The following is a 230,686-nucleotide window of genomic DNA, read 5'->3' on the forward strand; positions in this document are numbered from 1 at the left end:
CAGTCCGCCGGCGTTGTTCAAACTACCGGCCCGAAGCCCCAGCCCTCGCAGGCTTTCAAGGGTGCCCTGGCTGTTATCAAGCGCCCCTGAGATCAGCAGATTCACCGCCCCCTGAGGCGTGCTGATTCGCCCCGCCTGGTTGTTCAGATCTGAAGCATTGAGGGTGATTCCCTGCTGCCCGACCACCCGCCCGTTACGGTTATCCATGCCACGCGCCAGCGAGATATTAACGCCACCGTTGGCCGCCATTAGCGTACCTGTCCGGTTATCCAGGGCCGCCCCTGCCAGGGTGACGCCGCTGCCGCTTTGAATAGTGCCGCTTTGGTTGTTTACCGCGTCGCTGGCGTTCAGTTTTAGCTGCCCGTCACGGCTGCTGAGCAGGCCATGACTGTTATCCAGCCCTTCCGTACTCAGCGTCAGTTCGCTCGCCCCGCTGGTTTCACCGCGGCTGTTATCCCAGGATTTCCCCACGGCGTTGACCTTGTCTGCCGCGATCAGCCCGGACTGGTTATTCACCTCCCCGACTTGCAGCGTCGCAGTTCCACCCGCGCGAATACCGGTTTTATCGCCCAGGGTCTGCGAGTTATTCAGCTGCTGGCCCTGGGTATTAAGTGATAAATCGCCTCTGGCCTGGATCAGGCCCGCCGTGTTGTCCAGTCCGCGCCCGGCAAGGGTCACGGCTGACGCACTGATGCTGCCCTGCTGGTTATTCAGCCCGGCACCGTAGCTAAGGGTAAAATCACCGTCGCCGCTCAGCGTGCCCTGCTGGTTATTGAGCGAGCCAGCATTGATGCGCACTCCGCTCAGGCTGGCAATTTGCCCGCCGCTATTATCGATCTCACCGCTGAATGTGAATGTGGCTTCCCCCGGCCCCCGCTGCAGCAGCGTGCCGCCCCGGTGGGACAGGCTGTTCCCCTCGAGCTGCAGCTGCTGGCCTTCAGTCCTGGCCCCGTTCAGGGACAGGCGAGCGCTGTTCAGGCTCAGGAAATCCTCACTGAGTATGTCGCCCTTGTCGCCGACAAAATCCTGGCTGGTGACGGCCAGCCCGCCGTTTTTCTGCGCTATCAAGCGCCCTTGCTGGTTGTCGATGCGCGCGGCCTTGAGGGTGACGCCGCCATCAAAACTGCCCACCTGCCCCTGGCTGTTGTTCAGCGTTTCAGCCTCAACCGCCAGACCATGCGCCGCGGTGATCGATCCCTGGGTGTTATCGACGACGCCGGTTTTGAGAGTTAAAGCCTGCGCCCCGGTCTGCACCAGTTGCCCCTCGCGGTTGCTGATTGCCCCTGCCTGAAGCTGCAGAGTTTCCGCGCTGAGGTGGCCTTTATCATTGCGAAGCTGGCCCTGGGTGCTGGCTCTCAGGCTACGATCCGCCGCCAGCGTGGCGCTACGGGTGTCAATGTCCCCCTGAGTGGCGGTGAGAGACATGTCTTTCGCCTTCAGCTTTGCACCCTGTAAATCCAGCGTCTGCCCGCTGGCGGAGAGGCGCTCGCCGGCCAGGAGTTGCCCCTGAGCCTGAAGCTGGCCACTCGCCGTTAGCGTCATCGCGCCGGGTTTCGTCAGGTTGCCTTTCTCATCCACACCCGCGGCGGTGACGCTGTTCTGCTGCGCGTCGATGGTCGCTGCCGTCACCTGCACATTGCCTGCCGCCAGCACCGTGCCTCGCTGAGTGGCCTGATTGCGGGCATCAAGCTGGATCTGCCCGTCGGAGCGGATCTTGCCGCTGTTATCGATATCACCGGCGGCGACGTGTATCGCCTGCGTCGAGGTCATTAGCCCGTTATTCGTGAGCTTGCCGTCGGCACTGAGCGACAGCTCCCCCGCTGACGCGCCAATCTCCCCGGCGTTACGCACCCCAACGCCACGCTCGGTGCCCACCAGCTTAATTTTATTGGCATACATGCCGCCCAGCGCCGCCACATCCAGCGCAAATTCGGGCTTGTCTCCCGCGCTTTCCGGCTGGCTGGACAACACATTGCCTTGGGCGTCGGTCTGGTTACGCCCGGTTGTGAGCTGCAAATTTTTTGCCTGTAGCTGGGCGTTGACGTCAACCGAGCGGGCAATCAGCCGGGTGTAATCACTCTGCCCATCGTTCAGCCCCTTACCTTCGATGCGGATCCGGCCGTTATCCACGTCAAACCCCTGCAGACGGCCATTTTCAATGCGCGCTTTACCCGCCGCCAGCGTGGAGGTATTGGCGTTGATAAAACCGCAGCCGCTACAGGTAATGCCCGCCGGGTTGGCGATAATCACATCCGCGCGCTTCCCGGCCACTTCAATAAAGCCGTTGAGCTGGCTGGGGTTGCGGCTGTTCACTTCGTTGAGAATGACTTTGGCTTCGCCTTTGGCAAGCCACGGGTTGCCAGCCACCGTCCCGGCCAGTTGCGTCTGGCTGTTAACCCGGCTGTTGTTAAGCACGGCGCCGCGTTCGCCAACATCAAACTGGCTGTAGCGGTTGTGTGACAGGCCGTTTTCATTTGGGGCCTGGATATTGACCTGAGGCAGACCGTTGGACGTGTTGACCACCGTCGGCTGCTGGTGACCGGCAGCGGAGCCGTCCGCCACAATGCCGTCGGCCCAGGCCAGAGGTGCAACGATGCCACCGGCAAGCCATAACGAGAAGGTTAGCGCTGAGAGACGGAGACAGGCGCCAGGTACAGCCCCGGGACCCCGCGTTGACTCTCCGCCGTGTGCACGAGCTAATTCTGACACCACTACCAGCATCTGGCGGGCACGATTAAAAACGATGCGGTAGCACAGCTTGTTCATAACAATAACTTCCCGTCATTCTGCCTCAGGCAGTCCATGTTGAATTAATATTGCCAGTTAACGCTAAAGCCTAAGGTCACCGGATCGGTGCGAAAGCCGGAAGGCTTAGAGAGCGGTATGCCGGCAAACAGGTCGTAGCCAATTCCCGTGCGGCTGATATTGCCGCGAACCCCGCTTACCGCCCCGGCCAGATGACGCCCCAGTAGCGCAAACCCGTCCGCGCGGCCGCCTACTTCGCCATAATCTGCCCCGAGGTAGAGTTCCTGCTGAGGCAGCGGCGTTTGCCACGCCAGGGTGTTCTGCACATACCAGCCGTGGTTGGCGCTGAGAGAACGCTCCCCGTCAAAGCCGCGAACCGTCCAGCGGTTACCGATAGAAAATTGGTCCTGAGGCGTCAGAGGTGTCGAGCTGGTCTGGCGCAGCCAGCTAACCTGGTAGCGGAATTGCTGATTCGCCAGGGCAAACGGCAGGTTTAACGAAGCGTTCCAGGTGAGGATTTTGCTCAGCGCTGTCGCGTAGTCGCCTTCAGGGTTTTGCTCTTCCCAGGCAGGCATTGCGCCAAACCAGCGCGTACCGCGCTGATAGCTCACGCCAGCGTCCAGCGTCGCCGCCCCCAGATAGTGACGATGACTCAACCCCAGTTGCCAGGCACTGGTCCGCCGACGCTGTATATCCAGTTCGGTATCGTTAATGTAGTTACGCGTTTCGCGGTACAGCACGCCGTAGCGCAGCGTGGTTTTGCTGTTGCTGCCGCGCTGAATCACCCGGCTAAGGCCGGTATTCAGATTTTTGCTCAGCCCGGAATAGCGGATATCGCCGTTGAGGCCAGCAATGGACTGAACATAGTTGGAGCGCCCACCGGTCATATCGAACAGCCAGTAGCCCCACGGCAGCGAATAGTGCGCATTCAGGCTGGTGCTCTGTTTTTTTCCCTGGAAACCGAGATCGTGCCCCGCTGAAACATAAAACAGGTCACTCAGCGCCAGTGGGTTGTCCAGCGCCAGCATCACGCCGCCCTGGGTACGCCCGGTACTTTTGGTGCCGGAGTCGTCTACCCAGACGCTGGTATGCCAGAGGCGGGATTGTTTCCGGGCTATGACGATGTCACTCTCCCCTGGCTGCTCACCCGGCACCAGTTCCATACTGGCTTCGACGGTGGGTAAACGCTGCAGGTTCTCCAGCCCTTGCTCAATGTCGCGCAGATCCAGCAGATCCCCTGCTTTCACCGGCATGGCCGTTGTGATAATCGCCCGGCTGTCGGCATCGTCTTTATAGCGAACCGCCCGCACTTTCCCCGGGAAGAGCGTTAACTGCAATGTGCCGGAGCGTAGATCCTGTTCAGGGGCCAGCACCCGGCTGGTGACCCAGCCGTGCTCAATCAGGTTGTTTTGTATGCGGCTGATAAGCTGGTTGATGCCTTTTATGCCGAGGCAGTGCCCGACCCCAGCGTTGGCGATGCGCGGCAGTGGCACCCAATGGGGAAACGCCTGCCTGCCGCTCAATTCAACGGTATGAATCGGGAAGCACGGGGTTTCAGCCGGGAATGGGCCATTCACATCTGGCGTGGTGTCAGCCTCCAGACGTACGCCCGGAGCCTGGGGGGCTAATTGCGCCTCACGAGCGTCCTGTTGGGCCTGCTGGTGCTGCTGTTGATGATCGAAAAGTCGGGAACTGTCGGGGGCGGCCAGAGCCTGGAATACACTGCCTGCACAGAAAACGGCTAACGAATTAAAAAGGAATGAATGCACAGACGGCATATCACCTTCCCTGATGAAATATGAAATATTCTAAGATTTCGCCTATTATCGTTAAAACGCGTTCAATGGCAATAATTACGCTTAATTTGACCGACGATATATCCTTCACGTTTAAATGCATGCATTGATTTTTCCTAAAAATTTACCGACCACGCCGGCGTATTCCTAAGCACATTTAAGATATTTAAACGAAATATCCACAATACAAAAAAGACAATATGGCGCTTTCTGTGTTGTGAATTTAATATATGAACAACAGAAACACCTCAGAGTAAAACGCCGAACAACAAACAATAAAACATTGATTTCACTTAACTTAATTCAGAATCGTACGTTATCTTCAGCCGACCAAACTCTGGATTATTCGCAGTTCAGGAATATCATCCCCGATGGCACACCCCGCCTGACACCCCACCAATATTAGTAGGTTGAAAATATTATTCATATTTTGATTCGATGAAATTTTCACACAAACTCGACAGTAATAATCATTCCCCTGACGCTCTTTTAGGGATGAGATATTTCCGGGGCACTCCCGCATGAATTTAATACAGGGTAAGAAAGTCGACTCCCGCCTGAAATATTCTTTATCTGAAATCAGCCCAAACCGGACACGCGTAATTAGCTTCGCTTCTCAGAAGCCCTCGTTCATGGGCGTGATATTGCCGTGGTAAACGCTACGACTTAGCTCACAAAATTAATGACATAGTTGTAAAGCGCTACCCAATGAGGCAAGCCAGGTGATAACGTGTCGGTCGTCTCTGGGCAGGCGTTAGCATCAGCGATGAGCAACGCTTCAGAGAAGAAGGGGAAAGAGTGAAATCTGGCAGAATAAGTGGCGGAGAGAGGGGGATTTGAACCCCCGGTAGAGTTGCCCCTACTCCGGTTTTCGAGACCGGTCCGTTCAGCCGCTCCGGCATCTCTCCGTTCTGGTGGTTGCCATCATGCCAGGTTATGCGGCATTTTAACAGTCTGGGTTCTTTCGTTTCAGTTCAAACGATGACTTTGCGAGCAAGTAACATGATTAAGTGGCCCTGGAAAGCAACCGATTCAAGCGCCGCCCCCGCGTTACCGTGGGAGCAAGCGTTAGCCATTCCCGTGCTGGCATCACTCAGTGAAACCGAGCAGCAGAAATTAATTGGCCTTGCGGATCGTTTTTTACAGCAAAAAAGGCTGGTGCCGCTGCAGGGTTTTGAGCTGGATGATCTCAAGTGTGCCCGTATTGCGCTCCTGTTCTGCCTGCCGGTGCTGGAGCTGGGCATTGAATGGCTGGACGGTTTCCACGAAATCTTACTCTACCCCGCGCCGTTTATTGTGGATGACGAATGGCAGGACGACTTCGGCCTGGTGCACAGCCAGCGCGTGGTGCAGTCCGGGCAAAGCTGGCAGCAGGGGCCTATTGTTCTGAACTGGCTGGACGTGCAGGACTCCTTCGACGCCTCCGGCTTTAACCTGATTGTTCACGAAGTTGCCCACAAACTGGACAGCCGCAACGGCGACCGCGCCAGCGGCGTGCCGTTAATCGCGTTGCGTGATGTGGCCGGCTGGGAGCACGACCTCCATGCCGCAATGGATAGCATTCAGGATGAAATTGATATGGTGGGCGAAAATGCCGCCAGCATCGACGCCTATGCCGCCACCGACCCAGCAGAATGTTTTGCCGTGCTTTCCGAATATTTCTTCAGCGCGCCACAGCTTTTCACGCCGCGTTTCGCCTCACTTTACCAGCGCTTTTGCCAGTTCTACGGGCAGGATCCGCTCCAGCGGCTGGTTGAGCGTGAAAACTCCCCCGGCACTGCCGGAAATACGGTGCATTAAATCAGCAACGCGGCGTAAATTTAACCATATGAATTAATGCGTTACTTTTACTGTTGACAGGTTTTATGGCTAACGCTAATATTTGCCCCGTTCAAACGATTCCTCTGTAGTTCAGTCGGTAGAACGGCGGACTGTTAATCCGTATGTCACTGGTTCGAGTCCAGTCAGAGGAGCCATATTTAAGAAGCCCGTTTAAGGAAACTTAAGCGGGCTTTTTGCTTATCATACATCTTTGAATCGGGAAAAATTTGTGGTCATTAAAGCATCCCAGCTTTAGTTAGGCCCTGCCTTCCTCCTCATACATTGCTTTCAGATAAGCAAAAGCTGCCTGTATATAAATCGTGCTCCCCTCCAGGAATGAAGTATTATTGACTGCGTCTCACAGAGTTATCGCCGCCTGGCGGTAACGAATCACTTCAGGGAAGAGCGAACATGTCCATAACCGTCAGCGTCCTGCTGGAAAACCGACTTAAACCCGGAGCTAAAAATTTGCTGCGTGCTAAGGCCGGACTTAGTCTGTTGATACAGGATGAAAATGATTCAATTCTGTTTGATACCGGCCCTGATGATAGCTTCATGCACAACGCAGGTTTAATGGGCGTCGATTTGACAAACCTGACCGCGGCTGTACTTTCCCACGGTCACTATGATCATTGTGGCGGTGTTCCGTGGCTCTCTGATTCATGCCGGATAATATGCCATCCCATGGTGGCGAATGAGCGCTACTCGGCAGTAAGGTTTTCAGGCTATACCGCCAGAATAAAAAAATTATCACTGGATAATGATTTTTTACGTTTTCGCATGGAGTACAGCAGAACCCCACTACATATCGGGGAACGTTTTATGTGGTCAGGAGAGATCCCTGTAGCCAAACCGCATGCCTACGGCGTTCTCGGTCGTAAAAATACGGAAACGGATTATGTAAAAGATGAAGGAGTTTTAATTTATAAATCCGACTCTGGGCTGATCATTTTTATCGGCTGTGGTCACCGTGGATTGATTGATATCGTACGCCACTGCCAGAATATAACCGGGATAAATCATATTCATGCTATTTTCGGTGGCTTTCATCTACGCTGTGCGTCACCCCTTAAGCTCTGGAAGGTAAGGCAATTTCTACATCGCCATAAACCAGATAAAATACTGGGTTGTCATTGTACGGGTAAATGGGGCAGCTTGTGGTTGCCAGAAGCAGTCTCTCCGGCAACGGGTGATGTTTATGTTCTTGGCTAGGGTTTAAATAAACAGAGTGACTATCACGACACCGCCACTGAACAGTACCAGGCTGCCGACGATTTTTCATCAGCATGTATCCCTTGAATTAATCCCCCCTGCTTTCCCGTTGCCAGTCGCCCCGATACTCCGTATGTTAAATCCCCTGTTCTGGTCCTGATTTAGCGGTTTTACGCGTTGAGGAAAAATGGAATCACTGTTTGTCTACGGCACGCTTCGTCCCGGCCACGTTAACGCCCACATTATGGAAAACATTGGCGGCGAGTGGCTGCCCGGCTATGTGCGCGGCACTTTTTACGAACGCGGCTGGGGAGCGGCTGCCGACTTCCCCGGCATCGTGCTGGATAAAAATGGCCCGGAGGTTCACGGCTATCTGTTTTTATCCCAAAACCTGAGCAAGCACTGGCCCATGCTGGACGAGTTTGAAGACGGATACAACCGGGTTGAGGTCGAGGTCACCACGCCTGATGGCCGCACCGTCACCGCCTGGATTTATGAGTTGCAGCCGCAGCGTTAAACCGGAGACCGAATGCAGGTTCGGCCTCCTCCTTTTAGTCGATTAATTTACGCCGAGCCGCAGCGCTAAATAGTCCGGATAAGGATTAAAGTAATTCTGCGTCAGCAGATAGCTATCCGGGTATTCCGCCAGATAATGTTTCAGCAGCGTCAGGGGAGCCAGGATCGGCAACAATCCGTCGCGATAATGCAGGATCACATCCCGCAGCTCACCACGCTGGCGAGTATTCAGCTTTGGACGAAAATACCCCTGAATATGCATCAACACATTGGTGTGATTTTTCCGCGAGGCGGGCATTTTCAGGATAGCCATTAGCTTCTCACGGTAGGCTACAAAGAAGCTATCCAGGTCGTCCCACTGATGCATCGAGGCGACGAAAGGCCCAATCTCGCGGTAGCCCGCCTGATGGTGAGCCAGTAGTTGGAGTTTGTACCGGCTATGGAAATCGAGTAACGCGCGGCGACTCAGGCCATTAGCCCGCAGCGTGTTCAGCTCATGCAGCGCGAAAACGCGCTCTACAAAATTCTCCCGCAGCATCGGATCGTGCAGGCGGCCATCTTCTTCGACAGGCAGCCAGGGGAATTTCTCCAGCAACGCTTTTGTGAACATCCCCACGCCTTCTTTGCGGCCAGGATTGCCCTTCACGTCGTACAGCCTGACACGTTCCATCCCGCAGCTCGGCGATTTAGCACAAACGATAAACCCAGTCAGTCCATCCAGCCCCGAGACGTAGTTCGTGGCAAAATCGGCCATTTTTTCCGTGACATCGTCATGCGGCGCCTGGCTAAACCGCATTCTGACCTCCCCTTCGCCCAGTTTAACCAGGCGCAGTGCAGGCCGGGGAACAGGCAGCCCAATCGCCATTTCCGGGCAGACAGGTTTAAAGGTCACACTCTGCGCCAGTTCCTCCATGACAAAGGCCATGCGCTTGTGCCCGCCGTCAAATCGCACGGCAGTACCGGTTAAACAGCCGCTGATCCCAATCACAGGTTTGGTGCTCATCGCTTTATCCTCTCTGACTACGCTTTACGGGTGAAGAAAAGCGTGACGGTGCCTACGGTAACCCCAAACTTTTTCATCTCGGTTTTATTGAAAATATGCCTGTCATCCTGGAGGTACATCCAGTCGTCAAAGTGCAGCAGCCAGGTGCTGCCGTTGGCTTTCACGTTCATGCTGTAGCGCCAGTTAAAAGCGTTGCCTGCGGCCTGGCCCGTCGCCACGCCGTCGATATCCCCGGCCGTACCTTCGTAGCGTTCCGCGCTGACGCGGCGGATGTGCCACACCCGCTGCTGCTTTTCACCATCGTCATAGATGAAGTGCTCATTCAGCGTCAGGGTATCCCCCACCACATCGCCGTCGACCTCAACGTGAAAGCGGCGCAGCTGTTTCCCGCTGCGATCCTGCACCATGCCCCACGCCTCAGTTTTGCCCTGGAAATAATGGAAGATATCCAGCGAGGGCTGCTGGTGACGGTAATCCGTAATCTCGGTGCTACAGCCGGCCAACAGCATCAGCCCGCCCAGCGCGAGTAACAGTATGCGTTTCATTTTTCACCTCCGGTCAGCTGCTGACGCAGCTCAGGATATTGCGTCCGGGGCCCCAGCCAGATGGCCAGAAAACGGCGGCTGAAATCTGCAGTCTGGCGCGGCCCTAATGGCGTGAAGCTTTTTTGCGCCGCAGAAGCGCGATACCAGAACTGGCCCTGGCCGTCGGTCAGAACAAAAGCCAGCTGCGTGTCTGCCGAGACATCCGGCCAAAGCGTTTGCAGCATCCGCAACCAGGCCTCACTTCTCGGTTCGCTGGCGAGAATGCCCTGCGCCTGCCACTGCTCGCGGGTGGCATCCACCAGCGCCTGGCGGTCTATATCGCGCTTATAGGTAATGATCAGCGCCTGATCTTGCGTCAGCCCCTGATAGCGCCCGTCCGGCGTGCGCAACTGAGAGGTATAGACGGTAAACGGCCCCCAGGTCAGGGTCGCGTCCCCCACTTTGTGCCAGCTAAGCCAGTCGGCAGCGTGGGTAGCTGACGAAAGCGCGCTCAGCCACAGCAGCAGGAACACTTGCAGATAGCGTTTCATACCCGCTCTGCGGTCAACTGCACCACGCTGATGGTGCGGGCGTTGAACCCAGCCTCACAGTAGCCAAAGTAATACAGCCACATCCGGCGGAAGCGGTCGTCAAATCCCAGCGCCTCAATTTCCTGCCAGGCATGAACAAAACGCTGCCGCCAGTGCGCCAGCGTGCGGGCGTAATCAGGTCCCATGTCAAGCAGGTTACGCACGACAAAGTCGGTGTGGCGGGTCATCAGGTCGCTCATCACCGTCACGCTGGGTAAGAAACCGCCGGGAAATATGTAGCGCTGAATAAAGTCGACGCTTTTGCTGTAGTCCCGGTAGCGCTGGTCCTGAATGGTGATGGCCTGAATCGCCATTTTCCCGCCGGGGCGCAGGCGTGCCTGGCAGGTGCGGAAGAACGCGGGCAGATAACGCTGCCCTACGGCCTCGATCATCTCTATCGAAACCAGCTTGTCATAGTGCCCGGTCAAATCCCGGTAATCGCAAAGCAGCACCTCGACCCTGTCCTGCAGTCCCGCACGGGCGATACGTGCCTTCGCCCAGTCGTACTGCTCCTGGGACAGCGTGGTGGTGGTAACCCGGCAGCCATAGTGAGAAGCGGCGTACTCCGCCATCGCCCCCCAACCGGTGCCAATCTCAAGCAGATGATCGCTTGCCTTTAACGTCAGCTGTTCACACAGACGCGCCATTTTTGCACGTTGGGCTTGAACAAGATCCTGCTCCTCAGAGGCAAACAGCGCGCTGGAGTAAAGCAGTTCTTGATCGAGAAATAGCGAGTAAAAGGTATTTCCCAAATCATAATGTGCGGCGATGTTTTCCCGCGCCTGCTCCCGGTGATTACGCCGCGTCCAGTGGCGAAAGCGCTCCACGGGTTTACCCAGCAGGCGGAAACCGTTTTCCAGCCGCCCTAAAACGCGCCCGTTTAGCGCAAGAATCTGCAGCAACGGGGTTAACTCTTCGGTCTCCCAGTCACCGTCCATCCAGGCTTCGGCGGCTGCCAGGCTCCCGCCGGTGAGCACTCGCCAGTAAACCCTCGGGGAGATAACCTGCACCCCGGCGCTAAGTGAGGCGGCTGCATCGCCGAAATGGAAGGTCTGCGATCCTTCACGCACGGTGACAGACCCTTGCTCTATGCCGTTCAACAAGCGAAACAGCAGCCAGCGTGCGATACGGATGCTGCGCGGCACATCAGGTTCAAGCGCAAAGGCGGGATTGGTCATGAACGTTCACTCCTGCTGGCCGGATGATTGTAAACAGGCACACGTTTGAGCCACAGCCGCAGCGCCTGCCAGTAAATGGCGACCGCAGTTTTTAACGTCATCGCCGGGAAACGCAGCAGCATGGACGTCAGATTTTTGCGCGTCAGGGGCTGGCGACGCAGCAACAGCGTGGCATCAAACACTTTCGAGGCCTGATGATTTTCAATATGCATATGCAGCGTTTTGCCAGGGGGGTTAAAACGCCAGTGGTACACCATGTCCATCGGGTTAAACGGCGAGACGTGGAAGGCTTTTTCATTCGGACGTGGCGTCTGCCCATCGACAGCATAGTAATGGCGCTCGTTCCAGGGAGTATTACGCACCTCGGCAAGAACCCAGCGCAGGCTGTTGTCGCCGTCATAGCAGTAGTAAAAGTTGACCGGATTAAAGTGGAACCCGTAGTAGCGTAGCTGGGTCAGGAGCATAACTCGCCCTTCAGGCTGCTCCCCCGTCAGGTCTTTCAGCCGCGCGAGGACCTTCTCTTTGAGCGGCGTGCCCAGCGGGTAATCCGCATCGTGAAAAGCGGCAGCGGCGAAACGGTTACGACGGATGCCAATCCCCGGCAGCACATTAAGCTCGTCTAAATCAAGCCAGGCCATAAACACGCGATAGGTAAAATGATGCGTTTTAGGCTGAAGGCGGCGGTGGCGCAAGATCCCCTCATAAAGGCAACTGTTCATCTTATTGCCCTCCTCCAGCCGCAAGCCCATGCACCACATCCAGCGCACTGCGCACGCCATCTTCATGAAAACCGTTGTACCAGTAGGCACCACAGAACCAGCTTCGCTGCTGGCCGTTAATCTCGCCGCGACGCGCCTGTGCACGCCAGCTTCGCGGGTTAAAGAGCGGATGCTCATAGACAAATTGCTGCCAGATGAAGCGGGGCTCGATGGGCGTTTCCGGGTTAAGCGTCACGCAAAACAGCGGGGCTTCTTTCGGCAACCCCTGCAGAATGTTCATGTTGTAAGTGACGCAGGCGCTGGCCCGCTCCTGCGAACTGAGGCGATAGTTCCAGCTTGCCCAGGCGCGCTCGCGCACCGGCAACCAGCGGCGATCGCTGTGCAATACCACCTCGTTACGCTGCCAGCCAATATCGCCCAACACTTCACGTTCGGCCTGAGTGGGGTGTTCAATCATCGCCAGCGCCTGAGCAGAGTGGCAGGCAAAAATCACCTGATCGAATGCCTGGCTTGAGTGTTCCAGCTGGATGTTAACGCCGTCGTGATAACGGCTAACCCGCTGCACCGGGGCGTTAAGATGCACGGTCAGCCTTTCGCCCAGTTGCGCCAGCATCGCCCGGATGTATTCCCGCGAACCACCGGGTACCACGTACCACTGGGGACGCTGGGTGATATCCAGCAGGCCATGGTGCTCAAAGAAGCGCAGAAACAGCGCCAGAGGGAAACGGCGCATCTCTTCCAGCGAAGAGGACCAGATAGCGGCCCCCATGGGCAAAATGTAGTGCCGTGCAAAAAAGGCGCTGAACTGTTGCTGAGCAAGGAAGTCCTGCAGCGTCGCCTGGGGATCAACCTCTCCCGCCAGCGCGGCTTTTGCCTGCCGGTTAAAACGGACTATCTCTTTTAGCAGCCCCCAAAATGCCGGGTTAATCAGGTTTCGACGCTGGGCGAACAACGAGCTAAATGTGTGGCCGTTATATTCCAGCCCGTTTTGCGGATTATGTACCGAAAAACTCATCTGCGTTTTTTGCCCACGGATGCCAAGCTCGCTCAGCAGGCCCATAAAACGCGGATAAGTCCTGTCGTTGTAGACAATAAACCCGGTGTCGATGGCATAGCTGCCCTGCGGCGTAGCCACATCCACCGTGGCGGTATGTCCTCCCAGGCTGGACTCCGCTTCAAAAAGAGTCACCTGATGATGTCCGGCAAGTCGCCAGGCGCAGGTCAGCCCGGCGATGCCGCTGCCGATAATAGCGATGTTCATGGGCGAACCATCCTGCGCAAAAAGAGACGCTGTAGACCTGCAGGCATCCCCGCCAGCAGGCGCATCATCAGGCCGAATCCGGTCGGGAAAGCAATGTGATTGCGGCCTTTAGCTAGGCCACGGCGAATCGCCCTCACCGCAACATCAACGCTAACCCGGCCTGGCATGGAAAAATCATTTTTTTGGGTGAGCGGTGTGTCCACAAAGCCCGGAGAAACCACCGTGACGGCAATTCCTTTCGGCTCCCAGTCCAGGCGCAGACTGTTGGCAAACCAGGTCAGCGCGGCTTTGGAAGCGCCATAGGCTTCTGCCCGTGGAAAAGGCAACCAGTGGGCCATCGAGCTGACCAGAACGACGCGGTTGCCGGAAACAAGCTGCGGCTGAATGGCGGCCAGGCAGTTGACCGGCCCAAGAAAATTGGTCGTCATCACCCGCTCAACCAGCGCGGCATCCACCCGACCGTTATCCAGATACTCACAGGTTCCCGCGCAGAGGATGACCAGATCGGCCCGGCAGTCGGCCAGCGCCTCGCGACTGGCATCCCGATCGGTCATATCGAACTGACGTACCACGATGTTTGAACTGTGCTGCTGCAACATTGCTAATCGCGCCGCATCTCTGCCACAGGCAATGACGCGATGGCCGTCATCAGCCCAGGATTTTGCCAGCCCGGCACCGATGCCAGAGCTTGCGCCCGTAATGAGGACAGTCATCATGGGCGCACCCTGCTTTTCACGCTGCGAACCGCCCAGCCCAGCAGGGGCAAATGTTCATACAGCATTTCTCCGGCATCGTAGTAGTCGCGCTGGCGAACGATCAGGTCATTTTCGAGATCAACGACCGAACAACCAGGCAAGGACAGCCCTTCTCCCCCGGCGACCTTCGGGTGAGACCAGTGCATTGTCCAGCTGACGGCAAAACGCGCCTCATCACACAGCGGGGGATCGATAGCAAAACGGCAGGACGTCACTCTGGCCAACAGGTGAGCGAAGTAGCTTTGGATCTCAGCCAACCCGCGATGCTCGCCAAACGGATCGATGAGTATGGCCTCGGCGGCGTAAAGCCCGGCCAGCGCCGAGGGCGACTGCTTGTCCAGCCCGGCGTAAAAATCCACAAAGCGATGAATGGCGGTTGGCATTGTGCCCATGAGTTTCACCCTCGCGGTGAAGCACCTGACGTTATCGTATACTTAAAACTTGCACAAATACTTAAATTTGTCCAAGTTTGAAATGTGATATTTTTAAAAATACAATTATTTCAATACACTAGAAACGTCGATGTAATGCGGAAAATTTCATTTTTTGACAGCAAATCTCGACCCGCCATATTTTCAGCAGGTCATTTGATGAGCATGTTGTGGAGAGGGAAAACGATCCTAGAGGGGAATAATCTCGAGCGTAGCGCCCTGCTGTTGCCAGAGTTCAAGCTGCTTTTTACGGGTCGCCGTCAGCTTACCGGAGGTGACCAGCAGCCATTTTCGATCAGGAAAGATTTCCGGGGCCAGAACGGCTGGCGGAACGGGAAGCACGTCGATACGGTGCCCCTGGCCGGTGAGTCTGAGCGCTTCCAGCCAGATTTCACAGGGGTCACTCAGGTGCCAGCCGGTAATCAGGCAGTTGTCACCGGGCGCTTTTTTATCCCCTTCAAGGCAAAACGAGGTGTAGGCGATAATGATGCCGTCGAGGATCTCGCGCAGGGTCATGATGGCCGGTACGTTAGCCGAGACTTTACTGCGCAGCGGGCGCAGCACCTCAGTTACCAGTTCCGCGCGCGGATATTCCCGGCCTGAATCGTAGAGAAGCTGGCGAAGGGATTCAATTTTTCCCTCGTTCAGCCGCTGCAGCATACTTTCCTGCAGGCCAAGCCAGTTGTTCGCCCGGCGCGTTTCAGGCCGGGCCAGTAGCGGCTTCACCTGGCTGACAGGCACCCCTTTTTTCACCCAGTCGAGGATGTTAAGCGCCTGCTGGATATCGGCATCGCTGTACTGCCGATGACCACCATCGGTTCGCATGGGCTTGAGCAGACCGTAACGGCGCTGCCAGGCACGGAGCGTGGTAGCGTTTATCCCGCACAGCCGGGCAAATTCGCCGATGGAGTAAGACATGAAGAGCACCTGATAACCATGAATACTCACAATATACTACGAATTATAACGGGCTAAATGAAGCCCCAGGGGTTTGCACTCTTTTTTCAATGAACAAACCGAAAACGTTCACCCGGTTACCGGCTTGAATACCACGTAAGATGAAAACCCCGCCAGAGAAAAGTCTGGCGGGGCGTCGAGCGACGAAAGGGATGATTAGCTTAAATCGTGCAACGCTTTATCCAGCGCGTCACTCAGCATAATGTCTTCGAATTTCACCGCCAGACCGCCGCGCTGCGGGGTGCAGCACATCACGCCTACCCTGCATGTGTCGAATCCAGGGAAATGCGCCAGCCTCAGTAGCGGCCAGGTTTTGCCGTCAACGGAATACTGCAACCGCAGGCTGTCACCTTTACGGGTCAGGCGCATCCAGAACAGATTCGCATTTCCGGGAAACACACCGGTTGCCCAGTCGGAATGGCCCAGCGTCAGCACGCTGCCAATGGCAGGCACGCCGTCGTTAAACTCGATGCCCGCCTTTAACCAGTGGGATTCATCCCCCAGCAGCATGACGCCGGCCTGGTCGTAGAGGGCGCTAAATTCAGCGTTGACCTTCACCTGGAAGGTAAAATCCCCCCGCACGTCGCAGCCATAAAAATGGCCGGAGAAACGCTCAAAGCCGTACCATGTTTTGCGCCAGAAGTCGGTTTGTTCGTCGGTCACCACAGAAAGCGTGCCGTCGCCTTCGCGCCAGACTTTTGGCGCATTGATCCAATAAAAATCCGTGTTCATAGCCTGACCCTTTCCCTGTTGGATTTAACGCCAGCCCAGCTCCGGCGCAACGTGCTTGAGAATAGATTCGATCACATGCGCGTTATAGTCCACGCCCAGCTGGTTTGGCACGGTTAACAGCAGCGTGTCGGCTTCGGCAATCGCTTCATCCTGCGCCAGTTGCTTAATCAGCAGTTCCGGCTCGGCGGCATAGCTGCGGCCGAAAATAGCCCGGGTTTGTGGCTCGATGTAGCCAACCTGGTCGCCTTCTTTGCCGCTGCCGCCAAAGTAGTTGCGATCGCGCTGATCCATTATCGCGAAGATGCTGCGGCTAACCGAAACGCGTGGCTCACGCTTATGGCCCGCGTCTTTCCACGCGGCACGATAGGCGCGAATTTGCTTCGCCTGCTGGATATGAAACGGCTCGCCGGTTTCATCGGTTTTCAACGTGGAGCTTTGCAGGTTCATCCCTAGCTGCGCCGCCCAAACCGAGGTTGCGTTGGAACTTGCCCCCCACCAGATACGCTCGCGCAGCCCGGCAGAAAACGGCTCCAGACGCAGCAACCCCGGCGGATTAGGAAACATCGGCTGTGGGTTCGGTTCGGCAAAGCCTTCCCCTTTCAGCGCCTCGAGGAACACTTCTGTATGGCGGCGCGCCATATCAGACTCGGTTTCGCCTTCGCCCGGCACATAGCCAAAGTAGCGCCAGCCGTCGATCACCTGTTCCGGCGAGCCACGGCTAATCCCAAGCTGCAGACGCCCCCCGGATATCAAGTCCGCCGCGCCCGCATCCTCTACCATGTAAAGCGGGTTTTCATAACGCATATCGATCACGCCGGTGCCGATTTCAATGCGTTTGGTTTTTGCTCCAATGGCCGCCAGCAGCGGGAAAGGCGAGCTTAGCTGGCGAGCAAAATGGTGCACGCGGAAGTAAGCCCCGTCCGCGCCAAGCTCTTCGGCGGCAACGGCAAGATCGATGGACTGCAGCAGCGTATCCGCCGCAGAGCGCGTGCCGGACTGGGCGGCGGGCGACCAGTGGCCAAACGAGAGAAAGCCAATCTTTTTCATCGGATATCGTCCTTAGACTCGGGGTAACCGGCCTACAGTGACAAAATTCCCGCCCCGAGTGCCAGCAAAATATTGCGATACCGCACTAAACGGATCGTCGGTTTTAGCAGAGTCAGGCGCAGCGCCCGGCGATTGTAATCAAAAAGTAAATGTCGTATAACAGGCACCTCCGAGGGGTGTCCTGTATGGGCTGAGATGGCGCAAGCCGAACCCTTTGAACCTGATCTGGGTCATGCCAGCGAAGGGACGGTCGGCAATCACAGCTCTGTTATTGTCTGTTCATACCTCTGCGCGCCCGGATCTCCACTTACTCAGGAGGTCCCATGTACATCCCACTTTTCGAAAACGGTCTTTACGGACGACTGCGCGAGCAGGCCGGTCAGCACTGGCAGGATTATGTCGCTCACCCTTTTCTTCAGCAGCTTGCCGCCGGCACGTTGCCTGAAGCCGCATTTCAGCGCTACCTGACTCAGGATTATCTTTTCCTGATCCACTTTGCCCGCGCCTACGCCCTGCTGGTGAGCAAGCTCCGCACGCTGCCGGAGATGCGCACCGCGACCGCATCGCTGAATGCCATTGTCTCCGAGCTGCCGCTCCATGTGGCTTACTGTCAAGGCTGGGGGCTGGACGAGGCGCAAATGACGGCCGAGGCGGAAGCGCCGGAAACCATGAATTACACCCGTTACGTACTGGATATTGGCCATTCTGGCGACGCGCTCGATCTGCTGGCTGCGCTGCTGCCCTGCGTGGCCGGGTATGCAGAAATCGGCCTTGGCCTGCTGCATAGCCCCGACACGGTGATGACAGGCAATCCCTACGCAAACTGGATTCGTAACTATGGCGATGAAGGCTATCTCACCGGCGTGCAGGCCGCTGTGCAGCTGCTCGAAACGGTAGGTCAGCAGCGTGGCGCGGAAAGCCGTTTCCCGGAGCTATCGCAGATTTTTACCACCGCGACGCAGCTTGAATCCGCGTTCTGGCAGATGGGGCTGAATGCCTCATGATCGACAGCGCGACTTCGCCGGGCATTCAGGTTCGCGATCTCAGCCTGCGCTTTGGTCAGCAGACCATTTTTGAGCGACTGAATTTTGATATTCCCGGCGGCAGCTTCGTGGCGCTATTGGGCGCGAGCGGGGCCGGTAAAACCAGCCTGCTAAAAATTATCGCCGGACTGGCGCAGGCCAGTGCAGGAAGCGTGACCTGCAGCGACGGCCTGCCGGTTGCCGGGCGAATCGCCTGGATGGGGCAGAAGGATTTACTCTATCCGTGGCTTAGCATTGAGCAGAACGTGGCCCTCGGTGCTCGCCTGCGTGGTGAGGCGGTCGACAGGCAATGGACGGAGCATTTGATTGAGCAGGTCGGGCTGGCTGGCTATGCCAAAGCCCTGCCAGCTTCGCTATCGGGCGGGATGAGGCAGCGTGCCGCCATCGCCAGAACGCTTTACGAAAAGCGCCCGATAGTGCTGATGGATGAGCCATTTTCAGCGCTGGATGCCATCACCCGCACGGCCATTCAGGATTTGGCGGCAGATTTGCTGAGGAAAAATACCGTACTGCTGATCACCCACGATCCGATGGAAGCCTGCCGGCTCAGTCATCGCCTTTTGGTGCTCTCCCGCTGGCCTGCGGGCATTGACGATACGCATGTTATTGCCGGACAACCGCCGCGCGCGCCGGACGATGTGGATCTGCTCCAAAGCCAGGCCGGGCTGCTGCAACAGTTGATGAGGGCGGCCGAATGAAGCTGACTTCAGAAACCCATGCTACCCGCCTGCGCCGTGGGCTGACCGTTTTTGCCGGGCTGCTGCTGCTTTGGTACCTGCTCACCCTCGGCAATATTCCCGCCTTTCTTTTGCCCTCTCCCGCTTCGGTGGCACTGGCTTTATGGGATGGCCGTGATTATCTCGCCTGGCACACGCTGGTCACCGCCTCAGAGATAATCAGCGGGTTAATTCTGGGGGTGCTCCTCGGTGCAGGCCTGGCGCTGGGAATGATGTTTTCCCCCCGGCTCCAGCGCTGGCTGATGCCGCTGGTGCTCACCAGCCAGGCGATCCCGGTGTTTGCCCTGGCGCCGCTGCTGGTGCTCTGGTTCGGTTTTGGCATGAGCGCCAAAGTGGCGATGGCGGTGCTGGTGATCTTCTTCCCGGTGGTGTCGTCGTTCTTTGACGGGCTGCGGCGGGTGAATAACGACTACCTGGATCTCGCCCGCACCATGGGGGCTTCACGCTGGGCGCAGCTCAGACACGTCCGACTGATGGCCGCGCTGCCTGCTTTTGGTTCGGGGCTGCGCATGGCTGCCGCCGTCGCCCCCATCGGGGCAATTATTGGCGAATGGGTGGGCTCTGCGGAAGGGCTGGGCTACGTCATGCTGAACGCCAACGCCCGCATGCAAACCGACGTCTGCTTTGCCGCGCTGTTTATTTTAGTCCTGATGACCGTCCTGCTCTGGCTGGCGGTCGATGCCCTGCTCCGGCGGCTGATTGTCTGGTCGCCTGAAAACAACGAATAACCGCCTTAATTAAGGAATTAAGAAGATGAAAAAAACGCTGTGTGGCCTGTTGCTCACCGCGGCCTTTGCCGCTCAGGCCTCCGCCGCCGAAAAGCTGACCCTGGTGCTGGACTGGTACATTAACCCCGATCACGCGCCGATTATGGTGGCAGAACAAATTGGCGCTTTTAAGGCTGAAGGACTGGATGTGAAGATTATTCCCCCGTCTGACCCGGCTCTGCCGCCGCGCCTGGTTGCTGCCGGGCAGGCCGATCTGGCGATTACCTACCAACCCCAGCTGCACTTTTTTGCCGATCAGGGTCTGCCGTTGGTGCGCGTCGGGACGCTGATTAACACCCCGCTGAATACGGTGATGACGCTGGATAAAAACATTAAATCTCCAGCGGATCTCAAAGGCAAAAAAATCGGCTATTCCGTCAGCGGTATTGAGCAGGCAACGCTTGCCACCATGTTTGAGCATGAGCACGTCAAACCGGAAGAGATGAAACTCATCAACGTCAACTTCCAGCTTACCAGCGCCCTGCTGACCGGCCAGGTGGATGCGGTGATTGGCGGCTACCGCAATATTGAGGCGCTCGAGCTGAAGCTCCAGGGGAAACCCCCGGTGGTGTTTAACGTCGAGGACTACGGCGTCCCGGCCTACGATGAGCTGATTTTTGTGGCAAACCGTAAAACGGCCAGTGAACCGAAGATCAAAAAATTCCTCGCCGCGCTGAAAAAGGGGAATGAGTATTTGCAGGCGCATCCGCAGGAAACCTGGCAGGCTTTTGCCAAAGCCCATGCGGAACTGAACACCGAGCTGAATAAGCAGGCCTGGCAGGCAAGCCTGCCGCTGTTTGCTGCCGACCCGGCTAAACTCGACCGCGCCCGCTACCAGGCCTACGAGCAGTTCCTGTTTGATAACAAGCTGATCAAGAAAATCACCCCGGTAGATGACTACGCCGTGGAGCTACACTAAGCCAGATTGCCCGGCCGCCGCCAACGGGCAGCCGGGCCTTCAGTCAGTCAAACCAGGCATCAATCGGATCGTAATACCGCGCCCAGGCTTTAGGGCCTTCTGCCATTTCGGCATCGGTGAGTAAGGCATACTCAAGCTTCTCGCGCAGACTCGCCTCATCCATATCAATGCCGATGAAAACAATCTCCTGGCGCGCATCACCGATGCCATCTTCCCAGTGTTTTAAAATGTGCCGGAGGCTTTCGGCATCCTGCGGCCACTGTTCACGGGGAATGCTGGCCCACCACATCCCTGCCAGCCCCTGACGCATTACGCCACCGGCGTGGGACCATGAGCCCGCATGATTAGGGCGACTCGCCAGCCAGAAAAAGCCCTTGGAGCGAATAACGCCTTTAAGCCCGCCGTCGGTCACCATCTGGAAGCGTGCCGGGTGGAAGGGGCGTCTGGCGCGAAAAACAAAATTACGAATGCCGTATTCTTCGGTTTCCGGCGTATGCTCCCCGCGCAGCTCTTTTAGCCAGCCCGGCGCCTGAGCGGCGGCATCGAAGTCAAACAGCCCGGTATCCAGAACCTGATCAAGGCTAACCTGGCTAAACGCCGAAGTGATGATTTTTGCCCGTGGGTTAAGGGAATGCAGCACGGACATCAGGCGGCGTTTCTCTGCGTCGCCGATAAGATCGGTTTTGTTGAGAACAAGCACGTCGCAAAATTCTATCTGGTCAATCAGCAGGTCAACCACGGTGCGTTCGTCCTCTTCGCCCATGGATTCGCCGCGAGACTGAATGCTGTCGTAGGATTCATAATCCCGAAGGAAGTTAAAACCGTCCACCACCGTCACCATGGTGTCGAGCCGGGCGATATCGGACAGGCTTTCGCCCTTGTCATCCACGAAAGTGAATGTCTCAGCCACGGGCAGCGGTTCGGAAATACCGGTAGATTCGATGACCAGATTATCAAAACGCCCTTCCCGGGCAAGCTGGCTGATTTCCACCAGCAGATCTTCGCGGAGCGTGCAGCAAATGCAGCCGTTGCTCATCTCCACCAGCTTTTCATCAGTGCGCGTCAGGCTGGAACCGCCCTCGCGCACCAGGGCTGCATCAATGTTCACCTCGGACATGTCGTTGACGATCACCGCCACCCGCCGCCCTTCCCGGTTATTTAAAATATGATTCAGCAAAGTGGTTTTTCCGGCCCCCAAAAAACCGGACAGCACGGTAACGGGCAGTTTCTTTGGCCGATTGTCGGCCTGTGTTAACGATGACATTGCAACTCCTTACTGACTACGTAGCTATTATTGATATGTTATAACATAACAACAATAAGTGACATTGTCATGCCGGAGATAAAAACCGTGCTTAGAAATGAAAAAAGCCAGCTAACGCTGGCTTTGAGAAGGAAAGCTGAATTACTGCAGGCGGAATACCCGGACCAGGTCGCGTAGCTGCTTCGCCTGGTCATTCAGAGATGCCGCAGCGGCAACTGACTCTTCCACCAGCGCGGAGTTCTGCTGGGTGGTAGAATCAATCATGCCAATGGCGCTGTTGATCTGGGAAATACCGTCAGTTTGCTCCTGGCTGGCCTGCTTGATCTCCCCGAGGATGGTGTTCATTTCCTGCACATTGTTGATCATCCCGGCAATCTGCACGTTCGCCTTTTCCACCAGCCCCATGCCCTCACGAGTCTGGGTAGTTGAGTTCTCAATCAGACTTCTGATCTCACTCGCCGATGAAGCACTTTTTTGCGCCAGCTGGCGAACTTCCCCGGCAACCACGGCAAAACCGCGGCCATGTTCCCCGGCGCGAGCCGCTTCCACCGCCGCGTTCAGCGCCAGAATATTCGTCTGGAACGCAATAGAGTCGATAAGGTTAATGATGTCCGACATACGGTTGGAGGTTTCATTAATCACACGCATTTTGCTGGTGACCTGAGACATCATCTGCCCGTTGTTTTTCACCACTGTTGCGGCTTCGGAAGAGAGCTTGGTGGCCTCGTTGGTGTGGTCAAAGGTGTTTTTCACCGTGGAGGTGATCTGCTCCATGGAAGCCGCCGTTTCCTCTACAGAACTGGCCTGCTCTTCAGTGCGAGCCGCAAGATCCTGGTTCCCGGCAACGATTTGCGCGGCGGCAGAAGAGATAGTTTCCGACCCCTGCTGAACCTGATGGACAATCTCTTGCAGGCGGACTTTCATGCTCATCAGCGCCTGCAACAGTTCGCCTGTTTCATCTTTATGAGTGACCGTGATGCTGCCCGTAAGGTCGCCTTCGGCAATCGCACCGGCAAACTCAACCGCACGCACCAGCGGGCGAGTAATGGACCGCACCACAAACAGGCCAATGAGGCTGCCCAGCGCAATACTCAGCAAGGTCAGAAGCACAGTGACCAGGCGGTTAGCGTGGTAATCTTTATCAACCTGCTGGCCAGCAGCGGTCATTTTTTGATTCTGGATAACGATAAGTTCCTGCACTTTATCTTTGTATTTTTCCTGCACCTGAATGGTAGTGGCCATCATTTCCTGCAGGGCGGCGGCGCGATCGTTATGCTGCACCGCCTGTAAAATACGAAAACGCGAGTCCAGATACTCTTTACGAATATCAGCCAGCTCTCGCAGCGCTTTTTGTGATGCGGCGTCAGTACTGGACTTGTTCAGGTCCGCCAGCAGCGCGGTAATATGCGCACTGATCTCCGTAAGGTGTTTTTCTGATTTCTGGCGAAAAGTACCCGCTTCATCCAACAGCATTAGCTGTTGCGTGTTCACAAACTCCTGGAAACTTTCAATCAAATCGTTGGCTTTAACGGTTGTCGGGTAATCATTATTAACAATCGTTTGAATGCCGGTATTTGCCCGACTCAGGCTGAGCAAAGAAAGCCCTGAGCTGAAGACCATCAGCACAATAAAAATGGCAATCGTCAGCGTTAGCTTGCTGCGAATTTTTACATCATGTAGTGACATTTTTTCTCCCTTGGGAAGCCTGTTTTTATGAATGCGCAAAATCCTCTGCGGCCGAAACAGCAGAAAATAAATAGCACAAAGGGATGGAAGCACCTCGTACAGGCTTATCGGATATATCCAGATTAACTTTATGAATTTGATCGGTTTTTTCTTATGGTCAGGCCAGATGGATAGCTGAAAGCTATTAATTGATTTGCGATTGATCGATGATTTGCGATAGGGAACGTTTTTTTATTCTATTTTTACGAGGGCGATACTTTGCCTAACACTATTTTTTTAAATACAGCAAGCGCGCGGCAAATATAAATTCACCCTGCGCCGCTTTATTTAATTATTTAATGTTTTATTAACAACCCTGAATTACCCTGATCAGGGCGGGGAAATATCAGATTTGATAATCGATGGCGGGTTCTTCTGGCTCCAGCGCCAGACGCTTAATCTCTTCGACCGACAGCTCCGGGTTGCACAGCTCAATAAAACGCCAGACATAGTTACGTTGCAGTTGCCCGCGGCGGATCCCGAGCCAGACGGTATTCGCGTCAAATAAGTGACGCGTGTCCAGTCGCACCAGGCTTCCCTCTTCGCCACTGGCCTGGTCGGCCACCAGCCCAATACCCAGGCCGAGCTCCACGTAGGTTTTTACCACGTCGGAATCCTGCGCGCTGAGCACAACATCAGCCGTTAAACCGCGCCGGGCAAACGCCTCATCTATACGGGAACGGCCGGTGATGCCCTGCCGGTAGGTGATCAATGGCCAGCGACTGATATCGTCCAGCGTGAGCGGGCTGGTATGAATTAACGGATGCCCCTGCGGAACCAGCAAGCTGTGATACCAGCGGAACCACGGGTAGGCGACCACCAGAGGATCGGTACTCAGGCGTTCACTGGCAATGCCGATATCCGCCGCCCCGCTGTGCAACAGTGATTCAATTTCCTGCGGCGTGCCCTGAATCAGTTCGAGGCGAACTTCAGGGAATAAAGCGCGGAAAGCTTTGATCACCACTGGCAGACTGTAGCGAGCCTGAGTGTGGGTGGTCGCGATAGTTAGCACACCGCTGGTGTCGTTGGTGAAAAGGTCAGCCAGGCGACGTACGTTGCTGGCTTCGTTGAGAATGCGTTCGGCAATCACCAACAGGGCTTTACCCGGTTCGGTCATACCTAATAACCGTTTGCCGCGGCGAATGAATATTTCAATCCCCAGCTCTTCTTCCAGCTCGCGAATATGGCGGCTGACGCCAGACTGAGAGGTGAAAAGCATATTGGCGACTTCGGTGAGATTGTAGTCCCGTCGCGCCGCCTCGCGGATTATTTTTAGTTGCTGGAAATTCACATCGCCCCCGGGATCATGACTGTTCTTTACACCATTGTTAAAGTCACAGCCCCGGCGGGACAAATAATAAAAACCAGCAACCTATTCCATTTAGTAATAAGCGGGCTTAGCCCACCAGCATCAGTTCGCGATTTTCCAGCGCCGGCCGGGTGACCAGAGACATAAGAATTTCTTTTACCGCCTGGGCCTGAGGCGAGAGCGGCAAACGCGCGGACAGATTCAGCGACAGCGGCAAATTTAACGACGGGCTGGTAATGCGAGCCATCCAGCCACCGGCAGAGTCGGCAAGTGAACGCGCGGCGGATTCCGGCAGCACAGTCACGCCCATGCCGCTGGCGATGGCCGCCGTTAAGGTCGAAATAGACTCGATCTCACCAATAATTTTAGCCGTCAGGCGGCGCAGGGAGAAAGCCTCATCCACGCGCTTGCGCACTGCGCTGTAGTCACGCGGCAGGAAAAGATTCATGGCGGCAACGTCCGACAAATCAACGCTGTTGCCCGGGCAGTCGCGGGTGCCCACGAGGAACAAATCCTCTTTCAGCAGCGGCTGGCTGGTCAGCCCCGCCGTCGGCGTGCGGTCATACAGCACGGCCATATCAAGCTGCCCGCTGAGCAGTTTGTCATTCAACTGTGAACCACTATTTTCATGCAAATACACCTGCACATCCGGCAGCTCGGCGCGCACGGCCTGCAGCAGCGGCATGGTAATAGAAGACGCCGCCATCCCCGGCGCAAGCCCAATAGAGACAAGGCCTTGCATCGTCTGACCCACGTTATTCACCGCCAGTTGGGCCTGCTCACACTGGCGCAGAATCGTCCGCGCGTGAGCATATAAAACCTTCCCGGCTTCCGTCGGGGTGACGCCGCGTTTGGTGCGGATCAACAGTTGCTGATCCAGCTCCCCTTCCAGAGTGGCAACCTGCTGGCTGAGCGCCGGCTGTGCGATGTGCAGTACTTCTGCCGCCTGAGTCAGGCTGCCAATATCAACAATTTTTACGAAGTACTTCAGTCGTCTTAAATTCATTTCGCCCCCTATTACGGAATGCCAGTGCCAGTCATGGCAGTGATGTCGTAATGGGTTTTGCAATATGCTTGCCACATTTTTCGTTTAAGGCGCAAACGCGTTAACAGGCTGGAGAATAAGAGAAACTGATAAAGCACTCGCGAGGATTAACGAAACAAGGGGCGAGTTTATGCCCCATAAGAGGTACAAATGCACCGTGATGGTGCATTCCGGCCAAAAATAACGTGCCGGTGATAAGCCGGCACGATGATTCACATGCTGGCCCACCACAGGCGTATTTTCATTCCCCAGTAACTCGTCCAGCCGCTGGTGGTGGACACCACCTGCCCTTTATCGACAATGACAAACGTCGGCGTGACGCCAATCTGCCAGCTGCGGGAGATAGACCCGTCGGCATCATTGACCACCGGGAACTGGACCCCTTTTCGCGCCAGCCAGCGGGAAACCTCGCTTTCATTGCCTGAGCGAAGCGCAATGGTTATTACGTTCTGCCCTTCGGCCTGTAACTTCGCCACGTCCGGCGTGGTGAAGCGGCAGACGGCGCACCAGCTGGCCCAGAAATAGACCAGCAGCGGGCGTTCTGCGCTCAGCGCGCCGAGCGTGACATCCTGCCCGTCCAGCGTGTGCAGCGGCGTGGCATCAAAAGCCACTGGCGACTGGGGCGCTCTCCACCAGTCCATTACCAGCATCACGCCCGCCAGTAAAACCAGCAGAATTAATCCCTCGCGCAGCCAGCGCCGCAGTTTACTTGTCATGGGCGGCCGCCAGTTTTTCTTTTACCACCTCTTCCAGCGTTTCCCACGGCACCGCCCCGGGGATCATTTCATCGCCAATAATGGTGGCTGGTGTGCCCTGCACGCCCACGATACGCGCTAACTGCAGGTTGGTGCTTAGGGTTTCCATGCTTTTTTCATCCGGCGTAACCGGCGTTGCCCCGCTCTTTTCAACCGCAGTCGCAATGCTCGCCGCGTCGTGATAGCCCTTCTTCTGCATCAGTTTTTCATGCAGCGCCAGGAACTGTTCCGGATGCTGACGCCAGGTCGTCAGGACAGTGCGTGCCGACAGCACGGAGCTTTCGCCTTTAAACGGCAGCGGCTTCACGATCACCGCCACATCCGGGTATTTCTGCACAATTTTTTCCAGCATCGGATCGAGCTGTTTGCAGTACGGACAGTTGTAATCTGTGAAGTTCACGAGGGTTAACACGGGCTTTTTAGCGCCGAATCGCGGACTGGCCGGATCGTTAAACAACGCTTGCTCAATCAACACTTCCAGTTGCTTTTGCTGCTCGGCAGAAAACGGGGCGGGCTCTTCTTTTACCGCCAGCGCCAGGCCGGAGAACAGCGATAAGATTAAAATAAATGCATATTTCATTGTTTCGTTCCTTTGGCATCATCCAGGGTAGTCAGGACCGAATCGCGGGACAGCAGCGTCGGCAGCACTTTTCCTTCCGGCAGGCCTGGGCCATAAATTTGGTTGAACGGCACGGCGACCTGGCCGCGGCTTCTTAAAAAGTCAGTGATTTGCTGGGATGGCAGCGTCCAGTCACCTCGCAGGGCAACCACATCCGGCGCCTGCAGCGCAGCCTGCACGTCCTCTTTGTTGAGCACGTTGTATTTGTTGGCTTTGCAGGTAATACACCAGTCGGCGGTGACATCGATAAAAACGCGCTTATGCTGCGCCAGGGCGTCCTGAATCGCCTGCTCGCTGAGCGGCTGCCAGGCGATGTTTTCCTGTGCAGGCTTGCTAGCCGAAACGCCGAAATGCACCAACAGCAGGCTTGCCAGCCAGATAGCCGAACCTAACATCAGCAGGCCAAGCACGCGACGCAGCCAGGTCATCCACTTTCCAGGGCGAGGCAATCGCATCGCAAGGCCGGGACGAAGCGCAATCAACAGCCACGGCAGACTCATCCCCAGCCCTAAGGCCAGGAACAGCCCCCATAGCACCGGGTAAGAAGCCGTGAGCGCGACCGCCACCGCCGTGCCGAGGAAAGGTGCGCTGCACGGCGTCGCCAGCAGCGTGGCAAAAGCACCCTGCCAGAAATGTCCGGCCATGCCATTGCCACCCTGCGTTGCCAGGCGAGTGTTCATATTGGAAGAAAGCCGGAATTCAAACAGCCCAAACAGGTTAGCGCTGAACACCAGCATCACCAGCGCCATAAAGCCGATAAACCACGGGTTCTGGAACTGAATGCCCCAGCCCAGCGCCTGATTTGTCAGCCGCAGCACGGTCATCAGCAGCGCCAGCACCATAAAGGAAGCAATAATTCCCGCGACCGAGGCTAAAAACTGACGCCGCACCAGGCCCCGATCTTTTTGCTGCACCAGCAGAATCGAGCCCAGCTTCATCCCCAGCACCGGGAGTACGCACGGCATCAGGTTAAGGATCAGGCCGCCCACCAGCGCCATCAGAACTACCTGCCAAAGCGGGAAGGCATCATTTCCTCCTGCCACGGCAGGCGCGGAACCAATGGTGAGCGTGTTTTGCTGAGCAATGCCGTTGTCGGCAAGCACCAGGGTGACCGATTTCCCACGCAGATCTGGCGCTCCCTCGCCCCAACTGTCGCTGACCGGCACCGTGGCCTGCAGTGAGTCGCCGTCAATATGGAAGGTTGGTTTACCAAGATCGGCCTCTTCCGGCGGATCCAGATAAAGGCCAGGGTTCGTCCAACCTCCGGCACGCACGGCGCTGATCACCAGACTTCCCTGGCGATAGCCTGCTTTAAGCGAGTCAGTCAATCCGCTTTCAACCGGCACCTGACCCATCGCCTGAGCGAAATCATGGGCAAACTGGGTATCTGCCGCAGAAGGCGTGATGCTAAAGGAATAATCGGTCAGCAGGCAGACGTTGCTGCAGGTAGACAGCGTCAGCACGCCACGGATTGTTTCCGGCACCGGGCCGTGAAACACCATCGGAATGGTGACCCGATCGTGATAGCCCTGGGTCGTGATCCCGGCGACGTCAAAGCGCGCAGGCGTCGGCCAGAACCACTCCACTTTTGGCATATCACCCTGCCAGGCAATGGCTGGTGCTACGCCGCCTTCCCCAGGGGAGCGCCAGTAGGTTTTCCACCCTTTTTCGAGCTTCACGTCCAGTAAAAGACGCGTGTCGTTGTTGCCTGAGGTGTCCGCGCGCAGCCTGACGCTGGCGTGATCGTTATCCGGCGATTGTAGCCAGCCAGACTCTGCCGCCCAGGACACAGGCAGCCATAGCATGAACAGGCACAGCAGCGCCTGCCTGAAGCGAATAAACATGTTTTTTCTCCATAAATGATTAACTAACTGTGGGTCACAGCCGGTCTGTCATTCACGGAAGACGCAGAAACGAAGATGTACCCTGAGGGTAGGTGGAGAAGTGGCTCTTGGCGGAGAGAACGGCATCCGCGTGGCACGCACGGGCGCCAGCAAAGAAAGCAGCAGGCAAAGTGCGAACAACGCCCCGTCAAACAAAACTGGCGGCACGCTCAATAACGATTTGGCGCTAAGTTCGCACGGTGTAACCGGCGAGTCACCGTCCGCCTGCGGGTTATCGACCTGAGCAGCAACGGCGCTGGCCGCGGTTTCCATCTGCAACGCGTGCAGGCCCGCCATGCGCTGTGCGGTACAAACCAGTACCACAACACATGCCAGGCAAAGAAACCAAATCCCTATCCGCCGCTGTTTTATCATCAGGCCCTCACTGTTTAACCCGGCTTATCTTAGCGGCTGGCGTAAGATTGGCAATCTTTGTGCTGTAAAGTTATGTCTGAGCATGACTTCTGGCGAAGTTTGCTTGTTTTATCAGCAAACGATATAAAAGGTGCCTGTGAGCCTTTGACAAGCCTGTGTGGCCTCGCTAATATGCGCCCCGTTCACACGATTCCTCTGTAGTTCAGTCGGTAGAACGGCGGACTGTTAATCCGTATGTCACTGGTTCGAGTCCAGTCAGAGGAGCCATATTTAAGAAGCCCGCTTAAGGAAACTTAAGCGGGCTTTTTGCTTTTGATTTTTCACGCAGTTTTCACCGCCTCACAAAATTCACTTTTCCTCTGTATCGACGGTTCACTTTTTTAATTAGTCGGCTACTATTTCGTTATGCCGTACGCTTTTCGCGCAACACCCCCTGCCCTGCAATAAAATATTTTTCCCGTACGATGGCCGTTATGTGAGTAAATTTTCTCGGAGAATTGCGGTATATTGCAGGGAAATGCATTGAACGAGTAGCGTTCTTAAGAGATATAAAAGAAAAGCCCCCGCAAATGCAGGGGCTTAAGTTTCTTTATTTTTATTTTTTGTAATGTAAAATTACAAGTGCTTACAATCTTGTGCATCGGGAAATCGGTGTACTAGATAATAATCTGTGAACATTTCCCTTGGTGTTGCTCAGGTCTTTGACCGCCTGACCCGCTTGCGTGTTGGCGCGGCCGGTCAGGATTTTTTTAAGTTTAGAGAAGGCCTTAGCCAAAAAAAAGCTGTCTTTAAGTACAGGGGACCTCCACATACAGGGATACGCGATGTGTTCTTCAATTGAATTTTTTATAAGTAATCATAATGATTTACATCCCGGTCTCGCCCGGGAATTGTATGCGTTACGCAAAAAAACATTTCACGAACGGCTCGAATGGAAGGTGGAATGTGAAGATAATCAGGAAAGAGATCAATTCGATAACGCAAATACAACTTATTTAATGGGCATGTTGGAAGGTAAATTATTTTGCGGCGCACGCTTTATTGATGCCAAACATCCGACCATGACAGATGAAATATTTTATCAATATTTTAATAACATTAGTTTACCAAAAGATATTCCATGCTGTGAGATCACCCGATTATTCCTCGACAAAGATCGTCGTGATGAAGGTAATTTACGCACCCTGCCCGCCAGTAAAGCATTATTTCTGGCGCTGATTATGTATTGCATGAAAAATAGCTATCCCGGTATGCACGCGGTAACCAGTCGGGGGATGTACGCCATTTTCCGTCAGGCCAACTGGAAAGTTGATGTACTGCAGAAAGGGCTCTCAGAAAAGGGCGAGGCGGTTTATTATATTTACATGCCTGCTAATCAACAGGTTATAGAAGACATTATTAATAAAGATAAAAACAGCGAATGGCTGCGTGAGACGCTTACCCAGCTCAATAACCTTTAGTCTCGTCGGTCAGGCACCCAGATCCAACAACCTGAGTTCGATACTTAATTTAACCGCGTGACGGGCATTGTTAACGCCAAGCTTTTTCATGGCATTGCCCATATGGAATTTCACCGTCCGCTCGGTAATGGACAAGATAGTCGCAATCTCGGCATAAGTTTTTCCGGTATAGACCCATTGCAAAATTTGTTGCTCACGCGGTGACAAGAAAACATTCTTTTTCTGCCGAATATCGCTGTATAAATTCAGCATCTTTTGGTGCAGCTTGATAAAGAAGGCGATCACTGCCTCACGATTTTCAATAAGATTTACATCTGAAGGCTGATGGCTAATCAGCGAAAGCACCGCAAGATTGTTCACGTAGTCGTGGAGTGGATAAGTATGCCCTTGCACAATATTGTGCTGCGAACCTTCATCAAAAATACGCTTCAGCGTATACCCGGAAGAGACCATCATCCCGCTGTCCCATGAAAAATCCTCCAGGCTGCTGAGAGACCGGACAATGACTGGGTCAATAAATTGATATTTATTATCGAGATAAATGTTAAACCATTGCGGATTATTATTAATAATACGCATTTGGGAAGGATCTTTCTTATTCATCACAGCATACGCGTAGGTCGTATGTTTGTAATCCAGAATAAATTCATCAAGTTCGCGCTGAATTAATGAATTTACTTTGCTGTCATTATAATACGTGTCCTTCACAACCATCGCCGTCCGTAGAATTAAGAGAGCAAAGTATAGATCATTTCCCTACGCTTGCCACACCTCAATGCCACCGATTTGATGAATAAACGCAGGAATGGCCTAATGCCCATTCCTGCGTCAGCCAATAAAAGTTAAATCAAGTTATTATCACGCCTTAGATTTCGGTCAGGATCTGGCTGAAATCGAGGCGTGATTTTGGCAGTCCAGCGTTAAAGTCCTCCACGCTGCGGTAGCCCAGCGCCACCATCACCACGCTAGTCAGGCCTTTCTCACGCAGGCCAAACTCCTCGTCCAGCGCGGCGGCGTCAAAGCCTTCAATCGGCACGGCATCAATGTTCAGGGTGGAAACGCCCAGCAGCAGCGTGCCGAGGTTGAGATAAACCTGCTTCTCCATCCAGTGCTGCGCATCTTTAAGGTCAAAACGGTGTTTATTGGCATAGAAAGAACGACCTTTGTGCTGCCCCTCTTTGGCCTGTTCGGTAGCAAAGCGCCCATCTGCCTGCTCTTTTTGCAGCAATGTTTGCAGGTGTGCATCGTCATAAACCGTTTTGGCGCAGAACACCACGACATGTGAAGCATTCAGTACTTTAGGCTCGTTTGCCGCGTAAGGCCCGGTAGTCGCTTTCGCAATACGCGCCTTGCCTTCATCACTGCTAACCAGCAAGAAATGCCACGGCTGTGAGTTGGTGCTCGACGGGCTCAGGCGCAGCAGATTTTTGATTTTATCCACGTCTTCGGCAGCAATTTTTTTAGTCGCATCAAAAGCTTTCGTGGCATAACGCCGGGAGGCAGCATCAACAATGTTCATTATTTTTCCTGAATGAGTCTTTGTATTTTGCAGCGACCAGCCTGGCCACTGCGCGTAAAAAGTTAAACGGTAACTTCGTCCAGCGGTACCAGCTTCAGCGGTTCCGCCAGCAGCGCGTCCATCTGTTTTACAAATGCCTGGAAGTGAGGCAGAGAATTATGCACGTCGAGTGCCTGCTGCCCCCGCCACGACTCACGAACGTAAAACGTATCCGGCTCTTGTTGAAGCTGGAACAGCGTATAGTCGAGGCAGCCAGGCTCAAGGCGGCTCGGCGCAACCAGCGCTTTCAGTGCGGCTTTGAGGTTATCCTGCTGGCCGGCTTTCGCCTTCAGCATGGCAATAATCGTCAGAGTTTCTGTTGCTGCCATATCAGAACCCCTCCAGCACAATTTTGCCCACCGCACGCCCGGTTTCCAGCAGCGCATGGGCACGGCGAAGGTTATCCGCGTTAATTGTGCCATAGTGTTCACCGAGCGTAGTTCTTAATACGCCCTGGTCGATAAGCGTAGCCACGCGCGTCAGCAGGTTGTGCTGCTCAATAATATCGCTGGTGACGAACATCGAGCGGGTGAACATAAACTCCCAGTGCAGCGAAATACTTTTGGCCTTCAGCGCGCGAACGTCCAGCGCTGTCGGGTCATCAATCAGCGCAAATTTCCCCTGCGGGATGAGCGCCTCAATCAGCTGGGCATAATGTTGTTCAGTATTGGTCAGGCTGGCAACGTGCGTAACGTGTTTCACGCCAATGCGCTGCAATTCTTCCGTCAGCGGTTTACTGTGGTCGATGACGTGGTGGGCACCGAGTTCGCTCACCCATTTTTGACTTTCAGGGCGAGAGGCGGTGCCAATCACGGTGGCTTTCGTCAGCCTGCGGGCAAGCTGCGTCAGAATTGATCCCACACCACCGGCAGCGCCCACAATCAGCAGCACTGCATCTTCGCTGCCGTTTTCCTTAATACCCAGGCGATCGAAAAGCATTTCCCACGCGGTGATCGCCGTCAGCGGTAATGCGGCAGCAGCGGCATTTTCCACGGACTGAGGTTTGAGTGCCGCAATGCGCTCGTCCACCAGTTGAAACTCACTGTTGCTGCCCGGGCGGGTCAGAGACCCGGCATACCACACGGCATCGCCGGGCTTGAACAGCGTGACGGCTTCACCCACTTCCACAACGGTCCCAACAGCATCCCAGCCCAGCACACGAGGCGCGTCGCCGCTAAAGCCACTGCGAACTTTGGTATCAACGGGGTTGACGGAAATGGCGTTCACCGCCACCAGAATGTCGCGCCCCTGAGCAACGGGTTTCGGCAGCGTGATGTCCTGCAACGCATCAATATTGCTGCCGTCTTTTGCGGCGCGGGTAATAGCAATAGCTTTCATAGCAGCTCCAATAAGGTAATAGGTTCATCAATTGAGTAAAATCATGGTACAAGGAGCGCGGCAGGTGAAAAACCGGCGTCAGGAAACAACACTTATACTCGGAGAGTGAAAATGCTCAGGCTGGAAGACCTTGCGCTGTTTGTCAGGGCGGCGGCGTTAAACAGTTTTAGCGATACCGCCAGGGAAGCCGGCCTGCAGCCGGCCCAGGTCAGCACCGCCATTAAGCGCCTGGAGCAGAATCTTAATATTCGTCTGTTCGCCCGCTCAACGCGCAGCCTGCGCCTGACCCCCGAAGGCGAAGCCTGGCTGCCTTACGCCCAGCAGGTGCTGCAGACACTGGATGCCGGGTATGAACAGATCCAGCCCCCCAGCGATGAAGTACGCGGCACGTTACAAATCGCCGTCCCTTCCGATCTTGGGCGCAATCTCCTGTTGGATGTTTTTCAGCAATTTCGCAGTACTTACCCGGCGTTAAGCCTGAAACTTCTGTTTTCCGATCGAATCACCGATGTGTTTAAAGATCCGGTGGATGTGGCTTTTCGCTACGGCAACAATGATGACGCGTCGTATATCGCCCTGCCCGTCGCGCCAGAAAACCGCCGCGTGCTGGTCGCTTCTCCAGCTTACCTGGCGCGCTATGGCGAACCTGAAACCCTTGCCGATCTGGCCCAACACAATGCGCTGACGTTTGTACTTCGCGGGCGGGTGCACAATAGCTGGTCGTTCAGCCTGCGTGGCAAAATGCAGCAGGTGGCGGTGAAAGGTTCGATGATGAGCGATGATGCGGAAGTCATTCACCGGCTGGCGGTAAAAGGGGAAGGCATTACCTACAAATCCTGGCTGGATGTCAGCGAAGATGTGCAGGCAGGCCGCTTAAAGCTGCTGCTGCCGCAGTATGAAGGGGACAGTATTCCGCTGAATCTGATTTGCCCGCACCGTAAACAGCTGTCTACCACGGTGCGGCTGCTACATGAAGCGGTCAAGGCGCGCTGCGAAAACGCGATGCGCACCCTGCCCGCTATCGAAGCTTAAAACGTGACCCAGTCATCACCTGCCGTGGTGGCAGCGGCGGCTTTTGTCTGAGGTTTGACCTTCGTTTCCACCACGGCCTGTTCTTCGCGCCCGGACAGGCGGAAACGCGCTACCGCTTTTTGCAGCATTTCAGTCTGGCCTTCGAGCGCCGCCGCTGCAGCGGAGATCTGCTCCACCAGCGCAGCGTTTTGCTGAGTCACACTGTCCATTTCGCTGACCGCCACGCTCACCTGAGAAATACCTTTGCTCTGCTCATCCGTCGCCGAGGCAATTTGCTTCATGATTTGCGTCGTGTCGGATACGGCCTTCAGCACTTCTTTCATGGTGTTGCCAGCCTCGTTCACCAGCGCCGCGCCGCTGTTCACCCGATTCACTGAGTCGGCAATCAGCGTTTCAATCTCTTTCGCAGCGCCCGCGCTGCGGCTGGCCAGGTTGCGCACTTCCCCCGCTACCACCGCAAAACCTCGGCCCTGTTCGCCAGCGCGCGCGGCCTCAACGGCAGCATTTAGCGCCAGAATGTTGGTCTGGAAGGCAATGCTGTTGATGACGCTTGTGATCTCGCTAATTTTGCGGGAGCTGTCGGAGATCCCTTCCATCGTGATAACCACGTCGCCCACCAGCTTGCCGCTGCGGCTGGCGGTTTGGGAGGCTTTTTCCGCAATGCTGCTGGCCTGGCGGGCATTCTCGGCGTTGAATTTAACCGTGGCCGTGAGCTGCTCCATGCTGGCGGCGGTTTCTTCCAGCGCGGCAGCCTGTTCTTCGGTGCGAGAAGAGAGATCGTTATTGCCGGAAGAGATCTCCGCCGAGCCACGATAAATGTTCTCCGTGCCGCTGCGAATCGCGCTCACCGCATCACGCAGGCTGCCCTGCATCTCGGCCAGTAGAGGGAACAGTTTGCCGACACAGTTACGCCCAAAGTCCTCAACCGGGTGGCTGAGATCGCCTTTCGCAATAACCGAGAAATGATCCCGAATTCGGTCCAGAGGTTTCACCAGCAGGTTCACCAGATAACGATCGGTAAACAGCAGGATCAGTAGCCCAATCACAATCGCCACCAATACGGTGACTTTCATCAGGCGAGTCAGCGAGTCCACGGCAACCCGAGTCCGATCCAGACGTTCTTCTGCCACGGCAGTAAACTTATTGCTGCTGGCTCCGAAGGCACGGCTGAGCGGCGGCGTGACCTGGGTGGCCTGCTGGCGATAATCCGCCGCGCTTCCTTGCTGAGCAAGCTGCATCTGCACCGCCACGCCGTTATCTAAAAGCTGCTGCCATTTTTCGATAATGTCGGCGGAAACGGCCGGATCCATTGGCCCAGGCGAAACGCTTTTCAGGCGCTCAAGCTCGCTTTTCATGTTATCCAGCGCTTCCTGCACGGGCTTAAAATCGGTAGCTTCCCCCGCCGCCTTCGCTTCCATCACCCGCGAAAGACGGGTAATAAAGCGAAAATACTGGTCGTTTCCTTTGCTGAGTATCGTCATTTGCGACACCAGCTGATGGTCAACGGCGTTACCGTCCCCCAGTTTCGCCAGCGAATAAACGGTAAACACGCCCACGGCTGACCACAGCAGGCAAAACAGCCCCAGCACAGTGAGCAGCACCCGGCGTACGGTAAAATTCTTTAACATTCCCATGTTGTTCCCCTCATCGTTATTGTCGTTATCCCATCAAGCTCGGGTATCACAGGGGTTATCGGCAATCTTTGCGCGGGTATTCATTTATTTGTGATGAATTTTTTATGAGGCTCGCATCTCGCCCTGTCTTCCACTTCCGTTCTGCTCACGGCATGACATACTGAGACACTAACCCGGCGAGAACCGGTAAAGGAGAATCAATGAATAATAACGTTGTATGCCAGGGGCTGACGCCTGCTGAAGCCCTGGACAAGCTGGAAGCGCTGTATGAAAACTCGGTAACCGCCCTTCGCGATGCGATTGCCCTCTACACTCAACATGGCACGCTGCCGGACGTAGACGCGCGTTCCGACGGGCTGTTTGTCTACCCTGAACTGCGGGTGAGCTGGGACGGCGTTCCCCGTGGCCCGAAAAACACCCGCTCCTATGCCCGCTTTACCCACTCCGGCAGCTACACCACCACGGTGACCCGTCCCGCGCTGTTTAAGAGCTACCTGCACGAGCAGTTGAGCCTGCTGAGCGAAGACTATGGCGTGCACATTGAGGTTGGCCCTTCTCAGCACGAGATCCCTTACCCATACGTGATTGACGGCCTGAACCTGGACCGCACGATGAGTGCCGGGCTGACGCGCCATTTCCCAACCACCGAGCTATCGCAAATTGGCGATGAAACCGCCGATGGCCTGTTCCACCCGACAGAAGCCTGGCCGCTGTCGCACTTTGACGCCCGCCGCGTGGATTTCTCGCTGGCTCGCCTGCGCCACTACACCGGCACGCCGGTGGAACACTTCCAGCCCTTCGTGCTGTTCACCAACTACACGCGCTATGTGGACGAGTTTGTTCGCTGGGGCTGCCAGCAAATCCTTGACCCGGACAGCCCGTATATCGCCCTGTCCTGCGCCGGAGGCACCTGGCTTACCGCCGAAACCGAAGCCCCGGAAGAGGCAATTTCCGACCTGGCGTGGAAGAAACACCAGATGCCCGCCTGGCACCTGATCGATAAAAACGGCAGCGGCATTACGCTGATTAACATTGGCGTCGGCCCGTCCAACGCCAAAACCATCTGCGACCACCTCGCAGTACTGCGCCCCGATGCCTGGCTGATGATTGGCCACTGCGGCGGCCTGCGTGAAAGCCAGCAAATTGGCGACTATGTGCTGGCCCACGCCTACCTGCGCGACGATCACGTGCTGGATGCGGTGCTGCCGCCGGATATTCCTATCCCAAGCATCGCCGAGGTGCAGCGTGCCCTTTATGACGCCACCAAACAAGTGAGCGGCATGCCGGGCGAAGAAGTGAAACAGCGCCTGCGTACCGGGACGGTAGTCACCACCGATGACCGCAACTGGGAGCTGCGTTATTCAGCTTCTGCGCTGCGCTTTAACCTCAGCCGCGCGGTGGCTATCGACATGGAAAGTGCAACGATTGCTGCCCAGGGTTATCGCTTCCGTGTGCCGTACGGCACGCTGCTGTGCGTATCAGACAAACCGCTGCACGGCGAAATCAAGCTGCCGGGCCAGGCTAACCGTTTCTATGAAGGGGCGATTTCCGAGCACCTGCAGATTGGCATTCGCGCCATTGATTTGCTGCGCGCCGAAGGTGAAAAGCTGCACTCGCGCAAGCTGCGTACCTTCAATGAGCCGCCGTTCCGTTAACAACAATAATTAGGAAGCTGGATGCAACACACTTCATCACTCGGCGCACTTCGTGTGCTGCTCAGGGAGCGCGAACTGGATGGGATCATCGTGCCACGTGCCGACGCCCATCAGAGCGAATACTGCGCGCCTCATGACAATAAACTCGAGTTCATCAGTGGCTTTACCGGTTCCGCCGGGCTGGCGCTAGTGCTTGCCGACCGCGCCCTGCTATTTGTGGACGGGCGCTATCAGGTTCAGGCTCGCCATCAGGTGAACCTGGCAGAGTTCGAGATTCATCATCTGCACGACGAGCCGCTGCACCTTTGGCTACGAGACAATCTTCCGGCGGGCAAACGCATTGCCTTCGAACCGCTGCTGATGGTCAACAGCCAGTACGAAAGCCTGCGCACCAGCGGCTGCGATCTGGTGGCTGTGGATGACGATCCGCTCGATACTATCTGGCCTGACCGCCCGGCGGCACCCTGCGGGGAAATCATCGCCATGCCGGACGAAATCAGTGGCGAAAGCGCTGCGTCAAAGCGTGAGCGGATCGCCCAAGGGCTGAGCACAACCGGGGCGGATTATCTGGCGCTGACGCAGCCGGACAACATCGCCTGGCTGCTGAACGTGCGTGGTGCCGATATTCCGATGAGCCCGGTGCCGCACTCCTTCGCGCTATTGAGCGCCGACGGTGACATCGAATGGTTTGTAGCAGAAGACAAACTGCGGAAGCTGAATAAAGCCTGGCTCAACGGCATCACGATCCGCCCGATGAGTGAATTCCTTGCCCGTTGCCAGCAAGTAGCGACAGGGAAACGCATCCTCATCGACGCGGACTCTGCGCCGGTCGCCGTGCGCTTTGCCGTGGAGCAAGGCGGGGGCAGCGTGCTGTGGGCACCGGACCCTGTCACGCTAATCAAAGCCAATAAAAACGACACCGAGCTGGCGGGCTACCGCGACAGCCACATCGAAGACGGCGTGGCCTGGGTGAATTTCCTTGCCTGGCTGACCCGGGAAGTGCCGCGCCGCGAAGCCGCAGGCAATCCAGTCACCGAGCTGGAAGCCCAGGAAAAACAGCTGAGCTTCCGCCAACAGGGCTCCACCTTTACCGAGCAAAGCTTCAGCACCATTTCCGCAGCAGGCAGCAACGCCGCGATGTGCCACTACCACTCTTCGCCGGAAACGAATTTCGCCCTTACTGCCGCGCAGTTCTACCTCAATGATTCCGGCGGGCAGTATATCAACGGCACGACGGACGCCACCCGCACGCTCAGCTTTGGCGAGCTGGATGCCACCCGCCGCCTGCACTACACCGCCGTGCTGAAAGGCTTCCTGGCGCTGATCTCGCTGCAGTTCCCGCAGGGGACTCAGGGCCACCAGCTCGATGCCTTTGCCCGCCGCCCTCTCTGGGAGCTGGGGCTGGACTACGACCACGGCACCGGGCACGGCGTTGGCCACCGGCTGATGATCCACGAAAACCCGCATCGCATGGCGAAGAAGGTGAACCCGTGGCCGATGCTGCCGGGCAATATCATCACCATCGAGCCGGGGTATTACCAGGCGGACAGCCACGGGATCCGCATCGAAAACCAGGTCGAGGTCATTGCCTCCCAGACTGGCTTCTGCAAATTCTCATCGCTGACTCTGATCCCTATCGACCTGTCAGCCGTCAACGTTGATTTGCTCAGCCCGCAGGACATCGCCTGGCTTGACGATTACCACCGGCAGGTACGGGAAACGCTCTCCCCGCGCGTGAACGAAGAAGCTCGTCAGTGGCTTGATGCCGCCACATTGCCCGTCAGTCAACTGCGCAAGCAGTAACCATTTAAGGCCGCTTTTGCGGCCTTCTTCATTGATTTGCTGGATTAATCGGCAGTTGAACGCATTTCACCAAAACAGCCTTTGACAACCCGGACTCACGCCGTTAGTATTCGCCCCGTTCACACGATTCCTCTGTAGTTCAGTCGGTAGAACGGCGGACTGTTAATCCGTATGTCACTGGTTCGAGTCCAGTCAGAGGAGCCATATTTAAGAAGCCTGCTTAGGAAACTAAGCAGGCTTTTTGCTTTTTTATCCTGCTCCACCCAGTCAGCATGATGTATCTAACCGTGCCTGTTCAGTTTTTCCGCTACGCTGGAAGAAATTATTCATACATTCGATAACGCATTTAATGCGCTGTCCCAGAAAATAAAACTTCACCCAAACAACAAAGGCAGCATTTAATTAAATTAATTTATTAAACTCTAACTTCCCCCTTAATAGGTACTCCGGTATAGTATTTGACTTTCGCTAAACTCAGGGAGAAGAGAAATGGTCACCATCGTTGTTGATGGGGAAGATAAAACCGCCAAAATTTCAAACTGGACACTATATAATTCCAAAAGTAACGACACCGTTCATTTGACATGCCATTTCCCCTCAGGGAAAACATACACTCGTCCCCTTAGCGTCTGCCGTGTGATCCCCACAGTGGAAACTAATAGCAACATATTGTTCCGTAAAGGCCAGCCAAACGCACAACGTATCGATAAAGCGCAAATTATTGGTAATAAATATGCACTTATTAAATATGTTGATTCTGAAAAAATTTGGATTTATAAATTCGAAGATATCCAGTTAGTCACCGAGTCCTCTTTAAAGCAGAGTTCCGTTTTTTCATACTTTCGTCGTATTGCTGAACAACGTGCTTTGCAGGCCTCGGCGGGGAAAGAAAACATTGCTGGAAACATTGTCAGACAGATGGACAAGCTCATTGCTCATCCTGACACCGCGCTTGAAGCTTATTGTTCCGGTCAAAATGCATCCCGTCCTGCTCCAGAGAATTTCATCTATCCCTTCGGATTGAATGAAAGCCAAATGCAGGCGATACAGAAAGCCTTTAGCCATCAAATATCTGTCATCGAAGGTCCTCCTGGCACTGGAAAGACCCAGACCATATTGAATATTATTGCAAACATTCTGCTTAGCAACGGTACCGTTGCCGTTGTCTCAAATAACAATTCTGCGGTCGATAACGTCTACGAAAAACTTGGGAAAGTGGGTCTTGATTACCTGGTGGCAAAACTGGGCAGTACGGAAAAACGAGCAGCGTTCTTTGATAAACAACCCTCAAAACCTTTCGAGCAAATCATTTCTGCGCCCGAAAAAATGCAGCTAACCGAGCAAATTAAAAAACTTAAAAATCACTTAAGCACACAAGGTGATGTCGCAAAACTACAGGCAGAAATTGATGAACTAAACATAGAAGACAAATACCTTCAGCAGTGGCTTGAAGAACATACTCTTAACACGCTGCCAGATGTGACAGGCTTCGGACTAAAAAAAGAGAAAATTACCGATCTTATGGCGTTCATTAACGCTGTGCCCGACGATAAACTCGACTGGCGTCATCGCCTGTCGCTCCTTTTTAGATTTGGCATCTTCAGAACAAAGCCACTGAATACCCGGCAGAAAAGGCAAACACTCTTCATTGCTCTTCAGCACTATTTCTACAGATCGCGACTGCAGCAAGCACAACGTGAGTTAATCGAAAAAGAAAATTTTCTAGAAAAAAATAAGTTTGAAGAATTATTGCAGCATGTCACCTCAGGTTCTCTGGCATTTTTGAAGCAGTATCTAAAACATGCCATTCCGGTAAACATTAAGTTTTCAGCAGATACTTACCATGAACAATTTGCCGACTTTATCCAGCGCTACCCTATTATTGGCAGCAGCACGCATTCTATCGCAAACTCATTAGCTCAGGGTAAGCTGCTGGACTATGTCATTATCGATGAAGCTTCTCAGCAGGATATTGTCCCGGGGATTCTGGCGCTGGCATGCGCCCGAAATGTGATTGTGGTCGGCGATCGTAAACAACTCCCACACGTACCGGAGAAAACAGCTATTACGGCCCCGAAACCTTATTATGACTGCAACAGTAAAAGCCTGCTGGATTCACTGTTCGGCGTATACGACGAGTCTCTTCCCGTCACATTGCTGAAAGAGCACTATCGCTGTCATCCCAGGATTATTCATTTCTGCAACAAGCAATTTTATGACAATCAGCTCGTTGTTATGACCCGTGATAAAGGTGAGGATGCTCTCTCTTTGATTATTACCGCAAAAGGTAACCATGCCCGAGGCTATAAAAATCAGCGAGAAATTGAATCTTTCATGGAAGTCTCCGATAGTAGCTCGAATAGCTGCGGCTTTATCTCTCCGTACAACGCACAAGTTTCACTTTCTGAACAAATGCTGCCGTCGGAATTTATTACCTCGACCGTCCATAAATTCCAGGGAAGAGAATGTGAGCAGATTGTTTTTTCAACCGTTATAGACAAAAAAATGGATGCCAAAACACTCGATTTTGTAGACGACCCACACTTAATTAATGTGGCTGTTTCAAGGGCACAAAAACGCTTTACCTTAACAACAGGGGAAAATGTTTTCACTGGTAATAACAAACATATCGCGGCGCTAGTACGTTACATGAAATACTATTCCAACGAGGCGCAGATTCATTACAGCCCCGTAGTCAGCGCTTTCGACTTGCTCTATCAAGAGTACGATCGCTCATTAGACAGGTTAAGGCGCAGGCTAAGTGCAAAAGACTCCTTTTACCTGTCAGAGCAGATTGCAACGCGTGTAATAAAAGACGTACTGCAACGAGCAGAGTACCATTCGCTTGTTTTCCATAAGCAAATTTTGCTACAACAGCTGGTAAAGAATTCCAATATCCGTTTAAGTCAACGTCAAAAAGAGTTTTTGGCACAAGGCGCTAGCTGTGATTTTGTTTTTTATTTTCACGTTGGAAAACTGCCTCTCGCAGTTATTGAAATAGACGGCCATCACCACGAAATGCCCAAACAACGTGAACGTGATGAATTGAAAAATACAATCCTGAAAGAGAGTGGTATTGCGCTGCTGAGACTCAAAACTACCGATAGCAAAGTTGAGGAAAAGATAGCGAACTTTCTTCTGTCGAGCATGCTGGAAAACCAGGTAGAGTTAGTAGGATAGCCAACCATTACCTGTACATTTGCCGCTATTTTTGGCAGTAACAGAATAATAAAAGCCCGCTTAATTCTCCTTAAGCGGGCTTTCTATTCTCTAACGCAACACACCTTACTCCCAGGCGCGCTCCGCCTTCGTGGCGTCAAACACCGGCGGTGGCCTGCGGAAGCGGCGAGTGAGGAAGGCCAGATACAGAATGCCGACCGCCGCCCATACCAGTCCAAGCGTCAGGGATGTGACTTCCAGGTTCACCCACAGCACCGCCACCGTCGCCGCACCAATCAGCGGCAAAATGAGGTAGTGCAGTTTCTCACGCCAGGTTTTATTGCGCCCTTCACGACGCCAGAAGTGGTTAAACACCGACAGATTCACGAAGGTAAAGGCCACCAATGCGCCAAAGTTGATCAGCGCCGTCGCCGTCACCAGGTCAAAGAACAGCGCGGACAGAGCCACGATCCCCACCATGATCACGTTCAGCGCCGGGGTGCGCCATTTCGGGTGCACGTAGCCGAAGTATTTTTCCGGGAAGACGTTGTCGCGCCCCATCACATAAAGCAGGCGAGAAACGCTGGCGTGGGAGGCAAGCCCGGAAGCCAGGGTATTCACAAAGGTCGTGCAGAGGAAAATCGACTGGAACAACTTGCCGCCGACATAGAGGGCAATCTCCGGCAGCGCTGCGTCCGGGTTTTTAAAGCGGCTGATGTCCGGGAAGAACAGCTGCATAAAGAACGAGGCAACGATAAAGATAATGCCGCCGTAGGCCGCAGTCAGGAAAATGGCTTTAGGAATGGTGCGCGCCGCATCGGGTGTCTCTTCCGACAGCGTGGTCACCGCATCAAAGCCGAGGAACGAGAAGCAGACTATCGTCGCGCCTGTAATCACCGGGATCAGGTGCGCATTTTCGCTGATAAACGGCTGTAGCGACCAGACAGTGCCCACACCTTCGCCTTTGTGCAGCCCCTGCACCACCAGAATGATAAACACCACCATGATGGCAATTTGGACCAGCACAAACAGGGTATTGAAGTTCGCCACCAGATTGACGCTCTTCAGGTTGGCCGCCGTCAGGATGCAGACAAAACCTACCACCCAAATCCACGGCGGGACTTCAGGGAACAGCGCCGAAAGGTAGATTTTTGCCAGCAGGACGTTAATCATCGGCAGGAACAGGTAGTCCAGCAGCGAGGACCAGCCCACCATAAAGCCTACGTGCGGGCTGATGGCCTTTTGGGCATAGGTATAAGCTGAGCCCGCCTGCGGGAACTGGCGTACCAGTTTGCCGTAGCTGATGGCGGTGAACAGCACTCCCGCCAGCGCAAGCAGGTAAGATGCCGGAACGTGGCCGTCGCTGATGCCGGACACAATCCCGAAGGTATCAAACACCGACATCGGCGTGAGATAGGCCAGGCCCATCACCACCACCTGCCAGAGTTTCAGAGATTTACGCAGCTGCGGTTTCCCCGCCTGCGAAGCAATGTCTACGGTAGAGTTAGTCGCCATGACGATGTCCCCCCACGCGGATACAGGTTTGCGAAACATTGTTCGTTCGGGCAAACCTGCTTAGCCTGGGGGTTAATCGTAACTGTCGGGGTACGGGAATAAGGTTCACGCAGGCCGCTGGCCCGTCGTTGTCAATACGGCAGCAGCGTTCGCCCTCGCCGTGCGGATATTTAAACATTTGCGTCTGCATCATTTCATTTCCTCGTCGTACACATTGTCGTTAACTGAAGACCCGTTGCCGCCCGCGCTCCATTACGCGACTTCGGGAAATGGCAGGTTGCCCTGCAAAACGTCCGGCCTGGCTCCGCTCAGTCCGTATGATGCTACTTATTTATTAGCGTGCCCGGCCATGTAAGCTCTGCCGGGCAGGCGCCACAATCAGGCGTTTTTCAGCATCCACTCAATTTCAGTTTCTGTGATTAAACGCTCAAACTGCACCAGCTCATCGTGTTTGCACGCATGGAAAACGTGGCTGAAACGCTCGCCCAGCAGGTCGCGCAGATGATCGTTCTGGGTGAACTCCCACAATGCGTCGCTCTGGCGGATCGGGAACGGCAGCCCTTCCTGCTCCAGCCCGTTGCCTTCCACTTCTTCCTGCAGCGGCAGGTCGTTGTCCAGTCCGTGTAAAATCCCGGCCAGGATTGTCGCCATCACCAGATACGGGTTGGCATCCGCCCCCGCCACGCGATACTCCACGCGGTGGTTGTCCCGGTCGCCGCACGGAATGCGTAGCGCCACGGTGCGGTTGTTATGCCCCCACGAAGCCTGAGTCGGGACGTACATCCCCGGCTGGAAGCGGCGCCACGAGTTCACGTTCGGGGCCAGCAGCGCCATCGACGACGGCATCAGGTGGATCATGCCCGCCAGCGCGCGTTTCAGCAGCGCTGAGTCTTCGCCATCGGCGTCCGCCAGCACGTTTTCGCCTTTGTTATTCAGCACGCTAATGTGGATATGCATCCCGCTGCCCGCATGCTCTTCATACGGCTTCGCCATAAAAGTGGCGTGCATCTTATGCTTCTCTGCGACAGTTCGCACCAGGCGTTTTAACGCCAGCGCATCATCGCAGGCATCCAGCACGTTATCGGTGTGGTGCAGGTTGATTTCGAACTGCCCCGGCGAAGCTTCCGCTACCGCGCCGTCGGCGGGGATCAGCTGCAGGCGAGCCAGATCGTCGATATCGGTCAGCACATCGGCAAAGTGGTTCAGGTTATCGACGGAGTAGACCTGGCTTTGGGTATTGCGGTCGTCAGTGCCCGGCGCGCAGGGCGGCTGCAGGTAGCCTTCGGCGTCACGCTGGCGATCAATTAAATAGAACTCCAGCTCTACCGCTACCACGGGGAATAGCCCACGCTGGCGCAGCTGCTGCCAGAGTCGGTTCAGCACGTTCCGCGGCTCAACGTCAAAGGGAGCGCCATCTTCATCCAGCATGGTCAGCATCATCTGGCCGATGAATTCCGGGTCAGCCGCCGAAGGGGTGAGCGTGCCCAGCACCGGCACACAGCGGCGGTCCGGCTCACCCAGCTCCTGCCCCAGCCCGGCCTCTTCTACTACGTTCCCAAGAATATCCATGGCAAACACGGAAGCCGGGAAGTAACAGCCCTTCTCTACCTTACGCAGCCCGGCCACCGGAATTCGTTTTCCCCGGAAGCAGCCGTTAAGGTCAGTGAGAAGGACATCGACATATTGGGTATTAGGATAACGTTCAAGGAAGGTATTCACTTCGCGTGCAAACGCGCTACTTCGTCTATCTTCGGAATGCTGAACAAAATTCTCAACTTCTACGATATTGGTTTCCATGATTCACCGCCGTTGCGTTGGATGCCGGTCGCTGATGTCGACCGTTAAATATAATGTCCACTTATCGACAATGGTGCGAAATAAAATGTTTGTCAAATGTTAATTTAAGTTTGCAAGACAGTTAAACCACTGCTAAGTTGAGAAAATATTGAACGGAAATGGCCAACATGGAATCGTTTGGAAATAATTTAGTCCAGAATGTGAGGTTGATCATGGTCGATATATTTGACAAGCCGTTAATCGGTGTTGTGATGTGCAGAAACAGGCTTAAGGGTCATCTGACCCAAACGTTGCAAGAAAAGTACCTGAATGCGGTATTGAACGCGGGCGGCTTACCCATAGCCCTTCCCCACGCGCTGGCAGAGCCTGAACTGCTGGAAGCGCTGCTGCCAAAACTGGACGGGATCTTCCTGCCGGGCAGCCCCAGCAACGTGCAGCCGCACCTCTATGGTGAAAACGGCGATGAGCCTGACGCCGACCCCGGGCGTGATGAACTGAGCATGGCGCTTATCGCCGCCGGGCTCAAAAGGCGCATCCCCATTTTCGCCATCTGCCGGGGTTTACAGGAACTTGTTGTCGCCACCGGCGGGACTCTGTATCGTCGCCTGAGCGATCGTCCTGAGTTTCTGGAGCACCGTGAAGATCCGGAACTCCCGGTGGAGCAGCAGTATGCCCCATCACACGAAGTCCAGGTTCATGAGGGAGGATTGCTTTCGCAGTTGATACCGGGCTGCAACACGTTTTGGGTGAATTCATTACATGGCCAGGGAGCGAAAACGCTGGGTCCGCTGCTGCGCGTCGAGGCGCGTTCACAGGATGGTCTGGTGGAAGCTGCGAGCGTTCACGATCATCCTTTTGCCCTCGGGGTTCAGTGGCATCCGGAATGGAACAGTAGCGAATATGCACTATCGCGTTTGTTGCTTGAGGGTTTTATCACCGCCAGTCAGAACCACCTCGCTGAAAAGCAGCGGCTCTGACCACTACCGTTAAGGAAATGCCACTATGAGCGATGACGGCCTGGCGCCGGGTAAACGTTTGTCAGAGATCCGCCAGCAATTGGGTCTGTCTCAACGTCGTGCCGCCGAACTGTCTGGATTAACGCATAGCGCCATCAGCACCATAGAACAGGACAAAGTCAGTCCTGCCATCAGTACGCTGCAAAAGCTGCTGAAAGTCTACGGGCTGTCGCTCTCCGAGTTCTTCGCGGAACCGGAAAAACCTGATGAGCCGCAGGTCGTTATCAATTACGACGATCTGATTGAAATAGGCAGTCAGGGTGTTTCAATGAAATTAATACACAATGGGAATCCTAACCGTACGCTGGCGATGATCATTGAGACCTATCAACCGGGAACCACCACCGGCGAGAGGATCAAACACCAGGGTGAGGAGACGGGCACGATACTGGAAGGTGAAGTGGTTTTGACCGTTAACGGCCAGACCTGGCACCTGGTTGCGGGGCAAAGTTATGCCATTAATACCGGCATGCCGCACAGCTTCAGCAACACCTCGGCAGGCATCTGCCGCATTATCAGCGCCCACACCCCCACCACGTTCTAATTATTTTCAGGCCTGAGTATTCAGGCCTTATTTCCAAACCTTTTTTAACAGGACTTATTTCCTGGGGCTTTTTGCAGCCCAAATTTGCCTGAAGAACCCAGTAAGGCCATTTATCCGATTGAATAAAAGGAGTCATCATGGACTTTCAGCATCTTAATTACTGGCAGGAGAAAGCCAAAAATACCTCGCCGGAAACTCGCTTGTTTATTAACGGTGAATATTGCGCTGCGCAGGACGGTGAAACATTTAGTACCGTCGATCCTTTTGCACAGCGTGACCTTGCCGAAGTGGCGCGAGGCAAAAAAGCGGACGTCGATATTGCGGTGAAGGCCGCCCGCGATGTCTTTGATCGCGGTGACTGGGCGCAGGCTTCCCCGGCCAAACGCAAAGCCGTTCTCAGTAAGCTGGCAGATCTAATGGAACAGCATCACGAGGAGCTGGCGCTGCTGGAAACGCTCGACACCGGCAAGCCTATCCGCCATAGCCTGCGTGATGATATTCCGGGCAGCGCCCGCGCTATTCGCTGGTACGCTGAAGCCATCGACAAAGTGTACGGCGAAGTCGCCACCACCGGCGTTAACGAGCTGGCGCTGATTGTGCGCGAACCTGTTGGCGTGATTGCCGCCGTTGTGCCGTGGAACTTCCCGCTGCTGCTGGCCTGCTGGAAGCTCGGCCCGGCGCTGGCGGCAGGCAACAGCGTGATCCTTAAGCCTTCTGAAAAATCACCGCTGTCGGCGATTCGTCTTGCGGCTCTGGCTAAAGAAGCAGGCCTGCCGGACGGCGTGTTTAACGTCGTGAGCGGACTTGGTCATGAGGCAGGCCAGGCGCTGGCTCAGCACCCGGACGTGGACGTGATTACCTTCACCGGCTCCACCCGCACCGGCAAACAGCTGCTGAAAGATGCGGGCGACAGCAATATGAAACGTGTCTGGCTCGAAGCCGGCGGAAAAAGCGCCAACATCGTTTTTGCCGACTGCCCGGACCTGTCAAAAGCCGCGGCAACCACCGCCGCAGGTATTTTCTATAACCAGGGCCAGGTCTGCATCGCAGGGACGCGCCTGCTGCTGGAAGAAAGCATTGCCGACGAGTTTATTGCCCTGCTGAAAGAGCAGGCGAAAAACTGGCAGCCCGGCAACCCGCTCGACCCGGAAACCACTATGGGGACGCTGATCGACTGCGCCCACGCCGACAACGTTCACGGCTTTATTCGCGACGGGGAAAGCCAGGGCAAGCTGGCGCTCGACGGGCGGAACAGCACTCACCCGGCGGCTATCGGCCCGACAATCTTCACCGACACAACCGCAGATGCACGGGTCGGCAAGGAAGAGATCTTCGGCCCGGTGCTCGTCGTCACTCGCTTCACCTCCGAAGCCCAGGCGCTAGCCCTTGCCAACGACAGCGACTATGGCCTCGGCGCCGCCGTGTGGACCCGGGATCTCTCCCGCGCCCACCGCATGAGCCGCAGCCTTAAAGCCGGTTCCGTTTTCGTCAATAACTACAACGACGGCGATATGACCGTCCCGTTCGGCGGCTACAAGCAGAGCGGCAACGGCCGCGATAAATCCCTGCATGCCCTTGAGAAATTTAGCGAACTGAAAACCATCTGGATTGCCCTGGAGCCTTCATCATGACTGAACATACCACCAGCTATTACGCGGCCAGCGCCAACCAATATGAGCCGTTCCCGCAGCTGAACGAGTCCGTGACCTGCGATGTGTGCGTGGTTGGCGGCGGCTACACCGGCCTTTCGTCCGCGCTGCATCTGTCAGAAATGGGTTATGACGTGGTGCTCTTAGAATCCGCACGCATCGGTTTCGGTGCCAGCGGGCGCAACGGCGGGCAACTGGTGAACTCCTACAGCCGCGACATCGACGTGATTGAGCGCCGCTATGGCCCGGAAGCAGCCAAAATGCTCGGCAGTATGATGTTCGAAGGCGGGGAAATTATTCGCGAGCGCATCAAGCGCTACCAGATTGACTGTGACTATCGCCCGGGCGGCCTCTTTGTAGCGATGAACCACAAACAAATGGAAACTCTGGAAGAGCAAAAGGCCAACTGGGAACGCTACGGCAACACCCAGCTTGAACTGCTGGACGCCAGCGAACTGAAGCGCGAGGTGAACAGCGACCGCTACGTCGGCGCCCTGCTCGACCACAGCGGCGGCCATATTCATCCGCTCAATCTGGCCATTGGCGAGGCCAATGCGATTCGCCTGAACGGCGGGCGCATTTTCGAGCAGTCTCCGGTGACCCACATTGAGCATGCCAGCCCGGCCATCGTCAGCACAGAAAAAGGTAAGGTCACGGCGAAGTACGTGATCGTCGCCGGCAACGCTTACCTCGGCAATAAACTCGAACCTGAACTGGCGAAGCGCAGCATGCCGTGCGGCACGCAGGTACTGACCACCGAGCCGCTGGGGGAAGATCTGGCCCGTTCGCTGATCCCGAGAAATTACTGCGTGGAGGATTGTAATTACCTGCTGGATTACTACCGCCTGACCGCCGATAACCGCCTGCTGTACGGCGGCGGCGTGGTGTACGGCGCCCGTGACCCGGCGGATATTGAACGCCTGGTGATGCCAAACCTGCTGAAAACCTTCCCGCAGCTGAAAGGCGTGAAGATTGACTACAGCTGGACCGGGAACTTCCTGCTGACGCTGTCTCGCCTGCCGCAGGTGGGCCGTCTGGATAAGAATATTTATTACAGCCAGGGCTGCAGCGGGCACGGCGTGACCTATACCCACCTGGCTGGCCGCCTGATTGCAGAACTGCTGCGCGGCGATGCGGAACGCTTCAATGCCTTCGCCAACCTGCCGCATTACCCGTTCCCGGGTGGCCGCACGTTCCGCATTCCGTTTACCGCAATGGGCGCGGCTTACTACAGTCTTCGCGATCGCCTTGGGGTTTAATTTGCCTTCGCTATTGTTCGAAAGGCTCGGTCACGCTGAGACTGACGAGCAATAACCCGACGCACGGAGCGATCCCCTCCGTGCGTTTTTTTATTAACGGCCCACCGCTGTATGACCGCCAAAACTTCACGTTACGTTAGATATAATTAAGGAAAAAATAAGGTGGTTTAAAGTAATTTACAGTCAATAACACCCAGATATTACCAGCCAGAATTTTTGAAAGTCTTCATCAATAACCCCCGCTATTCATTGCTTAAGCGGCAACGTAGCATGCAACGCATTCACCGACGACTCGCCTTATTACCTAAATTGAGAGACTCATTATGATGCGTAAACTGATTAACTCCGCCCTGGCCCTGACCGTATTGACCGCCCTTACCGGTACAGCTTTAGCCGCGACCGAAGTCCAGCAAACCGGCACCGGACAAAGCATTGGCTCGGTATCAACCAGCGGGGCAACCACCCTGGACCAGGCGATAAATCAACTTTCTGACAAAGCAGATAAAGCCGGTGCCACATCCTTTAAGGTGACTTCCGCTGGCGGGCAAAATAAACTTTTTGCTACTGCAGAATTATTCAAATAAATAAAAGCTCGCGATATGCGAGCTTTTATTTTTCTGACTGAATATTACAGTCGCCCGGTTTCCGTGGCGGCTGTATTTATTTGGACTGGCATCCCCGAGCGCCTGTTAAGGGCTTCACTTACCACCGACGTATTCACCCCAGACGCCTGAGTTTCGCTGCGCAATACGGCGGTCATTGGCAGCGGCACTTTCTTGTCGGACTCAAACTCCGCGCGGTTGCGCGACAGCGGCTCGTGAACCTCCAGCCAGCGTTTGCCGTCCGGCTCAGTGGTTATCTTTACCGGCTGGTCAATCAACTGCACGCGTGTCCCGACCGGCACATTATCGAACAGGAATTTAATATCGTCGTTGCGCAGGCGGATACAACCCTGGCTGACGCGCAGGCCGATACCAAAATTGGCATTGGTGCCGTGAATGGCGTACAGCTTGCCGATGTAAATGGCGTACAGGCCCATCGGGTTATCCGGCCCCGGCGGCACAAAGGCAGGCAGCGTTTTGCCTTCTTTGGCGTATTCACGACGGGTATTAGGGGTTGGCGTCCAGGCCGGGGCATCCTGCTTGCGCTCAACGCGGGTGACCCAGTTGCGCGGCGTTTCGCGTCCGGCCTGGCCGATACCTATCGGCAGGATTTCTACGGTGTTAGTGTCCTTCGGATAATAATAAAGGCGCATTTCCGCCACGTTCACCACGATCCCTTCCCGCACGGTATCCGGCAAAATAACCTGCTGCGGAATCACCAGCTGCGTGCCCACTTTAGGCAGGAACGGATCGACGCCCGGATTGGCCTCCAGCATATTGCTGAAGCCCTGCCCGTACTGAGCAGCAAAGTGTTCCAGCGGCTCCTTGTTCCCTTCCGGCACGGTAATCGTCAGGGGCGCGCCAACAAGGCGGCTGCCTTCCTGCGGTAAAGGATATGTCACGGCCATCGCGCTCTGCGTGACCGCCGCCAGAGCAAATGCCAGCGTGGAGAAACGAATCATAATTTCCCTGTTAGTTAACATGATGTGAATGCATTAAGCATAACCGCCCTGAGACAATTCTGTAAGGATTAGGCGTTAATATGTCTATTAATTGTACAGTCGGGTTGCGACCGCTGGCTTGAGAGGGCATGATGTCCTCTTGTTTTTAAAGGAGACGTTATGCAGGAATTGATATCCGCCCTCGAGCAATACGGCATTCAACCCGGCCACACCACTTCCCTGATCGTCATTTTCGGCATCATTTTTCTTACCGCGCTGGTGGTGCATTTTATTCTGCACGGCATTGTTCTGCGTGCCTTTGAGAAGCGCGCGCAGTCCAGCTCCAGCCTCTCTTTGCAGATAATCACCCAGAACAAACTGTTTCAGCGGCTGGCGTTTCTGCTGCAGGGCATCATCGTTAACGTTCAGGCGGTGCTGTGGCTGCAAAAAGGCAGCGATGCGGCAACCATTCTGACCACCTGCGCCCAGCTGTGGGTCATGCTTTACGCGCTAATGTCCTTCTTCTCGCTGCTGGACGTGATCTTCGGCCTGTCGGGGAAATTCGCCTTTGCTTCTCAGCTACCGCTGAAAGGCATTTTCCAGGGCGTGAAGCTGCTGGCCGCGATTATCGTCGGCATCATGATGGTTTCGCTGCTGATCGGCAAATCCCCGGCAATATTGATAAGCGGCCTTGGCGCAATGGCCGCCGTGCTGATGTTGGTGTTTAAAGATCCGATTCTCGGCCTGGTTGCAGGGATCCAGCTTTCTGCCAACAGCATGCTGAAAATGGGCGACTGGCTGGAAATGCCGAAATACGGCGCGGACGGGGCGGTGATCGACATCGGCCTGACGACGGTAAAAGTCCGTAACTGGGACAACACCATTACCACTATCCCAACCTACGCGCTGGTGTCTGACGCGTTTAAAAACTGGAGCGGGATGTCAGCTTCCGGCGGGCGGCGCATCAAACGCAGCGTGAACATCGACACCACCAGCATCCGTTTTCTGTCGCAGGACGAGCAGGAGAAGCTGCTTAAAGCGAAACTGCTGCAGCCGTATATGGCCGAACGCGGGAAAGAGATCAGCGAATACAACCAGCAGCACGCCGACGATTCAGTGCTGAACCAGCGCCAAATGACCAACGTCGGTACCTTCCGGGCATATCTGAATGAGTACCTGCGTAGCCACCCGCGTATTCGCAAAGACATGACGCTGATGGTGCGCCAGCTTGCCCCTGAAAGCGAAGGGCTGCCGGTGGAGATCTATGCCTTCACCAACACCGTGGTTTGGGCAGAGTATGAAAGCATTCAGGCCGACATCTTCGACCACATTTTTGCCGTGGTGGACGAGTTCGGCCTGCGTATTCACCAGACGCCAACCGGCAACGACATGCGGGCCATTGCCGGGGCTTTTGAGCGCTAAACGGCGCTTTCTTCCTGAACGGTAAGCGGTTCTTTCGGCGGTCGCGGGTATTTTTTCAGCCAGCGGCCGCTGACCATTCGCCAGTAGAAGCACGCGCCGCGCACCGCCCAGTCGCCAAACATCCCGAGCCAAACGCCCACTACGCCCATGCCCAATACAATCCCCAGCGTGTAGCCGGCGATAACACGACAGCCCCACATCCCCGCCATTGACACCCACATGGCAAAACGTGCGTCACGGGCGCCCTTCAGCCCGGCAGGTAACACCCAGGAAGCGGCCCAGATAGGCATAAAGGCGGCGTTCATCCACAGCAGGACTTTCACGACTTCTTTGACGTCATCTTCGCTGGTGTAGAACGAGGCGAACAGCCCGGCGAACGGCGCGGTTCCCCACGCAATAATTGTCAGGCCAATGGTGGCGAGCCAGAACGTGTGGCGCAGCTGGCGCTCGGCCTGGCCGATTTGCCCTTTCCCGAGCCGCCTGCCGACGATGATCGTCGAGGCTGACCCGAGGGCGTTACCCGGCAGGTTAATCAGTGAGGCCACCGAGAAGGCAATAAAGTTACCGGCGATCACGTTGGTCCCCATCCCGGCAACGAACATCTGCGTCAACAGCTTGCCGCCGTTGAACAGCACCGATTCGACGCTGGCCGGAATGCCGATGCCGAGCACTTCCCACAAAATGCCCCAGTTGAGCGGCGTAAAGTAGCTTTTCAGCGAGATGCGCAGCGCCGGGTTAAAGCCAATCATCAGTACGAAGATAATGCCCGCCGCACCGATGTAGCGGGAAATCGTCAGCCCCAGCCCCGCACCAACAAAGCCCAGGCCGCCCCAGCCAAAGATGCCGTAGATAAGGATGCTGCTGATGATGATGTTGAGGATGTTCATGCCGCCGTTAATCAGCAGCGGAATTTTTGTGTTCCCCGCCCCGCGCAACGCGCCGCTACCGATCAGCGCAATGGCTGCCGCCGGGTAGCTCCAGACGGTGGTTTGCAGATAAGAGAGTGCGAGAGCTTTAACTTCCGGCGTGGCGTTCCCGGCAATCACATCGATGATGTGCGTGCCCGCGAGGTGAATGCCTGCGGCCATGATAAAAGAAACTATGGTCATCAGCACCAGTGACTGCCGGGCCGCCGCCCTCGCCCGCTCCGGATCCAGCCTGCCGAAGCTGAACGCCACCACCACCGTGGTGCCGAGGTCGATAGCGGCGAAGAACGCCATGATCACCATGTTAAAACTGTCTGCGAGCCCTACGCCCGCCATAGCCTCTTTCCCTAACCAACTGACGAGGAAGGTACTGAGCACGCCCATCAGCAAAACACAGGTGTTTTCAAGGAAGATTGGCACCGCCAGCGGCGTTATCTCACGCCAGAACAGCACCCGATAACTCTTACGTTTGGCGTACCACGGCGTTTTCGCCACGGTCTGGCGAAGGACTGCATGTAAGTTCAAGCGAGGACCTGCAAGGAAAGATAAAACGGCATTTCAAATAATGGGCGACAAATCGTTATCCTGCAAAGGATTTTTTTGTCTCTGATTGCCTGAAAAGGCAACAAGATGTTGATAGTTTCCGCAAACGCACCAGAGGGTGAGATTTTGCCTTTGACAAGCCACGGAGCCGCCGCTAATATTCGCCCCGTTCACACGATTCCTCTGTAGTTCAGTCGGTAGAACGGCGGACTGTTAATCCGTATGTCACTGGTTCGAGTCCAGTCAGAGGAGCCATATTTGAGAAGCCCGCTTAAGGAAACTTAAGCGGGCTTTTTGCTGTTGGTGATTCAGGAAAAGCCGTTACTTTCCGCCGCCAAGTTCGATGAATAATCCGTTGTTGTCGATGAAAAAACCATATCGATAGACTTTGTTATTCAGCGTATAGGACGTTTGGTAGATGTAGCCACGGGTAAGCGGAACCTTTATGCAGGTATCTGGATAAATGAGGTGTTTGAACTCAACGGTGGCAAGATCTTTATCGTAACCATCCTGGATAGATGAAATCGAATAACGACTTAGCACATCGGATTTATCAACAGTAAAGCAGAGATTGCCGTTAATAATATCATAACTCCTCCATTCGCCTACGCCGATATTTTCACCGACACAGCCTACAAGCAAAATACAAACGGGAATAAATGCAGCAAAATACTTCATAAAGGAAATCTCCCCAATATTTTCTTGTACTGAGTCAACAGTGAAACCATCGGTTGCGCAGGGTTTAAGTCGCGAAGATTGTAGGTATAGTCTGCGACCCAGGAGAAAGCCCCTCGAGTCCGCACCCAAATCCCCCGTTGATGTTGCCAGACATGCATCATTTCATGCATAGAAAGATGGCAAGCATCGATAGAATTACGCTGGGGGGCGGAGAAATCAGGCTCATAGATGCCTTCCTGGAACCAAATTTCTCCGCTAGTTTTCTTTAGGTTTATCCGATTAATATCTATAGAGTAACATATCAGCACCGAACGCCAGGCGTGAGAGCTTTGCTGTTTTTACTATGAAATTATTTTCCGAAGCGAGGAAACGGGATAGTTTATTGTATACAGCAGGATCATGCATTCTACATATATACTCCAGCTGATTATAAATCTCAGACCATGTTTCCTTATGATATCTGGAATATCCTGCCCTTGATTTAAACTGCTTTACGTATTCACTGACACTATCTCTCTTGAATCTCATTTCACGATAAATCGGTCTGGGCTCTGAACAAAAATAAACATGTGACTCTGATTTATTAAAGCAAATTGAATGTTCATCATCATCCGGTAGTTTTCCTATGCTGCTGGGTTGGATCCAAATTGAATTAATAGAAATAGATGAATTAAAATAATTATCGTGAAGCTCTACGCTTTTATGAAATTTTGGTGCCACATAGAACACAGGATTACCAGAGTTTTCAAGATGAAGTAATAATTCATGCTGCTTTGAATGCCTTTGCGCATGAAGATTAAATCGATAATACGATCCGCGAAAAGTGGTGTAGTGCGAAGCGTTTGCGCGACTAAGAAAATCCGTTCTTTTGAATTGCAAGAAAAAAGGCAAACCATCTATATTTAACCCGACATCATAACCACCGCCATCACGCCCTTCGTCAATGAGGGAAGGAAATGTAGGAACGGATCTAAAGCCGAAAGTTCGGGATAACTCTTCAACAAGCGTATATCCATATGTAAATTCAGAAAACTGTGATTTCATTTAACATCCTTAAATCAGCTGTGTTATCACGATAACTTTAAGATATGAATTGTTATCGTTAAAATAACGTCCCAATCTTTAAAACTGCATGACTCTCACTGTAAAACATGATTTTCATTCAGATTCAAAAAAGCTCCCCTGTTACCACAACTGAGTCATGCTATCTGAAAGTACTTTTTTTTCAACCCCAAAAATAAGTAGGTCTATATTTATACCTATCTCTCTCAGCCTAATCATTCTATTCGGGGATAATTTTAATCTCTGATGATAATAAGCCAGGCTAAAAACGATAACGGCTTTTCTTGATTAATTTGTGTATCAAGAGGCTTAACATTGAATAAATCGAAAAAACAATGCTGGTATCCAACGGATATCATTGCAGGTTTGCGGAAGAAAGGAGTGTTACGGGCCATAAAAAGATACTAATGAATTTATGGCCGAACATGGACGTTACTCGAAAAAGGCCTGCGCTACAAAACTATAGGAATATGTTCCTGGTGGGGGAGTATAATCCCCGGTCGCTCTAAAGATAAGGGTGGCATCGCCATCAACAATAATAGCGCTTGAGCCCGCCGATCTGTTGGCGCGTGACGGAAGGTACTCTGCTTCCTTTATTACATAGCTTGCGGTGGTATTATCAAGCGAGGCCGCGAGGCCGCCCGTTTCGGTTTCGACGGTAACAGTAGAACCATTCCTTGATATGGGGGTTCTGTCTCCCGCTATAGCTACCTTAATACCTTCCGGTGCGCCCGGTAGTTTAACATTCAGCGTCGCCACAACATCCCCGCTATTTATACGCCCCGAAAATGTTTTCGGGTCATCCGCATAAAACTCAAGGGCTGAATACTGATTAACTGTGAGATCGGTTGTGGCTGTAACTATTGTCCCGGAGCCCCCTTCGGGCTGGGTGGCCAATACACCTGATGCTAAAAACCAGGCTGAGAACATGCTTAGCGTAAAGCGTTTATTTTTCATACCTAACCTCTCTGAAATGGCGGAGATTAGCAAAATGCGCCGCAGTCCCATAACTTTAAGATGTAAATTAAGACAATTAAAACCCTTGATTAACTAATCAAGCCTTTCATGCGCTTAATGCTTAATATTAATTAAAAACACCGTCTAGCAATGCATAACATTGCTAGACGGGTAAACAGAGGATTTTCTAGGGGTTACTCGGTAAATGCTTGAGCAATAAATGTATAGTTATATTTACCCGGGGTAAGACTTGGCTTTTCGTCCCTAGAGATGAAATTAATATTCACATCCGCGCCAGTGCCGTCGACAACAATAGCAGCGGCACCGGAAGTATCACGATCCTTGCCACCCTCTGGGATATACTCGCTACCCTTCAAAACACTTGCATCAGCAAGTACGGCATGGATACTAGTTAGCTCATTCCCCGCATTGTACTCATCATTGCGGAGATTTCCGGTTGAAACAGCCATGGAATTTACCACTCCTGCTATAGCTACCTGCATACCTTGCGGTGCATTAATCGTAAGATCAAATAACGGCTCACCAGCCTTGATATACCCGTTAAATTTATTCGCGGTGCTTGAACTGAATTTTAAATCTGAAAACTGATCCACCGTGATCGAGGCTGTAGTCTGAGAGCCACCAATACCAATCCACTTTGGCGCAGCCAGCGCGCTGGACGCTAAAAACATGCCTGATAATACACTTAAAGCCACGAAACCTTTTTTCATAATACATTCCCGTATTTGTCAATTTAAATAAATGCTCCTTAGAAAGCGAGGGATAAGCTAGCAAAGCACGCCTCAATTTTGAAATTTAAAGACATGAATTAAGATTGTTAATTTCTTTAAGTATGCAAATTAAATTTAACAAAAATGACATTAAATAAAGGAAATTTATTTATATTTTAGGGGGTAGATATTGGCCATATCTTTCAATGAAGGAAAATAAAAACAGGGGACGTTCGCATCAGTTAGCATGCTTTTGACATTAGCTGGCTGAAGTCATGCAGCCCCAAAACAATGAGGCTGTTTAATCTAAAAATTTACAGTTCCAACTCCCACTCCTCTCCCCCCAGCACCTTACCATTGACCTGGATCTCAATCCGCTGCACGCCGGGGTAATACTGGCGGGTGGTGATTGTCTTTACCGCATGCTTTTTCTCTATCGTTACCGTTCCGTTAGCCGGGAGTTCGAACGTGCGCAGTTTGAAGACCTTCGGGGTGAGGCTGCCGTTGGCTTTCATAAAGTGGATCACGTAATCGACCACGATATTTTGCGGGGCGTTGCTGGTTGAGCGCAGGCTGACGTTAAATTCCAGGTTTTCGCCCAGGGCGATCGCTTTTTGTTTGAGGGAGAAAGCATCCAGCGCGACATCTGCGCCGTGCTGCACGCCGATCAGCGCCAGCGCATCCGGATCGCCATTCTTAATTAAGGTTCTAAGAGAATGCCGGGTTATCCACGCGATTTTTTTCACGTCGTCACTGCCAGACTGTTTCGCCTGCTGCTGCCAGCTTTGCAGGAGCTGAATCACGTAGTCCGGGTGGTCTTTGGTGATGTCATTGAGGTGGTTGGCGACGCTTTTTCTGACGTAAAGCTCCGGGTCGAACTTCAGGGCGTCCAGAATGGCTCTGGTTCCCGCCGGGTCCTTGATAAACAGATGCAGCTTCTCGCCCCACGGCACGCGCGGGCGTGTGCCTTCCGAGGCCCAGCGGCGGATGTCCACGCTTTCGTCCTTCGCACACTGTAGAAGGAAGCGCATAGTTTCTTCCGGGTTCTGTTTAATAAAGGGACGCACCGCCCATTCGGCAGTAAAACAGACGGTGACCACTTTCAGGGCTTCGAGGGAAAGTGCCGGGTGGTTCAGGCCATAGACCTGAATAAACTCCGCAAATGGCCAGACGGCAAAGCCGCGCAGCTTGTTCTCTTTTAGCACCGAAACCACTACAGCCAATGCAGCCGGGTAGTCCTGCGGCAGCTCAGCTGCCAGCGCATCTCGGATGACCTGGACTCTGGCCTTCATTTCCAGCTTATCGAGGTTTTCCGCCTGGTTTAAAAACGCTTCGGCGTTAAAGGCGGGATAATGCCGCGCGATTAAGCTCGCGATGTCCTGCAAAAGCGCATGATTAAAGGCATGTTTAAACGCGTTCTGATTTTCGACGGACTCACTCACTGCACTACTCCATGGCGGATAACGTATTGCCGGAGTCTATCACTGTTTTTTCTTTGCTTTTTAGCCGTTTGCTACAAAAGATTATTAAGAAACAGCATTGACTGTTCTGGAGGGACTTTCGCTTCATTCACAAAATGACACCGTATAGCAATGCATAACATTGCTATACGGATAAACAGCGGATTTTTTTAGCTGTTACTCAGTAAATGCCTGGGCAACAAAACTATAGCCATATTTACCAGGCGTAATACCATAGTTATCCCTAGAAGCGATAAATACAACTTTAGTTTCAGCACCAGTACCGTCAACAACAACAGCCCCAGCCCCAGCATTATTAGCGTCAATCACGCCTGGTGGAATATACGCATTACTTTTCAAAAAACTCTTGTCTGCAAGAGTTGCGGTAATAGAGCTACCTCCGTTGGGGGCAGTGGAGCTGCTGATATCCCCCGCAGAAGCCCCTAACGAAATAACATCACCTGCCACCGCCACCTTCATACCTTGCGGCGCAGTCACCGTAAGTTCAAACAATTCATCCCCCGCGTTGACAATTCCGTTGAACGATTTCGAACTGCTTGCGCCAAATTTTAAATCTGAAAATGCACTTACGCTAAACGAGGCTTCTGCCTGGGCGAGAGAATCACCAATCCACTGCTTCGGCGCAGCCAGTGCGCTGGACGCTAAAAACATGCCTGATAATACGCTTAAAGCAACGAAACTCTTTTTCATACTCATGATATACACATCCATATTTATCAATTGAAACAATATGCTTCTTAGAAAGCGAGGCATAAGCTACCCGAGCACACTTTGAATCCAAAGCCTCAAGATATAAATTAAGATTATTAATTTCCTCAGGAATATGAACGACATTTAACAAAAATAATATTCAATAAGGGAGGCGTATTCAGACTTTGGAAATTCGGCGCGATTAAGCTCGCGATGTCCTGCAAAAGCGCATGATTAAAGGCATGTTTAAACGCGTGCTGATTTTCGACGGACTCACTCACTGCATGACTCCGGGCGGGTAACGCATTGTCGGAGTCTGTCTCAGTTTTTATTTTCTTTTTAGCCGTTTACTACAAAAACTGGCTAGCTGATTCGCCCTGGGTTCGTCAGCACCTGGCGGAATTTTTCTATGTCGCAAATCACGTATTCATGGGCCACTTTCTGAATGTACTGCTCTTCTATCAGCTGGTTGATCACCCGGCGATAAGTTCTCTCGGAGCAGCCAAAGCGCTCGGCCTCACGGGACACCTGCGAGAAATCCACCAGCGGCTTGTTCTGCTGATGGCGTTCATACAGGTCGGCCACGATGTTAAACACCAGCGGCTGCAGGAAACGCTCCATGGTTCTCGCCATTCCACGCTGGTAGCTGGTAGAAAGCAGCTGGCTGAGCCAGACGCCGACTTCCGCGTGGCTGGTCAGAATGGCGTCCATCATCGCCAGCGGAATGACTTTTACCGTCATAGTGTCGTGGGCCACGACCGAGAACTGGCTCGGCGTATGGGTGAGGTATTCAATCTCGCCGATGATAGTGTCGCTGACAAAGCGCTGCCCCAGGCTGAATGCCTTCCCGTTTTCGGCGTTGTAATGCATGGTGTACTCGCCGAGCGTGATCCAGTAGAGCGCTTTGATCTCCTCGCCCTGGCGCAGAATAAATTCATCGGGGCCGATCTCTTTGCTTTTAAGCGGCGCGGCGTACACGGCATCGCGCAGGATCTGGTGCCCGCGCTGAGCGAATTGCTGAATAATATTCATGGTGTTGTCGCTCTCCGGCAGGCTGCCATGCAGCTCAATAAGGTCATTAACCCGTCAAGTATTGCCTGTTTCGCCAGAGTCCGCGGCGAAAAAGGCGGCTGAGATTAACTATCGCCCCTCGGTATTGTCAATACTCCGCGTTTTGCTCACCCCTTGCCATCCCTGGCGTTTCTCTTTTCTTGCAAAGGCAAAAATCAAATTTGTGATCGCCGTCAGCCCGGCCGGACATTTGCCTTTTTCTACAGAGCGCGGGATTTCTATCGTAATGGCATGAAACCAGCCTGGAGATCGTCTGATGACGCCACATATTAACGCCAACCCCGGCGACTTTGCCGAAACCGTGATCATGCCCGGCGACCCGCTGCGCGCGCAGTACATCGCGCAGACGTATTTAACCGATGCAAAGCGCGTGTGCGACACCCGCAATATGTTCGGCTTTACCGGCTACTACAAAGGCAAGCGGCTTTCCGTAATGGCGCACGGGATGGGCATTCCGTCCGTTTCAATTTACGCCCATGAATTGATCAACGCGTTTGGCGTGAAGCAGCTTATTCGCATCGGCACCTGCGGGGCGGTGGATGAAAGCGTGGATATGCGTAACGTGATTGTCGCCACCGGCGCGGGCACCTCATCTTCGGTAAACCGCGACCGCTTTGGCGGCTACGACTACGCCGCCGTACCGGACTTTGACCTGCTGCGCCGCTGCTGGACGGCGGCCGAGCAACACAATATTCCGACCCAGTTCGGCAACACTTTTACCAACGACCTGTTGTACGACAAACCCGAAGGCATGCTCCCTGCCCTCAAAAAGATGAACATCCTTGCGGTGGAAATGGAAACCTCGGCGCTGTTCACCATCGCCGCGCAGTACCGCGCCAAAGCCCTGAGCCTGCTGACAGCCTGCGTAAGCAGCGTCACGGGGGAAGAGCCAACGGCAGAAGAACTACAAAACACGTTAGACAAAATGATTGAGCTCGCTTTAGAAACCGCACTTCTCTGCGATTGATTTCTCCCATAAGGGTTCTCCGATGACAAACTCTACACATCAGCCGGCCTCGGGCGGCATAAAAGTTGAAGCAAATGGCGTCAATGCCGTCCCGGAAGCGGAACGCTACGGCAAACCGGCCGGGCTGTTCCCGATCTGGTTTTCCTGGAACGTCTCTATTCTGGGGATGACCTATGGCATTTACGTTTACTCACTCGGCCTGAGCGTCTGGCAGTCGATCACCGCCGGAATCATCGGCTACCTGCTTTCCTGCTGCCTGGTCGGCGTGCTGGCGGTGGGCGGGCCAAGAACCGGCCTGCCTACGCTGACCCAGACCCGTTTCTGCTTCGGCTACCACGGCAATAAATTCCCGACGCTGTTCGCCTATATCTCCAACATGGGCTGGAAAATCACCATTATTACCCTCGCCTCGTCCACCGGCGCGGCGCTGTTTGCCAAACTCTGGCCTGCGGCGTTTGCGCTGGCAGACGGCAAACCTACGCTGGTGTGTATTCTCGGCTGGTTCATCGTCAGCCTGGTGCTGACCATGTCGGTCGCCATTTATGGCCACCAGTTAATCATGAAGGTGGAGAAATACATCGCCTGGCTGACCGGATTTATGAGCATCATCTTTATCTTCCTGATGCTGCCGCATATTCACTGGGAAAAGCTGGGCCAGAGCGCGGCGCACGGCGACCTGCTGACGTACATTGGCGGCGTGGTGATGGCGATGACAATGGTGGGCCTGGGCTTCCTGAACTACGGCGGCGACTTTGCACGCTATCTGCCGAAGAAAACCCAGGCTTCGAAGGTTATTTTCTGGACGACCACGGGGATTTCCCTGCCGGTGAGCATCCTGCTGGTGCTGGGCGCATTCCTCGCCGACAGCAACCCGGATCTGAGCGCGGCGGCGGCGCAGTCGCCTATCGCCTCGCTGACTAACCTGCTGCCGTTCTGGTTCTACGTGCCGTTCTCCATCGTGATTATCGTTTCGCTGCTGGCGGCGGCCATTACCGGCGTATACAGCTCCGGCCTTGCCCTGCTGGCGCTTGGCATTCCGGCCAGCCGCGCCACGACGACCACCCTGAACGCGGCTATCATCGGCTTCGGCGCGTTCTACCTGATGTTTATTTCCGATTCGTTCCTGGCGACGTTCCAGTCGTTCCTGGCTTCTATCTCCGTGGTGATTGGCTCCGCCGGAGCAATTCAGCTGATTGACTTCCTGCGCCAGAAACGCCTGGGCTGGGATGTGGCGATGGCGAATAAAGCGGGTTTTGGTGGCCGCGATGGACGCTGGACGGCGCTGCTTTCGCTGGGGATCGCGACGTTTGTGGGGCTCGGCACAATTACTTCCGGTGACCCGTACATCGCGCACGTGGTTGGCTTCCTGCTGACGGAAGAAACCCGCCACAGCGTCTTTGCGACGGCGAACCTGGGCGTTATCGTCTCGATGCTGACCGGGGGCGTATTGTATTCGCTGCTGACCTTCGGCCTGAAAATTGAGCTGCCGGGGATATCATCTGCACAAGCGGCATCAACCGTGCAGGGTAAAACCCAAAAAGCGCTGTAAGCCTAAAACAGACCCGCTAAGCGGGTCTGTTATTTTCCCACTCCTGCAAAAAGTCTATCAGTGCACGCACCTTCGCCGGAACATGCTTCGTGTTCGGGTAAACCGCATAAATCCCCTGCGACGGGAAACGGTATTCCGGCAGCAGATGCTGCAGCTCACCGCGCGCTATCGCACTGCGTACCAGCCATTCGGGCAATAAACCTACGCCGCAGCCCTGGACCACAAAAGCCATAAGCGCTGCCGCCGTGTCGGTCATAAAGCGGGCTGGCCCGATTATCGTTAACTCCCGCGTTTCCTGGTCTGGCCCAACAATCTGCCATTCTCTGGGGGTTGGCAGCCGACGATGAATGACCCATTCCGCTTCGGCCAGCGCCTCCAGGCTGCCGATCGGGTTACGCTCAAGCCACTGCGGCGCGGCAACCGCCACAATCTCGAACCGCTCTATCAACGCCGCGCGGTAGGATGAATCCACCAGCTTGCCCAGGCGAATAGCCACGTCAAACTGCCCGGAAATAAGATTTACCGGGGCAGATGAAGATTCGTGCCGGATAGTCAGCCCCGGATGCAGGCGACCAAATGCGCTGAGCGCCGGGATAATCTTCGCCTGGCCGTATTCCGGCGTGGTTGAAATACTCAGCTCGCCAGTAAATCCGCCGTGATGCCCCTGCACGTCCTCCACCAACGCTTCGCTCTCCCTTAATAGCTGCAGAGCGCGCTGGTAAAACACTTCCCCCGCCTGGGTTAACGCCACGCGCCGGGTGGAGCGCACCAGCAGCGAAACGCCAAGCTCCGCCTCAAGCTGACGAACGTTAAAACTGATCGCCGCTTTCGTTTGCTGCATAGACTGCGCGGCTGCGGTAAAACCCCCGGCCTCTACCACCGCAACAAACTGTGCCACCCGCTGCAAGTTAAGCATGCTAATTCGCCTGATTATCAAATTATTTTTGACAGTGTATCAGCCGGAACGGGATTTATCCGCCTCACAGAACCTGCTGAAATCGCCTTTTCTTTTTCACGAGAGCCGCCATGCCTTATCGCTACAGGGTTGCCGCCGTTTATCTGCTCGGTTTTTTTCTCGACTTAATCAATATGTTTATCTCCAACGTCGCCTGGCCTGAAATGGGGAGAGAGTTTCACGCGCCGGTGACCGAACTGGCGTGGATAAGCCACGGCTATCTTTGCGGCCTGACGCTGGTTATTCCGTGCAGCGCATGGCTGACCCAGCGGCTTGGGGCAAAGCGCCTGTTTATGCTTTCGCTCGCGCTTTTTACGCTGGGTACGCTGGCCTCCGGCCTTGCTTCTGGCCTGAATGCATTAGTCGCCGCACGTATTCTTCAGGGCGTGGGCGGCGGGCTGCTTATCCCCGTCGGCCAGGCGCTGACCTGGCAGCTTTTCGCGGTGCATGAGCGGGCCAGGCTTTCCTCGGCAATCATGCTGGTGGCGCTGCTGGCTCCGGCGCTTTCGCCAACGGCGGGTGGATTGCTGGTGGAAACTTTTGGCTGGCGCTGGATATTTCTCTCCAGCCTGCCGCTGGCGCTGCTGACGTTGGTTCTCGCGGGGCTTTGGCTAAAACCCGCAGAGCAACAAACTGCTCGCAGGCCGCTGGACGTTAAAGGGTTGATGCTGGGATCGGCGGGGTTGTTCGCTATTTTGCTGGGCGTCACGCAGGCCGGAAACCCGGCGGCACACGGAGCGGCATTAGCGTGGCTCGTCGCTGGCATGCTTATTCTTTGGCTTTTTATTCGCCGTAATGGCAAACATCCGACCCCGCTGTTCAGCCTGCCGCTGCTGGCAGATCCTCTGCTGCGTTACGCCATGCTGGTTTACCAGTGCATTCCGGGCATTTTTATGGGCACCAGCCTGGTCAGCATTGTCTATCTGCAAACGCAGCTGGGCCTGTCCGCCACGCAAACGGGGATGTTGATGCTGCCGTGGGCGATGGCCTCTTTTGTCGCGATTTCATTTACCGGCAAGATGTTTAATCGCCTCGGCCCTCGCCCGCTGATTGCGGCCGGGGGCGTATTTCAGGCCGCAGGAATTTTGCTGCTCACACAAATCAACGCCGGCGAGCAAGCCTCATGGCTGGTCGTCGCTTACGCGTTGATGGGTCTGGGAGGAAGTCTGTCCAGCAGCACGGCGCAGAGCACCGCTTTTATCTCCATCCCTTCAGAGGCGATGCCGGAAGCCAGCGCGCTGTGGAACATAAATCGCCAACTGAGTTTTTGCTTTGGCGTGGCGCTGCTCAGCCTGCTGCTGACCGTACTGCAGGCAATGATGCCCGTTCCTCAAGCTTATCTTTTTACTTTTAGTTTTGCCGCCGCCGGGACACTGACCCCGCTGGTTTACGCTTTACGGCTGAATAATCAGCACATTAAAAATCAATTGACCCAAAAGGAACGCTGAGCAATGAACATCTGGTTTAAAGAAGTGATTGAGGCCCACGTTGCCATTGAGCAATGGCTTGGCACGGACAAGGGGGAACTGGAAGCGCTGCTGGCGCGCTTTGCAAACGACTATTCTATGATCGCGCTGAGTGGAGCAAAGCTGGATTACCCGGCGCTTTGCAGCTTTTTCAGCACCAGCGGCGGGAGCCGTGAAGGGCTGGCTATTGAGGTCGATAGCCTCCAGTTACTGGACGAATGGTCGCAGGGTGCCGCCGTGCTTTACCGCGAAACGCAAACGCTGAACGGCTCCACCACCGTGCGCTGGTCGACCGTTATTTTCCGCCGCGAGGGCGAGAAAGCGTTATGGCGGCATTTGCAGGAAACCGGGCAGATTTAATATTTCTACTTTGAAGGGGATGCCGGGCTGGCTTCCCCTTGTGCAAAACTACAGCGTGAAATTAGCGTGGGTCACGCCCAACGCTTCCAGGCGGTGCTGAAGCTCGGCGGGGAGTGCATCAAACCATCTTTTTTCTTCACCAGGAAGCGGCAGAACATGTCCGTATTCCAGCATGTTGTCTGGTTCAATGTTGTTGAGGTAAATCCAGATATCTTCTGCCGCTACGTCCGTGATAGAGGCAATGTCTGTTTTAAGCGCCAACATAAGTTGCTGCAGCTGGGATTTTGTTCTTCCGGCACGGATATCTGCACGAACCCAAATATGCTCGCCCGCAGGCTCTCCGCCAAGATAACGAATTTTATCGTCGTCCTCTTCTATCACGACCTGCACAAACCAGGAAGGAGCGCCCGTGGCTTCGGTATGCCGCGCAGTGATGGCGTGGGCCAGCCGGTGTTTATCTACGTCTGAAACTCGATTTTTAGGAAGGTGACAATAATAGGTAGGCATTAGCGTACTCCAGGTTTTAAGGGCGAATTTTTGTACCGAACTCATCTGAAGCAACCAACTCCAGCAGGGAGAGCAGCGCCTGATGCTGCTCAGGCGTGAGCGCGTTTTCAAACCGCTTTTGCAGCTCCGTCCAAATCAAATGCGACTCTTCCAGCTTTGCCCTGCCCTTCTCGGTCAGCGTCACTCGCTTCAGGCGCTTGTCTTCTTCAGCAGGCGTTAGCGCGAGATAGCCGTCGCGGATCAGCGGTTTTATGTTGTGCGAGAGCGCGGTTTTATCCAGCACCAGCACTTCGGCGAGCAGTGTCATGGTTGGGGATTGCAGTTGGTCAACATGACGCAGAATCGTGCGTTGGGTGGTTTTCAGCCCGCAGGCCTGGAGGGCCTCATCGTAGATTTGGGAGATCCTTCGCGTGGCCTTGCGTAATGCCGTTGCATTGCAAGGAGGCGTGGTGTCGTCGTAAAAGCTGATGATTTTGTCGTTGAGCGTCATGGGATCGGCCATCTTCAAGGGATGGCGATAAGGGTGCGCCCATTAAGTTGCATATGCAACTATTATATTCTGCACCGGCCCTTAACGAAGAGAAATGGCAGCAGATATTGGCCGTCAGAAAGAAGGCGTCGCTGGTCAAAAGTGAGGACGGTGAACCCCCACATCATTAGAGGGCAATATTGAAGTGCGTACCGTCCGGCAGCTCGATATCCAGCTTTACCTTCCCGCCCGCCGCCTCAACGTAACGCTTGAGGGAAGAGAGCTTGATATCACGCCCTTTTTTTTCCATTTCGGCGACGGTGGGCTGCTTCACGCCCAGCTTCTGCGCCATCTCGTTCTGCGTTTTTCTGACTTTGTCGCGAAGTTCAGCCAGATGGATATTCAGCAGCATTTCGTCGGCCATAGCCTGCGCGGCGGCCACCACTTCAGGTTTTTCTTCGGCCATCCATTGTTCTAACGTTCGACCCATTCTATTTGCTCCTTTTCCGTTAACTGCTGTAAGTGCGCCCGAAACTCGTTATCTGCTAATGGCACCATGACGTCATAAAAGCGTTTCTCGTTCCCCACTTTATTTCCCGCACAGAGCAGGATGGCACAACGCTTTATATCAAAAGCGAAAAAGACCCTGAGTGGCTCGCCCCGGCACTGGATCCGCAACTCTTTCATATTGGCGTATTGCGATCCCTTCACCGTGTCGGCATGAGGCCTGCCAAGTATAGGCCCTCTCTCTTTAAGCAGTACAACCCCTGCCATAACGCAGGCTTTGGTCATGTCATCTGACGCCGTAACCCAGGCATCAAACGTATCCGTCATTTTTATCGACCACATGCGACATCCTTTTCAATATAGGTTAAATACTATATAGGCACAAGACTATATTGTGGATTGTCTGTGTAAAAATGAATCAGATCATGCCGCTGATTCAGAATGTTCGAGCTGGCTTCTGGTATTTTTTGACGTATGCGGGGAGTTGCAAAGTGAATGGAAAATGACTCGCAGATGAAAAAAATGGGCGAGATGGCCTCGCCCATTTTGAGTACAGCTTAAGCTTTTACGCGACTGGCAATAATGTCGTCGGCCACGTTGCGCGGCGCTTCAGCATAATGATGGAACTCCATGCTGTAGGTCGCCCTGCCCTGAGACATAGACCGCAGCGTAGTGGAATAACCAAACATTTCTGCCAGCGGGACATCCGCCCGAATAATCTGGCTGCCAAAACGTTCTTCCATGCCCTGCACCATGCCACGGCGGGAAGAGAGATCGCCCATAATGTTACCGGCGTAGTCTTCTGGCGTTTCCACTTCGACGTGCATGATAGGCTCCAGAATAACCGGATCCGCTTTGCGCACGGCGTCCTTGAAGCCGAAGATCGCCGCCATCCTGAACGCCATCTCCGAAGAGTCAACGTCATGGTAAGAGCCGAAGGTCAGCGTGGCTTTGACGTCCACCACCGGGTAACCGGCCAGTACACCGGTATTCATTGCCTCACGTAGCCCCTTTTCCACAGAAGGAATGAACTCGCGTGGCACTACGCCCCCTTTGGTGGCATCTTCAAACACAAAGCCTTTACCTGGCTCAAGCGGTTCGAGCGTCAACACCACATGACCATACTGACCTTTACCGCCTGACTGCCGCACAAATTTCCCTTCCACGTCTTTCGCCGTTTTGCGGATCGTTTCGCGGTAGGTGACCTGTGGCCGGCCAATGTTCGCTTCCACGCCAAACTCACGCTTCATGCGGTCGACGATAATTTCCAGATGAAGCTCGCCCATACCGGAAATAATTGTCTGCCCGGATTCCTCGTCCGTGTGCAGGTGGAAAGAGGGGTCTTCCGCCGCTAAACGCTGCAGCGCAATACCCATTCTCTCCTGGTCGGCCTTGGTCTTCGGCTCGATAGCGAGGGAAATCACCGGATCGGGGAATTCCATCCGCTCAAGCGTGATCACCGCATTCGGGTCGGTTAACGTGTCGCCGGTGGTCACATCTTTCAGCCCTACGCAGGCGGCTATATCGCCGGCACGAAGCTCGTCAACCTCATGGCGGTCGTTCGCATGCATCTGCACAATGCGCCCGATACGCTCCTTCTTGCCTTTCACCGGGTTGTAAACCGAATCGCCTTTTTTCAGCACGCCGGAGTAAACCCGGATAAAGGTCAACTGTCCGACATACGGGTCGGTCATCAGCTTGAAGGCCAACGCAGAGAAGGGTTCATCGTCACTGGGATGGCGTTCCGCGTGTTGCCCTTTTTCATCCACGCCGTCAATGGCAGGAATGTCGAGCGGAGACGGCATCAGCTCTACCACCGCATCGAGCATGCGCTGCACGCCTTTGTTTTTAAAGGCGCTGCCGCACAGCATTGGCTGAATTTCCCCGGAAATAGTGCGCTTACGCAGACCAGCAATGATATCCGCTTCGCTCAGATCGCCGGTTTCCAGGTATTTATCCATTAACTCATCATTGGCTTCTGCCGCAGCAGACACCATTTTTTCGCGCCACAATTGTGCCGTTGGCAGCAAATCTTCCGGCACCGCCGCATAGCTGAACGTCATGCCCTGAGTAGCATCGTCCCAAATGATGGCGCGCATTTTGATCAGATCCACCACACCGGTGAAGCTGTCTTCTGCGCCAACCGGGATTACGATAGGCACTGGATTAGCTTTCAGGCGATCAATCATCATCTGCACCACGCGGAAGAAATCAGCCCCCGGGCGGTCCATTTTGTTGACGAAGGCCAGCCGCGGCACATGGTATTTGTTCGCCTGCCGCCACACGGTTTCTGACTGCGGCTGTACGCCGCCCACGGAGTCGTAAACCATTACGGCGCCGTCCAGCACGCGCATGGATCGCTCCACCTCAATGGTGAAGTCCACGTGTCCCGGCGTGTCTATGATGTTGATACGGTGCGGCTCGAAACCGCGATCCATACCCGGCCAGAAGCAGCTCACCGCGGCGGACGTAATGGTAATACCGCGCTCTTGCTCCTGAGCCATCCAGTCTGTCGTTGCTGCGCCATCGTGAACTTCACCCAGTTTGTGGCTCATGCCGGTGTAAAACAAAATACGTTCGGTCGTGGTTGTTTTACCGGCATCAATATGGGCAGAAATACCAATGTTGCGATAGCGTTCGAGAGGGATGGGTCGGGGCATGATGTGTCCTTAGTCTTGTTGACTGTTAAGCGACGGCCACTATGGCCGCCAGATTTGTTCGTCATCAGGATAGTACAACTGTACGAGTATATTCGAACAATTTGAGCTATCGTTAATATCGATACATTCGAAGGGCATCAAGTTTGTTATAGTAGCCGGCCGCCGTGCCGTTACCGCCTACAGGAAGAGTATGATCGCCAACCACCCGGAACGAGAACAAATCCGCCTTGAAAATGTGCTTTTTGCACTGGGTAACCCTTTGCGGCTGGAGATCATCAGACAGCTTGCAGGAGGCGCTGAATTGACCTGCGGGGCTTTGCGTCAGGATGTGGCGAAGTCAACCATGACCCACCACTGGCGCGTTCTTCGCGATAGCGGCGTAATCTGGCAGCGCCCTCAGGGGCGTGAGAATTTGATTTCGTTAAGGCGTGAGGATCTGGATGCCCGGTTCCCCGGACTGCTGGAAACCTTACTGCGGGTAATGATGACCGAGGCATAAAAAAACCGCCCTGAAGGCGGTTTTTTTATCGCTGAAGTTATTCAGGCTTGGTGTCAGCAACTTTTTGCTCGCCCATCACTTTCAGCTTCTTAGAGATTTCGCGACGCTCTTTAGACAGCTCGGCATTTTTGATGATGTAGTCATCCACGCGGTCTTCGTAGTCGGTTTTCATGCTGGCGATGATGCCCTGCACCGCCTCGATGCTCATACCTGGCTTGATGTAATCGCTCAGGTTATCAAGCAGCAGCACACGCTTTTGGTTGTCACGGATCTTTTTCTCTACGTCCTGAATTTCGCGCTGCAGTTTGTTTTTACGACGGAACAGACGCACAAACTCCAGAACGTCCTGGAAGGTAGGTTTGATATTTTCCATTTTTACACCCCTGCTAAATTGGTACTCGGATTCGTTAAGACAACCGCCATAACCTTAGTAGTAGCGGTTGACGATTACAATTTTTTGTCAGTCTCACTAACGGGCTTGCCCTATCTTAACCTCAAATTCTGCTGAATCGAAACAAGCATTGTCATTTCTGTGCTTTACGCGCGCTATTTGCGCAGCGCCCGGCAAATAAGATGCGACAGCAGCTCAAGCTGGCGGGCGAGCTCAAGGCTGAGCCAGACGTAGCCGTGAATAGGCGTCTCCTGCAGCTGCCTGCCTTTGCCCTCTTCCATGAGCTGGCGTAGTTCAAAAACAATTTCGTTCAGTTTCTCGGTATTGGCTGAGATAGGCGAAGGGTTCCCTTCATACAGCGCCTTTGCAATGGCCGACAGCGTCCGCTGCGTCATTTGCTGCGTGTCGCGCAGCGTATGGGCGTTGATCATCACGAAATGACTTTCCCGCGTTGCCCAGTACGCGTTGATTTGCAGTTCAAGAGTGCAGACCATGTTGCGATTAATAGTTTGAATCGCCTCAAAGACTGACTTCTGAATACGGGTTTCTTTACCTGCGGGGCCAATCAGGGCGCGCATCTTAACCACGTCATTAAGGATTTTTTGCAGGGGCTTCTCCAGCCGTGGGCGCTCAACAAGGTTTGGCGAGAACCCTGCAGTATAAATTTTGCTGAATGCCTGCACGAAGGTCGCCATCTGGATACGCCAGTGGATAAACGCCCGCTGCGGGTAAACGCTGGTAAATAACATGGCCAGAAGCGAGCCGAAGATAACATCGCCGCTGCGCCATAGCGCAATCTCCATGTCCCCTGGTGGTGCACCAACAACTACGGAGAGCGTAATGCCGATAAGCAACGCCTGATAGGGACGTTTACCCAGCGCCAGATACCCGCACAGGAACATCGCCAACCCGCACCAGATGATCATCAACGGTAAGGAAAAAAGCTCCAGCTTGAGGGCTATCAGCCCGATGGCCGCGCCAAAAATAGTACCGCCAATACGCTGGAAGGCACGCGGAACCACGTTCCCCCAAAAGGAGATTGGGCCCATCACCACCACCAGCGTGATAAGCGGCCAGGTGCCTTCAGGGATGTTCAGCAGGCGAACCAGAACAAAGGTCAGCACAAAAGCAAGGGCGATGCGTATACCGTGGGCAACACGATAGTTGCGGTAAATACGGATCTCAAACGGGGTCAGTGATTTGTCGGGGCGCACACCCGGCTCTCCGAAAAGAAAAAAGAAATTGTACCCGTTTTTCCTACAAAGGAATCATATCGCCAGGTACAGCGGGGCGTTTACGCGGAATATTTCACATTTCTTTGCTGAATATCAGAAATGGGCGGCAGACTGCCGCCCGGATTCAATCCAGCTAGCGCAGCCAGGGCGTAACGGTCACGCCAACCAGCAGTCCTTCGGGACTGAGCAAACGTGACACCGTTTGCCCCCAGGGCTCGATACGGTTATCCACCAACATCTGGTAACCAGCCTGCTTTAGCACCTCTGTCGCCTGCCCGACATCTTCTACTTCAAATTCGACCCAGCTTTGGGGCGCGACAATGTGCTCTGGCCAGCCGTCAATGCCAAAGCAGGACTGTGCCGCCTGGGCGAGCGGCCATAGCGCAAAATGCTTCACGCCATCCAGCTCACCATGTTCCGTTGCCAGATACTCCTCGTTGCCTTCCATCGCTTTCAGCGGCAGGCCGAGCACCTGCTGATAAAACCCGGCACTTGCCGCCACGTCGCGCGTAACGGGGCCATATCCAGCGATGAATAACACGTTTAATCCTGCGATAGCTTCCGTCATAGTGAGCTCCTGTCAGACTTTAGCGACCGGAATATACATATCAATTTCCCATACGCCGGACGTCGAGCCGTCGTTGAGATAGATTTCGTAACAGGGTTTGCCGGTTAACTGATAGTCACCGTCAGCTTCTACCTGGTCAAAGAAGGTTTCCCAGGCTTCCTGGAACGCTTCATTTTTTACGATGGCATGCCCGATGGCGTACGTATCTGCCTCAATAGCCGTGATAATAACGCCTTCGCTGTTTTCCGGTAGTTTGAACTCTTCAGGCACGCCCAGCACCGTGTCCACGCGGAGCTTTTCTGGCGGAACAACATCTGGGTCGTCATAGTAAACGGCCAACCAGTCACCATGCAGGCTGTGGGTTTTCGCCCACATGGCCAGTTGCCCAAAACCTTGAGGAACCGTGGTTTCCCACGGCCCGACCAGATGAAAGCCGGCCACTTTACGCGCCGGAACATGCTGAACTTTGAATGTCATACTGCCTCCACGCTGATGAATAAATGCACTGTACATTTATACACTATCTTTTTTAAAGATGACGTACAAGCTGCCAGATTTGGGAGCTGCTTCGCAGGAAACAGAGACAAAAAAACCGCGCAAATCGCGCGGTTCATCAACAAGACAAAGGGTTAAAGCTTGCGGCTGATAAAGTCGCCGAGACGCGAAAACAGCCCACCCTTCTCCACCGGCGTGAGGTTCACTAACGGCCAGTGGGAGATAAGCTTGTCGCCATCAAACAGCTGGATCTCACCTACCTGCGTATTGGCTGCCAGCGGAGCCTCCATGTCCTGTTTGCTCAGCACATACTTTGCCTTGATGTTTGGCACTTCTGATTTAGGCAACGCAAGGAAGACGTCCTGATCCGGGCCCACATTGATATTGGCCTTGTCGCCGTACCAGATGTGCTCACTGCCGATAGGTTTGCCTTTTTGCAAGACCTGCACGGTGTCGAAGTTATCCTGCCCCCAGTGCAGCAGCTTGCGGGCCTGCTCTTCACGCCCTTTTGAGCTGAGGCCGCCCATAATCACCGCAATCAGGCGGCGCTGGCCGAGCACGCTGGAGGCAATAATATTAAACCCTGCTGTTTCGGTGTGCCCCGTTTTCAGGCCATCCACGTTCAGGGATTTATCCCACAGCAGGCCGTTGCGGTTTTGCTGGGTAATCCCGTTCCAGGTGAGACTGCGCTCGCTGTACATATGGTAGAACTGAGGTTCACCGTGAATGATAGCGCGGGACAGAACGGCAAGATCATAGGCGGAACTGTGCTGCCCCGGCGCGTCCAGACCGTGGACGGTTTCAAAATGAGTATCATGCAGGCCAAGCTGTTCGACATAGTGGTTCATCATGGCGACAAACTGTTTCTGCCCCCCAGCGACATAATCTGCCAGCGCAACGCAGGCATCATTGCCGGAATCGATGATCAATCCGCGGCTGAGATCGCGCACGGTCACCCGGTCGCCGGGTTTAATGAACATCAGCGATGAGCCGTCAAACACCGGGTTACCTTTTGCCCAGGCGTCTTTCCCCACCGTCACGATGTCGTCTGGGGTAATACGTTTACTGTCGATGGCGCGGTCAACGACATAGCCGGTCATCAGTTTCGTCAGGCTGGCCGGATTACGCTGGACGTGTTCATTGCCTGCGGTCAGCACCTGCCCGGTGGTGTAATCCATCAGTACCCATGCGCCGGCTTCTACCTGAGGCGGCTGCGGCTGATGGGGGAAAATATCATCAGCATAAGCAGCATTGACGGAAAGGGACAAAAAGCTCAGGGCAACAAGCAGGCGGGTTTTCAACGGAATTTCCTCAAAGACTTAATTTACAGCGGCTCGTTTTACGGGAGTTCTTGTTAATTTGCTTCTTTAAATTGCAAGAAAATATGACATTTCATATTTAGCAATAATAATGAATGATATTTGTACTAAATATATTCCCCCTGGCATCACACTGCGTTTATTCCGATATTCCATGTTTGCGTGACATTCTGATTGTGACAGCGTTGATTCATTTTTACTCTGACCGAAGAATACACGCATAAAGGTCATAGTATGGTGGATAGTAAACGCTGGTCTCCTGAGCTGGAGGGGCTGCGAGGCCTGGCCTCGCTTTGGGTTTTGCTCGGCCACATTTGCCTGCTGGTACAGTGCCGCATTCCCCTTCTTTACGACCCGGGGATGGGGGTCGATTTATTTATTTTGCTGTCCGGATATTTGATGGCAAAAAATTATCAGGAACGTAGGGAAAAAGAGCCGTGGAATAGCCCGGATACCTTTCGTAAATTCTGGCTACGCCGCTTCTTTCGCATCGCCCCGCTCTATTATCTGCTGCTGATCGTTGCGCTGATTTTTGGCAGCTGGTTTGGCGAAATGCGCGATATTATCGCCAGCGCCTGGCCAACGACCGCCACTGCAAGCAGCCGCTATGCCGACCACTCTGCCGTGAATATTATCAGCCATCTGACGTTTATTTTCGGCCTGTTACCCGCCTGGTCTTTCCGCACCGTGTTACCTGACTGGAGCATCGGGCTGGAGATGCAGTTTTACCTGCTGTTCCCGTTCATTATGCTGCTGGTGATGCGCTATGGCTTTGCGGTAAGCGCTACGCTGCTGATGGTGGTTTGCCTGGCGGCTCGCTGGCTCTTCCCGGACTATTTCAACGCCTTTCCGATGCCGTCGATGATTCTGATAAAGCTGCCGCTGTTTATCGCCGGAATGCTGATTTCCCACGCGGTAATGCAAAAAAATCTGCGCTATTGCGCGCTGGCGCTGCTCGCCCCGGTCATTGCCTGGCAGATGCACATCGCCGAAACCCATCTGCGGCTGGTGGCAGAGTGCGTGATGATTACCGGGATGACGCTGCTTCTCTGGCTGCCTGAAAAGGAAAATCGCCTGCACCGAATCACTGCGGCACCTCGCAAGCTGCTCACCTGCCGGTTTAGCCTGTTTCTGGGGGATGTCTCTTATTCGGTGTACCTACTGCACCTGATGATTGTCCTCCCCACCATCGGCCTGCTCGTCCGCTACACCGGTTTTGCCCATCAGCCTTCGCTGATTCGCTTCCTGATCGTCACGGCTATTGTGCTGCCTGCCGTCTGGCTGATTGCCGTCGCGCTTTACCGTACGGTAGAAAAACGCGGCATCGCGCTGGGTAAACATTTGCTTAGCGGGGCGAAAATGAAGTCCGAAAGGTCAGTCTCTTAAACGCGCTTTTCCTTCTGATGCGTGGACAGATGGTTTACCATTGAGTCTGATGATAACTAGCTCAATGGTAACCTCTGTGTCCGATTCCGCCTCACTTGCTACCTTTCTGTTTCACGATTACGAAACCTTCGGCAAAAGCCCTTCGCTGGACAGACCGGCCCAGTTTGCCGCGATTCGCACCGACAGCGAATTTAACGTTATTGGCGAACCAGAAGTGTTTTACTGCAAGCCTGCGGATGACTACCTGCCCCAGCCTGAAGCCGTTATGATAACCGGCATAACGCCCCAACAGGCGCTGGCGCGCGGTGAGAATGAAGCAGCCTTCGCGAAGCGTATTCACGACATCTTCACGGTGCCAAAGACCTGCGTAGTGGGCTACAACAACGTGCGCTTCGACGATGAAGTGACGCGGAATATCTTTTACCGTAACTTTTACGATCCGTATGCATGGAGCTGGCAGAACGACAATTCCCGTTGGGATTTGCTCGACGTGATGCGCGCTTGTTACGCCCTGCGCCCCGAAGGCATTGTCTGGCCGGAAAATGAGGACGGGTTGCCAAGCTTCCGCCTTGAGCACCTGACCAAAGCCAACGGCATTGAACACGCTAACGCACACGATGCGATGTCAGACGTTTATGCCACCATCGCAATGGCTCAGCTGGTGAAAACCCGCCAGCCGCGCCTGTTTGAGTATCTCTACAGCCATCGCTCAAAGCAGAAGTTACAGACGCTGATTGATATCCCGCAGATGAAGCCGCTGGTCCACGTGTCCGGCATGTTCGGCGCCCAGCGCGGCAATACCAGCTGGATAGCGCCGCTGGCCTGGCACCCGGACAACCGCAATGCGGTGATAATGGTGGACCTGGCCGGGGATATTTCTCCGCTGCTGGAGCTGGATGCCAACACCCTGCGTGAACGCCTGTACACACCCAAAGCTGAACTGGGGGATAACGCGGCGGTACCGATTAAGCTGGTGCACCTGAATAAATGCCCGGTGCTGGCCGTCGCCAACACCCTGCGTCCTGAGGATGCCGAACGCCTCGGCATCAACCGCCAACAATGCCTTGATAACCTGAAAGTACTGCGCGAACACCCGGAAGTGCGTGAGAAAGTGGTGGCAATGTTTGCCGAAGCCGAGCCGTTTGTGCCTTCCGATAACGTCGATGCTCAGCTTTACAACGGCTTCTTCAGCGATGCAGACCGCGCGGCAATGCGCATCGTGCTGCAAACCGACCCGCAGAATCTGCCGGCGCTGGATATCACCTTTGCCGATAAGCGCATCGAGAAGCTGCTGTTCAACTACCGTGCGCGCAACTGGCCGGGGACGTTAAGCGAAGATGAGCAGAACCGCTGGCTGCAGTATCGCCGGGACGTGCTTTCCCAGGAAGCCCTGCAGGCGTATGCCCTTGAGCTGGAAGCGCTGTATAACCAGCATGAAGGGGATAAAGAGAAAATGGCGCTGCTGAAAGCGCTGTTTGAATACGCCCAGTACCTGGTCGGTTAACCCTTTCGACAGACAAAAAAATGGCTCCCAGTGGGAGCCTTTTCTATTTCATCGAAGTCGATTAAGCGGCGTCTTCGTTGTACTGAGGTACCGGGTTACGGAAACTGCGGGTCACGCAGGCCAGATACACCAGGCCAATACCGCCCCAAATCAGGCCCAGAATCATCGAGCTTTCTTCCAGGTTGATCCACAGCGCGCCAACCGTCAGAGCACCACACACCGGCAGAACCAGGTAGTTAAAGTGGTCTTTCAGCGTTTTATTGCGCTTTTCGCGGATCCAGAACTGGGAGATAACCGACAGGTTTACGAAGGTGAACGCTACCAGCGCCCCAAAGTTAATCAACGCAGTGGCTGTCACCAGGTCGAAACGAATCGCTAACAGAGCAATGGCCCCAACCAGCAGCACGTTCCATGCCGGGGTACGCCATTTCGGATGAATGTAACCGAAGAAGCGAGTCGGGAACACGCCATCACGCCCCATCACGTACATCAGGCGAGAAACGCCCGCATGTGCAGCCATACCTGAAGCCAGAACGGTCACGCTGGAGAAGATCAGCACGCCCCACTGGAAGGTTTTACCGGCCACATACAGCATGATTTCAGGCTGAGATGCGTCTGGATCTTTAAAGCGAGAAATGTCCGGGAAGTACAGTTGCAGGAAGTAAGAAGCAACAATGAATACCATCCCACCAATTAAAGCAGTCAGGAAGATCGCTTTTGGAATCACGCGCTCGGCATCTTTTGTCTCTTCAGACAGAGAAGATATCCCATCAAAGCCCAGGAACGAGAAGCACAGGATAGTTGCACCGGTAATCATCGGCACAACGTGTGCATCACCGGACCAGAACGGGCGAGAACTCGCCAGCGTTGCTGCGCCTTCACCGTGATAAACCCCATAAACAATCATGCCGACGATGACGGAGACGATCCCCATCTGCAGCACCACAATCAGGGTGTTGAAATTAGCTACTGTTTTGATGCTGCGCAGGTTAGAGATGGTCATAAAGGCCACCAGTGCAACAACAAATATCCACGACGGCACGCTTGGCACCAGCGCTTCAAAGTAAATTTTTGCCAGCAGAATGTTGATCATCGGCATGAACAGATAGTCCAGCAGCGACGACCAGCCAACCATGAACCCAACGGTAGGGTTGATAGATTTCTGTGCGTAGGTATAGGCGGAGCCCGCAGACGGGAAACGACGCACCAGCTTGCCGTAGCTCAGCGCGGTGAACAGAATCGCCACCAGAGCAAAGGCATAAGCCGTCGGCACATGGCCATCGGTCATCCCGGAAACAATACCGAAAGTATCAAACAAGGTCATCGGCTGCATGTAGGCAAGGCCCATCATGACTACCGGAACCAGCGTCAGGGTCTTACGCAGACCTGGGCGGGTGTTTGCACCTGCGGTGACGTTAAGCGACATGGTTGTTTCCCTCAGTGGAGAAAGCCTGCGCAAAAGCAAAAATCTGCCCCATCTTAATTTCCTCGGCGACACGACTGTCGTTTTTTAAAAGCTAGTATCTATCCGGTACGAAGCCCGGCCTCTTGGTTTTTTTGGCAAATGCCGTTTGTCTGACTTAATTGATTGCAAAAAAATAACCGACGTCTCTTAAACGTCGGTTAGTTTTCTCTTTTGCAGGCCGCGTATTTTGCACCATTTGAAGGCACAATGACAAGATGTTAAAGCCAGCTTTGGCAATTTCTTTTTCAGCGCCTGGCGGAAGTAAAACCTCCCACATCCAGCACGGCAGAAGAAGATAGGCCCGTTCCGGCACATCGCTGCCATAACGCACTGCCTGACTGCCATTCAACATAGCCAGGTTAGTAAAATCCCGCCAGTCAAAAAGGCACTATTTTTCTACTGGCATATAGACCTGGGCGATATGCGGGTCGGCGACGATTTTTTCTCGCCACCATTCGCTGGCAAGCCCGGCCGTTTGCTCATTCCAACCTATCCACACCGGCACATAGGGCACCTGCCCCGCGACCTGCTTTTCCACCAGCGCACCGCTCTCAATATAGCGCTGTGCCATATAGCGTGGCATATACCCGCAGCCAATGCCGCTGATTTGCAGCTCGAGCTTGGTTTTGAAATCAAATACGGTGATGGCTTCCTGCTCCTCAAGCAAATGCAGCGCCCTGGCAGACTCGATTCTTGAGGTGTCTCCCACCACCACCGCCCGGGACTGCTTGACCAGGCGGCGTGGCAGCGGCTCCTCCGCTTTTGCCAGCGAATGATGAGGGGCCACGACAAAGACGATCTCCAGCCTGCCCAGAAGCGTAAAGCCAAAACCGCTCAGCGAAGGCGGCTCGCTCATCGCCCCGACAATAATGTCCGCCCGCCCTTCCGTGAGCGCTTCCCACGAGCCGCCAAGCACATCGTTGATAAACTTTAGCCGCGTGACGCTGTAGCTTTGATAGAACGCCTCGATTAAGGGCGTCAGCAGGGAAAAGGGAAAAGCATTGTCCACGCCGATGGTGAGTTCATGCTCCCAGCCCTGCTGGAGTTTAATCGCCTGCTTTTCCAGCTCACGCACTGAATGCAGAATTTCTCGTCCTTTTTCCAGCAGATGTTGGCCGGTTCGCGTAAAGCGTGCCCGGTGGCCGCTGCGGTCGAGGATTTGAATATTGAGGTCGCTTTCCAGCTTTTGCACGCTGTAGCTCAGCGCCGAAGGGGTTTTAAAGAGTTTTGCCGCCGCGGCAGCAAAACTCCCTTCTTTATCCAACGCATCGAGAATGATCAGGACCTCCAGCAAAGGTTTCATACTCACTCCCGGACAGGCGGCTGAATTTACTGCATAGGCATAAGCAGTGGATTTGGATATTGATAGTCGAAGCCTAGCTCATTACAGATGCGGCTGCCGTCAATCAGCTTGCCATGGCCAGTTGCCGCGTCTTTACGGAACGACGGGGCCTCAAGGCCAATTTGCCGCGCCATAAGCGAATAGAACTCTTCCCGCGTTGGGTGGGCCGGGGCACAAAGATTATAGACTCGCCCGCCTTTCGGTGCCTGAAGCAGCAGCGTGATGGCCGAAATCACATCTTCCAGATGCACCAGGTTTACGCCGTGTTGCCCGTTTGCTACGTCCGTTTTTCCTGCCAGAAAACGCCCAGGATGACGTTCCGGCCCCACCAGCCCTGCGAGACGGAGAATATCCACGGACGTCCCCGGTAGCTTATGCAGCCAGTCTTCCAGCTCTTTAAGTACTTTGCCGCTGGCGGTGACGGGTTTAAGTGGAGACGTCTCTTTTACGTTGCCCTCGCCTTCACCATACACGGAGGTCGAACTGGTGAAGATAATGCGCGGCACGGAATGCGCCAGCGCGCTGTCGACAATTTCCTGCACCGCCTGCAGATAAAAATCATCGCCTTCTCCAGTGCGTCGGGCGGGCAGCGTCACCACTAACGCATCGACGTTCAGCAGCGCTTCCAGGTCCTCACTGTCGCAAACCAGTTCCGGCTGCAGATGTAGTTGATAACTTTCGATCCCGCACATGCGGGCTGCTTCTACGCCATCCAGCGTGGTTTTGCTGCCGGTAACCTGATAACCGCGCGCTGACAATGAGAGCGCCAGCGGCATTCCCAACCACCCCAACCCGACTATTGCGACCCTTTTCATGCCTTGTCTCCTGACCTTGCAGCATTATCTTCTGACGAGTGAATTTAGCTCTCCGTTAAGGCTACGCCACACGGGCAGAACTGACAATTCCCTCAGCCTTACAGAATATTAATGAACGAGGAAAAAACCCCTTGCGCTCGGTGCGTCATCTGGTTTACGTTAATTGGCACATAATGAATAGTCATTCATACGAGAATTTTATGACACGCGCTCAGTTTAAAAACCACCATCATCACCATCACCCTGACTAGTCTTTCAGGCGATTGGTGCTGGGAGACGAAAAGATCTTCCAGTGGTGCGTGAACGCGAGAAAAAGCCCCCGGAAGATATCTTCCGGGGGCTTTTTTATTGGGCGTCAGACAGGAATTGATAAGGGGTAACTACCGATGACCGACAACAACCGTTTACGCATAGCTATGCAGAAATCTGGCCGTCTTAGCGATGATTCACGCGAATTACTCGCCCGCTGCGGCATAAAAATCAACCTGCACACCCAACGCCTGATTGCGCTGGCCGAAAACATGCCTATCGACATCCTGCGCGTTCGCGATGACGATATTCCAGGGCTGGTCATGGACGGCGTAGTGGACCTCGGTATCATCGGTGAAAACGTCCTCGAAGAAGAATTGCTCACACGTCGCGCCCAGGGGGAAGATCCTCGCTATTACACGCTGCGTCGCCTGGACTTTGGCGGCTGCCGCCTGTCGCTGGCTACCGCCGTGGACGAACCGTGGGATGGCCCGGCCAGCCTCAACAACAAACGCATTGCGACCTCTTATCCGCACCTGCTAAAGCGCTACCTAGACCAGAAAGGCGTGCAGTTTAAATCCTGCCTGCTGAACGGCTCGGTGGAAGTGGCCCCGCGCGCTGGCCTCGCGGATGCCATCTGTGACCTGGTGTCTACCGGCGCAACGCTTGAAGCCAACGGCCTGCGTGAAGTTGAAGTTATCTACCGCTCCAAAGCCTGCCTGATCCAGCGCGACGGGGAAATGCCGGCGGCTAAGCAACAGCTGATCGACAAACTGCTGACCCGTATCCAGGGCGTGATTCAGGCTCGCGAGTCCAAATACATCATGATGCACGCCCCAACCGAGCGTCTGGATGAAGTGATTGCCCTGCTGCCGGGTGCCGAGCGCCCAACCATTCTGCCGCTGGCGGGCGACCAACAGCGCGTGGCGATGCACATGGTGAGCAGCGAGACGCTGTTCTGGGAAACCATGGAAAAACTGAAGGCGCTGGGTGCCAGCTCCATTCTGGTGCTGCCAATTGAGAAGATGATGGAGTGATGTGATGAGCAACTTCAACACGCTGATTAACTGGAACGACTGCGACGAAGCCGCTCGCCGCACGCTGCTGATGCGCCCGGCTATCTCCGCTTCGGACAGCATCACCCGCACCGTGGCGGAGATCCTGAACAACGTTAAAAGCAACGGCGATGCGGCCCTGCGTGAATACAGCGCGAAGTTCGATAAAACTGAAGTGAAACAGCTGCAGGTCACTCAGCAGCAAATCGATGAAGCCGTCGCGAGACTCGGCAGCGAGATTAAAGAGGCGATGGCCGTGGCCGTCGCTAACATAGAAAAATTCCACCTTGCGCAACAGCTTGCCCCGGTGGATGTGGAAACCATGCCCGGCGTGCGCTGCCAGCAGGTGACCCGCCCGGTGGCTTCTGTTGGCCTGTATATTCCAGGCGGCTCCGCCCCGCTGTTCTCTACCGTGCTGATGCTGGCCACGCCCGCCCGTATCGCGGGCTGCAAAAAAGTGGTGCTTTGCTCCCCGCCGCCAATTGCCGACGAGATCCTTTACGCGGCACAGCTTTGCGGCGTGCAGGAAGTGTTTCAGGTTGGTGGCGCGCAGGCTATCGCAGCTTTGGCGCTCGGCACAGAAAGTATTCCTAAAGTGGACAAGATTTTTGGGCCAGGCAACGCCTTCGTCACCGAAGCGAAACGCCAGGTCAGCCAGCGTCTCGACGGGGCAGCCATTGATATGCCTGCTGGCCCATCGGAAGTGCTGGTAATTGCCGACAGCGGCGCAACGCCTGACTTTGTCGCCTCCGACCTGCTTTCTCAGGCGGAACACGGCCCGGATTCTCAGGTGGTTCTGCTGACCCCAGACAGCGGCATGGCCCAGGCCGTCGCCGAAGCGGTTGAGCGCCAGTTGGCTGCCCTGCCGCGCGCAGAAACGGCCCGCAAAGCGCTGGAAAGCAGCCGCTTAATTGTTGCCCGTGATTTGGCTCAGTGCATTGAGATCTCGAATCAATACGGTCCTGAGCATCTGATCATTCAGACCCGAAACGCCCGTGAACTGGTGGATGATATTACCAGCGCAGGCTCGGTATTTCTGGGCGACTGGTCGCCGGAATCCGCAGGGGATTATGCCTCCGGGACGAATCACGTGCTGCCGACCTACGGTTACACCTCCACCTGCTCAAGCCTCGGGCTGGCGGACTTCCAGAAACGCATGACCGTGCAGGAGCTGTCTCCGCAAGGTTTTGCTTCTCTGGCAAAAACCATTGAAACCCTGGCCGCCGCCGAGCAGCTGACCGCCCACAAAAACGCCGTTACCCTCCGCGTCGCCGCCCTGAAGGAGCAAGCATGAGCATTGAAGAGTTAGCCCGCGCCAACGTTCGCGCCCTGACCCCTTATCAGTCTGCCCGCCGCCTGGGCGGGAACGGCGACGTCTGGCTGAACGCCAACGAATACCCAACGCCGGTAGAGTTCCAGTTAACCGCGCAGACGCTGAACCGCTACCCGGAGTGCCAGCCAAAGCAAGTGATCGCCAACTATGCCAGCTACGCAGGCGTGAAGCCTGAGCAGGTGTTGGTGAGCCGCGGCGCGGATGAAGGTATCGAGCTGCTGATTCGCGCGTTTTGCGAACCGGGCAAAGACGCCATTCTCTATTGCCCACCGACCTACGGCATGTACACCGTCAGTGCCGAGACGTTTGGCGTAGAGTGCCGCACCGTGGCCACGCTGGATAACTGGCAGTTGGATCTTCCGGCGATTGCAGAGAACCTCGACGGCGTAAAAGTCGTGTATGTTTGCAGTCCAAACAACCCGACCGGCCAGTTGATCAACCCGCAGGATCTGCGAGTTCTGCTGGAAATGACTCGTGGCAAAGCATTAGTCGTTGCCGATGAAGCCTATATCGAGTTTTGCCCTCAGGCGACGCTGGCAGGCTGGCTTCAGGAATACCCAAACCTGGTCGTGCTGCGGACGCTCTCTAAGGCATTTGCCCTGGCCGGCCTGCGCTGCGGCTTTACGCTGGCGAATGAAGAAGTCATTAATCTGCTGCTAAAAGTCATTGCCCCTTACCCGCTTTCCACGCCAGTGGCTGATATCGCTGCCCAGGCGCTTAGCCCACAGGGCATCAACGCGATGCGTGAGCGCGTGGCCGAAGTGCTGCTTAATCGCCAGTACCTGATCAATGAGCTAAAAAGCGTGCCTTGCGTTGAGCAGGTTTTCGACAGCGAAACCAACTACATCATCGCCAGAATTACCGCCTCAAGCGCAGTCTTTAAATCGCTGTGGGATCAGGGCATTATCTTACGCGACCAGAATAAACAACCGACGTTAAGCGGCTGCCTGCGCATCAGCATCGGCACGCGAGAAGAGTGCCAGCGCGCTATCGATGCGCTGCGTCAGCAACCCGGCCTGCAGGCCACGGAGAGCAAATGAGCCAGAAAGTACTTTTTATTGACCGCGACGGGACCCTGATTTCCGAACCACCAAGCGATTATCAGGTCGACCGCATGGATAAACTCGCCTTTGAACCGGCCGTTATCCCGGCTCTGCTGCAGCTGCAAAAGGCGGGCTACCGCCTGGTGATGATCACCAATCAGGACGGCCTGGGTACCGCCAGCTTCCCGCAGGCCGACTTCGACGGCCCGCACAACCTGATGATGCAGGTGCTGACCTCACAGGACATTATTTTTGATGAGGTGTTGATTTGCCCTCACCTGCCGGCGGACAACTGCGATTGCCGCAAGCCAAAATTGGCGCTGGTCACCGGCTACCTGCAGGACGGCGTGCTGGATAAAGCCAACAGCTACGTGATTGGCGACCGCGCCACGGACATTGAGCTGGCCGAAAATATGGGCATTCAGGGGCTGCGCTACAACAGCGATGGCCTGGACTGGAAGCAAATTGCCGAGAAACTCACTAAGCGCGATCGCTACGCTCACGTAGAACGCAACACCAAAGAAACGCAGATTGACGTGAAGGTGTGGCTGGATCGCGAAGGCGGCAGCAAGATCGCCACCGGCGTCGGTTTCTTTGATCACATGCTGGATCAGATCTGCACCCACGGCGGGTTCCGCATGGAGATCGCGGTGAAAGGCGATTTATACATTGACGATCACCACACCGTGGAAGACACCGGCCTGGCGCTGGGCGAAGCGCTGAAGCTGGCACTGGGCGACAAACGGGGTATCACTCGCTTTGGCTTTGTGCTGCCGATGGACGAATGTCTCGCTCGCTGCGCGCTGGATATCTCCGGCCGCCCGCACCTCGAATACAAAGCCGAATTCAACTACCAGCGCGTGGGCGATCTCAGCACCGAAATGGTGGAACACTTCTTCCGCTCGCTCTCTTACACCATGGGCGTGACGCTGCACCTGAAGACCAAAGGCAAGAACGATCACCACCGCGTGGAAAGCCTGTTTAAAGTCTTTGGCCGCACCCTGCGCCAGGCGATTCGCGTAGAGGGTGACATGCTCCCCTCCTCGAAAGGAGTGCTCTGATGAACGTGGTGATCCTCGACACGGGCTGCGCCAACCTGCATTCGGTGAAATCGGCCATTCAGCGCCACGGCTATGAGCCGCTGGTCAGCCGTGACCCGGACGTGGTGCTGCGCGCCGATAAGCTTTTTCTGCCGGGCGTAGGCACCGCGCAGGCGGCCATGAACCAAATCATCGAGCGTGATTTGGTGGAGTTGATTAAAGCCTGTACTCAGCCCGTGCTGGGTATTTGCCTGGGAATGCAGCTTCTCGGCAGCCGCAGCGATGAAAGCCACGGCGTTGAAATGCTGGGCATTATCGACCAGCCGGTATTGCAGATGAAAGACTTCGGCCTGCCGCTGCCGCACATGGGCTGGAACCGTGTTTACCCGAAAGCGGGCGATCGCCTGTTCCGCGGCATTGAGGACGGGGCGTACTTCTACTTCGTTCACAGCTACGCAATGCCGGTCTGCGAAAACACAATCGCCCAGGCAAACTACGGTGAAGCCTTCACTGCGGCGGTGCAAAAAGATAATTTCTGGGGCGTTCAGTTCCACCCCGAACGTTCCGGTGCGGCTGGGGCTCAGCTGCTGAAAAACTTTCTGGAGATGTAGACGATGATCATTCCGGCTCTTGATTTAATTGACGGCAAAGTGGTGCGTCTCCATCAGGGAGATTACGGCCAGCAGCGCGACTACGGCAGCGATCCGCTTCCACGTTTACAGGATTATCAGGCACAGGGCGCAGAAGTACTGCACCTCGTTGACCTGACCGGGGCTAAAGATCCGGCGGCCCGGCAAATTCCTCTGCTGCAAAAACTGCTGGCTGGCGTGAGCGTGCCGGTTCAGGTTGGCGGCGGCGTGCGTACCGAGCAGGACGTTGAAGCCCTGCTGGAAGCGGGTGCCGCTCGCGTGGTGGTTGGCTCCACTGCGGTGAAATCCCCTGTGCTGGTACAAAGCTGGTTTAAACGCTTTGGCGCCGATGCCCTGGTGCTGGCACTGGACGTGCGCATTGATGCCGAAGGTAACAAGCAGGTCGCGGTGAGCGGCTGGCAGGAAACCTCCGGCACCACGCTGGAACAACTTGTGGAGCAGTTCCTGCCGTTCGGCCTGAAACATGTGCTGTGCACCGACATTTCTCGCGACGGCACGCTGGCAGGTTCAAACGTCGAGCTGTATCAGGAAGTTTGTGCGCGCTTCCCGCAGGTCGCCTTCCAGGCTTCCGGCGGCATTGGCGGGCTGGATGATATTGCCGCCCTGCGCGGCAGCGGCGTGAAAGGCGTGATTGTTGGACGCGCGCTTCTGGAAGGTAAATTTAACGTGAAGGAGGCGATTTCATGCTGGCAAAACGGATAATCCCTTGCCTGGACGTGCGTGACGGCCAGGTAGTGAAAGGCGTGCAGTTCCGTAATCACGAAATCATCGGCGACATCGTGCCGCTGGCGCAACGCTATGCTCAGGAAGGCGCAGATGAACTTGTCTTCTACGATATCACCGCCTCAAGCGATGGCCGCGTGGTGGACAAAAGCTGGGTGACCCGCGTGGCGGAAGTGATCGATATTCCTTTCTGCGTGGCGGGCGGGATTAAATCCGTTGAGGATGCCGCGCAGATCCTGTCATTCGGGGCGGATAAGATTTCCATTAACTCCCCTGCTCTGGCCGATCCTGAGCTTATCACTCGCCTGGCGGATCGCTTTGGTGTGCAGTGCATCGTGGTCGGCATCGACACCTGGTTTGACGAAGAAACCGGCAAATACCACGTAAATCAGTACACCGGCGACGAAAGCCGTACACGAGTAACAAAGTGGGAAACGCTGGATTGGGTGCAGGAAGTGCAGAAGCGCGGCGCCGGGGAAATCGTCCTGAATATGATGAACCAGGATGGCGTGCGTAACGGCTACGACCTGACACAGCTGAAGAAAGTGCGTGAAGTCTGCCACGTGCCGCTTATCGCCTCCGGTGGAGCAGGTACCATGGAACACTTCCATGAGGCCTTCCGCGATGCAGACGTTGACGGTGCCCTGGCGGCTTCCGTGTTCCATAAGCAAATTATTAATATTGGTGAACTGAAGGCGTTTCTGGTTCAGCAAGGCGTGGAGATTCGAGTGTGTTAACAGAACAACAGCTAGCCCAGCTGGACTGGGAAAAAACCGATGGCCTGATGCCGGTTATCGTTCAGCACGCGGTGTCGGGCGAAGTCCTGATGCTCGGCTATATGAACCAGGACGCGCTGGCAAAAACGCTGGAAAGCGGCAAAGTCACCTTCTTCTCACGCACCAAACAGCGCCTGTGGACGAAAGGTGAAACGTCAGGCCATTTCCTGAACGTGGTGCGTATTGCGCCTGACTGTGATAACGACACGCTGCTGGTGCTGGTGAACCCCATCGGCCCAACCTGCCACCTGGGGACCTCAAGCTGCTTCGGGGAAGCGCACCACGACTGGCATTTCCTGTTTGAGCTTGAGCAACTGCTGGCCTCGCGTAAAACGGCCGATCCAGCAAGTTCCTACACTGCCAAACTGTACGCCAGCGGCACCAAGCGTATTGCGCAGAAAGTGGGTGAAGAAGGCGTGGAAACCGCGCTGGCCGCAACCGTGAACGATCGTCACGAGCTGACCAACGAAGCCTCTGATCTGATGTATCACCTGCTGGTGCTGCTGCAGGATCAGGATTTGGACTTGAGTACGGTGATTGAGAATTTGCGGGCCCGGCATAAATAACAGCTAACGCAAAGATAATTAGAGAAGGCTAAAATAGAAATTTACTGTTTATTTTAGCCTTTAAACCCTCAAGGTACATACTAGAAACAGGTCGCAAATTAATCCATCATTAATTAACAGTCAAAAAATAGTTCGCACATTCGAATAATTTTATTGTTACTTTTTTCTATAAAGGCATCCAGTGGCAGCTCTGGCAAACCAATAACAAAATCAATTTCACCACCTGAATAGACGCCTATAATTTGTTGCCGAGTCGTAACATGATTTATTTCTTTTTGCCTCAGCACAGAGCTAATTGACTGCAACGCATTTACATCGCCGCAAAAAATCGAGTCGTTGGAAGCAAATATCAAATTCTTATTAGAACGCTGATATATCTTATGAACTTTCTTTTCATCGACGACTTCTCCCATGCAAGTATCAAAAGAAAGGGTTTTAGACAGATTAAAGCCATCATGCCCCCCAATAAAAGTAATGCCACGCTTAAGTATATTTCCATCGTTACCCGAGGAGACACCAGTCTCTACAGTAAAAGGTCCAGTTGATATACCAATCAAATTATTGCTGAACAACGCTGAAGGCCGTTTTATATCACTACGATGATGAATCCCTTTACTATCAATGAAAAATTGTGTTGATGTATCCTTTGAAATATTGTAAGCACATACATCATTGCTTCTTACATTTAAATTCTTGCAGAGATCAGCATAAAAAATATTTTTATTTTCCATCGCTAGCAACGGTGCATTTTTAGCAAATGCATCGAAATATATTGATTGAAAATTACCTGAGCTATCAAGTGTGGCATACAATGGCAAATTAAATTTTTGATCATCTATATTTAACTTACCTGAAGAATACCACATTCGATCATTAATAGAAGGCAATCGCCATAGTTTAGATGAAAAATTAAGATAGTCCTTAATTTCTCTTTTGCTCGAAAAATCAGCGATATAAGGCGAAGGATTCTCTGACAGTAAGCTAATTCCAAAACCGAACTCTGGATTTGTTGCACCAGCGATATCGAAAACAGTCGGCCATACATCCAACAACGATCCAAGACTATTGTTTTTTTGGGGTACAATGCCTTTTTTTATAATAACGAAACGGTTTTTTCGAGAATCTTCATTGGCAGTAAGAATTTTACTTGCATCATTTTCCATCATGTAATGGTCAGAAACCAGAACAATAATTGTTTTATCAAACCATTTGCTCTGAGAAATTTTAGCAATAAAATCTGAAAGTAAATAATCTGAACATGCTACTGAACGCAGCATATCATTATCAAAGTGATTAGATATTTTTTCTTCACATGTCTGCAAAAATGTTCCAGATGGCGGATGGGTATTAACTGTTAATAAAGATAATAAAAACGGCTTGCCTGATATACTAAATTTTTCGAATTCATTATAGGCATGTTCGAGTAATACATCATCGTGCACACCCCAACCACTGATTTGTTCCTGACTGGCCAGATTGTTATCAAGAAAATATTGTTTATCGTGCTGATTTATCCAACCGTGTTGAGCAAAAAATTTATCTCCGCCGGCAAACTCTTTATCGCTTCCGCGAATAAATTCTGTGATGTAATTTTTTTTCTCGAACCATGTTGCCACACAATCAGCACCACGCAAAAAATGTGAAATGCTATTACCAGAATTTCCCTGTGCTAATACAAGTGGTATAGCACATTGAGTATTAACGATGCCAGCCATTGTCCATCCCATACCTGGTGTTTGCTGGACATTAGTGAACTCTATATTTTTATCAGCAATTTCACTTAAACGAGGTGTGTAATTTTTTCCCCCAAGAGATTGAAATGTACGTTCAAGGCTCTCAGCATAAATAAAAACATAATTATACCGCTCACTGACTTCTGGGTTTAGCGACTTATAGTGGTTTTCAACTTTACTACCATCGCCTTGAGAAAGATCTTTTATTGAACTTATGACGTTAGAAAAAAAGACCGTTTGATTAGCTGTTAATAAAAGAGCAAAGAACATGATGGAAATAAAGTGATTATCGAAAGTTTTTTTATTCTTTGCTATCTTAAATGATACAAAAACAAACACTGCCATACTTATTAAAAAAACACAGGAAGTTAAAATCTTCCATTTTATATCATCCAAGGAAACGCCATGTGTGGTATTTAGGATATGATAATAAACCGCATCAGTAACGCCTTGTCCTGTAAATAAATTACTAGTGTACCAAAAAGCATAAATGAGGATAAACAAGGATGTTATTATCACTTTTGTTTTTATTAATTTTCTTGATAATAATGTTAAAAAAACCAGAGTCAAAACAAAAATAAAATTCATTATTAGCTCAATGCAATATAAATAGTGTTATCTGCGAGGAGTGATGAATGCTATGCTTTCTAAATCAAGAGGCATAGCAATTCATTTAATGATACTCAAGAATTTTTTTTATAGCTTTGTAGTGCAGTTCTTAAGAATACTGTACTCGCGCCAACAAAAATTCCCAACAATGCTGCTATAGCTAAGATTAGCCCTTTTTTAGGACCATCTTTATGGACGGGTAGTGTCGGCTTCATGACGTAGCGGAACGCATAGGTCGTTTCCGGCGTCGATTTCAAGTCACTGACAGCAAGCAACGCTTGGCGGGCGTTAAAGTATGAGTTGTCTAAAGGTAGTGGGCGGGAAGCTTCATTTTTTATCATCGAAGCAAGTGCCTCGCTGCCCAGAACAAACAAGGTGTCCTGCGACAAGGTTTCTGCCTGCGAGACCACCGGCTTAGTAATATTGGACTGTTGAGCGACAATCAGCGCCTGGTTCAGCTCATCCAGACGTTTTTGTTGTTTCTCTTTAGCCACTTTTTCTTTGGCTGTTAGCTGTTCTTTTAAGCTATCAATTTTTGAGTTGATCGATGACTTCAGGTCATCATCAAGCTCGCTCACCGCTCTCTTATTGAGCTGCTGCAGATAGACATTTAACGTTTTCTGTGCCTGCTCTGCGGAGTTGGCTACATAGCTTACTTTTAGTGGCAGAGGCTGATCATTACTCACGGGTTCAATGGTTAATTTTTCGGGTTTCTCCTGGTTACCCAACTGTTCAGAAAGGGCTGAAATAGCGGAGTTAAAACGCCCAAAGAAGCGTTGTTGCACATCAATCAGCGTCGGGGCACTGTCTGGATGCTGAATACTCAGAACGTTCATCGCGTTGCTATAGTTAGAAACTTGGCCGGCATCCGGCAAAGTAACGATGGCTGATGATGTCCATTTTTCTTTAGCGACAAATAAATATGCAATAGCGCAAACGATGAAGATAACAATAAAGATAGAAATTATTTTTTTACCACGCCAAAGCTGCATTAAAAGATCGATTAGATCGATAGATTCTTCGATCTGACTTTCAGCGCGAACCTTAGTCAAATTGGTATTATTTGTGTTCATATTAACCCTAGGAGTTTCTTGATTTTCCATACTTCAAAGAGATTAGAGATATTTGATATTACTAAAAATAAAACTGCCACACCACTTTATAACTAAATAAATCTGGCCATAAAATATCTAATCATGCACATTATATAAAAAGGGTCCCCAAAAGGACCCTTTATCACTAACTTTTAGATTTTAGAATTAATCTAACCATTCAGTGTGGAACACACCTTCTTTATCAGTACGTTTATAGGTATGCGCCCCGAAGTAGTCACGCTGAGCCTGGATAAGGTTAGCCGGCAGCACGGCAGCACGGTAGCTGTCGTAGTAAGCAATCGCAGCGGAGAAAGTCGGGGTTGGGATACCATTCTGCACAGCGTAAGAAATCACATCGCGCAGGGCCTGCTGGTAATCATCGGCAATTTTCTTGAAGTAAGGTGCCAACAGCAGGTTTGCAATAGCCGGGGTTTCAGCATAGGCATCGGTAATTTTCTGCAGGAACTGGGCACGAATGATGCAGCCCGCGCGGAAGATCTTCGCGATCTCACCGTAGTTCAGGTCCCAGTTGTTCTCTTCAGATGCAGCACGCAGCTGGGAGAAGCCCTGAGCATAAGAAACGATTTTACCCAGGTACAGTGCGCGACGAACTTTCTCGCTGAACTCAGCTTTGTCACCGGTGAATGGCTTAGCCTGCGGGCCACTCAGAACCTTAGATGCCGCAACACGCTGCTCTTTCAGAGAAGAGATATAGCGAGCGAATACTGATTCGGTGATCAGGGACAGCGGCTCGCCGAGGTCCAGGGAGCTTTGGCTGGTCCATTTGCCGGTGCCTTTGTTGGCCGCTTCGTCCAAAATCACATCAACCAGGTATTTCCCGTCTTCATCTTTCTTAGTGAAGATGTCTTTGGTGATGTCGATCAGGTAGCTGCTCAGCTCACCTTTATTCCACTCGGTGAAGGTTTCTGCCAACTCTTCATTGGACAGGTCCAGACCGTGTTTCAGCAGGGAATACGCTTCTGCGATCAGCTGCATGTCACCGTATTCAATGCCGTTGTGAACCATTTTAACGTAGTGACCGGCGCCGTCAGGCCCGATGTAAGTTACGCATGGCTCGCCGTCTTCAGCAATCGCAGCAATTTTGGTCAGAATTGGCGCAACCAGTTCGTAAGCGTCTTTCTGGCCGCCAGGCATGATGGATGGGCCTTTCAGAGCGCCCTCTTCACCGCCGGAAACACCGGTTCCGATGAAGTTGAAGCCTTCGGCAGACAGGTCACGGTTACGACGAATGGTGTCCTGGTAGAAGGTGTTGCCGCCATCAATGATGATGTCGCCTTTATCCAGATAAGGTTTCAGAGAGTCGATTGCTGCATCGGTGCCAGCACCCGCCTGCACCATTAACAGGATACGACGCGGGGTTTCGAGAGATTCAACGAACTCTTTCACTGTGTAATAAGGAACCAGCTTCTTACCTGGGTTCTCTGCGACGACTTCTTCAGTCTTCTCACGGGAGCGGTTGAATACGGAAACGGTATAGCCACGGCTTTCGATGTTCAGCGCCAGGTTGCGCCCCATCACGGCCATACCAACAACGCCGATCTGCTGCTTGGACATTACATACTCCTGTCAGGTGTGCTCACCGCGCCCTACACGCGGCTTGAAATGTGGCATTGATGTTAACTCACCTTATGGGCTCTGGGTAGAGTTTGATACAACTCACATAGTAAAGAGCACAGAGTTAGAAAACGTAAAATTCACTTCTGGCGTAACAAGCCTAAAACTTCAGCAGTTTTTTGCTTCATCAATGCTTCATCCCCGCGAGACTCTACGTTCAGGCGCACCACCGGCTCGGTGTTAGAGCTGCGCAGGTTGAAACGCCAGTCGCCAAACGCCATGCTGATGCCGTCCGTGTGGTCAATCTCTTCCGCGTGTGGGCCAAAATGCGCGCGTACCCGCTCTATCGCCTCTGCCGGGGTTTTCAGCTTGCTGTTGATTTCGCCGCTTGCCGGCCACGCCGCCATGCGATCCTCCACCAGTTCACCCAACGTTTTACCCTTCAGGCACAGCAGCTCGGTCACCAGCAGCCACGGGATCATCCCGCTGTCGCAGTAGGCAAAGTCACGGAAATAGTGATGTGCACTCATCTCCCCGCCGTAAATCGCATCCTCTTCACGCATACGCTCCTTGATAAACGCATGTCCGGTTTTCGACATCACCGGCTGCCCCCCCGCACGCTCGACGATATCGACCGTGTTCCACGCCAGGCGCGGATCGTGAATGATTTTCGCCCCAGGCTGTTTTTCGAGGAACGCCGCCGCCAGCAGGCCGACGATGTAGTAGCCCTCAATAAACCGCCCTTTCTCGTCGAACAGGAAGCAGCGGTCAAAATCCCCGTCAAAAGCGATGCCCATATCGGCCCCGTGCGCAATCACCGCGTCGCGGGTATCGGCGCGGCATTCCGGCAGCAGCGGGTTAGGGATCCCGTTCGGGAAATTGCCGTCCGGCGTGTTGTGCACCTTTACAAACGTCAGCGGGACATTCAGCGCCTTAAAGCGAGCCTCGATAGCATCCACAATCGGGCCGGCCGCACCGTTGCCGGAGTTGACCACCAGCTTCAGCGGCTTGATGTGGCTGACGTTGATGTAGGAGAACAGATGGTCGAGATAAGCGTCCACCACCGACACCTTCTGGTAGCTGCCGCGCACCGCCTCATTCACCGGCGGGAAGTCGTTGGCTTCCGCCAGCCGCTGCACGTCACGCAGGCCGGTGTCGCCGCTGATGGGGCGAGCCCCCTGGCGCACCAGTTTCATGCCGTTGTAGTCCATCGGGTTGTGGCTGGCGGTCACTTCGATGCCGCCGTCCACGTTCAGGTGCCAGGTGGCAAAGTAAATCTCTTCGGTGCCGGACAGGCCGATATCCAGCACGTCCACGCCCGCGTCCTGCAGGCCCCGCGCCAGCGCCTGCTTCAGCGATTCACTGGTCAGGCGCACGTCGCCGCCCAGCACGATGGTTTTCGGTTTCAGGTACTCGCCGTAGGCACGGCCGATGCGCCAGGCGATGTCTTCATTCAGTTCGTCGCCCAGGCGACCGCGGATGTCATAAGCTTTAAAACAGGTCAGTTGCTGCATGATTTCGCTCCTTCGGGCAACAGTTACCCAACCCACGGGTTCTTGGCCCGTGGAGCATGTTTTTTAGTCAGGGATTAAATACGTCCGTAGCGATCCTGGAAGCGGACGATGTCGTCTTCTTCCAGATAGGTGCCGGAGCGAACCTCAATCAGGTCGAGGGGGATTTTGCCGGGGTTTTCCAGACAGTGGGTCATGCCGAGCGGAATGTAGATAGACTCGTTTTCGCCCAACAGCTTAATCTCATCCCCCAGCGTCACTTTGGCGGTGCCCGCCACCACAATCCAGTGCTCGGCGCGGTGGTGGTGCATTTGTAGCGACAGGCCCTCACCCGGTTTGACCGACAGTCTCTTCACCTGGTAACGCTCCCCGGCGTCGATGGAGTCGTATTTCCCCCACGGGCGGTAAACTTCACGGTGGGTCAGATGTTCGCAGCGGTCATTATTTTTCAATTTCTCGACTATTTTTTTTACATCCTGGACGTGATCACGATCGGCAATCAGCACCGCATCTTTGGTCTGCACCACCACCAGGTTTTTTACGCCCACGGTAGTGACCAGACCAGATTCGGCATAGACGTAGCTGTTTTCGGTTTCGTGACTGATGACGTCGCCGTGATGCACGTTCCCTTCCGGGCTTTTGGCGCTGATTTCCCACAGCGAGGACCAGGAGCCCACATCGCTCCAGCCGGCATCCATCGGTACCACCACTGCATCGGCGGTTTTTTCCATCACCGCATAGTCGATAGACTCATCCGGGCAGGCCAGGAACGCCTGCTCGTCCACGCGGACAAAATCCAGATCCGGATCAACGCCCGCCATGGCTTTTTCACAGGCATCCAGAATGTCGGGGCGGAACTTCGCCAGCTCTTCCAGATAGCGATCCGCACGGAACAGGAACATGCCGCTGTTCCAGTAGTATTCACCGCTGGCGATATAAGACTGAGCAGTTTCAAGATCGGGTTTTTCAACAAATTGAGCCACTTCAAACACATCGTTAGATGTATTAAAACCACTTGGTTCCCCACGACGGATATAGCCGTACCCCGTCTCAGCCTTATTAGGAACAATGCCAAAAGTTACAAGCTTGCCTTTTTCTGCATGTGGCATCGCCTTGTAAACAGAGTCAAGAAAAGCGGATTCATCCTGGATAACATGATCGGCCGCTAGCACTAGTATAAGTGCATTACCAGTAGAATCTGTGCGCAGAGCCGCCAATGCAGCCAGTGCAATAGCAGGAGCCGTGTTTCTACCAACGGGTTCAAGAATAATGTTTTTGGTGAGCTTATCCATCTGACGGAGTTGTTCCGCAACGATGAACCGGTGTTGCTCGTTACAAATGACAACGGGACTTTCACACTCCAAAGACTGAAGCCTATTAATCGTCGATTGCAACATCGTTAGCTCACCATCCAGACAAAGAAATTGTTTTGGAAAGAGAACTCGAGAAAGTGGCCATAAGCGGCTACCAGAGCCACCAGCCATAATGACAGGAAATAATGACATAATAGTACTCATTTCAATGTTGAATATAAATTAATTATATTCTTAACCATTAGTTCTTTTGTAAACATGGTATCAAATCTAGCTTTTGCACCTTCACTGTACTCTTGATGCCTTTCTATAACTGTAACAATTCCTTTAGCAAGGGCTTGAGCATCATTTGGCTTAACCACAATTCCAGTTTCATTATGCTGGTTAACCCATGCCACACCACTTCGTGGAATACTCGTTGAAACGAGGGGTTTTGAGAAACTCATGGCCTCAAGCTGAACAACACCAAATGCCTCTGATTCATGAATTGAAGGCAAACAGAATACATCACAAGCTTTATAGTATGATGCCAGGTCAGAGTAATTAATACTACCAAGAAGAATTACTTTAGATGAAAGATTTTCTTTAGTCACTTTATCTTTCAACGTGTCAATTAATGGCCCTGTACCACCAATTAAAATGACATAATCCTGCGGTAACGCTCTCGCAGCATCAATTAAATATTCCATCCCTTTATAATAGACGAGCCGGCCTAACGAAAAAACAATTTTTTTATTTTTATAACGTTCTCTAATATCATGTTCCAACTTTTCATTTAGGGGCATGCATTGTGTATCTACACCGATAGGAATACATGTAATTTTATTCTGATAATGTTGCAAAGTAGGAGATGACTGGCCGTAAATGGGACTCGTAACTATAATTTTCTCACATCTATCCAAAATCCATTTTTGTAGGGGATAAAAAAACATGAGAAGTTTTTTTTGTTTAACAATATCGCTATGCCAATGAAGAATAATTTTCCCTTTGGGTGGGAATAAAAACAAAGCAAGTACAGCCAAAGGATTGGGAAGATGTACATGTATTACATCATATTGGTTTCTAATAGATCGCCAACGAGTAATAAATGAAAGTGATAATGGTGTTGAAAAAAGTTGCACTAATAATTTCTGGCGATAAACTTTATATTTAAATTTTTCATCACCTTCTCTTCGACCAAAGGGATCTACGCAAAGAACGTCTACTGGCTTAACCTCATCCTTTGTAATACCCTCGCTTATGTCAAATGCAACCTGTTCAATTCCACCATGTACTGGAGGGTAGAATTTACTAACTTGTAACACCTTCATTTAAATATTCCTTTGCCCGATTACATCCAAAAGTTTGTCTATCACATCACTTACTTTAAATTCCTCAAGCCTATGATAACCATTGTGAATTAGGCCTGGAGCTATCTCTTCATAATTGTTGATTAATTTATGCAATTTCTTAGTAAAATCCACCGCGTCTTCGGGGTTAAAATAATATGCCGCATCCCCGCAAACTTCCGGAATACTGGTACGGTCAGAAGCCATCACAGGACATCCTCTTTGCATTGCTTCCAGAGGTGGAAGACCAAACCCCTCATATAAAGAAGGGTAAACAAAAATTGAGGCTTCTTTATATTTTAACTGTAATTCTTGATCAGAAAGATAGCCACAAAATATAATTTTTTCGTGCTGAGATAAATTTACCTTTGAAAAAGCCGTTCCTATACCACCAACCACAATAAGTTTATAATCACTGATATCAGCTTTCAGGAACGCATCAATAACAAACTCAATATTTTTACGCGGCTCCAGCGTCCCTACTAATAGTATCTCATTACGTCGTTCTGGAGCTGGGTTTCTTTCGCTCTGAAAATGCATACTCCAATCAACAGAATTCCTCAATACGGTTATTTTTTCTGAACTTACAGCTAGATATTTCTCTATTTCAGATTTAGAAAAATCACTTACGGTAAAAATCCCACGGGCACATTTAGATTGAATGAAATAATTTATCTTATAAACCGCACGGTACAAGAAACGAAACCATTTAGGATATGCATATAGAGACATATCATGAATAGTAAAATAGCAATTTTTATAAAAAAAAGGTGACAGCCCAGTGAAACACAGCAGCAGTGGACTACCGATACTTTTCAAATAACGAGGAAGTTCAATCTGCTCCCAAAGGTGACCATTGCATTTTCCAACTTGTATAATGTTAAATTCCTGCCTCCAACTGTCATCTATTAGCTCACAATTTGGCGTCACGAAGCAGACATCAGATATGTGCTTAGTTAACTCACGACATAATACTAATGCATATTGTTGCACGCCTGTTTTTCGCTGAGTTAAAAACCTAGCATTAACATAAATCATTTAATATCCGACACCCGATAAGCGTAACATTGAAATAAGAATAATGAATAAAATAGAATAAACCTGAATGGCAATGTAAATAACATTGATGCAATAATATACATTAAAATAACAAACAGAATTTTGTTTGACTTTATTTTACTTGCTAACAGAAGGACATATGTAACGAAAATAAATAAGCCTGGCAATCCAAATGTAAGAATGACAAAGCTTAATACATCTTTTGGAGCAAAACTATCAAAAGCAGTTGCGTCATACGAAGAAAGGTAAGACTGCATTTCATTGCAATTAACATTCAGGTCGGAGAGTGCATGACAATAGTCAGCAATGAATGGTCCTAAGGTGCTTTTAAAACCATAAAACCCACTACCAAATGGATAATCACTCATGTGCCAGAAACTGACAACAGGGAAGCCAAGGCGGGTAACATAAGTCATTGTTGCAGCATTAGATGAATGCTCAGCTACAAAGGCAAAAAAATCATGGTAAATAAAAGCCAGACTCGAAAAAAGGATAATTAAAGATAAAGGAATTAACTGGTAAGTGTAATTAAACAAACCCTTTACTTTAAACAAATAAATCAGAGCCAGAAGAACTGGTATTATCAAAAAAGAAAACTTCGCCCCTGAAATATATGTTGCCAGAGCAAATATCAAAGCCAGTGGCAACCTATATCTTTGAGTTGAGAATATAACCATTAAAAACATTAAGCCATAAAAATATCCATTTAAACTTGGTTCCGCAAAAGTTCCAGCAAATCGAAAATTCTCATCATATAGCCATGCTCCTCCGAGCACTTTCACATGAAAACCGTGCATGGCCATAAAATATAAAACTAACGCTATCCCCAAACATACAGTAGAAATTTTAAGAGAGAACTTATAAATATTGAAATTAGCTTCGAGCTTCTGTGCGTAGAAAAAAATAACAAACCAAAGACACAAATTTAATACAAATGCTAACGTTTTATCATAATCACCATCATGGTACCAGGCACCCATCGCAGCACCTAAAATAAGCACTATTGAAAACAATGATACATAGAAAATTTTTATGCTATGTATTTTGAAGATAATTAATAAAACAAGAACCAACAAGATTTTCAGACCAAAATCGGCAATGCTTGACAGCCCCTTCATCAATCCAATCTGTGAGAAATCAACCCCACTAAAAAGGGAGTTTACTAATAACAAACCAATAAGAAGCTTGACAATAAAAACTGTCGTTATATTAAATTTATTAACATCTGTTGTATTGAAAGTTTCGATCACAGTGTTCTCTTAACTCTGTTATTTTTATTGACCAAAATTAAATAGCATGGGATATAATTTATTTTTTAAGTGTTAGCCCATCAACTATACCTTTAAGAAAAGCCTTGTAAACTTTAAAAGATGTTTTACGATATAATGGATAAATTAAACGCGTCATAATAGTAAAAATCACACTTAAATAAGAATACGGTGACCCAATGTTTTTGCGCGCAAAAAATATACGATTGCGAGTTAGGTAGTATGCACCAAACAGGCTCAGCCCGCCCCCTGTTGAAGTGCTAACTTTATGGAAAACTAACGGCTCGTTTAGCATTTTGACGCTAATATCAGCATTATTAGCTCGATACAAAAAATCCGTATCGTCGTAATAAGCAAAGTACCGGCTATCCATATACCCAATAGTGTAAAAAACAGTTCTGTGTACTAGTAAAAAACAGGTTGGTGCATAATCACATTTATCTGGTACGTTCGTATAAATTTCATCATAATCTGTTCCTTCAAATAAATGTGGTGCTGTTGCTTTTTTCTTATTAAAGAAAGCACCTGCGTACCATACCTTTTTTTCAGGATAGCTAAGTATAACCGGTGAAACAAGCTTACATTCACTCTGCTCAGCCAAATCGACCATTTTACTAAGGGTGTTTTCCATGTTGAATATAAGGTCGTTATTTGTTAGCAAAACATATTCACAACCATCCAGAAGAGCCTGTTCGATCCCCTGATTGTTGGCTTGAGCCACCCCAACATTATTCCCTTCATTACTTATGAAAGTGTATTTTGTTTCTTTGCTATCGAGTAGCTGTTGCGTTAAATTCAAAGACTCATGATTAGTACTATTATCTATAATATAAAGATGTTTATTCCCATAAGTTTGCTTTTCCACACTCGAGTAAAAATCAGACAAAACAGCTGGGGAATTAAATAGAACAGTGACAAGCCCAATTTTCTTCACAATTTCACCATAAAAAAATTAATATTCATTAAGCAGAGTTTTAATACTTTTTGCCTGTTTTACTATCAATGCCACAAATCCCAAAGCACACACTAATTGCATTGAATAGATAATTCGATGTACCACCATTGATTCCGTCATGACTAAGCTAATTAAACATACTATAATCATCAACGGTATAAGCAAGTATGAAATAAAGATGGAATTAGATTTGGTTTCTCTTTCCGTTCGATATTTTAATGCGTAAACAAACATGATCAACATTCCTGATATGAACGTTGAATAAGCAATTCCAATAGCACCATAATGGCGAACAAAAAACAATGACAATGCGAAATTGAGGACTCCCTCAATGACAGGAAAATAAGAAATAGACAACTGTTTTCCATATGAAACTAACATCAATCCATATGGAGCAGCCACCATCCTAATGAGATAGGAGGCAAGCAGCAAAGAGAACAATATGTGTAATTTTTCAGCCTGCTCATAACCTAACCATACACCAAGAATGTGAATTGAAATAAACCAGGCAATGAATACGCCAACGAACACAAGCATCGCAAATAGTAATGTTATTTTATCAACGAAAAGTTCAACATGTTGTCTCTTGCCTGAATTATTCATTCTAAGCATTGGTTGAATAATGGGATTAATCATTGCCCCAAGAATTCCGACCCCGGCATTAACCAAAGTCATCAGCACTGCAAATCCAGGAAGTTCAGCAAACGACAATTTTCCGACAGTAAAGGTGCCGATTCCAGAAATAAAAAATTGTGCAATATTCCACACTAGCAATCCGCTGAAAAAAACGATAATTTTTTTTAATAACTTTTTGTCATAGGAAAAATTTATTTTTCCTTTATTATGCTGCGTTCGATACAAAATGAAAAATGCAAACTGATTAAGACCATTAACAATAAAATATCCCCATGCAATTATATCAAGGCCATGATCAACGCTCATAAAAACTACACAGCCCAATATAATTTTAAAAATGACATTTACCCTGGCAGTAATGTCATTGCGTTCAATACCAGTAAAATAACCGATAAATGGCGCAGTTATGTTATTTATAACGAAAGAACCACCGATAAGAATAAATATAAGTTCTGCATTAGCAGTAGTGCTTTTAACTTCAGGGAAGATAGTGAAAAAGAATTGTGCTAAAATTAAAATAACACTAAAACATAATATACCAAGGAGTAGCGTAAAAATTAATGATTGGTACATTACCTTTTGTTGCTTCAGTGGTTCATTTAAATATAGTGAAATGAATCTTCCTACAGTGACCTGAATACCCAATCCCAAAACCCCAAAAAGTATCCCGACTTGCAGAGTTAGAGACCAAATTGAAAAATCTACTTTCGATAAGTTATGCAATAATACTGGCGATATTATTACACCAAGAATTACATTTGAAAAACCATTTATTATATTAGAAATTGAGTTTTTAATTAACCTTTTAAACCCACTCATAAATTATGACGCCAATTCTTTTTTATAGCTTTCTATCATTAGCTTTAAATCATTCAATACATGTTGGGGCTTAAATTTAGGATTAAGGGATGCCAATTTTTCTATATTTGTAACAGGAAACTCCTCACGCGGGAAACATCCCGTTTTCCAGTTTACGTTACATTCTGTTTCTTCCTGGATAACATCTGCAATTTCTTGCGCCGTAACATTAAAACCAGATGCAACATTATATATTTCTTTATTGGTAGTGTTATCGGCAATCCATATACAAGACTCGGCAACGTCGCTTACTGATACATAATCCTTCGCATAATCAGGCGCGACAAACATATTTATTTCACCATCATTTATAGCGTTTCTTATGATTGAAGGTAAAAACAACTTACTATTTAAAGCTAATCCGTAAACATTACTTGGTCTCACTACAGCAACATTGCAATCACTCTTGATGCATAATTCCTCAGCGACCAACTTAGTAAGGTTGAATAATTTTCTGTTATCACTTGTTGTAATAGTTAGATCATCTTTTTCACTCGAACCCGAATTATTCATATATACGCGGGTTGAAGAAATATAGACTAGTTTTTCAAACTCATAATGTTGCAAAACCTTTGCTAACAAAGTCGTGTTTGCTTCCAGTACCGAGAAATAACTATTTGCGCAATCTCCATTTCCTGCACAATAAATGACTTTCCCTAAGTTACCGCTGATTGAATCAAGTTCACTGCGATCAGGGATCGTAACATCATGCCCCCGACTTTCTAGTAATGAAACGATGTGCGAACCGATAAATCCACGCCCTCCGATTATGGTATACTTAGACATTTCCCCACCCTTTTAGAATAAATTCTTTAATGTTATCTAGTGTCGGCAATTCACCATCTTTTGCTGATATGATTGGATCTGTGACTGGCCATTCAATGTCTAAACAAGGGTCGTTCCATATTAATCCTCCTTCATCAGAGGGATCGTAGAAATCAGTACATTTGTATTGAAAATCAGCAAAATCGCTCAAAACGCAAAAACCGTGAGCAAATCCTGGAGGGATATAAAATTGTATTTTGTTTTCACCGCTTAATATAACCGATTCATGCTTACCAAAAGTTGGAGATCCTGGTCGAAGATCTACGGCAACATCGAAAACCTCACCGTTTGTGACCGTAACAAGCTTGCCTTGAGGTCTATTTTTTTGAAAATGAAGTCCACGTAAAACACCTTTTGAAGATCGGGAACGGTTGTCCTGAACAAATTCCTCGCGGATGCCAATTTCTTTATAGCGAGTAGCATGATAGGACTCATAAAAGAAGCCTCGCTCATCTCCAAAAATCCTGGGGTTAATAATTAAGACACCATCAATTTTCGTATTAATAACTTTCATTATATCGAAGCTCACTTACTTGATCAGACTTAAAAGATAATTGCCATAGCCAGTTTTAGACAGTGAATTTCCAATTTTTCTAATAGTTTCTTTATCTAACCAGCCTTGGTTGTAGGCAATTTCCTCAAGGCAAGCAATTTTAAAGCCCTGACGTTTTTCAACAGTTTGGACAAATTGAGAAGCTTCTAGCAAAGAATCATGCGTACCTGTATCAAGCCATGCAAAACCGCGGCCTAGTTGCTCAACATTCAGTTGCCCCAGTTCTAAATATTTTTGATTAATACTGGTTATTTCTAACTCACCGCGCTCCGAAGGCTCTACATTTTTAGCGATATTAACAACTCTATTATCATAGAAGTAAAGGCCAGTCACGGCCCAGTTAGATTTTGGTTGCTTGGGTTTTTCTTCAATGGATAGTGCTTTGAAGTTTTCATCAAATTCAACCACGCCAAAACGCTCTGGGTCCATAACTTTGTAGCCGAACACTGTTGCGCCAGATATATTCTCTACTGCATGTCTTAGCTGTTTTCCAAATGACTGGCCAAAGAAAATATTATCACCAAGCACCAGGCAGACATCATCATTTCCAATAAAATCCTCTCCTAGTATAAAGGCTTGAGCAAGACCATCGGGAGAGGGTTGAACTTTATAGCTAATATTAATACCAAACCGTGTTCCATCTCCGAGAATTCGCCTAAAACTATCCTGATCCTCTGGCGTTGTTATAAGCAAAATATCTCGTATACCCGCTAACATTAATACTGATAGCGGGTAATAAATCATTGGTTTATCATATATTGGCAGAAGCTGTTTAGACGTACCCAGTGTAATAGGATGTAATCGTGAACCCGAGCCACCAGCTAAAATAATCCCTTTCATTATTTTTTTTCTCCGTATTGTTCGGCTAACCATGTAGTGTACGAGCCGTTTTTCACATTACTAATCCACTGCTGGTTAGCCAAATACCACTCTACTGTTTTACGAATACCAGATTCAAAGGTTTCCTGGGGTTTCCAGCCAAGCTCTTTTGAAATTTTATCAGCATTGATAGCATAACGACGGTCGTGTCCGGGGCGATCGGCGACATAGGAAATTTGTTCTCGGTAAGAATTTTCTTTCGGTACTATTTCATCAAGAAGATCGCAGATTGTATGTACAACCTCAATATTTTTCTTTTCGTTATGGCCGCCTATATTATAGGTTTCACCAATCTGCCCCTCCGTTACAACCTTATAGAGTGCACGAGCATGATCTTCGACATACAACCAGTCACGAATCTGATCGCCTTTGCCATATATTGGAAGAGGTTTACCCTCAAGGGCGTTTAGAATGACTAATGGAATCAATTTCTCAGGAAAATGGCACGGACCATAATTATTCGAACAATTGGTGACCACAGTAGGTAAACCATAAGTACGGTGCCATGCACGAACCAAATGATCGCTAGACGCTTTTGATGCCGAGTATGGGCTACTCGGTGCATAAGCAGTAGTTTCAGTAAATAACGGCAACGCTTCTCTATTTTCAACGTCATCAGGATGAGGAAGGTCACCATAAACTTCATCCGTTGAAATGTGATGAAATCTAAAGACAGACTTCTTCTCTACAGGAAGTTGAGACCAATAGAAACGCGCGGCTTCAAGTAAAACATAAGTACCAACAACGTTAGTTTCGATAAAATCTGCTGGCCCAGTGATAGAGCGATCAACATGGCTTTCAGCTGCCAAATGCATGATTGCATCAGGCTGATGTTCACTTAGTATACGTGCCATATTTTTCGCATCGCAGATATCTGCATGCTCAAAACTATAGCGGTCGCTCTTTTCGACCGCCTTAAGTGATTCAAGGTTTCCCGCGTAGGTCAACTTATCAACATTTACAACCGAATCTGTCGTGTGATTAATAATATGTCTTACGACTGCAGAACCAATAAATCCGGCACCACCAGTAACTAATATTTTCATCAATATCTCTTCAAAAATTTAAGTGTTTGGCGCAAACAGCTTTCTCATCAAGATGCAATGTTTATCCATTCATTATCTTCAAATGAGAAACGCTTGATTATTTTAGCGGGTATACCTGCAACCACAGAATAGTCTGGAATAGATCGGGTAACAACCGCTCCGGCCCCCACAACACAATGTTTACCAATAGTGACGCCAGGTGAAATATGAGATCCAAAACCAATAAATGTGCCATCACCAATTATCACAGGCTGGGCAACATTTGATATGCGTTGGCCGATCTTTGTTTTATCGTTAATATCTTCATATGGATGACTAACATCGACAATTGAGCAGTTTCCGGTAATAGTCACATTGTCACCTATCGAGACTCTTACACGCCCAATAATATGACAATTTTGTTCAATATTAACATTATCACCAATACTTATAACTACATCATTTTGTGGGTCGACGACTTCTAGTCTAAGGCCATCTCTGATTAAGACCCCTCGACCTATTTCTATATATTTCGGATTAACTATAAGCATTGGTGAAATAATTCTGCTTTTACTACCAAATGATTTCATACAAAACTTATATATTACCTGAGAGTGCAATAATTGGAGTAAACTAACAGCTTTTTTAATTAACATCATTAGTTTCCCATTGGTGCAAGTCATGATTATATTTCTTTATTACTTTCGCTGGATTTCCTGCAACAATGCAAAAACCGGGGAAAGACTTTGTAACAACAGCGCCTGCACCTACAATTGTCCAATCACCCAATATAACTCCCGGTAATATTTTGGCATTGAAACCAACAAAGACATTCTCGCCAAGAACTATTTCACCTTTATCCGTATCTTGTTGCGAAAGAATAGGTCCTTTTCCAGGATCGATGCCATGTGCCATGCTACTTATATAAACATAATCGCTGATCACACAATTTTTTGATATGACAATTTTTGAAGCAGTATGAATATTAACTTCTCGTCCGATATATACACCATCATGTATAAATAAACCCTTGCCTTTTTCAGTAGTTCTAACGATTAGGGTTGGGTTCTTATGAATAAAAGTGTTTTTGCCTACATGAATTTTATTTCTGAATTTTGTGAATAGTTTTAATTTTAATAGACACTGATTGAAAAAACCTATCATGTACACCCCATCACAACTTTACATAAGGAAAATTTTACTTTTTCGATCAACCACGCTACCGCCCCTGGCTCAACAGCTACCAGCACACTGTAAACATAGGCAATAGGCGTACCTTCCGGTACGGCATCTAAGAAATCGCCACAATTTTATATTTCATACTGCAATTCTCAAGGAAGATCTTCGGTCTGTACAAGCCGCCAAAAAGATGGTAACACCTTGAAAAACATAATCATTAACAAAGCAAAAACGGCGGCTTATCGTTCAACGTCTATCTCAGACTGAACGCTATGCCACCGTTTACCGCGCTCTCCTCCATGACAGCGACTTAAAGCAGGAACTTATGCTTTAGCTAGCAGCTTCTGAATACTTTCGCGAAACTTTTGGCCTTCCTTGTGGTTGCGCAGCCCGTACTGGACGAACGCCTGCATATAGCCCATTTTTTTACCACAGTCGTAGCTCTCGCCGGTCATCTGCATCACTTCCACCGGCTGAGTTTCGTTCAGCACCGCGATAGCATCGGTTAGCTGAATACGGCCCCATGCGCCAGGTTCTGTTTTTTCCAATAATGGCCAGATATCAGCTGAAAGAACATAGCGCCCTACTGCGGCAAGATCGGAGTCCAGCGTTTGCGGCTGATCGGGTTTTTCAACAAATTCAACTACCCGGCTCACCTGCCCTTCATTCTGCAAAGGCTCCTGAGTGGTGATCACTGAATACGCCGCCAGATCTTCATTTGGCATATGTTTCGCCAGCACCTGAGTACGACCGGTTTCATTGAACCGAGCGACCATGGCCGCCAGGTTATAGCGCAGCGGATCAGCAGTAGCGCCATCAAGCACCACATCCGGCAGCACCACAACAAATGGACTGTTGCCAATGATAGGCTGTGCGCAAAGGATAGAGTGCCCCAGCCCAAGCGGTTGGGCCTGACGAACGTTCATGATGGTGACGCCTGGCGGGCAAATAGACTGAACTTCGGCCAGCAGCTGACGCTTGACGCGCTGCTCAAGCAGGGCTTCCAGCTCGTATGATGTGTCGAAATGGTTTTCAACAGCATTCTTGGAAGAGTGGGTTACCAGCACGATTTCTTTGATGCCAGCGGCAACAATTTCGTCGACGATGTACTGGATCATCGGCTTATCAACGATAGGCAGCATCTCTTTAGGAATCGCCTTCGTTGCAGGCAGCATATGCATGCCTAAACCAGCGACCGGGATAACTGCTTTTAAATTAGTCATTCTTAGTCCCACCTCTAAATGGTTGGAAGATTATAGTCTTTTCGTGCTCTGATGCCAGCATGAATTTATTAAACGAATGATTCATGCTAACGCCATAGAAGTGTCAACGAAATATGTAAACGCTGCTATTTCAGCCTCTGTTGACTCAGAATTGTCGTAAAAGGGGTTGCATTATTATTTGCTTACCCTTGCGAGCGTAAAATTAAGATGTTCACCGTTGACGTGAAGCTGATCGATGCGGTCAATATCTACCGAGCTTTGCCCTCTTTCATTCACCGCATGAATATTCGCCAGCGACAGCAGCGTGTCGTTTTTGGCCATAAACTTACCCCGCACATCCTTACGGAGGTCGAAGTTTAGCTTCAGGGCGGGCCCCGCTGTGGAAAGCTGCATCACATTGATATTACGCATGAAAAGATGCTGAGGCTTGTTATGAAACTCAAGCGAGGCGCGCTTGAGCGTGACATTGTTCAGTGCCACAAAAGAGGTTGCATTGCCGGATGAGATCTGAATGCCACGTAAAGGGCTACTCAGTTCGCTATTATCGAGTTTAATATCGCTTAGCTTAAAGTTTTGCGGAATCGACAGGTAATTGCCCTTAATCACGCCATAACCAATCAACATCCCGGCGCTGTTCACCATATCCACATCATCAATCACAAAGTTATCGCAGCCATATATTGCCACGGTCGCGTTATCAATCCCTGCGGTGCGGCTAAAGGTCGGATTAATATTACGCGCTTTTACGTTACGAATAACGAAATGCTTCCCATTCTCAACATGAACTAATTGTCGACAGTTACTGCCGGTGATATTCGCCACCACAAAGTTTTTTACCGCCTGATCTTCGGGATAATTATTGTCATATGTGCTGCCCGCCAGCCCGATACCTATTCCCCAGTTAATCTTTCCATTCGTACAGTTAATGTTGTCGATAACGTGGTCAGAAATCAGCAGATCGTGGTCGTTGATCGCCACGTTCCACTCGATAGCATCTCCCTGCAGATGGCTGAAGTGACCATTGGTGATACGTACATTCTCCATGCGGTTGTGAAACCCCTGCCGCAGGATGGCGTAGTTGGCATCATGTACCGTGATGTTGTCGATGGTCAGATTGCGCATAGTCCGGTTATCTTTCCCGCCAATGTAAATCTGCGCCACATTGACAAACCCGCTCATATCTATGCCCTTGATCGTGCAGTCGGATCCCCTCACATCCAGCGTGATGTTGTTAAACCGCCCTTTTCCCTCCCCGACTATCTGGCAGCTATCCTGCAGTACAAATCGCCCTTTGCCGTTGCCTTTCAGCCCACCGGCCACATGCAGCGTTTTCCCCTGCGGCATAAAAATGGCGGTATTAATGCTGTCGCAGACAACGTCTGCCGGGACTTCAACGACATCCGCTGCGGCAAATGCCCGGTTAAACGCGGCTATCCAGTCGGTTTGATAGAAATCTTTGACGTTGACCTGGGCGCTCCGGCCAGCGGCCTTTACCGTGCCCGGAATAAGGGATACCGCTGCCATCGCAGAGCCCGCGGCCAGCAGCTTACGGCGAGACGGTAAAAAGGGAATACGTTTCAGTGGCTTGCTTTTCAACATAAGTCCTCAGCATAAGATTCAGTGAGTTATAGCGTCTGAAGCTGACGGGCAAGCTGCTGGTAGATAACCTGCTGATTGAACTGGCCGGCGACTTTCTCTCTGGCCCGGGCCAGCATCAACTGCAGGTCGCTTTCTGACACGGAAGCGGCAGCCTGTAGCGTGTCGGCAAGGGCAAACGCGTCCTTTTCCGGTACCAGCCAGCCCGACTCATCCGCGTCGATAAGTTCAGGAATACCGCTATGCACAGTGGACACAACGGGAATACCAACCGCCATCGCCTCCATCAGCGCCACAGGAATGCCCTCCATGTCCCCATCCTCCCCCGTGACCGACGGAAGCAAGAACAGGTCGGCCTGGTCCAGCATCGCTTTCACTTCATGACTCGGCTTAAAACCCGGCATAAAGACGACGTCTTCCAGCTGCAGCTGCTCAATCAGCGTCTTCAGACGACGCTCCCAGGGGCCAATACCCAAAATGTTGTAGCGAAATGCCACGCCGCGCGCCTTTAACAGGCGGCAGGCTTCAATGGCAAAATGTAACCCTTTCTTTTCCGTCAGGCGCGCCACCGAGATTATCTCCAGCGGCGAACCCGGCGTTTTCATGGGCCTTAAAGAAAACTTATCCATATCCACGCCCATCCGGGATACCGAGATTTTACTCTCCGGGCAGCCCATGCTCTTCAGGCGGCTGGCCCAGAGATTACTGATGGGCAACATTAAGTCCCCACGCTCAAACAGCTGCCTGTATTCCGGCGTATAGCGAGCCAACGCATCCCGGTGCGAGATATCAATGCCGTGGAACACGGTGGCAATTTTGCCGTTGAGCACGCCAAGTTCTTTCAGCTTGGCGGCAGTCACGCCCGCCGGGCCAAAGTGTGCGATAAAAACGTCGGCCTCAAGCGGCCGTTTCTGCCGTCCGCAAATCGAGGACAGGATCAGATTGCGGGCTTCATCACCATAACGACCCGAATTCAAGGCTCGCCACGTACTGCGGCGTAAAATACCCCGTAAGGTATTGAGTGCCCGCGTTTTCAGCTTCGCGACTTTACCTTCTGGTTCTTCGAGCAACCAGACGGTTTTTTCCGAAAGCCCGTAGCTTTTAAACGCCGCATGGGTATTGGTGAGATCGCCTTTTTGCAGGGCAACAATCTCAACCTCGTGGCCCATGTCGATAAAAGCGGTGATCTGATTCAGCACAAAGGTTTCCGACGCCAGCGGAAACTTCAGCAGGAAGAAACCAACCTTCATTTCTCCCCCTTAACTCGCTCAAGCACCGACTCCACCATTTTCATGCCGTTTGCACGCTCAGCGCTCACTGCCGCCGTAAGACGCTGGTTAATCGCGGGCAATTGCCCCAGAACATCCGCCACTACGCCCTGCAAAGAGCCGTCCAGCAACTGGCGAATATCGATAGCCATTTCTGGCATCCCCAACTGCTGCATGATGCCCGCAGATTTGTGTTCGTAGTTGATGGCGATAGCCGGCGTACCGAAGTTCATCGAAATAATGGCGGAGTGGAGGCGCGTGCCCACCGTCAGCTCACAGGCAGCAAAAATTTTGCCCATTTCAAGATCGTTAAGCTCATCCATCACGACGTGGTAGTCGTCGGGCTGGTTGATGTACTGGCGGATATTAAGCGCCACCATGCGGTCATCTTTGTTATAGCTGTCAATGCCGGTGCAGGTGGAGAGCGCCAACACCTGATAGCCCTGTTCAATGGTGCGGTTCACCACTTCGGCAAAGGCCTTCTCGTAAGCTTCCTGGGTGGTGCCCAGCCGCTTATCAAACGGCGCCAGTTCACGCAGCGTAATGGCCACGGTTTTCTTGCCCTCTACCACGCCGAGCCAGTGTTTGACCGCGTAACCCGGCACAAAATCCTCTTCATGCTGCGCCACCAGCCACGCCGTATCGACCCCTTGTTCGACCTTGCTGGTGTCGATTTGACTTTGTTTCATCAATTCCAGGCTCACGGTTTCACGCAGAATAAGGGACCTGGCGTGACCGAAGACGTAGTTCGCCAGTTGGTTAAACTGCGGCTCCTGGAACGGGCCCACGCTATGCCCGACCATATAAACCGGCTTACGCGCCATAAAGCTGCACAGCGCATGCTCAAACTGGGTAACGCCATACAGATCGACAAAGAAAGAGCCGCCCACCTGAATAATCGCGTCGTATTCCTGCAGGGATTTCACAAAATCAATAAACCCCTGCGGAATAGCGATATTACGCAGTCGCCCGGTGTTGGTCGCTTTCGCCACCAGCACATGGTGCTGATATTTACGGCGCAGGACTTTTTTCACCCGCCCGACCAGCCCGGCAGCGTTGTTATACCGCTTCATTTGCTTGTAGAGCCCGTCGCCCAGCACCGGGCGACCCAGCAGCCAGGCAGAACTGACCGGATAGCGACTCATCACATCCACATGAATGCTGTCATCGAGCGTGGTGATGGCATCAATCAATCCGCGCAAAATGGCGCTATCACCACGGTTGCCGCAAGTATGGTTGCCAAGAATAAGTAACTTCATATTGACCTCTATATTTATGACGAAACGGGAAAAAGAATGTTTTTTACCGCTTCATTGTTCTTAGCCAGCGCGGAGCAGCGCTTTCAAACGTTCGCTTCGGCAAAACTGCTGCTTCAGTTCAACAATCAGCGCATTGCGGGACAAAATAATCATCACCATAAAAGCCACAGCCCCGGCCGCTACCTGTACGCCCAACAAGGCCGCCAGCGGGAGATGCCCGTTGAGCGCCACGCCAAGACCGGCGCTGACAATCAGCGTGGGGAGCGACAGATAAAAAGGCAGCCAGATGCTAAGGATGTATTCCCGGTAGCTGGAGCCCAGTACCGGCTTGATCATGATGAAATAGCTGAGAACGGTGTTAACCACCTGAACCAGCAGGAAACCTAGCGTCACGCCGAGCGCGCCGCCGATCTGGCCACCGACAATAATCGCCGGAATAAACAGGCAGGTTTTAAACACGTTGAACTTAAAGCTGATGTCCACGCGCGCTTTCGCCATCAGCAGCGACCCGATCGGATTCCCGATGGAACGCAGCAGGCCAACAACGCACAACAGCTGCAGGATAGGCGTGATGAACTGCCATTTTTCCCCAAACACCAGCGGAACGAAGTTATTGGAGACCACCATCAGCCCCAGCAGCGCCGGGAAGTTAATGATGCCGACAATCGACAGCAGCTTGTAAAAGTTCACCCGCAGCTTCGCGGTGTCGTCCTGAATCTTGGCAAACGCCGGGAAAAGCACGCGGGTAATGATCGGGTTGAGCTTCATCGGCGGGACAACGGCCACGTTATAGGCAAGGTTATAGCCCCCGGCGACGCTGGCGCCGAGAATACGCGCCAGCACCAGCGTGGAAAGGTTAGTGTTGACGTAGTTGATCACGCTGTCGGCGGTCAGCCAGGCACCAAATTTCAGGTTTGCACTGACTGATTTCAGCGAGAAATGAAAACCAGGGCGGTAAATCTTGCGCCCAAAGAAGCCAAACAGCGAGGTACGAACGACGGTATTCGCCAGGTAACCAATGATTGCCGTGATAGCGAACGGATAATACATTGCTGCCGCGACGGTAACGCTGAACCCCACCAGCACGGACACCGTCTCAATCGAGCCGATCTTTGAAAACTCCAGTTCCTTTTGCATCAGGGCGCGAAACTGCTGCCCGTGCGGGATAACAATAAACGCAAAGGCCAGCGTTTTAATCAGCGGCGACAGGTCCGGGTTATGCAGCACGCCGGCTATCACGCCACTCAGTAAAAACACCGCGATACACACCAGCACGCCCAGCCCGACATTCAGCCAGTAGAGCGTGGTCAGCTCCAGCTGACTTATCTCTTTGCGCTGGATAATCGAGTTGGCGATACCAAAATCAGACAGCGTATCGGCCAGGGCGATGATCACCAGCGACACCGTCAGCAGACCAAACTGATGGTTATCGATGGTTCTGGCCAGAATCGTCATCTGCGCCAGCCCCAAACCAATAATAATCACCGTTGCAATCGCGGACCACTTTGCGCCGCTGATGGTTTTTTCTCTCAGGCTCATGTTGGGTTCCGGTCAGTATGCCGCTTTGTTAACAAAGCCTTTGAAAACGGTCAGGAAAACAATCTTGATGTCGAACCACAGGCTCCATTCGCGAATGTATTCCAGGTCGAATTCCACACGTTTTTCCATCTTGTCGAGGGTGTCCGTCTCCCCGCGCCAGCCATTAATTTGCGCCCAGCCGGTAATACCCGGTTTGACCTTGTGGCGTAGCATGTAGCCTTCTATTAACGCGCGATATTGCTCGTTATGGGCCACGGCATGGGGACGAGGACCGACGATAGACATGCCGCCAAGCAACACGTTGATAAACTGCGGCAGTTCATCGAGAGAGGTGCGGCGCAGGAAGCTGCCCACCGGTGTAATACGTGAATCACCTTTCGTGGCCTGCACAACCACCGCGTCGTTTTCCATCACCTTCATGGAACGGAATTTCCACACTTTGATGGGCTTGCCGTCCATGCCGTAGCGCGTCTGGCGGAAAATAACCGGCCCGGGGGAAGTCAGCTTCACTGCCAGGCTGATGCAAAGCAGAACCGGGGAAATCAGCAGCAGAATAAAAGAGGAAAGCACGATATCTTCCAGCCGTTTGAGTACGCTGTTGAAGCCGCTCAAAGGCGTTTCAAACAGCGGCACAACCGGCACGCCGTTGACCTCTTCGGTTCGGGCATTCAGGATATTGAAGGTAAAGACATCGGGGATCAGCAGTACCGAACAGGTGGTATCCGCCAGCTCACTCACCAGCTTTTTAATGCGCGACTCGTGGCTCATTTCCATCGCGATATAGACTTTATCTATCTGACCGTTGCGGGCGTCGGTCACCAGCGTATTGAAGTTGCCAACGTAGCTAACCAGGGCGCCTGCGGGCGGCTCATCGTCATACACGCCAAGCACGTTAAAGCCGAGCCACGGTTCATTCTTGAAACTTTGTGCCAGCACCTGTCCGACCGGCAGAGAGCCAGCAATCGCCACGCGACGCGTATTAAAACCTTTGTTACGCAGCCAGCCTGCCGCAAAACGGATCCACGACCGGCAGATAACCATCCCCACACCGGTCAACGCATACCAGGCCAGGTACACCCAGAAAGAGCCATCAAAATCGCTGTTAAACGCCAGCAGCCCGGCGCTGAAAACCACGCTCAGAGTCCAGTTTTGCAGCAGCAGGAACAGCTCGCTGGAGATTTTCACCCCACGCCATGAACGATAAAAGTCCGTCATCCCGCCGATCATCTGAAACACAACGAGGGTCAATAAAGCCATCAGCAAATGCATATAGAGAAAGGGCAAAGCGTTAGCTTTGCAAACCATCCATAGCCCGGCAAACATGATGCTGATGTCAGAAAAACGTTGCACCATAGAGATCAACGATGCGTTGGTTTTTGGCAGCTCTCGCTTTTTTAGATTTGTCATCGTTTTACCTTAGAAAGTTGTCGCATCGGTGTTTCCCCCCTCACCCTGGCCGTCTCCCTCAAAGGGAGAGGGAACTGTCCGGACTTCCCCCTCTCCCCTTTGGGGAGAGGGTTGGGGTGAGGGGCCAAAACCTCTGAATACGGCAGATTATTGGTTCAGCAACGCCATAATCTCCTGCGTTCGCGCCTGCATCAGCGCCTCATCCCCCCGTGACTCCACGTTCAGGCGCACCACCGGCTCGGTGTTAGAGCTGCGCAGGTTGAAGCGCCAGTCGCCAAACGCCATGCTAATGCCGTCCGTGTGGTCAATCTCTTCCGCGTGTGGGCCAAAATGCGCGCGTACCCGCTCTATCGCCTCTGCCGGGGTTTTCAGCTTGCTGTTGATTTCGCCGCTTGCCGGCCACGCCGCCATGCGATCCTCCACCAGTTCACCCAGCGTTTTGCCCTTCAGGCACAGCAGCTCGGTCACCAGCAGCCACGGGATCATCCCGCTGTCGCAGTAGGCAAAATCGCGGAAATAGTGATGTGCACTCATCTCCCCGCCGTAAATCGCATCCTCCTCGCGCATACGCTCCTTGATAAACGCATGTCCGGTTTTCGACATCACCGGCTGGCCACCCGCTCGCTCGACGATATCGACCGTGTTCCACGCCAGGCGCGGATCGTGAATGATTTTTGCCCCAGGCTGTTTTTCGAGGAACGCCGCCGCCAGCAGGCCGACGATGTAGTAGCCCTCAATAAACCGCCCTTTCTCGTCGAACAGGAAGCAGCGGTCAAAATCCCCGTCAAAAGCGATGCCCATATCGGCCCCGTGCGCAATCACCGCGTCGCGGGTATCGGCGCGGCATTCCGGCAGCAGCGGGTTAGGGATCCCGTTCGGGAAATTGCCGTCCGGCGTGTTGTGCACCTTTACAAACGTCAGCGGGACATTCAGCGCCTTAAAGCGAGCCTCGATGGCGTCCACAATCGGGCCGGCCGCGCCGTTACCGGAGTTGACCACCAGCTTCAGCGGTTTGATGTGGCTGACGTTGATGTAGGAGAACAGATGGTCGAGGTAGGCCTCCACCACCGACACTTTCCGATAGCTGCCGCGCGCCGCCTCATTCACCGGCGGGAAGTCGTTGGCTTCCGCCAGCCGCTGCACGTCGCGCAGGCCGGTGTCACCGCTGATAGGCCGAGCCCCCTGGCGCACCAGCTTCATGCCGTTGTAGTCCATCGGGTTGTGGCTGGCGGTCACTTCGATCCCGCCGTCCACGTTCAGATGCCAGGTGGCAAAGTAAATCTCTTCGGTGCCGGACAGGCCGATATCCAGCACGTCCACGCCCGCATCCTGCAGGCCCCGCGCCAGCGCCTGTTTCAGCGATTCGCTGGTCAGGCGTACGTCGCCGCCGAGGACGATGGTTTTCGGCTTCAGGTACTCACCGTAGGCGCGGCCGATGCGCCAGGCGATGTCTTCATTCAGTTCGTCGCCCAGGCGACCGCGGATGTCATAAGCTTTAAAACAGGTCAGTTGCTGCATGATTTCGCTCCTTCGGGCAACAGTTACCCAACCCACGGGTTCTTGGCCCGTGGAGCATGTTTTTTAGTCAGGGATTAAATACGTCCGTAGCGGTCCTGGAAACGGACGATGTCGTCTTCTTCCAGATAGGTGCCGGAGCGAACCTCAATCAGATCAAGAGGGATTTTGCCGGGGTTCTCCAGGCAGTGGGTCATGCCGAGCGGAATGTAGATAGATTCATTTTCGCCCAACAGCTTAATCTCATCCCCCAGCGTGACTTTGGCGGTGCCCGCCACCACAATCCAGTGCTCGGCGCGGTGATGGTGCATTTGCAGCGACAGGCCCTCGCCCGGCTTAACGGTGATGCGCTTCACCTGGTAACGCTCCCCGGCGTCGATGGAGTCGTATTTCCCCCACGGGCGGTAAACTTCCCGGTGGTTATGGTGCTCGTGGCGGCCATCACCTTTGATGCGTTCCACCACTTTCTTCACGTTCTGTACGTGGTCACGGTCGGCAATCAGCACCGCATCTTTGGTTTGCACCACCACCAGGTCTTTTACGCCCACGGTAGTCACCAGGCCGGATTCAGCGTAGATATAGCTGTTTTCGGTTTCATGACTGATGACGTCGCCGTGATGCACGTTTCCTTCCGGGCTTTTGGCGCTGATTTCCCACAGCGAAGACCAGGAGCCCACATCGCTCCAGCCGGCATCCATCGGCACCACCACTGCATCGGCGGTTTTTTCCATCACCGCGTAGTCGATAGACTCATCCGGGCAGGCCAGGAACGCCTGCTCGTCGACGCGGACAAAATCCAGATCCGGATCAACGCCCGCCATGGCTTTTTCGCAGGCGGCCAGAATATCCGGGCGAAACTTCGCCAGCTCTTCCAGATAGCGTCCGGCACGGAACAGGAACATGCCGCTGTTCCAGTAGTACTCGCCGCAGGCGACATAGGCCTGAGCGGTGGAAAGATCGGGTTTTTCGACGAACTGTGCGACGCTAAACGCCAGGGCATCGGCCCCGTTTGCCGGCGCGGACACGGCACCACGACGGATATAGCCATAGCCCGTTTCCGGCAGGTCAGGGACGATACCGAAAGTCACCAGCTTGCCTGCCTCGGCGTAAGGCATCGCGCAGCGCACCGCTTCGCGGAAAGCTTCTTCATTCTGGATAACGTGATCGGCAGCGAGGATCAGCATCAGCGGATCCTGCTGCGGCTGGTTACGCAGCGCGGCCAGGGCGGCTAGCGCAATGGCTGGAGCTGTGTTGCGTCCGGCCGGTTCCAGCACGATATTTTCGGTCAGTTTGTTTAGCTGGCGCAGCTGCTCGGCGACGATGAAGCGGTGTTCCTCATTGCAAATCACCACCGGACTTTCGCACTCTACCCCGTTCAGGCGATTGATGGTGGTTTGCAGCATGGTCAGATCCCCTTTCAGGCAGAGGAACTGCTTGGGGTACAGCACGCGGGACAGCGGCCAAAGGCGGCTCCCGTTCCCGCCCGCCATGATCACCGGATAGAGTTGTGACTGACTCATCATTTATCCCCGTCTTTTTATGAAGAAATAGCAGCAATAAATTGGCTTAACACGTTCTCTTTTTCGAGCGTGCGTTCGGCATATTCACGTGCCGTCGTGTTGTTTTGAGGCAATTGCAGACACTGCTCTATGCCCGCCGCCAGTGCATCGGCAGACTCCGGCATCACGCAAACCGCAATACCCGGATAGGCGTCGCAAAGCTGACCCAGCTCTGTTTCAGGCTCGGCGGTAATCACCGCGTTTCCACCGACGGCCAGGATGTTGGTGAGTTTTGACGGCAGAACGGCGTCTGCGGCTCCCCGGCGCTGGATCACCAGGTGGCAATCGGCCAGGCCTAGCAGCGCGGGCAGCGCTTCGTAAGACTGAAGCGGATGAAACACCACGTTACTCAGCCCGTGAACGTGTACCAATTTTTCGAGCCTTTCTTTACCGCCGCCCTGGCCAACAATCACGAACAGGTACGGGCTCTCTGAGAACCGGCCCGCCACTTCAATCACCGTTTCCAGCCCCTGTTTTTCACCGATGTTGCCGGAGTAGAGAATGATTTTTTTATCTTCTGGCAGTTTGAGTGCCTGGCGCACAATCTGGATTTGCGCAGGGTCAACGTCACGGAAACGCGCCACTTCCGACCAGTTAGGGAAGAAAATCACCCGCTGTGGGTCGACGCCTTTCTCCGTCGCTTTATTCATCATCGAGCGCGAAATGGTGGAGACGTTATCGACGTTGTGCAGCCCGCTTTTTTCAAAGCGCTGGGCCAGACGAGCAATTTTGCCCGGCGTTTTACCGGCCATGCCGAGGCCGAGCATCGCGTCCACCTCATAGTCCTGAATATGCAGCAGCGTGCGCGCCCCGCTCAGTTTTGCCAGCAGGCGCATGCCTGGTACACAAAACAGCGTCGGCACGACGCCAATCACGCGGTCTGGCTTCCAGCTACGCTGCGCCAGAAGCGGGAAAAATGAACTCAGCGCGAAGCTGCCTAAATGGATCAGGCGCTTCAGCGTCGAAGGCTGCTTCGGCACGTACAGCGGGCAGCGCCAGACGGTCGCTTTCCCCTGCTCTTTTTTATATTTCCACGCCGAGTAGTCCGGATGCACGCGCCAGACCGGATAATAAGGTGGCGCGGTGATCACCCGTACTTCATGGCCCCGGCTGGTCATCCACTCCACCATTTCACCGGTGTACTTACCGATGCCGGTCAGTTCCGGGGAATAGTTAATGCCGTAGACCAGAATTTTCATAAGCCCGGTACCTTCCCTTTGCCCTGGGTGATGAAGTAAGCGCGGCTGTTGTCGTGCACGTCTTCGCGCTTGAGCAGTGCTTCCGGCGTCAGCCAGCAGTAAGCCTTGTGCTGTTCAGCCGGCAGGTTCAGCTGTTTGTCGTCCACCCGCAGGCGGAAACCCAGCACCACGTAATGGGTCGAAAAATCCTTCCCGGAGAAGTTATCGCCGTAGAAATGCTGCCAGACGCCGTAAAACTCCCCGTCCAGCAGAGTGAACGATTTACCCAGTTCAGCCTCGGTGAGCCGAATAAAGGCATTCGCCAGCGTTTCGTTCTTCAGCACTCTTCCCCCCGGCACAAACCAAAAGCCCTTCGCAGGGCGATTGGTCCGCAAACCCAGCAGGAACTCGCCCGCCTGGTTTTCGACGATAAGGTCGATGGAGATCAGCGGCGTAGCGCTCACTACGGTGGCAAAATCTTCAGCGCTCAGAAACATGCTTACCCCCGGAACCGCTGCTGGTTTTCGAGGAACCACTGGTAAGTGCTGGCGAGGCCCGCCTCCAGGGAAATCTCGTGATACCAGCCGAGGCGATGCAAACGGGAAACATCCAGCAGTTTGCGCGGGGTGCCGTCCGGTTTAGTGGCGTCGAACACCACACGCCCACGGTAGCCGGTAACTTTCGCCAGCGTCTGCGCCAGTTCACGGATGGTGCAGTCCACGCCGGTGCCGACGTTAATGTGCGACAGCATCGGGTCGGTATTCTCCTGCCACACTTCCTGAGCCAGCTCCATCACGTGAATGCTGGCCGCGGCCATATCGTCCACATGCAAGAACTCACGCATCGGTGTGCCGCTGCCCCACACCACCACGTCCGGGGCATTCTCCTGCGTAGCTTCATGGAAACGGCGCAGCAGGGCCGGGATGACGTGGGAGTTGCTCGGGTGGAAGTTGTCGTTCGGCCCATACAGATTGGTCGGCATCACCGAGCGGTAATCCCGGCCGTACTGGCGGTTGTAGGATTCGCACAGCTTGATACCGGCAATCTTGGCAATCGCATACGGCTCGTTCGTGGCTTCAAGCGTGCCCTGCAGCAGCTCGCTTTCGGCCATCGGCTGTTTCGCCAGCTTCGGATAAATACAAGATGAGCCGAGGAACAACAGTTTGTTCACGCCGTGCGTGTGCGCGGCATGAATAATGTTGCTTTCGATCATCATGTTCTCGTAGATAAACTCTGCCGGGAACGTGTTATTGGCGACGATGCCGCCCACTTTAGCCGCCGCCAGGTAAACCTGGTCGATTTTCTCACTGGCGAAGAAGGCGTTAACTTCCCCGGCATCCAGCAGGTTCAGCTCATCGCGCCCGCGCAGCACCAGCTCAACGTCATCGCGCTGCCCAAGCTGGCGGACGATGGCCGAGCCGACCATCCCACGGTGACCGGCAACAAAGATACGTTTCTTATTCATGCTCAGGACTCCAGCGCGATGGCGACCTCGTAACCATGGGACTTCAGCAGAGAGTGTTTCTTCGCCGCTTCCAGGTCTTTGGCTACCATTTCACCGACCATCTCCTGCAGGGTGATTTCCGGCTTCCAGCCCAGCGTTTCGTGCGCTTTGGTTGGGTCGCCCAGCAGGGTTTCGACTTCCGCAGGGCGGAAGTAACGCGGGTCAACGGAGACAATAACGTCGCCTGGTTTCACGCCCGGTGCGTCGTGGCCCGTGACGGAAACCACAATGCCCTTCTCTTCCACGCCCTGACCTTCAAAGCGCAGTTTGATGCCCAACTGAGCCGCAGCCATTTCCACGAACTGACGCACGGAGTACTGCACACCGGTGGCAATTACGAAGTCTTCCGGTTTTTCCTGCTGCAGCATCATCCACTGCATTTTCACGTAGTCTTTGGCGTGGCCCCAGTCGCGCAGGGAATCCATGTTGCCGAGGTACAGGCACTTTTCCAGGCCCTGAGCGATGTTGGCAATCGCGCGGGTAATTTTGCGGGTAACGAAGGTTTCGCCACGGCGCGGAGATTCGTGGTTGAACAGGATGCCGTTACAGGCATACATGCCGTAGGATTCGCGGTAGTTGACGGTGATCCAGTAGGCGTAAAGCTTGGCAACCGCATACGGGGAACGCGGGTAGAAAGGCGTAGTTTCTTTTTGCGGGATCTCCTGCACCAGGCCGTACAGCTCTGAAGTGGAGGCCTGGTAGAAGCGGGTTTTCTTTTCGAGGCCCAGGAAGCGAATGGCTTCCAGCAGGCGCAGGGTGCCCATCGCATCCACGTCCGCGGTGTATTCCGGCGACTCAAAAGACACCGCTACATGGCTCATCGCGCCCAGGTTGTAGACTTCGTCCGGTTGCACTTCGGACAGAATACGGGTCAGGTTGGAGGTGTCGGTCAGGTCGCCATAGTGCAGATGGAATTTAGGGTTGCCCGCGTGCGGATCCTGATAAATGTGGTCCACGCGCTCGGTGTTGAAAGATGAGGCGCGGCGCTTGATACCGTGAACTTCATAGCCTTTTTCCAGCAGGAATTCCGCCAGGTAAGAGCCGTCTTGTCCGGTGACACCCGTAATGAGAGCTACTTTAGTCATGATAATTTATCCTCTGTGAACATTTTTATTGGCCCTTACCCCTCACTTCATGTCTCTCCGCGAGGAGAGACAACCGATAACAAACAAAGCGAGGGTGAAAAGAATTACGCGCGGTCGCGTACTTTTATTGCCGGGTTTCCCCGGCAAACGGCATTCGCCGGTAATGATTTATAAACGCTACTCCGGGCTCCCACGACGCAGCCATCGCCTATCGTGACGCCAGGGGAAACAAACACATCCGTCGCCAGCCAGCATTTTTCACCAATCACAATCGGTGACTGGGTAATATCAAAATGCTTACTCATATAATCGTGGCTGCCGGTGCACAAATAACATTTTTGCGACACTACTGAATTTGCGCCGATGCTAATTTCGCCGAGGGTATAAAGCACCGCATCATCGCCAACCCAGGCATAATCTCCGAGCGTTAACTTCCACGGATAAGTAATTTTCACCGAGGGGCGAACAACAACCTTTTTGCCTACTTTCGCCCCAAACATGCGTAATAAAAAGGCACGCCACGGATATAAAACCTGCGGAGACCAGGCAAATAACGTGGCCTGTACCGCCCACCACAATTGCACTTTAATGCCGCTCGCGCCGCGAAACCCCCTCGGTACACTGAAGCCGCTTAAATCCTGCATAATATTTCCCGTATGCTTTAGGTTTTGTTATAAAGCGCTTTGGCCTTGCCGGTTGTTTTTAACCGCAGTTGAAAAGAGAGTTCTGCAATGAATCCCGGCACGCGTAAGATTTTTCTCTGTACATTCCTGGCATCGCGGCACAACTCGACGTTATTAGAGGTAGAAACACCGCCCATTGAAAATTCAGACACCAGCCCTTTGATACGCTTAAAGGCATAACCGCTTTTGTACATTTTTGCCGCCAGCGCGTAATCGGATGAGACTTTATATTGCAGGTCGTAAGGATATTTACGCAGGCCGGAGAGCGGGAAAAAGATCGCCTGATGGCTTGCCGGCAGGCTGTGATAGATATACCAGCCGCGCTTGGCGCTGCGGCGAATTTTATTGCCGTCGCCAAAGTCCAGCAGCGCGTCGCCAATCACCATCGCATCGTCACGCTCGCCTAACGCTGCCAGCTGATAAATCACCTCGGCAATCTCAGGGTGGAAAGCATCGCCGGAGTTCAGAAAGAGTGCGTAGCGCCCCTGCGCCATGGCAATCCCTTTGTTCATCGCGTCGTAAATACCGTTGTCTTTCTCGCTGACAAAGCGCAGGTTGTACTGGCCCTGCAGGCCAGCAAGAAACTCAGCCGTGCCGTCCGGAGAGTTGCCATCCACCACAATCCATTCGAACTCAATATCTTTGGCCTGTGCCAGGTGTGCCAGTGATTGCCAGGTTTTGACTACCCCGTCATAGTTACGCCATGCGACTGTAATAATACTTAACAACATTATTGCGCACCTCCTGGCAGCGAATGATTAATTGCTTTACGCAAAATAAATGGGCAAACAATTAAAAATGCATATTCCGGGCTAAAAATAGAACCGGTAAAGAACAAAGATACAGGCATAAACAACCAAAGCTGAACACGATAATTCTCATTATTACCAAATGCATTACGCATCATTTTCATGACTCGCCACATATAGCCAGCGGTCATTAATACTGCAAACCATGAGAAATAAATAATCAGCAGATACAGTCCATTGTCCACAGTTTTCCCTACATCCGCACCGTTAAATATTCCGAATGATGCGACATATTCATAGAGAGAACCAAAACGTACTACACCATCAACGTTTGCCAGGGAATATCCAACCATCGCCAACGGACCAATAATACGGTAATACGATGACGAACCTTCTGTCCCCAAATCACCAACACGGGTAGCGATATAAGGGAAAGCAAATACCAAACCGATTAAAAAAACAGCCAGCGAAATAATTGCCAATGGCAACTTCTTTTTAATGGCGCTTTTATTAAGGTATTGGAACGCCCACTCCAGCAGATAGAACAATATAAACGTCATTACCCCGGAGAAAGATCCTGACAGGATTATCCCTAAAAGAATCATAACATCAGTTTTCGGCGTTTTGATACCAAACTGTTTGATGCTAAGCCAAATTGAGATTAATGCCAGGGCGAAGAAAGCGGGTTCAAAATAGAGCGCCGTAGTACGCCGCCCACCAAAGCTAATAAAGTTGAGCACGTAACTGTTACTGTAGATGAGAAATTTCGAAATTTTCTCAATCAGACTGCTGCCGCCGGTCAGAATAATCTGAGCCATTTCCGCCGCCGCCAGCGCCACAATAATGCCCACCACGCCGTAGAAAAATCGTAATATCTTGCGGTGATTGCGCTGCGAAATAGTTTTAAAACGGCAACTCCATGTCAGACCCAATATCAGCACAATATAGACAAACAGCATCATCGAGGTGACGTACTTGGCCGGGTCGAGCGACTGGCCGAAAATGTAGTTAAACGCCGTCAGCCCCGCCCCCACGCCCAGCGCAATCATCAGCTTTTTGAGGTTGATGCGCTCGATGTACAAAAACAGTATCGCCGGCAGGAAGGTCACGATGGTTATCGGGAAACTCTCCCCCAGAGAGGCAAGCTTAATGTTCACCACCAGATAGATGAACGGCAGCAGCAGATAGCTACAGACCCTGATAGAACGAGACATACTCCTCCAGCATCTGCTTGCCGCTATAGGCCGTGCGGCTGGCTGCACGGAAAGTCGCTAAATCGGTCGCGAAAACCTGCTCAGCCAGCTGCGTTTTTTTAAGCTGCACCAGCGCCAGAACCTGCTCAGACGTGAAGGTTTTGCCTCCGACTTTGCGCAAAACTTCATCGGCGGCTTCACTGCTCGTCGCCACAACCGGCACGCCGATAGACAGCGCCTCGCACAGGATCAGCGGATAGTTATCCACCCGGGAACTGAACACCAGGCTGTCCATCGTATTCAGCTCGCTCATCAGCGCCCGCTTATCGGTCATATAGCCGTGGTTCACCACGTTAGCGCCTTCAAACGGCGAGAACTTGCCGAAGGTATGCAGCTCAATTTTGTCCCCCAGGGCCATCATTGCCTGCACCAGTTTCTGGTTGGTTTTGCCGTCATAGCGCAGGTCGTGGGCAACAATAGCCACGCGAGGTTTCGCCGCTGCGACGCTGCTTTCGGGCAGCTCCGCCAGAATCGCCTCGGTGGCAACGTCGATACCGTTATTGATGATGCTGCAGCGCCCTGCGCCATAGAGCTGATTAAAAGCGTCTGCGACATGCTGGCTGGGGGAAATAAACTTGCAGCCCAGCGCCAGCATCTCGCGAAACAGCTGGCGCTTGCCCGCTACCTGTTGGTGCGCCTTATCCACTTTGACCGGCGGATAGTTGTTCAGCGTCGGGCATTTAACACAGCCGGTTTTCCAGCCTTCACAGCCGTCCAGAAATGCGCAGCGCCCGGTGATGCTCCAGTGATCGTGCAGCGTCCAGACGAAGGTGACATCCGACTTGTGGGCCTTCACCCGCTGGCAAAACGACACCATTTCGTCCAGGTTCAGCCAGTAGCTGTGCACCACATGGAAATGCAGCACAACCGGCTGCGGGCTGCGAGTGACCCGGCGGTAAAGCTTATTCAGATTGCCGAATGGATCGCGGTTCAGAAAACGGAACAGCGCGATATTGGCGACGGACACCAGGCGAGGCGTGTGCTTTTCAACGTCGGGATAAATGTCATGGCTGGCGCTTTTCTTGCCGCCTTTGCCATAACCGTAGATAAAACGTGAAGACAGTCCGGCCTGGCGTGCTCGCTGGTGCAGATCGAGCGCCACGCCTGCCGCGCCGCCTTCAGCCAGGCGCACATTAAACTGCATGATGTTCATTGGATCACCTTCACCCGAGCTTTTTCCCCTACCACCAGCGCGTTGTCCGGCACGCTGTCCAGCACCACACTGCCGGCCCCTACAGACACGTTATTGCCGAGAGTGATATCGCCCACTATGATCACGTTGGCCCCCAGCTCAACGCCGTTGCCTATCACCGGGCAGGCAAGACTGTTCCCCCGGTTACCAATGGTGACGCCGTGGCGGATGGTGAAATCATCCCCGGCGACGACAAACTTATTGATAACCACCGCGTAGCCGTGATGAATCGTGAACCGGCGGCCAATGGTTGCCCCAGCCTGAATTTCATAGCCAAACAGGCATTCGGTAATAAAGCGGTAGGCCAGCAGCACCGGCGCGGCCCAGAGATTGTTAATGACGCTTTTCTTGCGCCACACCGAGCAGAAGTGGGCCACGCGATAGGCCAGCACCATGCAGCACGGGCGCAGGCTCCAGCTATTGGCACGAATATCCTCCAGCATGCTTACCTCCCCCGCAGACTATCGGCCAGGCGCTTGCCGTTGCGCACCGTCAGCAGAGCTAACAGCGTGCGCCATGACATGCGCTTATTGCGGATTTGGTAGAGCGTATATAGCTGATATTTCTTGCTGGCCCGGTCGAACTTGGCTTTGTGCTTACGGTAAAAGTGGAAATAGCCGGCAAATTTCTTCGGGGATTTGGTTATCTGCATTTCGCCGTGATTAACGTGCAGAATTTGGGTCGCCTCTTCCACCTTCCACGGCTGGCCGAACGCCACCACCATACGCAGGAAGATATCGTAGTCCTGCGCCGCTTTAAGCTCAGTATCAAACAGGCTGCTCTTAAAACGCTCGGCGTAGGTAAAGACCTGATTGCCGATAATATTGCGCTTGTAGAATAACTTCAGGGAATACGGTGACTTCGGGTACAGCGGCAGGCTGGTCGGCTGCGAGTAGACCTGCCCTTCACACAGATAGTCGTTGGCGTATAAAAATGCGTGGGTGACCAGCTGATGTTGGTGGGACAGAAATACCGACAGACGGTTCGGCGTCCATTCATCATCATCATCAATGCCGGTAATAAACCGCCCCTGCGCCAGCTGAATCGCCTGGTTGCGTACCGCGCAAGCGCCGCTGTTCACGTCGTTGTGAATGTAACGCACCCGCGGATCGCCAAGATCTGCAACAAACTGCTGTAGCTGCTGGAAGCTGGCGGAGCAGTCATCGACGATAATCATTTCCCAGTGATCATAATCCTGACGCAGCACCGAATTGATGGCGCGAATAGCCAGCTGCTGACGGTTCCACGTCGGCATATATATAGAGATAAGCGGGCGAGTTGCGCTGCTGTTCATGGCCATCACCTTATTTAGCATCCGACTTATATTCGTATTCGTAATACCCGTAATCCTGGTAGCCCGTGGCCCGACGGAAAATCGAGTTAAGGATCACGCCGCGCACGGCAATGCCGTTCTGCTCAAAGCGGCTCAGGCTGGTTTCCACTTCTTTCAGCGTGTTCACCGCGTAGCGCGCCACCATCAGCGTGGTGCCCGCATGACGCCCCACAATTGCCGCGTCGGTGACGGCCAGAATCGGCGGCGTATCAATCAGCACCAGGTCATAATTTTCGCTGGCCCACTTCACCAGTTGAGAGAAGCGCTCGTTCATCAGCAGTTCGGACGGGTTAGCCGGGACCTGCCCGCGAGGGATAAGGTCAAAGTTCGGCACGGACGTTTTCTGCGCGCAGCGGGTAATATCCCCCTGCCCTGACAGCACGTCGGACAGCCCGTTGACGTTGGTGGTCCCCAGCAGTTCGTGGGTATAGCCTTTGCGCATGTCGCAGTCCATCAGCAGCACGCGTTTGTTAGTCTGGCTAATCACCGCCGCGAGGTTGGCGCACACAAAGGTTTTACCGATAGACGGACTAACGCCGGTGAGCATCAGGACATTGTTGGAGGCCTGCATCATGGCGAAGTGCAGGCTGGTGCGCAGGCTGCGAATGGCTTCAATGGCCAGATCGGTCGGGTTACCCACCGCCAGCAATTGGCTCTGTTTGAAGCGCTTAGTGCCTTTGACGTTGCGCAGGTTGGCCTGATCGCGGGTTTTCTGCCATTCCGAGAGCGGAATGCTTGCATAGACGCTGAGCCCCGCCTCTTCCAGCACGGTCGGGCTTTCAATGCCGCCGTTAAACAGCGAGCGCAGCAGTACACCAATCACGGACACAATCAGACCCAGAATGATGCTGCCCAGTACCACCAGCACGCGCTGTGGTTTAACCATGCCCGGCTGCGTAATCGCCGGGTCGACGATGCGCACGTCACCCACCGTACTGGCTTCGGTGATTTTCAGCTCTTGCTGTTTATTCAGCAACTGCATGTAAACCTGTTGCCCGGACTCCACATCGCGCGTCAGGCGCACGATTTCCTGCTGGGTCTTAGGCATCGCCGCGATGCTGTTGGTCAGGCGAGCTTTCTGATCTTCCAGCGTTCTACGCTGCTCCAGCAGCGTGCGGTAGGACGGGTGAGCTTTGGTGTACAGCTTGGAGATCTCAGCCTCTTTGAAGGTCAGCTGATTCAGCTGAGCGTCAATATTGACCACGGAATCCAGCAGCGATTTCGCCTCCAGGGAAAGATCCACCGAATCCTGACGCTGGCGATAAGCATTCAGCTTGTTCTCTGCGGCATCCAGATTGCGGCGCACTTCAGGCAACTGCTCTGCCAGGAACTTCAGGCTTTTGGCGGCCTCTTCAGATTTGCGCTGCACGTTCTGCGCCAGATAGTTGCGGGTAATGCTGTCGAGAATGGTGCGGATCTGATCTTTATCTTCTCCGGTGTAGGAGAGGCTGAGCACGCCAGTATCTTTGCCGTTTTCGGTCACCGTCAGATTGCCGAGCAGCTGGTTGATCATCCCTAGCGTGGAATACTTCACCACCGTGAAATTGTCACCAGCCTGCGCCTGGATGCCATCCACCTGCATCGTGACGCCTGATTTGCTCAGCAGCTTACCCACTTCACCTTTGGCGCTAAAACCATTGTCACTGGTCAGCTGGTACTGTTTATCGTTCAGTACTTCAACGGTAAAGGTGTCTTTGTTCATCGCTGCGGGGAGCGTGAAGGTGGTGACATTCACCGTGTCGTTCTGATGCCCCTGCAACCGATCCCAGCCCGCACCGAACAGCCAGAAGGTGTTCTTGGTCACCGAGATATCCAGATTCAGGTCATCAACGGTTTTCCCCAGCACCATGCGGGACTGGATCAGCTGAATTTCTGCGGCAGAAGCCGGTGGCTTATTGGTTAGCGCAGAGCTGATATCGTTCACCAGCGTGTTACCGGCATTTTGCTCGATTTGCACCAGCGCATCGGCCTTGTACACCGGCGTGGCAAACAGGGCATAAACCGCGGCCAGCACGGCAAACAGCCCGGTAATGCCGATAACCCACCAGCGAGCCTCCAGCACGGTACCAAACAAACGGCCAATATCAATTTCGTCATTGCCCTCGGTCGGGGCGCTCGAACGGCGTACTTTCTCTGTCATTGTTATCCCTGATGAGCGTTGAGTGCGTTAGCCCACTTTTGGGCAGAAAGGTCGAGCATGCTGTAGACCGCTTCAAAGGCGTCACGGCTTTTACGATAGGGATCGGGGATTTCTTTCTCTGCATCCCAGTGGCCAAACAGCATCACTTTGCCGCGCATTTCGGGTGCCATTTCGCACAGCGTGGTGATGTGGCGTTTTTCCATCGCCAGAATCAGGTCATGCTCCCGGCACAGGCGGCCGGAAACCTGGCGGGCTAAATGTCCCTCAAGAGAAAGATTGTGCCGCCCGGCGACCTCAACAGCGCCGGCATCCGCACTCTTCCCGACCAGCGCCCCCAGCCCTGCAGAGCTGACGCTAAGCTCCGGATGGTAGCGTTTGAGCAGCCGTTCAGCCGTGGGGGAACGGCAGATGTTCCCCACGCAAACCACAAGTATTTTGTTGAACATAGCGCGTTACCAGGTGTGGATATCTTTGGCGGTATCGGTCATGTAACGAACGCCGCTGATGGTTGGCAGGAGCTGGTTGATCAGGCGATTCCAGCGGGAAACCGGGGCTGTGGTGACGTACACCACGTCATACGGCTGGAGCTGGAACTCGGTGCCCATCACCAGCGAAGTCGCATCGGACATATCGAGCTGATAAATGTTGGCGATCTTGCCGTTTTGCTGTGTCTGCCCTTTGAGCGGACGAATAACGAAGATGCCGCTGGCGTTTGAAGAGGTGAGATCGATACCTTCGGCCTGGCCAAGCGCTTCGGTGAGCGTCATGCCGCTGAAGTCCATTTTGAGGGTGGTTTGCTTCTTCACTTCCCCCATCACGAACACTTTCAGATCGTCATTACGCGGCACGAACAAAATGTCGCCGGGGTAGAGCAAATGGTTTTGGCTAAGGTCGCCGTTTTGCATCAGCGCCTGCAGAGAAATACGTTTTTCCTGCCCGTTGTGGGTCAGAACGACGTTACGCCAGTCGGCCACTTCGGTTAAACCACCTGCGGCATTGATCGCGTCGAGGATAGTCAGCGGCACGTTAGTGATGGGCTGCTGGCCGGATTTATTGACCTGCCCGGAGATATAGGCCTTTTGCGAGCGGAAGGCAGCGATATTAACGTCCACCTGCGGCTGGGCAATGTACTGCGCAAGACGGCTGGTAATATCGCTGCGAATTTCTGCGAGCGTTTTGCCGGTCACGCTGATTTTACCCACATACGGGTAGAACATGGTGCCGTCCGGCTGTACCCAGTTCCCGGTGTCGCTTGAGCTACGATACTGCCCCGCTGGCGTGGTCAACTCAGGGTGATCCCAAACCGTGACGTTTAATACATCTCCCGGCCCGACGCGGTACTGGTAATTGGCGATATCTTTATCCAGCCCGGCATTCGGTTGAGCAACCACTGGGCGAGGCCTCAGTTGCTCCACCAGTCGCGGCGTTAAAGGATAAACATTGACCATTCGGTCAAGGTCAAAATCAGCATCCTGTTGTTTGATTACGTCTTTTCCTGAAGCAGACATATTGCTGCCGGGAAATACCGTGCAACCGCTCATCAGGGTGACTGACACCAATAAAGGCATCAACTTAAGTTTGTATTTTATCATTGAATATTTATCACTATGGCTGAGTAATTATCCTGAGCGAATAAAACAGGCAAGCAATTAGCCGTGAGGATGAAGTACAGAATTGAACATATTCAGAAAGTGAGATAACTGGCATTATTCCTAAAATAAGCTTATTTCCCGACATTCTGATGACTCCATGACTTGCTGTTATCTGGCCGCATCCGGGCACGCTACCGCCCCTGGCTCACAGTCACCAACCTACTGAAAACGGTAAATAATCCTAATCATCTAAGGTATTCAAATATCCAGTAAGATATTGAAATCAGAGAATCAGGTTTTATGAAAATGCTGGGGCGAACTATTAACCAATGTATAAAAAAACATTCATTGCTAATCATCGATAAAGATTGTTGCAGCTTAAAACTCAGCAAGCAAGGAGACAAAAGGCCGCAACGGGACTTTTAAGAATAATATGAACCACGCAATAATAACGTTTTAGGATTTTCTTTATATTGACAGAGGTAATACCAGGATAATTACTCGTATAATATGCAGAACTATCTCATAGAGCTTAATGGCAATATAAAATAGACAATCGAAATACTTCTTTTAATATTGTCCATAATGACTTACCGGATATTCATTTAATGATGATAATTCTATAAGTCATTACGGATTAATCTCAGGCAAACATTGCTTTTTGTCCGACAATTATCCATCATTTCCGTGTGGCATTTGCCCGTAAGTTAAAGGCTATAAACCCCGTATGGAATGGATTGCCGACCCCTCAATCTGGGCCGGGTTAGTTACCCTGGTCGTTCTCGAATTGGTTTTGGGCATTGATAACCTCGTTTTCATTGCCATCCTCGCCGAAAAGCTGCCTCCTAAACTGCGTGACCGCGCCCGCGTCACGGGCTTGCTGCTGGCGATGGTTATGCGCCTGCTGCTGCTGGCCTCCATTTCGTGGCTGGTGACGCTGACCCGACCGCTTTTCACTATTCATGATCTTAGCTTTAGCGCTCGGGATCTGATCATGCTATTGGGCGGCATGTTCCTGCTGTTCAAGGCTACGATGGAGCTGAATGAGCGACTCGAGGGCAAAGACAGCGAGCACCACACGCAAAAACGAGGCGCCAAATTCTGGCCCGTTGTCGCTCAAATCGTCATTCTTGATGCCGTATTTTCTCTCGATTCCGTTGTTACCGCCGTCGGCATGGTCGACCACCTTGCGGTCATGATGGTCGCGGTTATCATCGCCATCGGACTGATGGTGCTGGCCAGCAAGTCCTTAACGCGATTTGTAAACAGCCATCCGACCATCGTGATTTTGTGCCTGAGCTTCCTGCTGATGATCGGTTTTAGCCTGGTGGCCGACGGCTTTGGCTATCAAATCCCGAAAGGCTACCTCTACGCCGCCATTGGCTTCTCGGTGATGATTGAATCACTCAATCAATTGGCTATTTTTAACCGCCGACGTTTTCTTTCGGCAAATCAGTCACTCCGGGAGCGCACTGCCGAAGCCGTGCTGCGGCTGTTAAATGGCAAGAAAGAAGACGCGGAGCTGGATGCCAAAACAGCATCACTCATTGTCGACAGCGGCATTAACAGCGATGTTTTTAATCCGCAGGAAACGCGGATGATCGAGCGCGTGCTGCACCTGAATCAGCGCAGCGTCAGCAGTATCATGACCTCCCGCCACGACGTCGAGCATCTGGACATTACCGCGCCGGAAGCTCAGGTTCGCGAGCTGCTGGATAAAAATCAGCACACGCGCATCGTGGTCACGGACAATGACGATGACATCCTCGGCGTGGTGCACGTTATCGATTTATTGCAGCAGTCGCTGCACGGCGAAGCACTGAATATTGCGCCATTGATTCGCCAGCCGCTGGTTTTCCCGGAAACATTACCGCTGCTGCAGGCGTTAGAACAGTTCCGCAACGCCCGGACCCACTTTGCTTTTGTTGTGGATGAATTTGGCTCGGTGGAAGGCATTGTGACGCTGAGCGATGTGATGGAAACCATCGCCGGCAATCTGCCGAACGAAGTGGAAGAGATAGATGCCCGCCACGACATCCAGAAAAATCAGGATGGCAGCTGGACGGCGAACGGCCACATGCCGCTGGACGACCTGGTGCAGTACGTCGCCCTTCCTCTGGATGAGAAGCGTGAATACCACACCATTGCCGGGCTGCTGATGGAACATTTGCAGCACATCCCGGCCGAAGGCGAGAGCGTTGAAGTGGGGAATTATCTGCTCAAAACGCTGGAGGTAGTGAATCACAGGGTGAATAAAGTACAAATTATCCCGCGCGAACAAGAGGATAATTTGCTGGATTATGAAGTATAAAAAAACCGGCTTTCGCCGGTTGTGGTTACTGACAAAGAGGGAAAAAGCGTGGTTTTTCCCTCTTTGTAGTTATCAGCCGAAAATCAATGAATTGATTTTCCTATTTTTCTAATGAGCTGGCTGGTATTTCTTCTCTCGCCAAAGGCCAGTCATCAGTCTGAACCGGCTTTCGCCGGTTCTTTTAGTCGTTAAAGTTTATTCAGTAACTGCTTAGCGTCTTTCGCCTTGTCGCTCTCTTTATGCTTATCCAGCCAGTCATTGAGCCGACGCTTCGCTTCATCCTGCAGTTGCTTACGCAGCACCTGGTCAACCTGAAGCGTGTAATTCAGCTGCTGCCACGGCCCATAAACGCGAAGCGGAATGGCGGTGTTTTTTAACGTTTCAATCAGCTTGCTGTTGCTGCCCTGCCAGCCGCCGCTGACTTTAATTGCAAACGTCGTATCCCCCACTTCTTTCACCAGATCCATCGTGCCTTCGCCGGTCAGGGACAGTACGCTGGACTCACCGACCATCTTCGTCATCGTCAAAAGCCCGTTATCCAGCGATGCCGAAGCAGAGAAGTGGTCAAGCTCGGTGACGTTCTCAGCATTTTGCTGCCCATCCACGCCCTCGTTGCTGCGACTGACCGCCTGCTGAATAAGCTGCTGGAAGTTCATCCCCTCAAGGCGAGAATGGGCCAGCTCAAGCTGGGCTTCTCCCTGCCAGTTACTGCGAAAATCTTCCGCATCCAGGCGTTCGCCGCTGAAATCACCCGTCATGGAAAACTGCCCGGTCAGCGCGATCGGATAATCAAAAGCAGTGAGAATTTTACCAATCTCAATGTTTTTCACCTGCGGCTGGAAGGCAAGCTCAGGCGTATCGCCGCTCGCGTCCAGCAAGCCCGGTAGCGAGAGAGTGCCCTGCCCCAGTTTGCCATTCAGCTGGTTAATATTGAGTTTGCCATTTTGGTTTACCAGCGCGGTTTGTACATCATTGAACGCCAGGCCACGCCAGCGGACTTCACCGGCATTGATATTCACTACGGCATTAAAATTACGCAGGCTGTGGTAGTTGGTTTCACCCTGTTCTTCGGCAATCACCGGGCCCGGGCGAGGCTGCTGAGCCTGCTGCGCCTGTTGGTTAATTGCGTTATCCGCGCCCGGTGGATTAGCCACCAGTTTGTCGAGATTGAGCAGGCGAGATTGCAGATCCACCGTCCACTGTGGTTTATCCTGCATCGTCAGGCTGACATTGCCCTGCAAATCACTGTCGTTAGCCGTGAGCTGCATATTTGTCAGCGAAAGCTGGCTGCTCGCGTTTTTCCAGCCCAGCCGTAGCGTGCCCGAACCGACGATGCCGCCAGCCGGAAGGTCGGCGCCCTGCAGCTGGTAGTCAATTTGGCTTAACGTGGCGTTTATCTGCTGTGGATAGTCATTGAGATCGACATCGGCAGTGACCGAAAGCCCTAAATCCCGCTGATCGCGGTTGATTTGGCTACTGAATTCAATGTGAGCCTGACGCTTATCATCCTGCGTCATTTGCAGGTTAATATTGCGGACCGTAACCTGCTCGTCATTGATATGCTGGAAGACCAGTACGCTGTCGACCACTTTAAGTTTCGCGACATCAAACGACCAGCCACGTCCGGTATCCGGTTCACTCACTGAGCCTTTTGGCCCTACCGGCGCGTTAGCCGAGAGCTTTGCTTCAGCCTCCGGAGTCAGTTGGATCACCGCGCTTTTCAGCATCACCTGGCGAACCTGAAGCTGATGAGAAAGCAGCGGGAGCAGCGCCACATCGAGACGCATATTTTCCGCGCTGACCATCGGCTGAGCGGCGCCAGGAGCAGTCAATGACATACGGCCAGACAAAATACTCAGCTGCGGCCAGACATGCCAGCGCAGCGGCCCTTCCAGCTCAAGATGATAACCGCTGCGGGCCTCAACCTGACGAACCATATAACCACGGAAGTCGTTAGGGTTAACCAACAACACAAGTGAGGTCAGGCCGGCTACCAGCACAACCAGCAGAATCATCAACGTGGTTAAAAGTCGTCTCATAGCATTCTCCATATCATTCGCCAGAGGGCGAACAACTCACAGCAATTCAGTCTTTATCGATACGGCTTGCCACCGCACCCTGCTGGTCGCGGTATTTGGCATCCTGGCGGCGGTTATAAGGGCGGGCGGCCGGCCCGGAGAGGGGTTCAAAACTCAACGCGCCAATCATCATGCCCGGACGCAGCGCCAGCGGCAGCTTTCCAGAATTGTAGAACTCAAGCACGATACAGCCATGCCAGCCCGGATCGATACGGTGCGCTGTGACGTGTACCATCAGGCCCAGGCGCGCTAACGAGGAACGCCCATCCAGCCAGCCGACCAGGTCATCGGGCAGCGTCACAGACTCCAGCGTAACCGCCAGCGCCAGCTCTCCTGGATGTAAAAAGAAAGCTTCGCTCTCATCCAGCACAATCTCATCACTCATCACGCGCTCTAACGCTTCGGTGACTTCATCTTTAGGGCCGCTGAGATCGATAAAAGGGGCGGTATGGCCGCTAAACGTGCGGAATTTATTGCCGAGGCGAACGTCCACGGTGGCACCGTTAATGCGTTCAACCGGAGGACGGGGGGTAATCGCTAAACGGCCATCATCCAGCCAGGCTTCGATATCACGATCGCAAAGGCGCATCGCAGATTCTCCTTATCAATCTCAGTTTTACACACACTGCCACAGAGCGCCGACGATAGCCAATTGGCAATGGAAGAGGGATTCAACGTAAAAGCGAGCGGCTTACGCGCGCTCGCAAAGGTCTTTATTCAAAGAACTGACTGATTTTGGCTTTCAGAATATCGATGGCGATGCGGTTTTTGCCCCCGCGCGGCACGATAATGTCGGCGTATTGTTTAGAAGGCTCAATAAATTGCAGGAACATTGGGCGTACCGTTTTTTGATACTGCGCCATCACGGAATCCATTGAACGCCCGCGCTCGTTGACGTCGCGCTTCATGCGGCGCATCAGACAAATATCTAACGGCGTATCGACAAATATGGAGAAATTCATTTCCTGACGCAGACGCGCGTCGGTCAGCAGCAGGATGCCTTCCAGGATGATCACTTTCTTCGGAACCAAATGCACGGTTTGATCGGTGCGGGTGTGCTCCACATAGCTATAAACCGGCAGTTCAATAGCTTTGCCAGACTTCAGCGTCTGCAAATGCTGGAAAAGCAGGTTGTGGTCCATCGCGCTGGGGTGATCGTAGTTGGTTTTAACACGCTCTTCCATCGACAGATGGCTTTGATCTTTGTAATAACTGTCTTCTGGAATGACACCAATGTGTTCATCGCCGACTTGCTCGCGCAGTTCACGATACAACGTGCTGGCAATGAGGCTTTTCCCTGAAGCCGATGCGCCGGCTATCCCGATGATGACGCATTGATGAGACTGATCGGTCATATTATTTACGGCCTGAATACGAAAAGTGTTGGAAGGAGGACGCGAAGGCGTCAAACGCCGCAATTATAGGGATAACCGCCGTTTGATACCAGTCTCTTCCCCCCTGCAATCGCGAAATTACGCGGCAAGAAGGCAACAAAGTGACAGCAGCATGACAGCGGAGCAGCCTCTGGCAACAGGTTAAGGTGGAATTATTTAATTACGTGATTTGGCTACGCAATTTCTGACGCTCTGTAGGTAAATTCTGACAAGCGAGCATAGGAATTGTAAATTGTTTGTACTAGCATAAACCGATTCTTTATTTATATGCATCCGGGCATGGCTCCTGGCGGCAGTGTCCAAGCGGATTTGCGGTAATGATTATCAAAAATAGACAAACAGAAGCCGCCTCCCACTCCTTGATACTGCTGGCTGGCTTAGGGTTACTCAGCTTTATTTTCACCCTCTACTCTCTGGAACTGACGGTAAAAGGCACCGATTTGGTGCCTATCTGGTTTACCACTTCGGTGATGATGGCGGCGTTTTTCCGTTCTCCTATCCGTCAGTGGCTGGCAATTGCCGTGGTCTGCGCGCTGGGCAGTATTACAGCCAGCGCCGTCGTTTTTCCCTTTAGCGGGCTAAATATCTCGTTAACCGCAATAAATCTGATCGAAGCACTGCTGGGTGCTTTGTTGTTACGCCGCTTTTTGCCGCGGAAAAACCCCTTACAAAATCTCAATAACTGGGCTCGGCTTGCCCTGTGCAGTGCGGCGATCCCCCCGCTGGTTGGCGGCTTGCTGGTTACACTATTGCCAATACCGGTTGACTCTTCCGTCCTGAAAACCTTCTTTATTTGGGTACTGTCCGAATCCATCGGGGCGCTGGCGGTAATGCCGGCAGGGCTGCTGTTTAAGCCTTATTATTTACTCCGTCACCGCAAAGCCGCTTTGCTGTTTGAAACCGTGGCCACCTTCGCCGTCACGCTGGCGCTCAGCTATTTTTCATTAATTTATCTGCCCTGGCCGTTCACTTTTATCATCGTCATTCTGATGTGGAGCGCCATTCGGCTGCCGCGTCTGGAAGCCTTTATTATTTTCCTTGTCACGCTGATGATGGTCTCCGCGATGATAGCCATCGGCAAGTTCCCGATGTTAACGCCCCACCCTCGCGTGCTGGAATATGCGCCGTGGCTGCCGTTCCTGCTGATTCTGCTTCCGGCAAACGTCATCACAATGGTGATGTACTCCTCCCGCACAGAGCGTAAACACATCACCGAAAGCGAAACGCGCTTTCGTAACGCCATGGAATACTCGGCTATTGGCATGGCGCTGGTCTCTACCGAAGGCAAATGGCTACAGGTGAATAAATCACTGTGCAAATTCCTCGGTTACTCCAGCGAAGAGTTGAGCGATCTCACCTTCCAGCAAATTACCTGGCCCGAAGATTTGAATCTCGATCTGCAGCACCTGAGCAAACTCGAGGCCGGGCACATCAATAGCTATTCAATGGAAAAGCGCTATTACACCAGCGCGGGCAATGTTGTGTGGGCCATGCTCACGGCGTCCGTTGTGCGTCATACCGACGGCACGCCGCTCTACTACATCGCCCAGATTGAAGACATCAACGACCTGAAGCATACCGAGTGGATCAACAAGCGGCTGATGGAGCGAATTACGCTTGCCAATGAAGCCGGCGGCATCGGTATCTGGGAGTGGGATCTGACCAACGATGTCATCAGTTGGGATAAGCGGATGTTTGAGCTTTACGACGTGCCGCCGCATACCAAACCCACCTACCAGCTCTGGCTGGACAGGCTGGTCAAAGAAGATCTCGCCCACTCGGAAACCGTTATTCGCGAGTCGTTAAAAAACCGCCTGCCGTTTAAGCTTGAATTTCGTATCCATGTCAAAGACGGGATCCGCCATATCCGTTCCCTGGCTAACCGCGTGCTGAATAAGAACGGTGACGTGGAACGGCTGCTGGGTATTAATATGGATATGACCGAGGTTAAGCAGCTCAACGAAGCGCTATACCAGGAAAAAGAACGGCTGCACATCACGCTGGACTCGATCGGCGAAGCGGTAATTTGTACTGATGTCGACATGAATGTCACCTTTATGAACCCAGTGGCCGAGAAGCTCAGCGGCTGGGCGCAGGAAGCGGCCATCGGCCAGCACATTCTGGCGATTCTGCGTATCACCTTCGGCGATAACGGCCCGGTGATGGAAAACATACACAGCGGCGATTTTTCTCGTAGCGCCATCGAGCAGGACGTCGTGCTGCATTGCCGCAACGGCGGCAGCTACGACATCCACTACACCATTACGCCACTGACCACGCTGGACGGCCAAAGTATTGGCTCCGTGCTGGTTATCCAGGATGTCACCGAATCCCGGAAGATGCTCAAACAGCTGAGCTACAGCGCCTCCCACGATAGCCTGACGCACCTGGCCAACCGGGTAAGCTTTGAGAATCACCTGAAGCGTCTACTGCAGGGCGCGATTGAACACCGCCAGCACCATGCGCTGGTGTTCATTGACCTCGACCGTTTTAAAGCCGTAAATGACTCCGCAGGCCATGCCGCCGGTGATGCTTTGCTGCGGGAGCTGGCGGCCATGATGCTGAGTATGCTGCGCACGGGGGATTTCCTTGCCCGCCTCGGCGGCGACGAGTTTGGTTTGCTGCTGCCTGATTGCTCCACTGAAAACGCGCGCTACATCTCTGAGCGCATCATTCGCAGTATCAACGACTACCACTTTATGTGGGATGGCCGCCTGCACCGCATCGGCGCCAGCGCCGGGATCACCCACATTGACGGCGATAATGCTATCGCGTCTGAAGTGCTTTCCCAGGCCGATATTGCCTGTTACGCCTCGAAAAACAACGGCCGCGGCCAGGTCACGGTTTATGAGCCGCACCGCCACTATATGGAGCAAGGGCGCGATACCATGCCGCTCGACGAACAGTGGCAGGTGATTAAAGACAATCCCCTCCTGATGATAGCGATGGCGGTTGCGCCACCGCGTATCCCGGAGTCCACCTGTTTCTATCTCCTGACCCTGCGCTTCTGGGGCAACGAAGGGGACGTTATCAACGAACCCGCATTCCGCTCAGGCCTGGCCGACCCGGCGCTTCACCATGCGCTGGATCGCCGTGTGTTTAGCGAATTTTTTGAGAAGTATGCCACTCAGGTCGCCATGAAAGGCTTTGGCGTCGCGCTGCCTGTTTCCGGTGCAGGTTTGGTCAGCGACACTTTCGTCAATGAGCTTCTGGAACAGCTGTCCACCAGCCGGATGCCCGCTCGTCTGCTGCACCTGACGATTCAAAGCAGCGATTTGCTTACGGAGCCACAGCGCGCGTATGCCAACCTGAAGCGGCTGCGCAAAGCCGGTTGTCGCATGGTGCTTAGCCACGTTGGGCGCGATCTGGAGCTGTTTAATACCCTGAGCCATCATCTGTTCGACTACGTGATGTTAGATCCCGACCTGATCCTCAACGTGCACTGTAATCTGATGGACGAAATGATGGTGACGATTGTGCACGGTCATGCCCAACGTATGACGCTGCAAACTATCGCCGGTCCAGCGGATATGCCTTTGGTGATGGATACGCTGTCGGGCATCGGCATTGATTTAATCTATGGGGAAACCATCGCCCAGCCGCAGCCGCTGGAGCTGCTGCTGGCTAACAGTTATTTCGGCATTAACTGACCGGCGTCCAGCCGTCGCTATACCAAATGTGTAGTAGCGCATAGGAGCGCCACGGCTGCCAGCGTTCGGCGTAGCGGCGGATCTGCGCCGTTGTCATATCGGGAAAGCGCTGTTTAATCAGGTAATCATCCGGCAAGAAAACGTCGTTGGCCTGCCAGCCGCGTAGAGCAAAATAGTTGGCGGTCCAGCGCCCGATACCCGGTAATGCTATCAGGGTTTTTATTCCCTGCTCCAGATCATCAGGTAACTGCAGCGGAAACTGCCCTTTCATCACCTCTCCGGCAAGATGCACAATCGCTTCTGCACGCTTAAGCGACATGCCTAAAGATTTCAGCTGTTGAATATCGCAGTTTGCCAGCGCCGAGGCATCCGGAAACAGATACCAGTCATCGTTACCTGCAAGCTTATGTCCGAAGGTCTTTGCCACTTTGCCGGTCAATTTTGCCGCCATCGCCACGCTGACCAATTGCCCGAGAATGGCCCGAATAGCCTGCTCGAACGGGTCCATGCATCCAGGAAGGCGCAGGCCGGGCCGGGCTGCCGCCAGCGTGCCCAGGCTACTTAAAACCTGCTGCGGATCCTTGTCCAAATCCAGTAAGTTCTTAACACGCTGTAAAACTTCACCTGCCACAGGCTGCAGACCGTCGCTCAGCGTCACATTAAGGCAAAGATTCTTTTCGTCTGGCTCAAGCGTCACCAACCCGGCATATTCTCCCAGCGCGAAGCTGCGCTGGTAGCGATTTTCGGTGACAATTTCCACGCCTTCCACGGCACGCCCCTGCAAAAACCTGAGGATCCATGGCCAGTCATAAGGCGGTTGATAGCTAAGGGTGTACATAAATAATCCTGAAGAGAATGAGCGTATTAGGCAGGCAACATTGCTTATTTAGCATACCGCCAAATACCGATTTCTGCCTTGCTTTCATATTCAGTTGCCCACGGACCGGCATTCCGCTAAAGTCGCCCCCCTTCTCACTGGCATGGGGATAATCAAAGAGAATGAAAATCGGTTTTGACTACGGAACGGCGAACTGTTCTGTCGCTATTATGCGCGATGGAATACCACAGCTGCTGGAGATGGAGAACGGCTCATCACTGCTGCCTTCTATGCTCTGTGCGCCGACGCGTGAAGCGGTAAGCGAGTGGCTCTTCCGCCACCACGAAGTTCCGGCTACGGGAAGTGAGACCCAGGCGCTGCTGCGCCGCGCAGTGAGCTTTAATCGCGAAGAAGATATTGACGTACTGCCGGGCAGCGTAAAATTCGGACTAAGCTCACTTAGCCAGTACATGGAAGATCCGGAAGAGGTTTACTTCGTTAAATCGCCGAAGTCCTTCCTCGGCGCCACAGGCCTGAAGCCGCAGCAGGTCGCGTTATTTGAAGACCTGGTTTGCGCGATGATGCTTCACATTCGCAAACAGGCGGAAAGCCAACTGGACGGAACCATCGACCAGGCAGTAATTGGCAGACCGATTAACTTCCAGGGGCTAGGCGGCGAAGAGGCCAACCAGCAGGCTCAGGGCATTCTGGAGCGCGCAGCGCACCGCGCTGGCTTCCGCGACGTGGTGTTTCAGTTTGAACCCGTAGCCGCGGGGCTGGATTTTGAAGCCACGCTTCAGGAAGAAAAACAGGTGCTGGTGGTCGACATTGGCGGCGGTACCACCGACTGCTCGGTACTGCTGATGGGGCCTGACTGGCACCAGCGTCGCGACCGTGAACAAAGCCTTCTGGGCCATAGCGGCTGCCGCGTGGGCGGCAACGACCTGGACATTATGCTGGCATTTAAACAGCTGGCTCCGCTGCTTGGCATGGGCGGCCAGACGGAAAAAGGCATCGCGCTGCCGGTATTGCCGTGGTGGAATGCCGTCGCGATTAACGATGTTCCGGCACAGAATGACTTCTATAGCGCGGCTAACGGTCGTTCGCTCAACGAGCTGGTGCGCGACGCGCGCGAGCCGGAAAAGGTAGCGTATCTGCAGAAAGTCTGGCGTCAGCGTCTGAGCTACCGCCTTGTCAGGGCAGCAGAAGAGAGCAAAATCTCGCTCTCCAACAGCCAGCAGGTTTCTGCCCTGCTGCCGTTTATTGCCAAAGACGTAGGCTGCAGCATCAGCCAGGAAGCACTGGAAACCGCCATCAGCCAGCCGCTACAGCGCATTATGGAACAGGTCACGCTGGCGATGGATAACAGCCAGGCGAAGCCTGAGGTTATCTACCTGACCGGCGGCAGCGCACGTTCTCCGCTGCTGCGCCATGCTCTGGCCCAACAGTTGCCGAATATCCCTATTGCCGGGGGCGATGACTTTGGCTCGGTCACTCAAGGGCTTGCCCGCTGGTCAGACGTAGTTTTCAGATAATCGCGTTAAAACATACCACTCAAACCGCAGGCCTCCTGCGGTTTTTTATATCTGAAAACGCCGGTCGCTTTCTGGAAACTCCAGATGCAGCGAAAGTTTACCGCCCAGCGCCTCAACGTAGCGCTTGAGCGTGAGCACTTTGAGATCGTTACCGCGTTGTTCAATCGCGGCGATTGCCGGTTGCGAAATACCCATTTTTTGCGCCACTTGTTTTTGAGAAAACCCCTGTTCCTCGCGCACCAGCTGCAACCCGGTTTCCAGAATTAAGACGTCTGTCATTGCGCGGATTTCGGCCTGCTCTTCCGGCGAGAACTCCGCCATTACTTCAGTTAACGTTTTCATTTTCATCCTCCATTTCTGTCAGGTGATGTGCAAACTGCGTATCGGCCACGTTTATCTGCGCCTGATAAAAACGCTTATCGTTTGATTTGTCTCCACCACACAGCACAACGGCTCTGCGATGCGGGTCAAAAGCAAAAAAGATCCGATATGGCTTGCCGCGCCATAGCAAACGTAATTCCTTCATATTGGGATAACGAGATCCCTTTACCGTGTCCGCCTGTGGGCGGCTTAAAGCAGGCCCCCAGAACTCAATATTGCCGAAGGCCGCCACAAGTCGTTTGCGGAGCTCTACGGGCTGGGCCTGATACCAAAAGTAGAAATAGTCGGTAAATATCACGCGCCATATCATCACTCACCTCATAAACTATAGATTATATTTGAAATATAAACCACAGTTTATTTTTCACTTCGTGATATGACTACTCCTGGGACTGAAACTTGCGTGACACCTCGGAAAACGTTTTGCGAAAAACAGTTTTATTTGGCCACGAAAACATCACTTACTTACTATATGTTGCTAATCTGACAGTACTTCATATTTCCTCCATCATTGAAGGGCTATCCGTTACTAAACTAGTAACATTACGCCTAAAATCGTTTCAGGAAGAGAACACGTCATTTATGAAAGGCACGCAGACTTCTCGCTGGTTGTGGATTACAGCCTTTATTCTGGTGGTGATTGCCGCCGTCTGGTTCTGGCACAACCACAATACATCTTCAGGAACCCAGCCCCAGGCTAAATCTGGCCAGGCTTCCGCCCAGGGCGGTCGACGCGGAATGCGCGGCGGTGCGCTGGCCCCGGTTCAGGCCGCAACGGCAACCACTGAAGCCGTGCCACATTATTTAACCGGCCTTGGCACTATCACTGCGGCCAATACCGTGACGGTGCGCAGCCGCGTTGACGGGCAGTTGCTTGCTATTCATTTCCAGGAGGGCCAGCAGGTAAAAGCTGGCGATCTCCTGGCAGAAATCGACCCAAGCCAGTTTAAAGTCGCGCTGGCACAGGCTCAGGGGCAATTGGCTAAAGATCAGGCCACCCTGGCAAATGCTCGCCGCGACCTCGCCCGCTACCAACAGCTGGTAAAAACTAACTTAGTTTCCCGCCAGGATCTCGATACTCAGCTGTCGCTCGTAGAATCCACACTCGGCACGGTTAAGGCCGATGAAGCCAGCGTAGCCAGCGCCCAGCTGCAGCTTAACTGGAGCCGCGTTACCGCGCCTATCGACGGTCGAGTTGGCCTGAAACAGGTCGATATTGGCAACCAGATTTCCACCAGCGACACCAATGGTATTGTCGTGCTGACGCAAACGCACCCGATTGACCTGGTCTTTACCCTGCCGGAAAACGACATCGCCACGGTGATTAAAGCGCAAAAGGCTGGTGAAACGCTGAGCGTTGAAGCCTGGGACCGCACCAACAGCACAAAACTCAGTAGCGGTAAACTGCTGAGCCTTGATAACCAAATCGATACCACTACCGGCACTATCAAGCTTAAAGCCCGCTTTGATAATCAGGACGACGCTCTTTTCCCGAACCAGTTTGTGAACGCCCGTATGCTGGTGGATACCCAGCAGAATGCCGTGGTGATCCCAGCAGGTGCGTTGCAAATGGGCAATGAAGGCCATTTTGTCTGGGTACTGAACAGCGATAACAAAGTCAGTAAACACCTGGTCACACCGGGAATTCAGGATAGCCAGAAAGTCGTGATCACCGCTGGCGTTTCAGCAGGCGATCGCGTGGTGACCGATGGCATTGACCGTCTGACGGAAGGCGCACAGGTTGAAGTTGTCGAACCGCACAGCGCGGCTGACGATAACGCGAAACCTGCAGCGCAGTCGAAATCCGGCCACAAACACAACGGAGCGCGCTCCTGATGCAGGTGTTACCTCCAGGCTCCACGGGCGGCCCTTCCCGCCTGTTTATTCTCCGCCCGGTTGCCACCACGCTATTGATGGTGGCTATCCTGCTGGCGGGGATTATTGGCTATCGCTTTCTGCCTGTTTCGGCGCTGCCGGAAGTAGATTACCCGACTATTCAGGTCGTCACTCTTTACCCTGGCGCCAGCCCTGATGTGATCACGTCTGCAATCACGGCGCCGCTTGAGCGCCAGTTTGGGCAGATGTCTGGCCTGAAACAAATGTCATCGCAAAGCGCCGGAGGGGCGTCTGTTATTACCCTGCAATTCCAACTGACGCTGGCGCTCGACGTTGCCGAGCAGGAAGTGCAGGCCGCAATTAACGCCGCGACCAACCTCCTGCCTACCGACCTGCCAAACCCGCCGGTTTACAGCAAGGTTAACCCGGCGGACCCGCCTATCATGACGCTTGCCGTGACCTCAACTGCCCTGCCGATGACGCAGGTGGAAGACATGGTGGAAACCCGCGTAGCGCAGAAAATATCCCAGGTTTCTGGCGTTGGACTGGTCACGCTGGCGGGCGGCCAGCGCCCCGCTGTACGCGTGAAGCTGAATGCGCCGGCAATTGCCGCACTTGGCCTGACGAGCGAAACCATTCGCACCGCCATAACCAACGCCAACGTTAACTCGGCAAAGGGCAGCCTTGACGGCCCGGAACGCGCCGTCACGCTATCCGCCAACGATCAAATGAAATCGGCCCAGGAGTACCGAGATTTAATCATTGCTTATCAGAACGGCGCGCCTATTCGCCTGGGGGATATCGCCACCGTTGAGCAAGGGGCTGAGAACAGCTGGCTTGGCGCGTGGGCGAACAAGCAGCAGGCTATCGTCATGAACGTTCAGCGCCAGCCTGGGGCCAACATCATTGAGACGGCAGACAGTATCCGCCAGATGCTGCCGACGCTGACCCAAAGCCTGCCGAAGTCGGTCGAAGTGAAGCTGCTCAGCGACCGTACCACCAACATTCGCGCCTCCGTGACCGACACCCAGCACGAGCTGATGCTGGCCATTGCACTGGTGGTGATGATCATTTATCTGTTCCTGCGCAACGTGCCGGCCACTATCATTCCTGCCGTCGCCGTGCCGCTGTCGCTGGTCGGTACTTTTGCTGTGATGGTCTTTCTCGATTTCTCCATCAACAACCTGACGCTGATGGCGCTGACCATCGCCACCGGGTTCGTGGTGGATGACGCCATCGTGGTGATCGAGAACATTTCTCGCTATATCGAAAAAGGTGAGAAGCCGCTGGCCGCCGCTCTAAAAGGTGCCGGGGAAATCGGCTTTACCATTATCTCCCTGACCTTCTCGCTCATCGCCGTACTGATCCCGCTGTTGTTTATGGGCGACATCGTGGGCCGTCTGTTCCGCGAGTTTGCGGTCACGCTGGCAATTTCTATTTTAATCTCCGCCGTGGTTTCGCTAACGCTTACCCCAATGATGTGCGCGAGAATGCTGAGCCACGAATCATTGCGTAAGCAGAACCGTTTCTCCCGCGCCAGCGAGAAGATGTTTGATAACATCATTGCCGCCTATGGCCGCCTGTTAAGCAAAGTGTTGAATCATCCGTGGCTGACGCTTAGCGTGGCTTTTGGCACATTAGCGCTGACTATTGTGCTGTGGATCTTTATCCCCAAAGGTTTCTTCCCGATTCAGGATAACGGCATCATCCAGGGCACGCTGCAGGCCCCGCAGTCGGTCTCTTTCGCCAGCATGGCCCAACGCCAGCAGCAGGTGGCAGACGTGATTTTGAAAGACCCGGCGGTGGAAAGCCTGACCTCGTTTATTGGCGTGGACGGCACCAACCCTTCATTGAACAGCGCCCGCCTGCAAATTAACCTTAAGCCGCTCAGTGACCGCGATGATCGCATCCCGACGGTGATTGACAGATTGCAGCAGAATGTCGCCAGCGTCCCAGGCGTGCAGCTTTATCTGCAGCCGATCCAGGATCTGACTATCGACACCACGGTGAGCCGCACGCAGTACCAGTTCACCTTGCAAGCTACCTCACTGGACGAACTGAGCACCTGGGTGCCGCAGCTGGAAGACAAACTTAAAACGCTGCCTCAGCTCGCGGATATCAGCAGTGACTGGCAGGATCAGGGGCTGATGGCCTACGTCAACGTTGACCGCGACAGCGCCAGCCGCCTCGGCATCACCATGTCATCGGTGACCAGCGCCCTGTATAACGCCTTCGGCCAGCGTCTGATTTCAACGATTTACACCCAGGCCAACCAGTATCGCGTGGTACTCGAACATGATACCAGCACCACGCCAGGGCTAAGCGCGCTCGACAACATTCGCCTCACCAGCAGCACCGGCGGCAGCATTCCGTTAAGCGCGATCGCGAAGGTAGAACAGCGCTTTGCCCCGCTGTCGATTAACCACCTTGACCAGTTCCCGTCCACTACGTTCTCCTTTAACGTACCGGAAGGACAATCGCTGGGTGACGCGGTGACCGCCATTACCTCGGCGGAAAAAGAGCTGGCGATGCCGTCCGATATCACGACGCAGTTCCAGGGCAGCACCCTCGCCTTCCAGGCCGCGCTGGGCAGCACTATCTGGCTGATTGTTGCCTCAGTCGTGGCGATGTATATCGTGCTGGGCGTGCTGTATGAAAGCTTTATTCACCCGATCACTATCCTGTCGACGCTGCCCACAGCGGGCGTTGGCGCGCTGCTTGCGCTGATGCTGGCGGGCGCCGAACTGGACGTTATCGCTATTATCGGCATCATTCTGCTCATTGGCATCGTGAAGAAAAACGCGATCATGATGATCGACTTTGCACTGGCCGCCGAGCGTGAACAGGGCATGGCCCCTTACGAAGCCATTTACCAGGCCTGTTTACTGCGTTTCCGCCCAATTTTGATGACCACGCTTGCAGCGCTGTTGGGTGCGCTGCCGCTGATGCTTTCAACCGGCGTTGGCGCGGAGCTTCGTCGCCCGCTGGGTATCGGCATGGTCGGCGGCCTGCTGCTTAGCCAGGTTCTGACGCTGTTTACTACGCCGGTGATTTACCTGCTGTTCGACCGTTTGTCACACTACACGCGCCGCCGCTTTGGCCGCCAGCATGAGGAGGCGTAAGTGAAGTTTTTTGCCCTCTTCATTTACCGCCCGGTAGCGACGATTTTGTTGACCGTCGCCATTACGCTGTGTGGCGTGCTGGGCTTCCGCCTGCTGCCGGTTGCGCCGCTGCCGCAGGTGGATTTTCCGGTGATCATGATAAGCGCCTCGCTGCCGGGCGCGTCACCAGAAACCATGGCATCGTCAGTGGCAACACCGCTGGAGCGTTCCCTGAGCCGCATTGCCGGGGTCAACGAAATGACCTCGTCCAGTTCGCTGGGCAGCACCCGCATCATTCTGGAATTTAATTTCGACCGCGACATCAACGGTGCCGCGCGGGACGTGCAGGCGGCAATCAACGCCGCCCAAAGCCTGCTGCCAAGCGGGATGCCGGGGCGGCCAACTTACCGCAAGGCCAACCCGTCCGATGCGCCAATCATGATCCTGACGCTCACCTCCGACACGCTGTCGCAGGGTGAGCTGTATGATTTTGCCTCCACGCAGCTCGCGCAAACCGTCTCGCAAATCGACGGGGTTGGCGACGTGGATGTCGGCGGAAGCTCTCTGCCCGCGGTGCGCGTGGACCTTAATCCTCAAGCGCTGTTTAACCAGGGCGTATCGCTGGATGCCGTCCGAACCGCAATTAGCAATGCCAACGTTCGTCGCCCTCTTGGCTCGGTAGAAGACAGCACAAGCCGCTGGCAAATTCAGACCAACGACGAGCTAAAAAAAGCGGCGAACTATATGCCGCTTATCGTGCATTACAATAACGGTTCGGCCGTGCGGCTGCAGGATGTCGCCAACGTCACCGACAGCGTGCAGGACGTGCGTAACGCCGGGATGACCAACGCCAAACCGGCCATTTTGCTGATGATCCGCAAATCGCAGGAAGCGAACATCATCGAAACCGTGGATCGCATCCGCGCCAAAATACCCGAATTAAGGGAAACCATTCCGGCTTCCATCGACCTGCAGGTAGCCCAGGATCGGTCACCAACCATTCGCGCCTCGCTGGCCGAGGTAGAACAATCTCTGGTGATCTCCGTGTCGCTGGTCATTCTGGTGGTGTTTCTGTTCCTTCGCTCAGGGCGAGCGACCTTTATTCCAGCTGTAGCAGTCCCGGTGTCGCTGATCGGGACCTTTGCCGCCATGTATCTGTGTGGCTTCAGCCTGAATAACCTGTCGCTGATGGCACTGACCATCGCCACCGGCTTTGTGGTCGATGACGCCATCGTGGTACTGGAAAACATTTCCCGCCATCTGGAAGCGGGCGTAAAGCCCATGCAGGCGGCGCTTCAGGGCGTGCGGGAAGTGGGCTTCACCGTGCTGTCCATGAGTCTGTCGCTGGTGGCGGTCTTCCTGCCGCTGCTGTTGATGGGCGGGCTGCCGGGGCGCTTATTCCGCGAGTTTGCGGTCACGCTTTCGGTGGCTATCGGGATTTCGCTGGTGGTGTCGCTCACGCTCACGCCAATGATGTGCGGCTGGCTCCTGAAAAACCGGCCTCCTGAAAAGAGAAACAAAAATCGTGGATTCGGTCGCCTGCTGATTGCCATGCAGGGTGGTTACGCGCGCTCGTTGAAATGGGTGCTAAACCATACTCGACTGGTGGGGATGGTGCTTCTGGGTACGATAGCCCTGAGCGTCTGGCTCTACATTGCGATCCCCAAAACCTTCTTCCCGGAGCAGGACACCGGCAGGCTGATGGGCAATATTCAGGCCGATCAGAGCATCTCTTTCCAGGCCATGCGCGGCAAGCTGCAGGACTTTATGAAGATCATTCGTGAAGATCCGGCTGTGGATAACGTCACCGGCTTTACCGGCGGTTCCCGGGTTAACAGCGGCATGATGTTTATCTCACTTAAGCCATTGAGTGAACGCAGTGAAACCGCCCAGCAGGTCATTGACCGGCTGCGTGGCAAGCTGGCAAAAGAGCCCGGCGCCAACCTCTATTTAATGGCGGTGCAGGATATTCGCGTCGGTGGTCGTCAGGCTAACGCCAGCTATCAGTACACTCTGCTTTCGGATGACTTAAGTGCCCTGCGAGAGTGGGAGCCAAAAATCCGCAAAGCGCTGGCGGCGCTGCCAGAACTGGCGGACGTTAACTCCGACCAGCAGGATAACGGCTCGGAGATGGACCTGATTTACGACCGTGAAACCATGTCGCGACTGGGGATCAGCGTCTCGGATGCCAACAATCTGCTCAACAACGCCTTTGGTCAGCGCCAGATTTCCACCATCTACCAGCCGTTAAACCAGTACAAAGTGGTGATGGAAGTTGATCCGCGTTACACCCAGGATATCAGCTCGCTCAACCAGATGTTCGTCATAAACAGCGAAGGGAAGTCGATTCCCCTCTCCTACTTTGCCAAATGGCAGCCAGCGAACGCCCCACTGTCGGTGAACCATCAGGGGCTGTCTGCCGCATCCACCATCTCGTTCAACCTGCCTGACGGGGTGTCGCTTTCTGAAGCCAGCGATGCCATCGACAGGACGATGACTTCGCTGGGTGTACCGTCGACCGTGCGCGGCAGCTACGCCGGGACGGCACAGGTGTTCCAGCAGACAATGAACTCGCAGGTGATCCTGATCCTGGCGGCGATTGCCACGGTGTATATCGTGCTCGGCATGCTGTATGAAAGCTACGTGCATCCGCTGACCATCCTCTCAACGCTGCCTTCCGCGGGCGTCGGGGCGCTGCTGGCGCTGGAACTTTTCGGCGCCCCCTTCAGCCTGATTGCGCTAATCGGTATCATGCTGCTGATAGGCATCGTGAAGAAGAACGCCATTATGATGGTGGACTTCGCGATAGAGGCGCAGCGTAAGGGCGATTTAACGCCGGAAGAAGCCATTTTCCAGGCCTGCCTGCTGCGCTTCCGCCCGATTATGATGACCACGCTGGCCGCGCTGTTTGGCGCATTACCGCTGGTGCTGACCAGCGGTGACGGCGCAGAACTGCGTCAGCCGCTGGGGATCACCATCGTCGGCGGGCTGGTGATGAGCCAGCTACTGACGCTATACACCACGCCGGTGGTTTACCTGTTCTTTGACCGACTGAGATTGCGCTTTAGCCGCAAACCCCGTGAAAGTAAGGCTCTGTCCGTATGACTGATTTGCCCACCGCCGTTCGCTGGCAGTTATGGATTGTCGCTTTTGGCTTCTTTATGCAGGCGCTGGACACCACGATTGTTAACACCGCTCTCCCCTCGATGGCGCATAGTCTGGGCGTAAGCCCTCTGCACATGCACTCGGTAGTGGTGGCCTACGTGTTAACGGTTGCGGTTATGCTCCCGGCAAGCGGCTGGCTGGCGGACAGAGTTGGAGTACGCAATATCTTCTTCACGGCGATCATTCTTTTTACCCTTGGGTCACTGTTTTGCTCCAACGCTTCAACGCTCAACGAACTTGTTCTGGCCCGCGTGGTGCAGGGCATTGGCGGCGCGATGATGGTACCAGTGGGGCGCCTTACGGTGATGAAAATCGTGCCGCGTGCGCAGTATATGGCGGCGATGACCTTCGTGACGATTCCAGGCCAGGTTGGCCCCCTGCTCGGCCCTGCGCTCGGCGGTGTGCTGGTTGAGTACGCCTCCTGGCACTGGATTTTCCTGATAAACATTCCTGTCGGCATTGTCGGGGCTATCGCGACCCTGTGGCTGATGCCCAACTACACCATGCAAACTCGTCGCTTTGATATTTCCGGCTTCCTGCTGCTGGCGTTTGGCATGGCGGCGCTGACGATTGCGCTGGACGGACAAAAGGGCCTGGGCATTTCCAGTGAAACGCTCGGGCTGTTAATCCTCGGCGGGGTGATCGCCATTCTGCTTTACCTCTGGCATGCGCGCGACAACGAAAACGCGCTGTTCAATCTCAATCTGTTCAACACGAAAACCTTTTCGCTTGGCCTGCTGGGCAGCCTGTGCGGGCGCATCGGCAGCGGCATGTTGCCGTTTATGACGCCGGTGTTTCTGCAGATTGGGATGGGTTTCTCGCCGTTCCATGCCGGGCTGATGATGGTCCCGATGGTGCTTGGCAGCATGGGCATGAAGCGTATCGTTGTGCAGGTCGTCAACCGCTTCGGCTACCGCAACGTGCTGGTCGTCGCCACGCTCGGCCTGGCGCTGATCACGCTGATGTTTATGGGTACGGCCCTAATGGGCTGGTTCTGGCTGCTGCCGGTCGTGCTGTTTGTACAGGGCATGGTCAACTCCATGCGCTTCTCTTCCATGAATACGCTGACGCTAAAAGATCTGCCGGATGACCTCGCCAGCGGCGGCAACAGCATGCTCTCAATGGTCATGCAGCTTTCCATGAGTATCGGCGTGACCGTCGCTGGCCTGCTGCTGGGCATGTTTGGCCATCAGCAGCTTCCGGCCGGTGGTGAGCAGGTTCACAGCATCTTTATGTACACCTACTTCTGCATGGCGCTGGTCATTGCCCTTCCGGCATTGCTGTTTGCCCGCGTCCCCAATGACCGTTCAGAAAACACGGTAATCAGCCGCCGTAAAAGGAGCGAAACATGAAACTCTGCCGCTCCGGGATCACCGGGAAATTATTCCTCGCTATTTTCTCCACCTGCCTGCTGGTACTGGCCATCATGCACTGGGGCGTCAGGTTAAGTTTTGAGCGCGGCTTCATTGACTACATCAAGCGCGGCAATACCCAGCGCATTGAGCTGCTGAGTGATGCGCTGGGTGAACAGTATGCGCTTCACGGCAACTGGCGCTTCCTGCGGCACAACGACAGGTTTGTGTTTCAGATTTTACGTTCATTTGAGCGCGACGGGGATGAAGCACACGGCATGCCTCCACAAGGCTGGCGCACCAAGTTTTGGGTGGTCGATCAAAACTATCAGGTTCTGGTTGGCCCGCGAGAGAAGCTCCCTCCCGATGGAATGCGCAAAGCGATTAACGTCAATGGCCAGGACGTGGGCTGGGTGATTGCCTCCCCGATTGAACGCCTGACCCGCAACACCGACATTAACTTCGATCGCCAGCAGCGGCGCACAAGTTGGATCATCGTCGCCCTGTCTAGCCTGCTGGCGGCGGCGGCCACCTTCCTGCTCGCCCGTGGCCTTTTGGCTCCGGTGAAACGCCTGGTTGATGGTACCCACAAACTGGCCGCCGGCGATTTTTCCACCCGGGTCGCGGTCGGTAGCCAGGATGAGCTGGGGCGGCTGGCACAGGACTTTAACCAGCTCGCCAGCACTCTGGAAAAAAACCATAAAATGCGCCGGGCTTACATGGCGGATATTTCTCACGAGCTTCGCACCCCGCTTGCCGTTTTGCGCGGTGAGCTGGAGGCCATTCAGGACGGCGTGCGCCAGTTTACGCCGGAGTCCGTCACGTCACTGCAGATGGAAGTCGCCACCCTGACCAAGCTCGTTGACGACCTGCACCAGCTTTCCATGTCCGATGAAGGCGCGCTGGCGTACCAGAAAAAGTCGCTGGATATCATTGCGCTGCTGGAAGTAGTTGCCGGGGCATTTCGATCCCGTTTTGAGTCACGCGGGCTGATAATACGTCTTGCGCTACCGGAATCCGCGACTATTTTCGGTGACGGAGACCGTCTGATGCAGCTGTTCAACAATCTTCTGGAAAACAGCCTCCGCTACACCGACAGCGGTGGGCAACTGGTGATTAGCGGTAAAATTGTGAATCAGCAGTTTGTGATGAGCTTTGACGACAGCGAGCCCGGTGTATCGGACGAGCAGTTAGGTCAGCTTTTCGACCGTTTTTACCGCGCGGAAGGCTCCCGCAACCGCGCCAGCGGCGGTTCAGGACTGGGCCTGTCTATCTGCCAGAATATTGTGACCGCCCATGGCGGTACGCTAACCGCCTCCCATTCACGCTTTGGCGGCGTTAGTATTACCGTTGAACTTCCTCTGGAAACAGAAACGTCGAGGACATTATGACCGAGCTACCGATTGACGACAGTACGCCCCGTATTTTGATCGTAGAAGATGAACCTAAGCTTGGGCAGTTGCTCATCGACTACCTCCGTGCGGCAAGCTATGCCCCTACTCTGCTGAACCACGGCGACCAGGTGCTGCCGTATGTTCGCCACACGCCGCCGGATCTCATTTTGCTGGATCTGATGCTCCCCGGCACAGACGGCCTGACGCTATGCAAAGAGATTCGACGTTTCTCCGAAGTCCCCATCGTCATGGTGACGGCCAAAATAGAAGAGATTGACCGCCTGCTGGGGCTGGAAATTGGCGCCGACGACTATATTTGCAAACCATACAGCCCGCGCGAAGTTGTCGCCCGCGTGAAAACAATCCTCCGCCGCTGCAAGCGTCAGCTTGCCATTTCCGCTGGGTCGGAAGAAAGCCCGCTGGTGATTGATGAAGGCCGCTTCCAGGCTATTTGGCGCGGTAAACTGCTGGATCTTACTCCCGCCGAATTCCGCCTGCTAAAAACCCTGTCCCACGAGCCGGGGAAAGTGTTCTCCCGCGAAATGCTGCTGAACCATTTGTATGACGACTACCGCGTGGTCACCGACCGTACCATCGACAGTCACATTAAAAACTTGCGCCGCAAGCTTGAAGCACTGGATACCGATCAGTCGTTTATTCGCGCCGTTTACGGCGTGGGTTACCGCTGGGAGGCGGACGCCGGGCGGGTGATATAAAATAGCGGCCTCGACATATAGTCAAATTGCCTTTAACCGACTATCTTTCAGACTGTTACCCACAATGGGTGTCTTCGGTTTAAGGAAAAGCTGTGTCAACAATACTTATTATATTGGCTGTAGGAGTGGTGCTTGGCGTGCTGTATGTCTGCTTTGTTCCGACGGGGAAATCCCCGATTACGGGATTATGGTCAACACTGCCAACAAAGCAGGAATATCTCCAGGCCCACCCGGCTGAAGTTTCCCCCACCGGTAGCCCGCAGTGTTTTCACTGTCATTCGTCAGAAACACTCGACGTTGGGCTGGCAAGATTTACTGATTTTCGTCGCACCATTATTTGCAGCAAATGCAAAAACCAACTCTGGCGTGAGCAAGATTAGGTCTCGCCCGAAGAGGAAATAAAAATATATTAGCGGCAGTTGAGAGGTGTTTATCGTGGAAAAATATGTTTTTTACAGCAAAGAAATTTCCGTCAACATCTATCCGAAAGCGTCGGTTACTGCTGCAGAACAAAAGCGCCTGAGCGAAGAAGGGTTTCAAAAAATAGGCTTTGAAACGCACGCTAAGGATGAAGCAGAGGCAATGGAACAATACCTGACGCATTTCAAAGAAAACACCGACGCGCTGGAGGATTACGCGAAGGATATTGCATTTTCATCACTGATCTTCAACGGAGGGCGGTTTCTTTTCTGAATCCGCAAGACGGTTTACTCCCCAGCCTCACGGCGCTACAATTCCCGCCCTTAAATTGTGGTAATCCACTCGACTTTAGCCGCTTCACCAGGTGGAGCGGTTCTGACCTGATATCAGAACGAGAACTTCATGTTTAAACCGGAACTCCTCTCCCCAGCGGGAACGCTGAAAAATATGCGTTACGCTTTCGCCTACGGCGCAGACGCCGTCTACGCTGGCCAGCCTCGCTACTCGCTGCGCGTGCGCAATAACGAATTCAACCACGAAAACCTCCAGCTCGGGATCAACGAAGCCCACGCGCTGGGTAAAAAATTCTACGTGGTGGTGAATATTGCCCCGCATAACGCCAAGCTGAAAACCTTTATTCGCGACCTTAAACCAGTCATCGACATGGGCCCGGATGCGCTGATTATGTCCGACCCGGGGCTTATCATGATGGTGCGCGAGGCGTTCCCGGAGATGGATATTCACCTCTCCGTGCAGGCTAACGCCGTTAACTGGGCGACCGTGAAGTTCTGGAAGCAAATGGGGCTGACGCGCGTGATTCTTTCCCGCGAGCTGTCGCTGGAAGAAATCGCCGAAATTCGTGAACAGGTTCCTGAGATGGAGCTGGAGATCTTCGTCCACGGCGCGCTGTGTATGGCGTATTCAGGTCGCTGTCTGCTCTCCGGCTATATCAACAAGCGTGACCCTAACCAGGGGACATGTACCAACGCCTGCCGCTGGGAATATAAGGTTCAGGAAGGCAAAGAAGACGACATCGGTAACATCGTCCACGTACATGAGCCGATTCCGGTGCAAAACGTTGAGCCTACGCTTGGCGTCGGCGCCCCAACGGACAAAGTATTTATGGTGGAAGAAGCCAAACGTCCGGGCGAGTACATGACCGCCTTTGAAGACGAGCACGGCACCTACATCATGAACTCGAAAGATCTGCGCGCCATCGAGCACGTGGAACGCCTCACCAAAATGGGCGTGCACTCGCTGAAAATCGAAGGCCGCACTAAGTCCTACTACTACTGCGCACGTACCGCGCAGGTGTATCGCCGCGCCATTGATGATGCCGCAGCGGGCAAACCGTTTGATCCTACGCTGCTGCAAACGCTGGAAGGCCTGGCCCATCGCGGTTATACCGAAGGTTTCCTGCGTCGTCATACCCACGACAGCCATCAGAATTACGAGTACGGCCACTCTATTTCCGAAAGCCAGCAGTTTGTGGGCGAGTTTACCGGCGAACGCCGCGGTGACCTGGCAGCAGTGGCAGTGAAAAACAAATTCCTGCTGGGCGACAGTCTGGAAATGATGACCCCACAGGGCAATATCACCTTTACGCTGGAAACGCTGGAAAACGGCAAATCCCAGCCGATAGACGTGGCCCCAGGCGACGGTCATACCGTATGGATGCCTGTACCTCAGGAGATAGCGCTGGATTATGCTCTGCTGATGCGCAATCTCTCTGGTCAGACAACCCGTAAACCGCACGCAAACTAGTGAATTCGGGTTATTTTTCGCGCTAAGACCATTCTTAGAAACCGATCACATACGGTTACACAAGATAACGTTATTATCCGCAAGCTGAAAAACATAACCCATAAATGCTAGCTGTACCAGGAACCACCTCCTTGGCCTGCGCAATCTCCCTTGCGCAGGCTTTCTTTTTTCCGCTGATTCAGTCAGTTCTTACTCCCCCGCGCCCGCTTTGCTCTACACTTTGATAATGCTCACTTTTCTGAGGTAAGTCATGGAAAGATCCCCGAATTCATTTTTGATTCTGAACGGCAAAGGTGCCGGAAACCCACAGCTGCGCGAGGCTGTGCGTACGCTGCGTGAGGAAGGTTATACCTTACACATCAGGGTGACCTGGGAAAAAGGTGACGCAGAACGCTACATTGAGGAAGCTTTGAATCTCGGCGTTGACACCGTGGTTGCCGGCGGCGGTGACGGCACAATCAATGAGATTGCCACCTGTCTCGCAAAACTTTCACCGGGCAGCCGCCCGGCATTGGGCATTCTCCCGCTGGGCACGGCCAACGACTTTGCCACCAGCGCCGGTATTCCTGAGGACTTAGAAAAAGCGCTGCGCCTCGCGCTGTTCGGCAAAGCCGCCAACATCGACCTGGTGCAGGTCAACGAAGAAGCCTTCTTCATCAACATGGCGACCGGTGGATTTGGTACACGCATCACCACCGAAACGCCGGAAAAACTCAAAGCAGCACTCGGCGGCGTCTCTTACTTTATTCACGGTTTGATGCGCATGGATATGCTGAAACCTGATCGCTGCGATATTCGCGGGGAAGGCTTTAGCTGGCAGGGCGACGCGCTGGTGATCGGCATCGGTAATGGCCGCCAGGCCGGTGGCGGGCAACAGCTTTGCCCGGAGGCGTTGATCAACGACGGGCTGCTCGAGCTGCGGATTTTTACCGGTGAAGACTTGCTTCCTGCGCTGTTGACTACGCTGACGCGCCCGGATGAAAACCCGAACATTATTGAAGGGAAATCAGCCTGGTTTGAGATTTCCGCCCCGCACGAGATAACTTTCAACCTTGACGGAGAACCGCTGAGCGGACGGCATTTCCGCATTGAAGTGCATCCGAATGCGCTGGCCTGCCGTTTACCGCCTAATTGCCCGCTGCTGGGGTAAGCCAGCACGGTGCAGCTTGTTTCCCCTCACCCTAACCCTCTCCCCAACAGGGAGAGGGAATAAAAGCGATCTCTGTTGCTTGCTTTCCTCCCTCGACCCTTTGGGGAGAGGGAATAAAAAGCGCCCTCTGTTGTTTGCTTTCCTCCCTCACCCCTTTGGAGAGATGGAATAAAAAGCGCTCTCTGTTGCTTGCTTTCCTCCCTCGCCCCTTTGGGGAGATGGAATAAAAAGCGCTCTCTGTTGCTTGCTTTCCTCCTTCGCCCCTTTGGGGAGAGGGAATAAAAAGCGCCCTCTGTTGCTTGCTTTCCTCCCTCGCCCCTTTGGGGAGATGGAATAAAAAGCGCTCTCTGTTGCTTTCCCCCCTCTCCCCTTTGGGGAGAGGGCTGGGGTGAGGGGTAAAACGCAACCAGCAAAAACTCCGCATAAAAAAGCCCTCAAAAAAGAGGGCTTTATAACCTTACTCAACAGAGCTTAAGCAATAGTCACTTTCTCATTCAGATAAACATCCTGCACGGCATTAATCAGCTTCACGCCGTCGGCCATTGATTTCTTGAACGCTTTACGCCCCAGAATCAGCCCCATACCGCCCGCACGTTTGTTGATCACCGCCGTGCGTACCGCATCTGCCAGGTCCGTTTCCCCTCCAGCAGCCCCGCCGGAGTTGATCAGGCCTGCTCTCCCCATGTAGCAGTTAGCCAGCTGGTAGCGTACCAGGTCGATAGGGTTGTCGGTGGTCAGCTTGCTGTAAACTTTTTCGTCGGTGTAGCCAAAGTTTACCGCTTTATAGCCGCCGTTATTCTCCGCCATTTTTTGCTTCACAATATCGGCCCCGATGGTCGCCGCCAGGTGGTTAGCCTGCCCGGTTAAGTCGGCGCTGACGTGGTAATCCACCCCGTCCTTTTTAAACGCGGAGTTACGCAGATAGGCCCACAGCACGGTGACCAGGCCGAGTTCGTGCGCGCGTTCAAAGGCGGCGGAGATCTCTTCAATCTGGCGGCGAGATTCCGGCGAACCAAAGTAAATCGTGGCCCCGACAGCCACTGCGCCCATATTGAAGGCCTGTTCAACGCTGGCGTACAGCGTCTGGTCGTAGGTGGTCGGGTAGCTCAGCGTCTCATTGTGGTTAAGCTTCACCAGGAACGGAATGCGGTGGGCATAGCGGCGTGAAACCGAGGCCAGCACGCCATAGGTCGAGGCCACACAGTTACAGCCCGCTTCGATAGCCAGTTCAACGATGTTTTTCGGATCGAAGTAGAGCGGGTTCGCGGCGAAAGATGCCCCCGCCGAGTGTTCAACACCCTGATCGACGGGAAGAATAGAGAGGTAGCCGGTCCCGGCCAGACGCCCGGTGTTGTATAGCGTCTGCATGTTTCGCAGCACCGCAGGCGGGCGATTATTATCCACCATCACTCTGTCAACATAGTCCGAGCCCGGCAGATAAAGCTGGTCTGCCGGAATAGTCATACAACGATGCTGTAACAAGCCGTCGGCATCTTTGCCAAGCAACTGCGCAATATCAGTCATAATACGCTCCCGTAAAGGCAGCGAGCCCCCTGCCCGCTGCGCATGAAAAATCCTGTTCTGCCGGGTCGAAAAAACCGGCCGCACTAAGCCTGGTACCGACGGCGGGGATTTGCCAGTTCGAGCGCACTTTTGCCTCCTTTCCAGGAGTAAAGCCAGGTGGCCACCCGGTTATTTTTGCAAGGGCGATCATAGAATCGACGCAAAGGTATTTAAAAGGTATTATTCATTGGTATGGTTAAGGCACACCCTACACCTGTCATGAAGGTCCTGAGCATGAAACGTACAACGATTAGCCTTTCGTTCATGATGTTTATGGAATGGTTTATCTGGGGCGCCTGGTTTGTGCCCCTGTGGCTGTTCCTCAACAAAAGTGGTTTTACCGCCGGCGAAATCGGCTGGTCCTACGCCTGCACCGCCATCGCTGCTATTTTGTCACCTATCCTGGTCGGCTCGCTGACCGACCGCTTCTTTGCCGCGCAAAAAGTGCTGGCGCTGCTGATGTTCGTCGGCGCCGGGCTGATGTATCTGGCCGCTCAGCAAACGGAGTTTGTCTATTTCTTCCCGCTGCTGCTGGCTTACTCGCTCACCTATATGCCGACCATCGCGCTGACCAACAGCATCGCATTTTCCAACGTCGACGACGTGGAGCGTGATTTCCCGCGTATTCGCGTGATGGGGACCATCGGCTGGATTGCCTCCGGGATCGTGTGCGGCTTCCTGCCGCAGATGCTGGGCTTCAGCGATATCTCGCCCACCAACGTGCCGCTGCTGATCACCGCCATCAGCTCGGTCGCTTTAGGCATATTCGCGTTCTTCCTGCCGAACACGCCGCCGAAAAGCACCGGCAAGCTGAGCCTGAAGGTGATGCTGGGCCTGGACGCGCTGGTGCTGCTGAAGGACAAAAACTTCCTGGTCTTCTTCTTCTGTTCCTTCCTGTTTGCGATGCCGCTGGCGTTCTACTACATCTTCGCCAACGGCTACCTGACCGAGGTCGGGATGCATAACGCCACGGGCTGGATGACGCTCGGCCAGTTCTCGGAAATCTTCTTTATGCTGGCGCTGCCGTTCTTCACTAAGCGCTTTGGTATTAAAAAGGTTCTGCTGCTGGGCCTGATTACCGCCGCCATTCGCTACGGCTTCTTTGTCTACGGCGATGCGTCGCACCTGTTCACCTACGGCCTGCTGTTCCTCGGCATTCTGCTGCACGGCGTGAGCTATGACTTCTACTACGTCACCGCCTACATTTACGTGGACAAGAAATCCCCGGTGTATATGCGCACCGCGGCGCAGGGGCTGATTACCCTTTGTTGCCAGGGCTTCGGCAGCCTGCTGGGCTACAGCCTCGGCGGCAAAATGATGGAAAAAATGTTTGCTTACTCCTCGCCGGTGAACGGCCAGACCTTTAACTGGGCGGGGATGTGGGGCTTTGGCGCGATAATGATTGCCGTCATCGCCGTGCTGTTCATGGTCTTCTTCCGCGAGTCGGACAAAGAGATTGCTGCCATCGCCGTTGCCGGTGATGAATCTGAAAAAGTATTAAAGGAAGCGTAATAATGGAAAATCGTATTCTGGGAGCCTTTTACGGCCAGATGTTAGGTGATGCGATGGGCATGCCGTCCGAACTGTGGCCGCGCTCGCGGGTAAAGGCCCACTTCGGCTGGATAGACAAGTTCCTGCCAGGCCCGGCGGAAAACAATGCCGCCTGTTATTTTGCTCGCGCTAAGTTTACCGATGACACGTCGATGGCGCTGGCGCTGGCGGACGCCATCATCGAGCACCACGGGGCTATCAACCCGGACGCCATTGGCCGCCATATCCTGGCGTGGGCAGAAGGGTTCGATGCGTTCAATAAAAACGTGCTCGGCCCAACATCGAAAATAGCCCTGAATGCGATCAAACAAGGAACGCCGGTGAGCGAGTTGGAAAACAACGGCGTGACCAACGGGGCGGCGATGCGTGCCTCCCCGCTTGGCTGCCTGCTGCCGACGACCAGTCTCGATGAGTTTGTGGACGAGGTCGCGTTAGCGTCAAGCCCAACGCACAAATCGGATTTAGCCATTGCAGGGGCGGTTGTGATCGCCTGGGCCATTTCTCGCGCCATCGACGGTGCAAGCTGGGCAACCATCTGCGATGAACTACCGTCCATCGCCCGCCACGCACAGGAAAAACGCATCACGACATTTAGCGCTTCCCTCGCGGCACGCCTGGAATTAGCGTTGAGCGTGGCAAGAAAAGCGCGCGGCACCGAATCCGCCATGGAAGAGATTTACCAGCTGGTCGGCACCGGCACCAGCACCGTGGAGTCCGTACCGGCGGCGATTGCAATGGTCGAACTGGCGAAAACCGACCCTAACCGCTGCGCCATACTGTGTGCCAACCTCGGGGGAGATACCGACACCATCGGTGCGATGGCCACGGCTATCTGCGGCGCGCTGAACGGCGTGGAAAGCATCGACCCGGCATTAAAGCAGGAGCTGGATGAAGAGAACCAGCTCGACTTCACGCGCTACAGCCGCATCTTTATGGCCTACCGCCAGCAAAGAGAGGCCAGCCATGAAGCCAAATGAACTGTTGAGCAAACTGCCCCAGTTGCAGGCTCAACGCCCGGTTTGCGTGCTCGGTTCGGCGGTGATTGACGTCATCGCCGACGCCTATGCCCTGCCGTGGCGCGGCTGCGATATCGAGCTGCATCAGCAAGGCGTGAACATCGGTGGCTGCGCGCTGAACATCGCCATCACGCTTTTGCGCCTCGGCATCAACTCTCAGAACGCGCTGCCGATTGGCCAGGGAACCTGGGCCGATATTATTCGCAACAGCCTGAAAAAACAGCACATCAGCAGCGAGATCCACACCGATGCGGGAGACAATGGCTGGTGCCTGGCGCTGGTCGAACCCGACGGTGAGCGCACCTTTATGTCGTTTCGCGGCGTCGAGCATCAGTGGAATCAGGCCTGGCTTGACGGCCTGAGCATCCCGCCAGGCAGCCTGCTGTCGCTCTCTGGCTACCAGCTTGCCGGCCCGTGTGCGGAACTGCTCGTTGGCTGGCTGGAGTCGCTGGAGGCAATTACGCCGTTTATCGACTTTGGCCCGCGTATTGCGGATATCCCACAGCCGCTGCTGGCGCGGATCATGGCCTGCAAACCGATTGTTTCGCTCAACCGTCAGGAAGCGGCGATTGTTGCCGAATGGCTTGAAGTCGATCCTGAAAACATTGAAGCGATCTGCCGCGCATGGCAGACCCGCTACGCCAGCCCGCTGATCGTTCGTTTAGATAAGGACGGCGCGTGGTTTGCGGACGGCGATAATAAGGGGATCGCTGCGCCCTTCCCGACCACCGTCGTGGATACCATCGGCGCGGGTGACAGCCACGCGGGTGGCACAATTGCGGGCCTGGCAGCAGGCTGGAGCCTGGAAGAAGCTGTCAGTCTCGGTAATGCGGTAGCCAGCTACGTGGTCGGCCACCGGGGCGGGGACTGCGCGCCAAAACTCGCACAGCTCGAGCAAGCCTTACTCCTCGCAGACGAAAACGTATAAGTCGCTGCGGCAGTGGCTGATGCTGTACTCAATGGGCCGGTTATGCGGGTCGAACGCCACCTGTTTGATGACCAAAACCGGCACCGGCGTTTCCAGTTTGATGTGTGACTGGAATTCGCTGTCCGGCATTCTGGCGCTCACCCGGCTGCGGGTGCGCTGCGGAATAATGTTCTGGCTGCGGAAATAGTCGTACAGCGAAACGCCAATCTCATCCGGGTCGGCAATCAGCCCGGTCGGCACGTAAGACTCTTCGATAGACACCGCATCTTCATCCACATAGCGAATACGCTTTAGCAAAAAGACCTCGCTTTCCGCCGGGATCGCGAGCTGTTCTGCCACGTCTGCCGGGCATTTCACCACGCGTTTGTTCACCCACAGCGTGTTTGGCTTTTTACCCCGGAGCACAACCTGCTGCGAAAACCCTCTGGCCTCTTTCAGTGAATACTCAAACGTGGCGTTAATTTGCGTCCCGTAGCCGCGCGAACGTGTTACCACACCTTCATCTTCCAGCGCTTGCATCGCCTTGCGCACGGTAATGCGTGACACGCCCGTAAGCTGGCTGAGATCCCGCTCCCCCGGCAGGATATTTCCCTGCGGCAACAGGCCCGCGCGCACGGCATTTTTTACCGTTTCAACAAACTTGAGGTACAGAGGAGCGTTATCCGGGGCGGCAAAGCGCTGTTTAAGCTGTTCAACTAACTGGTGATGAGCCTGTTCCATGGTACGCAATTGTCCGGCAGGGAAGATGAAGCCAGTATAGTACCACTGGTATTATGCTGGCTAAAAACTTCTCTCTTAACCGACAGTTACCACCACTCGTGAAAATGATGCACCGGGCCGATACCGTGCCCGACTTCCAGCGAATCCGCCTGCGCCAGCGCCTTCGATAACCAGATTTTTGCGGCAGCCACGGTTTGCGCCCAGTCGTCATGACGGGGGCGAAGCGCGGCCAGCGCGGCGGATAAAGTACAGCCAGTGCCGTGGGTGTTTTTTGTTTGCACACGCGGCGCGGTAAAACGCAGGACATCGTGGCGGGTAAACAGCCAGTCCGGGCTTTCTGCATCGTCGAGATGCCCGCCTTTCATCAGTACAGCCTCACAGCCCATTGCCAGCAGCGCTTCTCCTTGTTCACGCATCTCTTTTTCACTCCGCGCGTGGGGAGCATCCAGCAGCGCTGCCGCTTCCGGGAGATTGGGCGTGATCAGCGCGACATGCGGCAATAGCTTCCGACGTAAGCTTTCCACCGCCGACGGGGCCAGCAGCGGATCGCCGCTCTTCGCCAGCATCACCGTGTCCAGCACCACGTTTTTCGCCTTATAGAAGGCCAGCCGCTCTGCTACAGCTTCAACGATATCGGTTTCTGCCAGCATGCCGATTTTTGTGGTGTCGATGCGCACGTCGCTCAGGACAGAATCTAACTGCGCCGCCACAAACTCAGGCTCAATACGGTAAACGGACTGCACGCCACGGGTATTCTGCGCCACCAGCGCGGTGATGACGCTAGTGCCATAAGCGCCGAGTGCCGAGAAAGTTTTCAGATCGGCCTGGATACCCGCCCCGCCGCTTGGATCGGTTCCGGCGATGGTTAATGCGTTGATGCGTTTCATACCAGCACCTCCGCGTTCAGCAGATAAAGGGCGTCGAGGAAGGCTGGGGTAAAACTGCCCGGCCCACGGCTGGCGGCGATGGCCTGCTCGCCAGCAAGCGACATAAAGCGGCAGGCGCTGGCGACGTTGTCCAGCCTGTCCCCCGGCAATGCAGAGCACGCAGCCACCACGGCGGAAAGCGCACATCCGGTGCCGACCACACGCGTCATTAGTTCTCCCCCGCCAGTCACGGCAAGCGTTCGCTCGCCGTCGGTGACGTAATCAGTTTCTCCGGTTACGGCAACCACCGCGCCGGTTTCACGCGCCAGCTTTTGCGCAGCCGGGAGCGCCGAAAGCGCATCATCGGTGCTGTCCACACCGCGACCTCCGGCCTGCTCGCCCGCTAACGCCATGATTTCAGACGCGTTTCCGCGAATAGCGGCGGGTTTCAGTTGAATAATTTCGCGGGCAAAACGCGTGCGGAAAGCCAGACCGCCCACGGCGACCGGGTCTAACGCCCACGGCGTTCCGGCGCTATTGGCGGCGTGAATCGCGGCCAACATCGCAGCCGAGCGTTCTGATGTCAGCGTGCCAATGTTGATCAGCAGCGCGCTGGCAAGCCCGCTAAATTGCGCCGCTTCTTCGGCTTCAATCACCATCGCCGGGGCAGCCCCAAGCGCCAGCAGCACGTTAGCGGTAAAGGTTTGTACTACGTCATTGGTCATACAGTGAACCAGCGGCGAATGCTGGCGGAGATGGTGTAAAACAGAGACGGCGGTCGCGCCGGGCAGCAGGTCAGGTTGCATAACGGTAAGGCTCCTGTCCGGCGTGAAAGAAGGGACGCCGGACAGGCATCTGACTTCCCTACGCTGGCATTATCCAGATCAGGTGGTACGGGTATTTCTCAGCCTTCACAAGGAAGGGCACCCCGAGTCATTTACAGCAATATGTTGTGATTAATGCAGGTCATTAATCCGTGAGGAGGATGGTAATGCCAGCGGGAGGTCTTGTAAACGGCAAAAGCGGCGCTTTGCGGATTGCAGGTGGTGGGCTGGGATGATACTGGCTTAACTTAGGACGGCTTAGTGAAGAAATTCACTCGTCGAATTTAACTGCCCTTTTCTATTTTTTCATTCCACAACACCACACATAGCTGAACTTTCAAACGTAAGCCATCTCGTCCTGATTGTAATGCCCGTGTGAGCACCCCATCACCAGTACAAATGATGAATGTGAACGACCTGTTTTAACCATTTTAAACACCCTCAACTAAGAATTTTCTTATGATTTAGATCAAGGATTACACTGTCACATTCCGGGATAGTTCACCACCGTTATCAATGTCCAACATGAAACATTGAAACGCTTAATTTATTAATGGTGAAATAGAATGAAATTGATCAACTTAGGCAAGTCCATAGTAACTATTGGGGTAATGGGTTCTTTATTTTTTTCTTTATCCGCTTTCGCTACGGGGACAGGCGCAAGTGACGCAATGAGTGCGGCACAAAAAGAGGCTGCTATCGAAAAAATTCGTGACGAAGCCAATAATGCTAATCTTTTGGTTAGTCACGATCTGGATATTGGTAACGCTCTGCGCAAAGCAAATGTGCCGTGGGATCAGGCAATGGCAGCTTATAATAGCGATATAAATATTATTAATTCTGCTGCCAGCAAAATTGCTGACATTCAAAAGCGTCCAATGCTGGTTGAGTCTGACCCTGCGGGTACCCCAACAAATCAGACAGGCCCTGCCACTCATCCTGATAACAACGCAACAGATGCCGACCGCCAGGCAGCCAAAGATAAAGCGATGATCGAATATGTTCAGGCTCAGGTAAAAAACGGCGTGGATGGTAAGAACGGGACAAATGGTATTAACGGCACAAATGGCCTGACAACCACCGAAACAAAACTCGATACGGCAACGCAGGCACGCGTATCCACTAACGCTAACAATATTTTTTTAAATACTGAACGCGCAGAAAACAATACGCGCATGATTCAGGCCAACAGCCAGTCCATCGATAAATTAAATAACGCCTTCTCTGCATTAAAAGATGAAGTTAACAATAATCAAAAAGAGGCCAACGCGGGTATCTCTGGCGCGATGGCAATGAGCAATATACCGCAGGTGATGAATAATCAAACCGTGGCTATAGGGGCAGGTATTGGCGGCTATGAAGGCGAAAATGCTTTAGCCGTGGGCGCCTCTACACGTATCGGAAATACTGTTGTTGTGAAAGCCACCGTCAGTGACGATACAGAAAACAATGTGGGTTACGGTGCGGGGTTATCTGTAGGCTGGTAAGTTGTTCCCGGCAACATTTACTTCGCTAAAACCACTGCTAAGCTCTATTTCAGCGCCTTTACAAAGGCGCATTTTTGGCAGTCGGGGCTTTGGCCCGGCAGGGAATGAGCAAAAAACACAGTGGTCAGATAACAATATGAAATATATCATTTTACTCATCATTATTATTTCAGTGGTCTATGTGCATTACCGCGGCAAGATTCGTTTTCGTTTCTGGCGACAGCTGTCGGACCATTCAACGTTTACCGCCCCACTTAACGGTTTTATGTATCTTTTCTCCAGGGTGCCGAATACGCCCTATTTAACGCCGGAAACCTTTCCCGAGCTAACAACGCTGCGGGAAAACTGGGAAGTGATTCGCGACGAAGGTATGCATCTGCAACAAATGGAGCAGATAAAAGCCGCAGAAAAATTTAACGACGCCGGTTTCAACTCCTTCTTTAAAACAGGCTGGAAGCGCTTTTACCTGAAATGGTATGAAAACGCCCACCCGTCAGCCAGCATACTGTGCCCGAAAACCACCGAACTGCTGCGCACCATTCCGTCCATCAAAGCTGCGATGTTCGCTACCCTGCCCGACGGCAGCCGCCTGCCAAGACACCGGGACCCGTATGCCGGCTCGCTGCGTTTTCATCTTGGACTTGCGACCCCGAATGACGATCGCTGCTTTATTGAAGTGGACGGACAGCGCTATAGCTGGCGGGACGGCGAAGGCGTGCTGTTCGATGAAACCTATATTCACTATGCGGAAAACACCAGCGGCGAAAATCGCCTGATTCTGTTCTGTGACGTGGAAAGACCGATGCGTTATCGCTGGGCTCAGGCGGTTAACCACTGGCTCGGGCGCAACCTGATGAGCGCCGCCTCGGCACCCAACGATGAAAATGACCGCATCGGCGGGATCAACCGCGCTTTCCGCTACATCTATCAGATTCGTATCGTCGGCAAGAAGTTAAAAAGCTGGAATAAAACGGTGTATTACATCGTGAAATGGATCCTGTTTGGCGGGATTGCCGTGCTTATCTGGCGGGCGTTTTAGTTTCAGCCTTCATGAAACAGAAGAGCCTTTGCAGTAATAGCAAAGGCTCTTTATCCGTTATCAGGCCAGCGACGCGATCTGGTTTTTGGCATCGGCGATTGCGGCACTTTTCGCTTCGTCGCCACGGCCCAGGTTTTCTGCGCGGATAATGGTCACGTCGGTCAGGCCAATAAAGCCCAGCACCGCTTTCAGATAGGATTCCTGATGCTCGAGGAATGCCGCCGGGCTGTCGCCGGTGTACTGGCCGCCGCGCGATGAAGCGATAAATACTTTTTTACCTTTTGGCAGCAGGCCTTCCGGGCCGTTGGCACCGTACTGGAAGGTGCGCCCGGCCACACAAACGCGGTCGATCCACGCCTTAAGCTGGGATGGAATAGAGAAGTTGTACATCGGCACGCCAATGACAATCACATCCGCGGCGAACAGGTCGTCAATAAACGCCCCACCGGCAGCAAGATCTGCGCCCAGCTCAGCGTCGGTCACTTCCGCGCCCTGGAAAGCGGCAATGTGCTTGTCGGACAGGTGCTGAGCCGGGGACTGCACCAGGTCGCGATAAATCACGGTGGCACCAGGGTGTAGCGTTTTCTGGCGGGCAACAATCTCCGCCGACAGCTGGCGGCTGACGGAATAACCGCCCAGAACACTGGTATCAATATGCAGGATAGTCGACATCGTTTTAGCCTCTGAAATGGAGCCTGGTTTAGGGGATAAGCGCGTTAAGAGTTTTTTTAAAGCCGTTAACATAGGTGTGCTCAATCTTTAAGATTCGCTGAACATGGCTGCCACTATGCCACCGCCTTTCTCACCCGAATAGCCGTTATATTTCGATGTAATCCATCGCCACACCCGATACATCTTCACCAATGACAAAGCCATGCCGAAGGGCTATATTGCGCTTCACCCCTTCACTACCAGGCAGGAATCACAATGCTGGACGGTATTTCACTGGACCAACTTCGCACGTTTATTGCCGCCGTCGATGAAGGCAGCTTCTCTGCGGCCGCTCGCAAGATGTACCGCGCCCAGTCGGTGATCAGCGATTTGATTAAGGGGCTGGAAGCCCAGATCGGCGTGCAGCTGTTCGACCGTTCCGGCCGCTACCCAAAGCTAACGCCTGAGGGGGAAGTGCTGCTGATCGACGCCCGCTGCATTGTTTCTGGTGTTGATTTTATGAAGGCGAGAGCGCGCGGTATGTCGTCCGGGCTGGAATCGGAACTCTCGGTAGTGGTGGACGTTTTCTTCCCGCTGGAAGCAATGACTTCAGCGGCCAAAGCCTTCCGCGAACAGTTTCCTGGCACGCCGCTGCGCCTGTTTGTTGAGGCGCTGGGTGGCGGCTACAAACCGGTGCTTAACGGCAGTGCGGGGATCGGTATTCTTGGCTCACTGCCGGATATGCCGGCCTCGCTGACCGGGGAGCGTCTGACCGGCGTTTCGCTGGTGATGGTGGCTGCGCCCGATCACCCGCTGGCGCAGTTCGAGGGTATGGTGCCAAAAGCAGAGCTGACCAAACACGTTCAGCTGGTGCTGACCGACCGCTCCGAGCTTTCCAAAGGGAAAGAGTTTGGCGTGATGTCGCCTTCTACCTGGCGGCTGGGCGATCTGCTGGCCAAACACGCCTTTTTGCTCGACGGCCTCGGCTGGGGCAGCATGCCGTCGCACGTTGTCGAACGAGATATTCGCGAGGGGCGGCTGGTGCGGCTGAACATTGAGGACGTCCCGCCCGATGGACTCGCGCTGCCGATGTTTGGCGTCTACCCGATAGCTTCGCCGCCCGGCCCGGCCGGACGCTGGCTGATCGAGCGGCTTAAAAACCTCTGCCCGGCAAAACTGGCCGCCAGCCGGCTTAAAGACTAATTTCATCCACGGCATCAGGCCGGGTATCAGTCGCTATCAATATCCAGCAGGTTATTTAAAGCATGAGCCCGCAGTTCATTGACTTTACTGATGCTTTTATCCGGCGAGGAGCGAATCACATCGCGCGGATCGTTAATCAGCACGCGGCCATGGCTGTCGACTAAAAATTGCAGATCGTCGATATGCAATTCATGGTTTTTCAGCTTGTTAATAATGGCATTACAGTCCGCCAGCACGTTTTGATTGAATTTCTTATCATCCGGCAGGCTTTTCTTATTATTCACGATATCTTCGGAATCAAAAGCGTTGTGGATATAGTCTTTCTCCACGCCGACGCTACCGCCATGTTTGACCAGGGCATGAGCATCCACCACGGGGAAGCCGAGATGCTTAAGCTGTTTGGTGGTTTCAAGTTCTTTTAGAGCATACTGCTCCGCCGAAATGGTACCCGTAGTGCCAGGTCTGAACAGACACACGCACTTGCGTGGATCCTGCCGCGAATGAAAGACATCCTTTTGGCTCCCAGCGCCGATTTTTTGCCCCAGCGAAGGCACATCCTGAAACACTGTTGTTAATGCGGATACATTCGACGTATGCAAGTGCCGCCCCTGGGCTGCATTGTTTGAAACGGTATACATGATGGACTCTCCTGTGCGGTACAACGGCGCGTTATAGCAAAGCCCTTGAGTGGCTCTGGCAGCTCGCAGGTTCCCGTAAGCCAAACCCTGGCACCTTTCGTAACCAGAAAAATTCCCGCATCCCCATTCCAAACGCTATGAGATCGATTATCATTCCCTTCCTAAAATTTCCCGTTCTGAAGGTCATCCATGTTCACAGTGTTTACCGCCAAAGCTCGCTGGCTGCTCGCCGCCGTTGCCCTTCTGAGCTTCGCCGCCCAGGCCGCACCGATTGTTGTTACCGACGTAGCGGGCCGGGAAGTGACGCTGCCCCATCCGGCAAAGCGCGTGATGCTGGCCGATGCACGAGCCCTGCTGGCGCTGAATATTATTCACCCGAAGGATCCGCTGGAAAACATCATTGCCTGGGATAACTCGCTGAAGACCAAAGCGCCAGACCTGGCGGACGCCTATGCGCGAAAATTCCCGCAGGTAAGCAAAATCACGATGTTTGAAAACCCGTACTACACGGATTTCAGCGTCGAAAAAGCGGTCACACTACAGCCGGATCTGATCATTTTTGACATCGGCGTGCTGGCCAAACTGAAGAACAGCGGCGTGCTGAGCCAGCTGGAAAAAGTAGGCATTCCGGTGCTGATTATCGACTTCCGCCAGCAGCCGTTGACCAACACCCTGCCTAGCATCGAACTGCTGGGTAAAGTGTTTGATGAGCAGAAAAACGCCGACGCATTTATTCAGCACTACCAGCAGCGGATGAACCTGGTCCGCGAGCGCGTGGCCACGCTAAAACCGGAGCAGCGTCCGAGCGTATTTATTGAGCGCGCAGCAGGCATTCGCGGTGACGAATGTTGCCAGACCTTCGGTAAAGGCAGCTACGGTCAGTTTATTGATACTGCCGGCGGCAACAACATTGGCAGCAAGCTGTTCCCGGAAATGAGTGGCCAGGTGAATACCGAGCAGGTGATCACCAGCAACCCGGACTTTTACCTGATGACCGGTGCCGACTGGAACCGCGGTAACCGTTCGCCAAAAGCCGTGCCGCTGGGCTATATGGCCGATAAAGCCGTGGCCGAACAAAAGCTCAAAGGGCTGATGAACCGGACCGGCATTAACGTACTGACGGCGGTGAAAGAGAAGCGCGTGATGGCGATTTACCATCAATTCTACGACTCTCCGCTGAACTATATTGCGGTAGAAGCCATCGCGAAATTCCTGCACCCGGACCTGTTCAAGGACATTGATCCCCAGGCCGACATCGAACAGGTTCACAAGCAGTTCACCGCGCTGGACTACAGCGGCGTGTTCTGGGTTACTCCGTAATGCAAAACAATCCGGGCTGAATCCAAAGCCCGGACATCCCTTCCGCCGAGCGCTAACCTAAACGCTCGGCTTTTTTTTACTTACTTTCTGACTTATTCCGAATTATTCCGTAATAAAACTATTTACTTGAAAATAATTATCATTAAGATTGTCATTTCCAAAAAAACTCATAACGATAACCCCATAATTCGATAGGAATGATGATGCGCCCCCTTTTTCGTGTCTCTCTCCTGGCAAGCGCGATAGCATTTGCGCTGCCAGCTCTCGCCGCAGATAACACTCAAACAGATAAAGCTCCAGCAGATAAAAAAGCTGATGACATTACCGTCGTCGGTAACTGGCTGGATAACCCGGACACCAGCACCGTACTGCTTAACCACCCTGGCGCTCGCTCGATCGTCACCGAGCAGCAGCTTCATGAACAGGGCTCAGAGACGCTTGCCGATGCGCTGAAGGGCATTCCCGGCGTTCAGGTGCGTGACAGCAACGGCACCGGCGGCAGCGACATTTCGCTCAACGTTGGCGTGCGCGGCCTGACTTCTCGCCTGTCACCACGCTCTACCATCCTGATGGACGGTATTCCGCTGGCGGTTGCCCCTTACGGCCAGCCACAGCTTTCGATGGCACCGCTGGGCATGGGCAACATTCAGTCCGTGGACGTGGTTCGCGGCGGCGGCGCGGTGCGCTATGGGCCGCAAAACGTCGGCGGCGTGATTAACTTTGTGACCCGCGATATTCCGAAAGAATTTGGCGGCACCGTCAGCGCGCAGACCCAGGGCGCCAGCCACGGCGGCCTGAAGACGCTGACCAGCGCGTCCGTGGGCGGCACGGCGGATAACGGCTTTGGTGCAGAACTGCTTTACTCCGGCCTGCACGGCCAGGGCTATCGCGAGAGCAACGACAATACCGACATCGACGATTTCATGCTGAAGACCAAGTACAACTTCACCGATCGCGATGAGCTGCAGGCTAACTTCCACTATTACGAAGCCCAGTCCGGTATGCCGGGCGGCCTGACGACCGCCCAGTATGCGAAAGACCCGTTCCAGTCAGACCGCCGCTGGGACAGCTTTGAAGGCCGCCGCAAGGATATGTCCTTCAAATATAAGCACACCGAAGACGACAAAAAGCTGGAAGTCCTGACCTACTTCACCGACAGCTACCGCAGCAGCGATCTGGAATATTTCAAGGGCAACAAACGTACCCTGAACTCAGCGCCTCGCAACTACTCCACCTGGGCGATTGAGCCAACCTATTCTCAGCTTTTCCGCTTCTGGGATATGTCGCACGAGGTCACCCTGGGCTACCGCTACCTGAACGAAACGTCGGACGAGAAAGGTTACCGCACGCCAAAAGCGTATGATCCGGCGACAACCTTCACCAAACCGGACATGACCGAGTACTACCAGCACAGCTCCGGCGGTACTGCAGCCAACGCTTTCTATATTGATGATGCCATCAACGTCAGCGACTGGACGATCACCCCTGGCCTGCGCTATGAAAGCATCAAAACGCACACCAGCGATTCCTTCCAGAACATCGATCGTGAGAAGACCTACAGCCAGCCGCTGCCTTCTATTAGCGTGATGTACCATATGTCTGATGCCTGGAAACTGTTCGCCAACGCCAGCACCTCCTTCGGCAGCATGCAGTACTTCCAGCTGACCCGTGGCGGCAGCGGCAACCAGCCGGCAGCGGGCCTGACGCCTGAAAAAGCGCATACCTACGAGTTCGGCACCCGTTATGACGACACCACGCTGAAAGCCGAAGCTACGTTGTTCTACATCGACTTCGACGATCAGCTGCAATACATCAACAACATTGTGGGCTGGACAAACCTGGGCGCAACCAAGCACCAGGGCCTTGAGCTGGCGCTGAATTACGATCTGAGCGAAGTGAACCGCGCGCTGGACGGCGTGAGCGTATACACCACTTACACCTACACCAAAGCCACCAGCGACAAAGGCGACTTCGCCGGTAAAGACCTGCCGTTCTACTCTCGTCAGGTTTACACCGTGGGTACCCGCTACGCGACCGGCAACTGGGTATGGAATCTGGACAGCTTTGCACAGTCTAAACAAAGCTCACCGGGTACCGGGCCGAACTACATCACCGACGAAAGCGCGGACGGTCAGTTTGGTAATATCGCAGGCTACATGGTGTGGAATATGCGCGGTGAGTACGACTTCGGGCCGTCGCTGTCTAACCTGAAACTGGGTGCCGGGATTAAAAACCTGTTCGATCAGCGTTATTACACGCGTTCGAATGATAATAACTCTGGTAAATACGTAGGCGAACCGCGCACCTTCTTCGTACAGGGTTCTCTGGCGTTCTAATCACGACCCTCACCCTAACCCTCTCCCTAAAAGGGAGAGGGGATAAAGCAGTATTTCTCGCACCCTTTGGGGTGAGGGGATAAAGCAGTTTTTTTAGGTTTTCCCCCTCTCCCTCTGGGAGAGGGCCGGGGTGAGGGGGAAATTACGCCAGATCCCCGCCGTTACTCGCAATCACCTTCTTATACCAGTAGAACGACTTCTTCGGCGTGCGCGCCAGCGTCCCCTGCCCTTCATCATCACGATCGACATACACAAAACCGTAGCGTTTGCTCATCTCGCCGGTTGACGCTGAGACCAGATCAATACAACCCCACGAGGTGTAACCCATCACCGGAATACCGTCCGCAATCGCCTCGCCCATCGCTTTAATGTGTTCCCGCAGGTAGCTGATACGGTAGTCATCGTTGATTTCCCCTTCGGCATTTACTTCGTCTTTCGCGCCCAGCCCGTTCTCCACCAGGAACAGCGGTTTCTGATAGCGGTCGTACATCATGTTCATGGTGATGCGCAGGCCGAGCGGGTCGATGCCCCAGCCCCACTGGCTGAAAGTAATGTGCGGGTTCTTGAGCGATTTAATGATGTTCGCCGGGTTGGTATTCCCCTCGTTCATGTCTGCCGAAGCACAGCGCGAGGCGTAATAGCTGAAGGAGACAAAATCGACGGTGTTCTTCAGGATCTCGTTGTCGCCGGGCTCGGTGACAATCTCAATCCCTTTCTCACGGAACATTCGTGCCGCATAAGCCGGGTATGCACCGCGCGCCTGGACGTCAATAAAGAACAGATTCTCGCGGTCTTTCTCCAGCGCCGCCCAAACGTCCTCCGGCTTGCAGCTGTAAGGATAAAAGTTCCCCCCCGCCAGCATGCAGCCAACCTGGTTTTGCGGGTTAACTTCGTGGGCGATTTTAGTGACCAGCGCGCTGGCCACCAGCTCGTGGTGCGCGGCCTGGTACATCACCTGCTCTTTATTATCACCGGCTTCAAAGACCAGTCCCGCACCGGAGAACGGGCTGTGGAGCATGATGTTGATTTCATTGAAGGTAAGCCAGTATTTCACCAGACCGTCGAACGCCTCAAAGCAGGTGCGCGCGTAGCGGCTGAAAAACTCCACCATTTTACGGTTGCGCCATGAGCCGTATTCCTGGACCAGGTGCATCGGCACATCGAAGTGACACAGCGTTACCAGCGGTTCGATGTTGTATTTTTTGCACTCGGCAAACAGGTCGCGGTAGAAGGCGATCCCTTCCGGGTTCGGCGTCGTTTCATCGCCTTTGGGGAAGATGCGGCTCCACGCTATGGAGGTTCGGAACACGGTGAACCCCATTTCTGCCAGCAGCGCGATGTCGTCTTTATAACGGTGGTAAAAATCTATGGCCTCGTGGCTCGGGTAAAATTCATCGTCGCGCAGTGCAAAACGTTTTTCCACACCAAGCTTTACCCCGAGGCGATTCTCGCCATGGGGGATCATATCGACGGTGCTTAGCCCCTTGCCGCCGGCCTGATACGCGCCCTCGGCCTGATTAGCCGCGATTGCGCCGCCCCATAAAAATCCTTTTGGAAAAACTGTCTCAGCCATGCTTACCTCTGCTTAAAGTGTTTTTACTGCATTATCTGGTCGTACAAACGCCGTGCTGCTGCCCTGCTCTTTGGCTTTCGGCTCCTCGACGGGAATATCTTCAAACCCGAGAATAAGCGTAGTAATAAAAGACAGCACCACGGCCAAAATCATCACCGCTACCACCCAAACGATGCTCATCGGGTTGGCTGGATCGAAGAACTGCACGCTGGTGAATAGCCCCGGCGAGGCCATGGAATGGCTGGCGAGCCCGCCAATACCGGCGACGGCACCGCAAATAAAACCGCTGATAAGGCAGGCAATCAGCGGACGTTTCAGCCGCACCGCGACGCCGTAAAGCGCAGGTTCAGAAATACCGGCCACAATCGCCGATGCCGCGGCAGCAAGCGCCGTCTGGCGCAGTTCAGGGTTTTTCGTCCGCCAGGCAACGGCCAAAGACGACCCGCCGAGGGACAGGTTAGCGCCAATTTCCGACGGCATAACCATGCCTTCTTTGCCCGTTTCGGCGATGGTTTGAATGATTGTCGGCGTAAACACGCGGTGCATGCCGGTCATCACCAGCAGCGGCCAGATAGCCCCCATGATGGCGACGGAAAGCCAGCCCAGGTAGCCGTGCACGGTGTACACCAGTGAAGAAATCCCGCTGCCAATCCAGATACCCAGCGGCCCAATCAGCAAAATCGCTATCGGCGCGGAAACCAGCACGATCAGCATCGGCTTGAGGAAGTTTTTGGTCACCGCTGGCGTGATGCGATCCACGCCTTTTTCGATGTACGACAGCAGCCAGGTCATCACCAGCGCGGGGATCACGGTATAGGTGTATTTCACGGCGGTGACGGGCACGCCCATAAAATCAACCGCTTGCCCCTGGGCCGCCTTCGCCATCAGGTCAATAAAGGCCGGATGCACCAGCACCCCGGCGATAGCAATCGCCAGCGACATGTTGGTTTTAAATTTCACGGCAGCAGAAGCCGCCACCATCACCGGCAGGAAGAAGAAAGCGCCGTCGCCGATGAGGTTAAGAATGATAAGCGTCGAGGATGTCGTTTCAAATAACCCGGTCATCGCGAGGATCATTGCCAGCAGCTTCACCATCGAGCCGCCGATAATCGCCGGAATAAGCGGCGACATAGTGCCAATCAGCGCATCGAGAATACCCGTGCCGATGCGTTTCAGGGTCAGTTTGCCTTTTGCCGTCGTCTGTGGCCTGTCGCCAGCTCCTTCGGGAAGATGTTTCAGCACTTCAGCGTAGGCCTGAGACACCGTATTACCAATGATAACCTGGCACTGCTGGTCGTTTTTCACCACGCCCAGCACGCCGGAAATGGCCTTCAGCCGGGCGCCGTCCACCCTTTTATCGTCCTGTAATACAAAGCGCAGCCGCGTCATGCAATGGGTTACCGCCACCACATTTTCCGCGCCGCCTAAAGCCTCGAGAATCTGTCGGGATACTGCCTCGTACTTGTTAGCCATGAGGTGAAACTCTCTTGTTATGATTTCGTAGGTAACCGGTTCCACATAATCATGTGTAGTTGAAAATTAGATCACAATGATTATTTTTATTGAGATCGATTTTTGTGATTTACATCGAAATACAGGCTGCACTGCGCCCTGGCCGCGAAAAGTGTAAAATGGTCAGAAATGACGAACTTACGAGAAGCCTTTATGTCGACGATGCAGGAAGTGGCGAAAAAAGCAGGCGTATCAAAGGCAACCGTTTCGCGCGTGTTGTCGGGCAAGGGCTACGTGAGCGAGGCCACTAAAACGCAGGTGTACCAGGCCATCCAGGAAACGGGCTATCGCCCTAATCTGCTGGCACGTAATCTGGCGACCAGCAAATCAGGCTACATCGGGCTGGTCGTGACCAACACGCTGTACAGCGGGAACTATTTTAGCGAGCTGCTTTCCCAGGCCGCGCTGAAACTGGAAGCCAGCGGGCGTCAGCTGATTCTGGTCGACGGCAAACACAGCGCCCAGGAAGAGCAGGCCGCCGTGCAGTTTCTGCTCGATTTACACTGCGACGCGGTGATCATTTATCCGCGATTTTTAAGCGTGGACGAGATGGATGAGCTGATTGAACAGCATAAGCAGCCGATCATGGTGATGAACCGCAAGCTGCGCAAACACCAGAGCCACTGTATTTGCTGCGATCACAAAGGTTCCAGTTTTACGGCCACGCGCTACCTGATTGACCTGGGCCACCGGGATATCGCCTTTATCACTGGCGTCCTGGACTCCCCCACGGCGAGAGAGCGCCTGTCGGGCTACCGGGAAGCGCTGGAGCAGGCCGGGTTACCGGTGCGGGACGAACTGATCGCCACCGGAAAATGGACGCCTGCCAGCGGGTCGGCGGCGGTAGAAACGCTGCTCTCAGCGAAACAGGGCTTCAGCGCCCTGGTCGCCAGCAACGATGACATGGCCATCGGCGCGATCGGCAGACTCGGCCAGGCGGGCTTGTCGGTGCCGCGCGATGTGTCGGTTATTGGTTTTGATAATGTCCCGACCGGGGCTTTTCTTACCCCGCCGCTGTCGAGTGTGAAAGAGCCGGTGAGCGAAATGATTCATGAAGTGATTAACCGCCTGACCGCGATGCTGGATGGTGGCTATTTCTCACGGGATAACTTGTACAGTTCGGAGATGATCGTGCGAGACTCTGTGGCGAAAGGGCCCTATTTTCAGCCAAAGTAAGGTGAAAGAAAAAGGAGCGAACTTCGCTCCTTTTCTGTCATTAAACGCGGCTACCGAACACCGCTTCTACGGCAAAGGCAGCAATTTGCCCGTCCTGCTCTTTCGTGGCCCCCGACACCCCAATAGCGCCAATAACAGCGCCCTCCGCGTTGCGCAGCGGGATACCGCCATCAATGCCGACCAGCCCACCGTTGCTGTTTTCCAGCGAATACGCCGGACCGTTCGGGTGCAAATTAACGCCAACATCTTCGCTGTTGGCCTGGAACAGCACCGCCGTACGCGCTTTGCGCATGGCAATATCAATGGTGGCCAGGAATGTGCCGTCCATACGGGCAAAGGCCGTTAAGTGGCCGCCGCTGTCCAGCACCACAACGGAAACCGACGGGAAGCTGTGGGTCTCCACCGCCGTTTTTACGCTGGCGATCAGCGCTTCTGCAAGAACTAAACTGACTGTCACGATGAAAACCTCAATGCGCTAACGGGGGATGTTTTTTGGCGTCAATAACCGCCCAGGTGTGGATCAGCAACCCGAAGACCGCCAGAATTGCGCCCACCCAGCCGGTGGACTCCCAGCCAAAGCCTGCGGAAATAGTCACCCCGCCAAGCCAGGCACCTAGCGCGTTGGCGATGTTAAACGCCGAGTGGTTCATCGCTGCCGCCATAGTTTGCGCGTCACCGGCCACGTCCATCAGGCGGATTTGCAGCACCGAAGAAAGCGACACCATTGTGCCCACCAGCATCACGGTGACCGCCCCCAGCCACGGATAGTGCGAGGTATAAACGTAAGCGCTGAGCACCAGGATCGCCCAAATCAGCAGCAGGCGAACGGTTTTCTCCAGCCCGCGATCCGCCAGGCGGCCGCCGACGATATTGCCGACAATCATGCCCAGACCGAACATCGACAGAATCACCGGGATCATCCCTACCGACTGATGCGCCAGCTCCAGCATGGTAGGCTTCACATAGCTGAATACAGAGAACATTCCGCCGCTGCCAATCGCGCCGATAGCCAGCGTCAGCAGCACCTGCTTACGGGTCAGCGCGGTCAGCTCGCGCAGCGGACTAGCGTCTTTATCCCCGGCACGCCACGGCACCCAGATCCACACCAGAATCAGCGTCAATACCGCGAGGCCGCCGACGATGGCAAACGCACTACGCCAGCCGAACAGCTGCCCAATGGCCGCCACCGCAGGTACGCCGAGTAAGTTGGCTATCGTCAGGCCCAGCAGCACCATCGACACCGCCTGTGCCCGCTTCGAGCGCTCAACGAGGCTTGCCGCCAGCAGAGCCGCGACACCGAAGAACGTGCCGTGCGGGAAACCGGCCAGGAAGCGTGCCAGCATCATGGAGTAGTAACCTGGTGCAAATGCGCTCAACAGGTTGCCAACGGCAAACATCGCCATCAGGGCAATCAGAAAGTCACGCCGCGCCATACGGGCGCCCAGCACCGCCAATAGCGGAGCACCGACCACCACGCCCAGCGCATAAATGCTGATCAGGTGGCCCGCAGAAGGAATAGAAACGTGCAGCCCGTTTGCAGCATCGGGCAGCAATCCCATGATGACGAATTCGCCGGTGCCGATGGCGAAGCCGCCCATGCCGAGCGCAAACAGCGCTTTCAGCAGCCCCGATCGCGACAGGGAAACCGTCTCAGCCCCCTGTTCCAGGGCTTGTTCATTAAGTGATGACATAGTTTTTTGACTTGTGCAGGTGAACAACAAAATACGCCCCGGCGCGGTTCAGCGGGGCGCGGGAGATAACTAAAGCGATGTTTTCCGGTGCGGAGGTGCCATAAATTCGGCCCCCAGCGGGGTGCTAATATGACTGGCTAAAATGCGATCAATGTCGCATTTATCTTCGGCGGTCAATGTCCAGCCGGACACGTCTTCCACCCCGTTGAGCTGTTCAGGACGACGAGCCCCCCACAGCGCGATGGTGGGGCCGGCATCCAGCACCCAGCGCAGCGCCAGGGCCATCACGCTCTTGCCGTAGCGCTCTGCAGCAAACGTTTTCAATTCTTCGACTGCAGCCAGATACTGCGCAAAGCGCGGCGGCTGGAATTTCGGATCAAAGCTGCGCAGGTCGCCTTCGCCAAACACAGTTTCCGGCATCATGCGGCCGGACAGCAGGCCACGGCAAATCGCGCCGTAGGCCAGCACCACCATCTGATGGTATTTCGCGTAGGGCAGCAGATCTGTTTCTGTCGCGCCGCGTTCAAACAGGTTGAGCGGCGGCTGCATGGTTGCCAGCGGCGCGGCGCTGCGGAATCTGTCCATCTGCGCTGGCGAATAGTTACTGACGCCGAGGGCGCGAAATTTCCCCTGCTGATGCAGCGTTTCCAGCACGCGCGCGGTTTCATCTATCGCCACTAAATCGTCCGGCCAGTGCACCTGATACAGGTCGATATAATCCGTTTGCAGGCGGCGAAGCGAGTCTTCAATTTCCTGACGAATACGCTGCGGCGTGGAATTACGCGTGACCCGCCCGGCCTCGTCCCAGTCCAGCGCCACTTTGGTGGCGATAATCGCCTTGTCCCGGCGGCCCACCAGCGCTTTGCCTACCACCTCTTCGGAGTGCCCAAAGCCGTAGACTGGCGCGGTGTCGATAAGGTTGATGCCGCGCTCCAGCGCCTCATGCAGCGTCGCTATCGACTGCCCGTCGTTACTGCCGCCCCACATGCTACCGCCAATGGCCCACGTACCCAGGCCGATACGGCTGACGGGTTCAGAGATGCCCGCGATATGAATCGTTTCGATTGCCATGATTTACCCCTGTCTGTTCTGTGCACTAATAGTAACTCATGTTAAGTTGAATTAATTTCAACGAACCCTTGATGACAGAGGCCCCTTTTATGCCCGCTCCGGTCCGCGGCGAACTCGCCGATCTCAACGTTTTTTTGACCATCTGCCGCCGAAAAAGCTTCCGTCTTGCCGCTTCTGAGCTGGGTGTGTCCACCTCTGCGCTAAGCCACACGATGCGCGGGCTGGAGGAGAGGCTCGGCGTTCGCCTGCTCAACCGCACCAGCCGCTCCGTCGTCCCCACTGACGCCGGTGAAGCGCTGCTCGGGCACCTGGAAACCGGGTTTTCCCATATTCGCATGGCGCTTGATGAACTGGACCATTACCGCGAATCCCCGGTCGGGCGGCTGCGGATTAATATTCCACGAGACGCCGCCCAGCTGCTGTTTGCGCCGGTACTGGCGAAATTCATGGCTACATACCCCCGGCTGCAGATGGAAATTACCGTCGATAACACGCTGGTCGATATTATCGGCAGCGGCTACGACGCCGGGATTCGCTATGGGGAGAGCGTCCCCAAAGACATGATTGCGATGCCGGTGACGCGCAAGCTTAAGTGGATTGTGGTGGCCTCCCCGCAGTATTTAAGCCATACCTCGCACCTTCCGCTGAACCACCCGGACGATCTCTTTCAGCACCAGTGCATCCGGATGCGGCTCGGCAACGGCACGCTGTACAAATGGGAACTTAACCGGGGCACAGAGGCGCTGGCATTGGATGTGCCCGGCTCGCTGATACTCAATGAAAGCGAAATGATCATTGATACCGCTCTGAACGGCTTCGGGCTGGCGTATTGCCTGGACGTACGAGTGCGGCCGCTGCTGGAAAGCGGGCAGCTGGTGCAGGCTATGCCGGAGTGGGTGTGCGAAGATGAACCGATGGTGATGTATTACCCCAGCCGCAGGCAGCTCCATCCCGGCTTGCGAAGACTTATCGAAATGATGCGTGAGGCCACGCTGTACTGACAGCCCCACAAAAATACTTCACTTTAAAAATCAATTAGTAATCATCATTTTATATTAACTTCCAATCAAATAGCTTGCAATAATATTGCGCGCTATTTAAATTCACTTCCGCCAGCACTCAATCACAACAAGACATAACCAACTAAATAGCACGCGATACAATCGCAAAGGAGATAAAATGTCACGCTCATTACTGATCGCCATGACTTTAACCGCTTCCAGCCTGAGCCCTGCTTTTGCCGCCGACGCACCGACCCCGACCGTCGGCGTGAGTAAGTTTCTCTCCGTTTTAAACAGTGGCGGGGGCAAACCCATCGAGCAACTCTCTCCCCAGGCCGCCCGGCAGGTACTGATCGATGCCCAAAAAGGCGCCAAACTTCCCGCCGCTGATATCTCTGAAAAGACAATTACCGTTGGCGGCAAGCCGCTAACGCTCACCATTGTTAAGCCCAAAAATGCCAGCGGCAAATTGCCGGTGTTTATGTTCTTCCACGGCGGTGGCTGGGTGCTGGGCGACTTCCAGACTCATGAACGCCTGGTACGCGATTTAGTCTCTGAGTCGGGCGCAGCGGCGGTGTTTGTGAACTACACCCCATCCCCGGAAGCGCACTTCCCTGTGGCCATCAACCAGGCCTATGAAGCAACCCGCTGGGTGGCCGAACACGGCAGCGAAATTGGCGTAGACGGCAGTCGCCTTGCGCTGGCGGGTAACAGCGTGGGTGGTAACATGGTTGCCGCCGTAGCCCTGCAGGCCAAAGCGCAGCATACCCCGGCGATTCGCTACCAGGTCATGCTGTGGCCGGTAACCGACGCGCGCTTTGATACCGGCTCTTATAACCAGTTCTCAAACGGCTATTTCCTCAGTAAGAACATGATGAAATGGTTCTGGGACAACTACACCACGAAAGAGAGCGACCGCCGCAATATTCTGGCTTCACCGCTGGAGGCCAGCCGTGAGCAGTTGAAGGACCTGCCGCCCACCCTGATTCAAACGGCGGAGCTTGACGTGCTGCGTGATGAAGGCGAAGCGTTCGGCCGGAAGCTCGATGAAGCTGGCGTGCCGGTGACCGTGACCCGCTACAACGGCATGATCCACGATTACGGTTTATTGAATGCCATCAGTGATGAACCCACCGTGCGTACGGCTATTGCACAGGCCGCAGGCGAGTTACGTGCCCATCTGAACTGATTTCGAGCTTGTATTGAGGGGGGATAACAGCTGTTATCCCCTTTCTGTTTTTAGCTCAACTCATCGATCGCGCAAATTATTCATCTGCCGGCATTATCCGGGTTGATTTACGTCAACGTAGTGCTCCCGCGAAAGCGCATGATAGCCACCCGCGAATAATAGAATTCATATTATCCCGCAAAGAAACTAATCATTAATAAGACAGATGAGTGAATGACTGATGAGCAAACTGAGAATGTTGGTGCTGTCGCTGGGTCTGGTCAGTGGCCTGGCAAACGCCGCCCTACCGCTGTTCAACGGGCACGGTGCACCGGGGGATGTGCATATCGATAACGGAGGACCGGTCTATTTGAACGGCAAGCAGATGGCGCTGAAAAAGGTCAACGATAATTTCTATGAGGCGCGTGGTCAGGGTGTGGTGTTATCGATTGCCGTGATGCCTGACGGCAGTCCTTCCGTCAGTTGGACCGGTAAACACCGCGCTCACGGGGAAATTATTCCGACAGAAAAGTAATAGCTAAAAGCTTATGTCCGGCGGGTGAGAGACTCTCACCCGCACAACGTCTTATTCCGCTTTCGCAGGCTTCAGGCGCTGGGTCAGGCCACGCAGGAAGTAGCGCAGGAACTGATCGCCGCACTCGCGGTAGTTTTTATGATCCGGGTTACGCATCATGGCGGTAATTTCCGGCATAGAAATGCGGAACTGCTGGGCGGTAAGGATCTCCAGCACGTCGTCAGACTTCAGCTCAAAGGCGATACGCAGCTTTTTCAGAATAATGTTGTTGGTCATCCGACGCTCGAGCTTCGGCTCCGGCTTGCTTTCGTCTTTGCCGCGTTTGAAGTAGATCAAACCGTTAAGAAAGTTTGCCATGATCAGATCCGGGCAGGCTTTAAAGCCTTCTTCGTCCTCTTTCTTTAACCACGGAACGATCTGTTCCACAGGGACGTCGGTGCCGGTCAGGGCAAGGATCTTAACGATTCCATCGTTATTCAGGTTCAGCATGTAGCGAACGCTAAGCAGTACGTCATTATTCAACATGGGGCAATCTCAGGGCTCAAAAGCGGGCAGTATATAGAGAAGCGAACGCGTTGTAATAAAAACCGCGCGGATTTGTCCGCCGGAGCTAAATTTACCGGCGGTGAATTGGCACTCTTCAGGCTTAAGGGTAGACTCAATGGGCTAACTTTCATCCTAAAAGGTAATCATTTGATCCTACGACTTTGGCAAGAATCCGACCGCCCTTTCTTACGTACCCTTTATCTTCATGCCCGCCGCAAGGCATGGCCCTGGCTAGACGGCAGCGCATGGCAGCTCGAAGACTTTGACAGTGCCACTCAGGATGAACGTATCTGGGTGGCTGAAGATAACGGCCACCGCATCGGCTTCGCTTCCGTCTGGGTGCAGGATAACTTTTTGCATAACCTGTTCGTCAGCCCGGAGCATCAGGGAACGGGCGCGGGAAAGGCGCTGCTGGAGAAAGTGCAGAGTGAATTTACCGCAACGGGATCGCTAAAATGCCTGGCGAGAAATGAACACGCGATTGAGTTTTATCGGCGCAACGGCTGGCATATTGAGGCCCCGGGAGACGGGCCGGACGGGGAATACTATTTAATGCATTTTGTGTTGAAGTAGTCCTCTCCCCGAAAGTGATGGGATAGGGAACGAAAAAAGTAGCGTTGATAACATTGCTTACGCGACACCATTATTGCCATGACGCCGAAAGGCCGGGCGCTGGTTCAGTGCGGAATACCAGCGCTCAATGTCCGCCATGTGAGGATGAGCTAACGGCGTCATTTTCCAGCGATTAACCGACAGGCCAAGGACAATATCCGCGAGGGTAAACTGGCTGCCCGTTACCCATGCTCCGGTTTTCTGAAGTTGCTCATTGAGAATTTGCACACAACCTGTCCAGGCAGAAATGCTTTCCTGAATCTGATTCGCATCCTGAAAACGTGGATCCTTACGGACCAGCGCCATAAAGGCATAGCGCCAGGCTGTGTTAAACTCCGTTGCCTGCCAGTCCATCCAGCGCTCAACGTCCGCCGCCTCTTGCGGTGTGGAAGGCAGCAGATCTTTCCGCCCCGCTTTGCGCGCCAGATAACGGCAGATGCTGTTCGACTCCCACAGCACAAAATCGTCATCCAGCAGTACCGGCACCAGACTATTGGGATTGAGGGCAAGGAATTCCTCAGACTGAACCGACCGGAACCCGCTCCCATAATCTTCCTGCTGGTATTCCAGCCCCGACTCTTCGCAGGTCCACAGCGCTTTGCGTACGTTAATTGATGAGCGTTTACCCAGTATTCTTATCATCGCCTGCAAACCTCAATCACAACAACGTGGTGTTTCACTTTTGCAAACAAAAACGCCTCTTCCATGACGGGAGAGGCGTCTCGTTTTACACCGCTCTGAAGGCGATCTCGCTTGGGATCACATCCCCGTTCCAGTAAAGCTGAGCCGCCACGCGCCCCGCCAGCTCACGATAGAGCGTAGTGATGTCGCTTTCCGGGCGATTAATGACCGTCGGCTTACCGGCATCCAGGTCTTCGCGCAGGGTGATGTGCAGAGGCAACTGCCCCAGCAGCGTGGTGTGATACTGCTGCGCCAGCTTCTCCGCGCCGCCGGTGCCGAATATCGGCTCCTGGTGACCGCAGTTGCTGCAGATATGAATACTCATATTCTCGACAATACCTACCACCGGCACCTCAACTTTCTCGAACATCACGATCCCTTTACGGGCGTCGATCAGCGCGATGTCCTGCGGCGTGGTCACCACCATCGCCCCGGTAACCGGGATGTTTTGCGCCAGCGTTAGCTGGATGTCACCGGTACCCGGCGGCATATCGATCACAAGGTAATCCAGATCCGGCCACAGTGTTTCCTGCAGCATTTGCATCAGCGCTTTGCTGGCCATCGGGCCGCGCCATACCATGGCATTTTCGTCGGTGACGAGGTAACCGATCGAGTTAGTTGCCAGGCCATGCGCCACGATCGGCGCCATGTGTTTGCCGTCCGGGGACGTTGGGCGCTCATGTTCGGCACCCAGCATAGTTGGGATCGACGGGCCGTAAATATCGGCATCCAGAATACCGACTTTGGCCCCTTCAGCCGCCAGCGCCAACGCCATGTTGACCGCAGTGGTCGATTTCCCCACCCCGCCTTTGCCGGAGCTGACGGCAATAATATTTTTGACGCCGTTAATGCCGGGCTGGTTTTTCACCCGCTTCAGCGTGGCAATGTGGTGGCTGAGCTTCCAGTCTACTGCTTTTGCGCCGGTGATCCGCAGCAGGTCTGAACTGCAGGTCTCTTTTAAGGCATCAAACCCACTTTGCCAGGCGAACGGCATCTGCAGTTCAACGTGCAGCGTGTCGTCAAGCATGGCGACATGGTGCAGCGCTTTCAGCGCGGTGAGGTTATGTTTCAAGGTAGGGTGCTGAAAATTAGCCAGGGTCCCGGCAACCATCGCGCGTAGCTGTTCCGGGGACTTACTGGACGGGGATTGCGAATTCATCCCGACTCCTTATGTTTTTATCGGACATTGCAATCCGCTAAGCATACCAGAAACCACACCACCGATTCATATACGGTTATTGCGGGCTTTGGGGTTACTAAACAATTGCCAATCCGGTAATATCGAAGCCCCCTTTTTTAATCAGAGGATGCAATCCCGACTATGACTCAACCCGCGAAGAAAATATTGGTAACGTGCGCACTGCCGTACGCAAACGGCTCAATCCACCTCGGTCACATGCTGGAGCATATTCAGGCTGATGTCTGGGTCCGTTACCAACGAATGCGCGGCAACGAGGTTAACTTCATCTGCGCAGACGACGCCCACGGCACGCCTATCATGCTGAAAGCACAGCAACTGGGTATCACTCCAGAGCAGATGATTGCCGAAATGAGTCAGGAGCATCAGACTGATTTTGCAGGCTTTAACATCAGCTATGATAACTATCACTCCACCCACAGCGACGAAAACCGCGAGCTGTCGGAGCTGATTTATGGCCGCCTGAAAGAGAACGGTTTTATTAAAAACCGCACGATTTCTCAGCTCTACGATCCGGAAAAAGGCATGTTCCTGCCGGACCGCTTTGTCAAAGGCACCTGCCCGAAATGTAAAGCCCCGGATCAGTACGGCGATAACTGCGAAGTGTGCGGCTCCACCTACAGCCCAACCGAGCTTATCGATCCAAAATCCGTGGTGTCCGGCGCGACGCCTGAAATGCGTGATTCCGAGCACTTCTTCTTCGACCTGCCGTCCTTCAGCGAAATGCTGCAGGCGTGGACCCGCAGCGGCGCGCTGCAGGAGCAGGTGGCAAACAAAATGCAGGAGTGGTTCGAATCTGGTCTGCAGCAGTGGGACATCTCCCGCGATGCGCCATACTTCGGCTTCGAAATCCCGAATGCACCGGGCAAGTACTTTTACGTCTGGCTGGATGCACCAATCGGTTACATGGGTTCCTTTAAGAACCTGTGCGACAAGCGTGGCGACACCACCAGCTTCGAGGAATACTGGAAGAAAGATTCCACCACCGAGCTGTATCACTTCATCGGTAAAGACATCGTTTACTTCCACAGCCTGTTCTGGCCGGCCATGCTGGAAGGCAGCAACTTCCGCAAGCCAACCAACCTGTTCGTTCACGGCTATGTGACGGTTAACGGCGCGAAGATGTCCAAGTCTCGCGGTACCTTTATCAAAGCCAGCACCTGGCTGAAGCACTTTGATGCCGACAGCCTGCGTTACTACTACACCGCGAAGCTCTCTTCCCGTATCGACGATATCGACCTGAACCTGGAAGACTTCGTGCAGCGCGTGAACAGCGACATCGTCAACAAAGTGGTTAACCTGGCCTCCCGTAACGCCGGCTTTATTGCCAAGCGTTTTGACGGCGTGCTGGCCGCAGAGATTGCCGATGCAGAGCTGTACAAAACCTTCACCGATGCGGCAGAAAGCATTGGCGAAGCGTGGGACAGCCGCGAATTTGGCCGTGCGATCCGCGAAATCATGGCGCTGGCAGATATCGCTAACCGCTACGTGGACGAGCAGGCTCCGTGGGTTGTGGCTAAACAGGAAGGCCGCGATGCCGATCTGCAGGCCATTTGCTCCATGGGCATTAACCTGTTCCGCGTGCTGATGACCTACCTGAAGCCGGTTCTGCCGTCGCTCACCGAGCGTACAGAAGCCTTCCTGAATGCCGAACTGAGCTGGGACAGCATCGCTACGCCGCTGCTGAACCACAAAGTGAACAGCTTCAAGGCGCTGTATAACCGCATTGAAACCAAGCAGGTAGAAGCCCTGGTGGAAGCGTCTAAAGAAGAAGTGAAAGCGCTGAATGCGGCACCGGTAACTGGCCCGCTGGCGGACGATCCGATTCAGGAGACCATCACCTTTGATGACTTCGCGAAAGTGGATATGCGCATTGCGCTGATTGAGAAAGCAGAATTCGTGGACGGCTCCGACAAGCTGCTGCGCCTGACGCTGGATCTCGGCGGCGAAAAACGCAACGTCTTCTCCGGCATTCGTACCGCTTACCCGGATCCGTCTAAGCTGGAAGGTCGTCTGACCGTGATGGTGGCCAACCTCGCTCCGCGTAAGATGCGCTTTGGCGTGTCGGAAGGGATGGTGATGGCCGCAGGTCCTGGCGGGAAAGATATCTTCCTGCTGAGCCCGGACAGCGGCGCTCAGCCTGGCATGGCGGTTAAGTAACTCCCCTCACCCCAGCCCTCTCCCCACCGGGGAGAGGGTACAAAACAATCGAACTACCTTGACTTTATCCCCTCTCCTTTTTAGAAAGAGGAATATGGCGATTTACTCTGCTTTTATCCCCTCTCCCTTTTAGGGAGAGGGTGAGGGTAAAATCAGGCGTCTCTTGCCTGCCCGACAGTTTTATCCTTCAGGAACAACACCATCAGGCCAAGCCAAACCACCCCGCCCATCAGGTTAAACAGGCTGAACAACCCGTTGCCGCCGAACTGGTAGGCGTGCTTGCTCAGCTCAATACCGACGGTAAAGATCAGCATCTGCAGCATACCCATCGCCGCCGACACCGTGCCTTTACTCATCTCGCTGGCAAACAGCGTCAGGCGCACCAGGCCGGCATTCGCCAGGCCGATGCCAAAGGCGTACAGGCTGAGGCCAGCGGTCATCCACAAATAAGCATGAGAAGAGACCACCGTTGCCACCGCCGCGACAACCAGGCCGGGTACAATCCACCAGCCGCCCATGATGATCAGGCTGCGCACGCTACGGCGGGAGGTCAGCTTGGCCAGAACCAGGTTACCCATAATCAGCGCGCCAAAGATAGGCACCTGCAGCAGACCGTATTCATAGCTGCTGAGATTCTCCCCGCTGATGATAATCACCGGCGACTGGGCAATCCACGCCAGCAGCGGTAGGCTCACAAAGCCGGTCGCCAGCGCACCGGAGACAAAACGTAGATTTTTCAGTACCAGCTTGTAATCGCGCCCAAGCTCCTTCAGCGAAAGCTTTTCGCCGAGGCGAGTCGCCGTCTCCGGCATCGCTTTGTGCAACCCAAAGAAAGAGATAGCCGCCAGCAGCGCAAACAGCACGAACATCGTTTCCCATGGCGCGACGTGGATCCACGCCGCCCCCACCAACGGCCCAAGCAGCGGCGCGATCAATGCCACGTTCGCCATCAGCGCGGTTATCTTGATGCAAACCGACTCTTCGAACGACTCCTGAATAGCGGCGTAACCCACCGCGCCAATAAAGCACAGGCTGACGCCCTGCAGGAAGCGCAGGAAGGTGAACTGCTGAATGTCCTGGGCCAGCAGCGTCGCGAGGCAGGTGACAATAAACCAGACCACGCCGGTCAGCATCACCGGTCGGCGGCCAATACGGTCAGAAAGTGGCCCGAGCAGCCACTGCAGGAACATTCCGCCCGCCAGATAAGCCGTCATCGATGTCGGCACCCATTCCACGCCCGCCTGGAACTGATCCACCACGGCCAGCATCCCCGGCTGGATCATGTCATTGCCGATATAAGTTGAGAATTCGTAGAGCACCAGGCAGAGCGGGAACAGCAGCGCCTGACGGCCTAACGATTTGTTAGCTATCGTATTATGTTGCATTAGGAACTCAGAAGATAAAGAAACGCGCAGAGTGTATTCAATTGCCCGTGCCAGCGGTAGTCAACGGCTGACAAATAGCACGGGGTGTAAAGCCGCGCACATCATACCTCAATTCTATTAAGGATTTCTTAATCTGTGATGAATATTCTGCTGCCATGAATTTAAGGCCGGCACTGTCTTAGTAAAGACAAGATGAAATATTTTCCTAAACCAACGGTAAATAAGACAAAACTGCTTTACCGTCTGCCGCCCCGCTTCTATCTTTTCCCGCTTTGCATCCTGATAATACGGGCTGCTATTTTTAGCTGGTTTTCCCGGGAGAAGGCCAGATGATGCGCGGGGCGCACTTTTTCAGCCACAGCCTGTGGACAGGTTGTTGGGTAGGGTTAATCCAGGTGGCGCTTCACGCCGCGATATCCACCTGGTCAGTTAAAGCACAGGACAAGTCATGATGGAAACGCTCAACCAGAATCTGTTTTTGCTCATTAATGCCACCCCGTCGTCGCCGGAGTGGATGATAAAGCTGGCGATATTCTTTGCCCGGGATCTGATCAGCATCGTCCCGCTGCTGATCGTCGCGCTCTGGCTTTGGGGTCAGCGTAAGCAGATGCCGGCCCAGCGCCAGGTGGTGATCAAAACCGGCATGGCGCTGGTGATTAGCGTGGTGCTGTCATGGGTCATTGGGCAGTTGTTCCCGCATCCGCGTCCTTTTGTGGTCGGGCTGGGCTATAACTTCCTGCACCACGCGCCGGATGATTCTTTCCCGAGCGACCACGGCACGGTGATCTTCACCTTCGCGCTGGCATTTTTATGCTGGCACCGCGTCTGGTCCGGCGTGATGTTATTTGTTATCGGCTGCGCGATTGCCTGGTCCCGCGTCTACCTCGGCGTGCACTGGCCGCTGGACATGCTCGGCGGTCTGCTGGTCGGCATGAGCGCCTGCCTGCTGTCGCAGATGGTCTGGAACCTGCGCGGGCCACAAATCCATCAGCGCCTGCATCAGATCTACCGCTACTGCTTCGCGCTGCCGATTCGTAAAGGCTGGGTGCGTGACTAAGCGGTGCACCACAGGTAAGATGCATTAACTAAAGCCCTGCCTTAGCGGGGCTTTTTAATGTTCAGAGGCCGCTATGGAAACCCGCCGTGAAGAGCGCATTAACCGCCTGGTACAGGCGCTGAAGCGCAGCGATAAAATTCATCTCAAAGAAGCCGCTCAGCTGCTGGGCGTCTCCGAAATGACCATCCGTCGCGACATCAACAATGAGCCTGGTCAGGTTGTGCTCCTGGGCGGATACGTGGTGCTGGAGCCTCGCAGTGCCGGGGCCAGCTACTATCTGTTGAGTGATGAAAAAACGCGACAGGTTGAAGAGAAACGCCACGCTGCCAGGCTCGCCGCACAGCATGTTCGCCCGCGCCAGACCGTGTTCTTCGACTGCGGCACCACCACGCCTTACATCATCGACGCCCTTGACGACGATCTGCCTTTCACCGGCCTGTGTTATTCCCTCAACACCTTTCTGGCACTGCAGGAAAAGCCCAACTGCCGGGTGATTTTAAGCGGCGGCGAGTTTCACGCCAGCAATGCGATTTTTAATCCGATTAACTTTCAGGAGTGCCTGGGGAATATCTGCCCGGATATTGCCTTTTTATCCGCGGCAGGCGTCCACCTGCGCTACGGCGCAACTTGCTTTAATCTGAATGAGCTGCCGGTGAAGCATTGGGCGCTGAGCATGGCCCAGCGTAATATTCTGGTGGTGGATGACACCAAGTTTGGCAAGGTTCGCGCCGCCTGCATGGGGCCGCTGACGGCGTTTGATACAGTGATTACCAACCGGCCTCCCGCTGCGGAGTTTATCGACTTTGCCGCAGCGGAAAACCTGACGCTAACGTGGTAGGCGTTTAGGCGAACCAGCTCCCGAACCAACCGTGGAGCTTCATCAGCACAAAGTCCCACATGCGGCTGAAGAACCCGCCCTCTTCAACCGACTCCATCACCAGCAGCGGGCGCTGTTCGATGGATTTGCCGTTAAGCTGGAAGTCAATGGTGCCGACGGCCTGGCCTTTTTTCAGCGGCGCGGTTAGCTGAGGTTCGTTCAGCGTAAAGCTGGCTTTCAGGTTTTTCAGCTGACCACGAGGAATGGTCACCGAGCCACCTTCACCCGCGCCAAGATTGACTTCACTCTTATCGCCAAACCAGACGCGCTGGGTCACGAAAGTGGCGTCAGGCTTGATTGGCGTTACGGTTTCGAAGAAACGGAAGCCCCAGGTCAGCAACTTTTCGCTCTCGTTAAAGCGAATGCGGTCGGTTTTTGTCCCCAATACGACGGAAATCAGGCGCATATCACCGGAGGTTGCCGAAGCAACGAGGTTATAGCCTGCGCCCTCGGTGGTACCGGTTTTCATGCCATCAACGTTGAGATTAGAGCTCCACAGCAGGCGGTTACGGTTCGGCTGCTTGATATTGTTAAAGGTGAACTCTTTCTCTTTGTGCACCGCGTACTCGTCCGGCACATCGTGGATCAGCGCCTGCCCGAGCAACGCCATGTCGCGCGCGGTGCTGTACTGCCCTGGCGCGTCCAGGCCGTGAACGGTTTTAAAGGTGGTGTTGGTCAGCTTGAGCTTCTGTGCGTAGTTGTTCATCAGGCTGACAAACGAATCCTGACTGCCCGCCACATAGTCGGCAATCGCAATACTGGCGTCGTTCCCGGACTGAATAATGACGCCTTTGTTCAGATCTTCCACCGAGACTTTATCGCCGGGTTTCAGGAACATCAGCGAAGAGCCGCGCAGCACCGGGTTACCGGTCGCCCATGCATCTTTCCCGATAGTCACCATATCCGTCAGGTGAATCTTGCCTGCTTTCAGCGCCTGCCCTACCACGTAGCTGGTCATCAGCTTGGTCAGACTTGCCGGATCGAGTTTGTCGTCGGCATTTCCTTCCGCCAGCACCTTCCCGCTGGCGTAATCCATCAAAATCCAGGCTTTTGCATCGACCTGGGGAGCATCTGCGGTCTGCTCAGCGCTTAGCGCAGGAGCCGCTATCAGCAGCAGGGTTGTCCCTGCGACTAAACCACGTAGTGTTGCAGGCATTTGCAAGATCGTCATAAAACCACCTGAGTATCCATTCTTAAAAAATTCACGGTGCGCACCGCCACCCAAAAGTCAGGGTGTGAGTAATAACGCACGAATCCACTTAAAGAAACATAGAGTTGGTAAAGTTTTTTAAGTTTATTCGATATCTGCGCGAGTTGCCGCCGTCACGCCATTTTTTTTAGCTTCGGTTGAGAAACAGTGGTGTTTTCGTGACCGGAGCCGGGCATACTCGATGTCCACCTGCAAAAAAAGGAACCACCATGATTACCGTTTGGGGCAGAGATAACTCCACCAATGTTAAGAAAGTGCTGTGGTGTCTGGAAGAGCTGCAATTGCCGTACCGCTCCGTTCCCGCGGGCGGAAAATTTGGCCTGACGCACGATGCCGAGTACCTGGCGATGAACCCGAATGGCCTGGTTCCGTGCATTCATGATGACGCACACGGGCTGACGCTGTGGGAATCCAATACCATCGTGCGTTACCTGGCCGCTGAATATGGCGGTGATTCTCTGTGGGTGAATAGCCCCGCCGAGCGAGCCAAAGGTGAAAAATGGATGGACTGGTCCGCCACAGCGGTCGCGGGCCCCTACCGTGGCGTATACGCCAGCCTGGTCAGAACTCCACCGGAAGAGCGTGACCATAAGCTGATTGAGCAAAGCATTGCGGCCTGCAACAAGCTGTTTGCTATTGCGGATGCGGAACTGGCTAAACAGCCGTGGCTGGGTGGCGAAGCCTTTGGCCTGGGCGACCTCGCCTTTGGCCCGCAAATCTACAGCCTGCTCAACCTTGATATTCCCTGGGATGCGGTGCCGAACCTTCAGCGCTGGTATCAGCAACTCACCCAGCGCCCGGCGTTCAAGAAAATTGTGATGATCCCGTTGACCTGATTCAGCTTTCGGTCGGGCTGATTTTTAGCAGCTCGCCATCAGATTCGTCGGTCAGGACATACAGATAGCCGTCCGGGCCGACGCGCACATCACGGATACGCTTTTTACGATCCCCCAGCAGCCGCTGTTCGCCCGTCACCTTATCGCCGTCCAGCGTTAGTTCAATCAGATTCTTTTCTTTGAGCGCGCCGATAAACAGCTTGCCTTTCCACTGCGGGAAGGTGTCAGCCGAATAAAACGCCATGCCGCTTATAGCCGAGGAGACTTTCCAGTAATAAATCGGCTGTTCGGTGCCTTCAACTTCTCCTCCTTTCGCTTCGGGGATCTTAAGTCCGCTGTAATTAATGCCCCAGGTCGCCAGCGGCCAGCCGTAGTTTTTCCCGGCTGTCGGGATATTGATTTCATCTCCGCCTTTCGGCCCGTGCTCGTTTAGCCACAGCTCGCCGTTGGCCGGATTAATGGCTAATCCCTGCGGGTTACGGTGGCCGTAAGACCAAATTTCAGGCCGGACGCCCGGTTTGCCAACAAACGGGTTATCCTGCGGGACGGAACCATCGGCATTAAGCCTCACCACTTTGCCCTGCAGCTTATCGAGATCCTGGGCCGTGGCGCGCTCGTTGTTTTCCCCCAGCGCGATAAATACATGACCTTGCCCGTCAAACGCCATGCGTCCGCCGAAATGGTTGCCGGTGGAGAGTTTTGGTGCCTGGCGGAACACAACCCTGAAGTTTTCCAGCCGCTTCAGATCCTGGCTTAACGTGCCATATCCAACGGCGGTACCGGCTTTATTGTCGCTGCCGCCTTCGGCAAAGCTAAGCCACACGCGGCGGCTACTGGCAAAATCCGGGGCCAGCACAACGTCCAGCAAACCGCCCTGCCCGTGGGCCCAGACAACGGGCACGCCGCTAATCGGGGCGGATAATCCCTTGCCCTGCTGCCACAGATGCAGCTCCCCGCCGCGCAGGGTAATCAACACTCCCTGATTATCAGGCAAAAAGTCCAGCGCCCACGGATGTGGCAGGTTGGTTTGCAGGACTTCAACGTTGGTTTTGGCGGCCAGAGCATAAGAGGCAGAGAAAAGCAGCGTGGCGGCGAGAAGCGTACGGGACGGGAACGGCGGCATGGCAATCTCCTGGTTTTGGCTATTCGTTAAGGGTAGCCGCCGGAGATAATTTACCGCCCGGTTTTACATAACATTAAGAACGGGGAGTGTGGCAGACTCCCCGCGCTCAGGTCAGGCTTCGATGGCCTTATCGCGTTCTGCCAGCGCATTCAGGCTGCGGGTGAGCTGCATCAGGCTGGTTTCAAGCTTTGCCGCATCAACCGCGATATATTGCGGGCAGTCTTTGCGCCCGCTCATCAGGCAAACTGCAGCGGATGAACACGCCTCAACGGCGTGGCGAAAATCATCTTTTTCATCGTCCAACAGGCTCGCCTGCAGCACAAAGGCAGCATCGCGGCTCCGGTGACAGACATCCAGCAAACGGGTCCGCAGCTGTTCGCTTTCGCTGACAGACATGTACCCTTTGGCCTTTCTCAACGCCAGGTAGGCGGCAATCTCTCCCTTCGCGGCCTGCAGTTTTTTCAACAGGTCGTGTTTAACCGTACATCCGGACATAATGCATCCTCCTCGTGGGTTAACGATTAATCCACAGCTAAAGTATGGTCAAGGGACGGGAATTCGCGGCCAATATCTTTCACATTTGATGCTGTTTAGTGGGTAATTCGCAGCACGTGGGGGTTAAACCGAAACCTATAACGCAAACTGCAATTCTCCAGTACAAATTCCCGCCCAACCTCTGTAGAATCCCTGCCCTAATCTTTCTAATAATTGAACACTTTTTAAGCTATGAGCAATGTGACCCAACAACCCCGTATCGGGTTTGTCTCCCTCGGCTGCCCGAAAAACCTCGTGGACTCCGAACGCATCCTGACTGAACTGCGCACCGAAGGTTATGACGTGGTGCCAAGCTATGACGACGCCGACATGGTTATCGTCAACACCTGCGGCTTTATCGACAGCGCCGTACAGGAATCGCTGGAAGCCATCGGCGAAGCGCTGAACGAAAACGGTAAGGTGATTGTCACCGGTTGCCTGGGCGCAAAAGAAGATCAGATCCGCGAAGTGCATCCGAAGGTACTGGAAATCACCGGTCCTCACAGCTACGAGCAGGTTCTGCAGCACGTTCACCACTACGTGCCAAAACCGCAGCACAACCCGTTCCTGAGCCTGGTGCCGGAACAGGGCGTGAAGCTGACACCACGCCACTACGCGTACCTGAAAATTTCCGAAGGCTGCAACCATCGCTGCACCTTCTGCATTATCCCGTCCATGCGTGGCGATCTGGACAGCCGCCCAATCGGCGACGTGCTGGCGGAGGCAAAACGTCTGGTTGAAGCGGGCGTGAAAGAGCTGCTGGTGATCTCTCAGGACACCTCAGCTTACGGCGTAGACGTTAAGCACCGCACCGGGTTCTGGAACGGTGCTCCGGTCAAAACCAGCATGGTTAGCCTGTGCGAGCAGCTGGCTAAACTGGGCGTCTGGACTCGCCTGCACTACGTTTACCCGTATCCGCACGTTGACGATGTGATCCCGCTGATGGCGGAAGGCAAAATTCTGCCGTACCTCGACATCCCACTGCAGCACGCCAGCCCGCGTATTCTGAAGCTGATGAAGCGCCCTGGTTCTGCGGATCGTCAGCTGCAGCGCATCAAGCAGTGGCGTGAAATCTGCCCTGATCTTACCCTGCGTTCGACCTTTATCGTCGGCTTCCCGGGTGAAACCGAAGAAGACTTCGAGATGCTGCTCGACTTCCTGAAAGAAGCGCGCCTGGATCGCGTGGGCTGCTTCAAATACAGCCCGGTTGACGGGGCGACCGCCAACGAGCTGCCGGACCAGGTGCCGGAAGAAGTGAAAGAAGAGCGCTGGAACCGCTTTATGCAGCTGCAGCAGAAAATCTCTGCCGAGCGCCTGCAGGAAAAAGTGGGCCGCGAGATTCTGGTCATGGTGGATGAAGTCGACGAAGAAGGCGCCATTGGCCGCAGCATGGCGGATGCCCCAGAAATCGACGGCGCGGTTTACCTGAATGGTGAAACGAAGCTGAAACCAGGCGACGTTGTCCGTGTGAAAGTTGAAAACGCGGATGAGTACGATCTGTGGGGTTCAGTAGTTTAGTTTTGCCCAGCCTCTTCTGAATAAAAAGGGCTTTTTGCGGGAACGGTGAATATTCCGTTCACTTCCAGTCCAGTTTTATATGCAGCCACCGCACCTGTGAACGTCTCGGGAGAATCACCGTCATTCCCCCGAGACCCCGGACTCCCGGCCAAATAAATCGACCGCTGAAGCGGCAGACCTCCGTTTTATCTCCCAGTCCTGGGTCGGCTGAGATGCGTTCCCGACGCTCTCAGCCTCCGGCCGTTCCCGACGTCCGGCCCCTGGCCAGTCGGAGAGAAAACGGAGGCGATTTAAGCCGGAACCGTGCCTCGCTTTACAACTAACATTTTCCTCAGCCGCAGCGTTGCTTCTGGTTTTTACCCTCACCCTAACCCTCTCCCAGAGGGAGAGGGAATAGATAGCGTACTGTTCTAACCTGTTGTTTTCTCCCTCGCCCCTTTGGGGAGAGGGTCGGGGTGAGGGGAAGAAGTGTTTCCGGTTCTTTTTCAAAGACCCCGAATGTTTGGGTGATAGCCGGTGGGTTTACCGCTTCAGCGGCGATGAGCTCGCCGGGCGCCAGGGGCTACATATGGAACTGTACAGAAAGCGAACGGGACCTTATCCAGCCCGTCAGAAAATGTATTTTTAAATACGAAATCACCATTGAGCACACGCCTAAAACGTATAACTCATCCCCACCGTTAACTCCCGCAGGTTATTCTTATTCACCATTGGGCTGTCACTGATGGCACTCGGATAAAAACGCTGGGTAAACTGCGCCCAGGTATTCCAGAGTGGCGTCCAGGCGTAGTTCATTGCCAGTTGCGCATAAGGCACAATACTGCCCTGTGGTCGCCATGTCGCAAGGCCCGTTTTTGCCGATTCTTTATCTGAAACGCCATAGTAATAACGCGTGTTTTGCGCATTCGAAAAGTCCATTCCGGCCTCAGGCACTAACGTGAAATCGCCCCACTGCGCCATCGTAATATACGCCGAATTCGCCGTCACGCCGTTGCTGACACCCAGCGTGTCGCCCGCAAGCGTCGCGCTGAACGCGCCTATCGGCGTGGTGTATTGCATCGTCATGCCGCCCATCATCGTGCTGTGGCGGTTATTCAATCCCCGCAGCGCAGGCGTCTGCCCGGTATCCGCCCGATACAGAGTGTCGTAGTAATAAACTTTCGCGCGCAGCAGCAGCGTGTCGGTATTGATGAAGTTATAGCCCGCTTCGGTGCCGTCGAGGTACCAGGTTTTGCCGTCGTAGCCGACGTAGGGCAGCGCCCAGCGAAGCTGGTGCCGGGTTTGATAAGGGGTTTGATACAGGCCACCCTGCGCGCCAAGCGACCAGCTAGCCGCCGGGCAGGCAGTGGCAATCAGCAACGGGCTGAGCAGAATTGCCCCGGTTATTTTTCTCATGTCTTCACTCCAGGGCAACGAATCTACTGCCTCAGCTTAACCTTTAATTTTCGGATCCAGCGCGTCCCGCAGCCCATCCCCAAGCAAATTGAACGCCAACACGGTCAAAAAGATGGCAAGACTCGGGAAAATAGCCACATGCGGGGCAATCACCATATCTGCCCTCGCCTCGTTGAGCATAGCGCCCCACTCCGGCGTCGGTGGCTGAGCCCCGAGGCCGAGAAATGACAGGCTTGCGGCGGAAATTATCGAGGTCCCAATGCGCATGGTGAAATACACCACAATCGACGAAACGGTTCCCGGCAGAATATGCCGGAAGATGATAGTCGCATCCGGGGCACCAATGCTACGAGCAGACTCAATAAAAGTTTGCTGTTTCAGCACCAGCGTGTTGCCGCGTACCAGGCGGGCAAAGGCCGGAATACTGAAAATTGCCACCGCAATAATCACGTTGGTCATGCCGCTGCCCATCACCGCCACCACCGCGATTGCCAGCAGAATACCGGGGAAGGCGAACAGCACGTCGCAGATTCGCATGATAATGCGATCCCACCAGCCTTCGTAATAGCCCGCCAGCAGGCCAAAGAAGGTGCCAATTAGCGCGCCGATAAGCACCGAAAAGACACCTGCGGCCAGCGAGATTTGCGCCCCGACCAGCACGCGGCTAAAAATATCCCGCCCCAGAGAATCAACGCCAAACCAGTGCAGCATCGACGGGCCGTCGTTCAGCCTGTCGTAATCGAAGTAGTTTTCTGCATCAAAGGGGGCAATCCACGGCGCGATTAACGCAATCACTATCAGCAAAAGCACAAACAGCCCGGCGGTCATCGCCACGGGCTGCTGGCGAAAACGCCGCAGAAATTCGCTCCACGGAGTACGAATTTGCCCGGCTCGAACGACGGGCATCGCGTTGACTATGGCCTGGCGTCGCCAGTTTAAAAGTCGCATCCTTATTTGTACCTGATGGCCGGGTTAATGGCGGCATACAGCAGATCCACCACTAAGTTGATCACAATAAACTCCAGCGAAAACAGCAGAACCTCGGCCTGAATAACCGGATAATCACGCATCTCCACCGAATCCACCAGCAGGCGCCCTAATCCCGGCCAGTTAAACACTTTTTCCACCACAATCGAACCGCCGAGCAGAAAACCAAACTGTAATCCCATCATGGTGATCACCGGGATCATGGCGTTACGCAGGCCGTGTTTCACCACGATCAGCGTTTCGCTCACCCCTTTCGCCCTGGCGGTACGCATATAGTCTTCATGCAGCACATCCACAAAGGATGCGCGGGTGAATCTCGCCATGACCGCTGCCACTGCCGCCCCAAGGGTAATGGACGGCAAAATATAATGCTGCCAGCTGTCGGCACCCACCGTGGGCAGCCAGCCCAGCTCAACCGAGAAAACCTGCATCAGCAACATCCCCAGCGCGAAGGCCGGGAAGGAAATGCCAGACACGGCAATCGTCATGCTCAGGCGATCCGGCCAGCGGTTGCGCCAGACGGCGGCCACGATCCCGGTCGCCAGGCCAAACAGCGTCGCCCATGCCATGCTGGTCAGCGTCAGCCACAGCGTGGGCATAAAGCGGCTGGCAATCTCTTCAGAGACAGGGCGGCGCGAAACCAGCGAGGTGCCAAAGTCCCCCTGCACGACATGCGTGATGTAATGCAGGAACTGCCGCCACAGCGGTTGATCTAATCCCAGCTGTTTGCGAACAAGTTCGATGACGGTGGCGTCCGCTTCCGGCCCGGCAATCAGCCGCGCCGGGTCACCGGGCAGCAGATGCACGAACAGGAATACCAGCACCGCGACGATGAACAGCGTCGGGATCAGGCCCAAAAGGCGTTTGAGGAAATAGTTAAACATCGCGGCCCCTCACCCTAACCCTCTCCCCAGAGGGGAGAGGGGAAAAAAGGACAGGGCATTGAGTCCCTCTCCCCATAGGAGAGAGGTTGCAGACACAGACTTTGTTTTCCCCCTCTCCCTTTCAGGGAGAGGGCCGGGGTGAGGGTCATCATCACGCTACTTCAGATCCGCATTATCAAAACTAAACCCGGTATCCGGCATCACGTAGAACCCGGTGAGATTTTTGCTGTGGGCAGAAACCAGTTTCTCCACCACCAGCGGCACCCACGGAGACTCTTTCCAGATAATGTCCTGGGCATCTTTATACAGCTTCGCTTTCTCTTCCGGCTTGGTGGTTTTCAGCGCATCAGTCAGGTCTTTATCCACCTGCGGGTTGCTGTAAAACGCGGTGTTAAACAGCGTTGGCGGCCAGTTCTGAGAAGCAAACAGCGGCGACAGCGCCCAGTCAGCCTCGCCGGTAGACGCCGACCAGCCGGTATAGAACATTCTCACACCGCTCTCTTTCTGGCCTTTGGCTTCCACTTCGGCCGCACGCTGCCCGGCGTCCATCGCCGTCACTTTCACCTTGATGCCCACCTGCGCCAGCTGCTGCTGGGTAAACTGTAGGACTTTCTGCGCGGTGCTGTGGTTATGGGAGGACCAAAGTGTGGTTTCAAAACCGTTCGGGAAGCCCGCTTCTTTCAGCAGCGCTTTAGCTTTAGCTGGATCATAAGGCCAGGGTTTGAATTTCTCGGCATAAGCAAGCGACGGCGGCACCACGCCTTCTGCCGGCGTAGCAAAGCCGGAGAAGGCCACTTTCACCAGCGCCTGGCGGTTAATCGCATAGTTGATGGCTTCGCGAACTTTCGGGTTATCAAACGGTTTCTGGGTGACGTTCATGCTGATGTAGCGCTGCATGATCGACGGCGAAGCCACCAGCTCAAGCTTGCTGTTTTTCTCCAGTACGCCTGCCTGCTCGTAAGGGATTGGGAACGCGAACTGCGCCTCACCGGTTTGCAGCATTGCCGCCCGGGTGTTGTTATCCACTACCGGGCGCCAGGTAATGCTGTCCAGCTTCGGCAGGCCTTGCTGCCAGTAACCGGCGAATTTCTTCACCTTCACAAAATCGGTCTGATTCCAGGTATCCAGCTGATACGGGCCGGTGCCCACCGGATGGAAGCCGATATCTTTGCCGTATTTTTGCAGCGCAGCCGGGGAGATCATCGCCGTTGCCGGGTGGGCCAGAATATTGATGAACGCCGAGAACGGCTCTTTTAAGGTGATTTTCACCGTGGAAGGATCGACCACTTCCGTTTTGGCAATGGTTTTATACAGGTTGTAGCGCTTGAGGTGGTTGTCCGGGTTGCTGGCGCGATCGAGGTTCGCTTTTACCGCCTCGGCGTTAAAGTCGGTGCCGTCCTGGAACTTCACGCCCGTGCGCAGCTTGATGGTGTACACCAGGCCGTCGTCAGACACTTTGTAGCTTTCTGCCAGCACGTTCTGCAGCTTCATGTCTTTATCGAGCCCGAACAAACCCTGATAGAACGATTTGGCCACCGCCTGCGACAGCGTGTCATTCGCGTCGTAAGGATCGAGCGTGGTGAAGTTTGAGGCCACCGCTACGACGACATCTTTAGCAGCGAAAGCGGGCGTGGCGATAACGGCGGAGGCAATTCCCGCCGCCAGCAGCCATTTTTGCGTTGTGTTAGCTGTCATTATTGTTTTCCTTTATAGGCGATTTTCACTGCTACCGATGGGGTGACGGGCAACAAAATGCCCCGGTCCCACCGCAACCAGCGGTGCTACGTGCGGTTCATCCCCCAGGCTGCGCGTGGCGCTGGGGATCTCATCAGACACTAAAACAGGCTTGCGTCCCTTGCGGGTTGGGTCAGCCACCGGCACCGCCGCCATAAGTTTGCGGGTGTACGGATGCTGTGGGTTTTCAAACACGGCGCGGCGCGGGCCAATTTCAACAATCTGTCCCAGATACATTACCGCCACGCGATGGCTGATGCGTTCCACGACGGCCATGTCGTGGGAAATAAACAGAAAAGCGATGCCAAACTCGCGCTGTAGATCGAGCAGCAGGTTAACGATTTGCGCCCGGATCGACACATCCAGCGCCGAGACGGATTCGTCGGCAATCACCACCTTCGGGTTCAGCGCCAACGCGCGGGCGATACAAACCCTCTGCCGCTGGCCGCCGGAGAACTCATGTGGATAGCGCCAGGCATGTTCCGGCTGGAGTCCTACACGTTCAAGCAGCCAGGCGACCCGCTCCTGAGCCTGCTCTTTTGGCATCGCCTGATGCACCAGCAGCGGCTCCATAATGGAGTAGCCGACGGTCTGGCGCGGATCCAGCGAGGCATACGGATCCTGAAAAATAAACTGAATGTCTTTGCGAACGTGCTGCAGCTCGCCGTTGGGCAAATTATCAATACGCTGACCGTTAAAAGTGATGGTGCCGCCCTGAGTTTCCACCAGCCGCAGCAGCGAGCGCCCGGTGGTCGATTTACCACAGCCGGACTCGCCCACCAGCGCCAGCGTTTCGCCGGGCAGTAAATCAAAACTCACCTTTTCAACGGCATGTACCTGCCGCGTCACCCGGTTGAAAATTCCGCTACGCAGCGGGAACCGGGTCACCAAATCGCGAACTTCCAGCACCGGCTTCGCGCCGGGGGGAATGGTGTCCTGCTCGGTTTCGGGCTCTTGCTGATTCGGTTGGCCTTGGACTATCAGCGGGAATTTGCGCGGTAAATCGCTGCCGTTCATGGCGCCCAGCCGCGGAACGGCAGCCAGCAAGGCCTGCGTGTAGGCGTGCTGTGGGTTCTGGAATATTTGCTCCACGGTGCCGGTTTCAACCGCCTCGCCCCGGTACATCACCAGCACCCGGTCGGCGATGTCCGCCACCACGCCCATATCGTGAGTAATGAAAATGACGCCCATCTGCATTTCATCCTGCAGAACACGGATTAGCTGCAGGATTTGAGCCTGAATAGTCACGTCGAGGGCGGTCGTTGGCTCATCGGCGATCAATACCGCCGGGCGACAGGAAAGCGCCATGGCAATCATCACTCGCTGACGCATACCGCCGGAGAGCTGGTGCGGATAGCGGTTCAGGATGGCCTGAGCTTCAGGAATACGCACACGCTCCAGCATACGCTTCGCTTCCGCCAGCGCCGCCCTGCTATCCAGCTTTTGGTGTAAACGAATGGATTCTGCGATTTGTTCGCCCACGGTGAACACCGGATTAAGCGAGGTCATCGGCTCCTGGAAAATCATCGCCACATCCGCCCCACGCACCCGACGCATCTGGGCGTTACTCAGATCGGGCAGGTTCAGCACCTCTTTATTACGCCGACGCAGTAGCAGCTTGTCGCAGCTAACCTGCCCGCCGCCCTGCTCCAGCAGGCGCATCAGGGCCATCGCCGTGACCGATTTCCCGGAACCCGACTCGCCCACGATAGCCAGCGTTTCACCCCGGTTAAGGGTCAACGACAGGTGACGCACCGCGTCGGTGACCTGCTGCTGTTGGCGAAAGCGAATATTGAGGTCGCTAACGGCAAGCACCTGCTCATCCGGTAGCTCATGACTGTGCGGCATTAACTCTCCTGGTCACGATAGATTCCTACGTTCGGGGCATCGCCGACAAAGCCAAAGCCACGGTACATTCCTTCGCTGTTAAACGGCAGTGCGACGTTCCCCTGATTGTCGATGGCAATCATGCCGCCGCTGCCGCCGAGCGCGGGCAGTTTCTCCATCACCACGCGGTCAACGGCCTGCTGCAGACTTAGCCCGGCATACTCCATCAGGGCCGCAATATCGTAGGCCGCCAGCGTGCGGATAAAAACTTCACCCGTGCCGGTGCAGGACACGGCCACGTTGGCGTTATTGGCATAGCAGCCCGCACCGACTAAGGGCGAATCCCCTACCCGGCCCGGCAGTTTATTGGTCATTCCGCCGGTGGACGTTGCCGCCGCCAGATTCCCCAGTTTATCCAGCGCCACGGCGCCTACCGTGCCAAATTTTTTATCGGCATCAATCGGCTCAGCTCCGTCATGATCCAGCAGCGTCTGTTGGCTTTCACGGGCGCGCAGCAGCTGCTGATAGCGTTCTTCGGTGGAAAAAAGCGTGGCTTCTACCGGCTCAAGCCCATGCTGCACGGCAAAACGCTCCGCGCCTTCGCCAATCATCAGCACGTGCGGGCTGTTTTCCAGCACTAATCTTGCCGCCAGGATCGGGTTGCGAATATGGCTCACGCCCGCCACCGCCCCAGCATTCAGGCTGTTGCCGTCCATCACGCAGGCGTCCAGCTCATGTGTACCAGCGCTTGTGAACACCGATCCTATCCCGGCGTTAAACAGCGGGCATTCCTCCAGCAGGCGCACCGCCTCGGTCACCGCGTCCAGCGCGCTGCCACCGCGTTCAAGGATCTGCTGCCCGGCTTCAACAATGCCGGAGAGCGCGCTAATAAACTGCAGCTCTTTTTCCGGCGTCAGATGGGCGCGGGTCAGGGCTCCGGCCCCGCCATGAATAGCGATAACGGCTTTGGTCATTCGGCATTGCCTGTTGAAAGTGGTATCCGGCAGCGTTTTTCCTATAAATATCAGAATCGTTGCCAAACATTGATACGATTTTTGAATATAGAAAGACGTAAAAGTGTTGTAAAGAAAATTGACTTTATTCAGTGAATCCCGGGCAGCCCCGGAAGAGAGTGAAAATGGCGACTTATGAAACTAAAGTCGCCATTTTTTAGGGTAATAACAAAATCTTAGAACTTCGCGCTGATCCCCACGTTGTAGCTCGTCTGGTTCCCGTCGCTTAAGCCTGCCGTTTGTGCCACCGCCGCGAATGCGGACACGGTATTCGAAAGCGGCATATCTGCCCCGATGGCGATATCGGCCCAGTTTTTATCCAGCTGTTCGCCGCTGCGGCTGAAGGTCAGCGCCGTGGATTTTAGGCCGCCGCTCGCCCGGTAACTGTCATCGCCAAACTGATGGCGATAACTTGCCTGTGCCCAGGGATTAATGACGCCCAGCTTCGTGTCCACACGCCAGCCCGCGCTGCCGATTTGCGAATGGCCGTTCTGGTCGCCGAAGCGCATAGCGGTACTGCTACTGCCGTTTTCGCTATAACCGTTGACGTGGCTGTAATCCCAGGCGTATTGCAGCACCGGCCCCGTGGTCAGCCAGGTTGCGACGGGGATATCGTAGCCAGCCGTCAATCTCGCGCCATACAGCCTGCCGTCGGTGTCGCCTTTTTCCGTGCGGGTAAGCTGCCCCAGCGTGATATCGCGCTGAATATTGGTGAAGTCGGCAGAGAGATAATGCACATCTCCGTTTAGCCAGGCCTGGCCCGCGCGAAGCTGGCCAAAAAGCGCCGCCTGAAAACCGCGGGTATCGTAGCGGTAGCCGTCATCCGGGCGCTGATTGTCCAGCGAACCGGCGATCAGCCCGCCCAGCACTACGTTTTCGTTCAGCTGATAGTCGAGACCCACGGTCAGGTTATTGGTGTTTCCTTTGCCGTCCCCTGTTTCACTACTGCCGCTGTACCGCTGATACGCACCGCTGTAGCCGCCGAACACGCCCAGTGAACCTGCGGCGTTATCGCCCTGGCGCAGCTGCTGATAGCGGCTATCGAGCGTTGCCCGGCTACCGCGCACCATTGCCTGCGTGCCCTGATTCAGGCGAGTGACCTGCACGGGCGCGACGATAATCGACTCAATGTACTGGGCTATGATGCTGTGAACCTGCGGGCTCGGGTGGAAATGATCGGCAAACAGATAATCCTGAGCGGCGTTAAATCCTGGCGTGGAGCTGGTGCAATCGGTCGCCGCCACGCCCGGCGGACAGGCCATCCCGGCAGTGTTTGTCAGGCCGAAGGCCTGAGGATTGGCCAGAATTTCCTGGAAGACGCCGTTGATATCCGCCCGGGCGATATTCCCTCCGTGCTGCAGCAAGGCCTGATCTTCGGCGCTGTTGTAGAACGTGGTGAGCAAAGTAGCTTGCTGCACGGCCTGATCGTAGGCGGCTATCAACTGGGCAGCCACGCCCTGTTGCACGAGTGGATTAGTGCTGACGACGGAAGCCGCCGCCTGCAGCGCCTGATGAATCGCCTGCTGACGGCTCGCCAGATCAGGCGTTTGTGCCGCATCCAAAGACGCATAGGCGGCCTGAATAGCAGGCGTAGCTGCCGCGCCCAGCCCGGCGCTGAGTACCAGTTCCATTAGCGTTGGCGTCGCGCCGATATTCGGGACGTTCGGCACCACCACCAGCCCGGCACCCGCATCAAGCAAAGCCCCCACCTGAGCGGCGGCGTTGGCGGCACTGTTGGCCGCTATCCCCTGCGCCAGCGCGGGCTGAGTGGCCGCGGCGGCAAGATCGTTGCCACCGATCCAGTGAATGTATAAGCCGTTGCCGTCCGCTCGCCCACCGGTCTGGTTAAGGTAGCGCTGAACCTGGCTTTGCGTATTATCGGCCGGGTTAAGCGCTGGCACTGCGGTGCCCCCGCCTGCGGCATAGTTGCTCCCCCCTTCGCGGGAAGGCGTCAGCGTCAGGCCATAATGTGCGGCCAGCTGTTCGTCGTAGAGCTTGTTCTGGCTGCTGTTCCAGGTCCAGCGCCCGTTGTTGCCGGTATCGCTGAGGCTGTCGCCAAAAACGGTGAGGGAATCAAAGGCAAATGCGGAGGAGGTGAAGCCCACAGCGGCGGCCAGCATACTGAATTTGAATGCTTTTTGTTTGCTTATCATCAGTTCTTCCTTGCAAGGTTTTTTATTAGCCACAATGACTATAGCCAATGGCGATTGACGCGCAGGCCGAGCGTAAAGAAGAAACGTGACAACGTGATGTAACGCATGTCCGACCACTGGTGAAAGGTTTTTGCTGATCCCAGACATGCCGTCAGGCGGCGTTTTCTGCCATACTAAGCCCTTATTTTGCCCCTGCCCCAGGAGTCATGAATGGAATTTACCGCCGGGCTGATCCCGCTTGAAACCGCACTTGAACAGATGCTGTCCCGTATTTATCCGTTGTCTGAAACAGAAACCCTGCCGCTGCTGCAGGCGGCGGGCCGCGTCACGGCAGCCCCGGTGGTCTCGCCGCTTGATGTCCCCGGTTTCGACAATTCAGCGATGGACGGATATGCGTTACGGCTGGCGGATCTTAAAGCCGGAGGCGCACTGCCTGTCGCAGGTAAAGCGTTTGCCGGGCAGCCGTTCAGCGGCGAATGGCCTGTGGGCACCTGCGTGCGCATCATGACCGGTGCGCCGATCCCTGCCGGAGCCGAAGCCGTAGTCATGCAGGAAGAGACGGAAGTGACCGAAAGCGGCGTGCGTTTTAACGCTCCCGTGAAGAACGGCCAGAATATTCGCCGTCGCGGCGAGGATATCCATCAGGGTGCCAGCGTACTCGCCGCAGGCGTGAAATTAACCGCCGCTGAATTGCCGCTGATAGCCTCTCTGGGCATCCCGGAAGTGAAGGTCTATCGCAAAGTGCGTGCGGCAGTGTTCTCCACCGGGGACGAGCTCCAGCTTCCGGGTCAGCCGCTGGCCGAAGGCCAAATCTACGATACCAACCGCCTGGCGGTGCACATCATGCTCGAACAGTTGGGCTGTGAAGTGCTCGACCTCGGCATCGTTCGGGATGACCAGGCCGCCCTTCGCGCGGTATTTAACGAAGCGGACAGCCGGGCGGATGTGGTCATCAGCAGCGGCGGTGTTTCCGTGGGCGAAGCCGATTACACCAAACAAATCCTCGAAGAGTTGGGCGAAGTGGGCTTCTGGAAACTGGCGATTAAACCCGGTAAGCCATTTGCCTTTGGTCGCCTGAAAAACAGCTGGTTCTGCGGCCTGCCGGGCAACCCTGTTTCCGCCGCCCTGACGTTCTACCAGCTAGTGCAGCCGCTGTTGGCGAAGCTAAGTGGGCAAATCGCCAGTCCTCTGCCGCCGCGCATGCGCGTCCGTACCGTCGGCAAGCTGAAGAAATCACCGGGCCGCCTCGACTTCCAGCGCGGCATTCTGCGCCGCAATGAGCAAGGCGACCTTGAGGTATTAAGTACCGGGCATCAGGGATCGCATATTTTCAGTTCCTTCAGCCAGGCCAACTGTTTTGTGGTGCTGGAGCGAGAGCGCGGCAACGTCGAGGCCGGGGAATGGGTTGAGGTCGAACCGTTTAATCCGCTGTTCGGAGGCTGAATGGTCGAGCTTAGCGATGAAGAAATGCTGCGCTACAACCGCCAGATTGTGCTGCGCGGCTTTGACTTTGACGGCCAGGAAAAGCTAAAGGCTTCGCGAGTGCTCATCGTCGGGCTGGGCGGGCTGGGGTGCGCGGCGGCACAGTATCTGGCGGCCGCGGGCGTGGGCCAGCTCACGCTGCTCGATTTCGACACCGTTTCGCTCTCAAACCTCCAGCGGCAAACGCTGCACAGCGATGCCACGATTGGTAAACCGAAGGTGGATTCCGCGCGGGATTCACTGGCGGCGATTAATCCGCATATCCAACTCGATACCGTCAATGCGCTGCTCGAATACCCTCAGCTTTCCGGGTTGATCGCCCGCCACGATGTGGTGCTGGACTGCACCGATAACGTGACCATTCGCAACCAGCTCAACCGCGGCTGCCATCAGCATAAGATCCCGCTGGTGTCCGGGGCGGCTATTCGCATGGAAGGCCAGGTCAGCGTCTTCACGTATCAGGAAAACGAGCCTTGCTACCGCTGCCTGAGCCGCCTGTTTGGTGAAAGTACGCTGAGCTGCGTGGAGGCGGGCGTTATGGCGCCGCTGGTGGGGATTATCGGCTCGTTAGAGGCCATGGAAGGCATCAAGCTGCTGGCAAACTACGGCACCCCAGCGCGTGGGAAAATCGTGCTTTATGATGCAATGACCTGTCAGTTCAGAGAGATGAAGCTGGCGCGGAACCCGCAGTGCGAAGTGTGCGGGTAGAAACGAAAACGGGGATATCGCTATCCCCGTTATTTTTAGACCGCCAGATCGGTGAGCATCACTTTGGCGATTTCGAAGTAAATCAGCAGTCCGGTTCCGTCGATTAAGGTCGTGATAAACGGCGCGGACACCACGGCTGGATCGATATTCACTTTCCGTAGCAGCATTGGAATAATCGAAGAGACAATCGCGCTCCAGACGGTGATGGCGATGAGCGTCAGGCTGACCACCATCATCACTTCCATACCCACGCCCAGCATCCACGCCCGAATAAACCCGGCGGTGCCAATCGTTAAGGCAATGAGCACCGAGGCCGAGATCTCCTTGCGCAAAATAGCGCCCAAATCCTTGAGCCCCACTTCGCCGAGCGCCATCGCCCTGACCAGCGTCGAGGTAATTTGTGTGCCGGTGTTCCCGCCGGTGCCAATCAGCAACGGGATAAAGAACGCCAGCGCAATCGCCGCTTCAAGCTGATCTTCAAACGATTTAATCACCGAGCTGGTGTAAGCCTCGGCCACAAACAGCAGCAGCAGCCAGACCGATCTTTTGCGCCACAGCGTAAAGACGCTGCTTTGCAGATAAGGCGTTTCCAGCGGTGACGATGCGCCCTGCAGCTGGCTGTCTAGCGTGTTTTCGTCCTCAAGCAACTGAGCGATTTCCTGCGGGCCCAACACGCCTTTCAGCTTGCCGTAGCTCAATACAGGGATGTAGTTAGCGCCCGCCTTTTTAATGTCAACGCAGGCTTCATGCCGCGTTTTTTCCGGCGTTAATGAGAACGCCACGGGCCGCATCAGGTCACTGAGTAGCGCCTCTTTGTCCGCCTGCAGCAGCGATTTTACCGGCACGAGGCCAAACAGATGTGCATCGTCATCCACCACAAAAATCTGCGACGGGATCTGCTCATTTTTAATGCCCGAACAGAACAACGCCTGCGCATCCTGCACCGAAGTGCCCGGCGGTAAAGCGATGTAATCCTGGCTCAGGTAAGCCAGTACGGTATTTTGTGCGTCTGAGGATGGCAGTTTGACGGACACGGCCAGTGAAGCGCGGGAGTGCGCTGAGGTATTTGTTGAAAAGGTCATGATGTTTCCCCGGTTACTGTTTTAAAAATAAACAGTCCTCATCCTGGGGCGAAGCAAGATATGAGAGTGCTGACGCTATCTCCATGTCTCGGTTTTAGCACTGTACAACGTATCCCCAAAAGCGGGGGAAGTTACCTGGGGTTATACCTTCGCTCGATATAACCTGTCCTAATCTTGGGCGTCTCTCGACGTCGTCAGATCAGCAACCTATGTTTGTACAGGAGCCTCGCCTAACGAGATACTGCAAGTCTTCCGCGGCCTATAGTAGGGATTTAAACTTAGGGCGCAAGGCAAAGAGCTTGCGCTGTTTAGGGTTTATTTATGCTTTTTTTCTGCTCAGTCGTAGAGTTTATCGCTGGCCATGGCCGGTCTGCCTTTCCCCGCTCCCACTCGCCGCACTGACGCCTGCACCTTCAGCGTGCCGCCCAACAGGATATTCACCACCGGCGCTTCCGGGCGCATCAGGCGCTGCTGCAGCAGCTGAACCGCCTCCTCACCCAGCTCGTCTCTGGGCACATGAACCGAGGTTAAAGCCACGTTATGGATTTCGGCCAGGTTAAAACCGTCGATGCTCATCACCGACATATCCTGCGGCACGCGCAGCCCGGCTTTTTGCAGAGCGCTGACGGCACCTGCCGCCATAAAGTCGCCGCCGACTAACAGCGCGCTCGGCCAGGCCGGTCGCGGCGTAACGGCCAGATAGTCGCTGATTAAGGCTTCGCTCTCTTTGGCCCCGAAGCTTTGGGCGACTAACAAATGCCGCGTCTCATCAAACGACAGATTCCGGCTGTCCCACGCATCACGAATCCCGGCCAGGCGCTGTTCCATGGTGTAGCGACGCAGGCACATTAACGTCAGCACGCCTTTGTGTCCCATGTCGAACAGATAGTTCGCGGCAAAGCGGCCGATCATAAGGTGATCCGGCGCCACGCCTGAAAGACGCATTTTGCGATCCTGGCAGTTGATCAGCACACAGGGTTTGCCCAGATCCGCCGCCAGATCGTGGATACGCGTATCGTCGATTCCCAGCAAAATAGCAGCTTCGGTTTCCGGCTCATTCATCTTGCTGAGAAACAGTCCGGTATCGCTGTCATTCTCTTCCAGCGCGCAGAAGCGCAGTCTGGCGTCGTGGGGCAGCAACGCCTTGCCGATGCCCTGCATCACCCGGTAGTAGAAGACGTCCAGCCGCTCATCAAACGCCCGACGGGGCGCAAAAACCACCAGGCTGTTGACCAGCAATCTGCCCACCGCAATCCCTTGTAATACGCCCTTCTCTTTGGCGCAGGCCAGTACCCGCTGGCGGGCCGACTCGCTGGTATTACCCTTGCCCGCCAGCACCCGGGAAACGGTGCTTATCGACAGCCCCGTTTGCGCGGCAATTTCGGTGATTTTTAGCGTTTTACTCATTTTGTGATCGACGCCCATTTGTGAAATGAAAAAATTTTCATGCCCATAGATACGCCATAGTGCCGGGAAAATAGCGTCATTTCTTCGCGCCGGATCGAGATAGTGAAAATGTTTGCAAAAATTGGGCTATTGGTTGGCTGATAACTCAATTACGCTCCGTTTTGTTGACCAATGAGATTGCTCGCTCAAAACGAAAATAGAATTAAAAATATAAAAATCAAATAATTAAATTAAATCCATCGCCAAAAAATAGTGGCATACCAATTCTACTAATTACCCTACAAGGTGGAGTGAACTATGAGTCATGGCATCAACCAACCGATAACCGCCGTTAAGGCAGGACGCGTTTTCCGGCATTTGCGCTGGTGGGTTCTGGTTCTGTTCTTACTTGGCGTCACCGTGAACTACATCACGCGTAATGCGCTGGGGATCCTGGCACCTGAACTGAAAACCTCCCTCGGCATCACCACCGAACAATACTCCTGGATAGTCGGCGCGTTTCAATTGGCCTATACCCTGTTTCAGCCCATCTGCGGCTGGCTGATAGACGTGATTGGCCTGAAGATTGGGTTCCTGATCTGCGCCAGTATCTGGGCGGTGATGTGTATGCTGCATGCCGGAGCCGGGAGTTGGTTACAGCTGGCTATTTTGCGCTTCATGATGGGCGGCGCGGAGGCCGCAGCCACGCCCGCCAACGCCAAAACGCTGGGTGAATGGTTCCCGAAAAAAGAACGCCCGATTGCCGCAGGCTGGGCCGGGGTGGGCTTTTCCATCGGCGCGATGCTGGCTCCGCCGATTATCTACTTCGCCCACAGCTTTTTTGGCTGGCAGGGCGCGTTTATGTTCAGCGGCGCGCTGGCGCTGGGGTGGGTTGTGCTGTGGTGCCTGTTTTACCACAACCCGGAGCAGCACCCGAACCTGAGCAAGGAAGAGCTGGCGTTTATCAAACAGGACAACGAGCCTCCCGCCGTGAAACTGCCGTTTTTCACCGCTCTGAAAACCGTCTCTAAAAACAAACGCTTTTACGGCATCGCGATTCCGGCCTTTATGGCAGAACCCGCCTGGGCGGTCCTGAGCTTCTGGGTCCCGCTTTACCTGGCCAACGAGCGCGGCATGGATCTCAAACAAATTGCCATGTTCGCCTGGCTCCCGTTCCTGGCCGCCGATATCGGCAGCATCGCCAGCGGCTATCTGACCAAAGTTTACGTCCGTATTTTTGGCTGCTCGCGCACCAATTCCGTGGTGGCGAGTTCAGTGACCGGTGCGTTCCTGATGCTTTCTCTGGCGCTGGTCGCCGTCACTAAAGATCCCTGGATTGCCATCCTGCTTATCTCCATCGGCGGCTTCGGGCACCAGATTATCTCCTGCATGCTCAGCGCGCTGGTGGTGGACTCGTTCGATAAAGGCCAGATGGCCACCGTCAACGGCATGCGCGGTTCGGCAGCCTGGATTGCCAGCTTTATCTTCTCTCTGATTATTGGCGTCACCGCCGACAAGATTGGCTTCAACCCGCTGTTTATCGCCATGGGCTTTTTTGATCTGATCGGCGCGGTGTTCCTGGTGGCGTTTATCGCCGAACGCCGCGCAAAACGCACCTGAATGGATGGTCTCTCATGAAAACACTTAAGAACTGGACGCTCGCAAAACAAGATGACAGTCAGGTTATCCTGACCCTCGACGGCAAGCATTCGCTGCACCTGTATGTGCTGGAAGATAAGCTGTTTCGCGTGCTGATTAAGCGTCAACAGGGCCTGGAGCTGAACCGCACCTGGAGCATCGCCCCGCAGCAGGATGTCCCGTGGGAGGGGCGCGAGCGCGAAAGCCTCGCCGGGTTTACCCTGCCAGGCTTCACGCTGGAACAGAAATCCGATGCTCTCATCATCAGTAGCGAAAGCCTGCGCGTGACCGTGCATCAGCCGCTTTATCTGGAATGGGAATACAAATCCGAAAAGGGCGAATGGCAGCCTCTCGCCTGCGATCGCCCCACCAGCGCTTACCAGCTTAACGCCCACGGTGATGGCGTGGCCCACTATCAGCGGCGCTTTGCCGGCGAGCGCTTTTACGGGCTGGGTGAAAAAGCCGGGCCGCTTAATCGCACCGGCAGACGCTATGAGATGCGTAATCTGGATGCGATGGGCTACAACGCGGTGTCCACCGACCCGCTTTACAAGCATATCCCCTTCACCATTACCCGCCGGGACGACGTCAGCTTCGGCCTGTTCTATGACAACCTGAGCAGCTGCTGGCTGGATCTGGGCAACGAGATAGACAACTATCATAAGGCCTATCGCCGCTGGCAGGCAGAAGCCGGCGATCTGGACTATTACCTGTTTCTCGGCCCGCGCGTGCTGGATGTCACCAAAGCCTTCGTCCGCCTGACCGGGAAAACCTTCTTCGGGCCAAAATGGAGCCTCGGCTACAGCGGCTCAACGATGCATTACACCGACGCGCCGGACGCCCAAAATCAGCTGATGAATTTTATCCGCCTCAGCCAGCAGCACGCGATTCCGTGCGACTCATTCCAGCTTTCATCGGGCTACACCTCGATCAATAACAAGCGCTACGTGTTTAACTGGAACTATGAAAAAGTGCCGCAGCCGAAGGTGATGAGCCAGGCGTTTATGGCGGCCGGGATCCGCCTTGCGGCCAACATCAAACCCTGTCTGCTGCAGGATCATCCGCGCTATGAGGAGGTTGCCAAAGGCGGGCTGTTTATCAAAGATTCGGAATTCGACGCGCCGGAACGCTCCAGCTTCTGGGACGATGAAGGCTCTCATCTGGACTTTACCAACCCGGCCACGGTGAAATGGTGGCAGGCCGGCGTCACCACGCAACTGCTGGAAATGGGCATTGGTTCCACCTGGAACGACAACAACGAGTACGAAGTATGGGACGGGGAAGCGCGCTGTCACGGCTTTGGCCAACCGATAGCCATCAAACATATTCGCCCGGTCATGCCGCTGCTGATGATGCGCGCTTCGATGGAGGCTCAGCAGAAATTTTCCCCGGAAAAACGCCCGTATCTGATTTCCCGTTCCGGCTGCGCCGGGATGCAGCGCTACGTTCAGACGTGGAGCGGTGACAACCGCACCAGTTGGGATACGCTGCGTTACAACACGCGGATGGGCGTAGGCATGAGCCTGTCCGGCCTGTTTAACGTCGGGCATGACGTCGGCGGTTTTTCGGGTGATAAACCCGATGCCGAGCTTTTCGTTCGTTGGGTTCAGAACGGCGTGATGCACCCGCGCTTTACCATCCATTCATGGAATGATGACCACACCGTGAACGAACCGTGGATGTATCCGGCGGTCACTCCGGCCATCCGCAGCGCTATTGAGCTGCGCTATCGCCTGCTGCCCTATTTCTACACGCTGCTGTGGCAGGCACATGCAGATGATGAACCCATGCTGCGGTCGACCTTCCTCGACCATGATCACGATGAAAAAACGTTCGATGAGTGCGATGAGTTCCTGCTGGGTCGGGATGTGCTGGTGGCTAGCGTGGTGGAGCCGGGGCAGCGCGAACGTACTTTATGGCTGCCAGCCAATGAGTATGGCTGGTACGACTATTATTCCGGCCAGTGGTTTAGCGGCGGCCAGACCATCACCCTGCCCGCCCCGCTTGAGCGTTTGCCGCTGCTGGTACGTGCCGGTGCCGCTCTGCCTCACAGCGAGCGTATCAGCTACGTTTCCCCGCAGGACGATACCGTTCGTGAGCTGAAAATTTACCCGCTGCAGGGTGCTGGGACGTCCCACGGCATGCTGTTTGAGGATGACGGAGAATCCTGGGGTTATAAAGAAGGCAACGCGCTCTGGCTTAGCTGGGAAATAACCTGTTCAGCCAGCGAGATTAACGTGGCCTTTAGCCGTAAGGGGGATTATCTGCCCGCGTGGCGCGAGATTAAGCTGTCTTTGCCTGAGGGAGAAAAGCGTCGATTGCTGGTGAACGGCGTGGAATGCGGGGTGTGGGAGCTGTAATGGCCCCTCACCCCGGCCCTCTCCCCAGAGGGGCGAGGGGGGAAAACAACAAGAGGTAGATTCCTCGAACTGTCCCCAAAGGGGCGAGGAGGAAAAACTGCAGGAGGCAAATACCTCGATCTGTTCCCTCTCCCTTTAAGGGAGAGGGTTAGGGTGAGGGTAAAATTACCCGTCGATCCCTTTGCTGCGCAGATAATCTTCGTAGCCACCGGTGAAATCAATCACGCGCTCTGGGGTAATTTCCAGTACGCGGGTTGCCAGCGAGCTAACAAACTCACGGTCGTGAGAAACGAAAATCAGCGTCCCCTGGTACATCTCCAGCGCCATGTTCAGCGACTCGATGGATTCCATGTCCAGGTGGTTGGTCGGTTCGTCCATGATCAGGATGTTTGGTTTTTCCATCATCAGCTTGCCGAACAGCATACGGCCCTTCTCGCCCCCGGAGAGGACTTTAGCCGGCTTTTTGATGTCGTCCTGGCTGAACAGCAGGCGACCCAGGATGCTGCGCACCGCCTGTTCGTCGTCGCCTTCCTGCTTCCACTGGCTCATCCAGTCAAAGACGGTCAGATCGTTTTCGAACTCGTATTCGTGATCCTGGGCGTAGTAGCCAATCTGAGCATTCTCAGACCACTTCACGCTGCCGTTTTCCGGGGTCAGCTCGCCGACCAGGGTTTTCAACATCGTAGATTTACCCACGCCGTTGGCACCAAGAATGGCTATTTTCTCGCCTACTTCCAGCAGCAGGTTGAAGTTTTTAAACAGCGGGCCGTTCTCAAACCCTTTGGTCACGGCTTCAACTTCAAGGGCGTTACGGAACAGTTTCTTGTCCTGCTCGAAGCGAATGAACGGGTTCTGACGGCTGGAGGCCTTCACTTCGTCCAGCTTGATTTTATCAATCTGACGGGCACGAGAGGTGGCCTGACGAGATTTGGAGGCGTTGGCGCTGAAGCGGCTAACGAAGGATTGCAGGTCAGCAATCTGCGCTTTCTTCTTCGCGTTGTCCGCCAGCAGGCGTTCACGAGCCTGAGTTGCCGCCGTCATGTACTCGTCGTAGTTACCCGGATAAACGCGCAGCTCGCCGTAGTCCAGATCGGCCATATGGGTGCAGACCATGTTCAGGAAGTGACGGTCGTGCGAAATAATGATCATGGTGCTGTCGCGTTCGTTTAACGTCTGCTCCAGCCAGCGAATGGTGTCGATGTCCAGGTTGTTCGTTGGTTCGTCAAGCAGCAGGATGTCCGGGTTAGAGAACAGCGCCTGCGCCAGCAGCACACGCAGTTTCCAGCCTGGAGCGACTTCGCTCATCGGGCCGTAGTGCTGCTCCAGAGGAATGCCCACGCCAAGCAGCAATTCACCGGCACGCGCTTCTGCGGTGTAGCCGTCCATCTCGCCGTATTTCACTTCGAGGTCGGCAACTTTGTAACCGTCTTCTTCGCTCATCTCCGGCAGGGCATAAATGCGGTCGCGTTCCTGCTTCACTTCCCACAGCTCGCCGTGGCCCATGATAACGGTGTCGAGTACGGTAAATTTTTCGAAGGCGAACTGATCCTGACGCAGCTTACCGATGCGCTCGTTTGGGTCGAGAGAAACGTTGCCAAGCGTAGGCTCTAAGTCCCCGCCGAGGATTTTCATGAACGTGGATTTGCCGCTTCCGTTCGCGCCAATCAGGCCGTAACGGTTGCCGCCGCCAAATTTAACGGAAATATTTTCGAACAGCGGTTTGCTGCCAAACTGCATGGTAACGTTGCTGGATACAAGCACTGGTATGTCCTGGAGAAATAAGTTGTCGAGATTTTGGAATGTGATTTCGGCCACATTATGCCATAACTATGATAAAGGGTCGCCCCGCATCTTCACCGTACAATAGTTAATCAGTGTGAAAAAATTGTGATTTCATCCACATCTGATTTCCCAGATGAATGTAATGCACATATAATGCGCGGCTGAATCGTCCATGAACACTCACTAGCTGGCCCGTCTGGCATAACACTCGCACAACATGACTATGAAATTACGCTCGCTTTTACTGGCTTTTGTGGCTGTCGCGTCTTTCTCTGCTTCCGCCGTGACTTATCCGTTACCGACTAACGGCAGCCGCCTGGTTGGTGAAAACCAGGTTATCACTATTCCTGAAGGCAGCACCGCGCCGCTGGAAGAGTATGCCGCACAGTACCAGATGGGTCTGTCTAACATGCTGGAAGCTAACCCAGGGATTGACCCGTACCTGCCAAAAGCCGGTACCATCCTGAACATCCCTCAGCAGCTGATCCTGCCGGACACCGTGCATGAAGGGATTGTGATCAACAGCGCCGAAATGCGCCTCTACTATTACCCGAAAGGCACCAACACCGTGATCGTGCTGCCAATCGGTATCGGCCAGTTGGGGAAAGATACCCCGATCAACTGGACCACCAAGGTAGAGCGTAAGAAAAATGGCCCAACCTGGACCCCTACCGCGAAGATGCATGCGGAATACGCCGCAGCCGGTACGCCGCTGCCAGCCGTTGTTCCCGCTGGCCCGGATAACCCAATGGGTCTGTACGCGCTGTACATCGGTAACCTGTATGCGATTCACGGCACCAACGCCAACTTCGGTATCGGCCTGCGCGTAAGCCACGGCTGCGTGCGTCTGCGCAACGAAGATATCAAGTTCCTGTTCGACAACGTGCCGGTTGGCACCCGCGTTCAGTTCATTGATGAGCCGGTAAAAGCCACCACCGAGCCGGACGGCAGCCGTTACATCGAAGTTCACAACCCGCTCTCTACCACCGAAGCGCAGTTCAACTCCGATGAAATCGTGCCGATTAAACTGACCAGCAGCGTTCAGAAAGTCACTGCTCAGTCCGACGTTGACACCACCGTTGTTGACCAGGCAATTCAGAACCGTTCCGGGATGCCGGTTCGTCTGAACTAAGCTCAAGTTGATTAAAAAAATAGCGGCCTCCGGGCCGCTTTTTTATTGCCTGAAATCCGCCCGACAACCTTCACACAGGGAATGTTTGTTATGCTGATAATTCATGATGTGATGGATAGCACAATTTTGCGTTTAATTGTATGATGAATGCGTTTCTTAAAGGGTAACCTCCATGCGTAACTCGTTCACGATAATCTGGCAGTATCTTCGCGCTTTTGTCTTAATTTACCTGTGCTTATATGCCGGTATTTTTGTCGCCTCTTTACTGCCTATCGTCATTCCAGGCAGCATTATCGGCATGCTGATTTTGTTTGTGCTGCTGTCCCTGCAGATCCTGCCGGCGAAGTGGGTAAAACCCAGCTGCCACTTGCTGATTCGCTATATGGCCCTGCTATTCGTGCCTATTGGCGTGGGCGTGATGCAGTATTACGACGTGCTGAAAGCGCAGTTTGGCCCGGTGGTGGTGTCGTGTTTGATCAGTACGCTGGTGGTGCTGGTTATCGTGAGCTGGAGTTCACATCTGGTACACGGCGAAAGAAAAGTCATTGGTGAAGGCGAGGCAGAGAAAAAATGATGCACTTTATATGGTGGTCTTTACCGTTAACGCTGGGGGTGTTTTTCGCCGCCCGCAAGCTGGCCGCCCGGCTGAAATCCCCGCTGCTGAACCCGTTGCTGGTTTGCATGGTGGTGATCATTCCTTTTCTGCTGGTGACCGGCATTCCTTACGACCACTATTTTAAAGGCAGCGAAGTGCTCAACGACCTGCTGCAGCCCGCCGTTGTAGCCCTGGCCTTCCCGCTTTATGAGCAAATTCACCAGATCCGCGCCCGCTGGAAATCCATTATCACCATCTGCTTTATTGGCAGTATGGTGGCGATGTCCACCGGCACCTCGATTGCGTTATTGATGGGCGCATCCCCGGAAATTGCCGCCTCGGTTCTGCCGAAATCTGTTACCACGCCAATTGCGATGGCGGTGGGCGGTGGCATTGGTGGTATCCCGGCCATTAGCGCAGTCTGCGTTATCTTCGTCGGTATTCTCGGCGCCGTGTTTGGCCACACGCTGCTGAATATGATGCGTATCAATACCAAAGCCTCACGCGGGCTGGCGATGGGCACAGCTTCACACGCGCTGGGTACGGCGCGCTGCGCGGAGCTGGACTTCCAGGAAGGGGCTTTTAGCTCGCTAGCGTTGGTGATTTGCGGGGTCATGACCTCACTCATCGCCCCGTTTTTATTCCCGGTGCTGCTGAAGCTCTTCGGCTAAAACTTGCGAGAGATCGCGCATTTTCTGATTTGTTTTCATAAGTTGCATAAACAATTAGAATTTGATCACATATTTGGCCTATACAGATCCGTAAACTACGTTTCCGTTACCTTTGATGAGGCTTTAACATGCGTTCACGTTTTGATGCCGCCGTTGTGCAACTTCCTTCCGCGCTGCAAACCGCTTTGCAACCCCTGCTTGCCGACGACCACTTCCCGGCTATGTTTACCGCGGCCGAAGTTGAAGCGCTAAAACATCAAACCGGGCTGGGTGATGAAGACCTGGCTTTCGCTCTGTTGCCTCTGGCCGCAGCCTGCGCCCGGGCAGACCTCTCCCATTTCAACGTAGGTGCCGTCGCGCGAGGCGTCAGCGGGAATCTCTATTTTGGCGGCAACATGGAATTTCTGGGTGCCACCATGCAGCAAACCGTGCATGCCGAACAAAGCGCCATTACCCACGCGTGGATGCGCGGCGAAAAAGGCCTGGTCGATATCACCGTCAACTACACGCCCTGCGGCCACTGCCGCCAGTTTATGAACGAGCTGAACAGCGGCACCGCATTGCGCATTCATCTGCCTGGTCGCCAGCCTTCAACCCTAGGTGAATATCTGCCAGATGCCTTTGGCCCACGCGATCTGGACATCAAAACGCTGCTGCTGGATGAAGAAAACCACGGTTTCGCACTAAAAGGTGATGCCCTGGCGCAGGCGGCAATTGCTGCCGCGAATCGCAGCCATGCGCCTTACAGCCAGGCCCCGGCGGGTGTTGCACTGGAAATGATCGACGGCAAGATCTTCACCGGCTGCTATGCGGAAAACGCCGCGTTCAACCCTTCCCTTCCGCCGCTGCAGGCCGCGCTAAACCTGCTATCTCTGAATGGCTACGACTACCCGCAAATTAAGCGCGCTGTGCTGGCAGAAAAATTCGATGCGCCGCTGCTGCAGTGGGATGCCACCTCCGCCACGCTGAAAGCGCTGGGCTGTGAAGCCATTGAGCGCATTAATATTGCTCAATAATTCTCCGTTGCGGGTGTACCCACACTCGCATTGTTGAAATTTGCCCCAACTGAACCCGCGTTTCTTGCTCTTGAGGGCCGGGTAAAGTAGCCTTGGATGAAATTTCACCCCGCGAATGAGTCTGCAAGTTCATGTTGAAGCGCGTGTTTTACAGCCTGCTTATTGTTATCGGCTTAACGCTGGCGGCTGCGCTTGGGCTTGACCGCTGGATCAGCTGGAAAACCGCACCCTACGTTTACGATGAACTGCAGGATCTGCCCTATCGCCAGGTAGGTGTGGTGCTCGGCACCGCCAAGTATTACCGCACCGGCGTCATCAATCAGTACTATCTGTACCGCATTCAGGGCGCGCTGAACGCCTATAACAGCGGCAAGGTAAATTACCTGCTGCTAAGCGGTGATAACGCGCAGCAAAGCTACAACGAGCCGATGACCATGCGCAAAGACCTGATTGCCGGCGGCGTTGATCCTGCAGACATCGTGCTGGACTACGCAGGCTTCCGCACGCTGGACTCGATTGTTCGCACCCGTAAAGTCTTTGATACCAACGATTTCATCATTATCACTCAGCGCTTCCACTGCGAGCGTGCGCTGTTTATCGCCCTGCATATGGGGATTCAGGCGCAGTGCTACGCGGTGCCTTCCCCTAAAAATATGCTTACCGTGCGCACCCGCGAATTTGCCGCTCGCCTGGGGGCATTAGCGGATCTCTATCTCTTCAAGCGTGAGCCACGTTTCCTCGGCCCGTTAGTCCCGATCCCATCGCAGCAGGAAGTGCCGGAAGACGCACAGGCCTATCCGGCCGTTACACCGGAACAGCTGCTGGAAATACAGAAAAAAGAGAAGAAGTGATACGGCGTTATTGCTGAGCAAAAAAAAGCCCGCACATTCACTGGCGGGCTTTTTTGCAAACTGCAGTAATTATTTCTTACGCGCGTACTTCAGGGAGTCCAGCGCCACGGCGAAGATAATAATGCCGCCCTTGATGATGTACTGCCAGTAAGGGTTCACGCCGATATAGGTCAGGCCGTAGTTGATCACCGTGAAGATGATCACCCCGGTCACCACGCCCAGCACCGTCCCTACCCCGCCGCTGAACGACACGCCGCCCACCACGCAGGCCGCAATCGCATCCAGCTCATACATAAAGCCTAGGTTGTTGGTGGCCGAGCCGATACGGCCCGCTTCCAGCATCCCGCCAAAGGCATAGAACACGCCGGACAGGGCATAAATCATGATCAGGTTCAGCGCCACGTTAACGCCGGACACTTTCGCTGCTTCCGGGTTGCCACCGATAGCGAAGATGTTTTTCCCGAAGCGGGTTTTGTTCCACAGTACCCACACGAACAGCACCGCAAACAGGGCATAGAACGTAATGTACGACAGGCGGAAACTGCCCAGCGCGATAAAGCCCTGCGTAAAGGTGGAGAAATGGGAGTCAAACCCGGAAATCGGTGACGCACCTACGAAATCGTAATACAGGGAGTTAATCCCGTACACGATGATCATGGTGCCCAGGGTAGTGATAAACGGCGTCACGTTCAGGTAAGCGATAATAATCCCGTTCACCAGACCGATGACCGCGCCTACGGCGCAGACAATCAGCAGCACCAGCGGAATCGGCATGGTGTGCATGTCCGGGAACACCTTGTTGACGTTATCCATCGACTGCAGCAGCGTTGCCGCGACAACCGCCGCCAGGCCCACCTGGCGCCCTGCGGAAAGGTCGGTCCCCTGGGTAACAATCAGCCCGGCCACCCCCAGCGCGATGATAATACGCACCGAGGACTGGGTCAGGATGTTACTCAGGTTAAGCAAACTCAAGAAAGTCGGATCCTGGAAAATAATGATCGCCAGCAGCACCAGCAGCACCACGTAGATGCCGCCCTCTTTTAGATAAGTTAGAAAACTCTTTTTATTTAACGCACTCATTTTTAATAGCCCCTAAATCATCACAGGTGCACAGACGCAAGACGTAAGATTTCGTTCTGCGTTGTTGTTTTGGTGTCTACAATTCCGGCCACGAGCCCGTTGCTCATCACCAGAATACGGTCTGTAATCCCTAACAATTCCGGCATCTCGGACGAAATGATAATGATCCCTTTCCCTTTTTTAGCCAGTTCGGCAATCAGCTGGTAAATCTCAAACTTGGCGCCAACGTCAATGCCGCGCGTCGGTTCATCCAGCATCAGAATTTCCGGCTGAGTCAGCAGCCAGCGGCCGATGATCACCTTCTGCTGATTACCGCCGGACAGCGAGCCGATGGAGGTGCGGTGCCCCGGCGTTTTCACGCGCATGGAGTCGATAACCCACTGGGTATCGCTTTTCATACGGGAGTTATCCAGCAGACCGACCTTGTTTTTGTAGTTACGAATATTGGAAATGAGTGAGTTAAAGCCGATATCCAGGTAGGCGTAGATCCCGGTAGAGCGGCGCTCTTCGGTAACCAGCGCAAAACCGTGATTAATCGCTTCGTTCGCGCTGCTGTTGTTGATCTTTTTGCCGTGTAGCTTAATGGTGCCGCCAGATTTTTCGCGGATACCAAATAGCGTTTCTACTATATCGGTACGCTTCGCGCCGACGAGGCCCGCAATGCCGAGGATTTCACCTTTATGTAAATCAAAGGAGATATCGCGAATCGACGGCTGGCGCAGCGAGGTCAGGTTGCGTACTTCGAGGATAACTTCACCCGGCACGTTGGATTTGTCCGGGAAGCGCTGGTTCAGGGAGCGGCCCACCATCATGGCGATGATTTTGTCCATATCCAGCCCTTCCAGCGGCTGGGTGGCAATCCACTGCCCGTCGCGCAAAATAGTAATTTCATCGCACAACTGGAATATCTCTTCCATTTTATGGGAGATATAAACAATCCCGCAGCCGCGATCTTTTAATTTGCGAATAATTTTAAAAAGATGATTAACTTCTTTTTCCGTCAGCGAAGATGTTGGCTCATCCATAATAACGATTTTGGCGTTATAAGAGAAAGCCTTGGCAATTTCAATCATTTGCATTTGAGAAACGGACAACGTACCGACGCGGGCTCGCGGGTCGATATCAATATCCAGCTCGTCAAATATCTCTTTGGTGTCGCGGTACATTTTATCCTGATCGACAAACACGCCTTTGGTCGGGTAACGCCCGAGCCACATGTTGTCCATCACGGTGCGCTGCAGGACGAGGTTAAGCTCCTGATGCACCATAGAAATACCGTTTTCCAACGCCTCTTTGGTGCTGCTGAAATTGACCTCTTTTCCCTGGAAAAGGATACTGCCGGAATCTTTGCTGTAGATCCCAAAAAGGCATTTCAATAATGTCGATTTGCCCGCACCGTTTTCACCCATCAGGGCGTGAATAGAGTGTGGCCGTACTTTTAAATTAACATTATCCAGTGCCTTAACGCCGGGGAAGGATTTATTAATGCCGGTCATTTCCAGCAAAAATTCCGTCGGCGTAGCTGAGTTATTGTCGACCATAATTATACCTGTGTCGCTGAGTAACCTGCCTAAAGCCGGGCGCAGGTATCTGCGCCCGTGTACAACTAAAAACGTAGTACCCTAAATAATTCGAGTTGCAGGCAGGCAACAAGCTCGAGAATCCCCAGGCGCTTACATCAAGCAAGCAACTGGGGTGAGCGAGTGCAGTTAACGCCCCTGCGGCTCGAAGTATGACGGGTATTATTTGCCGATAAACTGTGCGAGGTTGTCTTTATCCACGCCTACGTAAGGTACACGTACGATTTTGTTCTCAATCTTCCAGTTGGTGCCTTCGGCTGCAGGCTTACCGTCGGCCAGGTTTTTCGCCAGGTCAAAGGTCGCTTTTGCCTGGTTGTTGGCATCGTTCAGCACGGTCCCGGCCATCGCACCGGATTTCACCAGCGCCAGGGCTTCCGGCAGGGCATCTACGCCAAACACTGGAATAGAGGTTTTGTTGTGGGCTTTCAGCGCTTCTACTGCACCCATTGCCATCGCATCGTTGTTGGCGATAACCACTTCGATTTTGTTAGCGTTCGGGCCGGAGAGCCACGCGTCCATTTTGTCTTTAGCCTGAGCGGTGTCCCACATCGCGGTATCCAGCTGCAGTTGCTGAGTTTTCAGGCCTTTGTCGTTCAGTTCTTTGATAACGTAGGTGGTACGCGCTTCGGCATCCGGGTGGCCCGGTTCGCCTTTCAGCAGCACGAACTGGACCTGGCCGTCTTTGTTCAGATCCCAGGCCGGGTTAGCCGCCCAGTGTTTAGCAATCAGGTCACCCTGAATGATGCCGGACTCTTTAGAGTCGGTGCCGACGTAGTAAGCTTTGTCGTAGCTATCCAGCGCTTTGCGGGAAGGTTCTTTGTTGAAGAACACAACCGGCACGTTTTGCGCACGCGCTTTTTCGATTACGGTGCCCGCAGCAGCCGGGTCAACCAGGTTGATGGCCAGCGCCTTCACGCCTTTAGCCAGCAGAACGTCGATCTGGTCGTTCTGTTTGGACTGGTCGTTCTGCGAGTCGTTCATCAGCAGCTGTACGTCAGGTGACGCTTTCGCATCTTTTTCAATGGCCTTACGAACCACTGACATGAAGTTGTCGTCGTATTTATAAATCGTCACACCAATACGGTCAGCGGCGTTCGCTGCGGCACCAAATAACATGCAGGACATCACGGCGGACAGAGTCAAAACCTTCTTATTCATGGTATCTCCGGTTTTTATTTTGCAGGGTAGTTCGCATTCGAAACCAGGCAGGACAGTAATGTTATGAAAAAGTTACTGAATGCCGAAGTTATCCTAAAAAATGTGCACTTCCGTGTTCGGTAACAATCCAATACTGCGTTTTTATGAGCGCTAATGGCCTTATCACAATGCTAAAAGTGAGAAGTCACCGTTACATAGTGTTTCAGCTGATAAAACGCTGACATAATAGTCAGCGCAATGTTAATTAACTGTGAATTTACTCACAGATTGAAACCGGTTACAGCTAACGCTTTGACAGCGGAGTGATCGACACCACATTTTGCTTCATCGCCACCGAATGACGACGAACTAAAGTCGGCATAAAACAGTGCGTTACATCACGATCCAGCTGACCTGCCGCCCCCTGTAACGCCAGTTCGGTCGCTAAGCGCGCCATAGAAACCACCGGATAGCGCACGGTTGTTAGCTGCGGGTCGGTGTAACGGGCAATAGGAATATCGTCAAAGCCGATAATCGAGACATGCTGCGGCACGGCAATGCCGTTGTCTTTCAGCGCTGTTAGCGCCCCGGCGGCCATGCTGTCGTTATAGGAGAAAACGGCGGTAAGCTGCTGGTTGCGCCCAAGCAGCTCAACCATCGCCGCCTCCCCGCCCTGCATGTCCGGCGAGCCCATACCGACCCAGCCCTCCGGCGGCGAAATGCCCTGCTCGTCCAGCGCCTGCAGCCAGCCCTGATGCCGCTGGTCGTTATCTTCAATCTGATGGCTGGAAGCCAGATAGCCGATACGCGAATGCCCCTGGTTCAGCAGCATCCGGGTGGCCATCACCGCCCCGCTGACGTTATCCAGGCAGACGCAACGGTGAGCATAGCCGGGCACCAGGCGGTTGATCAGCACCATGCCGGGGACCTGCTCCAGAAAAGTAGCCAACTCCTCGTCGCTCAGCGCTTTAGCATGCACGATTAACGCGCTGCATCGCTGGCGGATCAGCACCTCAATGGCATGACGCTCTTTGTCTTCCTGGTGGTAGCTGTTGCCGATCAGCAAATATTTATTGTGCTGCTGGGCAACCACATCCACCGCTTTCACCAACGCCCCGAAGAAGGGGTCAGAAACATCCATCACCACCACGCCAATGGTGTCGCTAACCTGAGTGGCCAGCGCCTGCGCGTTGGCGTTTGGACGGTAGCCCAGCTCAGCAACAGCCTGCATGACGTTTTCGCGCGTTTCCGGGCTGACCAGCGCGCTGTTATTTAATACTCGGGATACTGTCGCTACTGAAACCCCGGCGATACGGGCAACGTCACGAATGGTAATCGGCGTTGGGGGAGTCGGTCTCATAGGTGCACCCTGTTTTAGGCAAGGTGGCTATTTTGCGGTGAGTGAGGGGCGGCGTGGCGTGAAGTCGATCACAGTGATGAAAGCGGTTACATACAATTCGTTAACCTTTGTGACGAATATCATTATCTCTGTGCTTTGCGTAACGCATCTCCTGAAGCACGGGCGGTTAACTGTCGCCAAAGCCATTCTACCGGCCCCTGACGGAAATAACGCAGCCATAACACCGACAGAAGAATGTTCACCGCCCACACGGCAGGGACAAAGGCCAGCAGCGCGAGACGGTCGAATTTCATATACAAACCAAAGCGATAGAACAGTGTTGTGCAGAGAATGGTTTGCAGCAGGTAATTGGTCAGCGCCATGCGCCCGACGCAGGCAATCCAGCCCACCAGCCGGAAACGGGACAGTTGCGGCCAAAAGCCCCAGGCCAGCGCGGCGTAACCAATAGCCTGAAACGGCGCGCTCAGCTCACGTGGAGCCTGTAACAGCAACGCACACCAGCGGAAATCCCACTTCAGGTGCCACTGGGCCGCAATCGCCGGCAGATTAATCGCCATGCCGATGGCGATCAAAATGGCACCGGTTCGCCGGTAATGCTTCAGGCTAAACTCCCCTCTCAGCCAGCCGCTGCGCATCAGAGCCGCGCCAATCAGCATCATGCCTGCCAGCTGCCAGCCGTATTGCGCGCCCAGCGCCACCAGGTTCGAAGAGAGTAAATCGGCGCGGTTGCTGATAGCTTCCACGCCGCCACCGAGCTTCCACCATTGCTCATATTGCAGGTTGGCCGCATCAGGCACCCAGGAGCGGTTAACGCCATCACCTGAGATGACGCCCAGCAGCAACAGCACGCCAATGCCGATGAGGTACAGCACGACGCCGGTATTAAACAGCTGCTTTTGCCCCGTGGCGTCACGAATCAGCCGCCAGCACACCAGCCCGGTCAGGCCATAAGCCAGCAGAATGTCGCCGTCCCACAGCAACAGCGCATGCATAAAACCCAGCAGTACCAGCAGCGTCAGCCGTGACTGGATCCAGCGCGAGCCTCGAGCCAGCAACATCTGCAGGCCCGCCCCAAACAGCAGCGCAAAAAGCGTGAGGAATTTAACTTCGGCAAACAGGTCCATTACCGCCCAGGTCCAGGCGTCGCGAGAGGTTATCTCACCGTACCAGGCCGGGTTGAGATAAGCCGCCTTCGGCAGGCCAAAAGCGACAATATTGAGCAGCAGAATGCCCAGAATGGCGGTACCGCGGACGAAGTCCAGGGTGACATTTCTCTCCACGGATACCTGCCTGGGGAATTAATTGTGGCGTACTGCGCGCAGGAACTCCTGACGCGTATTCTGGCTGGACTTAAACAGGCCGCCGAGCGAGGTGGTGGTGGTCGCACTGGTGGCGTCTTTTACCCCACGCGCTTTCACGCAGTAATGCACCGCATCAATGGACACCGCCACGTTATTGGTGCCCAGCAGCGTTTGCAGCGCAATCAGGATCTGCTGGGTCAGACGTTCCTGAACCTGCGGACGCTGAGCAAAGAACTGCACGA

202 protein-coding genes, 5 tRNA genes, 3 riboswitches and 1 other annotated feature (2 of these 211 cut by a window edge) are annotated in these 230,686 nt (G+C 53.9%); of the genes, 77 read left to right on the forward strand and 130 right to left on the reverse strand.

What is annotated here, in order from left to right:
• From LH23_RS19725 to LH23_RS19735, 3 genes are all read right to left on the reverse strand, one after another.
• On the reverse strand, positions 1-2,766 hold the start of the coding sequence (locus tag LH23_RS19725) for a hemagglutinin repeat-containing protein (protein WP_052050375.1). 6,888 nt of this gene lie to the left of the window's left edge; 2,766 of the gene's 9,654 nt are visible here — the first part of the coding sequence; the start codon lies at positions 2,764-2,766; the stop codon falls past the left edge of the window.
• A 44-nt stretch (positions 2,767-2,810) separates the two neighbouring features.
• A complete protein-coding gene (locus LH23_RS19730; protein ID WP_039297010.1) occupies positions 2,811-4,514 on the reverse strand; it encodes a ShlB/FhaC/HecB family hemolysin secretion/activation protein in 1,704 nt (567 codons plus the stop codon).
• Positions 4,515-5,359: 845 nt separating this feature from the next.
• Positions 5,360-5,449 (reverse strand) — tRNA-Ser (locus LH23_RS19735).
• 94 nt (positions 5,450-5,543) lie between these two features.
• On the opposite strand from LH23_RS19735, the gene mtfA reads away from it, so the two are divergent.
• The 4 genes from mtfA to LH23_RS19755 all read left to right on the forward strand — a co-directional run bounded on the left by mtfA (position 5,544) and on the right by LH23_RS19755 (position 8,091).
• Complete coding sequence (gene mtfA, locus LH23_RS19740; RefSeq protein WP_039294895.1) at positions 5,544-6,341, forward strand: DgsA anti-repressor MtfA; 798 nt, start codon at positions 5,544-5,546, stop codon at positions 6,339-6,341.
• Between the two features lie 100 nt (positions 6,342-6,441).
• A tRNA-Asn gene (locus tag LH23_RS19745) sits at positions 6,442-6,517 on the forward strand.
• A gap of 256 nt (positions 6,518-6,773) precedes the next feature.
• Positions 6,774-7,574: an MBL fold metallo-hydrolase gene (locus tag LH23_RS19750; RefSeq protein WP_039294897.1), complete on the forward strand. Its 801-nt coding sequence runs from the start codon at positions 6,774-6,776 to the stop codon at positions 7,572-7,574.
• 187 nt (positions 7,575-7,761) lie between these two features.
• The gene (locus LH23_RS19755; RefSeq protein WP_039294899.1) at positions 7,762-8,091 is read left to right on the forward strand and encodes a gamma-glutamylcyclotransferase family protein; all 330 of its coding nucleotides are present in this window, start codon (positions 7,762-7,764) and stop codon (positions 8,089-8,091) included.
• A gap of 42 nt (positions 8,092-8,133) precedes the next feature.
• On the opposite strand, the gene LH23_RS19760 is transcribed toward LH23_RS19755, so the two are convergent.
• The 11 genes from LH23_RS19760 to LH23_RS19810 all read right to left on the reverse strand — a co-directional run bounded on the left by LH23_RS19760 (position 8,134) and on the right by LH23_RS19810 (position 17,287).
• The gene (locus LH23_RS19760; protein ID WP_039294901.1) at positions 8,134-9,093 is read right to left on the reverse strand and encodes a YbgA family protein; all 960 of its coding nucleotides are present in this window, start codon (positions 9,091-9,093) and stop codon (positions 8,134-8,136) included.
• A gap of 17 nt (positions 9,094-9,110) precedes the next feature.
• Positions 9,111-9,638, reverse strand: coding sequence for a DUF3833 domain-containing protein (locus tag LH23_RS19765; protein WP_039294903.1), 528 nt, complete (start codon positions 9,636-9,638; stop codon positions 9,111-9,113).
• Entirely contained in the window at positions 9,635-10,168 is a 534-nt protein-coding gene (locus LH23_RS19770; RefSeq protein ID WP_039294906.1) for a hypothetical protein, read from the reverse strand. Before LH23_RS19770 ends, LH23_RS19765 begins: the two co-directional genes overlap by 4 nt.
• The gene (locus LH23_RS19775) at positions 10,165-11,385 is read right to left on the reverse strand and encodes an SAM-dependent methyltransferase (RefSeq protein ID WP_039294908.1); all 1,221 of its coding nucleotides are present in this window, start codon (positions 11,383-11,385) and stop codon (positions 10,165-10,167) included. Before LH23_RS19775 ends, LH23_RS19770 begins: the two co-directional genes overlap by 4 nt.
• Positions 11,382-12,104: a DUF1365 domain-containing protein gene (locus LH23_RS19780; protein ID WP_039294912.1), complete on the reverse strand. Its 723-nt coding sequence runs from the start codon at positions 12,102-12,104 to the stop codon at positions 11,382-11,384. Before LH23_RS19780 ends, LH23_RS19775 begins: the two co-directional genes overlap by 4 nt.
• Position 12,105: 1 nt before the next feature.
• Positions 12,106-13,365 (reverse strand): NAD(P)/FAD-dependent oxidoreductase, encoded by a 1,260-nt coding sequence (locus LH23_RS19785; RefSeq protein WP_039294915.1) that lies wholly within the window; start codon positions 13,363-13,365, stop codon positions 12,106-12,108.
• A complete protein-coding gene (locus LH23_RS19790; RefSeq protein WP_039294918.1) occupies positions 13,362-14,081 on the reverse strand; it encodes an SDR family NAD(P)-dependent oxidoreductase in 720 nt (239 codons plus the stop codon). Before LH23_RS19790 ends, LH23_RS19785 begins: the two co-directional genes overlap by 4 nt.
• Positions 14,078-14,512, reverse strand: a complete 435-nt coding sequence (locus LH23_RS19795; RefSeq protein ID WP_039294921.1) for a nuclear transport factor 2 family protein — start codon at positions 14,510-14,512, stop codon at positions 14,078-14,080. The genes LH23_RS19790 and LH23_RS19795 overlap by 4 nt, the downstream gene beginning before the upstream one ends.
• Positions 14,513-14,740: 228 nt before the next feature.
• Positions 14,741-15,469, reverse strand: a complete 729-nt coding sequence (locus LH23_RS19800) for a MerR family transcriptional regulator (RefSeq protein ID WP_039294923.1) — start codon at positions 15,467-15,469, stop codon at positions 14,741-14,743.
• Between the two features lie 195 nt (positions 15,470-15,664).
• Entirely contained in the window at positions 15,665-16,240 is a 576-nt protein-coding gene (locus tag LH23_RS19805) for a DUF1349 domain-containing protein (RefSeq protein ID WP_039294926.1), read from the reverse strand.
• A gap of 24 nt (positions 16,241-16,264) precedes the next feature.
• Positions 16,265-17,287, reverse strand: coding sequence for an LLM class flavin-dependent oxidoreductase (locus LH23_RS19810; protein ID WP_039294929.1), 1,023 nt, complete (start codon positions 17,285-17,287; stop codon positions 16,265-16,267).
• Between the two features lie 162 nt (positions 17,288-17,449).
• A riboswitch (TPP riboswitch) is annotated at positions 17,450-17,551 on the forward strand.
• Positions 17,552-17,610: 59 nt separating this feature from the next.
• On the opposite strand from LH23_RS19810, the gene tenA reads away from it, so the two are divergent.
• Genes tenA through LH23_RS19830 form a run of 4 tightly spaced genes read left to right on the forward strand, consistent with a single transcriptional unit; the run spans position 17,611 to position 20,753 of the window.
• Positions 17,611-18,291 carry a thiaminase II gene (gene tenA, locus LH23_RS19815; protein ID WP_039294931.1) on the forward strand — a complete coding sequence of 227 codons (681 nt, stop codon included), beginning with the start codon at positions 17,611-17,613 and terminating at the stop codon, positions 18,289-18,291.
• Positions 18,288-19,028 (forward strand): ABC transporter ATP-binding protein, encoded by a 741-nt coding sequence (locus LH23_RS19820; RefSeq protein ID WP_039294934.1) that lies wholly within the window; start codon positions 18,288-18,290, stop codon positions 19,026-19,028. Before tenA ends, LH23_RS19820 begins: the two co-directional genes overlap by 4 nt.
• Positions 19,025-19,795, forward strand: a complete 771-nt coding sequence (locus tag LH23_RS19825) for an ABC transporter permease (protein ID WP_039294937.1) — start codon at positions 19,025-19,027, stop codon at positions 19,793-19,795. Before LH23_RS19820 ends, LH23_RS19825 begins: the two co-directional genes overlap by 4 nt.
• Before the next feature lie 25 nt (positions 19,796-19,820).
• On the forward strand, positions 19,821-20,753 hold the full coding sequence (locus LH23_RS19830) for an ABC transporter substrate-binding protein (protein WP_039294938.1): 933 nt from the start codon (positions 19,821-19,823) through the stop codon (positions 20,751-20,753).
• A 43-nt stretch (positions 20,754-20,796) separates the two neighbouring features.
• Here LH23_RS19830 and zigA read toward each other — a convergent pair whose 3' ends face one another.
• From zigA to LH23_RS19870, 8 genes are all read right to left on the reverse strand, one after another.
• On the reverse strand, positions 20,797-22,017 hold the full coding sequence (gene zigA, locus LH23_RS19835) for a zinc metallochaperone GTPase ZigA (protein ID WP_039294941.1): 1,221 nt from the start codon (positions 22,015-22,017) through the stop codon (positions 20,797-20,799).
• A gap of 141 nt (positions 22,018-22,158) precedes the next feature.
• The gene (locus tag LH23_RS19840; protein WP_039294943.1) at positions 22,159-23,703 is read right to left on the reverse strand and encodes a methyl-accepting chemotaxis protein; all 1,545 of its coding nucleotides are present in this window, start codon (positions 23,701-23,703) and stop codon (positions 22,159-22,161) included.
• 385 nt (positions 23,704-24,088) lie between these two features.
• Positions 24,089-25,033: an HTH-type transcriptional regulator Cbl gene (gene cbl, locus LH23_RS19845; RefSeq protein ID WP_008458004.1), complete on the reverse strand. Its 945-nt coding sequence runs from the start codon at positions 25,031-25,033 to the stop codon at positions 24,089-24,091.
• Positions 25,034-25,139: 106 nt separating this feature from the next.
• Positions 25,140-26,057: a nitrogen assimilation transcriptional regulator NAC gene (gene nac / locus LH23_RS19850; protein WP_039294946.1), complete on the reverse strand. Its 918-nt coding sequence runs from the start codon at positions 26,055-26,057 to the stop codon at positions 25,140-25,142.
• Between the two features lie 251 nt (positions 26,058-26,308).
• Positions 26,309-26,812: a protein disulfide oxidoreductase gene (locus LH23_RS19855; RefSeq protein ID WP_039294949.1), complete on the reverse strand. Its 504-nt coding sequence runs from the start codon at positions 26,810-26,812 to the stop codon at positions 26,309-26,311.
• Positions 26,802-27,431: a DsbA family protein gene (locus LH23_RS19860; RefSeq protein ID WP_039294953.1), complete on the reverse strand. Its 630-nt coding sequence runs from the start codon at positions 27,429-27,431 to the stop codon at positions 26,802-26,804. The genes LH23_RS19855 and LH23_RS19860 overlap by 11 nt, the downstream gene beginning before the upstream one ends.
• The gene (locus LH23_RS19865) at positions 27,428-29,314 is read right to left on the reverse strand and encodes a protein-disulfide reductase DsbD family protein (protein ID WP_039294954.1); all 1,887 of its coding nucleotides are present in this window, start codon (positions 29,312-29,314) and stop codon (positions 27,428-27,430) included. The genes LH23_RS19860 and LH23_RS19865 overlap by 4 nt, the downstream gene beginning before the upstream one ends.
• Positions 29,315-29,362: 48 nt before the next feature.
• Positions 29,363-29,728, reverse strand: coding sequence for a hypothetical protein (locus tag LH23_RS19870; RefSeq protein ID WP_039294958.1), 366 nt, complete (start codon positions 29,726-29,728; stop codon positions 29,363-29,365).
• A 191-nt stretch (positions 29,729-29,919) separates the two neighbouring features.
• Here LH23_RS19870 and LH23_RS19875 point away from each other — a divergent pair.
• Positions 29,920-29,995 (forward strand) — tRNA-Asn (locus tag LH23_RS19875).
• Between the two features lie 557 nt (positions 29,996-30,552).
• Positions 30,553-31,188 carry an acyl-homoserine-lactone synthase gene (locus LH23_RS19880; protein ID WP_039294960.1) on the forward strand — a complete coding sequence of 212 codons (636 nt, stop codon included), beginning with the start codon at positions 30,553-30,555 and terminating at the stop codon, positions 31,186-31,188.
• A 9-nt stretch (positions 31,189-31,197) separates the two neighbouring features.
• Here LH23_RS19880 and LH23_RS19885 read toward each other — a convergent pair whose 3' ends face one another.
• The 4 genes from LH23_RS19885 to LH23_RS19900 all read right to left on the reverse strand — a co-directional run bounded on the left by LH23_RS19885 (position 31,198) and on the right by LH23_RS19900 (position 34,084).
• The gene (locus LH23_RS19885) at positions 31,198-31,902 is read right to left on the reverse strand and encodes a helix-turn-helix transcriptional regulator (RefSeq protein WP_039294964.1); all 705 of its coding nucleotides are present in this window, start codon (positions 31,900-31,902) and stop codon (positions 31,198-31,200) included.
• A gap of 151 nt (positions 31,903-32,053) precedes the next feature.
• Entirely contained in the window at positions 32,054-32,707 is a 654-nt protein-coding gene (locus tag LH23_RS19890) for an oxygen-insensitive NAD(P)H-dependent nitroreductase NfsB (protein ID WP_039294969.1), read from the reverse strand.
• Between the two features lie 62 nt (positions 32,708-32,769).
• On the reverse strand, positions 32,770-33,075 hold the full coding sequence (locus LH23_RS19895) for a putative quinol monooxygenase (RefSeq protein ID WP_039294972.1): 306 nt from the start codon (positions 33,073-33,075) through the stop codon (positions 32,770-32,772).
• Position 33,076: 1 nt separating this feature from the next.
• Positions 33,077-34,084, reverse strand: a complete 1,008-nt coding sequence (locus LH23_RS19900; protein ID WP_039294975.1) for a zinc-binding alcohol dehydrogenase family protein — start codon at positions 34,082-34,084, stop codon at positions 33,077-33,079.
• A 111-nt stretch (positions 34,085-34,195) separates the two neighbouring features.
• On the opposite strand from LH23_RS19900, the gene LH23_RS19905 reads away from it, so the two are divergent.
• On the forward strand, positions 34,196-35,116 hold the full coding sequence (locus LH23_RS19905; protein WP_039294976.1) for a LysR family transcriptional regulator: 921 nt from the start codon (positions 34,196-34,198) through the stop codon (positions 35,114-35,116).
• Here LH23_RS19905 and LH23_RS19910 read toward each other — a convergent pair.
• Positions 35,113-36,750: a methyl-accepting chemotaxis protein gene (locus tag LH23_RS19910; RefSeq protein ID WP_039294979.1), complete on the reverse strand. Its 1,638-nt coding sequence runs from the start codon at positions 36,748-36,750 to the stop codon at positions 35,113-35,115. The genes LH23_RS19905 and LH23_RS19910 overlap by 4 nt on opposite strands.
• A gap of 200 nt (positions 36,751-36,950) precedes the next feature.
• Between LH23_RS19910 and LH23_RS19915 the strand changes: the two genes are divergently transcribed.
• The 4 genes from LH23_RS19915 to LH23_RS19930 all read left to right on the forward strand — a co-directional run bounded on the left by LH23_RS19915 (position 36,951) and on the right by LH23_RS19930 (position 43,388).
• A complete protein-coding gene (locus LH23_RS19915) occupies positions 36,951-38,405 on the forward strand; it encodes an AMP nucleosidase (protein WP_039294982.1) in 1,455 nt (484 codons plus the stop codon).
• Between the two features lie 21 nt (positions 38,406-38,426).
• Positions 38,427-40,208: an aminopeptidase P family protein gene (locus tag LH23_RS19920; RefSeq protein ID WP_039294985.1), complete on the forward strand. Its 1,782-nt coding sequence runs from the start codon at positions 38,427-38,429 to the stop codon at positions 40,206-40,208.
• A gap of 128 nt (positions 40,209-40,336) precedes the next feature.
• Positions 40,337-40,412, forward strand: a tRNA-Asn gene (locus tag LH23_RS19925).
• Positions 40,413-40,697: 285 nt separating this feature from the next.
• On the forward strand, positions 40,698-43,388 hold the full coding sequence (locus LH23_RS19930) for an AAA domain-containing protein (protein WP_039294989.1): 2,691 nt from the start codon (positions 40,698-40,700) through the stop codon (positions 43,386-43,388).
• Positions 43,389-43,493: 105 nt separating this feature from the next.
• Here the strand turns inward: LH23_RS19930 and LH23_RS19935 are convergent, their stop codons facing one another.
• Together LH23_RS19935 and LH23_RS19940 are read right to left on the reverse strand one after the other, a co-directional pair.
• Positions 43,494-44,882 (reverse strand): APC family permease, encoded by a 1,389-nt coding sequence (locus tag LH23_RS19935; RefSeq protein WP_039297012.1) that lies wholly within the window; start codon positions 44,880-44,882, stop codon positions 43,494-43,496.
• A 378-nt stretch (positions 44,883-45,260) separates the two neighbouring features.
• A complete protein-coding gene (locus LH23_RS19940) occupies positions 45,261-46,679 on the reverse strand; it encodes a glutamine synthetase family protein (RefSeq protein WP_039294991.1) in 1,419 nt (472 codons plus the stop codon).
• Positions 46,680-46,891: 212 nt separating this feature from the next.
• Between LH23_RS19940 and puuD the strand changes: the two genes are divergently transcribed.
• From puuD to LH23_RS19965, 5 genes are all read left to right on the forward strand, one after another.
• Complete coding sequence (gene puuD / locus LH23_RS19945) at positions 46,892-47,656, forward strand: gamma-glutamyl-gamma-aminobutyrate hydrolase (protein WP_008454959.1); 765 nt, start codon at positions 46,892-46,894, stop codon at positions 47,654-47,656.
• A 25-nt stretch (positions 47,657-47,681) separates the two neighbouring features.
• On the forward strand, positions 47,682-48,239 hold the full coding sequence (gene puuR / locus LH23_RS19950) for an HTH-type transcriptional regulator PuuR (RefSeq protein WP_039294996.1): 558 nt from the start codon (positions 47,682-47,684) through the stop codon (positions 48,237-48,239).
• 137 nt (positions 48,240-48,376) lie between these two features.
• Positions 48,377-49,870: an aldehyde dehydrogenase PuuC gene (gene puuC / locus LH23_RS19955; protein WP_039294999.1), complete on the forward strand. Its 1,494-nt coding sequence runs from the start codon at positions 48,377-48,379 to the stop codon at positions 49,868-49,870.
• The gene (locus LH23_RS19960; protein ID WP_039295002.1) at positions 49,867-51,147 is read left to right on the forward strand and encodes an NAD(P)/FAD-dependent oxidoreductase; all 1,281 of its coding nucleotides are present in this window, start codon (positions 49,867-49,869) and stop codon (positions 51,145-51,147) included. The genes puuC and LH23_RS19960 overlap by 4 nt, the downstream gene beginning before the upstream one ends.
• A gap of 323 nt (positions 51,148-51,470) precedes the next feature.
• Positions 51,471-51,731 carry a DUF1471 domain-containing protein gene (locus LH23_RS19965; protein WP_052050381.1) on the forward strand — a complete coding sequence of 87 codons (261 nt, stop codon included), beginning with the start codon at positions 51,471-51,473 and terminating at the stop codon, positions 51,729-51,731.
• Positions 51,732-51,775: 44 nt separating this feature from the next.
• Here the strand turns inward: LH23_RS19965 and ldtA are convergent, their stop codons facing one another.
• Positions 51,776-52,711 carry a L,D-transpeptidase gene (ldtA, locus tag LH23_RS19970; protein ID WP_039295005.1) on the reverse strand — a complete coding sequence of 312 codons (936 nt, stop codon included), beginning with the start codon at positions 52,709-52,711 and terminating at the stop codon, positions 51,776-51,778.
• 159 nt (positions 52,712-52,870) lie between these two features.
• Between ldtA and LH23_RS19975 the strand changes: the two genes are divergently transcribed.
• On the forward strand, positions 52,871-54,112 hold the full coding sequence (locus tag LH23_RS19975) for a mechanosensitive ion channel family protein (RefSeq protein ID WP_039295008.1): 1,242 nt from the start codon (positions 52,871-52,873) through the stop codon (positions 54,110-54,112).
• On the opposite strand, the gene LH23_RS19980 is transcribed toward LH23_RS19975, so the two are convergent.
• Positions 54,109-55,563 (reverse strand): EmmdR/YeeO family multidrug/toxin efflux MATE transporter, encoded by a 1,455-nt coding sequence (locus LH23_RS19980; RefSeq protein WP_039295011.1) that lies wholly within the window; start codon positions 55,561-55,563, stop codon positions 54,109-54,111. The genes LH23_RS19975 and LH23_RS19980 overlap by 4 nt on opposite strands.
• A 197-nt stretch (positions 55,564-55,760) precedes the next feature.
• On the opposite strand from LH23_RS19980, the gene LH23_RS19985 reads away from it, so the two are divergent.
• Positions 55,761-55,836, forward strand: a tRNA-Asn gene (locus LH23_RS19985).
• A 66-nt stretch (positions 55,837-55,902) separates the two neighbouring features.
• Here LH23_RS19985 and LH23_RS19990 read toward each other — a convergent pair.
• The 7 genes from LH23_RS19990 to LH23_RS20015 all read right to left on the reverse strand — a co-directional run bounded on the left by LH23_RS19990 (position 55,903) and on the right by LH23_RS20015 (position 62,212).
• A complete protein-coding gene (locus tag LH23_RS19990; protein WP_039295014.1) occupies positions 55,903-56,259 on the reverse strand; it encodes a putative T6SS immunity periplasmic lipoprotein in 357 nt (118 codons plus the stop codon).
• A gap of 279 nt (positions 56,260-56,538) precedes the next feature.
• Complete coding sequence (locus LH23_RS24115) at positions 56,539-57,303, reverse strand: hypothetical protein (protein ID WP_156108068.1); 765 nt, start codon at positions 57,301-57,303, stop codon at positions 56,539-56,541.
• A gap of 450 nt (positions 57,304-57,753) precedes the next feature.
• Positions 57,754-58,278, reverse strand: a complete 525-nt coding sequence (locus LH23_RS19995) for a hypothetical protein (protein ID WP_156108069.1) — start codon at positions 58,276-58,278, stop codon at positions 57,754-57,756.
• A 194-nt stretch (positions 58,279-58,472) separates the two neighbouring features.
• Positions 58,473-59,009: a hypothetical protein gene (locus tag LH23_RS20000; RefSeq protein ID WP_039295020.1), complete on the reverse strand. Its 537-nt coding sequence runs from the start codon at positions 59,007-59,009 to the stop codon at positions 58,473-58,475.
• Between the two features lie 314 nt (positions 59,010-59,323).
• Complete coding sequence (locus LH23_RS20005; protein ID WP_039295023.1) at positions 59,324-60,451, reverse strand: DNA alkylation repair protein; 1,128 nt, start codon at positions 60,449-60,451, stop codon at positions 59,324-59,326.
• A gap of 195 nt (positions 60,452-60,646) precedes the next feature.
• A complete protein-coding gene (locus LH23_RS20010) occupies positions 60,647-61,186 on the reverse strand; it encodes a hypothetical protein (RefSeq protein WP_156108070.1) in 540 nt (179 codons plus the stop codon).
• Between the two features lie 357 nt (positions 61,187-61,543).
• Positions 61,544-62,212, reverse strand: coding sequence for a Crp/Fnr family transcriptional regulator (locus tag LH23_RS20015; RefSeq protein ID WP_039295030.1), 669 nt, complete (start codon positions 62,210-62,212; stop codon positions 61,544-61,546).
• A gap of 292 nt (positions 62,213-62,504) precedes the next feature.
• Between LH23_RS20015 and deoD the strand changes: the two genes are divergently transcribed.
• Both deoD and LH23_RS20025 read left to right on the forward strand, forming a co-directional pair.
• On the forward strand, positions 62,505-63,218 hold the full coding sequence (gene deoD / locus LH23_RS20020; protein WP_231560197.1) for a purine-nucleoside phosphorylase: 714 nt from the start codon (positions 62,505-62,507) through the stop codon (positions 63,216-63,218).
• A gap of 22 nt (positions 63,219-63,240) precedes the next feature.
• On the forward strand, positions 63,241-64,767 hold the full coding sequence (locus LH23_RS20025; RefSeq protein WP_052050384.1) for a purine-cytosine permease family protein: 1,527 nt from the start codon (positions 63,241-63,243) through the stop codon (positions 64,765-64,767).
• A gap of 16 nt (positions 64,768-64,783) precedes the next feature.
• On the opposite strand, the gene LH23_RS20030 is transcribed toward LH23_RS20025, so the two are convergent.
• A complete protein-coding gene (locus LH23_RS20030; protein WP_039295038.1) occupies positions 64,784-65,683 on the reverse strand; it encodes a LysR family transcriptional regulator in 900 nt (299 codons plus the stop codon).
• Positions 65,684-65,793: 110 nt separating this feature from the next.
• Here LH23_RS20030 and LH23_RS20035 point away from each other — a divergent pair, with 110 nt between their 5' ends.
• Complete coding sequence (locus tag LH23_RS20035; protein WP_039295041.1) at positions 65,794-67,170, forward strand: MFS transporter; 1,377 nt, start codon at positions 65,794-65,796, stop codon at positions 67,168-67,170.
• 3 nt (positions 67,171-67,173) lie between these two features.
• Positions 67,174-67,548 (forward strand): hypothetical protein, encoded by a 375-nt coding sequence (locus tag LH23_RS20040; protein ID WP_039295044.1) that lies wholly within the window; start codon positions 67,174-67,176, stop codon positions 67,546-67,548.
• A 48-nt stretch (positions 67,549-67,596) separates the two neighbouring features.
• Here LH23_RS20040 and LH23_RS20045 read toward each other — a convergent pair whose 3' ends face one another.
• The 5 genes from LH23_RS20045 to fusA all read right to left on the reverse strand — a co-directional run bounded on the left by LH23_RS20045 (position 67,597) and on the right by fusA (position 71,691).
• Positions 67,597-68,055: a tautomerase family protein gene (locus LH23_RS20045; protein ID WP_039295047.1), complete on the reverse strand. Its 459-nt coding sequence runs from the start codon at positions 68,053-68,055 to the stop codon at positions 67,597-67,599.
• Between the two features lie 16 nt (positions 68,056-68,071).
• Entirely contained in the window at positions 68,072-68,545 is a 474-nt protein-coding gene (locus LH23_RS20050; protein ID WP_052050387.1) for a MarR family winged helix-turn-helix transcriptional regulator, read from the reverse strand.
• A gap of 166 nt (positions 68,546-68,711) precedes the next feature.
• The gene (locus LH23_RS20055; RefSeq protein WP_039295050.1) at positions 68,712-69,014 is read right to left on the reverse strand and encodes a helix-turn-helix domain-containing protein; all 303 of its coding nucleotides are present in this window, start codon (positions 69,012-69,014) and stop codon (positions 68,712-68,714) included.
• Positions 68,999-69,373 (reverse strand): type II toxin-antitoxin system RelE/ParE family toxin, encoded by a 375-nt coding sequence (locus LH23_RS20060; RefSeq protein ID WP_039295053.1) that lies wholly within the window; start codon positions 69,371-69,373, stop codon positions 68,999-69,001. Before LH23_RS20060 ends, LH23_RS20055 begins: the two co-directional genes overlap by 16 nt.
• A gap of 215 nt (positions 69,374-69,588) precedes the next feature.
• On the reverse strand, positions 69,589-71,691 hold the full coding sequence (gene fusA, locus LH23_RS20065) for an elongation factor G (RefSeq protein WP_039295056.1): 2,103 nt from the start codon (positions 71,689-71,691) through the stop codon (positions 69,589-69,591).
• Between the two features lie 190 nt (positions 71,692-71,881).
• Here fusA and LH23_RS20070 point away from each other — a divergent pair, with 190 nt between their 5' ends.
• The gene (locus LH23_RS20070; RefSeq protein ID WP_039295059.1) at positions 71,882-72,190 is read left to right on the forward strand and encodes an ArsR/SmtB family transcription factor; all 309 of its coding nucleotides are present in this window, start codon (positions 71,882-71,884) and stop codon (positions 72,188-72,190) included.
• A gap of 37 nt (positions 72,191-72,227) precedes the next feature.
• Here LH23_RS20070 and LH23_RS20075 read toward each other — a convergent pair whose 3' ends face one another.
• From LH23_RS20075 to dacD, 5 genes are all read right to left on the reverse strand, one after another.
• Positions 72,228-72,563, reverse strand: coding sequence for a DUF496 family protein (locus LH23_RS20075; RefSeq protein ID WP_039295064.1), 336 nt, complete (start codon positions 72,561-72,563; stop codon positions 72,228-72,230).
• Between the two features lie 173 nt (positions 72,564-72,736).
• A complete protein-coding gene (locus tag LH23_RS20080; protein WP_039295067.1) occupies positions 72,737-73,795 on the reverse strand; it encodes an FUSC family protein in 1,059 nt (352 codons plus the stop codon).
• A 154-nt stretch (positions 73,796-73,949) separates the two neighbouring features.
• Positions 73,950-74,384: a VOC family protein gene (locus tag LH23_RS20085; RefSeq protein WP_039295070.1), complete on the reverse strand. Its 435-nt coding sequence runs from the start codon at positions 74,382-74,384 to the stop codon at positions 73,950-73,952.
• Positions 74,385-74,396: 12 nt separating this feature from the next.
• Positions 74,397-74,861 (reverse strand): DNA gyrase inhibitor SbmC, encoded by a 465-nt coding sequence (gene sbmC / locus LH23_RS20090; RefSeq protein WP_039295073.1) that lies wholly within the window; start codon positions 74,859-74,861, stop codon positions 74,397-74,399.
• Positions 74,862-75,013: 152 nt separating this feature from the next.
• Positions 75,014-76,180, reverse strand: a complete 1,167-nt coding sequence (gene dacD, locus LH23_RS20095; protein WP_039295076.1) for a serine-type D-Ala-D-Ala carboxypeptidase DacD — start codon at positions 76,178-76,180, stop codon at positions 75,014-75,016.
• Between the two features lie 252 nt (positions 76,181-76,432).
• On the opposite strand from dacD, the gene LH23_RS20100 reads away from it, so the two are divergent.
• Positions 76,433-77,584 carry an acyltransferase family protein gene (locus tag LH23_RS20100; protein ID WP_039295079.1) on the forward strand — a complete coding sequence of 384 codons (1,152 nt, stop codon included), beginning with the start codon at positions 76,433-76,435 and terminating at the stop codon, positions 77,582-77,584.
• A gap of 76 nt (positions 77,585-77,660) precedes the next feature.
• Positions 77,661-79,088, forward strand: coding sequence for an exodeoxyribonuclease I (gene sbcB, locus LH23_RS20105; RefSeq protein WP_039297022.1), 1,428 nt, complete (start codon positions 77,661-77,663; stop codon positions 79,086-79,088).
• Between the two features lie 61 nt (positions 79,089-79,149).
• On the opposite strand, the gene LH23_RS20110 is transcribed toward sbcB, so the two are convergent.
• From LH23_RS20110 to LH23_RS20125, 4 genes are all read right to left on the reverse strand, one after another.
• Positions 79,150-80,514, reverse strand: coding sequence for an APC family permease (locus LH23_RS20110; protein ID WP_039295082.1), 1,365 nt, complete (start codon positions 80,512-80,514; stop codon positions 79,150-79,152).
• 154 nt (positions 80,515-80,668) lie between these two features.
• Positions 80,669-80,905, reverse strand: a complete 237-nt coding sequence (locus LH23_RS20115; RefSeq protein WP_039295085.1) for a hypothetical protein — start codon at positions 80,903-80,905, stop codon at positions 80,669-80,671.
• A gap of 36 nt (positions 80,906-80,941) precedes the next feature.
• The gene (locus tag LH23_RS20120) at positions 80,942-81,856 is read right to left on the reverse strand and encodes a LysR substrate-binding domain-containing protein (protein ID WP_039295089.1); all 915 of its coding nucleotides are present in this window, start codon (positions 81,854-81,856) and stop codon (positions 80,942-80,944) included.
• A 26-nt stretch (positions 81,857-81,882) separates the two neighbouring features.
• Positions 81,883-82,710: an SDR family oxidoreductase gene (locus LH23_RS20125; RefSeq protein WP_039295093.1), complete on the reverse strand. Its 828-nt coding sequence runs from the start codon at positions 82,708-82,710 to the stop codon at positions 81,883-81,885.
• A gap of 200 nt (positions 82,711-82,910) precedes the next feature.
• Between LH23_RS20125 and hisL the strand changes: the two genes are divergently transcribed.
• The 9 genes from hisL to hisIE all read left to right on the forward strand — a co-directional run bounded on the left by hisL (position 82,911) and on the right by hisIE (position 90,145).
• On the forward strand, positions 82,911-82,961 hold the full coding sequence (gene hisL, locus LH23_RS24120; protein WP_126358378.1) for a his operon leader peptide: 51 nt from the start codon (positions 82,911-82,913) through the stop codon (positions 82,959-82,961).
• Positions 82,937-83,059: a sequence feature (His leader region), on the forward strand. Its footprint overlaps the gene before it by 25 nt.
• Positions 83,060-83,096: 37 nt before the next feature.
• On the forward strand, positions 83,097-83,996 hold the full coding sequence (gene hisG, locus LH23_RS20130) for an ATP phosphoribosyltransferase (protein WP_008455029.1): 900 nt from the start codon (positions 83,097-83,099) through the stop codon (positions 83,994-83,996).
• A gap of 4 nt (positions 83,997-84,000) precedes the next feature.
• On the forward strand, positions 84,001-85,308 hold the full coding sequence (gene hisD, locus LH23_RS20135) for a histidinol dehydrogenase (RefSeq protein WP_039295095.1): 1,308 nt from the start codon (positions 84,001-84,003) through the stop codon (positions 85,306-85,308).
• Positions 85,305-86,387: a histidinol-phosphate transaminase gene (gene hisC, locus LH23_RS20140; RefSeq protein WP_039295097.1), complete on the forward strand. Its 1,083-nt coding sequence runs from the start codon at positions 85,305-85,307 to the stop codon at positions 86,385-86,387. The genes hisD and hisC overlap by 4 nt, the downstream gene beginning before the upstream one ends.
• On the forward strand, positions 86,384-87,451 hold the full coding sequence (hisB, locus tag LH23_RS20145; protein ID WP_039295101.1) for a bifunctional histidinol-phosphatase/imidazoleglycerol-phosphate dehydratase HisB: 1,068 nt from the start codon (positions 86,384-86,386) through the stop codon (positions 87,449-87,451). The genes hisC and hisB overlap by 4 nt, the downstream gene beginning before the upstream one ends.
• Entirely contained in the window at positions 87,451-88,041 is a 591-nt protein-coding gene (gene hisH / locus LH23_RS20150) for an imidazole glycerol phosphate synthase subunit HisH (protein ID WP_039295104.1), read from the forward strand. Before hisB ends, hisH begins: the two co-directional genes overlap by 1 nt.
• 3 nt (positions 88,042-88,044) lie before the next feature.
• Entirely contained in the window at positions 88,045-88,782 is a 738-nt protein-coding gene (gene hisA / locus LH23_RS20155; RefSeq protein ID WP_039295107.1) for a 1-(5-phosphoribosyl)-5-[(5-phosphoribosylamino)methylideneamino]imidazole-4-carboxamide isomerase, read from the forward strand.
• Entirely contained in the window at positions 88,764-89,540 is a 777-nt protein-coding gene (hisF, locus tag LH23_RS20160; RefSeq protein ID WP_039295111.1) for an imidazole glycerol phosphate synthase subunit HisF, read from the forward strand. The genes hisA and hisF overlap by 19 nt, the downstream gene beginning before the upstream one ends.
• The gene (hisIE, locus tag LH23_RS20165) at positions 89,534-90,145 is read left to right on the forward strand and encodes a bifunctional phosphoribosyl-AMP cyclohydrolase/phosphoribosyl-ATP diphosphatase HisIE (RefSeq protein ID WP_039295112.1); all 612 of its coding nucleotides are present in this window, start codon (positions 89,534-89,536) and stop codon (positions 90,143-90,145) included. Before hisF ends, hisIE begins: the two co-directional genes overlap by 7 nt.
• A 113-nt stretch (positions 90,146-90,258) precedes the next feature.
• On the opposite strand, the gene LH23_RS20170 is transcribed toward hisIE, so the two are convergent.
• The 37 genes from LH23_RS20170 to LH23_RS20350 all read right to left on the reverse strand — a co-directional run bounded on the left by LH23_RS20170 (position 90,259) and on the right by LH23_RS20350 (position 132,620).
• On the reverse strand, positions 90,259-92,466 hold the full coding sequence (locus LH23_RS20170; protein ID WP_081946140.1) for a phosphoglycerol transferase I: 2,208 nt from the start codon (positions 92,464-92,466) through the stop codon (positions 90,259-90,261).
• A 95-nt stretch (positions 92,467-92,561) separates the two neighbouring features.
• Positions 92,562-93,560: an LPS O-antigen chain length determinant protein WzzB gene (gene wzzB, locus LH23_RS20175; RefSeq protein WP_039295117.1), complete on the reverse strand. Its 999-nt coding sequence runs from the start codon at positions 93,558-93,560 to the stop codon at positions 92,562-92,564.
• Positions 93,561-93,746: 186 nt separating this feature from the next.
• Positions 93,747-95,156, reverse strand: coding sequence for an NADP-dependent phosphogluconate dehydrogenase (gndA, locus tag LH23_RS20180; RefSeq protein ID WP_039295120.1), 1,410 nt, complete (start codon positions 95,154-95,156; stop codon positions 93,747-93,749).
• Between the two features lie 140 nt (positions 95,157-95,296).
• Positions 95,297-96,670, reverse strand: a complete 1,374-nt coding sequence (cpsG, locus tag LH23_RS20185; RefSeq protein ID WP_039295122.1) for a phosphomannomutase CpsG — start codon at positions 96,668-96,670, stop codon at positions 95,297-95,299.
• 74 nt (positions 96,671-96,744) lie between these two features.
• A complete protein-coding gene (gene cpsB / locus LH23_RS20190) occupies positions 96,745-98,184 on the reverse strand; it encodes a mannose-1-phosphate guanyltransferase (RefSeq protein ID WP_269320206.1) in 1,440 nt (479 codons plus the stop codon).
• The gene (locus LH23_RS20195) at positions 98,181-99,290 is read right to left on the reverse strand and encodes a glycosyltransferase (protein ID WP_039295127.1); all 1,110 of its coding nucleotides are present in this window, start codon (positions 99,288-99,290) and stop codon (positions 98,181-98,183) included. Before LH23_RS20195 ends, cpsB (LH23_RS20190) begins: the two co-directional genes overlap by 4 nt.
• On the reverse strand, positions 99,291-100,346 hold the full coding sequence (locus tag LH23_RS20200; protein WP_039295130.1) for a glycosyltransferase family 4 protein: 1,056 nt from the start codon (positions 100,344-100,346) through the stop codon (positions 99,291-99,293).
• Positions 100,343-101,617, reverse strand: coding sequence for a hypothetical protein (locus LH23_RS20205; protein ID WP_039295133.1), 1,275 nt, complete (start codon positions 101,615-101,617; stop codon positions 100,343-100,345). Before LH23_RS20205 ends, LH23_RS20200 begins: the two co-directional genes overlap by 4 nt.
• 58 nt (positions 101,618-101,675) lie before the next feature.
• Entirely contained in the window at positions 101,676-102,569 is an 894-nt protein-coding gene (locus tag LH23_RS20210; protein ID WP_039295135.1) for a glycosyltransferase family 2 protein, read from the reverse strand.
• Between the two features lie 18 nt (positions 102,570-102,587).
• Positions 102,588-104,045 carry a polysaccharide biosynthesis protein gene (locus LH23_RS20215; protein ID WP_039295137.1) on the reverse strand — a complete coding sequence of 486 codons (1,458 nt, stop codon included), beginning with the start codon at positions 104,043-104,045 and terminating at the stop codon, positions 102,588-102,590.
• A gap of 3 nt (positions 104,046-104,048) precedes the next feature.
• On the reverse strand, positions 104,049-104,870 hold the full coding sequence (locus tag LH23_RS20220; RefSeq protein WP_039295140.1) for an NAD-dependent epimerase/dehydratase family protein: 822 nt from the start codon (positions 104,868-104,870) through the stop codon (positions 104,049-104,051).
• Positions 104,863-105,423 (reverse strand): dTDP-4-dehydrorhamnose 3,5-epimerase, encoded by a 561-nt coding sequence (gene rfbC, locus LH23_RS23690; RefSeq protein ID WP_039297024.1) that lies wholly within the window; start codon positions 105,421-105,423, stop codon positions 104,863-104,865. The genes LH23_RS20220 and rfbC overlap by 8 nt, the downstream gene beginning before the upstream one ends.
• Positions 105,424-105,438: 15 nt before the next feature.
• Complete coding sequence (rfbA, locus tag LH23_RS20230) at positions 105,439-106,302, reverse strand: glucose-1-phosphate thymidylyltransferase RfbA (protein WP_039295143.1); 864 nt, start codon at positions 106,300-106,302, stop codon at positions 105,439-105,441.
• A complete protein-coding gene (gene rfbB / locus LH23_RS20235) occupies positions 106,302-107,387 on the reverse strand; it encodes a dTDP-glucose 4,6-dehydratase (protein ID WP_039295146.1) in 1,086 nt (361 codons plus the stop codon). Before rfbB ends, rfbA begins: the two co-directional genes overlap by 1 nt.
• Before the next feature lie 47 nt (positions 107,388-107,434).
• Positions 107,435-108,025 (reverse strand): acyltransferase, encoded by a 591-nt coding sequence (locus LH23_RS20240; RefSeq protein WP_231560153.1) that lies wholly within the window; start codon positions 108,023-108,025, stop codon positions 107,435-107,437.
• Positions 108,012-108,530, reverse strand: coding sequence for an acyltransferase (locus LH23_RS24380; protein WP_039295149.1), 519 nt, complete (start codon positions 108,528-108,530; stop codon positions 108,012-108,014). The genes LH23_RS20240 and LH23_RS24380 overlap by 14 nt, the downstream gene beginning before the upstream one ends.
• Positions 108,531-108,868: 338 nt before the next feature.
• The gene (galF, locus tag LH23_RS20250; RefSeq protein ID WP_039295152.1) at positions 108,869-109,768 is read right to left on the reverse strand and encodes a UTP--glucose-1-phosphate uridylyltransferase GalF; all 900 of its coding nucleotides are present in this window, start codon (positions 109,766-109,768) and stop codon (positions 108,869-108,871) included.
• Between the two features lie 174 nt (positions 109,769-109,942).
• On the reverse strand, positions 109,943-111,292 hold the full coding sequence (gene wcaM, locus LH23_RS20255; protein ID WP_231560198.1) for a colanic acid biosynthesis protein WcaM: 1,350 nt from the start codon (positions 111,290-111,292) through the stop codon (positions 109,943-109,945).
• Positions 111,293-111,393: 101 nt separating this feature from the next.
• On the reverse strand, positions 111,394-112,614 hold the full coding sequence (gene wcaL, locus LH23_RS20260; protein WP_039295160.1) for a colanic acid biosynthesis glycosyltransferase WcaL: 1,221 nt from the start codon (positions 112,612-112,614) through the stop codon (positions 111,394-111,396).
• Positions 112,611-113,891 (reverse strand): colanic acid biosynthesis pyruvyl transferase WcaK, encoded by a 1,281-nt coding sequence (gene wcaK, locus LH23_RS20265; protein WP_039295163.1) that lies wholly within the window; start codon positions 113,889-113,891, stop codon positions 112,611-112,613. The genes wcaL and wcaK overlap by 4 nt, the downstream gene beginning before the upstream one ends.
• A 60-nt stretch (positions 113,892-113,951) precedes the next feature.
• On the reverse strand, positions 113,952-115,430 hold the full coding sequence (locus tag LH23_RS20270) for an MOP flippase family protein (RefSeq protein ID WP_039295165.1): 1,479 nt from the start codon (positions 115,428-115,430) through the stop codon (positions 113,952-113,954).
• A 12-nt stretch (positions 115,431-115,442) separates the two neighbouring features.
• Positions 115,443-116,837 (reverse strand): undecaprenyl-phosphate glucose phosphotransferase, encoded by a 1,395-nt coding sequence (wcaJ, locus tag LH23_RS20275; RefSeq protein ID WP_039295168.1) that lies wholly within the window; start codon positions 116,835-116,837, stop codon positions 115,443-115,445.
• A gap of 147 nt (positions 116,838-116,984) precedes the next feature.
• Complete coding sequence (cpsG, locus tag LH23_RS20280) at positions 116,985-118,355, reverse strand: phosphomannomutase CpsG (protein ID WP_039295172.1); 1,371 nt, start codon at positions 118,353-118,355, stop codon at positions 116,985-116,987.
• Positions 118,356-118,429: 74 nt separating this feature from the next.
• Entirely contained in the window at positions 118,430-119,872 is a 1,443-nt protein-coding gene (cpsB, locus tag LH23_RS20285; protein WP_039295175.1) for a mannose-1-phosphate guanyltransferase, read from the reverse strand.
• A 17-nt stretch (positions 119,873-119,889) separates the two neighbouring features.
• Entirely contained in the window at positions 119,890-121,110 is a 1,221-nt protein-coding gene (gene wcaI, locus LH23_RS20290) for a colanic acid biosynthesis fucosyltransferase WcaI (RefSeq protein ID WP_039295178.1), read from the reverse strand.
• On the reverse strand, positions 121,107-121,586 hold the full coding sequence (locus LH23_RS20295; protein ID WP_039295183.1) for a GDP-mannose mannosyl hydrolase: 480 nt from the start codon (positions 121,584-121,586) through the stop codon (positions 121,107-121,109). The genes wcaI and LH23_RS20295 overlap by 4 nt, the downstream gene beginning before the upstream one ends.
• Before the next feature lie 2 nt (positions 121,587-121,588).
• Positions 121,589-122,554: a GDP-L-fucose synthase gene (gene fcl, locus LH23_RS20300; protein WP_039295185.1), complete on the reverse strand. Its 966-nt coding sequence runs from the start codon at positions 122,552-122,554 to the stop codon at positions 121,589-121,591.
• Between the two features lie 2 nt (positions 122,555-122,556).
• Positions 122,557-123,678 (reverse strand): GDP-mannose 4,6-dehydratase, encoded by a 1,122-nt coding sequence (gmd, locus tag LH23_RS20305; RefSeq protein WP_008455078.1) that lies wholly within the window; start codon positions 123,676-123,678, stop codon positions 122,557-122,559.
• A 104-nt stretch (positions 123,679-123,782) separates the two neighbouring features.
• The gene (gene wcaF, locus LH23_RS20310; RefSeq protein ID WP_039295188.1) at positions 123,783-124,322 is read right to left on the reverse strand and encodes a colanic acid biosynthesis acetyltransferase WcaF; all 540 of its coding nucleotides are present in this window, start codon (positions 124,320-124,322) and stop codon (positions 123,783-123,785) included.
• 17 nt (positions 124,323-124,339) lie between these two features.
• A complete protein-coding gene (gene wcaE / locus LH23_RS20315) occupies positions 124,340-125,092 on the reverse strand; it encodes a colanic acid biosynthesis glycosyltransferase WcaE (RefSeq protein ID WP_039295191.1) in 753 nt (250 codons plus the stop codon).
• A complete protein-coding gene (gene wcaD / locus LH23_RS20320) occupies positions 125,092-126,324 on the reverse strand; it encodes a colanic acid polymerase WcaD (RefSeq protein ID WP_039295193.1) in 1,233 nt (410 codons plus the stop codon). The genes wcaE and wcaD overlap by 1 nt, the downstream gene beginning before the upstream one ends.
• Positions 126,299-127,516 (reverse strand): colanic acid biosynthesis glycosyltransferase WcaC, encoded by a 1,218-nt coding sequence (wcaC, locus tag LH23_RS20325; RefSeq protein ID WP_039295196.1) that lies wholly within the window; start codon positions 127,514-127,516, stop codon positions 126,299-126,301. Before wcaC ends, wcaD begins: the two co-directional genes overlap by 26 nt.
• A complete protein-coding gene (wcaB, locus tag LH23_RS20330) occupies positions 127,513-127,998 on the reverse strand; it encodes a colanic acid biosynthesis acetyltransferase WcaB (protein ID WP_039295199.1) in 486 nt (161 codons plus the stop codon). Before wcaB ends, wcaC begins: the two co-directional genes overlap by 4 nt.
• Positions 127,999-128,000: 2 nt before the next feature.
• A complete protein-coding gene (wcaA, locus tag LH23_RS20335; protein ID WP_039297029.1) occupies positions 128,001-128,849 on the reverse strand; it encodes a colanic acid biosynthesis glycosyltransferase WcaA in 849 nt (282 codons plus the stop codon).
• 10 nt (positions 128,850-128,859) lie between these two features.
• A complete protein-coding gene (gene wzc / locus LH23_RS20340) occupies positions 128,860-131,028 on the reverse strand; it encodes a tyrosine-protein kinase Wzc (protein ID WP_039295202.1) in 2,169 nt (722 codons plus the stop codon).
• A 2-nt stretch (positions 131,029-131,030) separates the two neighbouring features.
• A complete protein-coding gene (gene wzb / locus LH23_RS20345) occupies positions 131,031-131,474 on the reverse strand; it encodes a low molecular weight protein-tyrosine-phosphatase Wzb (protein WP_039295205.1) in 444 nt (147 codons plus the stop codon).
• Positions 131,475-131,480: 6 nt separating this feature from the next.
• On the reverse strand, positions 131,481-132,620 hold the full coding sequence (locus tag LH23_RS20350; RefSeq protein WP_039295207.1) for a polysaccharide export protein: 1,140 nt from the start codon (positions 132,618-132,620) through the stop codon (positions 131,481-131,483).
• 727 nt (positions 132,621-133,347) lie between these two features.
• On the opposite strand from LH23_RS20350, the gene LH23_RS20355 reads away from it, so the two are divergent.
• Positions 133,348-134,931 (forward strand): TerC family protein, encoded by a 1,584-nt coding sequence (locus LH23_RS20355; RefSeq protein ID WP_039295211.1) that lies wholly within the window; start codon positions 133,348-133,350, stop codon positions 134,929-134,931.
• Positions 134,932-135,119: 188 nt separating this feature from the next.
• Here the strand turns inward: LH23_RS20355 and asmA are convergent, their stop codons facing one another.
• The 3 genes from asmA to udk all read right to left on the reverse strand — a co-directional run bounded on the left by asmA (position 135,120) and on the right by udk (position 138,364).
• Entirely contained in the window at positions 135,120-136,970 is a 1,851-nt protein-coding gene (gene asmA, locus LH23_RS20360; protein ID WP_039295215.1) for an outer membrane assembly protein AsmA, read from the reverse strand.
• A 46-nt stretch (positions 136,971-137,016) separates the two neighbouring features.
• The gene (gene dcd / locus LH23_RS20365; RefSeq protein WP_039295217.1) at positions 137,017-137,598 is read right to left on the reverse strand and encodes a dCTP deaminase; all 582 of its coding nucleotides are present in this window, start codon (positions 137,596-137,598) and stop codon (positions 137,017-137,019) included.
• A gap of 124 nt (positions 137,599-137,722) precedes the next feature.
• Positions 137,723-138,364: a uridine kinase gene (gene udk / locus LH23_RS20370; RefSeq protein ID WP_008455103.1), complete on the reverse strand. Its 642-nt coding sequence runs from the start codon at positions 138,362-138,364 to the stop codon at positions 137,723-137,725.
• A 356-nt stretch (positions 138,365-138,720) separates the two neighbouring features.
• Between udk and LH23_RS20375 the strand changes: the two genes are divergently transcribed.
• The gene (locus LH23_RS20375; protein ID WP_039295220.1) at positions 138,721-142,053 is read left to right on the forward strand and encodes a diguanylate cyclase; all 3,333 of its coding nucleotides are present in this window, start codon (positions 138,721-138,723) and stop codon (positions 142,051-142,053) included.
• Here LH23_RS20375 and alkA read toward each other — a convergent pair.
• Positions 142,046-142,891: a DNA-3-methyladenine glycosylase 2 gene (gene alkA, locus LH23_RS20380; RefSeq protein ID WP_039295223.1), complete on the reverse strand. Its 846-nt coding sequence runs from the start codon at positions 142,889-142,891 to the stop codon at positions 142,046-142,048. The genes LH23_RS20375 and alkA overlap by 8 nt on opposite strands.
• 161 nt (positions 142,892-143,052) lie before the next feature.
• On the opposite strand from alkA, the gene yegD reads away from it, so the two are divergent.
• Positions 143,053-144,405, forward strand: coding sequence for a molecular chaperone (gene yegD / locus LH23_RS20385; RefSeq protein WP_039295226.1), 1,353 nt, complete (start codon positions 143,053-143,055; stop codon positions 144,403-144,405).
• A gap of 45 nt (positions 144,406-144,450) precedes the next feature.
• Here yegD and LH23_RS20390 read toward each other — a convergent pair whose 3' ends face one another.
• Together LH23_RS20390 and LH23_RS20395 are read right to left on the reverse strand one after the other, a co-directional pair.
• Positions 144,451-144,747 carry a helix-turn-helix domain-containing protein gene (locus LH23_RS20390; RefSeq protein WP_039297031.1) on the reverse strand — a complete coding sequence of 99 codons (297 nt, stop codon included), beginning with the start codon at positions 144,745-144,747 and terminating at the stop codon, positions 144,451-144,453.
• Positions 144,731-145,096, reverse strand: coding sequence for a type II toxin-antitoxin system RelE/ParE family toxin (locus LH23_RS20395; protein WP_081946141.1), 366 nt, complete (start codon positions 145,094-145,096; stop codon positions 144,731-144,733). Before LH23_RS20395 ends, LH23_RS20390 begins: the two co-directional genes overlap by 17 nt.
• Positions 145,097-145,368: 272 nt before the next feature.
• On the opposite strand from LH23_RS20395, the gene LH23_RS20400 reads away from it, so the two are divergent.
• From LH23_RS20400 to yegS, 9 genes are all read left to right on the forward strand, one after another.
• Positions 145,369-146,622, forward strand: a complete 1,254-nt coding sequence (locus LH23_RS20400) for an MdtA/MuxA family multidrug efflux RND transporter periplasmic adaptor subunit (protein WP_039295229.1) — start codon at positions 145,369-145,371, stop codon at positions 146,620-146,622.
• A complete protein-coding gene (locus tag LH23_RS20405) occupies positions 146,622-149,744 on the forward strand; it encodes an MdtB/MuxB family multidrug efflux RND transporter permease subunit (protein WP_039295232.1) in 3,123 nt (1,040 codons plus the stop codon). The genes LH23_RS20400 and LH23_RS20405 overlap by 1 nt, the downstream gene beginning before the upstream one ends.
• Positions 149,745-152,828 (forward strand): multidrug efflux RND transporter permease subunit MdtC, encoded by a 3,084-nt coding sequence (mdtC, locus tag LH23_RS20410; RefSeq protein WP_039295235.1) that lies wholly within the window; start codon positions 149,745-149,747, stop codon positions 152,826-152,828.
• Positions 152,825-154,240 carry an MFS transporter gene (locus LH23_RS20415; RefSeq protein WP_039295239.1) on the forward strand — a complete coding sequence of 472 codons (1,416 nt, stop codon included), beginning with the start codon at positions 152,825-152,827 and terminating at the stop codon, positions 154,238-154,240. The genes mdtC and LH23_RS20415 overlap by 4 nt, the downstream gene beginning before the upstream one ends.
• Positions 154,237-155,631, forward strand: coding sequence for a two-component system sensor histidine kinase BaeS (baeS, locus tag LH23_RS20420; RefSeq protein ID WP_039295242.1), 1,395 nt, complete (start codon positions 154,237-154,239; stop codon positions 155,629-155,631). The genes LH23_RS20415 and baeS overlap by 4 nt, the downstream gene beginning before the upstream one ends.
• On the forward strand, positions 155,628-156,350 hold the full coding sequence (gene baeR / locus LH23_RS20425) for a two-component system response regulator BaeR (RefSeq protein ID WP_008455132.1): 723 nt from the start codon (positions 155,628-155,630) through the stop codon (positions 156,348-156,350). Before baeS ends, baeR begins: the two co-directional genes overlap by 4 nt.
• Positions 156,351-156,785: 435 nt before the next feature.
• Positions 156,786-157,043, forward strand: coding sequence for a hypothetical protein (locus tag LH23_RS20430; protein WP_039297037.1), 258 nt, complete (start codon positions 156,786-156,788; stop codon positions 157,041-157,043).
• Between the two features lie 129 nt (positions 157,044-157,172).
• Positions 157,173-158,534 (forward strand): tRNA 5-hydroxyuridine modification protein YegQ, encoded by a 1,362-nt coding sequence (gene yegQ / locus LH23_RS20435; protein WP_039295245.1) that lies wholly within the window; start codon positions 157,173-157,175, stop codon positions 158,532-158,534.
• A 250-nt stretch (positions 158,535-158,784) separates the two neighbouring features.
• Positions 158,785-159,684 (forward strand): lipid kinase YegS, encoded by a 900-nt coding sequence (gene yegS / locus LH23_RS20440; protein WP_039295249.1) that lies wholly within the window; start codon positions 158,785-158,787, stop codon positions 159,682-159,684.
• A 471-nt stretch (positions 159,685-160,155) separates the two neighbouring features.
• Here the strand turns inward: yegS and fbaB are convergent, their stop codons facing one another.
• Positions 160,156-161,208 carry a class I fructose-bisphosphate aldolase gene (gene fbaB / locus LH23_RS20450; RefSeq protein WP_008455139.1) on the reverse strand — a complete coding sequence of 351 codons (1,053 nt, stop codon included), beginning with the start codon at positions 161,206-161,208 and terminating at the stop codon, positions 160,156-160,158.
• A gap of 258 nt (positions 161,209-161,466) precedes the next feature.
• Between fbaB and LH23_RS20460 the strand changes: the two genes are divergently transcribed.
• From LH23_RS20460 to LH23_RS20470, 3 genes are read left to right on the forward strand one after another with little or no spacing between them, the layout of a single operon-like run.
• The gene (locus LH23_RS20460) at positions 161,467-162,759 is read left to right on the forward strand and encodes a nucleoside permease (RefSeq protein WP_039295257.1); all 1,293 of its coding nucleotides are present in this window, start codon (positions 161,467-161,469) and stop codon (positions 162,757-162,759) included.
• Positions 162,759-163,775 (forward strand): ADP-ribosylglycohydrolase family protein, encoded by a 1,017-nt coding sequence (locus LH23_RS20465; protein ID WP_156108071.1) that lies wholly within the window; start codon positions 162,759-162,761, stop codon positions 163,773-163,775. The genes LH23_RS20460 and LH23_RS20465 overlap by 1 nt, the downstream gene beginning before the upstream one ends.
• Positions 163,762-164,742, forward strand: a complete 981-nt coding sequence (locus LH23_RS20470) for a PfkB family carbohydrate kinase (RefSeq protein ID WP_039295263.1) — start codon at positions 163,762-163,764, stop codon at positions 164,740-164,742. Before LH23_RS20465 ends, LH23_RS20470 begins: the two co-directional genes overlap by 14 nt.
• On the opposite strand, the gene LH23_RS20475 is transcribed toward LH23_RS20470, so the two are convergent.
• The 3 genes from LH23_RS20475 to thiM all read right to left on the reverse strand — a co-directional run bounded on the left by LH23_RS20475 (position 164,716) and on the right by thiM (position 167,134).
• A complete protein-coding gene (locus LH23_RS20475) occupies positions 164,716-165,462 on the reverse strand; it encodes a GntR family transcriptional regulator (protein WP_039295267.1) in 747 nt (248 codons plus the stop codon). The genes LH23_RS20470 and LH23_RS20475 overlap by 27 nt on opposite strands.
• Before the next feature lie 86 nt (positions 165,463-165,548).
• Positions 165,549-166,349: a bifunctional hydroxymethylpyrimidine kinase/phosphomethylpyrimidine kinase gene (gene thiD / locus LH23_RS20480; RefSeq protein WP_039295271.1), complete on the reverse strand. Its 801-nt coding sequence runs from the start codon at positions 166,347-166,349 to the stop codon at positions 165,549-165,551.
• Complete coding sequence (thiM, locus tag LH23_RS20485; protein WP_039295274.1) at positions 166,346-167,134, reverse strand: hydroxyethylthiazole kinase; 789 nt, start codon at positions 167,132-167,134, stop codon at positions 166,346-166,348. The genes thiD and thiM overlap by 4 nt, the downstream gene beginning before the upstream one ends.
• A gap of 38 nt (positions 167,135-167,172) precedes the next feature.
• Positions 167,173-167,269, reverse strand: a riboswitch (TPP riboswitch).
• A 449-nt stretch (positions 167,270-167,718) separates the two neighbouring features.
• Between thiM and LH23_RS23855 the strand changes: the two genes are divergently transcribed.
• Entirely contained in the window at positions 167,719-168,639 is a 921-nt protein-coding gene (locus tag LH23_RS23855; protein WP_081946145.1) for a YadA C-terminal domain-containing protein, read from the forward strand.
• Between the two features lie 136 nt (positions 168,640-168,775).
• Positions 168,776-169,678 (forward strand): lipid A hydroxylase LpxO, encoded by a 903-nt coding sequence (lpxO, locus tag LH23_RS20495; protein WP_039295276.1) that lies wholly within the window; start codon positions 168,776-168,778, stop codon positions 169,676-169,678.
• Positions 169,679-169,738: 60 nt separating this feature from the next.
• Here lpxO and LH23_RS20500 read toward each other — a convergent pair whose 3' ends face one another.
• Complete coding sequence (locus LH23_RS20500) at positions 169,739-170,350, reverse strand: FMN-dependent NADH-azoreductase (protein ID WP_197061689.1); 612 nt, start codon at positions 170,348-170,350, stop codon at positions 169,739-169,741.
• A gap of 255 nt (positions 170,351-170,605) precedes the next feature.
• On the opposite strand from LH23_RS20500, the gene LH23_RS20505 reads away from it, so the two are divergent.
• Positions 170,606-171,532, forward strand: a complete 927-nt coding sequence (locus tag LH23_RS20505; protein ID WP_039295282.1) for a LysR family transcriptional regulator — start codon at positions 170,606-170,608, stop codon at positions 171,530-171,532.
• A 26-nt stretch (positions 171,533-171,558) separates the two neighbouring features.
• On the opposite strand, the gene hopBF1 is transcribed toward LH23_RS20505, so the two are convergent.
• A complete protein-coding gene (gene hopBF1, locus LH23_RS20510) occupies positions 171,559-172,170 on the reverse strand; it encodes a T3SS effector protein kinase HopBF1 (RefSeq protein ID WP_039295286.1) in 612 nt (203 codons plus the stop codon).
• Between the two features lie 189 nt (positions 172,171-172,359).
• Between hopBF1 and LH23_RS20515 the strand changes: the two genes are divergently transcribed.
• Together LH23_RS20515 and LH23_RS20520 are read left to right on the forward strand one after the other, a co-directional pair.
• The gene (locus tag LH23_RS20515; RefSeq protein WP_039295289.1) at positions 172,360-173,490 is read left to right on the forward strand and encodes an ABC transporter substrate-binding protein; all 1,131 of its coding nucleotides are present in this window, start codon (positions 172,360-172,362) and stop codon (positions 173,488-173,490) included.
• 203 nt (positions 173,491-173,693) lie between these two features.
• Positions 173,694-175,826 (forward strand): TonB-dependent receptor family protein, encoded by a 2,133-nt coding sequence (locus LH23_RS20520; protein ID WP_039295292.1) that lies wholly within the window; start codon positions 173,694-173,696, stop codon positions 175,824-175,826.
• Between the two features lie 142 nt (positions 175,827-175,968).
• Here LH23_RS20520 and LH23_RS20525 read toward each other — a convergent pair whose 3' ends face one another.
• Together LH23_RS20525 and ascF are read right to left on the reverse strand one after the other, a co-directional pair.
• The gene (locus tag LH23_RS20525; RefSeq protein WP_039295294.1) at positions 175,969-177,399 is read right to left on the reverse strand and encodes a 6-phospho-beta-glucosidase; all 1,431 of its coding nucleotides are present in this window, start codon (positions 177,397-177,399) and stop codon (positions 175,969-175,971) included.
• 12 nt (positions 177,400-177,411) lie between these two features.
• Entirely contained in the window at positions 177,412-178,872 is a 1,461-nt protein-coding gene (ascF, locus tag LH23_RS20530; protein ID WP_039295296.1) for a PTS cellobiose/arbutin/salicin transporter subunit IIBC, read from the reverse strand.
• Between the two features lie 192 nt (positions 178,873-179,064).
• On the opposite strand from ascF, the gene LH23_RS20535 reads away from it, so the two are divergent.
• The gene (locus tag LH23_RS20535; protein WP_039295298.1) at positions 179,065-180,087 is read left to right on the forward strand and encodes a LacI family DNA-binding transcriptional regulator; all 1,023 of its coding nucleotides are present in this window, start codon (positions 179,065-179,067) and stop codon (positions 180,085-180,087) included.
• A gap of 40 nt (positions 180,088-180,127) precedes the next feature.
• On the opposite strand, the gene LH23_RS20540 is transcribed toward LH23_RS20535, so the two are convergent.
• The 3 genes from LH23_RS20540 to LH23_RS20550 all read right to left on the reverse strand — a co-directional run bounded on the left by LH23_RS20540 (position 180,128) and on the right by LH23_RS20550 (position 182,849).
• Positions 180,128-180,544 carry a GlcG/HbpS family heme-binding protein gene (locus LH23_RS20540; protein ID WP_039295300.1) on the reverse strand — a complete coding sequence of 139 codons (417 nt, stop codon included), beginning with the start codon at positions 180,542-180,544 and terminating at the stop codon, positions 180,128-180,130.
• Positions 180,545-180,554: 10 nt separating this feature from the next.
• Positions 180,555-181,778, reverse strand: coding sequence for an MFS transporter (locus LH23_RS20545; RefSeq protein WP_039295303.1), 1,224 nt, complete (start codon positions 181,776-181,778; stop codon positions 180,555-180,557).
• Positions 181,779-181,847: 69 nt separating this feature from the next.
• On the reverse strand, positions 181,848-182,849 hold the full coding sequence (locus LH23_RS20550; RefSeq protein WP_039295305.1) for an aldo/keto reductase: 1,002 nt from the start codon (positions 182,847-182,849) through the stop codon (positions 181,848-181,850).
• Between the two features lie 71 nt (positions 182,850-182,920).
• On the opposite strand from LH23_RS20550, the gene LH23_RS20555 reads away from it, so the two are divergent.
• From LH23_RS20555 to LH23_RS20565, 3 genes are all read left to right on the forward strand, one after another.
• On the forward strand, positions 182,921-183,850 hold the full coding sequence (locus LH23_RS20555; protein WP_156108072.1) for a LysR family transcriptional regulator: 930 nt from the start codon (positions 182,921-182,923) through the stop codon (positions 183,848-183,850).
• Positions 183,851-184,028: 178 nt separating this feature from the next.
• Positions 184,029-185,039, forward strand: a complete 1,011-nt coding sequence (locus LH23_RS20560; RefSeq protein WP_039295307.1) for an alpha/beta hydrolase — start codon at positions 184,029-184,031, stop codon at positions 185,037-185,039.
• A 220-nt stretch (positions 185,040-185,259) separates the two neighbouring features.
• Entirely contained in the window at positions 185,260-185,553 is a 294-nt protein-coding gene (locus LH23_RS20565; protein WP_231560155.1) for a hypothetical protein, read from the forward strand.
• Positions 185,554-185,604: 51 nt separating this feature from the next.
• Here LH23_RS20565 and LH23_RS20570 read toward each other — a convergent pair whose 3' ends face one another.
• Positions 185,605-186,078, reverse strand: coding sequence for a DUF1456 family protein (locus tag LH23_RS20570; RefSeq protein WP_039295310.1), 474 nt, complete (start codon positions 186,076-186,078; stop codon positions 185,605-185,607).
• Positions 186,079-186,246: 168 nt separating this feature from the next.
• Here LH23_RS20570 and LH23_RS20575 point away from each other — a divergent pair, with 168 nt between their 5' ends.
• Positions 186,247-186,672, forward strand: coding sequence for a GNAT family N-acetyltransferase (locus tag LH23_RS20575; protein ID WP_052050395.1), 426 nt, complete (start codon positions 186,247-186,249; stop codon positions 186,670-186,672).
• 57 nt (positions 186,673-186,729) lie between these two features.
• Here the strand turns inward: LH23_RS20575 and LH23_RS20580 are convergent, their stop codons facing one another.
• Both LH23_RS20580 and apbC read right to left on the reverse strand, forming a co-directional pair.
• A complete protein-coding gene (locus LH23_RS20580; protein WP_039295313.1) occupies positions 186,730-187,353 on the reverse strand; it encodes a glutathione S-transferase family protein in 624 nt (207 codons plus the stop codon).
• Positions 187,354-187,438: 85 nt separating this feature from the next.
• Entirely contained in the window at positions 187,439-188,551 is a 1,113-nt protein-coding gene (gene apbC, locus LH23_RS20585; RefSeq protein WP_039295317.1) for an iron-sulfur cluster carrier protein ApbC, read from the reverse strand.
• Between the two features lie 162 nt (positions 188,552-188,713).
• On the opposite strand from apbC, the gene metG reads away from it, so the two are divergent.
• Entirely contained in the window at positions 188,714-190,750 is a 2,037-nt protein-coding gene (gene metG, locus LH23_RS20590; RefSeq protein WP_039295320.1) for a methionine--tRNA ligase, read from the forward strand.
• A 152-nt stretch (positions 190,751-190,902) separates the two neighbouring features.
• Here the strand turns inward: metG and LH23_RS20595 are convergent, their stop codons facing one another.
• Positions 190,903-192,135, reverse strand: a complete 1,233-nt coding sequence (locus LH23_RS20595) for an MFS transporter (RefSeq protein WP_039295324.1) — start codon at positions 192,133-192,135, stop codon at positions 190,903-190,905.
• 448 nt (positions 192,136-192,583) lie between these two features.
• Between LH23_RS20595 and ybjG the strand changes: the two genes are divergently transcribed.
• Positions 192,584-193,192 carry an undecaprenyl-diphosphate phosphatase gene (gene ybjG / locus LH23_RS20600; protein WP_039295327.1) on the forward strand — a complete coding sequence of 203 codons (609 nt, stop codon included), beginning with the start codon at positions 192,584-192,586 and terminating at the stop codon, positions 193,190-193,192.
• Positions 193,193-193,265: 73 nt separating this feature from the next.
• Entirely contained in the window at positions 193,266-194,030 is a 765-nt protein-coding gene (gene deoR, locus LH23_RS20605) for a DNA-binding transcriptional repressor DeoR (protein WP_039295330.1), read from the forward strand.
• A gap of 4 nt (positions 194,031-194,034) precedes the next feature.
• Here the strand turns inward: deoR and dacC are convergent, their stop codons facing one another.
• Positions 194,035-195,240: a serine-type D-Ala-D-Ala carboxypeptidase gene (gene dacC / locus LH23_RS20610; protein ID WP_039295333.1), complete on the reverse strand. Its 1,206-nt coding sequence runs from the start codon at positions 195,238-195,240 to the stop codon at positions 194,035-194,037.
• Positions 195,241-195,488: 248 nt separating this feature from the next.
• Between dacC and LH23_RS20615 the strand changes: the two genes are divergently transcribed.
• Complete coding sequence (locus LH23_RS20615; RefSeq protein ID WP_039295336.1) at positions 195,489-196,115, forward strand: glutathione S-transferase family protein; 627 nt, start codon at positions 195,489-195,491, stop codon at positions 196,113-196,115.
• A gap of 1 nt (position 196,116) precedes the next feature.
• On the opposite strand, the gene LH23_RS20620 is transcribed toward LH23_RS20615, so the two are convergent.
• Together LH23_RS20620 and LH23_RS20625 are read right to left on the reverse strand one after the other, a co-directional pair.
• Positions 196,117-197,238 carry a PQQ-dependent sugar dehydrogenase gene (locus LH23_RS20620; protein ID WP_039295338.1) on the reverse strand — a complete coding sequence of 374 codons (1,122 nt, stop codon included), beginning with the start codon at positions 197,236-197,238 and terminating at the stop codon, positions 196,117-196,119.
• Positions 197,239-197,349: 111 nt separating this feature from the next.
• Positions 197,350-197,733, reverse strand: coding sequence for a biofilm formation regulator BssR (locus tag LH23_RS20625; RefSeq protein ID WP_039295341.1), 384 nt, complete (start codon positions 197,731-197,733; stop codon positions 197,350-197,352).
• A gap of 231 nt (positions 197,734-197,964) precedes the next feature.
• On the opposite strand from LH23_RS20625, the gene rimO reads away from it, so the two are divergent.
• Entirely contained in the window at positions 197,965-199,290 is a 1,326-nt protein-coding gene (rimO, locus tag LH23_RS20630; RefSeq protein WP_008455208.1) for a 30S ribosomal protein S12 methylthiotransferase RimO, read from the forward strand.
• 654 nt (positions 199,291-199,944) lie between these two features.
• Here the strand turns inward: rimO and LH23_RS20635 are convergent.
• The 7 genes from LH23_RS20635 to LH23_RS20665 form a co-directional block, all read right to left on the reverse strand.
• On the reverse strand, positions 199,945-200,685 hold the full coding sequence (locus LH23_RS20635; protein ID WP_039295346.1) for a MipA/OmpV family protein: 741 nt from the start codon (positions 200,683-200,685) through the stop codon (positions 199,945-199,947).
• A gap of 36 nt (positions 200,686-200,721) precedes the next feature.
• Positions 200,722-201,633: a glutathione ABC transporter permease GsiD gene (gene gsiD / locus LH23_RS20640; RefSeq protein WP_008455211.1), complete on the reverse strand. Its 912-nt coding sequence runs from the start codon at positions 201,631-201,633 to the stop codon at positions 200,722-200,724.
• Between the two features lie 2 nt (positions 201,634-201,635).
• Complete coding sequence (gsiC, locus tag LH23_RS20645) at positions 201,636-202,556, reverse strand: glutathione ABC transporter permease GsiC (RefSeq protein WP_039295349.1); 921 nt, start codon at positions 202,554-202,556, stop codon at positions 201,636-201,638.
• A 156-nt stretch (positions 202,557-202,712) separates the two neighbouring features.
• A complete protein-coding gene (gene gsiB, locus LH23_RS20650) occupies positions 202,713-204,251 on the reverse strand; it encodes a glutathione ABC transporter substrate-binding protein GsiB (protein WP_039295352.1) in 1,539 nt (512 codons plus the stop codon).
• Positions 204,252-204,263: 12 nt separating this feature from the next.
• A complete protein-coding gene (gene gsiA / locus LH23_RS20655) occupies positions 204,264-206,138 on the reverse strand; it encodes a glutathione ABC transporter ATP-binding protein GsiA (protein ID WP_039295356.1) in 1,875 nt (624 codons plus the stop codon).
• Complete coding sequence (gene iaaA, locus LH23_RS20660) at positions 206,138-207,091, reverse strand: beta-aspartyl-peptidase (RefSeq protein WP_039295359.1); 954 nt, start codon at positions 207,089-207,091, stop codon at positions 206,138-206,140. The genes gsiA and iaaA overlap by 1 nt, the downstream gene beginning before the upstream one ends.
• Positions 207,092-207,306: 215 nt before the next feature.
• The gene (locus LH23_RS20665) at positions 207,307-209,250 is read right to left on the reverse strand and encodes an autotransporter outer membrane beta-barrel domain-containing protein (RefSeq protein WP_419672753.1); all 1,944 of its coding nucleotides are present in this window, start codon (positions 209,248-209,250) and stop codon (positions 207,307-207,309) included.
• 243 nt (positions 209,251-209,493) lie between these two features.
• Between LH23_RS20665 and moeA the strand changes: the two genes are divergently transcribed.
• Entirely contained in the window at positions 209,494-210,726 is a 1,233-nt protein-coding gene (gene moeA / locus LH23_RS20670; protein WP_039295364.1) for a molybdopterin molybdotransferase MoeA, read from the forward strand.
• Positions 210,727-211,473: a molybdopterin-synthase adenylyltransferase MoeB gene (moeB, locus tag LH23_RS20675; protein ID WP_039295370.1), complete on the forward strand. Its 747-nt coding sequence runs from the start codon at positions 210,727-210,729 to the stop codon at positions 211,471-211,473.
• Positions 211,474-211,508: 35 nt separating this feature from the next.
• Here moeB and LH23_RS20680 read toward each other — a convergent pair whose 3' ends face one another.
• Complete coding sequence (locus LH23_RS20680) at positions 211,509-212,555, reverse strand: magnesium transporter (RefSeq protein WP_039295372.1); 1,047 nt, start codon at positions 212,553-212,555, stop codon at positions 211,509-211,511.
• Positions 212,556-212,627: 72 nt separating this feature from the next.
• A riboswitch (M-box (ykoK) riboswitch) is annotated at positions 212,628-212,800 on the reverse strand.
• 91 nt (positions 212,801-212,891) lie between these two features.
• Positions 212,892-213,962, reverse strand: a complete 1,071-nt coding sequence (locus tag LH23_RS20685) for a LacI family DNA-binding transcriptional regulator (RefSeq protein ID WP_039297046.1) — start codon at positions 213,960-213,962, stop codon at positions 212,892-212,894.
• Between the two features lie 297 nt (positions 213,963-214,259).
• On the opposite strand from LH23_RS20685, the gene LH23_RS20690 reads away from it, so the two are divergent.
• Both LH23_RS20690 and LH23_RS20695 read left to right on the forward strand, forming a co-directional pair.
• Complete coding sequence (locus LH23_RS20690; protein WP_039295374.1) at positions 214,260-215,561, forward strand: MFS transporter; 1,302 nt, start codon at positions 214,260-214,262, stop codon at positions 215,559-215,561.
• Positions 215,562-215,575: 14 nt separating this feature from the next.
• Positions 215,576-217,939, forward strand: a complete 2,364-nt coding sequence (locus LH23_RS20695; protein ID WP_039295376.1) for a TIM-barrel domain-containing protein — start codon at positions 215,576-215,578, stop codon at positions 217,937-217,939.
• 165 nt (positions 217,940-218,104) lie between these two features.
• Here the strand turns inward: LH23_RS20695 and LH23_RS20700 are convergent, their stop codons facing one another.
• Complete coding sequence (locus LH23_RS20700; RefSeq protein ID WP_008455235.1) at positions 218,105-219,700, reverse strand: ABC-F family ATPase; 1,596 nt, start codon at positions 219,698-219,700, stop codon at positions 218,105-218,107.
• 238 nt (positions 219,701-219,938) lie between these two features.
• Here LH23_RS20700 and ldtB point away from each other — a divergent pair, with 238 nt between their 5' ends.
• The 5 genes from ldtB (at position 219,939) to sanA (ending at position 223,986) form a co-directional block, all read left to right on the forward strand.
• Positions 219,939-220,853, forward strand: coding sequence for a L,D-transpeptidase (ldtB, locus tag LH23_RS20705; RefSeq protein ID WP_039295378.1), 915 nt, complete (start codon positions 219,939-219,941; stop codon positions 220,851-220,853).
• Between the two features lie 172 nt (positions 220,854-221,025).
• Positions 221,026-221,427, forward strand: coding sequence for a CidA/LrgA family protein (locus LH23_RS20710; RefSeq protein ID WP_039295384.1), 402 nt, complete (start codon positions 221,026-221,028; stop codon positions 221,425-221,427).
• On the forward strand, positions 221,424-222,119 hold the full coding sequence (locus LH23_RS20715; protein ID WP_039295386.1) for a CidB/LrgB family autolysis modulator: 696 nt from the start codon (positions 221,424-221,426) through the stop codon (positions 222,117-222,119). Before LH23_RS20710 ends, LH23_RS20715 begins: the two co-directional genes overlap by 4 nt.
• A gap of 128 nt (positions 222,120-222,247) precedes the next feature.
• On the forward strand, positions 222,248-223,135 hold the full coding sequence (gene cdd, locus LH23_RS20720) for a cytidine deaminase (protein WP_039295388.1): 888 nt from the start codon (positions 222,248-222,250) through the stop codon (positions 223,133-223,135).
• Positions 223,136-223,266: 131 nt separating this feature from the next.
• Positions 223,267-223,986 (forward strand): outer membrane permeability protein SanA, encoded by a 720-nt coding sequence (gene sanA / locus LH23_RS20725; RefSeq protein WP_039295390.1) that lies wholly within the window; start codon positions 223,267-223,269, stop codon positions 223,984-223,986.
• A gap of 69 nt (positions 223,987-224,055) precedes the next feature.
• On the opposite strand, the gene mglC is transcribed toward sanA, so the two are convergent.
• From mglC to folE, 6 genes are all read right to left on the reverse strand, one after another.
• Entirely contained in the window at positions 224,056-225,066 is a 1,011-nt protein-coding gene (gene mglC, locus LH23_RS20730; RefSeq protein WP_039295392.1) for a galactose/methyl galactoside ABC transporter permease MglC, read from the reverse strand.
• A 20-nt stretch (positions 225,067-225,086) separates the two neighbouring features.
• Positions 225,087-226,607 (reverse strand): galactose/methyl galactoside ABC transporter ATP-binding protein MglA, encoded by a 1,521-nt coding sequence (mglA, locus tag LH23_RS20735; RefSeq protein WP_039295397.1) that lies wholly within the window; start codon positions 226,605-226,607, stop codon positions 225,087-225,089.
• A gap of 201 nt (positions 226,608-226,808) precedes the next feature.
• Positions 226,809-227,804 carry a galactose/glucose ABC transporter substrate-binding protein MglB gene (gene mglB / locus LH23_RS20740; protein ID WP_039295399.1) on the reverse strand — a complete coding sequence of 332 codons (996 nt, stop codon included), beginning with the start codon at positions 227,802-227,804 and terminating at the stop codon, positions 226,809-226,811.
• Positions 227,805-228,087: 283 nt separating this feature from the next.
• A complete protein-coding gene (galS, locus tag LH23_RS20745) occupies positions 228,088-229,143 on the reverse strand; it encodes an HTH-type transcriptional regulator GalS (RefSeq protein ID WP_039295401.1) in 1,056 nt (351 codons plus the stop codon).
• 122 nt (positions 229,144-229,265) lie between these two features.
• Positions 229,266-230,423, reverse strand: coding sequence for a DUF418 domain-containing protein YeiB (gene yeiB, locus LH23_RS20750; RefSeq protein ID WP_039295403.1), 1,158 nt, complete (start codon positions 230,421-230,423; stop codon positions 229,266-229,268).
• 18 nt (positions 230,424-230,441) lie between these two features.
• Positions 230,442-230,686 carry the 3' portion of a GTP cyclohydrolase I FolE gene (gene folE / locus LH23_RS20755; RefSeq protein WP_008455254.1) on the reverse strand. Its footprint extends 421 nt past the window's final position, so 245 of the gene's 666 nt are visible here — the last part of the coding sequence; its start codon lies beyond the right edge, outside the window; its stop codon occupies positions 230,442-230,444.

It is taken from the genome of Cedecea neteri (genome assembly GCF_000758305.1).
Lineage (GTDB): Bacteria > Pseudomonadota > Gammaproteobacteria > Enterobacterales > Enterobacteriaceae > Cedecea > Cedecea neteri_C.

What these genes read in the sequence shown, in the direction of transcription:
- LH23_RS19750 (WP_039294897.1), top strand. Translation starts at nt 6,774, where the DNA reads ATGTCCATAACCGTCAGCGTCCTGCTGGAAAACCGACTTAAACCCGGA.
- LH23_RS20015 (WP_039295030.1), bottom strand. Translation starts at nt 62,212, where the DNA reads ATGAATATTATTCAGCAATTCGCTCAGCGCGGGCACCAGATCCTGCGC.
- wcaM (WP_231560198.1), bottom strand. Translation starts at nt 111,292, where the DNA reads ATGGCAGCGGTATCCCTTATTCCGGGCACGGTAAAGGCCGCTGGCCGG.
- wzzB (WP_039295117.1), bottom strand. Translation starts at nt 93,560, where the DNA reads ATGAACACAAATAATACCAATTTGACTAAGGTTCGCGCTGAAAGTCAG.
- wcaE (WP_039295191.1), bottom strand. Translation starts at nt 125,092, where the DNA reads ATGTTGTTAAGTATTATTACAGTCGCATGGCGTAACTATGACGGGGTA.
- LH23_RS20625 (WP_039295341.1), bottom strand. Translation starts at nt 197,733, where the DNA reads ATGTCCGGATGTACGGTTAAACACGACCTGTTGAAAAAACTGCAGGCC.
- LH23_RS20545 (WP_039295303.1), bottom strand. Translation starts at nt 181,778, where the DNA reads ATGTCATCACTTAATGAACAAGCCCTGGAACAGGGGGCTGAGACGGTT.
- LH23_RS20615 (WP_039295336.1), top strand. Translation starts at nt 195,489, where the DNA reads ATGATTACCGTTTGGGGCAGAGATAACTCCACCAATGTTAAGAAAGTG.
- rfbC (WP_039297024.1), bottom strand. Translation starts at nt 105,423, where the DNA reads ATGAAAGTTATTAATACGAAAATTGATGGTGTCTTAATTATTAACCCC.
- LH23_RS20215 (WP_039295137.1), bottom strand. Translation starts at nt 104,045, where the DNA reads ATGAGTGGGTTTAAAAGGTTAATTAAAAACTCAATTTCTAATATAATA.
- hisB (WP_039295101.1), top strand. Translation starts at nt 86,384, where the DNA reads ATGAGCCAGAAAGTACTTTTTATTGACCGCGACGGGACCCTGATTTCC.
- hisD (WP_039295095.1), top strand. Translation starts at nt 84,001, where the DNA reads ATGAGCAACTTCAACACGCTGATTAACTGGAACGACTGCGACGAAGCC.
- moeB (WP_039295370.1), top strand. Translation starts at nt 210,727, where the DNA reads ATGGTCGAGCTTAGCGATGAAGAAATGCTGCGCTACAACCGCCAGATT.
- LH23_RS19920 (WP_039294985.1), top strand. Translation starts at nt 38,427, where the DNA reads ATGCAACACACTTCATCACTCGGCGCACTTCGTGTGCTGCTCAGGGAG.
- LH23_RS19855 (WP_039294949.1), bottom strand. Translation starts at nt 26,812, where the DNA reads ATGACAAGTAAACTGCGGCGCTGGCTGCGCGAGGGATTAATTCTGCTG.
- wcaC (WP_039295196.1), bottom strand. Translation starts at nt 127,516, where the DNA reads ATGAACATCATGCAGTTTAATGTGCGCCTGGCTGAAGGCGGCGCGGCA.
- wcaF (WP_039295188.1), bottom strand. Translation starts at nt 124,322, where the DNA reads ATGCAGGATTTAAGCGGCTTCAGTGTACCGAGGGGGTTTCGCGGCGCG.
- LH23_RS20000 (WP_039295020.1), bottom strand. Translation starts at nt 59,009, where the DNA reads ATGAAAAAAGGTTTCGTGGCTTTAAGTGTATTATCAGGCATGTTTTTA.
- LH23_RS20620 (WP_039295338.1), bottom strand. Translation starts at nt 197,238, where the DNA reads ATGCCGCCGTTCCCGTCCCGTACGCTTCTCGCCGCCACGCTGCTTTTC.
- LH23_RS20695 (WP_039295376.1), top strand. Translation starts at nt 215,576, where the DNA reads ATGAAAACACTTAAGAACTGGACGCTCGCAAAACAAGATGACAGTCAG.
- udk (WP_008455103.1), bottom strand. Translation starts at nt 138,364, where the DNA reads ATGACCGATCAGTCTCATCAATGCGTCATCATCGGGATAGCCGGCGCA.
- LH23_RS20170 (WP_081946140.1), bottom strand. Translation starts at nt 92,466, where the DNA reads ATGAATTTTATTTTTGTTTTGACTCTGGTTTTTTTAACATTATTATCA.
- hisA (WP_039295107.1), top strand. Translation starts at nt 88,045, where the DNA reads ATGATCATTCCGGCTCTTGATTTAATTGACGGCAAAGTGGTGCGTCTC.
- LH23_RS20565 (WP_231560155.1), top strand. Translation starts at nt 185,260, where the DNA reads ATGAGCAAACTGAGAATGTTGGTGCTGTCGCTGGGTCTGGTCAGTGGC.
- LH23_RS20060 (WP_039295053.1), bottom strand. Translation starts at nt 69,373, where the DNA reads ATGTGGTCGATAAAAATGACGGATACGTTTGATGCCTGGGTTACGGCG.
- LH23_RS19910 (WP_039294979.1), bottom strand. Translation starts at nt 36,750, where the DNA reads ATGGGAATGTTAAAGAATTTTACCGTACGCCGGGTGCTGCTCACTGTG.
- LH23_RS20635 (WP_039295346.1), bottom strand. Translation starts at nt 200,685, where the DNA reads ATGAGAAAAATAACCGGGGCAATTCTGCTCAGCCCGTTGCTGATTGCC.
- dcd (WP_039295217.1), bottom strand. Translation starts at nt 137,598, where the DNA reads ATGCGCCTTTGCGATCGTGATATCGAAGCCTGGCTGGATGATGGCCGT.
- LH23_RS20505 (WP_039295282.1), top strand. Translation starts at nt 170,606, where the DNA reads ATGCTGGACGGTATTTCACTGGACCAACTTCGCACGTTTATTGCCGCC.
- wcaD (WP_039295193.1), bottom strand. Translation starts at nt 126,324, where the DNA reads ATGTCTCGTTCTATCAGGGTCTGTAGCTATCTGCTGCTGCCGTTCATC.
- LH23_RS19865 (WP_039294954.1), bottom strand. Translation starts at nt 29,314, where the DNA reads ATGTTTATTCGCTTCAGGCAGGCGCTGCTGTGCCTGTTCATGCTATGG.
- LH23_RS20665 (WP_419672753.1), bottom strand. Translation starts at nt 209,250, where the DNA reads ATGCTGGCCGCCGCTGTGGGCTTCACCTCCTCCGCATTTGCCTTTGAT.
- sbmC (WP_039295073.1), bottom strand. Translation starts at nt 74,861, where the DNA reads ATGACATTCAAAGTTCAGCATGTTCCGGCGCGTAAAGTGGCCGGCTTT.
- LH23_RS20400 (WP_039295229.1), top strand. Translation starts at nt 145,369, where the DNA reads ATGAAAGGCACGCAGACTTCTCGCTGGTTGTGGATTACAGCCTTTATT.
- baeR (WP_008455132.1), top strand. Translation starts at nt 155,628, where the DNA reads ATGACCGAGCTACCGATTGACGACAGTACGCCCCGTATTTTGATCGTA.
- LH23_RS20070 (WP_039295059.1), top strand. Translation starts at nt 71,882, where the DNA reads ATGATCGCCAACCACCCGGAACGAGAACAAATCCGCCTTGAAAATGTG.
- ascF (WP_039295296.1), bottom strand. Translation starts at nt 178,872, where the DNA reads ATGGCTAACAAGTACGAGGCAGTATCCCGACAGATTCTCGAGGCTTTA.
- hisC (WP_039295097.1), top strand. Translation starts at nt 85,305, where the DNA reads ATGAGCATTGAAGAGTTAGCCCGCGCCAACGTTCGCGCCCTGACCCCT.
- LH23_RS20580 (WP_039295313.1), bottom strand. Translation starts at nt 187,353, where the DNA reads ATGATAAGAATACTGGGTAAACGCTCATCAATTAACGTACGCAAAGCG.
- wcaK (WP_039295163.1), bottom strand. Translation starts at nt 113,891, where the DNA reads ATGAAGTTACTTATTCTTGGCAACCATACTTGCGGCAACCGTGGTGAT.
- LH23_RS19800 (WP_039294923.1), bottom strand. Translation starts at nt 15,469, where the DNA reads ATGTCTTACTCCATCGGCGAATTTGCCCGGCTGTGCGGGATAAACGCT.
- ldtA (WP_039295005.1), bottom strand. Translation starts at nt 52,711, where the DNA reads ATGATTCGTTTCTCCACGCTGGCATTTGCTCTGGCGGCGGTCACGCAG.
- gsiC (WP_039295349.1), bottom strand. Translation starts at nt 202,556, where the DNA reads ATGTTTAACTATTTCCTCAAACGCCTTTTGGGCCTGATCCCGACGCTG.
- cpsB (WP_039295175.1), bottom strand. Translation starts at nt 119,872, where the DNA reads ATGAGTCAGTCACAACTCTATCCGGTGATCATGGCGGGCGGGAACGGG.
- LH23_RS20685 (WP_039297046.1), bottom strand. Translation starts at nt 213,962, where the DNA reads ATGAGTAAAACGCTAAAAATCACCGAAATTGCCGCGCAAACGGGGCTG.
- LH23_RS20520 (WP_039295292.1), top strand. Translation starts at nt 173,694, where the DNA reads ATGCGCCCCCTTTTTCGTGTCTCTCTCCTGGCAAGCGCGATAGCATTT.
- gmd (WP_008455078.1), bottom strand. Translation starts at nt 123,678, where the DNA reads ATGACTAAAGTAGCTCTCATTACGGGTGTCACCGGACAAGACGGCTCT.
- gsiB (WP_039295352.1), bottom strand. Translation starts at nt 204,251, where the DNA reads ATGACAGCTAACACAACGCAAAAATGGCTGCTGGCGGCGGGAATTGCC.
- nac (WP_039294946.1), bottom strand. Translation starts at nt 26,057, where the DNA reads ATGAATTTAAGACGACTGAAGTACTTCGTAAAAATTGTTGATATTGGC.
- LH23_RS20595 (WP_039295324.1), bottom strand. Translation starts at nt 192,135, where the DNA reads ATGCAACATAATACGATAGCTAACAAATCGTTAGGCCGTCAGGCGCTG.
- LH23_RS20355 (WP_039295211.1), top strand. Translation starts at nt 133,348, where the DNA reads ATGGAATGGATTGCCGACCCCTCAATCTGGGCCGGGTTAGTTACCCTG.
- LH23_RS20405 (WP_039295232.1), top strand. Translation starts at nt 146,622, where the DNA reads ATGCAGGTGTTACCTCCAGGCTCCACGGGCGGCCCTTCCCGCCTGTTT.
- LH23_RS20515 (WP_039295289.1), top strand. Translation starts at nt 172,360, where the DNA reads ATGTTCACAGTGTTTACCGCCAAAGCTCGCTGGCTGCTCGCCGCCGTT.
- yegQ (WP_039295245.1), top strand. Translation starts at nt 157,173, where the DNA reads ATGTTTAAACCGGAACTCCTCTCCCCAGCGGGAACGCTGAAAAATATG.
- LH23_RS19965 (WP_052050381.1), top strand. Translation starts at nt 51,471, where the DNA reads ATGATGCGTAAACTGATTAACTCCGCCCTGGCCCTGACCGTATTGACC.
- LH23_RS19860 (WP_039294953.1), bottom strand. Translation starts at nt 27,431, where the DNA reads ATGAAATATGCATTTATTTTAATCTTATCGCTGTTCTCCGGCCTGGCG.
- LH23_RS24115 (WP_156108068.1), bottom strand. Translation starts at nt 57,303, where the DNA reads ATGAAATCACAGTTTTCTGAATTTACATATGGATATACGCTTGTTGAA.
- LH23_RS20460 (WP_039295257.1), top strand. Translation starts at nt 161,467, where the DNA reads ATGAAGGTCCTGAGCATGAAACGTACAACGATTAGCCTTTCGTTCATG.
- cpsG (WP_039295172.1), bottom strand. Translation starts at nt 118,355, where the DNA reads ATGCAGCAACTGACCTGTTTTAAAGCTTATGACATCCGCGGTCGCCTG.
- apbC (WP_039295317.1), bottom strand. Translation starts at nt 188,551, where the DNA reads ATGAATTCGCAATCCCCGTCCAGTAAGTCCCCGGAACAGCTACGCGCG.
- LH23_RS19795 (WP_039294921.1), bottom strand. Translation starts at nt 14,512, where the DNA reads ATGGGCACAATGCCAACCGCCATTCATCGCTTTGTGGATTTTTACGCC.
- LH23_RS20350 (WP_039295207.1), bottom strand. Translation starts at nt 132,620, where the DNA reads ATGATAAAATACAAACTTAAGTTGATGCCTTTATTGGTGTCAGTCACC.
- lpxO (WP_039295276.1), top strand. Translation starts at nt 168,776, where the DNA reads ATGAAATATATCATTTTACTCATCATTATTATTTCAGTGGTCTATGTG.
- alkA (WP_039295223.1), bottom strand. Translation starts at nt 142,891, where the DNA reads ATGTACACCCTTAGCTATCAACCGCCTTATGACTGGCCATGGATCCTC.
- LH23_RS20470 (WP_039295263.1), top strand. Translation starts at nt 163,762, where the DNA reads ATGAAGCCAAATGAACTGTTGAGCAAACTGCCCCAGTTGCAGGCTCAA.
- tenA (WP_039294931.1), top strand. Translation starts at nt 17,611, where the DNA reads ATGTACATCCCACTTTTCGAAAACGGTCTTTACGGACGACTGCGCGAG.
- LH23_RS19805 (WP_039294926.1), bottom strand. Translation starts at nt 16,240, where the DNA reads ATGAACACGGATTTTTATTGGATCAATGCGCCAAAAGTCTGGCGCGAA.
- puuD (WP_008454959.1), top strand. Translation starts at nt 46,892, where the DNA reads ATGGTCGATATATTTGACAAGCCGTTAATCGGTGTTGTGATGTGCAGA.
- LH23_RS19935 (WP_039297012.1), bottom strand. Translation starts at nt 44,882, where the DNA reads ATGGCGACTAACTCTACCGTAGACATTGCTTCGCAGGCGGGGAAACCG.
- hopBF1 (WP_039295286.1), bottom strand. Translation starts at nt 172,170, where the DNA reads ATGTATACCGTTTCAAACAATGCAGCCCAGGGGCGGCACTTGCATACG.
- metG (WP_039295320.1), top strand. Translation starts at nt 188,714, where the DNA reads ATGACTCAACCCGCGAAGAAAATATTGGTAACGTGCGCACTGCCGTAC.
- cpsB (WP_269320206.1), bottom strand. Translation starts at nt 98,184, where the DNA reads ATGAGTACTATTATGTCATTATTTCCTGTCATTATGGCTGGTGGCTCT.
- LH23_RS20500 (WP_197061689.1), bottom strand. Translation starts at nt 170,350, where the DNA reads ATGTCGACTATCCTGCATATTGATACCAGTGTTCTGGGCGGTTATTCC.
- ybjG (WP_039295327.1), top strand. Translation starts at nt 192,584, where the DNA reads ATGATGGAAACGCTCAACCAGAATCTGTTTTTGCTCATTAATGCCACC.
- LH23_RS20045 (WP_039295047.1), bottom strand. Translation starts at nt 68,055, where the DNA reads ATGCCTACCTATTATTGTCACCTTCCTAAAAATCGAGTTTCAGACGTA.
- baeS (WP_039295242.1), top strand. Translation starts at nt 154,237, where the DNA reads ATGAAACTCTGCCGCTCCGGGATCACCGGGAAATTATTCCTCGCTATT.
- rimO (WP_008455208.1), top strand. Translation starts at nt 197,965, where the DNA reads ATGAGCAATGTGACCCAACAACCCCGTATCGGGTTTGTCTCCCTCGGC.
- ldtB (WP_039295378.1), top strand. Translation starts at nt 219,939, where the DNA reads ATGACTATGAAATTACGCTCGCTTTTACTGGCTTTTGTGGCTGTCGCG.
- thiM (WP_039295274.1), bottom strand. Translation starts at nt 167,134, where the DNA reads ATGCAACCTGACCTGCTGCCCGGCGCGACCGCCGTCTCTGTTTTACAC.
- deoR (WP_039295330.1), top strand. Translation starts at nt 193,266, where the DNA reads ATGGAAACCCGCCGTGAAGAGCGCATTAACCGCCTGGTACAGGCGCTG.
- LH23_RS19755 (WP_039294899.1), top strand. Translation starts at nt 7,762, where the DNA reads ATGGAATCACTGTTTGTCTACGGCACGCTTCGTCCCGGCCACGTTAAC.
- galS (WP_039295401.1), bottom strand. Translation starts at nt 229,143, where the DNA reads ATGAGACCGACTCCCCCAACGCCGATTACCATTCGTGACGTTGCCCGT.
- thiD (WP_039295271.1), bottom strand. Translation starts at nt 166,349, where the DNA reads ATGAAACGCATCAACGCATTAACCATCGCCGGAACCGATCCAAGCGGC.
- cdd (WP_039295388.1), top strand. Translation starts at nt 222,248, where the DNA reads ATGCGTTCACGTTTTGATGCCGCCGTTGTGCAACTTCCTTCCGCGCTG.
- LH23_RS19830 (WP_039294938.1), top strand. Translation starts at nt 19,821, where the DNA reads ATGAAAAAAACGCTGTGTGGCCTGTTGCTCACCGCGGCCTTTGCCGCT.
- rfbB (WP_039295146.1), bottom strand. Translation starts at nt 107,387, where the DNA reads ATGAAAATATTAGTTACTGGTGGTGCCGGATTTATTGGTTCTGCAGTC.
- wcaA (WP_039297029.1), bottom strand. Translation starts at nt 128,849, where the DNA reads ATGAACAGCAGCGCAACTCGCCCGCTTATCTCTATATATATGCCGACG.
- hisG (WP_008455029.1), top strand. Translation starts at nt 83,097, where the DNA reads ATGACCGACAACAACCGTTTACGCATAGCTATGCAGAAATCTGGCCGT.
- mglB (WP_039295399.1), bottom strand. Translation starts at nt 227,804, where the DNA reads ATGAATAAGAAGGTTTTGACTCTGTCCGCCGTGATGTCCTGCATGTTA.
- LH23_RS19895 (WP_039294972.1), bottom strand. Translation starts at nt 33,075, where the DNA reads ATGGCAGCAACAGAAACTCTGACGATTATTGCCATGCTGAAGGCGAAA.
- mglC (WP_039295392.1), bottom strand. Translation starts at nt 225,066, where the DNA reads ATGAGTGCGTTAAATAAAAAGAGTTTTCTAACTTATCTAAAAGAGGGC.
- wzc (WP_039295202.1), bottom strand. Translation starts at nt 131,028, where the DNA reads ATGACAGAGAAAGTACGCCGTTCGAGCGCCCCGACCGAGGGCAATGAC.
- LH23_RS20710 (WP_039295384.1), top strand. Translation starts at nt 221,026, where the DNA reads ATGCGTAACTCGTTCACGATAATCTGGCAGTATCTTCGCGCTTTTGTC.
- LH23_RS19810 (WP_039294929.1), bottom strand. Translation starts at nt 17,287, where the DNA reads ATGAAAAAGATTGGCTTTCTCTCGTTTGGCCACTGGTCGCCCGCCGCC.
- LH23_RS19870 (WP_039294958.1), bottom strand. Translation starts at nt 29,728, where the DNA reads ATGATAAAACAGCGGCGGATAGGGATTTGGTTTCTTTGCCTGGCATGT.
- LH23_RS19960 (WP_039295002.1), top strand. Translation starts at nt 49,867, where the DNA reads ATGACTGAACATACCACCAGCTATTACGCGGCCAGCGCCAACCAATAT.
- LH23_RS20525 (WP_039295294.1), bottom strand. Translation starts at nt 177,399, where the DNA reads ATGGCTGAGACAGTTTTTCCAAAAGGATTTTTATGGGGCGGCGCAATC.
- LH23_RS20030 (WP_039295038.1), bottom strand. Translation starts at nt 65,683, where the DNA reads ATGCTTAACTTGCAGCGGGTGGCACAGTTTGTTGCGGTGGTAGAGGCC.
- LH23_RS24380 (WP_039295149.1), bottom strand. Translation starts at nt 108,530, where the DNA reads ATGATAGGTTTTTTCAATCAGTGTCTATTAAAATTAAAACTATTCACA.
- LH23_RS20680 (WP_039295372.1), bottom strand. Translation starts at nt 212,555, where the DNA reads ATGACCTTTTCAACAAATACCTCAGCGCACTCCCGCGCTTCACTGGCC.
- LH23_RS19905 (WP_039294976.1), top strand. Translation starts at nt 34,196, where the DNA reads ATGCTCAGGCTGGAAGACCTTGCGCTGTTTGTCAGGGCGGCGGCGTTA.
- LH23_RS19820 (WP_039294934.1), top strand. Translation starts at nt 18,288, where the DNA reads ATGATCGACAGCGCGACTTCGCCGGGCATTCAGGTTCGCGATCTCAGC.
- LH23_RS20120 (WP_039295089.1), bottom strand. Translation starts at nt 81,856, where the DNA reads ATGAAACCTTTGCTGGAGGTCCTGATCATTCTCGATGCGTTGGATAAA.
- LH23_RS19765 (WP_039294903.1), bottom strand. Translation starts at nt 9,638, where the DNA reads ATGAAACGCATACTGTTACTCGCGCTGGGCGGGCTGATGCTGTTGGCC.
- LH23_RS20115 (WP_039295085.1), bottom strand. Translation starts at nt 80,905, where the DNA reads ATGTTGAATGGCAGTCAGGCAGTGCGTTATGGCAGCGATGTGCCGGAA.
- fusA (WP_039295056.1), bottom strand. Translation starts at nt 71,691, where the DNA reads ATGCCCCGACCCATCCCTCTCGAACGCTATCGCAACATTGGTATTTCT.
- LH23_RS20570 (WP_039295310.1), bottom strand. Translation starts at nt 186,078, where the DNA reads ATGTTGAATAATGACGTACTGCTTAGCGTTCGCTACATGCTGAACCTG.
- dacC (WP_039295333.1), bottom strand. Translation starts at nt 195,240, where the DNA reads ATGACGATCTTGCAAATGCCTGCAACACTACGTGGTTTAGTCGCAGGG.
- LH23_RS20240 (WP_231560153.1), bottom strand. Translation starts at nt 108,025, where the DNA reads ATGATGTTAATTAAAAAAGCTGTTAGTTTACTCCAATTATTGCACTCT.
- fbaB (WP_008455139.1), bottom strand. Translation starts at nt 161,208, where the DNA reads ATGACTGATATTGCGCAGTTGCTTGGCAAAGATGCCGACGGCTTGTTA.
- iaaA (WP_039295359.1), bottom strand. Translation starts at nt 207,091, where the DNA reads ATGACCAAAGCCGTTATCGCTATTCATGGCGGGGCCGGAGCCCTGACC.
- LH23_RS20715 (WP_039295386.1), top strand. Translation starts at nt 221,424, where the DNA reads ATGATGCACTTTATATGGTGGTCTTTACCGTTAACGCTGGGGGTGTTT.
- LH23_RS19825 (WP_039294937.1), top strand. Translation starts at nt 19,025, where the DNA reads ATGAAGCTGACTTCAGAAACCCATGCTACCCGCCTGCGCCGTGGGCTG.
- puuC (WP_039294999.1), top strand. Translation starts at nt 48,377, where the DNA reads ATGGACTTTCAGCATCTTAATTACTGGCAGGAGAAAGCCAAAAATACC.
- LH23_RS20295 (WP_039295183.1), bottom strand. Translation starts at nt 121,586, where the DNA reads ATGTTTCTGAGCGCTGAAGATTTTGCCACCGTAGTGAGCGCTACGCCG.
- zigA (WP_039294941.1), bottom strand. Translation starts at nt 22,017, where the DNA reads ATGTCATCGTTAACACAGGCCGACAATCGGCCAAAGAAACTGCCCGTT.
- LH23_RS20415 (WP_039295239.1), top strand. Translation starts at nt 152,825, where the DNA reads ATGACTGATTTGCCCACCGCCGTTCGCTGGCAGTTATGGATTGTCGCT.
- LH23_RS19900 (WP_039294975.1), bottom strand. Translation starts at nt 34,084, where the DNA reads ATGAAAGCTATTGCTATTACCCGCGCCGCAAAAGACGGCAGCAATATT.
- gndA (WP_039295120.1), bottom strand. Translation starts at nt 95,156, where the DNA reads ATGTCCAAGCAGCAGATCGGCGTTGTTGGTATGGCCGTGATGGGGCGC.
- LH23_RS19940 (WP_039294991.1), bottom strand. Translation starts at nt 46,679, where the DNA reads ATGGAAACCAATATCGTAGAAGTTGAGAATTTTGTTCAGCATTCCGAA.
- LH23_RS20085 (WP_039295070.1), bottom strand. Translation starts at nt 74,384, where the DNA reads ATGACGGAAGCTATCGCAGGATTAAACGTGTTATTCATCGCTGGATAT.
- LH23_RS20550 (WP_039295305.1), bottom strand. Translation starts at nt 182,849, where the DNA reads ATGGCAATCGAAACGATTCATATCGCGGGCATCTCTGAACCCGTCAGC.
- gsiA (WP_039295356.1), bottom strand. Translation starts at nt 206,138, where the DNA reads ATGCCGCACAGTCATGAGCTACCGGATGAGCAGGTGCTTGCCGTTAGC.
- LH23_RS20220 (WP_039295140.1), bottom strand. Translation starts at nt 104,870, where the DNA reads ATGTCTAAGTATACCATAATCGGAGGGCGTGGATTTATCGGTTCGCAC.
- yegS (WP_039295249.1), top strand. Translation starts at nt 158,785, where the DNA reads ATGGAAAGATCCCCGAATTCATTTTTGATTCTGAACGGCAAAGGTGCC.
- LH23_RS19760 (WP_039294901.1), bottom strand. Translation starts at nt 9,093, where the DNA reads ATGAGCACCAAACCTGTGATTGGGATCAGCGGCTGTTTAACCGGTACT.
- LH23_RS20555 (WP_156108072.1), top strand. Translation starts at nt 182,921, where the DNA reads ATGACAGAGGCCCCTTTTATGCCCGCTCCGGTCCGCGGCGAACTCGCC.
- LH23_RS19930 (WP_039294989.1), top strand. Translation starts at nt 40,698, where the DNA reads ATGGTCACCATCGTTGTTGATGGGGAAGATAAAACCGCCAAAATTTCA.
- LH23_RS20035 (WP_039295041.1), top strand. Translation starts at nt 65,794, where the DNA reads ATGCCTTATCGCTACAGGGTTGCCGCCGTTTATCTGCTCGGTTTTTTT.
- hisH (WP_039295104.1), top strand. Translation starts at nt 87,451, where the DNA reads ATGAACGTGGTGATCCTCGACACGGGCTGCGCCAACCTGCATTCGGTG.
- LH23_RS19790 (WP_039294918.1), bottom strand. Translation starts at nt 14,081, where the DNA reads ATGATGACTGTCCTCATTACGGGCGCAAGCTCTGGCATCGGTGCCGGG.
- LH23_RS20075 (WP_039295064.1), bottom strand. Translation starts at nt 72,563, where the DNA reads ATGGAAAATATCAAACCTACCTTCCAGGACGTTCTGGAGTTTGTGCGT.
- hisF (WP_039295111.1), top strand. Translation starts at nt 88,764, where the DNA reads ATGCTGGCAAAACGGATAATCCCTTGCCTGGACGTGCGTGACGGCCAG.
- wcaI (WP_039295178.1), bottom strand. Translation starts at nt 121,110, where the DNA reads ATGAAAATTCTGGTCTACGGCATTAACTATTCCCCGGAACTGACCGGC.
- LH23_RS20025 (WP_052050384.1), top strand. Translation starts at nt 63,241, where the DNA reads ATGACAAACTCTACACATCAGCCGGCCTCGGGCGGCATAAAAGTTGAA.
- LH23_RS20055 (WP_039295050.1), bottom strand. Translation starts at nt 69,014, where the DNA reads ATGGGTCGAACGTTAGAACAATGGATGGCCGAAGAAAAACCTGAAGTG.
- LH23_RS19975 (WP_039295008.1), top strand. Translation starts at nt 52,871, where the DNA reads ATGCAGGAATTGATATCCGCCCTCGAGCAATACGGCATTCAACCCGGC.
- cpsG (WP_039295122.1), bottom strand. Translation starts at nt 96,670, where the DNA reads ATGCAGCAACTGACCTGTTTTAAAGCTTATGACATCCGCGGTCGCCTG.
- wcaJ (WP_039295168.1), bottom strand. Translation starts at nt 116,837, where the DNA reads ATGACAAATCTAAAAAAGCGAGAGCTGCCAAAAACCAACGCATCGTTG.
- wcaB (WP_039295199.1), bottom strand. Translation starts at nt 127,998, where the DNA reads ATGCTGGAGGATATTCGTGCCAATAGCTGGAGCCTGCGCCCGTGCTGC.
- LH23_RS20390 (WP_039297031.1), bottom strand. Translation starts at nt 144,747, where the DNA reads ATGAAAACGTTAACTGAAGTAATGGCGGAGTTCTCGCCGGAAGAGCAG.
- gsiD (WP_008455211.1), bottom strand. Translation starts at nt 201,633, where the DNA reads ATGCGACTTTTAAACTGGCGACGCCAGGCCATAGTCAACGCGATGCCC.
- LH23_RS23855 (WP_081946145.1), top strand. Translation starts at nt 167,719, where the DNA reads ATGAAATTGATCAACTTAGGCAAGTCCATAGTAACTATTGGGGTAATG.
- LH23_RS19915 (WP_039294982.1), top strand. Translation starts at nt 36,951, where the DNA reads ATGAATAATAACGTTGTATGCCAGGGGCTGACGCCTGCTGAAGCCCTG.
- LH23_RS20200 (WP_039295130.1), bottom strand. Translation starts at nt 100,346, where the DNA reads ATGATTTATGTTAATGCTAGGTTTTTAACTCAGCGAAAAACAGGCGTG.
- asmA (WP_039295215.1), bottom strand. Translation starts at nt 136,970, where the DNA reads ATGAGACGACTTTTAACCACGTTGATGATTCTGCTGGTTGTGCTGGTA.
- mglA (WP_039295397.1), bottom strand. Translation starts at nt 226,607, where the DNA reads ATGGTCGACAATAACTCAGCTACGCCGACGGAATTTTTGCTGGAAATG.
- LH23_RS20270 (WP_039295165.1), bottom strand. Translation starts at nt 115,430, where the DNA reads ATGAGCCTGAGAGAAAAAACCATCAGCGGCGCAAAGTGGTCCGCGATT.
- LH23_RS19885 (WP_039294964.1), bottom strand. Translation starts at nt 31,902, where the DNA reads ATGGTTGTGAAGGACACGTATTATAATGACAGCAAAGTAAATTCATTA.
- LH23_RS19780 (WP_039294912.1), bottom strand. Translation starts at nt 12,104, where the DNA reads ATGAACAGTTGCCTTTATGAGGGGATCTTGCGCCACCGCCGCCTTCAG.
- moeA (WP_039295364.1), top strand. Translation starts at nt 209,494, where the DNA reads ATGGAATTTACCGCCGGGCTGATCCCGCTTGAAACCGCACTTGAACAG.
- LH23_RS19995 (WP_156108069.1), bottom strand. Translation starts at nt 58,278, where the DNA reads ATGAAAAATAAACGCTTTACGCTAAGCATGTTCTCAGCCTGGTTTTTA.
- sanA (WP_039295390.1), top strand. Translation starts at nt 223,267, where the DNA reads ATGTTGAAGCGCGTGTTTTACAGCCTGCTTATTGTTATCGGCTTAACG.
- LH23_RS20050 (WP_052050387.1), bottom strand. Translation starts at nt 68,545, where the DNA reads ATGACGCTCAACGACAAAATCATCAGCTTTTACGACGACACCACGCCT.
- LH23_RS19770 (WP_039294906.1), bottom strand. Translation starts at nt 10,168, where the DNA reads ATGAAACGCTATCTGCAAGTGTTCCTGCTGCTGTGGCTGAGCGCGCTT.
- mtfA (WP_039294895.1), top strand. Translation starts at nt 5,544, where the DNA reads ATGATTAAGTGGCCCTGGAAAGCAACCGATTCAAGCGCCGCCCCCGCG.
- LH23_RS20475 (WP_039295267.1), bottom strand. Translation starts at nt 165,462, where the DNA reads ATGGAACAGGCTCATCACCAGTTAGTTGAACAGCTTAAACAGCGCTTT.
- LH23_RS20195 (WP_039295127.1), bottom strand. Translation starts at nt 99,290, where the DNA reads ATGAAGGTGTTACAAGTTAGTAAATTCTACCCTCCAGTACATGGTGGA.
- LH23_RS20125 (WP_039295093.1), bottom strand. Translation starts at nt 82,710, where the DNA reads ATGAAAAGGGTCGCAATAGTCGGGTTGGGGTGGTTGGGAATGCCGCTG.
- LH23_RS20375 (WP_039295220.1), top strand. Translation starts at nt 138,721, where the DNA reads ATGATTATCAAAAATAGACAAACAGAAGCCGCCTCCCACTCCTTGATA.
- LH23_RS20395 (WP_081946141.1), bottom strand. Translation starts at nt 145,096, where the DNA reads ATGATATGGCGCGTGATATTTACCGACTATTTCTACTTTTGGTATCAG.
- yegD (WP_039295226.1), top strand. Translation starts at nt 143,053, where the DNA reads ATGAAAATCGGTTTTGACTACGGAACGGCGAACTGTTCTGTCGCTATT.
- fcl (WP_039295185.1), bottom strand. Translation starts at nt 122,554, where the DNA reads ATGAATAAGAAACGTATCTTTGTTGCCGGTCACCGTGGGATGGTCGGC.
- LH23_RS19890 (WP_039294969.1), bottom strand. Translation starts at nt 32,707, where the DNA reads ATGAACATTGTTGATGCTGCCTCCCGGCGTTATGCCACGAAAGCTTTT.
- LH23_RS19880 (WP_039294960.1), top strand. Translation starts at nt 30,553, where the DNA reads ATGTGTTCTTCAATTGAATTTTTTATAAGTAATCATAATGATTTACAT.
- LH23_RS20560 (WP_039295307.1), top strand. Translation starts at nt 184,029, where the DNA reads ATGTCACGCTCATTACTGATCGCCATGACTTTAACCGCTTCCAGCCTG.
- LH23_RS20690 (WP_039295374.1), top strand. Translation starts at nt 214,260, where the DNA reads ATGAGTCATGGCATCAACCAACCGATAACCGCCGTTAAGGCAGGACGC.
- LH23_RS20110 (WP_039295082.1), bottom strand. Translation starts at nt 80,514, where the DNA reads ATGTCGCTTAACGTCACCGCAGGTGCAAACACCCGCCCAGGTCTGCGT.
- rfbA (WP_039295143.1), bottom strand. Translation starts at nt 106,302, where the DNA reads ATGAAAGGGATTATTTTAGCTGGTGGCTCGGGTTCACGATTACATCCT.
- LH23_RS20535 (WP_039295298.1), top strand. Translation starts at nt 179,065, where the DNA reads ATGTCGACGATGCAGGAAGTGGCGAAAAAAGCAGGCGTATCAAAGGCA.
- LH23_RS19785 (WP_039294915.1), bottom strand. Translation starts at nt 13,365, where the DNA reads ATGAACATCGCTATTATCGGCAGCGGCATCGCCGGGCTGACCTGCGCC.
- LH23_RS19840 (WP_039294943.1), bottom strand. Translation starts at nt 23,703, where the DNA reads ATGTCACTACATGATGTAAAAATTCGCAGCAAGCTAACGCTGACGATT.
- galF (WP_039295152.1), bottom strand. Translation starts at nt 109,768, where the DNA reads ATGACTAATTTAAAAGCAGTTATCCCGGTCGCTGGTTTAGGCATGCAT.
- puuR (WP_039294996.1), top strand. Translation starts at nt 47,682, where the DNA reads ATGAGCGATGACGGCCTGGCGCCGGGTAAACGTTTGTCAGAGATCCGC.
- LH23_RS20100 (WP_039295079.1), top strand. Translation starts at nt 76,433, where the DNA reads ATGGTGGATAGTAAACGCTGGTCTCCTGAGCTGGAGGGGCTGCGAGGC.
- LH23_RS19990 (WP_039295014.1), bottom strand. Translation starts at nt 56,259, where the DNA reads ATGAAGTATTTTGCTGCATTTATTCCCGTTTGTATTTTGCTTGTAGGC.
- LH23_RS20040 (WP_039295044.1), top strand. Translation starts at nt 67,174, where the DNA reads ATGAACATCTGGTTTAAAGAAGTGATTGAGGCCCACGTTGCCATTGAG.
- LH23_RS19775 (WP_039294908.1), bottom strand. Translation starts at nt 11,385, where the DNA reads ATGACCAATCCCGCCTTTGCGCTTGAACCTGATGTGCCGCGCAGCATC.
- wzb (WP_039295205.1), bottom strand. Translation starts at nt 131,474, where the DNA reads ATGTTCAACAAAATACTTGTGGTTTGCGTGGGGAACATCTGCCGTTCC.
- wcaL (WP_039295160.1), bottom strand. Translation starts at nt 112,614, where the DNA reads ATGAAGGTTGGTTTCTTCCTGCTGAAGTTTCCGCTGGCGTCGGAAACC.
- LH23_RS20010 (WP_156108070.1), bottom strand. Translation starts at nt 61,186, where the DNA reads ATGAGTATGAAAAAGAGTTTCGTTGCTTTAAGCGTATTATCAGGCATG.